Source organism: Methylophaga frappieri (assembly GCF_000260965.1).
Lineage (GTDB): Bacteria > Pseudomonadota > Gammaproteobacteria > Nitrosococcales > Methylophagaceae > Methylophaga > Methylophaga frappieri.
Genome location: NC_017856.1, coordinates 1,085,172 through 1,315,857, shown reverse-complemented (window position 1 = coordinate 1,315,857; position 230,686 = coordinate 1,085,172). Strand labels below are relative to the sequence as shown.

218 protein-coding genes, 3 tRNA genes, 1 other RNA gene and 1 pseudogene (2 of these 223 only partly in view) are annotated in these 230,686 nt (G+C 47.8%); 117 read left to right on the top strand and 106 right to left on the bottom strand.

All coding sequences use genetic code 11. The features are described 5' to 3' along the window. Nucleotides 1–2,056, bottom strand: partial view of a DNA internalization-related competence protein ComEC/Rec2 gene (locus tag Q7C_RS06150; protein ID WP_014703857.1) — the 5' portion only. 206 nt of this gene lie to the left of the window's left edge; 2,056 of the gene's 2,262 nt are visible here — the first part of the coding sequence; it begins with the start codon at nucleotides 2,054–2,056; the stop codon falls past the left edge of the window. A 44-nt stretch (nucleotides 2,057–2,100) separates the two neighbouring features. Here Q7C_RS06150 and Q7C_RS06145 point away from each other — a divergent pair, with 44 nt between their 5' ends. Next, a complete protein-coding gene (locus Q7C_RS06145; RefSeq protein ID WP_014703856.1) occupies nucleotides 2,101–2,628 on the top strand; it encodes a DUF2062 domain-containing protein in 528 nt (175 codons plus the stop codon). Here Q7C_RS06145 and lolD read toward each other — a convergent pair. Genes lolD through rpiA (Q7C_RS06130) form a run of 3 tightly spaced genes read right to left on the bottom strand, consistent with a single transcriptional unit; the run spans nucleotide 2,618 to nucleotide 5,250 of the window. Further along, complete coding sequence (lolD, locus tag Q7C_RS06140) at nucleotides 2,618–3,298, bottom strand: lipoprotein-releasing ABC transporter ATP-binding protein LolD (protein WP_014703855.1); 681 nt, start codon at nucleotides 3,296–3,298, stop codon at nucleotides 2,618–2,620. The genes Q7C_RS06145 and lolD overlap by 11 nt on opposite strands. Then, a complete protein-coding gene (locus Q7C_RS06135; RefSeq protein ID WP_014703854.1) occupies nucleotides 3,291–4,538 on the bottom strand; it encodes a lipoprotein-releasing ABC transporter permease subunit in 1,248 nt (415 codons plus the stop codon). The genes lolD and Q7C_RS06135 overlap by 8 nt, the downstream gene beginning before the upstream one ends. 49 nt (nucleotides 4,539–4,587) lie before the next feature. Further along, nucleotides 4,588–5,250 carry a ribose-5-phosphate isomerase RpiA gene (gene rpiA, locus Q7C_RS06130; protein WP_014703853.1) on the bottom strand — a complete coding sequence of 221 codons (663 nt, stop codon included), beginning with the start codon at nucleotides 5,248–5,250 and terminating at the stop codon, nucleotides 4,588–4,590. Nucleotides 5,251–5,367: 117 nt separating this feature from the next. Here rpiA (Q7C_RS06130) and ilvA point away from each other — a divergent pair, with 117 nt between their 5' ends. After that, complete coding sequence (gene ilvA / locus Q7C_RS06125; protein WP_041366960.1) at nucleotides 5,368–6,882, top strand: threonine ammonia-lyase, biosynthetic; 1,515 nt, start codon at nucleotides 5,368–5,370, stop codon at nucleotides 6,880–6,882. Here ilvA and Q7C_RS06120 read toward each other — a convergent pair. After that, a complete protein-coding gene (locus tag Q7C_RS06120; RefSeq protein WP_014703851.1) occupies nucleotides 6,879–7,586 on the bottom strand; it encodes an SIMPL domain-containing protein in 708 nt (235 codons plus the stop codon). The two genes, ilvA and Q7C_RS06120, sit on opposite strands and share 4 nt — an antisense overlap. A 131-nt stretch (nucleotides 7,587–7,717) precedes the next feature. Here Q7C_RS06120 and pgl point away from each other — a divergent pair, with 131 nt between their 5' ends. Genes pgl through apaG form a run of 3 tightly spaced genes read left to right on the top strand, consistent with a single transcriptional unit; the run spans nucleotide 7,718 to nucleotide 9,789 of the window. Then, entirely contained in the window at nucleotides 7,718–8,428 is a 711-nt protein-coding gene (gene pgl, locus Q7C_RS06115) for a 6-phosphogluconolactonase (protein ID WP_014703850.1), read from the top strand. 3 nt (nucleotides 8,429–8,431) lie between these two features. After that, a complete protein-coding gene (locus Q7C_RS06110; RefSeq protein ID WP_014703849.1) occupies nucleotides 8,432–9,400 on the top strand; it encodes a glucokinase in 969 nt (322 codons plus the stop codon). 8 nt (nucleotides 9,401–9,408) lie between these two features. After that, nucleotides 9,409–9,789 (top strand): Co2+/Mg2+ efflux protein ApaG, encoded by a 381-nt coding sequence (gene apaG, locus Q7C_RS06105; RefSeq protein ID WP_014703848.1) that lies wholly within the window; start codon nucleotides 9,409–9,411, stop codon nucleotides 9,787–9,789. Nucleotides 9,790–9,794: 5 nt separating this feature from the next. Here the strand turns inward: apaG and Q7C_RS13315 are convergent, their stop codons facing one another. After that, nucleotides 9,795–10,688: a pentapeptide repeat-containing protein gene (locus Q7C_RS13315; protein ID WP_014703847.1), complete on the bottom strand. Its 894-nt coding sequence runs from the start codon at nucleotides 10,686–10,688 to the stop codon at nucleotides 9,795–9,797. A gap of 65 nt (nucleotides 10,689–10,753) precedes the next feature. Between Q7C_RS13315 and fliK the strand changes: the two genes are divergently transcribed. The 3 genes from fliK to Q7C_RS06085 all read left to right on the top strand — a co-directional run bounded on the left by fliK (nucleotide 10,754) and on the right by Q7C_RS06085 (nucleotide 14,627). Next, entirely contained in the window at nucleotides 10,754–12,322 is a 1,569-nt protein-coding gene (gene fliK, locus Q7C_RS06095) for a flagellar hook-length control protein FliK (protein ID WP_014703846.1), read from the top strand. Further along, nucleotides 12,319–12,621 (top strand): EscU/YscU/HrcU family type III secretion system export apparatus switch protein, encoded by a 303-nt coding sequence (locus tag Q7C_RS06090; protein ID WP_041366602.1) that lies wholly within the window; start codon nucleotides 12,319–12,321, stop codon nucleotides 12,619–12,621. Before fliK ends, Q7C_RS06090 begins: the two co-directional genes overlap by 4 nt. 128 nt (nucleotides 12,622–12,749) lie before the next feature. After that, on the top strand, nucleotides 12,750–14,627 hold the full coding sequence (locus Q7C_RS06085) for a putative bifunctional diguanylate cyclase/phosphodiesterase (protein WP_014703844.1): 1,878 nt from the start codon (nucleotides 12,750–12,752) through the stop codon (nucleotides 14,625–14,627). Here Q7C_RS06085 and Q7C_RS06080 read toward each other — a convergent pair. The 22 genes from Q7C_RS06080 to Q7C_RS05980 all read right to left on the bottom strand — a co-directional run bounded on the left by Q7C_RS06080 (nucleotide 14,581) and on the right by Q7C_RS05980 (nucleotide 32,280). Beyond that, nucleotides 14,581–14,955: a DUF2802 domain-containing protein gene (locus Q7C_RS06080; protein WP_014703843.1), complete on the bottom strand. Its 375-nt coding sequence runs from the start codon at nucleotides 14,953–14,955 to the stop codon at nucleotides 14,581–14,583. The genes Q7C_RS06085 and Q7C_RS06080 overlap by 47 nt on opposite strands. 19 nt (nucleotides 14,956–14,974) lie before the next feature. After that, nucleotides 14,975–15,148, bottom strand: coding sequence for a hypothetical protein (locus Q7C_RS13690; protein ID WP_014703842.1), 174 nt, complete (start codon nucleotides 15,146–15,148; stop codon nucleotides 14,975–14,977). Between the two features lie 6 nt (nucleotides 15,149–15,154). After that, nucleotides 15,155–15,634: a chemotaxis protein CheW gene (locus Q7C_RS06075; protein ID WP_014703841.1), complete on the bottom strand. Its 480-nt coding sequence runs from the start codon at nucleotides 15,632–15,634 to the stop codon at nucleotides 15,155–15,157. 174 nt (nucleotides 15,635–15,808) lie between these two features. Beyond that, nucleotides 15,809–16,726: a flagellar motor protein MotD gene (gene motD / locus Q7C_RS06070; protein ID WP_014703840.1), complete on the bottom strand. Its 918-nt coding sequence runs from the start codon at nucleotides 16,724–16,726 to the stop codon at nucleotides 15,809–15,811. A 1-nt stretch (nucleotide 16,727) separates the two neighbouring features. Then, a complete protein-coding gene (locus Q7C_RS06065) occupies nucleotides 16,728–17,468 on the bottom strand; it encodes a flagellar motor protein (protein ID WP_014703839.1) in 741 nt (246 codons plus the stop codon). A 2-nt stretch (nucleotides 17,469–17,470) separates the two neighbouring features. After that, nucleotides 17,471–18,496 (bottom strand): protein-glutamate methylesterase/protein-glutamine glutaminase, encoded by a 1,026-nt coding sequence (locus Q7C_RS06060; RefSeq protein WP_014703838.1) that lies wholly within the window; start codon nucleotides 18,494–18,496, stop codon nucleotides 17,471–17,473. Nucleotides 18,497–18,504: 8 nt separating this feature from the next. Beyond that, nucleotides 18,505–20,457 carry a chemotaxis protein CheA gene (locus Q7C_RS06055; protein WP_014703837.1) on the bottom strand — a complete coding sequence of 651 codons (1,953 nt, stop codon included), beginning with the start codon at nucleotides 20,455–20,457 and terminating at the stop codon, nucleotides 18,505–18,507. A gap of 11 nt (nucleotides 20,458–20,468) precedes the next feature. Beyond that, a complete protein-coding gene (locus tag Q7C_RS06050) occupies nucleotides 20,469–21,194 on the bottom strand; it encodes a protein phosphatase CheZ (protein WP_014703836.1) in 726 nt (241 codons plus the stop codon). Nucleotides 21,195–21,214: 20 nt separating this feature from the next. Then, a complete protein-coding gene (cheY, locus tag Q7C_RS06045; RefSeq protein WP_014703835.1) occupies nucleotides 21,215–21,592 on the bottom strand; it encodes a chemotaxis response regulator CheY in 378 nt (125 codons plus the stop codon). A gap of 28 nt (nucleotides 21,593–21,620) precedes the next feature. Then, nucleotides 21,621–22,331, bottom strand: a complete 711-nt coding sequence (locus tag Q7C_RS06040) for an RNA polymerase sigma factor FliA (protein WP_202946520.1) — start codon at nucleotides 22,329–22,331, stop codon at nucleotides 21,621–21,623. A gap of 11 nt (nucleotides 22,332–22,342) precedes the next feature. After that, entirely contained in the window at nucleotides 22,343–23,221 is an 879-nt protein-coding gene (locus Q7C_RS06035) for a MinD/ParA family protein (RefSeq protein ID WP_014703833.1), read from the bottom strand. After that, nucleotides 23,214–24,407 carry a flagellar biosynthesis GTPase FlhF gene (gene flhF / locus Q7C_RS06030; protein ID WP_014703832.1) on the bottom strand — a complete coding sequence of 398 codons (1,194 nt, stop codon included), beginning with the start codon at nucleotides 24,405–24,407 and terminating at the stop codon, nucleotides 23,214–23,216. Before flhF ends, Q7C_RS06035 begins: the two co-directional genes overlap by 8 nt. Before the next feature lie 14 nt (nucleotides 24,408–24,421). Then, a complete protein-coding gene (gene flhA / locus Q7C_RS06025) occupies nucleotides 24,422–26,503 on the bottom strand; it encodes a flagellar biosynthesis protein FlhA (RefSeq protein ID WP_151194724.1) in 2,082 nt (693 codons plus the stop codon). Nucleotides 26,504–26,506: 3 nt separating this feature from the next. Then, nucleotides 26,507–27,646, bottom strand: coding sequence for a flagellar biosynthesis protein FlhB (flhB, locus tag Q7C_RS06020; RefSeq protein ID WP_014703830.1), 1,140 nt, complete (start codon nucleotides 27,644–27,646; stop codon nucleotides 26,507–26,509). Next, nucleotides 27,639–28,421 carry a flagellar biosynthetic protein FliR gene (fliR, locus tag Q7C_RS06015; RefSeq protein ID WP_238532351.1) on the bottom strand — a complete coding sequence of 261 codons (783 nt, stop codon included), beginning with the start codon at nucleotides 28,419–28,421 and terminating at the stop codon, nucleotides 27,639–27,641. Before fliR ends, flhB begins: the two co-directional genes overlap by 8 nt. Further along, nucleotides 28,421–28,690 carry a flagellar biosynthesis protein FliQ gene (fliQ, locus tag Q7C_RS06010; protein WP_014703828.1) on the bottom strand — a complete coding sequence of 90 codons (270 nt, stop codon included), beginning with the start codon at nucleotides 28,688–28,690 and terminating at the stop codon, nucleotides 28,421–28,423. Before fliQ ends, fliR begins: the two co-directional genes overlap by 1 nt. A 4-nt stretch (nucleotides 28,691–28,694) precedes the next feature. Beyond that, complete coding sequence (gene fliP / locus Q7C_RS06005) at nucleotides 28,695–29,432, bottom strand: flagellar type III secretion system pore protein FliP (protein WP_014703827.1); 738 nt, start codon at nucleotides 29,430–29,432, stop codon at nucleotides 28,695–28,697. After that, nucleotides 29,429–29,845: a flagellar biosynthetic protein FliO gene (gene fliO, locus Q7C_RS06000; protein WP_041366597.1), complete on the bottom strand. Its 417-nt coding sequence runs from the start codon at nucleotides 29,843–29,845 to the stop codon at nucleotides 29,429–29,431. The genes fliP and fliO overlap by 4 nt, the downstream gene beginning before the upstream one ends. Continuing rightward, nucleotides 29,842–30,303 carry a flagellar motor switch protein FliN gene (gene fliN, locus Q7C_RS05995; protein ID WP_014703825.1) on the bottom strand — a complete coding sequence of 154 codons (462 nt, stop codon included), beginning with the start codon at nucleotides 30,301–30,303 and terminating at the stop codon, nucleotides 29,842–29,844. The genes fliO and fliN overlap by 4 nt, the downstream gene beginning before the upstream one ends. Continuing rightward, nucleotides 30,300–31,322: a flagellar motor switch protein FliM gene (fliM, locus tag Q7C_RS05990; RefSeq protein ID WP_014703824.1), complete on the bottom strand. Its 1,023-nt coding sequence runs from the start codon at nucleotides 31,320–31,322 to the stop codon at nucleotides 30,300–30,302. Before fliM ends, fliN begins: the two co-directional genes overlap by 4 nt. Before the next feature lies 1 nt (nucleotide 31,323). After that, on the bottom strand, nucleotides 31,324–31,830 hold the full coding sequence (locus tag Q7C_RS05985; protein ID WP_014703823.1) for a flagellar basal body-associated FliL family protein: 507 nt from the start codon (nucleotides 31,828–31,830) through the stop codon (nucleotides 31,324–31,326). Between the two features lie 48 nt (nucleotides 31,831–31,878). Continuing rightward, nucleotides 31,879–32,280: a flagellar basal body-associated FliL family protein gene (locus Q7C_RS05980; protein WP_014703822.1), complete on the bottom strand. Its 402-nt coding sequence runs from the start codon at nucleotides 32,278–32,280 to the stop codon at nucleotides 31,879–31,881. Between the two features lie 77 nt (nucleotides 32,281–32,357). Between Q7C_RS05980 and asd the strand changes: the two genes are divergently transcribed. Next, complete coding sequence (gene asd / locus Q7C_RS05975; protein ID WP_238532350.1) at nucleotides 32,358–33,245, top strand: archaetidylserine decarboxylase; 888 nt, start codon at nucleotides 32,358–32,360, stop codon at nucleotides 33,243–33,245. A gap of 54 nt (nucleotides 33,246–33,299) precedes the next feature. Here asd and zwf read toward each other — a convergent pair whose 3' ends face one another. Next, on the bottom strand, nucleotides 33,300–34,769 hold the full coding sequence (gene zwf, locus Q7C_RS05970; protein ID WP_014703820.1) for a glucose-6-phosphate dehydrogenase: 1,470 nt from the start codon (nucleotides 34,767–34,769) through the stop codon (nucleotides 33,300–33,302). A gap of 76 nt (nucleotides 34,770–34,845) precedes the next feature. On the opposite strand from zwf, the gene glgA reads away from it, so the two are divergent. Together glgA and ppc are read left to right on the top strand one after the other, a co-directional pair. After that, nucleotides 34,846–36,300, top strand: coding sequence for a glycogen synthase GlgA (gene glgA / locus Q7C_RS05965; RefSeq protein WP_014703819.1), 1,455 nt, complete (start codon nucleotides 34,846–34,848; stop codon nucleotides 36,298–36,300). A 14-nt stretch (nucleotides 36,301–36,314) separates the two neighbouring features. Further along, complete coding sequence (gene ppc, locus Q7C_RS05960) at nucleotides 36,315–39,149, top strand: phosphoenolpyruvate carboxylase (protein WP_014703818.1); 2,835 nt, start codon at nucleotides 36,315–36,317, stop codon at nucleotides 39,147–39,149. A 49-nt stretch (nucleotides 39,150–39,198) separates the two neighbouring features. On the opposite strand, the gene Q7C_RS05955 is transcribed toward ppc, so the two are convergent. The 7 genes from Q7C_RS05955 to trxA all read right to left on the bottom strand — a co-directional run bounded on the left by Q7C_RS05955 (nucleotide 39,199) and on the right by trxA (nucleotide 45,806). Then, on the bottom strand, nucleotides 39,199–40,410 hold the full coding sequence (locus Q7C_RS05955) for a DEAD/DEAH box helicase (RefSeq protein ID WP_041366595.1): 1,212 nt from the start codon (nucleotides 40,408–40,410) through the stop codon (nucleotides 39,199–39,201). A gap of 72 nt (nucleotides 40,411–40,482) precedes the next feature. Next, complete coding sequence (locus tag Q7C_RS05950; protein WP_041366593.1) at nucleotides 40,483–41,352, bottom strand: EamA family transporter; 870 nt, start codon at nucleotides 41,350–41,352, stop codon at nucleotides 40,483–40,485. Nucleotides 41,353–41,355: 3 nt separating this feature from the next. Then, entirely contained in the window at nucleotides 41,356–41,889 is a 534-nt protein-coding gene (locus Q7C_RS05945; RefSeq protein ID WP_014703815.1) for a DUF411 domain-containing protein, read from the bottom strand. Then, nucleotides 41,867–42,115, bottom strand: a complete 249-nt coding sequence (locus Q7C_RS05940) for a hypothetical protein (protein ID WP_014703814.1) — start codon at nucleotides 42,113–42,115, stop codon at nucleotides 41,867–41,869. Before Q7C_RS05940 ends, Q7C_RS05945 begins: the two co-directional genes overlap by 23 nt. Beyond that, nucleotides 42,112–43,206, bottom strand: a complete 1,095-nt coding sequence (locus Q7C_RS05935; RefSeq protein WP_014703813.1) for a TRAP transporter substrate-binding protein — start codon at nucleotides 43,204–43,206, stop codon at nucleotides 42,112–42,114. Before Q7C_RS05935 ends, Q7C_RS05940 begins: the two co-directional genes overlap by 4 nt. 17 nt (nucleotides 43,207–43,223) lie before the next feature. After that, nucleotides 43,224–45,380 (bottom strand): DNA helicase II, encoded by a 2,157-nt coding sequence (uvrD, locus tag Q7C_RS05930; RefSeq protein ID WP_014703812.1) that lies wholly within the window; start codon nucleotides 45,378–45,380, stop codon nucleotides 43,224–43,226. Nucleotides 45,381–45,479: 99 nt separating this feature from the next. Continuing rightward, the gene (gene trxA, locus Q7C_RS05925; protein ID WP_014703811.1) at nucleotides 45,480–45,806 is read right to left on the bottom strand and encodes a thioredoxin TrxA; all 327 of its coding nucleotides are present in this window, start codon (nucleotides 45,804–45,806) and stop codon (nucleotides 45,480–45,482) included. 100 nt (nucleotides 45,807–45,906) lie between these two features. Here trxA and rhlB point away from each other — a divergent pair, with 100 nt between their 5' ends. Genes rhlB through Q7C_RS05910 form a run of 3 tightly spaced genes read left to right on the top strand, consistent with a single transcriptional unit; the run spans nucleotide 45,907 to nucleotide 48,185 of the window. Next, complete coding sequence (gene rhlB, locus Q7C_RS05920; RefSeq protein WP_041366951.1) at nucleotides 45,907–47,217, top strand: ATP-dependent RNA helicase RhlB; 1,311 nt, start codon at nucleotides 45,907–45,909, stop codon at nucleotides 47,215–47,217. Beyond that, a complete protein-coding gene (locus Q7C_RS05915) occupies nucleotides 47,201–47,521 on the top strand; it encodes a hypothetical protein (RefSeq protein WP_014703809.1) in 321 nt (106 codons plus the stop codon). The genes rhlB and Q7C_RS05915 overlap by 17 nt, the downstream gene beginning before the upstream one ends. Further along, nucleotides 47,508–48,185, top strand: a complete 678-nt coding sequence (locus Q7C_RS05910) for a hypothetical protein (RefSeq protein ID WP_014703808.1) — start codon at nucleotides 47,508–47,510, stop codon at nucleotides 48,183–48,185. The genes Q7C_RS05915 and Q7C_RS05910 overlap by 14 nt, the downstream gene beginning before the upstream one ends. On the opposite strand, the gene Q7C_RS05905 is transcribed toward Q7C_RS05910, so the two are convergent. The 4 genes from Q7C_RS05905 to Q7C_RS05890 are packed head-to-tail and all read right to left on the bottom strand — an operon-like array spanning nucleotide 48,174 to nucleotide 52,415. Then, on the bottom strand, nucleotides 48,174–49,349 hold the full coding sequence (locus Q7C_RS05905; RefSeq protein WP_014703807.1) for a UbiH/UbiF/VisC/COQ6 family ubiquinone biosynthesis hydroxylase: 1,176 nt from the start codon (nucleotides 49,347–49,349) through the stop codon (nucleotides 48,174–48,176). The two genes, Q7C_RS05910 and Q7C_RS05905, sit on opposite strands and share 12 nt — an antisense overlap. After that, nucleotides 49,349–50,551: a 2-octaprenyl-6-methoxyphenyl hydroxylase gene (gene ubiH, locus Q7C_RS05900; RefSeq protein ID WP_014703806.1), complete on the bottom strand. Its 1,203-nt coding sequence runs from the start codon at nucleotides 50,549–50,551 to the stop codon at nucleotides 49,349–49,351. The genes Q7C_RS05905 and ubiH overlap by 1 nt, the downstream gene beginning before the upstream one ends. Nucleotides 50,552–50,556: 5 nt before the next feature. After that, nucleotides 50,557–51,867 (bottom strand): Xaa-Pro aminopeptidase, encoded by a 1,311-nt coding sequence (gene pepP, locus Q7C_RS05895; RefSeq protein ID WP_014703805.1) that lies wholly within the window; start codon nucleotides 51,865–51,867, stop codon nucleotides 50,557–50,559. Next, nucleotides 51,867–52,415 carry a UPF0149 family protein gene (locus tag Q7C_RS05890; RefSeq protein WP_041366590.1) on the bottom strand — a complete coding sequence of 183 codons (549 nt, stop codon included), beginning with the start codon at nucleotides 52,413–52,415 and terminating at the stop codon, nucleotides 51,867–51,869. The genes pepP and Q7C_RS05890 overlap by 1 nt, the downstream gene beginning before the upstream one ends. 105 nt (nucleotides 52,416–52,520) lie before the next feature. On the opposite strand from Q7C_RS05890, the gene Q7C_RS05885 reads away from it, so the two are divergent. The 3 genes from Q7C_RS05885 to ssrS all read left to right on the top strand — a co-directional run bounded on the left by Q7C_RS05885 (nucleotide 52,521) and on the right by ssrS (nucleotide 53,258). Next, the gene (locus Q7C_RS05885) at nucleotides 52,521–52,730 is read left to right on the top strand and encodes a TIGR02449 family protein (protein ID WP_014703803.1); all 210 of its coding nucleotides are present in this window, start codon (nucleotides 52,521–52,523) and stop codon (nucleotides 52,728–52,730) included. Continuing rightward, complete coding sequence (locus tag Q7C_RS05880; protein WP_014703802.1) at nucleotides 52,727–53,032, top strand: cell division protein ZapA; 306 nt, start codon at nucleotides 52,727–52,729, stop codon at nucleotides 53,030–53,032. Before Q7C_RS05885 ends, Q7C_RS05880 begins: the two co-directional genes overlap by 4 nt. 41 nt (nucleotides 53,033–53,073) lie before the next feature. Continuing rightward, nucleotides 53,074–53,258: non-coding RNA, 6S RNA (ssrS, locus tag Q7C_RS13495), on the top strand. A 1-nt stretch (nucleotide 53,259) separates the two neighbouring features. On the opposite strand, the gene Q7C_RS05875 is transcribed toward ssrS, so the two are convergent. Next, nucleotides 53,260–53,760, bottom strand: a complete 501-nt coding sequence (locus Q7C_RS05875; protein ID WP_014703801.1) for a MarR family winged helix-turn-helix transcriptional regulator — start codon at nucleotides 53,758–53,760, stop codon at nucleotides 53,260–53,262. Nucleotides 53,761–53,890: 130 nt separating this feature from the next. Between Q7C_RS05875 and Q7C_RS05870 the strand changes: the two genes are divergently transcribed. Together Q7C_RS05870 and Q7C_RS05865 are read left to right on the top strand one after the other, a co-directional pair. Further along, nucleotides 53,891–55,039: an efflux RND transporter periplasmic adaptor subunit gene (locus Q7C_RS05870; protein ID WP_014703800.1), complete on the top strand. Its 1,149-nt coding sequence runs from the start codon at nucleotides 53,891–53,893 to the stop codon at nucleotides 55,037–55,039. Then, nucleotides 55,039–58,200: an efflux RND transporter permease subunit gene (locus Q7C_RS05865; protein ID WP_014703799.1), complete on the top strand. Its 3,162-nt coding sequence runs from the start codon at nucleotides 55,039–55,041 to the stop codon at nucleotides 58,198–58,200. Before Q7C_RS05870 ends, Q7C_RS05865 begins: the two co-directional genes overlap by 1 nt. Before the next feature lie 236 nt (nucleotides 58,201–58,436). On the opposite strand, the gene Q7C_RS05860 is transcribed toward Q7C_RS05865, so the two are convergent. Together Q7C_RS05860 and Q7C_RS05855 are read right to left on the bottom strand one after the other, a co-directional pair. Further along, nucleotides 58,437–59,807 (bottom strand): ATP-binding protein, encoded by a 1,371-nt coding sequence (locus Q7C_RS05860; protein ID WP_083839450.1) that lies wholly within the window; start codon nucleotides 59,805–59,807, stop codon nucleotides 58,437–58,439. Between the two features lie 6 nt (nucleotides 59,808–59,813). Further along, a complete protein-coding gene (locus Q7C_RS05855; protein ID WP_014703797.1) occupies nucleotides 59,814–60,491 on the bottom strand; it encodes a response regulator transcription factor in 678 nt (225 codons plus the stop codon). Nucleotides 60,492–60,682: 191 nt separating this feature from the next. Here Q7C_RS05855 and Q7C_RS05850 point away from each other — a divergent pair, with 191 nt between their 5' ends. Then, nucleotides 60,683–61,156: a Spy/CpxP family protein refolding chaperone gene (locus tag Q7C_RS05850; protein ID WP_014703796.1), complete on the top strand. Its 474-nt coding sequence runs from the start codon at nucleotides 60,683–60,685 to the stop codon at nucleotides 61,154–61,156. A gap of 41 nt (nucleotides 61,157–61,197) precedes the next feature. Here the strand turns inward: Q7C_RS05850 and aroE are convergent, their stop codons facing one another. Together aroE and hemB are read right to left on the bottom strand one after the other, a co-directional pair. Next, a complete protein-coding gene (gene aroE, locus Q7C_RS05845) occupies nucleotides 61,198–62,013 on the bottom strand; it encodes a shikimate dehydrogenase (protein WP_014703795.1) in 816 nt (271 codons plus the stop codon). Further along, on the bottom strand, nucleotides 62,006–63,025 hold the full coding sequence (gene hemB / locus Q7C_RS05840) for a porphobilinogen synthase (protein WP_014703794.1): 1,020 nt from the start codon (nucleotides 63,023–63,025) through the stop codon (nucleotides 62,006–62,008). The genes aroE and hemB overlap by 8 nt, the downstream gene beginning before the upstream one ends. A 167-nt stretch (nucleotides 63,026–63,192) precedes the next feature. Between hemB and carA the strand changes: the two genes are divergently transcribed. The 11 genes from carA (at nucleotide 63,193) to Q7C_RS05785 (ending at nucleotide 74,513) form a co-directional block, all read left to right on the top strand. Beyond that, nucleotides 63,193–64,323, top strand: coding sequence for a glutamine-hydrolyzing carbamoyl-phosphate synthase small subunit (gene carA, locus Q7C_RS05835; protein WP_014703793.1), 1,131 nt, complete (start codon nucleotides 63,193–63,195; stop codon nucleotides 64,321–64,323). Between the two features lie 6 nt (nucleotides 64,324–64,329). Then, complete coding sequence (gene carB / locus Q7C_RS05830) at nucleotides 64,330–67,548, top strand: carbamoyl-phosphate synthase large subunit (protein ID WP_014703792.1); 3,219 nt, start codon at nucleotides 64,330–64,332, stop codon at nucleotides 67,546–67,548. Continuing rightward, nucleotides 67,548–68,024, top strand: coding sequence for a transcription elongation factor GreA (gene greA, locus Q7C_RS05825; RefSeq protein ID WP_014703791.1), 477 nt, complete (start codon nucleotides 67,548–67,550; stop codon nucleotides 68,022–68,024). Before carB ends, greA begins: the two co-directional genes overlap by 1 nt. A gap of 5 nt (nucleotides 68,025–68,029) precedes the next feature. Further along, nucleotides 68,030–68,503: a DUF4149 domain-containing protein gene (locus tag Q7C_RS05820; RefSeq protein WP_041366587.1), complete on the top strand. Its 474-nt coding sequence runs from the start codon at nucleotides 68,030–68,032 to the stop codon at nucleotides 68,501–68,503. Next, on the top strand, nucleotides 68,490–69,107 hold the full coding sequence (rlmE, locus tag Q7C_RS05815; protein WP_014703789.1) for a 23S rRNA (uridine(2552)-2'-O)-methyltransferase RlmE: 618 nt from the start codon (nucleotides 68,490–68,492) through the stop codon (nucleotides 69,105–69,107). The genes Q7C_RS05820 and rlmE overlap by 14 nt, the downstream gene beginning before the upstream one ends. 42 nt (nucleotides 69,108–69,149) lie before the next feature. Next, the gene (gene ftsH, locus Q7C_RS05810) at nucleotides 69,150–71,048 is read left to right on the top strand and encodes an ATP-dependent zinc metalloprotease FtsH (protein WP_041366585.1); all 1,899 of its coding nucleotides are present in this window, start codon (nucleotides 69,150–69,152) and stop codon (nucleotides 71,046–71,048) included. 6 nt (nucleotides 71,049–71,054) lie between these two features. Further along, nucleotides 71,055–71,897: a dihydropteroate synthase gene (folP, locus tag Q7C_RS05805; RefSeq protein WP_041366583.1), complete on the top strand. Its 843-nt coding sequence runs from the start codon at nucleotides 71,055–71,057 to the stop codon at nucleotides 71,895–71,897. Then, nucleotides 71,890–73,248, top strand: coding sequence for a phosphoglucosamine mutase (glmM, locus tag Q7C_RS05800; protein ID WP_014703786.1), 1,359 nt, complete (start codon nucleotides 71,890–71,892; stop codon nucleotides 73,246–73,248). Before folP ends, glmM begins: the two co-directional genes overlap by 8 nt. Nucleotides 73,249–73,289: 41 nt before the next feature. After that, on the top strand, nucleotides 73,290–74,069 hold the full coding sequence (gene tpiA, locus Q7C_RS05795; protein ID WP_014703785.1) for a triose-phosphate isomerase: 780 nt from the start codon (nucleotides 73,290–73,292) through the stop codon (nucleotides 74,067–74,069). Between the two features lie 8 nt (nucleotides 74,070–74,077). Next, nucleotides 74,078–74,410 carry a preprotein translocase subunit SecG gene (gene secG / locus Q7C_RS05790; protein WP_014703784.1) on the top strand — a complete coding sequence of 111 codons (333 nt, stop codon included), beginning with the start codon at nucleotides 74,078–74,080 and terminating at the stop codon, nucleotides 74,408–74,410. A gap of 18 nt (nucleotides 74,411–74,428) precedes the next feature. Further along, nucleotides 74,429–74,513: transfer RNA gene (locus tag Q7C_RS05785), tRNA-Leu, on the top strand. A 38-nt stretch (nucleotides 74,514–74,551) separates the two neighbouring features. Here the strand turns inward: Q7C_RS05785 and rarD are convergent. Then, the gene (gene rarD, locus Q7C_RS05780; RefSeq protein ID WP_014703783.1) at nucleotides 74,552–75,430 is read right to left on the bottom strand and encodes an EamA family transporter RarD; all 879 of its coding nucleotides are present in this window, start codon (nucleotides 75,428–75,430) and stop codon (nucleotides 74,552–74,554) included. Nucleotides 75,431–75,809: 379 nt separating this feature from the next. Between rarD and Q7C_RS05775 the strand changes: the two genes are divergently transcribed. The 16 genes and pseudogenes from Q7C_RS05775 to fusA all read left to right on the top strand — a co-directional run bounded on the left by Q7C_RS05775 (nucleotide 75,810) and on the right by fusA (nucleotide 92,693). Next, entirely contained in the window at nucleotides 75,810–76,166 is a 357-nt protein-coding gene (locus tag Q7C_RS05775; protein ID WP_041366949.1) for an NADH-quinone oxidoreductase subunit A, read from the top strand. After that, nucleotides 76,157–76,648, top strand: a complete 492-nt coding sequence (locus Q7C_RS05770) for a NuoB/complex I 20 kDa subunit family protein (protein WP_014703781.1) — start codon at nucleotides 76,157–76,159, stop codon at nucleotides 76,646–76,648. Before Q7C_RS05775 ends, Q7C_RS05770 begins: the two co-directional genes overlap by 10 nt. After that, complete coding sequence (locus Q7C_RS05765) at nucleotides 76,645–77,304, top strand: NADH-quinone oxidoreductase subunit C (RefSeq protein ID WP_014703780.1); 660 nt, start codon at nucleotides 76,645–76,647, stop codon at nucleotides 77,302–77,304. Before Q7C_RS05770 ends, Q7C_RS05765 begins: the two co-directional genes overlap by 4 nt. Beyond that, nucleotides 77,304–78,557 (top strand): NADH-quinone oxidoreductase subunit D, encoded by a 1,254-nt coding sequence (locus Q7C_RS05760; protein WP_014703779.1) that lies wholly within the window; start codon nucleotides 77,304–77,306, stop codon nucleotides 78,555–78,557. The genes Q7C_RS05765 and Q7C_RS05760 overlap by 1 nt, the downstream gene beginning before the upstream one ends. After that, complete coding sequence (gene nuoE / locus Q7C_RS05755; RefSeq protein WP_014703778.1) at nucleotides 78,554–79,063, top strand: NADH-quinone oxidoreductase subunit NuoE; 510 nt, start codon at nucleotides 78,554–78,556, stop codon at nucleotides 79,061–79,063. The genes Q7C_RS05760 and nuoE overlap by 4 nt, the downstream gene beginning before the upstream one ends. Continuing rightward, nucleotides 79,063–80,367 (top strand): NADH-quinone oxidoreductase subunit NuoF, encoded by a 1,305-nt coding sequence (gene nuoF / locus Q7C_RS05750; RefSeq protein ID WP_014703777.1) that lies wholly within the window; start codon nucleotides 79,063–79,065, stop codon nucleotides 80,365–80,367. Before nuoE ends, nuoF begins: the two co-directional genes overlap by 1 nt. Next, nucleotides 80,360–82,714 carry an NADH-quinone oxidoreductase subunit NuoG gene (gene nuoG, locus Q7C_RS05745; protein ID WP_014703776.1) on the top strand — a complete coding sequence of 785 codons (2,355 nt, stop codon included), beginning with the start codon at nucleotides 80,360–80,362 and terminating at the stop codon, nucleotides 82,712–82,714. Before nuoF ends, nuoG begins: the two co-directional genes overlap by 8 nt. Beyond that, nucleotides 82,707–83,762, top strand: coding sequence for an NADH-quinone oxidoreductase subunit NuoH (nuoH, locus tag Q7C_RS05740; RefSeq protein WP_014703775.1), 1,056 nt, complete (start codon nucleotides 82,707–82,709; stop codon nucleotides 83,760–83,762). Before nuoG ends, nuoH begins: the two co-directional genes overlap by 8 nt. Next, nucleotides 83,759–84,250: an NADH-quinone oxidoreductase subunit NuoI gene (gene nuoI, locus Q7C_RS05735; RefSeq protein ID WP_014703774.1), complete on the top strand. Its 492-nt coding sequence runs from the start codon at nucleotides 83,759–83,761 to the stop codon at nucleotides 84,248–84,250. The genes nuoH and nuoI overlap by 4 nt, the downstream gene beginning before the upstream one ends. Nucleotides 84,251–84,259: 9 nt before the next feature. Then, nucleotides 84,260–84,868 carry an NADH-quinone oxidoreductase subunit J gene (locus Q7C_RS05730; RefSeq protein WP_014703773.1) on the top strand — a complete coding sequence of 203 codons (609 nt, stop codon included), beginning with the start codon at nucleotides 84,260–84,262 and terminating at the stop codon, nucleotides 84,866–84,868. After that, complete coding sequence (nuoK, locus tag Q7C_RS05725) at nucleotides 84,868–85,173, top strand: NADH-quinone oxidoreductase subunit NuoK (RefSeq protein WP_014703772.1); 306 nt, start codon at nucleotides 84,868–84,870, stop codon at nucleotides 85,171–85,173. Before Q7C_RS05730 ends, nuoK begins: the two co-directional genes overlap by 1 nt. A 3-nt stretch (nucleotides 85,174–85,176) precedes the next feature. Further along, a complete protein-coding gene (gene nuoL / locus Q7C_RS05720; protein ID WP_014703771.1) occupies nucleotides 85,177–87,114 on the top strand; it encodes an NADH-quinone oxidoreductase subunit L in 1,938 nt (645 codons plus the stop codon). Nucleotides 87,115–87,126: 12 nt separating this feature from the next. Then, nucleotides 87,127–88,648 (top strand): annotated as a pseudogene (locus Q7C_RS05715) (NADH-quinone oxidoreductase subunit M). Nucleotides 88,649–88,657: 9 nt separating this feature from the next. Then, nucleotides 88,658–90,091 (top strand): NADH-quinone oxidoreductase subunit NuoN, encoded by a 1,434-nt coding sequence (gene nuoN, locus Q7C_RS05710; protein WP_014703770.1) that lies wholly within the window; start codon nucleotides 88,658–88,660, stop codon nucleotides 90,089–90,091. A 6-nt stretch (nucleotides 90,092–90,097) separates the two neighbouring features. Then, complete coding sequence (locus Q7C_RS05705) at nucleotides 90,098–90,403, top strand: DUF2818 family protein (protein ID WP_014703769.1); 306 nt, start codon at nucleotides 90,098–90,100, stop codon at nucleotides 90,401–90,403. Between the two features lie 196 nt (nucleotides 90,404–90,599). Further along, the gene (fusA, locus tag Q7C_RS05700) at nucleotides 90,600–92,693 is read left to right on the top strand and encodes an elongation factor G (protein ID WP_014703768.1); all 2,094 of its coding nucleotides are present in this window, start codon (nucleotides 90,600–90,602) and stop codon (nucleotides 92,691–92,693) included. A 68-nt stretch (nucleotides 92,694–92,761) separates the two neighbouring features. Here fusA and rluD read toward each other — a convergent pair whose 3' ends face one another. Next, on the bottom strand, nucleotides 92,762–93,739 hold the full coding sequence (rluD, locus tag Q7C_RS05695) for a 23S rRNA pseudouridine(1911/1915/1917) synthase RluD (RefSeq protein WP_014703767.1): 978 nt from the start codon (nucleotides 93,737–93,739) through the stop codon (nucleotides 92,762–92,764). Nucleotides 93,740–93,814: 75 nt separating this feature from the next. Here rluD and Q7C_RS05690 point away from each other — a divergent pair, with 75 nt between their 5' ends. Further along, nucleotides 93,815–94,096: a c-type cytochrome gene (locus tag Q7C_RS05690; protein WP_014703766.1), complete on the top strand. Its 282-nt coding sequence runs from the start codon at nucleotides 93,815–93,817 to the stop codon at nucleotides 94,094–94,096. A 28-nt stretch (nucleotides 94,097–94,124) separates the two neighbouring features. Here the strand turns inward: Q7C_RS05690 and mutM are convergent, their stop codons facing one another. From mutM to Q7C_RS05640, 10 genes are all read right to left on the bottom strand, one after another. Beyond that, nucleotides 94,125–94,943 carry a bifunctional DNA-formamidopyrimidine glycosylase/DNA-(apurinic or apyrimidinic site) lyase gene (mutM, locus tag Q7C_RS05685; RefSeq protein ID WP_014703765.1) on the bottom strand — a complete coding sequence of 273 codons (819 nt, stop codon included), beginning with the start codon at nucleotides 94,941–94,943 and terminating at the stop codon, nucleotides 94,125–94,127. Continuing rightward, the gene (locus tag Q7C_RS05680) at nucleotides 94,943–95,818 is read right to left on the bottom strand and encodes a DUF4340 domain-containing protein (protein WP_014703764.1); all 876 of its coding nucleotides are present in this window, start codon (nucleotides 95,816–95,818) and stop codon (nucleotides 94,943–94,945) included. Before Q7C_RS05680 ends, mutM begins: the two co-directional genes overlap by 1 nt. After that, nucleotides 95,815–97,164, bottom strand: a complete 1,350-nt coding sequence (locus Q7C_RS05675; protein ID WP_014703763.1) for a GldG family protein — start codon at nucleotides 97,162–97,164, stop codon at nucleotides 95,815–95,817. Before Q7C_RS05675 ends, Q7C_RS05680 begins: the two co-directional genes overlap by 4 nt. Then, entirely contained in the window at nucleotides 97,161–97,910 is a 750-nt protein-coding gene (locus tag Q7C_RS05670; RefSeq protein WP_014703762.1) for an ABC transporter permease, read from the bottom strand. Before Q7C_RS05670 ends, Q7C_RS05675 begins: the two co-directional genes overlap by 4 nt. Continuing rightward, nucleotides 97,910–98,857 (bottom strand): ABC transporter ATP-binding protein, encoded by a 948-nt coding sequence (locus Q7C_RS05665; RefSeq protein ID WP_014703761.1) that lies wholly within the window; start codon nucleotides 98,855–98,857, stop codon nucleotides 97,910–97,912. Before Q7C_RS05665 ends, Q7C_RS05670 begins: the two co-directional genes overlap by 1 nt. A 1-nt stretch (nucleotide 98,858) precedes the next feature. Further along, complete coding sequence (locus Q7C_RS05660; RefSeq protein ID WP_014703760.1) at nucleotides 98,859–100,070, bottom strand: EAL and HDOD domain-containing protein; 1,212 nt, start codon at nucleotides 100,068–100,070, stop codon at nucleotides 98,859–98,861. A gap of 106 nt (nucleotides 100,071–100,176) precedes the next feature. Then, entirely contained in the window at nucleotides 100,177–100,332 is a 156-nt protein-coding gene (gene rpmG, locus Q7C_RS05655; RefSeq protein ID WP_014703759.1) for a 50S ribosomal protein L33, read from the bottom strand. Between the two features lie 13 nt (nucleotides 100,333–100,345). Next, nucleotides 100,346–100,582, bottom strand: a complete 237-nt coding sequence (gene rpmB, locus Q7C_RS05650; protein WP_014703758.1) for a 50S ribosomal protein L28 — start codon at nucleotides 100,580–100,582, stop codon at nucleotides 100,346–100,348. 115 nt (nucleotides 100,583–100,697) lie between these two features. Then, nucleotides 100,698–101,195 (bottom strand): TlpA family protein disulfide reductase, encoded by a 498-nt coding sequence (locus tag Q7C_RS05645; RefSeq protein ID WP_014703757.1) that lies wholly within the window; start codon nucleotides 101,193–101,195, stop codon nucleotides 100,698–100,700. 3 nt (nucleotides 101,196–101,198) lie between these two features. Then, on the bottom strand, nucleotides 101,199–102,830 hold the full coding sequence (locus Q7C_RS05640) for an acetolactate synthase large subunit (protein WP_014703756.1): 1,632 nt from the start codon (nucleotides 102,828–102,830) through the stop codon (nucleotides 101,199–101,201). A gap of 279 nt (nucleotides 102,831–103,109) precedes the next feature. Here Q7C_RS05640 and Q7C_RS13775 point away from each other — a divergent pair, with 279 nt between their 5' ends. Both Q7C_RS13775 and Q7C_RS13305 read left to right on the top strand, forming a co-directional pair. Beyond that, the gene (locus Q7C_RS13775) at nucleotides 103,110–103,391 is read left to right on the top strand and encodes an alpha/beta hydrolase (RefSeq protein WP_050954394.1); all 282 of its coding nucleotides are present in this window, start codon (nucleotides 103,110–103,112) and stop codon (nucleotides 103,389–103,391) included. A gap of 32 nt (nucleotides 103,392–103,423) precedes the next feature. After that, the gene (locus tag Q7C_RS13305; protein ID WP_050954393.1) at nucleotides 103,424–103,798 is read left to right on the top strand and encodes an alpha/beta fold hydrolase; all 375 of its coding nucleotides are present in this window, start codon (nucleotides 103,424–103,426) and stop codon (nucleotides 103,796–103,798) included. 121 nt (nucleotides 103,799–103,919) lie between these two features. Here Q7C_RS13305 and gatA read toward each other — a convergent pair whose 3' ends face one another. Together gatA and gatC are read right to left on the bottom strand one after the other, a co-directional pair. Further along, the gene (gatA, locus tag Q7C_RS05630) at nucleotides 103,920–105,374 is read right to left on the bottom strand and encodes an Asp-tRNA(Asn)/Glu-tRNA(Gln) amidotransferase subunit GatA (RefSeq protein WP_014703755.1); all 1,455 of its coding nucleotides are present in this window, start codon (nucleotides 105,372–105,374) and stop codon (nucleotides 103,920–103,922) included. An 18-nt stretch (nucleotides 105,375–105,392) separates the two neighbouring features. Beyond that, complete coding sequence (gene gatC, locus Q7C_RS05625; protein ID WP_014703754.1) at nucleotides 105,393–105,680, bottom strand: Asp-tRNA(Asn)/Glu-tRNA(Gln) amidotransferase subunit GatC; 288 nt, start codon at nucleotides 105,678–105,680, stop codon at nucleotides 105,393–105,395. A 122-nt stretch (nucleotides 105,681–105,802) separates the two neighbouring features. On the opposite strand from gatC, the gene Q7C_RS05620 reads away from it, so the two are divergent. The 12 genes from Q7C_RS05620 (at nucleotide 105,803) to lipA (ending at nucleotide 117,123) form a co-directional block, all read left to right on the top strand. Further along, complete coding sequence (locus Q7C_RS05620; RefSeq protein WP_014703753.1) at nucleotides 105,803–106,849, top strand: rod shape-determining protein; 1,047 nt, start codon at nucleotides 105,803–105,805, stop codon at nucleotides 106,847–106,849. Between the two features lie 79 nt (nucleotides 106,850–106,928). Beyond that, complete coding sequence (gene mreC / locus Q7C_RS05615) at nucleotides 106,929–107,927, top strand: rod shape-determining protein MreC (RefSeq protein ID WP_274377661.1); 999 nt, start codon at nucleotides 106,929–106,931, stop codon at nucleotides 107,925–107,927. Then, entirely contained in the window at nucleotides 107,914–108,393 is a 480-nt protein-coding gene (gene mreD, locus Q7C_RS05610) for a rod shape-determining protein MreD (RefSeq protein WP_014703751.1), read from the top strand. Before mreC ends, mreD begins: the two co-directional genes overlap by 14 nt. Continuing rightward, on the top strand, nucleotides 108,393–110,309 hold the full coding sequence (gene mrdA, locus Q7C_RS05605; RefSeq protein WP_014703750.1) for a penicillin-binding protein 2: 1,917 nt from the start codon (nucleotides 108,393–108,395) through the stop codon (nucleotides 110,307–110,309). Before mreD ends, mrdA begins: the two co-directional genes overlap by 1 nt. Further along, nucleotides 110,302–111,432 (top strand): rod shape-determining protein RodA, encoded by a 1,131-nt coding sequence (gene rodA / locus Q7C_RS05600; RefSeq protein ID WP_014703749.1) that lies wholly within the window; start codon nucleotides 110,302–110,304, stop codon nucleotides 111,430–111,432. Before mrdA ends, rodA begins: the two co-directional genes overlap by 8 nt. Next, on the top strand, nucleotides 111,429–112,409 hold the full coding sequence (gene mltB, locus Q7C_RS05595) for a lytic murein transglycosylase B (RefSeq protein WP_014703748.1): 981 nt from the start codon (nucleotides 111,429–111,431) through the stop codon (nucleotides 112,407–112,409). The genes rodA and mltB overlap by 4 nt, the downstream gene beginning before the upstream one ends. Beyond that, nucleotides 112,409–113,257, top strand: coding sequence for a septal ring lytic transglycosylase RlpA family protein (locus Q7C_RS05590; protein ID WP_014703747.1), 849 nt, complete (start codon nucleotides 112,409–112,411; stop codon nucleotides 113,255–113,257). Before mltB ends, Q7C_RS05590 begins: the two co-directional genes overlap by 1 nt. A gap of 38 nt (nucleotides 113,258–113,295) precedes the next feature. Next, the gene (locus Q7C_RS13685) at nucleotides 113,296–114,435 is read left to right on the top strand and encodes a D-alanyl-D-alanine carboxypeptidase family protein (RefSeq protein WP_014703746.1); all 1,140 of its coding nucleotides are present in this window, start codon (nucleotides 113,296–113,298) and stop codon (nucleotides 114,433–114,435) included. A 3-nt stretch (nucleotides 114,436–114,438) separates the two neighbouring features. Further along, on the top strand, nucleotides 114,439–115,290 hold the full coding sequence (locus Q7C_RS13680; RefSeq protein ID WP_014703745.1) for an aminotransferase class IV: 852 nt from the start codon (nucleotides 114,439–114,441) through the stop codon (nucleotides 115,288–115,290). After that, nucleotides 115,287–115,562, top strand: a complete 276-nt coding sequence (locus Q7C_RS05575) for an HP0495 family protein (RefSeq protein WP_014703744.1) — start codon at nucleotides 115,287–115,289, stop codon at nucleotides 115,560–115,562. Before Q7C_RS13680 ends, Q7C_RS05575 begins: the two co-directional genes overlap by 4 nt. Further along, a complete protein-coding gene (gene lipB, locus Q7C_RS05570; protein ID WP_014703743.1) occupies nucleotides 115,562–116,173 on the top strand; it encodes a lipoyl(octanoyl) transferase LipB in 612 nt (203 codons plus the stop codon). The genes Q7C_RS05575 and lipB overlap by 1 nt, the downstream gene beginning before the upstream one ends. Continuing rightward, nucleotides 116,170–117,123 carry a lipoyl synthase gene (gene lipA / locus Q7C_RS05565; protein WP_014703742.1) on the top strand — a complete coding sequence of 318 codons (954 nt, stop codon included), beginning with the start codon at nucleotides 116,170–116,172 and terminating at the stop codon, nucleotides 117,121–117,123. Before lipB ends, lipA begins: the two co-directional genes overlap by 4 nt. 248 nt (nucleotides 117,124–117,371) lie before the next feature. Here the strand turns inward: lipA and Q7C_RS05560 are convergent, their stop codons facing one another. Then, the gene (locus Q7C_RS05560) at nucleotides 117,372–119,552 is read right to left on the bottom strand and encodes a FepA family TonB-dependent siderophore receptor (RefSeq protein WP_014703741.1); all 2,181 of its coding nucleotides are present in this window, start codon (nucleotides 119,550–119,552) and stop codon (nucleotides 117,372–117,374) included. Between the two features lie 519 nt (nucleotides 119,553–120,071). Here Q7C_RS05560 and Q7C_RS05555 point away from each other — a divergent pair. The 4 genes from Q7C_RS05555 to Q7C_RS05535 all read left to right on the top strand — a co-directional run bounded on the left by Q7C_RS05555 (nucleotide 120,072) and on the right by Q7C_RS05535 (nucleotide 126,067). Continuing rightward, on the top strand, nucleotides 120,072–122,171 hold the full coding sequence (locus Q7C_RS05555; RefSeq protein ID WP_041366579.1) for a TonB-dependent receptor family protein: 2,100 nt from the start codon (nucleotides 120,072–120,074) through the stop codon (nucleotides 122,169–122,171). Between the two features lie 371 nt (nucleotides 122,172–122,542). Continuing rightward, nucleotides 122,543–123,280, top strand: coding sequence for an NAD-dependent epimerase/dehydratase family protein (locus Q7C_RS13300; protein ID WP_014703739.1), 738 nt, complete (start codon nucleotides 122,543–122,545; stop codon nucleotides 123,278–123,280). Between the two features lie 249 nt (nucleotides 123,281–123,529). Further along, a complete protein-coding gene (locus tag Q7C_RS05540; RefSeq protein WP_014703738.1) occupies nucleotides 123,530–124,807 on the top strand; it encodes an FCSD flavin-binding domain-containing protein in 1,278 nt (425 codons plus the stop codon). A 96-nt stretch (nucleotides 124,808–124,903) separates the two neighbouring features. Then, nucleotides 124,904–126,067: a citrate synthase gene (locus tag Q7C_RS05535; RefSeq protein ID WP_014703737.1), complete on the top strand. Its 1,164-nt coding sequence runs from the start codon at nucleotides 124,904–124,906 to the stop codon at nucleotides 126,065–126,067. Nucleotides 126,068–126,072: 5 nt separating this feature from the next. On the opposite strand, the gene epmB is transcribed toward Q7C_RS05535, so the two are convergent. After that, complete coding sequence (epmB, locus tag Q7C_RS05530) at nucleotides 126,073–127,080, bottom strand: EF-P beta-lysylation protein EpmB (protein WP_014703736.1); 1,008 nt, start codon at nucleotides 127,078–127,080, stop codon at nucleotides 126,073–126,075. A gap of 53 nt (nucleotides 127,081–127,133) precedes the next feature. Here epmB and efp point away from each other — a divergent pair, with 53 nt between their 5' ends. Then, entirely contained in the window at nucleotides 127,134–127,703 is a 570-nt protein-coding gene (gene efp / locus Q7C_RS05525) for an elongation factor P (protein WP_014703735.1), read from the top strand. Nucleotides 127,704–127,775: 72 nt separating this feature from the next. After that, a complete protein-coding gene (gene epmA / locus Q7C_RS05520) occupies nucleotides 127,776–128,741 on the top strand; it encodes an EF-P lysine aminoacylase EpmA (protein WP_014703734.1) in 966 nt (321 codons plus the stop codon). A gap of 1 nt (nucleotide 128,742) precedes the next feature. Here epmA and Q7C_RS05515 read toward each other — a convergent pair whose 3' ends face one another. Further along, the gene (locus tag Q7C_RS05515) at nucleotides 128,743–130,050 is read right to left on the bottom strand and encodes a TRAP transporter large permease (RefSeq protein WP_014703733.1); all 1,308 of its coding nucleotides are present in this window, start codon (nucleotides 130,048–130,050) and stop codon (nucleotides 128,743–128,745) included. Then, the gene (locus Q7C_RS05510; RefSeq protein WP_014703732.1) at nucleotides 130,050–130,574 is read right to left on the bottom strand and encodes a TRAP transporter small permease subunit; all 525 of its coding nucleotides are present in this window, start codon (nucleotides 130,572–130,574) and stop codon (nucleotides 130,050–130,052) included. The genes Q7C_RS05515 and Q7C_RS05510 overlap by 1 nt, the downstream gene beginning before the upstream one ends. 144 nt (nucleotides 130,575–130,718) lie before the next feature. On the opposite strand from Q7C_RS05510, the gene Q7C_RS05505 reads away from it, so the two are divergent. Genes Q7C_RS05505 through Q7C_RS05495 form a run of 3 tightly spaced genes read left to right on the top strand, consistent with a single transcriptional unit; the run spans nucleotide 130,719 to nucleotide 133,327 of the window. After that, a complete protein-coding gene (locus tag Q7C_RS05505; protein WP_041366575.1) occupies nucleotides 130,719–131,069 on the top strand; it encodes a DUF4389 domain-containing protein in 351 nt (116 codons plus the stop codon). A gap of 38 nt (nucleotides 131,070–131,107) precedes the next feature. Next, nucleotides 131,108–131,881: a peroxide stress protein YaaA gene (gene yaaA / locus Q7C_RS05500; RefSeq protein ID WP_014703730.1), complete on the top strand. Its 774-nt coding sequence runs from the start codon at nucleotides 131,108–131,110 to the stop codon at nucleotides 131,879–131,881. An 18-nt stretch (nucleotides 131,882–131,899) separates the two neighbouring features. Further along, nucleotides 131,900–133,327 (top strand): diguanylate cyclase, encoded by a 1,428-nt coding sequence (locus tag Q7C_RS05495; RefSeq protein ID WP_151194723.1) that lies wholly within the window; start codon nucleotides 131,900–131,902, stop codon nucleotides 133,325–133,327. A gap of 44 nt (nucleotides 133,328–133,371) precedes the next feature. Here Q7C_RS05495 and Q7C_RS05490 read toward each other — a convergent pair whose 3' ends face one another. Together Q7C_RS05490 and gluQRS are read right to left on the bottom strand one after the other, a co-directional pair. Then, a complete protein-coding gene (locus tag Q7C_RS05490) occupies nucleotides 133,372–134,907 on the bottom strand; it encodes a bifunctional GNAT family N-acetyltransferase/carbon-nitrogen hydrolase family protein (protein ID WP_014703728.1) in 1,536 nt (511 codons plus the stop codon). Nucleotides 134,908–134,992: 85 nt separating this feature from the next. Then, entirely contained in the window at nucleotides 134,993–135,907 is a 915-nt protein-coding gene (gluQRS, locus tag Q7C_RS05485) for a tRNA glutamyl-Q(34) synthetase GluQRS (protein WP_014703727.1), read from the bottom strand. Nucleotides 135,908–135,965: 58 nt separating this feature from the next. Here gluQRS and Q7C_RS05480 point away from each other — a divergent pair, with 58 nt between their 5' ends. Together Q7C_RS05480 and Q7C_RS05475 are read left to right on the top strand one after the other, a co-directional pair. After that, nucleotides 135,966–136,364, top strand: a complete 399-nt coding sequence (locus Q7C_RS05480; protein WP_014703726.1) for a gamma-glutamylcyclotransferase family protein — start codon at nucleotides 135,966–135,968, stop codon at nucleotides 136,362–136,364. Between the two features lie 13 nt (nucleotides 136,365–136,377). After that, complete coding sequence (locus Q7C_RS05475; protein ID WP_041366573.1) at nucleotides 136,378–136,683, top strand: hypothetical protein; 306 nt, start codon at nucleotides 136,378–136,380, stop codon at nucleotides 136,681–136,683. Between the two features lie 39 nt (nucleotides 136,684–136,722). Here Q7C_RS05475 and Q7C_RS13485 read toward each other — a convergent pair whose 3' ends face one another. Further along, entirely contained in the window at nucleotides 136,723–136,872 is a 150-nt protein-coding gene (locus Q7C_RS13485; RefSeq protein WP_014703723.1) for a DUF3096 domain-containing protein, read from the bottom strand. Nucleotides 136,873–136,989: 117 nt separating this feature from the next. Between Q7C_RS13485 and Q7C_RS05470 the strand changes: the two genes are divergently transcribed. Both Q7C_RS05470 and Q7C_RS05465 read left to right on the top strand, forming a co-directional pair. Further along, nucleotides 136,990–137,688 carry a type 1 glutamine amidotransferase gene (locus tag Q7C_RS05470; protein ID WP_014703722.1) on the top strand — a complete coding sequence of 233 codons (699 nt, stop codon included), beginning with the start codon at nucleotides 136,990–136,992 and terminating at the stop codon, nucleotides 137,686–137,688. 99 nt (nucleotides 137,689–137,787) lie between these two features. After that, on the top strand, nucleotides 137,788–138,576 hold the full coding sequence (locus Q7C_RS05465; RefSeq protein WP_014703721.1) for an FkbM family methyltransferase: 789 nt from the start codon (nucleotides 137,788–137,790) through the stop codon (nucleotides 138,574–138,576). Here Q7C_RS05465 and Q7C_RS05460 read toward each other — a convergent pair. Continuing rightward, nucleotides 138,573–139,325, bottom strand: coding sequence for an endonuclease/exonuclease/phosphatase family protein (locus Q7C_RS05460; protein WP_041366571.1), 753 nt, complete (start codon nucleotides 139,323–139,325; stop codon nucleotides 138,573–138,575). The two genes, Q7C_RS05465 and Q7C_RS05460, sit on opposite strands and share 4 nt — an antisense overlap. Nucleotides 139,326–139,439: 114 nt before the next feature. Further along, nucleotides 139,440–139,970, bottom strand: coding sequence for an ATP-dependent zinc protease family protein (locus Q7C_RS05455; RefSeq protein ID WP_238532349.1), 531 nt, complete (start codon nucleotides 139,968–139,970; stop codon nucleotides 139,440–139,442). Nucleotides 139,971–140,160: 190 nt separating this feature from the next. On the opposite strand from Q7C_RS05455, the gene htpG reads away from it, so the two are divergent. The 5 genes from htpG (at nucleotide 140,161) to Q7C_RS05430 (ending at nucleotide 145,914) form a co-directional block, all read left to right on the top strand. Continuing rightward, a complete protein-coding gene (htpG, locus tag Q7C_RS05450; protein ID WP_014703716.1) occupies nucleotides 140,161–142,068 on the top strand; it encodes a molecular chaperone HtpG in 1,908 nt (635 codons plus the stop codon). 107 nt (nucleotides 142,069–142,175) lie between these two features. Continuing rightward, nucleotides 142,176–143,072 (top strand): Hsp33 family molecular chaperone HslO, encoded by an 897-nt coding sequence (gene hslO, locus Q7C_RS05445; RefSeq protein ID WP_014703715.1) that lies wholly within the window; start codon nucleotides 142,176–142,178, stop codon nucleotides 143,070–143,072. Between the two features lie 6 nt (nucleotides 143,073–143,078). Beyond that, nucleotides 143,079–144,350: an NAD(P)/FAD-dependent oxidoreductase gene (locus Q7C_RS05440; RefSeq protein ID WP_014703714.1), complete on the top strand. Its 1,272-nt coding sequence runs from the start codon at nucleotides 143,079–143,081 to the stop codon at nucleotides 144,348–144,350. Between the two features lie 418 nt (nucleotides 144,351–144,768). After that, a complete protein-coding gene (locus Q7C_RS05435; protein WP_014703713.1) occupies nucleotides 144,769–145,323 on the top strand; it encodes a hypothetical protein in 555 nt (184 codons plus the stop codon). A gap of 48 nt (nucleotides 145,324–145,371) precedes the next feature. After that, nucleotides 145,372–145,914 carry a cytochrome b gene (locus Q7C_RS05430; protein WP_014703712.1) on the top strand — a complete coding sequence of 181 codons (543 nt, stop codon included), beginning with the start codon at nucleotides 145,372–145,374 and terminating at the stop codon, nucleotides 145,912–145,914. A 50-nt stretch (nucleotides 145,915–145,964) separates the two neighbouring features. Here the strand turns inward: Q7C_RS05430 and Q7C_RS13480 are convergent, their stop codons facing one another. Together Q7C_RS13480 and Q7C_RS05420 are read right to left on the bottom strand one after the other, a co-directional pair. Continuing rightward, entirely contained in the window at nucleotides 145,965–146,123 is a 159-nt protein-coding gene (locus Q7C_RS13480) for a YqaE/Pmp3 family membrane protein (RefSeq protein WP_014703711.1), read from the bottom strand. A gap of 9 nt (nucleotides 146,124–146,132) precedes the next feature. Continuing rightward, nucleotides 146,133–146,594 (bottom strand): DUF4112 domain-containing protein, encoded by a 462-nt coding sequence (locus tag Q7C_RS05420; protein WP_014703710.1) that lies wholly within the window; start codon nucleotides 146,592–146,594, stop codon nucleotides 146,133–146,135. 230 nt (nucleotides 146,595–146,824) lie between these two features. Here Q7C_RS05420 and recC point away from each other — a divergent pair, with 230 nt between their 5' ends. From recC to recD, 3 genes are read left to right on the top strand one after another with little or no spacing between them, the layout of a single operon-like run. Beyond that, nucleotides 146,825–150,037: an exodeoxyribonuclease V subunit gamma gene (gene recC / locus Q7C_RS05415; protein ID WP_014703709.1), complete on the top strand. Its 3,213-nt coding sequence runs from the start codon at nucleotides 146,825–146,827 to the stop codon at nucleotides 150,035–150,037. Then, nucleotides 150,034–153,525, top strand: a complete 3,492-nt coding sequence (gene recB / locus Q7C_RS05410) for an exodeoxyribonuclease V subunit beta (protein ID WP_014703708.1) — start codon at nucleotides 150,034–150,036, stop codon at nucleotides 153,523–153,525. The genes recC and recB overlap by 4 nt, the downstream gene beginning before the upstream one ends. Beyond that, complete coding sequence (gene recD / locus Q7C_RS05405; protein ID WP_014703707.1) at nucleotides 153,518–155,257, top strand: exodeoxyribonuclease V subunit alpha; 1,740 nt, start codon at nucleotides 153,518–153,520, stop codon at nucleotides 155,255–155,257. Before recB ends, recD begins: the two co-directional genes overlap by 8 nt. Nucleotides 155,258–155,325: 68 nt before the next feature. On the opposite strand, the gene Q7C_RS05400 is transcribed toward recD, so the two are convergent. After that, nucleotides 155,326–155,736: a DUF6746 family protein gene (locus Q7C_RS05400; protein WP_014703706.1), complete on the bottom strand. Its 411-nt coding sequence runs from the start codon at nucleotides 155,734–155,736 to the stop codon at nucleotides 155,326–155,328. 132 nt (nucleotides 155,737–155,868) lie between these two features. Between Q7C_RS05400 and Q7C_RS05395 the strand changes: the two genes are divergently transcribed. The 3 genes from Q7C_RS05395 to Q7C_RS05385 all read left to right on the top strand — a co-directional run bounded on the left by Q7C_RS05395 (nucleotide 155,869) and on the right by Q7C_RS05385 (nucleotide 159,286). Beyond that, a complete protein-coding gene (locus Q7C_RS05395) occupies nucleotides 155,869–156,696 on the top strand; it encodes a class I SAM-dependent methyltransferase (RefSeq protein WP_014703705.1) in 828 nt (275 codons plus the stop codon). 97 nt (nucleotides 156,697–156,793) lie between these two features. Further along, entirely contained in the window at nucleotides 156,794–157,729 is a 936-nt protein-coding gene (locus Q7C_RS05390; protein ID WP_014703704.1) for a hypothetical protein, read from the top strand. 102 nt (nucleotides 157,730–157,831) lie between these two features. Then, nucleotides 157,832–159,286 (top strand): helicase HerA-like domain-containing protein, encoded by a 1,455-nt coding sequence (locus Q7C_RS05385; RefSeq protein ID WP_014703703.1) that lies wholly within the window; start codon nucleotides 157,832–157,834, stop codon nucleotides 159,284–159,286. A gap of 1 nt (nucleotide 159,287) precedes the next feature. Here the strand turns inward: Q7C_RS05385 and Q7C_RS13295 are convergent, their stop codons facing one another. Further along, the gene (locus Q7C_RS13295; RefSeq protein WP_014703702.1) at nucleotides 159,288–159,713 is read right to left on the bottom strand and encodes a Z-ring associated ZapG family protein; all 426 of its coding nucleotides are present in this window, start codon (nucleotides 159,711–159,713) and stop codon (nucleotides 159,288–159,290) included. A gap of 124 nt (nucleotides 159,714–159,837) precedes the next feature. Here Q7C_RS13295 and ubiK point away from each other — a divergent pair, with 124 nt between their 5' ends. Genes ubiK through ppnP form a run of 3 tightly spaced genes read left to right on the top strand, consistent with a single transcriptional unit; the run spans nucleotide 159,838 to nucleotide 161,183 of the window. After that, entirely contained in the window at nucleotides 159,838–160,092 is a 255-nt protein-coding gene (gene ubiK / locus Q7C_RS05375) for a ubiquinone biosynthesis accessory factor UbiK (protein WP_014703701.1), read from the top strand. 22 nt (nucleotides 160,093–160,114) lie between these two features. Continuing rightward, complete coding sequence (locus tag Q7C_RS05370; RefSeq protein ID WP_014703700.1) at nucleotides 160,115–160,813, top strand: hypothetical protein; 699 nt, start codon at nucleotides 160,115–160,117, stop codon at nucleotides 160,811–160,813. A gap of 55 nt (nucleotides 160,814–160,868) precedes the next feature. After that, nucleotides 160,869–161,183 carry a pyrimidine/purine nucleoside phosphorylase gene (ppnP, locus tag Q7C_RS05365; protein WP_014703699.1) on the top strand — a complete coding sequence of 105 codons (315 nt, stop codon included), beginning with the start codon at nucleotides 160,869–160,871 and terminating at the stop codon, nucleotides 161,181–161,183. A gap of 291 nt (nucleotides 161,184–161,474) precedes the next feature. On the opposite strand, the gene Q7C_RS05360 is transcribed toward ppnP, so the two are convergent. Then, the gene (locus Q7C_RS05360) at nucleotides 161,475–162,638 is read right to left on the bottom strand and encodes a DUF481 domain-containing protein (protein WP_014703698.1); all 1,164 of its coding nucleotides are present in this window, start codon (nucleotides 162,636–162,638) and stop codon (nucleotides 161,475–161,477) included. 184 nt (nucleotides 162,639–162,822) lie between these two features. On the opposite strand from Q7C_RS05360, the gene Q7C_RS05355 reads away from it, so the two are divergent. From Q7C_RS05355 to Q7C_RS05345, 3 genes are read left to right on the top strand one after another with little or no spacing between them, the layout of a single operon-like run. After that, entirely contained in the window at nucleotides 162,823–164,325 is a 1,503-nt protein-coding gene (locus Q7C_RS05355; RefSeq protein ID WP_014703697.1) for a YifB family Mg chelatase-like AAA ATPase, read from the top strand. Between the two features lie 4 nt (nucleotides 164,326–164,329). After that, nucleotides 164,330–166,342, top strand: a complete 2,013-nt coding sequence (rep, locus tag Q7C_RS05350) for a DNA helicase Rep (protein ID WP_014703696.1) — start codon at nucleotides 164,330–164,332, stop codon at nucleotides 166,340–166,342. Nucleotides 166,343–166,353: 11 nt separating this feature from the next. Continuing rightward, nucleotides 166,354–166,902 carry a YcnI family protein gene (locus Q7C_RS05345; RefSeq protein WP_014703695.1) on the top strand — a complete coding sequence of 183 codons (549 nt, stop codon included), beginning with the start codon at nucleotides 166,354–166,356 and terminating at the stop codon, nucleotides 166,900–166,902. A 315-nt stretch (nucleotides 166,903–167,217) separates the two neighbouring features. On the opposite strand, the gene Q7C_RS05340 is transcribed toward Q7C_RS05345, so the two are convergent. The 18 genes from Q7C_RS05340 to Q7C_RS05255 all read right to left on the bottom strand — a co-directional run bounded on the left by Q7C_RS05340 (nucleotide 167,218) and on the right by Q7C_RS05255 (nucleotide 182,556). After that, nucleotides 167,218–167,682: a YaiI/YqxD family protein gene (locus tag Q7C_RS05340; RefSeq protein ID WP_014703694.1), complete on the bottom strand. Its 465-nt coding sequence runs from the start codon at nucleotides 167,680–167,682 to the stop codon at nucleotides 167,218–167,220. Further along, the gene (locus Q7C_RS05335; RefSeq protein ID WP_014703693.1) at nucleotides 167,679–168,002 is read right to left on the bottom strand and encodes a Na+/H+ antiporter subunit G; all 324 of its coding nucleotides are present in this window, start codon (nucleotides 168,000–168,002) and stop codon (nucleotides 167,679–167,681) included. The genes Q7C_RS05340 and Q7C_RS05335 overlap by 4 nt, the downstream gene beginning before the upstream one ends. A 2-nt stretch (nucleotides 168,003–168,004) precedes the next feature. After that, nucleotides 168,005–168,274, bottom strand: a complete 270-nt coding sequence (locus Q7C_RS05330; protein WP_014703692.1) for a K+/H+ antiporter subunit F — start codon at nucleotides 168,272–168,274, stop codon at nucleotides 168,005–168,007. Next, nucleotides 168,268–168,765: a Na+/H+ antiporter subunit E gene (locus Q7C_RS05325; protein WP_041366566.1), complete on the bottom strand. Its 498-nt coding sequence runs from the start codon at nucleotides 168,763–168,765 to the stop codon at nucleotides 168,268–168,270. The genes Q7C_RS05330 and Q7C_RS05325 overlap by 7 nt, the downstream gene beginning before the upstream one ends. Continuing rightward, nucleotides 168,762–170,288, bottom strand: a complete 1,527-nt coding sequence (locus Q7C_RS05320; protein ID WP_014703690.1) for a monovalent cation/H+ antiporter subunit D — start codon at nucleotides 170,286–170,288, stop codon at nucleotides 168,762–168,764. Before Q7C_RS05320 ends, Q7C_RS05325 begins: the two co-directional genes overlap by 4 nt. After that, nucleotides 170,285–170,665 carry a Na+/H+ antiporter subunit C gene (locus tag Q7C_RS05315; RefSeq protein WP_014703689.1) on the bottom strand — a complete coding sequence of 127 codons (381 nt, stop codon included), beginning with the start codon at nucleotides 170,663–170,665 and terminating at the stop codon, nucleotides 170,285–170,287. The genes Q7C_RS05320 and Q7C_RS05315 overlap by 4 nt, the downstream gene beginning before the upstream one ends. After that, nucleotides 170,665–173,484, bottom strand: a complete 2,820-nt coding sequence (locus Q7C_RS05310; RefSeq protein WP_014703688.1) for a monovalent cation/H+ antiporter subunit A — start codon at nucleotides 173,482–173,484, stop codon at nucleotides 170,665–170,667. The genes Q7C_RS05315 and Q7C_RS05310 overlap by 1 nt, the downstream gene beginning before the upstream one ends. Nucleotides 173,485–173,585: 101 nt before the next feature. Beyond that, a complete protein-coding gene (locus Q7C_RS05305) occupies nucleotides 173,586–174,074 on the bottom strand; it encodes a c-type cytochrome (RefSeq protein ID WP_014703687.1) in 489 nt (162 codons plus the stop codon). Between the two features lie 59 nt (nucleotides 174,075–174,133). Beyond that, nucleotides 174,134–175,141 carry a zinc-binding alcohol dehydrogenase family protein gene (locus tag Q7C_RS05300; RefSeq protein ID WP_014703686.1) on the bottom strand — a complete coding sequence of 336 codons (1,008 nt, stop codon included), beginning with the start codon at nucleotides 175,139–175,141 and terminating at the stop codon, nucleotides 174,134–174,136. A 39-nt stretch (nucleotides 175,142–175,180) separates the two neighbouring features. Continuing rightward, on the bottom strand, nucleotides 175,181–175,612 hold the full coding sequence (locus Q7C_RS05295) for a DUF1841 family protein (RefSeq protein ID WP_014703685.1): 432 nt from the start codon (nucleotides 175,610–175,612) through the stop codon (nucleotides 175,181–175,183). Nucleotides 175,613–175,614: 2 nt separating this feature from the next. Further along, on the bottom strand, nucleotides 175,615–176,265 hold the full coding sequence (gene nth, locus Q7C_RS05290; RefSeq protein WP_014703684.1) for an endonuclease III: 651 nt from the start codon (nucleotides 176,263–176,265) through the stop codon (nucleotides 175,615–175,617). Next, nucleotides 176,262–176,951: an electron transport complex subunit E gene (locus tag Q7C_RS05285; protein ID WP_014703683.1), complete on the bottom strand. Its 690-nt coding sequence runs from the start codon at nucleotides 176,949–176,951 to the stop codon at nucleotides 176,262–176,264. The genes nth and Q7C_RS05285 overlap by 4 nt, the downstream gene beginning before the upstream one ends. Next, nucleotides 176,948–177,586 carry an electron transport complex subunit RsxG gene (gene rsxG, locus Q7C_RS05280; RefSeq protein WP_014703682.1) on the bottom strand — a complete coding sequence of 213 codons (639 nt, stop codon included), beginning with the start codon at nucleotides 177,584–177,586 and terminating at the stop codon, nucleotides 176,948–176,950. The genes Q7C_RS05285 and rsxG overlap by 4 nt, the downstream gene beginning before the upstream one ends. Continuing rightward, the gene (gene rsxD / locus Q7C_RS05275) at nucleotides 177,587–178,612 is read right to left on the bottom strand and encodes an electron transport complex subunit RsxD (RefSeq protein ID WP_014703681.1); all 1,026 of its coding nucleotides are present in this window, start codon (nucleotides 178,610–178,612) and stop codon (nucleotides 177,587–177,589) included. It lies immediately after the preceding gene. Then, nucleotides 178,609–180,147, bottom strand: coding sequence for an electron transport complex subunit RsxC (gene rsxC / locus Q7C_RS05270; RefSeq protein ID WP_014703680.1), 1,539 nt, complete (start codon nucleotides 180,145–180,147; stop codon nucleotides 178,609–178,611). Before rsxC ends, rsxD begins: the two co-directional genes overlap by 4 nt. Beyond that, nucleotides 180,147–180,704: an electron transport complex subunit RsxB gene (rsxB, locus tag Q7C_RS05265; protein ID WP_014703679.1), complete on the bottom strand. Its 558-nt coding sequence runs from the start codon at nucleotides 180,702–180,704 to the stop codon at nucleotides 180,147–180,149. The genes rsxC and rsxB overlap by 1 nt, the downstream gene beginning before the upstream one ends. Nucleotides 180,705–180,707: 3 nt before the next feature. Further along, nucleotides 180,708–181,289, bottom strand: coding sequence for an electron transport complex subunit RsxA (gene rsxA, locus Q7C_RS05260; RefSeq protein WP_014703678.1), 582 nt, complete (start codon nucleotides 181,287–181,289; stop codon nucleotides 180,708–180,710). Between the two features lie 205 nt (nucleotides 181,290–181,494). Further along, nucleotides 181,495–182,556: a 3-deoxy-7-phosphoheptulonate synthase gene (locus Q7C_RS05255; protein ID WP_014703677.1), complete on the bottom strand. Its 1,062-nt coding sequence runs from the start codon at nucleotides 182,554–182,556 to the stop codon at nucleotides 181,495–181,497. A gap of 216 nt (nucleotides 182,557–182,772) precedes the next feature. Between Q7C_RS05255 and Q7C_RS05250 the strand changes: the two genes are divergently transcribed. Then, the gene (locus Q7C_RS05250; protein ID WP_014703676.1) at nucleotides 182,773–183,447 is read left to right on the top strand and encodes a MaoC family dehydratase; all 675 of its coding nucleotides are present in this window, start codon (nucleotides 182,773–182,775) and stop codon (nucleotides 183,445–183,447) included. A gap of 1 nt (nucleotide 183,448) precedes the next feature. Here the strand turns inward: Q7C_RS05250 and nhaD are convergent, their stop codons facing one another. The 3 genes from nhaD to Q7C_RS05235 all read right to left on the bottom strand — a co-directional run bounded on the left by nhaD (nucleotide 183,449) and on the right by Q7C_RS05235 (nucleotide 186,357). Then, nucleotides 183,449–184,933, bottom strand: coding sequence for a sodium:proton antiporter NhaD (gene nhaD / locus Q7C_RS05245; protein ID WP_014703675.1), 1,485 nt, complete (start codon nucleotides 184,931–184,933; stop codon nucleotides 183,449–183,451). A gap of 62 nt (nucleotides 184,934–184,995) precedes the next feature. Continuing rightward, nucleotides 184,996–185,466: a low molecular weight protein-tyrosine-phosphatase gene (locus Q7C_RS05240; protein WP_014703674.1), complete on the bottom strand. Its 471-nt coding sequence runs from the start codon at nucleotides 185,464–185,466 to the stop codon at nucleotides 184,996–184,998. A gap of 3 nt (nucleotides 185,467–185,469) precedes the next feature. Beyond that, entirely contained in the window at nucleotides 185,470–186,357 is an 888-nt protein-coding gene (locus Q7C_RS05235; RefSeq protein WP_014703673.1) for a fructosamine kinase family protein, read from the bottom strand. 77 nt (nucleotides 186,358–186,434) lie between these two features. Here Q7C_RS05235 and rpiA (Q7C_RS05230) point away from each other — a divergent pair, with 77 nt between their 5' ends. Next, nucleotides 186,435–187,130 carry a ribose-5-phosphate isomerase RpiA gene (rpiA, locus tag Q7C_RS05230; protein ID WP_014703672.1) on the top strand — a complete coding sequence of 232 codons (696 nt, stop codon included), beginning with the start codon at nucleotides 186,435–186,437 and terminating at the stop codon, nucleotides 187,128–187,130. A 36-nt stretch (nucleotides 187,131–187,166) separates the two neighbouring features. Here rpiA (Q7C_RS05230) and Q7C_RS05225 read toward each other — a convergent pair whose 3' ends face one another. Then, nucleotides 187,167–187,679, bottom strand: coding sequence for a peroxiredoxin (locus tag Q7C_RS05225; protein ID WP_014703671.1), 513 nt, complete (start codon nucleotides 187,677–187,679; stop codon nucleotides 187,167–187,169). Nucleotides 187,680–187,806: 127 nt separating this feature from the next. On the opposite strand from Q7C_RS05225, the gene Q7C_RS05220 reads away from it, so the two are divergent. Further along, a complete protein-coding gene (locus Q7C_RS05220) occupies nucleotides 187,807–188,823 on the top strand; it encodes a Gfo/Idh/MocA family protein (RefSeq protein ID WP_014703670.1) in 1,017 nt (338 codons plus the stop codon). A 77-nt stretch (nucleotides 188,824–188,900) separates the two neighbouring features. Here Q7C_RS05220 and Q7C_RS05215 read toward each other — a convergent pair whose 3' ends face one another. The 6 genes from Q7C_RS05215 to mfd all read right to left on the bottom strand — a co-directional run bounded on the left by Q7C_RS05215 (nucleotide 188,901) and on the right by mfd (nucleotide 197,298). Continuing rightward, nucleotides 188,901–189,623 (bottom strand): SIMPL domain-containing protein, encoded by a 723-nt coding sequence (locus Q7C_RS05215; RefSeq protein ID WP_238532348.1) that lies wholly within the window; start codon nucleotides 189,621–189,623, stop codon nucleotides 188,901–188,903. Nucleotides 189,624–189,632: 9 nt separating this feature from the next. Further along, nucleotides 189,633–190,628: an alpha-L-glutamate ligase-like protein gene (locus Q7C_RS05210; RefSeq protein ID WP_014703668.1), complete on the bottom strand. Its 996-nt coding sequence runs from the start codon at nucleotides 190,626–190,628 to the stop codon at nucleotides 189,633–189,635. After that, nucleotides 190,625–192,139 (bottom strand): inactive transglutaminase family protein, encoded by a 1,515-nt coding sequence (locus Q7C_RS05205; RefSeq protein WP_014703667.1) that lies wholly within the window; start codon nucleotides 192,137–192,139, stop codon nucleotides 190,625–190,627. Before Q7C_RS05205 ends, Q7C_RS05210 begins: the two co-directional genes overlap by 4 nt. 19 nt (nucleotides 192,140–192,158) lie before the next feature. Continuing rightward, nucleotides 192,159–192,980: an ATP-dependent zinc protease family protein gene (locus Q7C_RS05200; protein WP_014703666.1), complete on the bottom strand. Its 822-nt coding sequence runs from the start codon at nucleotides 192,978–192,980 to the stop codon at nucleotides 192,159–192,161. Between the two features lie 77 nt (nucleotides 192,981–193,057). Then, nucleotides 193,058–193,825 carry a methyltransferase domain-containing protein gene (locus Q7C_RS05195; RefSeq protein ID WP_014703665.1) on the bottom strand — a complete coding sequence of 256 codons (768 nt, stop codon included), beginning with the start codon at nucleotides 193,823–193,825 and terminating at the stop codon, nucleotides 193,058–193,060. Then, nucleotides 193,825–197,298: a transcription-repair coupling factor gene (mfd, locus tag Q7C_RS05190; protein WP_014703664.1), complete on the bottom strand. Its 3,474-nt coding sequence runs from the start codon at nucleotides 197,296–197,298 to the stop codon at nucleotides 193,825–193,827. The genes Q7C_RS05195 and mfd overlap by 1 nt, the downstream gene beginning before the upstream one ends. A 331-nt stretch (nucleotides 197,299–197,629) precedes the next feature. Between mfd and uvrC the strand changes: the two genes are divergently transcribed. From uvrC to Q7C_RS05150, 7 genes are all read left to right on the top strand, one after another. Beyond that, complete coding sequence (gene uvrC / locus Q7C_RS05180) at nucleotides 197,630–199,462, top strand: excinuclease ABC subunit UvrC (RefSeq protein ID WP_014703661.1); 1,833 nt, start codon at nucleotides 197,630–197,632, stop codon at nucleotides 199,460–199,462. Between the two features lie 49 nt (nucleotides 199,463–199,511). Further along, the gene (gene pgsA / locus Q7C_RS05175) at nucleotides 199,512–200,069 is read left to right on the top strand and encodes a CDP-diacylglycerol--glycerol-3-phosphate 3-phosphatidyltransferase (protein WP_014703660.1); all 558 of its coding nucleotides are present in this window, start codon (nucleotides 199,512–199,514) and stop codon (nucleotides 200,067–200,069) included. A 38-nt stretch (nucleotides 200,070–200,107) separates the two neighbouring features. Further along, a tRNA-Gly gene (locus tag Q7C_RS05170) sits at nucleotides 200,108–200,183 on the top strand. A 65-nt stretch (nucleotides 200,184–200,248) separates the two neighbouring features. Continuing rightward, nucleotides 200,249–200,322, top strand: a tRNA-Cys gene (locus Q7C_RS05165). A gap of 479 nt (nucleotides 200,323–200,801) precedes the next feature. Next, complete coding sequence (locus tag Q7C_RS05160) at nucleotides 200,802–201,422, top strand: phosphoadenosine phosphosulfate reductase domain-containing protein (protein WP_014703659.1); 621 nt, start codon at nucleotides 200,802–200,804, stop codon at nucleotides 201,420–201,422. Nucleotides 201,423–201,425: 3 nt separating this feature from the next. Beyond that, the gene (locus Q7C_RS05155; RefSeq protein WP_050954390.1) at nucleotides 201,426–202,340 is read left to right on the top strand and encodes an alpha/beta hydrolase; all 915 of its coding nucleotides are present in this window, start codon (nucleotides 201,426–201,428) and stop codon (nucleotides 202,338–202,340) included. A gap of 532 nt (nucleotides 202,341–202,872) precedes the next feature. Then, a complete protein-coding gene (locus tag Q7C_RS05150) occupies nucleotides 202,873–203,565 on the top strand; it encodes a nitroreductase family protein (protein WP_014703657.1) in 693 nt (230 codons plus the stop codon). Nucleotides 203,566–203,672: 107 nt separating this feature from the next. Here the strand turns inward: Q7C_RS05150 and Q7C_RS05145 are convergent, their stop codons facing one another. Then, entirely contained in the window at nucleotides 203,673–204,053 is a 381-nt protein-coding gene (locus Q7C_RS05145; RefSeq protein ID WP_041366560.1) for a hypothetical protein, read from the bottom strand. A gap of 240 nt (nucleotides 204,054–204,293) precedes the next feature. Between Q7C_RS05145 and Q7C_RS05140 the strand changes: the two genes are divergently transcribed. The 4 genes from Q7C_RS05140 (at nucleotide 204,294) to Q7C_RS13290 (ending at nucleotide 211,741) form a co-directional block, all read left to right on the top strand. Beyond that, entirely contained in the window at nucleotides 204,294–205,043 is a 750-nt protein-coding gene (locus Q7C_RS05140) for a hypothetical protein (protein ID WP_041366559.1), read from the top strand. A 65-nt stretch (nucleotides 205,044–205,108) separates the two neighbouring features. Continuing rightward, complete coding sequence (locus tag Q7C_RS05135; RefSeq protein ID WP_014703653.1) at nucleotides 205,109–207,709, top strand: hypothetical protein; 2,601 nt, start codon at nucleotides 205,109–205,111, stop codon at nucleotides 207,707–207,709. Between the two features lie 124 nt (nucleotides 207,710–207,833). Continuing rightward, complete coding sequence (locus Q7C_RS05130) at nucleotides 207,834–208,820, top strand: hypothetical protein (RefSeq protein ID WP_014703652.1); 987 nt, start codon at nucleotides 207,834–207,836, stop codon at nucleotides 208,818–208,820. Nucleotides 208,821–209,041: 221 nt separating this feature from the next. After that, the gene (locus tag Q7C_RS13290; RefSeq protein ID WP_050954389.1) at nucleotides 209,042–211,741 is read left to right on the top strand and encodes a sensor domain-containing diguanylate cyclase; all 2,700 of its coding nucleotides are present in this window, start codon (nucleotides 209,042–209,044) and stop codon (nucleotides 211,739–211,741) included. Here the strand turns inward: Q7C_RS13290 and Q7C_RS05120 are convergent. Further along, the gene (locus tag Q7C_RS05120) at nucleotides 211,723–212,757 is read right to left on the bottom strand and encodes a TIGR01620 family protein (protein ID WP_014703649.1); all 1,035 of its coding nucleotides are present in this window, start codon (nucleotides 212,755–212,757) and stop codon (nucleotides 211,723–211,725) included. The genes Q7C_RS13290 and Q7C_RS05120 overlap by 19 nt on opposite strands. After that, nucleotides 212,754–214,166: a YcjX family GTP-binding protein gene (locus Q7C_RS05115; RefSeq protein ID WP_014703648.1), complete on the bottom strand. Its 1,413-nt coding sequence runs from the start codon at nucleotides 214,164–214,166 to the stop codon at nucleotides 212,754–212,756. The genes Q7C_RS05120 and Q7C_RS05115 overlap by 4 nt, the downstream gene beginning before the upstream one ends. A gap of 101 nt (nucleotides 214,167–214,267) precedes the next feature. Between Q7C_RS05115 and Q7C_RS05110 the strand changes: the two genes are divergently transcribed. The 11 genes from Q7C_RS05110 to Q7C_RS05060 all read left to right on the top strand — a co-directional run bounded on the left by Q7C_RS05110 (nucleotide 214,268) and on the right by Q7C_RS05060 (nucleotide 229,714). Then, nucleotides 214,268–214,783 (top strand): MarR family winged helix-turn-helix transcriptional regulator, encoded by a 516-nt coding sequence (locus Q7C_RS05110; protein WP_014703647.1) that lies wholly within the window; start codon nucleotides 214,268–214,270, stop codon nucleotides 214,781–214,783. Between the two features lie 27 nt (nucleotides 214,784–214,810). Further along, a complete protein-coding gene (locus tag Q7C_RS05105) occupies nucleotides 214,811–215,266 on the top strand; it encodes a YybH family protein (RefSeq protein ID WP_014703646.1) in 456 nt (151 codons plus the stop codon). A gap of 219 nt (nucleotides 215,267–215,485) precedes the next feature. Continuing rightward, the gene (gene nirB / locus Q7C_RS05100; protein ID WP_014703644.1) at nucleotides 215,486–217,918 is read left to right on the top strand and encodes a nitrite reductase large subunit NirB; all 2,433 of its coding nucleotides are present in this window, start codon (nucleotides 215,486–215,488) and stop codon (nucleotides 217,916–217,918) included. Beyond that, nucleotides 217,918–218,229 carry a nitrite reductase small subunit NirD gene (nirD, locus tag Q7C_RS05095; RefSeq protein ID WP_014703643.1) on the top strand — a complete coding sequence of 104 codons (312 nt, stop codon included), beginning with the start codon at nucleotides 217,918–217,920 and terminating at the stop codon, nucleotides 218,227–218,229. Before nirB ends, nirD begins: the two co-directional genes overlap by 1 nt. A 10-nt stretch (nucleotides 218,230–218,239) precedes the next feature. Continuing rightward, nucleotides 218,240–220,900 (top strand): nitrate reductase, encoded by a 2,661-nt coding sequence (locus Q7C_RS05090; protein WP_014703642.1) that lies wholly within the window; start codon nucleotides 218,240–218,242, stop codon nucleotides 220,898–220,900. Nucleotides 220,901–221,037: 137 nt separating this feature from the next. Next, the gene (locus Q7C_RS05085; RefSeq protein WP_014703641.1) at nucleotides 221,038–222,279 is read left to right on the top strand and encodes a hypothetical protein; all 1,242 of its coding nucleotides are present in this window, start codon (nucleotides 221,038–221,040) and stop codon (nucleotides 222,277–222,279) included. 306 nt (nucleotides 222,280–222,585) lie between these two features. Continuing rightward, nucleotides 222,586–223,206, top strand: a complete 621-nt coding sequence (locus tag Q7C_RS05080; RefSeq protein ID WP_014703640.1) for an ANTAR domain-containing response regulator — start codon at nucleotides 222,586–222,588, stop codon at nucleotides 223,204–223,206. A 289-nt stretch (nucleotides 223,207–223,495) separates the two neighbouring features. Beyond that, nucleotides 223,496–224,962, top strand: a complete 1,467-nt coding sequence (locus tag Q7C_RS05075) for a NarK family nitrate/nitrite MFS transporter (RefSeq protein WP_014703639.1) — start codon at nucleotides 223,496–223,498, stop codon at nucleotides 224,960–224,962. An 11-nt stretch (nucleotides 224,963–224,973) separates the two neighbouring features. Then, nucleotides 224,974–226,902 (top strand): bifunctional protein-serine/threonine kinase/phosphatase, encoded by a 1,929-nt coding sequence (locus Q7C_RS05070; protein ID WP_014703638.1) that lies wholly within the window; start codon nucleotides 224,974–224,976, stop codon nucleotides 226,900–226,902. Nucleotides 226,903–226,916: 14 nt separating this feature from the next. Further along, the gene (locus Q7C_RS05065) at nucleotides 226,917–228,170 is read left to right on the top strand and encodes an EAL domain-containing protein (RefSeq protein ID WP_014703637.1); all 1,254 of its coding nucleotides are present in this window, start codon (nucleotides 226,917–226,919) and stop codon (nucleotides 228,168–228,170) included. A gap of 17 nt (nucleotides 228,171–228,187) precedes the next feature. Then, entirely contained in the window at nucleotides 228,188–229,714 is a 1,527-nt protein-coding gene (locus Q7C_RS05060) for a diguanylate cyclase domain-containing protein (RefSeq protein WP_014703636.1), read from the top strand. On the opposite strand, the gene Q7C_RS13675 is transcribed toward Q7C_RS05060, so the two are convergent. Next, the gene (locus Q7C_RS13675; protein WP_014703635.1) at nucleotides 229,711–229,887 is read right to left on the bottom strand and encodes a hypothetical protein; all 177 of its coding nucleotides are present in this window, start codon (nucleotides 229,885–229,887) and stop codon (nucleotides 229,711–229,713) included. The two genes, Q7C_RS05060 and Q7C_RS13675, sit on opposite strands and share 4 nt — an antisense overlap. A 108-nt stretch (nucleotides 229,888–229,995) precedes the next feature. Beyond that, nucleotides 229,996–230,686 carry the final stretch of a DUF7133 domain-containing protein gene (locus Q7C_RS05055; protein WP_014703634.1) on the bottom strand. It continues 1,250 nt past the right edge of the window, so 691 of the gene's 1,941 nt are visible here — the last part of the coding sequence; its start codon lies off the right edge, out of view — the gene reads right to left on this strand; the stop codon is at nucleotides 229,996–229,998.

Sequence of the window (230,686 nt, the reverse complement as noted above, 5' to 3'; positions counted from 1 at the left end):
TGTCCGGCGATACGGCGTCAATAAAGGCTGCTGTTGATGAACTGCGACTGCCGTGGTGGGGGACAACCAGAACCGATGCTGCCAGCTGTGAACCAAAACGTTTTACCAGCCGATGTTCGGAAATTGCTTCAATGTCTCCTGTTAACAGCAACTGGCCATTCGCATTACCGACTTTTAAGACACAGGATCGGTCATTGCTACTACCGTCATCCCCTTTCGATGGATACAGCATGTCAAAATTGACCCCATCCCATTGCCAGCTTTGACCTGCCTCACAGCTTCTTGCAGGAGTCAGTTTTTCCGGAACGCTACTGAGAATATCGGTAACTGACAGGGTTGTCATTAAAGCTTGAGCACCGCCAATATGGTCATTATCGCCGTGGCTAATGATGAGTTTGTCAATCTGGTTCCGGCCAAGATATTGGAGATAAGGTTTCACCACCGCGTCACCGGTATTGAAATCACCAAATGCCGGACCCGTATCAAAAACCAGGGTGTGCTGTTGGGTGATCACCACTGCTGATAAGCCTTGACCAACATCCAGCAAAGCGAACCAGAATTCCCCGGGTTCCGGTCGGGGAGCACTGTAAGTCGACAGCGGTAACAGGAAGAGCAAGCCAAGCCAGCGGTGGGGCAGCCCCTTTGGTGCCAATAAGAGAGTCACGGCCAGGGTAGTGAAAATAATTATCCACTCCGGGAGGACGGGTACCTGCCAGTGTGCTGCCGGCAGTTCAGCAAGCCACGTTAACCATTTCCATAACCCCGTGAGTGCCAGATCCGCCAATTCAAACAGATAATTGCCCAGACTGTCACTGAGCATGCGCAACAAACTGGCAGCCAACAATAACGGCACCACAATCAGGCTGACCAGTGGTACGGCAAGCAAGTTTGCAACGGGCGAGATGATGGAGCTGCTTTGAAAGAACAATAACAACAGTGGTGTTAAACCGAGCGCAATCCAGACATGAATGCCCAGCCAATGAAAACGTGGCCTAGGATGGCGGTACTGACTGACGTACAGGATAATTCCCACCGCAGCAAAAGACAGCCAAAATCCGGCACCCATGACGGCAAGTGGATCGACAAGCAGCACCAGTATCAGGCTTAACGCCAGTAAGTGAGAGCTGCGAAAACGTTGTCGGCAGAGAATCGCAAGCATGGCGACGCTAATCATTATCAGGGCACGTTGACTTGGCACCGACATACCGGCAAGCAAGGTGTAGAAAAGTGCAAAAATCAGGGCGAATATGGCACCGATCTGACGTGCTGGAAGTCGCAAACACGCCGTTGGCATAATACGCCACAGACCAGCGCCAATAAAGAAACCAAACATGGCTGCTAAGCCGATATGCAGGCCAGAAATCGCTAATAAGTGTGCGGTGCCGGTGTGACGCAGCGTTTGCCATTGCTGCGCAGTCATGTTGTCACGCACCCCCAAGGTGAGACCTTCGATTAATGCCTGGTGCTGACGAGAAGTGGCGGTCTGTAAATCCTGTAATAAGCCTTCACGAAAAGCACTTAGGTGCCAGGATGGGGCGCGTGCCAGTCGCTCGGCAGTATCTGGTTCGCGAATATAGCCTGTCGCGCCAATGGCCTGTTGAAATAGCCAGCCTTCATAATCAAATCCGCCCGGATTATGCATGCCCCTCGGTGATTTTAGCCGTACTGTCAGTCGCCAATATTCTCCAGTACGGGGTTTCTTTGCAGGGGGAAAGTACCAGTTTAGTCGAATCTTGTTGGCGAGATTAAAGTGCGGGTCAGGTTCAAATAAAAAGCGAAGCCGTTGATTTTCAACTTGGGGAATATCTGCGATGTAGCCGGTAATGGTGACGTCTTTTCCTGATTGGTCGGAAGAGAGTTGATCGGCAAGTCTGCTCTGAGTTTGCATGCCTGCCCAGAGGCAGCCAGCAATAAATGCCACAAGCCAATATTGACGATAGCGCAGCGCAGATAAAAGGATAACGACAGCTACAGCCCAAACTGGCCAGCCGGGAGAAGAACTGAACTGTAAAATTCCAATACAGCCCAGTAAAAATGCGATGGCAGAGTAAACCATATATCCCTATAATGGCTGCGTCGTTCTGTGAAAACCACGTCGCAATGCCTCGTAAATTCCTAAAACGCATCATGCCAGATCACCACGCAATGCGCGAACATCCGCATTTGCAACGGTTTGGTCAACGTATTTTGGATCCACAACTGTGGCACCTAAATCGTAAACGTGTCGCGACAGGGTTGGCAATTGGCCTGTTCATTGGGCTATTACCGATTCCATTGCAAATGTTAATCGTTGTGCCATTAGCTATTCTGCTCCGGGCAAATCTACCGTTTGCGGTCATGAGCGTGTGGATCACAAATCCACTAACCGTCGCGCCCATTTATTATTTCGAATACAAGCTGGGTGCGTTATTGCTGGAGATGCCGTTACTGGGGGAGTATGCCTTTACCCTGAGCTGGGAATGGTTTAGCAGGGAGTTTTCAATGATCTGGCAGCCTTTGCTGCTTGGATCACTGATTTGTGCCACTATCGTCGCCTTGCTCGGCGTGGTTTTTGTCCGAATTATCTGGCGTTTAGTGGTGATTCGAAGCTGGTTGCAACGCGCAAAACAAAAATCCGCTAAAGACTAAGTTGACCATCAATTAAGGTATAGGTTTTGTCCATTTTGGCCGCAAGCTGCTGATCATGGGTGACAATGACCAGCGCCGTCTTGAAGCTGGTATTGAGGGACATGATCAATTCAAAGATACCCTCGGCTGTGCGATGATCGAGATTGCCTGTAGGCTCATCTGCCAGTAAACAGGCAGGCCTTGTAATTAATGCCCTGGCCAATGCTGCGCGTTGTCGTTCTCCGCCAGACAACTCGCCGGGCTTGTGGCCGAGGCGGTGATCTAAACCGACTTGAGTCAGTAAGGCTTCAGCGGCTTGCTTGGCTGTGGCGGGTTTTTGTCCGCCAATGACAAGGGGCATAGCCACATTTTCGGTTGCGGTAAACTCTGGCAATAAATGATGAAACTGGTAAACAAATCCTAATGAGCGATTGCGGAGTCGACTGAGTTGTCGTGCTGACAACTTGTGTAATGACTGTTCTTGAATCGTAATATCGCCACTCGTCGGTGTATCTAATCCGCCCAACAAATGCAGCAGTGTACTTTTCCCAGAACCGGAACTGCCAACAATAGCAATGCGCTCTCCTGCGTTAACCCTAAGGTTGACGTCACTCAATACCGGAGTTGAAAGACCACCATCCTGATAACATTTCGCCAGATTCTGGCACATTAATACCGTGCTATCAGTCATAACGCAGTGCCTCCGCTGGGCGCACCTGAGCCGCGCGCCATGAGGGGTAGATTGTCGACAATACAGATAAGATAAATGCGGTGATGCCGATGACCGTTACATCATGCCATTGCAACTGCGAAGGTAAATCACTGATGTAATAAACATCGGCAGGCAAAAATTGATAACCAAGCAAGCGTTCAACGCCAGCAATAATATCTGAAATATTCAGTGCCAATGCCACGCCCCCAACGACGCCAAGCAATGTGCCTACCAAACCAATTAAAATACCTTGCACCATAAAAATACCCATAATGCCGCCCGGTGACATGCCCAGTGTTCGCAAAATGGCAATATCCGGCCGTTTGTCTGTGACCATCATGACCAGTGTTGAAACGATATTAAAGGCAGCAACAGCGACAATCAGCATCAAAATAACAAACATTACCGTTTTTTCGGTTTTTAACGCTCGGAAAAAATTGGCATGTTGATATGTCCAGTCAGCAGCACGGTATTGACTAGGCAACTGTTTCAGAATGTCTCGGGTGATTTGCGGCGCCTGATAGACATCATCCAGTTTTAATCGCAAACCGCTGACTTTTCCAGGAATACGAAACAGCGTTGCGGCATCCTGTAAATGCATTACGGCGAGCGCACTATCGTATTCATACATACCAATTTCAAAAATGCCGACAACGGTCAGCCTTTTTAAACGAGGGATGACACCTGCCGGTGTTGGGGTAACATGCGGTGTGATAACGGTAATTTTGTCGCCAGCCGCAACGCCCATTGCAATCGCTAAATCCTTACCAAGAATAATGCCAAACTCGCCAGCTTGTAATGTGGTGAGTTGCCCTTGAATCATTTTGTCGCCAATCATGGACACTCGGGGTTCCATGTCTGGGTCAATCCCCCTGACCAATGTTCCCCGCACTTTATTGCCTCGATTGAGCATGGCCTGGCCTTCAACAAAAGGCGCAGAGTCCAGCACGCGGGGCAGGTCGTTGATTTGTTGCTCCAAAGCCGGCCAGTCAGCAAGCGTCCCATCAGCGCCGGTAACCCAGGCATGAGATGTCATGCCAAGGATGCGTTCTTTGAGCTCTTTTTCAAAGCCGTTCATTACCGACAAAACCGTAATCAAGGCAGCAACACCCAACGCAACGCCCAACATCGAAGTCAGCGAGATAAACGAAATAAAATGATTACGGCGTTTCGCTTTGGTATAGCGGGCGCCAATGTAAATACTCAATGGTCGGAACATAGTCGACTCAAGTCTAACCGGCCCGAAGGCCGGCAATATTCAGGATAAATTATTTAGCGTGAACCGTTTTGGTACCGCTTGCACTACCCAGCAATAAAACATCGGCAGGGCGCATAGCAAACAGACCATTGGTCACTACGCCAACGATATCGTTCAATGTTTTCTCCAGCTGGATAGGTTCCATGATATCCAGGCCATGCACATCCAGAATGACATTATGATTATCGGTAATAAAGCCTTCCCGATAAACGGGTTGGCCGCCCAGTTTGACAATTTCACGGGCGACATAGCTGCGCGCCATCGGGATGACTTCCACGGGTAGTGGAAATTTACCTAGCACATCAACCAGCTTGCTTTCGTCAGCAATACAGACAAATTCTTTTGCTGCGGCGGCGATGATTTTTTCGCGTGTCAGCGCGCCGCCACCACCTTTGACAAGTTGTAAACCATGATTGGATTCATCAGCGCCATCAACGTAAATACTGACCTCACTCACTTCATTCAGATCAAAGACATGAATGCCATGTGCTTTCAGACGATCTGATGAAGCATTTGAACTAGATACAGCGCCTTCGATACGGCCTTTGATGCTGGCCAGTGCATCAATAAAGTGATTGACCGTAGAGCCCGTGCCAACACCCACGACACCCGTCGTGGTGACATATTCCAATGCTGCCCAGGCAGCTTGTTTTTTCAATTCATCAGCGGTCATGCTGTGTCCTTTTTTGATTTAAATAAACTAAGTTTTAACCGGCAATTATAGAGATAAAGTGTCGTCAATGGTAACGTAAGCGCTTTGCCATGATAAGCGACAACCATGACCACGCCGATGCTCACTGAATATGTTGAAAAAATCCTGAAAGCACGGGTATATGATGTGGCGCATGAAACACCACTGGAGCTAATGCCGCGGCTTAGTGCGCGATTTGGCAACACCATTTTGCAAAAGCGAGAAGATTTGCAGCCGGTGTTTTCCTTTAAGCTGCGGGGTGCTTATAATCGGATGAGTCGCCTGACGGTGGAAGAGGCAAAACGTGGCGTGGTGGCCGCCTCAGCGGGAAATCATGCGCAGGGCGTGGCATTGGCTGCCAAAAAAATGAATCTATCAGCGCTGATTGTCATGCCCAAAACAACGCCACCTATTAAGGTCGAGGCGGTTCGTGCGCTGGGTGCTGAAATCGCCTTGCATGGCAATAGCTACGATGATGCTTATGCTTATGCGCAAGAGGCGGTTGCCAAGCAAGGCCGAGTCTTTATCCACCCTTATGATGATCCGGATGTGATTGCAGGACAGGGCACCATTGCCATGGAAATCATGCGCCAGCAGCCCGACCCTGTTTATGCCATGTTTATTCCTTGCGGCGGTGGCGGCTTATTGGCGGGGATGTCTGCGTTTATCAAGGCTTTCTGGCCACAGATCAAAATTATTGCGGTTGAGCCCGCGGATGCGGCTAGTCTGAAAGCAGCGCTATCGGCGGATGAACGGATCAAACTGGAACAGGTTGGCTTGTTTGCGGATGGGACAGCGGTTCGGCAGGTGGGCGTCGAGCCTTTTCGAATTGCCCGGGAAACCGTCGATGAAGTGGTCACCGTAGATAGTGACGAAATCTGTGCCGCGATCATGGATATCTTTGAAGATACGCGGAGTGTGGCGGAGCCTTCGGGGGCGCTGGCGGTTGCCGGAGTAAAAAAATACATCACTGAAAACCAGCTGACCGATCAATCGCTCGTGGTCATTAATAGTGGCGCCAATACCAATTTTGATCGGCTGCGTTATATTGCCGAACGCGCCGAAATTGGTGAGCGACGTGAAGTACTGTTCGCAACCACGATTGATGAAAAACCGGGTAGTTTTCAGCGGTTTTGCAAGATTTTGTCAGATCGCGGTATTACGGAGTTTAATTACCGTTATGCCAATGATGCCGAAGCACAGGTGTTTGTTGGCGTGCGGATGAGTGGTCTTGAGGCTGAGCGGCAAAAGCTATTTGCTGATCTGGATGGCGCCGGTTATTCATGGGTGGACTTTACCGATAACGAAATGGCCAAATTGCATGTGCGCTATATGGTCGGCGGCCATGCGCCACAAGTTGAAAACGAACGCTTATATCGGTTTGAATTCCCTGAAAGGCCTGGCGCGCTATTACGTTTTTTGACGCATATTGGTCAGCGTTGGAACATTAGCCTGTTTCACTATCGAAATCATGGCGCAGCTTATGGCCGCGTGCTAGTTGGTATTCAGGTCGCCGCCGAGCATGACGGGCAATTTCAACAATTTCTCGACACACTCGGCTACACCTATTGGCATGAAACGGATAATCCGGCCTATCAGCTGTTTTTACGTTAGTTTTCCGAAATATGGGTTGAGTCCATAATCAGTTGAATTTGACCATGCACGTCAACACTCACTTCATTACTGCCAGCTTCGATCGCCACGGGTTCCGACTTGACCATGCTGTCACTGCGCATCGCCATGGTTTCCATATACCGTGGTGCGTAGCCACCTCGGTTAACAGATAAATTAACGAGGCGATATCCGCTGGCGGCGAATTGTTGTTGAATATCGCTTGCTTGGGCTTGAAACTGAGCGATGGCCTTCTGTATCAGGGTTTGACGCGTTTCTTCCAAGACTTCGTCGGAAATAGTAAATTGCATGGAGACCAGATTGCCATGTTCTTGAATGGCTGCTAACAGTTCACTCATTTCAGTAAAGTCGGAGGCTGTTAACTTAAGGCGTTGGCTGACCAACCAGCTCTTGATTTTGCCATCCGAGTATCGTGGCTGGCTGTGATACCCTTCAGTCTGCAATGACACTGACGCATAGCCTTTGGCAATTCGGAGAGCTTCCTGCGCTGCGCTATTAACCGCTTTACTGAGTTGGGTCGGGTCGCCGCCATTGCGCATTATTTGCACGGTTGCAGTGACTTCATCATTGCTGACTTGCGTTTTAGCGTTCGCAGAAAGCGATATCAGATTGTAATTTAACGCCGGTTCCGACCATGCTGGCAGACTTATCGATAGAGTAATTAAAAACAGTAGGTTACGTATCATTTGGGGCTCCACGAAAATACAAAACAGTCTTATGACTTGCCGCAATGCGGTTACCATTGCAAAATTAACGTATCTCGCCGGGGCTGTCATGTACCCCGATCGCAAAAAGTAAAAAATTAAGAAGGAATGCTATGAAACCGCAAACCCGAGTGCTGCCCGACAGTAACCAACTTATCATTGCTGCAACAGAGCAATTTGTCAGTACGGCACGCAATGCCATTGCCAAACGCGGCGTTTTTTATGTGGCCTTGGCGGGAGGATCGACACCCAAGGGGCTGTATCAGCAATTGGCTCAATCTCCTTATCGTGACCAAGTCGATTGGCAGCGAGTGCATTTTTTCTTTGGTGATGAACGTTGTGTGCCAGCAGATCATGATGACAGTAATTTTAAAATGGCGCGTCTGGCCATGTTGGATGCATTACCTGTGCCTGATTCAAATGTACATCGTATGCCAACCGAGTTGGGTGAGGCGAAAGCGGTTGCCGTCGCTTATGCAGAAACGATCAAGCAAACCATGCAGTCAGCGCCATTTGATCTCGTTTTATTGGGGCTGGGACCGGATGGCCATATTGCCTCCCTGTTTCCGGATACACCGGCATTGACGGTCACCGATACGATCACCACCGACCTCTACGTTGAAAAGTTTGACTCATGGCGCGTCACGTTGACCTATGCCGTGATTAATGCTGCCAGACAAGTGATTGTCTTTATTGCCGGTGAGGCAAAAGCGGCCATTGTGCATGATATTACAACGCAAACTGTGACTGGCTTACCCGTGCAAAAACTTGCGCCAAGTGGGGATTATTATTGGTATATGGACCAGGCGGCATCAGGTCAGTAGTCGATGGCAACGTTTCTGGCAGCAGATATTGGCGGCACAAAAACGATACTGCGCTTATTCGATAGCCAGGAACAGGTGTTATTACAGCACTATTACGTTAGCGCTGAGTTTGCCGACTTTGAATCACTTTTGGCCGATTTTTTTAGTCGTATCGAGTCGACGTTACTCCCCATTCGGGTTGCCTGTTTTGCGGTTGCCGGGCCGGTTAACAAAACAGTTGCTCACGTGACCAATTTACCTTGGCAACTGGATGCAGAAAGATTACGTCAAAAATGGCCGATACAGCAGGTTGAGCTGATGAATGATTTTGCTGCGGTTGCAGCGGGTATTGCGCAATTGACGACGGATGATTTACGGATTTTGCAGACAGGTGACGTAGCGTTGAGTGCGCCTAGAGCCGTGATCGGCGCAGGAACAGGGTTAGGGCAGGCCTATATGACGCCTGATGCAAATGGTTGGCAGGTATGGGCGACGGAAGGTGGTCATACTGACTTTGCGCCGGCTGATGCGCAGCAACAGGCATTGTTGGCATCATTGTGGCAACGCTGGCCGCATGTTTCCAATGAAAGGTTAGTTTCTGGTGCGGGGCTTCAGGAAATTTATGCGTTTCTTGCCAAGCAGTATCCGTTGTCAGCGTCATTGGATGCAGACCGGGATGCGGCGATGCAAATCAGTGAGCTTGCCCATCAGGATGATCCCCTGTCAAAAGCAGCAATGGCCTTATTTGTTCAGTTATATGCTGCTCAGGCAGGAAATCTGGCGCTCACTATTATGCCGCGGGGTGGCTTGTTTCTGGCTGGTGGTATTGTCGCTAAAAATCACACATTTTTTGAGACAGGTGATTTTATTAAACATTTTCAGGCCAAAGGCAGAATGCAACCGATAATGGCAGCGATCCCGGTTTACCTTATCCTGCAACAGAATACTGGTTTGTTGGGTGCAGCCATGCATGCGCGGCAAAGCGCGGTATAATCGACTCTATGACTGATGAAAGTAATCAAATTCGGGTAGCCGTAAAAACAACCTATCTTGAGTCTGAGTCTGATCCGGCTCGGTCTCGATACCTATTTGCCTACACGATTACCATTGAAAATGTGGGCTTAATACCCGCACGCTTGCTGTCTCGATATTGGAAAATCACCGGCGGTGATGGTCATGAGCAGGAGGTTGAAGGTGATGGTGTCGTGGGTCAACATCCTTACCTGGCGCCGACGGAACAGTTTACCTATACCAGTGCTGCGATGCTGGATACGCCCGTAGGGATGATGCAGGGCCAGTATACGATGCTCAATGATGATGGGGTTCGCTTCGCGGTGGACATTCCAGCCTTCACATTGGCCATGCCGCAGACATTACATTAATACTGTTAATTGTCTGGACTGGGCAAACACACACCGACACTACCCTGATGGCAGGTCTGACCATTAATCCAGATGGTGCCGGAAAGCACCGCACCAGTGAAATCAGCACCACCAATGCGGGCACCAGTTAAATCTGCAAAACTCAAATCACTGCTCTGGAGTTGACTGTTTTGCAAATCGGTTTGTCGTAAATCTGCGCCTTTGAGTCTGGCTGCCCGTAGATCTGTGTAGCTCAGGTCGGCTCGACTTAAATCGCTGTACATCAGATCAGCTGAGTGCAAATTGCTATTCATAAAATTGCCAGTGGCAAAGACGCTGTTGCGTAAATTTGCCTGCTGTAAATTTTTACCGGAGAGATCGGGTGCCGCAAAAACACAGTTTTCCCAGTTCACACCCGGCTCCGCAGGCGTCAGGCAATCACTTTCGCTTACTGGGAATGGCGCCGGATACAACCAGGCCAAACCAAACAGACTGACCACCAGCAAACTGAAGACTGTCGCTGCCAATCGCCAGCGTTGGGGCTTGGGACGAAAATGTCTTCGCAGACGGGTGCGAAGCTGCCGTTGTAAAATGCGATCTAATGGCTCCTGCATTCGACGCTGCTGTTTTCGGAGTTGTCGTTGTGCTGCGGTCGTTGCTGACTTTCGCCGGTCAAAGCCATCCCGCTCATCATGATGCTTGGCTACCTGGCTGGAAGGAACATCGTCAGGAAAGACGTCAACGAGTTCAGCCAGTTGCGGTAGGTCACGCAATGGCTGCCAGTTAACGTTGTCCTGACTGACTTCCGTTTCACCAGTCAGACGGCCCAGTAACAGATTGCTTTTTAACAAAGCAATCGTGAAAGGGCCTTTGACTTCACCTGAATGTCGGGTAAACCACTTGCCTTGTAATCGATGCATAAGGGCGTCTTCACTAACGCTGACCCTTGCTATACTAGCATTGTCATAGTTTTCAGGTGAATAGCATGCAGGTGACATCGCAGCCTACCGCCGCCAGTCTGGTTCAGGTTGAAAATACCCAGCGTAGCCTGAGTGGTATTGCTATTGGTGAGCAACGTGAAGCGAGGGTTATCCTGATCGAGCAAGGCAACCTCGTGACATTACAGTTGGCAGATCGTCAATTGCAGATCCGTTCTGCATTGCCGCTCCAGCCTGGACAGTCACTGATACTGGAGCGGACGTCGGCAAACCAGATATTATTGTTAACGGCCACAGGGCGACCCATACCGGTCAGCCAAGCACTGACCTTGCAACCTGGATTACAGTTGCCCGTTGAGATTAGTCAAATATTGTCTGGGGATCAGGTTTTGGTCCGCTTGCGCTCACCACAACCGGGTTTACCAGATGAAATACAACTAGATATCAGTCGATTACGAGACACGATGCCAACCGCCTTGTTGCGTTCGGGTAGCCCGTTACTTCTGGAAATCCTACGAACCGAACCTTTATCGGTTGCTGTACGCCCGGCGGTCACCATAGTGGAGACGTTGCATAAACAGTTATTGAGTCAGTTTGTCTCTCCACCACCCACGTTGCGGGGTCTTTTTACGCCCAGTGGGAATGCATTGTCCTCAACAACTGTCGGTTCACCGGTACAGACTGTGATTCGCCAGCTAGTCCAATCACTGCCGAATCCAATGTCGATTAGCGAAGCGGGAAAATTACAGCAGGCTATTCAACACTCAGGCGTATTTCTGGAGAGTCAACTCAGTCAGCAACAATCGGTTAGTCAAGACTTCAAAGGTAATTTACTGCGCTTGACCGCCGCAGTTGAACAAGCAATTCAACAACAACGTGCACAAACACAGACCCTTTCAGGGACGTTGCCTGTCGAAGTGCGGGATCGATTAATTCAACTGTTAAGTCAGCCCCAGTTGTTAAACACGTTGCCGACACAATTTCGGGAAAACTGGTTAAAACAAGGGCAGGCACCGATCAGACTATTAACGCAGTTACTCGGAAGCCAATTGACAGCCCCAATGCAAGGTGTTGTCGGATCGGCAAATACAGCGGCAAGTGGTGCTGAACAAGCCGTGAATGCGGCCACAGAACTGGCCCGTTTACAATTGCTATTACGCGAGACGGGGCAGACATTGAGCCGGATTCAACTTAATCAGTTAACCATGGTTCGTGAAGCAGAAAATACGCCAACAGGGGGGGGGCAGCCATGGCTGCTGGATATCCCGGTCCGTGATAAACAGCAACTTAATTGGGTACAGCTGTATTTTCAGCAAGGTCAGGCAGAATCGGATCAGCAGGATAACTGGGAGATTAGTGTCAATCTGGATACCGCACAGTTAGGTCGAATTCAGGCCAATCTCAGTTTGCAAATGCCCTATCTGAAATTGATTTTGATAGCCGAAACAACGGCGGTCGTGGACTTGTTAACGCAGGATTTAGCCATTTTACAAACACGACTGACCGAGCTGGGTTTAACCGTGACGAAATGTACTTGTCGCAAAGGTCATGTGGATTGGCTGGATGCGGCGGAACTGGGTCAACAAGGTAACGCATTGGTCGATATTACAATATGAGTCAAAAACCAACGAGGGCAATCGCCTTACATTACGATGGTGATAGCGCGCCAACCGTGTCGGCAGCGGGTGAGGGTGCTATGGCGGAGGAAATCATTCGAATTGCTCGCGAACATAATATTCCATTACATCAGGATAGTGGTTTGACCGCATTATTAAAGGATCTGGAGCTAGGCGAGTCGGTTCCGCCGGTTTTGTATCAAGTGATAGCCGAAGTACTGGCCTATGCTTATTGGGTATCAGGAAAAGTACCCGAGCGTCAGTCTAAAAATGCTAATTCAGCGCACGATGAAATTTAGCCAACGTTAGCGTCTGTCGCTGCATAAAACTTATAAATTGCTTTATATAATTAATATTAAGTATTGATTTTAATATATAAAAAAGCTATTTTCGGTATCAATATCTTCTTTATGTTGCCGAAATACCAGTGGATCACACGCCGACAACCCAGATCGACAGTGATGCGTTAACAACGCTGACCGGGCCGTTGTCACCTAAAGATGCCGATATTTTGCTGGAAAAACATATTTTGCTTGCCGGTGATAAATCTGCAGAACTGGTGTTTTTAAGCACGCTGTTATCATTGAGTGGCTTTCGTCAGATACAGACAGCGCAGGGGAATGAGGCATTATTACAGGCCTTGCGCACGGGCATTAGTGCAGATCATTGTGAGATTGATCTGGTCGTGCTGGATAGTCATTTGCATGGCACCACGCCTCGAGAATTAAGGTCGATGCTGGATCAATTCGACGAGTGGCGTCTGATTCCCATCATTGCGCTTAGCCCGGAGACAAACTGGGATCACCAGCAATTATTAACGGATCTTGGTCATGGTGTCACAACCCTGCTGTATCGACCTCTGACTGCAGAAGCCATGCCGCCAACGGTGATGACGGCACTGGCGGTAAAACACGAACGGGATCAGCAATATCAACGTCAGCAACAGCTTGAAGAAGAAAATGCCAATCTTCGGGTGATGGAAGCACGCCTGCAATTTTCCGTTAACCATGATGATTTGACCGGACTATCGAATCGACGCCGACTGGAACAGGCACTGGATCTGAGTTTGACGCAGGTTCGTCATTTTCAGACCAGCAGCGCGCTGTTCTATATTGATTTGGATAGCTTCAAAGTACTCAATGATGCTGAAGGCCATGAAGCTGGCGATGCCTTGCTGGTTCAGGTCGCGAACTCTTTGCGTCGATTTTTCAAAACACACGACACGCTGGTTCGCATTGGTTCCGATGAGTTTGCTGTGCTGGTGGACAATATTGACACTGAAATTGCGATGAATCGGGCAGAAGGTTTGCGGGATTTATTTGATGGATACAGCTTTAGTCATCATGGGCATCAGTATCATTTGTCTGCAAGTATCGGGGTGAAATGTATCGTAAATGACGAGCAACTTACCTCGGGCGAGATCCTGTCACATGCGAATCAGGCCTGTTTTACGGCTAAAAAACGCGGCCGCAATCGGGTGCATGTTTATAGCCCTGATGATCGGGAAATGCATACTTTGAGACATAGTGTGGAATGGGCACCCCGGATCCGTGCGGCCTTAAAGCAAGAACAGTTTGTATTGGAATTTCAGCCAATTTATGCGCTGGATGAGCAGCGAATTAATCATTATGAATGCCTTATTCGCATGTGCGGTGATGGCGATATGCTTTTTTATCCTGCGGAGTTTATTCCCGTCGCTGAAGCCATGGGACTCATTCAGCAAATTGATTTCTGGGTTGTGAATCAGGCATTTGAACTGATGAAAACGCTGCCAGCGGCGTTGTCTTTTGCTATCAATTTATCTGGCAATATTTTCTTGGATCAAGAGTTCTATCCCCTAGTGCAACGTAAATTGACCGAGACCGGTATTGCCCCTGAGCGGGTCGTATTCGAAATTACCGAAACCTCCGCCATATCCAATTATGAAGAGGCCAAGCGAATGGTTTCCAGCCTGCGCCAACTCGGTTGTCGGTTTGCGCTGGATGATTTTGGGGCCGGTTTTAATTCGTATAGCTATTTAAAGCACTTTCCGGTTGATATTTTGAAAATAGACGGTGGTTTTATTACCGATCTGGATAATGACCCGGTCGATCAACTGCTGGTCAAATCAATGATTGATATTGCGCACAGTCTGGGCAAGCAAGTCGTCGCCGAATTTGTCGAACGGCAATCCACATTGGCTTTGTTACAAAGTTATGGCGTGGACTATGTTCAGGGCTATCTGATTGGCAAACCGCAAAGTGAGTTACCGACAGCTATCAATGCAGATCGGACACCGTTTTTTGCTGACCATGCAGACGACTGATTAATCGGGCTTCTTCGTCGCTCAGATTACAGCTTTCCATGATATGACCTACGCTGGTTCCTTTACGAGCTAATCGAACAGCGTGATCAAAGCCTTGTTGATGCAAATTACCGGCGGCTAACGACGCGTGCTGTTCTTTTAATTGATGCAAGGTGCGTTCAAAAGCCACCACACGCTCGTCTGAACCAACGGCCGCAGCACATAACCCAGCCAATTGCTGTTGTAATGTCAAGATTTCGTTGGCCTGCGATTTATGGAGTTTGTAAAGACGGTATAAACTCATCGAAAAAAGCAGGACAATTAGCCCCAATGCACTGTATATCCACATTATCTGGACTCCTTAGAAATCATACATATTCATCAATCAAGCCATCATCAGCCGGCTTAGGTGGCGAATTTGGGGAGGGGTGTTTCGACTGATTGGGAGACGATGTTGGTGGTTGTCCACCTTGTTCATCACCACCCTGTACCGGCGGTTTGCCTGGTTCAGTTGGTGCCAAGGGTTTGATGTCGTCTGCCATAACAACCTAAGCATGGATACCTTCTGCTATGTCATTATCAATGAGCAGCTTATTGACATCGACGAGGATCAATAAATTATCAGTGCGACTGCAAACACCCTGAATAAATCGAGATACATCATCGCTGCTGACCGATGGTGCTGTATCGATCTCAGACTGACGTAAATACACTACCTCTGTCACACTATCGACCAGCATACCGATAACGTTACCGGAAACTTCGACAACGATAATGCGTGCCGCGTCATTTGGTTGTGTCGCCGGCAATCCAAATCGTAGTCGGGTATCAATCACGGTCACGACATTGCCTCGAAGATTGATAATGCCGAGCACATAGTCAGCTGCGCCTGGCACAGGCGCGATTTCAGTTGTTCTCAGTACTTCTTGCACCCGCATGACATTGATGCCATAAATTTCTTCAGCCAAGTGGAAGGTGACCCACTGCAGCACCGGATCTTCATTATCAACTTTTTCCGCTTTGCTCATGCGCTCAGCCTCAACTTCGAACTAAAACTAACCGTCAATAAAATGACGATGACAATTACTATGGGTAATGCAGACTTTATGCCATTATTTTGCTGCTGCCAATAGCCTAGCATTAGGCAGTGGTAAGCCGTAATGCGGCCATAACCCCTGAGCTAATAAGTAACTCAATTGAGTCTATGGCGAAGCCGCTAAATCTGCTGTGGTGCTGTTGTCCGTTATATCCTCTGGGGATATCGGCGGCATTACTGACGCATCAAGTGGCAATGAACTAGATCGGTTTAAGTCAAGATTACGGCGGCTGTTTTCGTTGCCAAGCACCACCAAGACAACCCGCCGATTTTTCTGACGACCAGCTTCGGTATCGTTATCTGCAACGGGCCTGAATTCCCCATATCCAATTGCCGACATTCTGCCAGGGGCGACACCAAATCGATCCATAATGTTAACGACACTAGCGGCGCGCGATGCTGATAATTCCCAGTTTGAGGGAAATTGCGGCGTGTTAATAGGGATGTTATCGGTAAATCCTTCTACCTGAATCGGATTATTGATGGGCGACAACACGTCAGCGATCTGACCAATCACCGGGATTGCCTCGCTCGCCATACGGGCATCACCACTGGCAAAAAGAAAATTGGATTTTATTTCGACTTCCAGCCAGTCCTCACCCTCGATAATTTTGACATCCTCGTTATCAATTAAAGATACGAGGGCGTTGTTTAGCTGCTCAGCAACATCATCAATCTGTTTGACCGCTGTCTGTTCATTTCCATCATCGATAGGGGATGGAAATGGCGACACATCAGGTAAGCGAGTTTCAATAACCGGAAGAACCGGCGTACCAGCATCGACTACTTGAGAACTGTTGCCACGACTGACTTCACCAACCTGAATGGGATCCGCGCTTCGGCTGGTACTGGTAAAGACCTCTTCAAGGCTTTCCGACAGTACCCGATACTTGCCTTCATTTACTGACGAAATCGCGTACATGACGACGAAAAAGGCAAACAGCAAAGTGATAAAGTCCGCATAAGAGACTAACCAGCGCTCATGGCTTTCGGGTTCTTCATGACGTTGGTGACGACGAGCCATGTTAATTCAGATAAGCCTGTAACCGACTTTCGATATTCCGAGGATTGTCGCCATCTGCAACACTGATGAGCCCATCAATCAGCATCATCTGGACTTGAGAGCGGCGCTGAATCAGCGTTTTCAGCTTATTGCCGATAGGCAAAAACAACAAATTAGCCAGACCGACACCATAAATTGTCGCCACAAATGCGACAGCAATACCGGAACCCAGCGAAGACGGATCTGCCAAGTTTCCCATGACGTGAATCAAGCCTAATACGGCGCCCAAGATACCGATTGTGGGTGCATACCCGCCCATTGCTTCATAAACTTTAGCGGCAGCCAGATCTCGGGTTTCAATCAGGTCCAGATCAGTTTCAAGGATTTCACGAATCATGTCCGGTTCTGCACCATCAGCAATTAATTGAAGGCCTTTCTGGGTAAAGCCATCTGGCTCTTCAAGTGCGATAGACTCCAGTTTTAGCAAGCCTTCACGTCTGGCAAGCTGGTTCCATTCAAGAATTTTATTCAACTGTTTTTCTGGTGCTAAAACGGGTGGCCGAAATACCCACGCCGTCATTTTTAATGCGCGCACAAAGGTCGCCAGCGGTGTTTGCAACATGACAGCACCCAATGTGCCGCCTAGTACGATTAATAAAGCAACCGCATTCAAAATCGTATTAAGGTGTCCGCCTTCTAACTGTTGGCCGACGACGATGGCACCAAAGCCAATTAGAATGCCGAGAATACTCAGTATATCCATAGTTACAATGCTGCCAGTTTTGAGCCAATATCGTTTAGCGACAGAATTTTGCTGGCGATACCGGCACGTGCAATCGCCATTGGCATGCCGTAAATGGTACTGGTTTGTTCATCCTGTGCCCAAATCGTACCGCCTGCAGCGGATAATTGTTTGCTACCGTCACATCCATCCGTGCCCATACCCGTCAGAATAATCGCCAAGGTCGTACTTGGGCAAATCTGACTTATCGAGGTCAGCGTGTTATCAATACAGGGCCGGTAGGTATCTGTTGGGCTGCCATCAGTAATGACAACGGATAAAGAACCGACTCGGCCAGTGACTTGCAATTGTTTCCCTCCGGGGGCGAGTAAAGCCGTGCCAGCACGAAGTAAGTCACCGTGTTCAGCTTGTTTGACGGTAATCTGACATTGTTGATTGAGCCGATCCGCAAACGAGGGAGTGAAACTGCCTGGCATATGTTGCAGTAGCAGAATCGGGTAAGGAAACTGCGCGGGCAACTGACTGAGCACTTTTTGCAATGCCACCGGCCCGCCTGTTGAAGTACCAATGACCACTAATTCCCAGTTTGTGTGAGATTTAGCTAATATTACTGGCGGTGGTTTAGGCAAATTGGGGATGCGTTTAAGTTTGGCATGGGTGGCGAGCAGGTAAATTCGTTCGCAGAGTTTTTGCCGGGCGTCGACCTTATCATCAGTCAACTCGTCAAAGCGTTTGGCCTGAAAGTCCATGGCGCCTGCTTCCAGCGCATCAAGCGTTGCTTTAGCACCTGCCGTTGTCCAGGTGGAAAGCATCAGCACTGGGGTTGGGCAGTCACGCATGATATGTTGCACTGCACTAATACCATCCATGACCGGCATTTCGATATCCATGGTAATCACATCTGGTCGGAAATGCCGCGTCTGGGTTATCGCATCCTGACCATTTAATGCCGTGCCAACTACTTCGAGTCGCGGATCTGCATCAATGATTTCAGACAATCGGCGCCGAAAAAAAGCCGAGTCATCTACAATCAAAACTTTGATGGTCACCACAATCCTTAATAGCTGCGACTGGCATAGGACGCCATTAACTCCGGAAAATCCAGAATCAGCGCGATTCGACCATCACCGGTAATGGTTGCCCCAGCCAGCCCTTTAATACCATGCAGTAGTGCGCCGAGCGGTTTAATAACGACTTCTTCCTGTCCAATCAATTGATCGACAACTAAACCGACTTTACGAGTACCAATATTTACGATAACAACATGCTCTGTTTCGGGCTTAACCGCATCTGGAGTATCACGAGTGAGCCATTTTCTGAGGTAAAAAAGCGGCAGGGCTTTATTTCTGACCATGACAGTTTGTTGACCATCAACCGTGTTGGTATGGCGTAAATCCAGATTAAAGATTTCGTTAACGTTGACCAGCGGAAAGGCAAAGATTTGTTTACCCAGCATCACCATCAATGTTGGCATGATAGCAAGCGTCAGCGGCACCTTGATTGATAAGGTTGTCCCTTTGCCCATTTCTGACTGAATATCAATCACGCCATTGAGTTTGGTAATACTGGTTTTCACCACATCCATGCCAACGCCCCGACCTGAAATGTCGGAGATTTCCTGCTTCATGGAAAAACCGGGTGCAAAAATCAACGCAAAACATTCCGACTCCGTCAGACGCGCTGCGGAATCGGCATCCATCATGCCTTTTTCAACGGCTTTGCGCCGTAACACCTCGGGATTCATACCGGCGCCATCATCAGCAATAGTCAGTAAAATATGATCGCCTTCCTGTGCGGCGCCAAGCACAATCTGACCAGTGCGTGGTTTACCCGCTGCTTCACGCACATCTGGCATTTCAATACCGTGATCGACCGCGTTACGAACCAAGTGCACCAATGGGTCAGCGAGCGCTTCAACCAGATTTTTATCCAGATCGGTTTCTTCGCCACGCAACTCAAGATTAATGTCTTTCTTCAGGTTTCGAGCAAGATCGCGGACTACGCGCGGGAACCGGCCGAACACTTTCTTAATGGGTTGCATGCGGGTTTTCATGACAGCGGTCTGAAGATCAGCGGTGACAAGCGCCAGATTATTTACCGCTTTTGCCATTTCTTCATTTTCGAAAGCGGTTTCCAGCGTGTTGATACGATTGCGCACCAGCACCAGTTCACCCACCATATTCATGATGTCGTCCAGACGTGCCGTATCGACTCGAACGCTGGTTTCTACGGAGGGCGCTGCGGGTTTGTTTGTGGATTGAGGCTGCACTTTGTTTTCGGCAGGCAGCGGATTAACAACAGACTCAGAAGGTTTTGCTTCAGGTCTGACAGGCTGCACGGGTTCAGATTTCGTTTCCAAGTTGGCCGGGGTTGGACGCTTACCTTGTAATTCATCCAGTAATGCTTCGAATTCTTCCTCGGTCATATCTCCTTCAGTTGAGTCGGATAGGGCCGGCGCGCCCGTGTCAGCATGGGACGATGCAGCAGGTTGGCTGCCGGGGGCTGCGGTACCATGCAATTGATCCAACAAGGCTTCAAACTCACTATCGGTAATGTCTTCATCAGTGGCAGTTGATGCGGCTTCAGGTACTGGGCTTGGGGCCGGTGTTGGCGTTGGAGCGCTTGGATCCAGATAAGCGGATAATTGTTGCAAAATCACTGGCTCAGCGGGACTGGGGTAGTGTCCCGCTTTGAGTTCATCAAACATGCTATTCAAGCTATCCAGCACTTTCAGGAAGGTATCCATCATGTCCGCATCGACCTGGCGCTCGCCCTGACGCAACAGGTTAAAGACATCTTCACCTTGGTGACATAATGTGACCATGGCTTCTAAACTGAGGAAGCCGGCACCGCCCTTGATAGTGTGAAATCCGCGAAAGATGGCATTCAGAAGTTCTTTGTCTTGTGGTTGACTCTCGAGAGCAACAAGTTGCTCATTCAGGCCGTCGAGAATTTCTTCGGCCTCAATCATAAAATCCTTAAGGATTTCGTCTTCTGTATCGAGTGTCATCGCTTATTTCCTCAAAAGCCAAGACTGGACAATAAATCATCAACATCATCCTGGTCATTGATAACGTTGCTTTTTGGCTTGATCTGAGGGCCTTCTGCTTTTAAGGCATCGGTCGAAGCTGGTGTCGTTGGCGTACTCGATTTACCGGCGAGTTTAACCAGCCTGACTAAATTGTCTTCAACTTCTTCCAATAGCTCTATCACTTGTCGCAACACCTGTCCGGTCAAGTCCTGATAACTCTGGGCCAGCGTCACCTCCGAAAGGTTATGGTGAATCTGTTCGGCGTGTTCGCTGACGGTTGGCAAGTAAGCTTCAATTTCTCGACTGAGTTCACGAAACTCATCGGCTGTCATCTGACGGTTTCGAAATCGTTGCCAGCTTGCATCCAGTTTAGCGGCAGAGGCTTGCAATTCATTAGCAAGGGGTAACGTATCATCGATAAAACCCAGTGTTTTATGGGCGGCGGATTCGGTTGTTTCGATAACATAATTAAGCCGATCACGCGTATCAGGCATCGTGTTATGGGTTAAATCTACCAAACGGTTGTCGATGGAAAAATTATTAAGGGCTTCGTGTAATTCGCGGGTGAGTTTGCCAACCTCCTGAAACAGCGCATTATCTCGTTGCTCGGTAAGCTGGGAAAGTGCCTGTTTTGCAGCGTTGTCGTCACCGCTTTCCAGTGCGGTCAGCAAGGCTTTGGCAGCCGTAATTTGGGCGGCTTGATTGTTTGCTTGCATATGTCGTCATCCTGGCGTGGTTATTGTGCATTGATGCGTTCGAATATTTTTTCAATTTTTTCTTTTAAGGTGGCAGCCGTAAAAGGTTTGACGATATAACCATTAACCCCAGCCTGAGCGGCTTCGATGATTTGTTCTCTTTTGGTTTCTGCGGTCACCATCAATACGGGTAGCGTCGCCATATTTTCATCAGCACGTACGGTTTTGAGCAGATCAATGCCCTGCATGCCCGGCATGTTCCAGTCTGTTATCAAAAAATCAATACCGCCCGCCTGCAGAATGGGTAGGGCAGTGAGGCCATCATCGGCTTCGATAGTGTTGTTAAATCCCAGATCCCGTAACAGATTTTTGATAATCCGGCGCATGGTGGAAAAGTCATCCACAATCAGGATTTTCATGTTCTTGTCCAAGATGATTCTCCCAAAATCACTGTAACCAGTCTCGAAGTTTGCTGCGCAGTCGCGTCACTGTTTGACTGTGGATCTGACTGACCCGGGACTCACTTACCCCCAGCACTTCGCCAATTTCTTTTAAATTCAATTCTTCATTATAGTACAGGCTCATCATTAAACGCTCACGCTCAGGCAAACTATCAATGGCATTTGTCAAAGCCTGACGAAACCCCATTTGTTCAGTCTCCGATCCTGGTGTCGCCGGTTTTTCACCAAGCCCATCAGTGTCCAAGAGTTGATGATCAGATAGTTCATCCAGACTGAAAACCTGATGTCCAGAAGCGTCTTGCAGGTGTTGATGATAGGCTGATAGAGACAGGCCCATTGCTTGGGCTATTTCTTGTTCGCTGGCGGGACGACCGTGCTGTTGTTCTAGTTGTTGCATGACATCAGCTATTTCCCGGGCTTTACGGTGAACAGAGCGGGGTGCCCAGTCATTGCGTCTTATTTCATCCAGCATCGCGCCACGAATGCGGATGCCAGCATAGGTTTCAAAGCTAGCACCTTGACTGGCTTGGTAGAGATGACCGGCATCAAGCAAACCAATCATGCCAGCTTGTATCAGGTCTTCAACTTCGACAGTATGGGGTAAGCGCGCAATAAGGTGATAGGCGATGCGTTTGACCAGTGCTGCATGGGTTGTTATCAGCTCATTTTGAGAGGATATTGCAGGTTGATCATACATCGACACATTCATCATAAGTCGCTGGCTTCCATGCTCGCACGAATCAAACGTTCGACAAAAAATTCCATATGACCACTGGGCTGTTTGTTAACCGGCCAGAAATCAATTTTTTTGGCAAGATGGGTAAAGGCAGCCGCAGATTTGCTGCGTGGCAGATAATCGACGACACTGCGTTGATTTTTAACTGCGCGACGTAAATCTTCGTCAAAAGGCACAATCCCCATAAAATCGAGTGAAACATCGAGAAACCGGTCACAAACAAGTGCGATTTTATCGAACAATTCCCGACCTTCCTGAACATTACGCGCCATATTGGCGATGACGTGAAAACGTTCGACGTTATGCTCCCGGCTAAGTAATTTAATCAGGGCATAAGCATCGGTGATTGAGGCAGGTTCATCACAGACCACCACAACCATTTCCTGCGCAGCTTTACTGAAACTGATAACACTGTCAGCGATGCCGGCAGCACTATCAATGAGTAACACATCAATGTGCTGTTCCAACTCGCTGAAAGCCTGAATCATGCCCGCATGTTCGCTGGGACTGAGTTCGGCCATTTTTTTGACGCCCGATGCGGCCGGGATGATTTGCAGGCCGGCCGGCCCGGATACCATAATATCAGCCAGTGACTTCTCGCCATGTAAAACATGTTGCAAGTTGTACTGAGGGTGCAGGCCAAGAATCACATCAATATTGGCAAGCCCTAGATCAGCGTCTAACAGCACCACCTGCCGGCCCATAGCAGCAAGGGCGACACCGAGATTAACGGTGACGTTGGTTTTACCAACACCGCCTTTGCCACTGGCAATAGCGATGACTTTAACGGGTCGAGCAGCCTGATGAATATCACGCAGGCCGGCTGCCTGATCCTTGGGTACTTCAGCCATAGGCGGCAAAACCTCCATAACTGGACACGGTCTGCGGGTCCGGTGTGTGTTGAGATGATTGCATCAATTCGCTCGCCTGATTGACAAGGGTGTTGGGTCTGGCCAGTGATAAATCTTCTGGAACCTGTTGGCCATTGCAAACAAATGCCAAAGGCAATTGATGTCGGACCAGCGCGGAAATAATACCGCCCAGACCACTGGTTTCGTCGGTTTTCGTCACAATACAACCATCTAAATTTAAGTGTGAAAACGCACTAATCATATCATTGAGTGCGCTGTTTTGTGTGGTTGCAGAAAGTGTTAATAACGGCCGAATATGGGCCGCGCGTTGACGCAACAATTCAAATTTTTGTGTGAGCTGAATATCTCGAGAGTTCATGCCTGCAGTATCAATCAGGATGAAACGCCGATCAACTAGCTCACTCAAGGTGGTGGCAAGTTCGTCATGATTGCGTGCCACGCGGACTGGCACACCGAGAATTCGAGCATAGGTGCGCAGTTGTTCCTGCCCCCCAATGCGATAACAGTCGGTAGTAATCAAGGCAACTTGGCGGGCGCCATGTTTGAGCGCGCAGCGCGCGGCCAGTTTGGCAATGGTCGTCGTTTTGCCTACTCCGGTCGGGCCGAGTAAGGCAGTGATGCCACCTTCATCCAGAAAATTTGTTTGCCAAAGTGGAATTTGCCCAGCCAACTGGCCAAGAGACTGGCGCCATGCGGTTTCCAAATCATCGATATGAGCGGCTTGCTGAGTCAGTGTTTTAGCCAATTCAACCTCGGTACCCATTTGTAAGTGCCGTTTAAGCAGTTGAATCTGAGTGGGGCTTTGACGTGCCATATCTTTCCAAGCCAAATCCGAAAGCTGATTTTGTAGCATGTCACGCAGACTGGCGATTTCTTTGCGCATTTGTACTAGCGTTGGCTCTTGTGACCAGATATTTTCCTGGCGAGCCGGGCCTGATGGCTGCGGTGTTTGGGGATCAATTTCGACACTTGGCGTCTTTTGTTGTCGGTGTGAGGCGGGCTCAGGTTGACGAAACTGGCTGGCGTCATAATCAGTGGCCGCCACAATTTCCACACCTCCATCAACGCGGGTGTTCGAGAGAATAACGGCATCGGGGCCAAGCACTTCTCGAACTTCCCGAATGGCCTGACGGACATCTGCTGCTTGGAAACGTTTAATTTTCATAAGCTAACCTCAAATTACTGGCGGCCAACATTGGCGACAATTCTGATTTGTTTGTCATCCGGAATTTCGTTATAGGACAGCACGTGTAATCCCGGTATCGCATTCCGGATGAAGCGTGAAATCCAGCTGCGTAAACCCGCTTGCACCACAAGAATCGCTGATTCACCGGCCATTTCCTGCCGTTGTGCTGCGTCTTGCAAATTACGATGCATGTTTTCTGCAAGACCGGGTTCCAGACTGGCGCCACCTTCTCCAGATGCCTGCAGTGTTTTTAGCAATATCTGTTCCAGTTCAGGGTCGAGTGTGATGATTGGCAGGTCATTTCGAGTGCCGTTGATGTGCTGAACAATCGAGTGCGCCAATGCCATTCTGACGGCAGCCGTAATCGCTTCGGGATCCGGGTTTCGGGTAGCTTGCTCAGCAATAGCTTCAGTGATGGTTCGAATATCACGGATTGGAATATTTTCTTGCAGTAGATTTTGTAGCACTTTTTGGACTGACCCCAGCGGTACACTGTCTGGCACCAGTCCTTCAACCAGTTTGGGAGCGACTTTGGCAAGATTATCCAGAAGATGTTGAACTTCTTCCCGGCCAAGCAAATCGTGGGCGTGATTTTGCAGAATTTTGCTCAAGTGCGTTGCGATAACCGTATCGACATCAACCACGGTATAGCCCTGCGCTTGCGCGGTTTCGCGCTGGGACGGTTCGATCCAGACAGCATCCAGCCCAAAAGCCGGATCTTGAGTTCGGATACCCTCTAATTCACCAAATACTTGCCCTGGATTGATAGCCAGCATGCGATCGGGATAAATCTCGGCTTCGCCGAAAGTCACGCCGAACAGGGTTATCTGATAAGCCGTTGGGGTGAGATCCAGATTATCGCGAATGTGCACCGGTGGGATTAAAAAACCCATCTCTTGAGAGATTTTTTTCCGAATGCCCTTTATGCGGTTCATTAATTGTCCACCCTGATTCTTATCGACCAGCGGAATGAGTCGATAGCCGACTTCAAGTCCAATTGGATCAACAGGGCTCAAATCATCCCAGCTGAGTTCACGTTGTTCTTTAGGTGGCGCCGGCTGATTTTGCGGGGTACTGGCAGCAACGGCGGCTTTTTGACGTTGCGCCATTAGCCAGGCACTGCCAGCGCCTGCTGCAGCAAGTAATAGAAAGGGAATGGTCGGCATGCCCGGCACCAGACCAAGGCCGCCAATAATACCGGCGGTGATAGCCAGAGTTTTGGGTTCTTTAAAGAGCTGCCCAACAATCTGCTCCCCCATGTCTTGATCTGCGGTAGAACGCGTGACCAGCAACCCTGCGGCGGCGGCCAGCAACAAGGAGGGAATTTGTGCAACCAGACCATCACCAATGGTCAGTAAGGTGTAATTATGAGCGGCTTCAGCAAAACTCAGACTATGCTGTGCAATACCGATAATTAGACCACCGATAATATTAATGAACAGAATGAGAATGCCGGCAATCGCATCACCACGGACAAATTTGCTGGCACCATCCATCGAGCCATAAAAGTCGGATTCCTGCATGATTTCATCACGACGACGGCGCGCTTCTTCCTGATCGATCAGTCCCGCATTGAGGTCGGCATCAATCGCCATCTGCTTGCCTGGCATGGAGTCCAAGGTAAAGCGTGCGCTGACTTCAGCAATGCGGGTCGCCCCTTTGGTCACAACGACGAAATTGATGATGACTAAAATGGCAAAGACGACAAGCCCGACGGCGTAATTACCACCAATAACAAACTCACCAAATGCTTCGATGACCTGACCGGCAGAGGCGGTGCCGCTATGACCTTCCAGCAAAATAATACGAGTCGAGGCAACATTAAGAGCCAGCCTCAACAGGGTGGCGATCAGCAAGATGCTGGGAAAAGCTGCAAACTGGAGTGGCTTTCTGACGTAAACACTGGCCAAGACAATGACCATCGATAAGGCGATGTTGAAGCTGAACAACATATCCAGCATAAAGGCGGGCAAGGGCAGGACAACCATGGCCAGCAATGCCACAAGCAACATCGGTGTGGCGATATTGCCGCTTATCATGCTTCCCAAGCGGCGCGTCATGGTTACATTTTCCATTTACTACTCGTCTCGTCTGAATTCGTCTGGTATTGGTAGTTCCTCAGTATTCAGATGCGGTTTTTGTCCACCCCGTTTACGGTAGCGACGTAACTGAAATACAAAGGCCAGTACCTGGGCTACTGCAATATACAGACCAGATGGGATCTCCTGACCAATTTCAGTGTTGTAAAAAATGGCGCGAGTTAATGGCGGCGCGGATAATTGTGGGACATCATGTTGCTGACCCACCATTCGAATTTGCTGGGCAATCAAGTCAGCACCTTTGGCAACCAGAATCGGTGCCCCGGATTTGCTCTGGTCATAACGTAGTGCCACGGCGTAGTGTGTGGGGTTGGTAATAATCACGTCAGCCTTTGGCACATCTTGCATCATGCGGGCCTGAGATAGCTGGATTTGCATCCGTCTGATGCGTCCTTTGACCTCTGGGCTACCATCCGTTTCTTTGTGCTCATCCTTGACTTCCTGCTTGGTCATTTTCAATTGACGTTGATGATTCCACTTTTGAAACGGGACATCGATAAGCACAATCAAAATCAAACTGGCACAAATCGCCAAAAAGCCCCAGATAACCAGATAGCCCAACTCTGCCATCGCTGGCAGCACTTCTTGCTGCCCCAGTGTCAATAATTGGTCGCGCAGGCTCCACAAAATCAAGCTGCCAAACAGACCAACCAGCAAAAACTTGCCTAAAGCCTTACCCAACTCAACTAAACCCTGTGGGCCGAAGATACGTTTTAGCCCCTTGAGAGGGCTTAATTTTTCAGGTTTTGGTGCCATCGCCTGAGCTGAAATATTCCAGCCACCCATCAAGGCGGGTGCAGCCAACGCCGCCAAAATAGTCACAGCAAGGAATAATCCTAAATCCCAGGCTACGATGCCAATTGCCTGACGCAGCTTGTCGATCATCGCCTGCGTATCAAAGATCACTTTGCGATCCAGAATTAGGGTTTCTTTCAGTACCTCGGTCAAGCTTTCAATCAAGCCTTGTCCCACAAAAAACATCGCGATAGCACCGGCCATCAATACCATCACAGTATTGAGTTCTTGAGAACGTGGCACCTGACCTTTTTCTCGCGCCTCCTGCAATCGTTTTGCCGAAGGCGCTTCGGTCCGTTCTTGAGCGCTGTCCTGCTCAGCCACTGGTCACCAGCGAACGAATCATTTGCAACATTTCATCAGATAGCGCCAACAGATGTTGACCTACCAGCGGCAGGGTAAAGAACATGATGGCAAAGCCAAGCACGATGGTCATGGGAAAACCAATAGTAAAAGGACTGATTTGGGGGGCCGCCCGAGACAAAATGCCAAATGCCAGGTTCACCATGGTCAGCGAACCTATTGCGGGTAACGCAATCAAAATTGCGGCTGCATAAAGCCAGCTACCCAGCAGAGCAATATCATGAAAATGGGTAATTTGCAGACCGGTACTGCCAACCGGCATCGTGATAAAACTCTCCGCCAATACCTGGATGAGAATCAAATGCCCATTCAGGCTGACAAACAGTAAACTGGTGAAAATCAGATAAAACTGACTGATGACTGGTACGTTGAGACCATTCTGTGGATCAACCAATGACGCAAACCCTAGCCCCATCTGCATCGCAATAATCTGACCGGCAACAATAAAGGCATTGAACATCAGTTGCAGCATAAAACCGATACTAATCCCTATCAGCACTTGTTGTAGCAGTAACAGTAAGCCACTACTGCTCAGGATAAAGACTTGTGGCATCGGGGTGGAGATTGTGGGTACCACGACAAAGGTAATCACCAGAGCGAGCAGTAAACGACTGCGTGTGTTGATGTAATTGGCACTGAAAATCGGTGCCGCCATGACCATCGCAGCAATCCGAATAAAAGGCCACATATAAGTTCCGATGAGGGCACTGAGTTCGGCCAGCGACAACGTCATCATTAACCTATCAGGTAGGGGATATTTTCAAACAAACGTAAGGCGTAATTGGTAACCAGGCTGAGAAGCCAAGGGCCAGCCAACATTAAGACAAAAATCGTGACCAGTAACTTGGGAACAAAGCTTAAGGTTTGTTCGTTAATTGAGGTGGCTGCCTGAAACATGCTGACAATCAACCCTGCAACCAAGGCTGGGACCAGAATCACCACCAACATCAGAATGATGATTTCCAATGTTTGTTGTAACACTGTGAGGACTGTTTCAGGCGTCATTGTCTTAAAGATAAAAACTGGAGGCGAGGGTGCCCATCAGTAGTGCCCAGCCGTCAATCAATACAAACAGCATGAGTTTGAATGGGAGTGAAATCAACATCGGGGATAACATCATCATCCCCATGGCCATCAGGACGCTGGCAACAACCAAATCAATGATCAAAAAAGGAATGAAAATTAAAAAACCAATTTGGAATGCCGTTTTCAGTTCACTGGTGACAAATGCGGGGAGCAATAAGCTGAATGGAACGTCTTCTGCAGATTGCAGCGGGGCGTATCCACCAATTTCAGCAAACAATGCAATGTCGGTTTCCCGCGTCTGTGCCAGCATAAAATCTCGAAAAGGTGCGCTTGCCGCGGTAATGGCTTCGGTAGGCTGCATTCCCCCATCCATGTATGGCTTCACGCCGTTTTCATAGGCACTGCCAAAAACCGGGTGCATGATAAAAATAGTCAGAAACAAAGCCAGCCCTAATAACACCTGATTGGATGGCGTGGATTGGACGCCGAGTGCCTGTCTTAGTATGGCCATAACAATAATGATGCGGGTGAATGATGTCATCATCATCAAACCGGCTGGCAACAGTGTCAGCACAGTCATTAAGGCCAGAATCTGTAATGTTAGCGAATAACTTTGGCCACCATTTTCATCAGTAGTTAGCGTCAATGCCGGTATCCCGGGGTCTGCGCTAGCGACAAACGGCATCAGTAACAGCCCCACTAGTAACCACAGCCGACTCATTTTTCTTGTCCAGGTTGCAGGTATTGGCGCAATTTGTCCGCAAAATTAGCGTTAATCGCAACGCCTTGCTTATCCATATTGAGTGGGGCAGACAGTGTCTGTAATAGGTTGACTTGCTGTGGTGTGACCCCAACCAGCAATTGATTTTCACCTACCTGCAAGAGTACAGCTTTTTCGCGAGGTCCTAATGCCACCGCAGCCACAACCCGAAATTGTTGTTGTCCACTGCCATGCCACTGCTGACTACGCTTTAATAGCCAAGCCATTCCCCAGATCAATAACAACACCAGTCCCAGTCCCAGTATTGTTTGCAACAGGTTGCCAGTATCGACGCCTGGATTGGCTTGCGTTAATGGTGCTGCTATTGCTGTCTGACTCAGGCTTAGCAAGAGGAGTACGATCCGGTATTTCATCGTAATTTTTTGATCCGCTCGGCAGCACTGATGACGTCGGTCAGCCGAATACCGAATTTGTCATTTACCACCACGACTTCACCGTGGGCAATTAAGGTGTCGTTTACTAACACATCCATCGGTTCTCCAGCCAACCGATCCAGTTCGACGACAGAACCTTGACTGAGCTGCAACAGATTGCGGATGCTGATTCGTGTGCGGCCAATTTCCATGGAAATGGTAACAGGAATATCCAGCACCATATCTAGATTGACATCGGCGCGGGTGTGTCCATTATCGCTCAATTTTTCCATCTTGGCCGTTTGTGCCAGTTGTTCAGCACTTTCTTCAGCAGCGGCTTGTTCGGCCAGCGCATCATCCCAGTCCGCATTGTCACTTTGTGTGTCATCTTGCTCTTCCAATGCGGCTGCCCATTCGTCAGCCAGATCCTGATCCGTTTGCTTGGTATCTTCACTCATGATTTTGTGACCTTTTTCATCGGGTATTGCGGTGTGTTTTCTTTAGGATGCTCGACAAATCCGGTTATTTTTAACGCGGCTTTATCGTTATGTTCGCCAAATTGAGTACGGAACATCGGCACGTCTTCAACCAGTGCAGTCACTTCTTTGGGCATCTCGATAGGAATGATGTCGCCTGCTTTGAGTTGACGAATTTGTCCAAGTGTTAACCGTGCTTTAGCCAGAATAGCTGATAATTGCACATCTGCCTGCATGAGCTCCTCACGCATGGATTTGCTCCAACGGCCATCATCGCCGCTGCGATCACTCTGGAGCCCGGTATCGAGTAACTCCCGAATCGGTTCCAGCATGGCGTAGGGCAACGTGACATGTAAATCACCGCCGCCGCCATCCAGCTCAATGTGGAAGGTTGAAATCACCACAACCTCACTGGGACTGACAATGTTGGCGAATTGTGGATTTACCTCGTGATTCAAAAATTCAAAAGAAACTGGCATGACCGGTGCCCAGGCTTCAGTCAGATCAGCAAAGCACAGATTGAGTACCATGCGAATCACGCGCAACTCTGTCGCGGTAAATTCACGGCCCTCGATACGCGCTGGAAATCGACCTTCTCCACCAAAGTAATTATCGAGTAACGTGAACACCAGTTTGGGTTCGAAAACAATCAGGCCAGTGCCACGGAGCGGTTGAAGATGAATCAAGTTCAGGCTGGTAGGCACAAACAACGTGTGAACATACTCTGAAAACTTCATTACTTGAACGCCACCGACCGATATTTCGGCTGAGCGACGTAACATATTGAAAAGGTTGATACGCAGATAACGGCCAAATCTTTCGTTGATCATTTCCAACGTGGGCATGCGGCCACGGATGATGCGCTCTTCATTGCCAAAGTCATAGCGGCGTGGATGGCCTCTATCATCTAACTCCGGCTGTTGCGTATCCAAATCACCGTCACCCAATCCATTAAGCAGGGCATCGACCTCATCCTGAGATAAAATATCGTGGACAGCCATGTTATTGCATCACCAGGCTAGTGAAGTAAACGGCTTCTATTCCATCCTGATTACCAGCAAGGTTGGCCAGTTGCTGGTTCACAACCTGTAATGTTTCAGTTTGCAAGGCACGTGTGCCTTCACTGGTATTCAGATCGTCATAATTTTGACTAAAAAATAACAGCAACAACTCATGAACGATAGCTGGCTCATGGGTTTTAAAGTCTGAGATTGCCTGTTGATTTCGCGCCATTATCTTCATTTTTATCTGTAAAAAGCGCACCGCGTTATTACTTTGTTTTGCAAAGTTAACAATGAAGGGGTCGGTGACCGCATGGTAAATGGGATCCGCTTTTTGTGTCTCAGCAACCGCTGTTTCATCCGAAGTGGCTTGATCTCCGGCCAACAACCAGAACGCTAAACCACCCACAATTAAGGCAACTAAGACGCCGACTGCTAACAGCAGAATCAAACGCTTTTTTTTGTTTTGCGCGGGTTGGATTTCAATATCGTCTTTTTTTTCTGCCATGTGTCAGATTCCTATACGCTGAACTCATTAAAGCAATAACTGTGCCTGCTACTGCCAGATAAACCGCGTAAAATAGATCTCCTGAAGGTTAGCGTTATTGAGTTCACTGACAAATATCTCATTTATCACATCAAAAGCTTCTGATTGGAGACTTTGCCGTCCTTCGATACTGCTGATTTTGGTCATGTCCTGATCTGAAAACAGTAAACGCAGACTGTCCTGAATCATCGGCAAGTGCGTGGCTGCATGCGCTATAATCTCGGGGTCGTCCGATTTTAAGGCAACTTTAATTTGTAAGTATTTTGCCTGTTGTTCACTTTGCCTGAGAAAGTTGATGGTGAAAGGATCTTCAATTTCATAATAAGGCGTTACTGAAATCGCTTGCTCGGCGGCGATCACCGGAAACGTACTGACAAGAAAGATTCCCCAAATCACGAAACGGCGTCTCATCGCTTGCTATACTCCTGTCAGCTGGGTGGGCAAAGCCCGATTATGACAAGCTTAAAACCACGATGAAAGGGGGCATTTTGCCAACATCCAATAAGCAACAAGCCGATAGTCCATCAATTTCATGGGCTGATAAATGTTTTCGTCAGTTGCAAATGTGCTTACCACAGCACACTTTATCGAAATTGATGCATCGATTATGTCGTTGTCGCTGGCCGTGGTTAAAAAATGCGTTGATTCGATTCGTTGTGCGTCAATATGATGTTGATATGCGTGAAGCTGCTGAGCCCGACGTAACACAGTATGAACATTTCAATGCCTTTTTTACCCGGGAACTCAAACCTGAGATAAGACCTCTTGCCAGCTCGCAGTTGGTGTCACCAGTTGACGGTGCGATCAGTCAAATTGGTCCGATAACGGGACAGACCTTGGTTCAAGCGAAAGGGCGAGATTACTCTTTAAAGACTTTGTTAGCAGGACAGTACGCTGAGACTGAAATATTTGAGGGCGGACAGTTTGCAACAATCTATTTATCGCCCCGAGATTATCACCGTATTCACATGCCCTGCCGAGGCCAGCTTCAGAAAATGCGCTATGTGCCTGGTCAGTTATTTTCCGTAAATCCGAGTACGGTTAGAAGCGTGCCGGATTTGTTTGCTCGTAATGAACGACTGATTTGTTGGTTTGAGACAGACTTTGGACCAATGGCACTGATTCTAGTGGGCGCTATTTTTGTTGGCAGTATGCAAACCGTTTGGGAGTCCGGTGAGATTACGCCGCCTTATGGCAAAAAGGTAAGGAATTGGTTGTATGACACTTCAGTGTTTAGCTTCGAAAAAGGGGCGGAGATGGGACGGTTTAATATGGGCTCAACAGTTATCTTGCTGTTGCCCAAAACGGCGCCAGTCTGGTTACCGCAACTGGTTGCTTCGCAGTCACTTCGGTTAGGGGATGCACTGACTGAGTAAAGCAAATAAAAAAGCCGGCAAAGCCGGCTTTTTTGATGCGCTAAATTCAGGTGATCAGATATTGTTGCGCCAGGTATGGCAATCGTTATCCTGAAGTTGTTTAACACCCTCAGGGCCCCAAGTACCAGCTTCATAGGTATCAACTTGCGATTTATCTTTAGCCCATTTTTCCAAAATTGGATCAACGACCTGCCAAGCCAGATTAACCTCATCAGAACGAAGAAACAGGGAGCGATCACCTTGGATAGCATCCAGAATCAGCGCTTCATAAGCATCCAGTTTATGCTTATTGTCATCGCTTTCGACCGTTTCCAATGCGACCGTATGGTTTTTTAGTTCCAGTCCAGGCTGTTTGGCTTGTAATTCAATACGTAGCGTATTGTCTGGCTGTAAGCCCATGACAATCCAGTTGGCATGACTATCACCAATTTTGGTGTCACGGAACAATTCTTGAGGTGGTTTTTTGAAGCGAATGGCAATCATTGCTTTTGATTCTGGCATGCATTTACCGGTTCGCAGATAAAACGGCACATCGCGCCACCGCCAATTATCAATATAAATTTTCATGGCAGCATAGGTTTCAGTGACACTGTCATTGGGCACATCTTCGTCGTCCAGGTAGCCCTCGACGGTCTGACCATTCACTTGTCCTGCCGCATATTGACCACGATAAGCATGTTGATCGACGATATCTTCCGTAATGGGGCGAATCGCTTTCAACACTTTCACTTTTTCGTCACGTAATGATTCATCATCCAGATCAGCTGGCGGCTCCATTGCGACTAACGCCATCACTTGTAACAAGTGACTCTGAATCATATCGCGTAATGCGCCAGAGGTATCATAATAGCCGGCACGACCGCCAACGCCTTGCTGCTCAGCGTGGGTGATCTGAACGTGATCGATATAGTTGCGATTCCACAAAGGCTCCAGCAACAAATTCGCAAAACGGAAGACAAAAATATTCTGAACGGTGCCTTTACCCAAATAGTGATCGATACGATACGTTTGATGTTCAGTGAAATTACGGCGCAGGGTGTCTTCGAGTTCAGCAGCGCTTTTTTGGTCGTAGCCAAACGGTTTTTCAACAACCAGATGACGCCAGCCTTTGTCTTCTTTGTTTAGCCTGACCGCAGATAATTGATCACCGACGACACCAAACAGCGATGGGCTGATTGACAGGTAGAAAACGATATTTTCAGGAAAACCATTGGCGGAATCATTGAGGGTATCCGCTAAGACCTGATAACTTGCCGTATCGTTGATATCGTTTTGAAAATAACTAACACGAGCAAGAAAGCGGTCTAATAAACTGTTGTCAACACCGCCACGGGCTTTGGCAGAAATATAGTCAGTGACTTTGGCGTGCCAATCCTGTTGGGTGCTTTCTCTGCGCCCCATACAAACAATTTTGGTTTCTGGTGTGAGCCGATTTTCGGCATCAAGGTGATACAACGCCGGCAGTAATTTTTTTTGTGACAAATCGCCAGTGGCGCCAAAAATAATGATGGTACAAGGTTGCATGTTTTCTCCCGTTGCAGGCTGTGACAGTGCTCTTGAGCGTATATAATTGAGAGATTGTACAATTTTGGAGTCAAACGTGCGAAAAATTCTGTTTGCCAGTAGTGAAGTCGCCCCACTTGTCAAAACGGGGGGATTGGCAGACGTCTCAGCCAGCTTGCCAGCGGCGCTGGCTGAAAATCACCAAGATGTCCGTATTATTATGCCTGCCTATCGCAGTGCAGTAAGTCAGCTAAAAAAGGCTGAAACCGTCGCAGAAATAAATGTGAATGGCTATGGTGAACCTGTCCGGATTTTACAGGCGACCTTGCCCGGTACTTCGGTATGTTTTTGGTTAGTTGACGCGCCCGACTTTTTTGATAGGGATGGCGGCCCCTACGGCAATCGTGATGGCGACTGGCCGGACAATCCGGCTCGATTTACGTTGTTTTGTCGTGTGGTTGTAGCGATTGCCTTAAATCAGGCCGGCTTGCATTGGCAGCCCGATATTGTGCATTGTCATGACTGGCAAACAGGCCTGATTCCGGCACTGCTGAGCTTGCAGTCGCAACGCCCTAAAACGGTATTTACCATTCATAATCTGGCTTATCAGGGCATTTTTGATCGGCAGGTTTTTGACCGGCTGGATTTACCTGATGTGCTGTGGCGAATGGAAGGGCTCGAATACTGGGGGCAGTGGTCGTTTATGAAAGGCGGACTGGCGTATGCAGATCAGTTGACCACGGTCAGCCCTACTTATGCACAGGAAATTTGTACGCCTGAATTTGGCTATGGTCTGGCTGGCCTGTTGGCTTGGCGCTATGAGCAGGGTGAATTGACCGGGATTGTCAATGGTATTGATACGGAGCAGTGGAATCCGGCGACGGACAGTGCGATTAATCAACCTTATTCTGCTGCGAAAATCCGTCTTAAAGCGGCCAACAAATCAGCACTCCAACAAGATTGCGGATTGCCAGTATCGCCAAAGACCTTGCTGATAGGCCTTATTAGTCGTCTGGTAGAGCAAAAAGGAATTGATCACTCGATTGCCGCGATCCGGACACTATTGGAAGAACAAGCGGATATACAGCTGGTTTGTCTGGGCGCAGGGCAACCAGAATTGGAATTTGCATTGCAGGAATTACGAGCGCACTATCCGGATAAGGTTGCTTTGCAGATTGGTTATAACGAAGCGTTAGCACATCAGATAGAAGCCGGTGCGGATGCGTTTTTGATGCCATCACGGTTTGAGCCATGTGGCCTGAATCAGCTATACAGTCTGCGCTATGGTACGCTACCAATAGTGAGAAAAACGGGTGGCTTGGCCGATACGGTCATTGATGCCAGTGACGAAAATCGAAAAAATCATACCGCCACCGGGTTTGTTTTTGCTGGTACGACGGTATCAGACCTTACCGCAACGTTGCGCAGGGTGATGGATCTCTATGACCATCCGCGACTGTGGCGTCGTGTCATGCTAACCGCCATGTTACAAGATGTGAGCTGGGCGAGCAGTGCCGCGCAATACGTCAACCTCTATCAAAAAATCAATTAATAAAGGCTGAATTGATGGAAAGCCAATTTTCGCGAGGCGAGTCCTTAAACTTGCTTGAAGATGCTGATTTACGTCGTCACGTCCGCTTTCTGGGCGATTTGCTTGGCGAGGTTATCGTAGAACGTTCTGGACAAGCGGTATTCGAGACAGTAGAACAACTCCGTAAAGGCTTTATTCGACTTCGCAAGCAAGATGATCCGCTGCTACGTAACCAATTGATGGCGCAGTTAGGTGAGCTGGATCCTCTCACAGTTCGTGAAGTTATTCGGGCGTTTAACTTATATTTTAGTTTGGTTAATACGGCTGAAGAGGCCTTTCATCATCATAATCGGATGTTGCAGCTCCGTAATGGCGGTAACTTGTGGCATGGCTCTTATCATGACACGTTAACCCAGCTAAAGGCTGAAGGCGTGACACTCACGCAACTGCAAGCGATGCTGGATCAGTTAGTTTATATGCCCGTTTTTACAGCACATCCGACCGAATCAAAGCGTCGGACAGTGATGGAAATTCTGCGTCGCGTGTTTTTGCTGGATGAACAACTCACCAGCCCGGATTTAACGTCTTACGACGAACAACAGATTCGGCGCCAGTTAAAACAGCAGATCCAGTTACTATGGGCAACCGATGAGGTTCGTGCAGTTAAACCTACCGTGCGCGATGAAGTGAAAAACGGACTCTATTACTTTAATGTCAGTTTGTTTGACGCGGTGCCACGTAGTTATCGAAATCTGGAGAATGCTATCCGTCGTGTCTACGCAGACGAAGTTGACGCGGGCACGCCGTTTCATATTCCCCATTATATTCAGTTTGGTTCGTGGATCGGCGGTGATAGGGATGGCAATCCTTATGTCACGGCCCAGACCACTGAAATGGCTGTCATGTTGCAAAAAAGGGCGATACTGCGCCGTTATCTGGATGACGTTACCAAGTTAATGTTTTCATTGACGCAGTCACAACCACTGTGTGCGGTCAGTAACGAATTTGCGGCCGATCTGGCTGATAGCGAACAGAGATTTGGCAGTGCTTTTAATACCAATGCGCAGCGTTTTATCAATGAGCCTTACCGTCGTAAGCTATATATGATGCGACATCGGCTGGAAGATAACCTGAGGCTGTTGCAGCACTATTTTCGTCCAGAACAGCAAGTTTCTTCACTCGGGACTGCCTACGAAAATGAGCAGGCGTTTTTGGCAGATCTGAAGTTGCTGAAACAGTCATTGCAAGCTAATGGCGATACGATGATCGCCGCCACGGATCTGACCGACTTGATCCGGCTTACCGAGACTTTTGGTTTTTATCTGTATCATCTGGATGTGCGCCAAGAGTCGACAAGACATACGCAAGCAGTAGCCGAGGTGTTGGCAAATACAGGCTTATGTCGAGATTATGAGGCATTGTCTGAGGCGCAGCGAATGACCATGTTGTCGGAACTCATCGACCAGCAACAATTACCGGAAATTTATGGGGATTTGCAGCCAGAAACTGACGAAGTATTGGCGGTGATGCGATTGATGGCGAGATTACGTCATGACGTCAGTGATAAAGCCTTTGGGCATTACGTGATTTCAATGACTCATGCGGCCAGTCATATATTGGAAGTCATGCTTTTGGCACGATTTGCGGGACTGGTTGGTGAAAATGAGCAAGGTCAATATTGTCATATTTACATTGCACCGTTGTTTGAGACAGTTGTTGACCTTGCTCATATTGAACCGGTGATGACGGCATTGTTCGAGAATCCGGTTTACCGCAACCGGTTGATGCTGAGTGGTAACCGTCAGGAAATCATGCTGGGCTATTCCGATTCCTGTAAGGATGGCGGGATTCTAGCCTCTGTCTGGCACTTGTATCAGGCACAACAAAAAGTCGGTGAGTTGTCGAAAAAGTATGGCATTGCCTGTCGTATGTTTCACGGGCGAGGTGGTACCGTCGGTCGTGGTGGAGGCCCGACACATGACGCGATTCTGGCGCAGCCACCGGGCACAGTTCAGGGACAAATTAAATTCACTGAACAGGGCGAGGTGTTGTCTTTCAAATATGGTAATACGGAAACGGCCGCCTATGAGCTGGGTATGGGCGTCTCTGCCTTGCTTAAAGCAAGTCGAAGCCTTGTCACGCAGGCAAAAAGTGAACCTGCAGCATATCATGACGTTATGCGCGAACTGGCAAGCCTTGGCGAGCAACAATATCGTCAGTTGACGGAACAGACACCGTATTTTCTGGATTACTTTTACGAAGCTTGCCCAATTACCGAAATCGGCTTAATGAATATTGGTTCAAGACCGTCTCATCGCAAGGCGGGCGATAGATCAAAATCCTCTGTACGCGCAATTGGCTGGGTGTTTGCGTGGGCACAATCGCGACACACGTTACCTGCCTGGTACGGCATTGGTACAGCGATTAGTCAATGGCTTCAGGCTCACCCCGAGGCGCAGCAAACATTGCAGCAGATGAGTCGCGATTGGCCTTTTTTCAAAGCCTTACTGAGTAATACGCAAATGTCCTTGGCAAAGGCCGATATGGGCATCGCACAGCAATATGCCATGCTCTGTGAACAATCATTGCCAGCACTCGACGTGTTGTCCATTATTCGAAATGAATATGAACAAACCATTAATCAGGTTTTATCACTGGTTGAGGCTGACAAGCTGATGGTAGAAAATCCGGTTTTGGCATTGTCATTACGACGTCGCAGCCCGTATCTGGACCCGCTCAATCATATTCAGGTCATGTTGTTACGACGGTATCGATTGGCGGAGACAGATGGTCAAGACATGGCTGTGCTCAGAGATACATTGCTGCGGACGATTAGTGCCATTTCACAAGGAATGCGGAATACCGGCTAAAACAACCCAAACTTTTGGCTCGCTGGTCGAACAAAAACAAGGCCCGAAATTAACCTTGGCGCTCTTTTTTAGCTATATAGCGTGGCTTGTTTTTCGGCTTTGAGAAGGCTTTGTTGCTTTTACTTTTCGGCGCAAGGCCTTTACGTTTTCGAATAGGTAATTTGCCACCAACATGGTGTTCAATTCGTTGCAGATTTTTATGGTCATGCGGTTCCACCAAGTTGATGGCGAGGCCATATTTGTCGGCACGGCCTGTACGCCCAATGCGATGGATATAGGCATCACCTCGAAATGGCACATCATAATTGATGACGTGACTGATATCGGCTACATCCAGACCGCGCGCCGCGACATCCGTGGCAACCGTAACCCGGATTTGACCGCTTCGAAACTTGCGAATTCGTTCCCGCCGCACGGATTGGTCAAAATCGCCATGCAATAACTGCGCAGAGATATTCTGGGATTGTAAAAAGTCACAAACTGACTCAGCACGTATTTTTTTATTACAAAAGACTAGGGCTCTTGTGCAATCCTCCTGAGCCAGAAATGACAACAAAATTGCTTGCTTATGTTCCTGATTGTCGCAGAGATAGACTTCTTGCGTGACATTTTGAGCCTGCTGATTGGCCGCCTGTAAAAGAATTTCTTGTGGGTCTTTTAATAAGGACTCTGCAAACAAGCGAACCCCACTGCCAGCGAGTGTGGCGGAAAATAATCCGGCCTGAAATGGGTGACCTATTTTGGCGAGACTATGCAGGACATCCGGTCCCTGTCCCATATCCAACATGCGATCAGCCTCATCAATGACGACCATTTCAATGCCAGTCAAATCAATGGAATGACTATTGACCAGACTTAAGATTCGGCCTGGTGTGGCAATAATAATATCGGCGCCAGCTGTCTCTGCATGCTGCACTTGCGCCCAAGGTGAGGCGCCACCGGTCAACATCGTAATGATGGGTTTGAATGCACTGCCAAGTTGGTGAAAGACATGTTGAATTTGGAAGGCTAATTCACGTGTTGGTGCAAAAATCAAAAATTGCGCCTTGCCACTGGTATTAGGCTCATCCATCAATTTCTGCAAAATGGGTAGCACAAAGGCCGCTGTTTTTCCCGTACCTGTCGCCGCACAGGCTAAAACATCCTGCCCGGATAGCAGAGCTGGTATGGCTGTTTGTTGCACCATCGTTGCATGAGTGAAACCTTGGCGCTGGAGTGCATCCAGCAGGGCATCATCTAGGAATAAATCATCAAATTGCATTTCTATCACTTCAAATGGCAAGGCTGTGTAGCCGACCGGAAAGGCATCTTAACAGGACGGCAATAAAAAATCTCAGGTTGTCAGAACCAGTAAACAGCCCAAGATCATGATAGTGCAAGCAACTAACCTTCTTGCTAAATGTTGTTCTTGAAAGAGACGATAACCAAGAAACACCTGCAACATCATGCTTAACTGAAATAATGCCAACGCGTAGGCGATTAGCATGCCTTCAAGCAGCATCATGGTGGTCATTTGCATTATAAAAATCAGCACACCTAACCCGATAAAATCAGGATATCGCGAGGCATGCGCTTGCCAGACTACGGGAAATGATTGTTGTCGGAATAGCCTATAGGCCAGCCCTGCCAGCGGTAAACCAAATAAACACCAGAATAACGTGGTTGCTAATGGACCGCCGATAATGACCGCATTTTTTAATGGCAGCGTGCCGATTGAAAAGAGCAAGATCGACAAAAAACGTAATTGCACACCACGTTTGATTAAGAGTTCTAACAAACGATTTCTGCCACCATTTTGGGGTGGAAACAGCATCACGCTGCCGAGCAGAATGATAAAGATGCCAGTCCCGCCTTGCCAGCTCGGCACTTCACCAAGGAATATCAACGCGAGCAGGGCGGAGAAGACAACTTTATAGGCATTAAGCGGACCAAAAACAGAGAGATCGGTTTTCGAAAGTGACATTACCAGTAATAGCGTACCTGCCATATCAAGCGATGCTGCAAGTACGATATTTACCCAGAATGCGGATCTCAGCGCGTCAAAATTGAGCAGACTCAACAGTGGCAGACTGATGAGCGTTAAAACCAGATAGGCACCAAGCGTGATATACAAAGGCGACAAGCCACGATGGCCCATTTTCTTTTGAAAAACATTTGCTGATACGGACGCCAGCATCCGGAATACCAACCAGACTAATTCCATAGACTATGGCGTATCGTCGATCAGATCGTACTGATTGTTTTCATTAACTTGATAGTGGCTAAAGGCCGACCCATTACCCGTCTTATCAAATTGGAAAACGGTAAACGGATCTTTGCGTTTTCCCATTTCCATGCCCGGCGTGCCGACTGGCATATGCGGTACAGATAAACCGTGAATGTTTTCCGGTTTATGAGTCACAAGCGTCTTGATATCTTCAGCAGGAACGTGCCCTTCAATCACATATCCCTCAACGACCGCTGTGTGGCAGGAGGCCATGTTGGTTGGCAGGCCAAGTTCGCGTTTTACCATAGCCATTTGCGGATGGATGCGATCGGTAATTTCGAATTGATGTGTTTCGAGATGTTTAATCCAGGCATGACAACACTGACAATGTGCATCACGGTAAACGGTGATATGAACTGGGTTTTGCAGGGTTGTTTGGATTTTATCCCATTCACTACTTAAGGCCGAAGGGGGAATCAGCAGTATGAAAAAAGCCTTGCTGAGGAGAAAATTACGGATATTCAATAAAAACATCAGGATCGTCTGTCTGTGACTCTACATAATCAAGTGCGGCGAGAACGGATTTTTCCTTATCCGCCGGATAAGTCTGCGGCAGCACTCGAATTGCCGCTGGGGCCTGCTGGAAAGCAAACTGACTGGCATTATCGGCGATGGCAGGATTAACCCAAAGCGTTGTTTCTGACGTGATGTTGTCAGAAAATTGTTGTAGGCCTTCCAGGGTTAGAATAATACCGATCATTCGTTTACTGACAGGTAAGCATCTTCGGAAATGTCAGTCCACGTTTTGTCTTGATCTCGAAAAGTCTTGTAGGCGTCATACACTGTTTTGAATTTCGGATTCGCAGCAGCTTCTTCCATGAGGGTTTCTTGGGTGAGTTGTTTGAGATGTTGCATGACATCATCAGGAAAAGCCCGAATATCCACGCCGCGTTCACGAAGCTCTGCCAACGCAACCGCATTCAAATATTCCATCTCGGAAGCCATTCGCAGGTTTTCAGCCATGGCCGCTTGCTCAACCATTTTTTGTAAATCTGGTGGTAGGGTTGCCCAGGCACGGCTATTGATGCTTAATTCAAGCACCGCGCCTGGCTCATGCCAGCCAGGGTAGTAATAGTAATCTGCTGCTCGATAAAGACCTAGCCGTTGATCGTGATATGGGCTTACCCACTCGGTAGCATCGATAGTATTTCGTTCAAGCGCCGTGTAGACTTCGCTCGCCGCCAATAAAACCGGATTACCACCTGCTTTCGCAAAAACCTTGCCACCCAGTCCCGGTATGCGCATTTTTAAGCCATTCAAATCCGCAACAGAGTGAATCGGTTCATTAAACCAGCCACCCATTTGGATGCCAGTATTGCCTAGCGGAAAGGGTTTGACATGATAGGGTGCATAGACCTTATTCCAAAGTTCCAGCCCGCCGCCTGAGTAAAGCCATGCATTCATACCGCGTGGGTTCATGCCAAAAGGAACGGTGGAAAAAAATTGTGCTTCCGGCACTTTTCCCGCCCAGTAATAGGCACTGCCATGGCCCATTTCAACGGTGCCTTGGGAAACGGCATCAAAGGTTTGCAAAGCGGGTATCAATTCGCCCCCAGCGAACACTTTGACCTGCAGTCGACCATTAGACATTTCTGCCAAACTTTCTGCAAATCGCTCAGCACCTTCTTGAAGTACGGGAAAACCTGGCGGCCACGTTGTGACCATTTTCCAGCGGTAAACCTTAGTTAGATCAATACTGCCATCTTCATTAACGGCGTCAGGCGGTTCGCAAGCTGTCAGTAACAAAAAGGCAAGCGGCATTGCCAGCCATTTCAGCGAGATACATTTCATTCTCGGTTTCTCCGCTATCAAAGCGTTTCCAGATTGGCGTAAGCAAGTACCAGCCACTTACTACCTGCCTGTTTAAAATTAACCTGAACACGGGCGTGAGTGCCACTACCTTCAGTATCCAGAATCACACCGGGCCCAAATTTTTGATGCATCACTTGTTGGCCAGGATGATAGCCATTTTCACTGACGGTTTGCTGTCGGCTCGTCAGGCCAGATAAATGCCCAGCAGGTTGCCGTGACCGAATTTCATGACAATGTTCAACCGGTACTTCTGCCAGAAAACGCGATGGTCGAGGATGCATTTCTTGACCATAAAGGTACCGTGATTCGGTATGCATGAGATATAACGTTTTTCTGGCCCGCGTCATGCCAACATAGCAGAGGCGACGTTCTTCAGCGAGACGCATTGGATCCTCGGCTGATTTTTGTCCAGGAAATAAGCCTTCTTCCATACCAACCATGAAGACAACGGGAAATTCCAGTCCTTTCGCCGAATGTAAGGTCATCAGTTGGACACAATCTTGCCATGCGCCGGCTTGCATTTCACCGGCTTCAAGCGCGGCATGCGCCAAAAAGGCATCTAAAAGCGGCATGTCCTCTTCTGTATCGGCACGCATAAATTCGCGTGTCGCATTGATAAGTTCGTCCAGATTTTCGAGCCGACCCTGACCTTTTTCCGATTTATCTTTACTGTAAAACGCCTTCAAACCACTTTCATCAATAACCAGTTGTGTCAGCTCATGTAATGCCATGCTGTCATCAATGGGGGTTAGCGAGTCAATTAAGGTCAAAAAACCTGATAATGCATTCGCTGCTCTGGCGGCTAAGCTATTTTGTTCAACCATATCGGTGGCGGTTTGCCACAAGGTTTGATCGGTTTCTCTGGCGATTTGGCGTAGTTGGGTTAGAGTTGCAGCACCAATACCGCGTGTGGGGGTATTGACGACGCGTTCAAAAGCGGCATCATCACGTCGGTTTGCAATCAGACGGAGATAAGCCAGCACGTCCTTGATTTCGGCGCGTTCAAAGAAACGCAGTCCGCCATAAACCCGATAGGGCATGGCAGCTTGCATTAAGGCTTCTTCAATGACACGCGATTGTGCATTCGAACGATACAGCACCGCACATTGACTGCGTTCGCCACCTTGGTTCACCCATTGCTGAACCATTTGTACTAGGTATTGGGCTTCATCGCGTTCATTAAAAGCCTGATAAATCTGCACCGGATCACCATCATCATCCGCAGTCCACAGCTGTTTGCCCAGACGTTCACTATTATTGGCGATGACCGCATTGGCGGCTGCCAGAATATTGCCGGTAGAGCGATAGTTCTGCTCCAGACGAACGGTATTGGCCTGAGGATAATCTTGATGAAATTTCTGAATATTTTCGATTTTGGCGCCACGCCAGCCATAGATGGACTGATCATCATCGCCGACGATAAATAAATGGCCTTGCTCACCAGCCAGTAAACGAAGCCAGGCATACTGGATAGTATTGGTATCCTGAAACTCATCAACCAGAATGGAAGAAAAACGTTGCTGATAGTGGGCAAGAATGTCAGTACGTTTCAACCATAACTCATGACATCGCAGCAATAACTCGCCAAAATCAACGACTCCCGCTCGTTCACAGGCTTGTTCATATGCCTGATAAATTTGCTGCATGGTTTTAGAGTAGGGATCGTTGCCGACCTGGATGTTTGCAGCACGAAGGCCTTCATCCTTTTGTGCATTAATAAACCATTGCGCTTGCTTGGCTGGCCACTGTGCTTCATCTAGATTTAAACTCCGAATCAGCCGTTTTAACAAGCGCTGCTGATCATCGCTATCAAGAATTTGAAAGCTTTGCGGCAAATTGACATCTTGCCAATGCAGGCGCAGTAAGCGGTGTGCTAGCCCATGAAAGGTGCCAACCCACATACCGCCTATGGGATAACCCAGCATCTCCTCAATACGGCCACGCATTTCGGCAGCTGCTTTGTTGGTAAAGGTGACGGCGAGAATGTTTGCCGATGATAACCCTTCGGCTTGGATCAACCACGCGATGCGATGAACTAATACCCTCGTTTTACCACTGCCCGCACCAGCCAAAATTCGAGCATGACCAAGTGGTGCGGCCACTGCGTCACGTTGCGGTTTATTCAGATCGTTTAAAAGTTCGGATACATCCATCAGGCAGCGGTTTGCTTATCTGCAAAGAGAAGGGCTAATAAAAAAACATCCCCGCTGAGTGCGGGGATAGTTTAGGTCAGTATCGTGAAGACGTTGCAATCAGATGTTACTGTCAAGAAAAGCGGCGAGCTGAGATTTGGTCAGTGCGCCTACTTTTGTTGCTTCAACTTCACCATCTTTGAACAGCATCAGGGTAGGGATACCACGAATACCATAGCGCGGTGGGGTGTCAGGGTTTTCATCAATGTTCAGTTTGCAAACACGCAGTTTGCCTTCGTACTCTGAGCTGATCTCTTCCAGTACCGGCGCAATCATTTTGCATGGACCACACCATTCGGCCCAGTAATCAACCAGCACAGGTAATTCTGACTGCAGTACCTGACTGTCAAAGTCGCTATCGGTCACATTCGTGACGTTCTTGCTCATGTTGTATCTCCAGTGGTAACTAATGTATGAGGCCGCTATACTCGCAGACCATCAGTACAAGACATTTTTTCTTATCAGTTCAGGTAATGCAAGTATTTATATGAGTGCCCACCTCACCGACACCGCCTTTTCAACACTCTCCCTTCATGAGAACCTGCAGCGTGGACTGGCTGACGCCGGATTTGCTTTTTGCACTCCGATACAAGCGCAGACCTTACCACTACTATTACTTAACAAGGATGTTGCTGGACAGGCGCAAACCGGAACAGGCAAAACCATTGCTTTTTTGCTGGCAACTTTTCAGCGACTATTATCCCAACCAGCACAAATCGATCCGCAGCAACCGCGCGCACTGATTTTAGCGCCAACGCGTGAATTGGCGATTCAAATTGCGAAAGATGCCGCTTTATTGAATAAGTATGCCAATTTACGTATTGCTTTGGCGCATGGGGGTAAGGATTACCAAAAACAACGCGATGCCATCGCCGCAGGCTGTGACATGCTGATTGGGACGCCGGGACGGTTATTGGACTATCACAAACAACGGGTTTTTGATTTGCGGCAAATTCAGGCGGTGGTGCTGGATGAAGCGGACCGTATGTTTGATCTCGGGTTTATCAAAGATGTGCGTTACTTTCTGCGCCGGATTCCCAAGCCAAGTAAACGGCTTGGCATGTTGTTCTCTGCGACGCTCAGCTACAAAGTGCTGGAGTTGGCCTATGAGCACATGAATAATCCGGAAAAAGTACAAATTGCGCCCGAAAAAGTAGCCGCAGATCGCATTGAAGAAACGGTTTACTATCCGGCAAATGACGAAAAAATTCCTTTGTTACTGGCGTTAATCAAGCGTATCAATCCCTTACGCAGTATTGTGTTTGTCAATACCAAACACACTGCTGATCTGGTCTGGGGATTTCTGGAAGGTAACGGACATAAAGCCGCGTTGTTATCAGGAGACGTGCCACAAAAAAAGCGTGAACGATTGCTTACACACTTTCAGGATGGCGAGTTTCCATTTTTAGTTGCAACCGATGTCGCCGCGCGGGGGCTACATATTCCGGAAGTCAGTCACGTTTTTAATTACGATTTACCTCAGGACAGTGAGGATTATGTTCACCGTATTGGACGAACCGCCAGAGCAGGGGCTAGTGGCACGGCAATAAGCTTTGCCTGCGAAGAGTATGTCTTTTCATTGCCGGATATTGAGCGCTACATCAAACACAAAATTCCGGTGTCATCAGCCTCTGACGAACAATTGGCGACGCCTGCGCCAGCAGTCAAGCCTGAACGCAAATCAGCCCCTAAGCTTAAAACCGGCTCATCAGATAAGACAAGAAACGCGACACGCCGGCCGCGCTCACGGCGAAAACCAAAGCAATCGGTAAGTAAACCGGATGCAAATCAGTCCTAATCAATTGCCGGTCATACCGGCAAAACAGACGTTACCGCCGTCACAACCGGGGAATGCAACGTCATTTGGACAAACGCCAGCCCAACCCACCTTATTAACGCGGCCTAGCCAGCAGGTATTTGGCTCCAGCGAGCTGCACGATGTTCAACAAGCGCGAATTGTCAGGACCCTCGCGCAACTGGACAAATCCAGTTATTTTTCAACCCAGTCAAAGCCGTTACCGGCGCCCGTACAGGCCTATCTGCAAATTGCCAATTTGAGCGAAAACACTGCCAAGACAGGATTAATTGATGAAAGGGTTTAGTTTGGTGTTGATGATTTTTTGCCTGACCGCTTGTGGCAGCGCCAAGCCACCGAAATCGATAAATCAGTTTGGCAAAAGCACCATAGATGAAATCATCGAATTACATCAGCAACGTGTGATTCAGGATTTAAAAACGCTGACCTTGAAACTCTATCGCCGTAATCCTAATGAGCGGCATGATCGCGGCAAGCGGACCTTAGAAGAGAGTGTGGCACGATTGTTTAACTATCCAGCGTTGGCTGGCTTTAGTAAATGGAAAAACACCAAACCGACCGATATTTTGCGTGATGCACTCAGCCCCGAGTATGAAGGGGATCGCGTGCTGGCCTTTACGGTTGGTATGCGCCGGATGTTGATGGCTTCCTATGACTACAAAACGGATTTTTACTATCTGACCGAAATTGATGCTCAAAAACTCTATAACAGTGCCCGTAACATCGAAATTGCTGCCTGGCTATTGGCGACCCGCCGCGATCATCAGGGTAACCGGGTTCTCCTCAGTGACAGCACTGCGGCTCTGGAACAAAACCTGAGTTTTCAACGCCTGATTGGCGGCATGATCACAACACAGGAAAATTTGTCGCAAATCATTGCGACAAGGCAAGGGCGGATGGTTAAAACGGTCGTTATTCAAGCAGCCTCAATGGCTTTTTTACCGATCTAATTTGCCGGCGGCCTGTTTCACTAACCAGTTTTTAATTGGCGGGCATTGGTTTAATAAATGCAGCCCCGATGCTCTTAACTGATTAAATAGGGGGGGGCGAAACCCAAAAACGTGATGTAGCCCCGTCAAACTATGTTGCATGACGAGATTTTCTGCCCGACGGGCGCGCTGATAACGTCGTAGAACGTTTACGTCTGCAAAATGACGTTGTCGATGGGTGGCCTCGCTGACAACTTTAGTCAGAGCAGCAACATCTTGAAAACCCAGGTTAACGCCTTGCCCAGCAAGCGGATGCACACCGTGCGCTGCATCACCTATCAATGCTATCCCTGGTTTGACGTAATGATCAGCATGATGAGATTGCAACGGAAATGCCGCACGGGCGGACAATAACTGCAGTTCACCCAAATCCATATTGGCAATCTCGTGGAGGCGTTGTATGAACGCGGCAGGAGAACAGGTAGATAATTCCTGGCAGGTTGCCACAGGCAAACTCCAGACAATGGCTGATTGGTGCGGATCAGCCAAAGGCAGAAATGCAACGGGCCCGCCGTCAACAAATCGCTGTCTAGCACAGTTCAAGTGTGGTTTTTCCGAATGAATAATGGCAACCAAACCGTGCTGTTGATAACGTAGCGTTTGTCGATGAATACCAGCCCATTGGCGAATCGCGGAGTGTTGGCCATCTGCACCAATAATTAATTTGGCTGAGAGAGATTGTTTATCAGATAGCGTGACCGTCTGCCCCGATAGTGCCGTCACGGTGGCTGGAGAAAGCACCTGAATATGAGAAAATTGCGAGATAAGCTCTGTGGCAGCCCATTGTAAATGGCAGTTTTCGACAATATAGCCTAGCGCAGTCTGTCCTGTTTCAGCCGCATCAAATTGTAGGCTCGCGTGCTGATCAAAAATGGTCATCGTGTCGAAATGGCCAATTCGGTTTGTATGAAGTTGCTGCCAAACACCTAATTTCGATAACAACGCTCGACTTGCGCTATTAAGCGCACTCACTCTGAGCTCTGTTGGCTGATTTACGGTAAACTCGGTTACCGGATCACTTTCTAAAAGCGTGATGGACAACTGGGTTTGTTGTGCTAAAGCCAATGCTTGAACGGTGCCAACCATACCGCCACCCACAATTAAAATATCGGTATGGCGTGCCATCAGGGTTGTCCTCGAACCAAACGGCTTTGGCGACCACAAAAGCCCATAAAATGTTGGGCAAGTTGATTTTTGAGTGGTGGTAGGCAATCCAACATGGCTAACCCTGCTGCACGACCGTGCCCTAATAAGGTTTGGTCATTACTGAACAAACGAACCAGGCCGTCAGTGTAGTTCACAATCCTGTTGCGCTCAGGTTGCTGCCAGTCACGATAATCTTGTAAGCAACGTTGGTGACCGCAGTCCGCGGTATGTTTCTTCACAACTTCCGCGAGTACGGCGGCATCTCGTAAGCCCAAATTAAAGCCTTGACCTGCGATGGGATGCAGGCTTTGGGCAGCATTGCCGATGAGAATAACGCGCGGCGGCTCAGTTTGCGAAGTCTGTTTTAAAGTAAGTGGATAGTGATGTCGTTGCCCGGTACGTTGAAAATAACCCAACCGAAATCCGAAACGTTCCTGTAATCGCGACAAAAAGACCTGATCAGGCAAATTGAGCAGCGCCTGTTCCTCACCTGTTTTCACTGTCCATATCAGGCTACAACGATTTTCAGACAGTGGAAGCAGTGCCAGCGGGCCGGTATCGGTAAATCGTTCAAAAGCACGATTTTGATGCGCGCGTTGCGGGGTAACATTCGTGGTAATAGCGGTTTGGTGATAATGCTGTTGTTGTGACGTGAGGTGCAGTAACGAGCTGATCGTGGAATTTTGACCATCAGCAGCGACCAGCAGTCGGCTGTGCAATACTTGCCCGTCTTCTAAGGTTACGGCAACGTAATCCGTCTGTGGCATAACAGCTTTAACGGTGTGTGGTGAGAACGATTTAATTCGTGGCTGGCTTGATAGAGCAGTATTAAGTTGCTGGCCAAGTTGCTTAGCTGTCAAAACCTGACCCAGAGCGGGGACATTGGCATCGACAGCACGCAGCCGGGTCACGCCAAAATGTCCCCGATCTGAAATATGAATCTGTTCGATAGCCGTCGCAAAAGCAGATAAATCAGACCATAAGCCGAGCTGTTGAAAAATCAACACTGAGCTGTAGGAAAGCGCAATGCCTCGGTCATCATAATTAGGCTGCGCATTGGTTTCGATTGGACTGGCTTCAATCAAGCCGACGCGGAGCTGGCTGTCTTTTAACGCTAACGCTAAGCTGCTGCCAACCAGGCCAGCCCCGACAATCAATAAGTCAAAATCAACCGTTGTCATCTAAATCAATGCTCAGCCGCCATTAACGCTTCAATATCAGCGATTTCTTTTGGTGCGCCTGTAGATAGCACTTCATGACCGGTTTTCGTCACCAGGACATCATCTTCAATCCGAATACCGATAAAATGATACTTTTCGGGGACGCTTTCCTGATCGCGAATATACAAGCCAGGTTCAATAGTCAGCACCATGCCGGGTTCTAGTAAACGCCAGGTGTCACCGACTTTGTAATCACCCACATCGTGAACATCCATACCCAACCAATGGCCGGTACGATGCATATAGAATTCACGGTAAGCGCCGGATTCAATTAAAGCATCAACGTCGCCCGATAATAAGCCAAGAGAGACTAAACCTTCAGTCAGTACTTTAACGGCTACTTCATGTGGCTGATTCCAATGATTACCGGGTTTGACGGCATCAATCGCGGCGTATTGGGCGTCCAATACAACTTGATATAAATCACGTTGTGCGTCAGTAAATTTACCGCTTACAGGAAAGGTGCGAGTAATGTCTGCCGCATAAAATTGATATTCCGCACCGGCATCAATTAACAATAATTCGTTATTGTTCAGCTTGTGGTTGTTTTCGATGTAATGCAAAATGCAGCCATTTTCGCCGCCACCCACTATTGAAGGATAAGCTGGGCTGCGACAGCCATGCCGCATAAACTCATGCAGCAACTCTGCTTCGACTTCATATTCCCATTTACCTGGTTGTGTGTGTTGCATGGCCCGGATATGGGCTTTGACTGATATGTCAGCAGCCGTTTTCATGGCCTTGATTTCTTGACTGCTCTTGAATAATCGCAGCTCACTCAGGCTATGTTCCAGCTCAATAATTTCAGTCGGTGAATGTTTGCCGCCGCGCGATGCCTGCCGTAAATGTTGCAGCCAATTGACCATACGCTGATCAAAAGCGGGTTGACTGCCCATGGTGTAATACACTTTTTCCTTGTCTTCCATCAGACCGGGCAAAATTTCATCCAAATCGGTGATGGGATAGGCATCATCTGCCGAGAAATCTTGAATTGCGCCTTCCAGGCCTGCTCGATAGCCATCCCAGATTTCTTTTTCTAAATGGCGCTCGCGGCAAAACAAAATAAATTCACCATGCGGCCGACCAGGCACTAACACCACTACGGACTCAGGTTCGTCAAAACCGGTCAAATAGTGAAAGTGACTATCACTTCGAAACGGAAAGTGCACATCGCGATTACGCGTCAGTTCAAGCGCGTTAGGCAGCACCGCAATACTGTCTTGTCCCATCATCTCCATCAGTCGGCGACGGCGCCGAGCATATTCTTGTCGAGTCATTAGTGTTCTGTTTGCTCATCTTGATTTTCGTCAGGGCTGAGTTCGCCAAATAAGAGAAAAAGCCCCATCCGCAAGTATTCAACTAATTCTGCAAAATTAGATTCATCATGTTCGGACTCATCCAGATCGACATCATTAATCTGACTTATCTGGATAACATCGGTCACATATTCCTGACAGTCTTTTGATAAAGAAGTTGTGTCTGTCAGTCCGGCAACTGCCAAACCGTACAACAAACCCTGACACCAGTCTGCCATGGCTACGACACGTGAACCGAGTGGTGAATCATCATCTGGCAGCGATAAGTCAAGCGCAAAATCGAGGCTATTTAAGGCTTGGATGGTTTCATCGAACAGTAAGGTTAAATTTTGTTGCTCTTCTGCTCCGGGCTGATAATCTTCAAATAAAACGTGATACCAGCCGTATCGACTCGCCTGCGGATCCATACATAACAGCCCGCATAGTGCGCCTTGAAGTTCTGCTTCGGTAGTGGGGCCATCATTGGCCATATTTTTGGGTGACAGCGATGGAAAATATAATTGAGACATAAGGTTTTAGCCTGATTTTTAAATTGTGCGACGTCGCTTATTGACCGGGTCAACGGCCCACGACTATAGTTAACCATTATTTTCGCACAGCCAAGACGCATAGTAATGGATAAAAGCCCGGTACAACAATTGGAACAGCAGATTGAGCAGCTGCTGCGTGCGGGGCGCCGTCTGCGCGAAGAGAATTTATTACTGCGATCCCAACAAGCTGCTTGGCTCAGTGAGCGGGCGCAACTAATTGAAAAAACAGATATTGCCAAAAGCCGAATCGATAAAATGGTGATGCGTCTTAAACAGCTGGATGAAGAATTATGAGTACAGCGGTTAATGTGACCATTCTTGGTAAGGACTATCAAGTTGCTTGCCCCGATGAGGAAAAAGACGCGCTACTTGCTTCAGCGCGTATGGTGCACCAGAATATGGAAAAAATCCGTGCCAGTGGTAAAGTTGTTGGCGTTGATCGTATTGCCGTTATGGCCGCGTTAAATATTGCGCATGACTTGATTGTTTTGCAGCAGGATGAGTCGCAAGACTTGTCTTCGATCAACGAAAAGTTAAATCAGCTGACGGAACGTGTTGGTGCTTTTTTAAGTGAAGATCGACAGTTAGAACTCTGAATTTCATCACCACAAAGTCAGTTTAAACGCGTATGATGTGTTTAACCCTGCGGTGTTCGACAGCGACATGTGTTGTCTTGAGCCGATAAGCAAATGCTTACCGAAACCAAAATTTCGGGATTGAAAAACAGGCCCGCTCTGACGGGAAGTTTGCCAGTCCCATGCGGTTTCACTCTTGGACCTCCTGGTTCAAGAACCCCGTTCGCATCGGCACTGTGGGGGCTATCCTATTCGTTACCCGGTTGATTAAGTTTGCCCAGCAAGTTATCTAATTGTTGCCGCTCAGACGCCGACAATGTTTTCGCCAAACGTGTTTCATAATCAGCGAACACTTCCGACAAAGCGGATTCAATCAAGTTCTGGCCCGCTTGGGTTAGGCGAACTTTTCGACTGCGCTGATCTTCATGGCAGGCATGGCGTGAGATCAAGCCGCGTTTTTCCAGATTATTGAGTACCTTGGTCAGCCCGCCCGAGCTCAACATATTGTTTTGGCAAATATCCGACGGTGTCAGCTCAAATGGACTGCCTTGGACCCGCAATGAGCCGAGCGCATCATATTCCCCCGCACTAAGCGTATTTTTTTCCATCACCTGTTTACTCATACTGAATAATTGTTCACGCGCCCAGTACAAGCGTTTGACGGTGGCGGCGGCAGGTAAATTATCGGCCGGCAGATTTGCCTTCATCCGCTCAATAATCGATTCGATTGGGGCTATTTTATCGCTCACATCAGTTCCTTCATTACCGAAGGTTAGATTATGACAAAAAAATTAACTTGCTAGAAAGATAATTTATCGTTAAGGTTTTATCTTTCTGGAAAGCAATATTCCGAATCTTGTCATTGCCTGGGACTGCACTATGCTGAAATCGCGTTTATTACCGACACTTTGTTACCTCATTACCAGCTCCTTTTTTCTGGTGTCTTATGCTGCCGCTGAGCAAAGACCATTGCCTGAGGTGAAGGTGATGACGCCGAAAGTAGAACAGATAATTGAACGCAAAGAGTTTACTGGCCGCTTTGAAGCTATTGAAGATGTTGCCTTGCGTGCGCGGGTTTCAGGCTATCTGGACGCCGTCCATTTTAAGGATGGTCAACAGGTTGAAAAAGGCGATTTGCTGTTCGAAATTGACCCAAGGCCTTTTAAAGCGGCACTGGCTCGGGCTGAAGCCGAGTTATCCCGGGTGCAGAGTCAATTAAAATTAGCGCAGCTGGAACTGGAGCGGGGCGAGCGTTTGTTGACACAAAAAGCTATCGCTGCTGAAGAGGTAGACACACGCCGAGCACGATATCAGGAAGCCAACGCCAATGTGGCTGCGAGTCAGGCTGCTGTTCAGACCGCCGCCCTTGATTTGCAGTACACCAAAATTGTGGCGCCTGTTACCGGTCGGATCTCCAGCCGGCAAATTGACGTGGGAAATTTAGTGAGTACTGAAGGAAGCGCCACGCCATTAACAACGATTGTCACAACCAATCCCTTGCATTTTGTCTTCGATGTCTCTGAAGCGGAATACTTGCAGCTTGCGCGTGCTGCCGGTGGGGAAGCCGCGCTGAATGGCCAAACAGAAATTACCGCCCAATTGCGCTTATTGGATGAACAAGGCTGGCCACGGGAAGGGCTACTTAATTTTGTTGATAATCGTATTGATGAATTTACCGGTACGCTGCGGATGCGCGTTAAGGTGGAAAATGATGAGGGCCTGCTGCGTCCCGGTATTTTTGGCCGATTGAGAATGCCGGTAAGTGAGCCACATGAGGCTTTGTTGGTGCCTGATCGTGCTGTTGTCTCCGATCAGGCTGCCAAAATTCTGTTAGTGGTGAATGACGAAGGTATTGTTGAACCACGCCCTATTCAACCAGGTTCATTACAAGAAAATAGTATGCGTGTTATTGAGTCAGGCATTTCTGCTGAAGATCGCGTGATTGTTCAGGGGCTGATGATAGCGCGCCCGGGAAGTGAAGTGAATGCGGTGCCATTTGAAGAGGGCAATAATGGGGAACAAAACTAATGCGGTTTACCCATTTCTTTGTTGATCGTCCTATCTTTGCCACGGTGGTATCGGTACTCATTGTTCTGATTGGCAGTATTGCTTACTTTACGTTGCCTGTCGCCCAGTATCCGGAAATTGCGCCGCCCAGTATTTCGGTGACGGCAAGTTATCCCGGTGCTACGGCAGAAACGGCAGCAGATACCGTAGCGACGGTGCTGGAGCAGCAAATAAACGGCGTGGAAAACATGCTGTATATGAAGTCAGAAAATACGGCCGATGGGGTGACCTCGCTTAACATCACCTTTGAGCAAGGGACCGATTTGGATACGGCTCAGGTACTGGTGCAAAACCGGATTGCCATTGCAGAACCACTGCTACCGGAAGAGGTGACCCGGCAAGGTATCAATGTTCGTAAAAACTCGCCCGATCTGATGATGGTTATCCATTTATTGTCGCCAGATGGAACCCGGGACAATCTCTACGTCTCCAATTTTGCCAAGACACAAGTAGTCGATAGATTAGCTCGTATTGATGGGGTGGGCGAAGCACGTATTGTTGCTGAGCGGGCCTACGCCATGCGTATCTGGATTGATCCCGAGCGGGCGCAATCGTTTAATCTGACCGCCAATGAAGTGATCACGGCTTTAAGACAAAACAATGCCCAGATCGCTGCGGGGGTGATTAATAAGCAACCTTTGACTGAGACAAAAGGGGCTTTTGAGCTGAGTGTTGAAACTCAAGGACGCCTGCTCAACGAGAGTGAATTTAGCAATATCATTGTGAAAAGGGGTGAAAATGGTCGGGTCGTTCGCTTGCGTGATTTGGCGCGCATCGAACTTGCGGCTCAAGATTACAACAATATTGGTTACTTAGACGATAACCTCGCTTTGCCAGTTGTTATTTTCCAGCGACCGGGTTCGAATGCGTTAGAAACGGCAGAGGCATTGCGGGCTGAAATGCAGGATATTGCCAAGCAAATGCCGCCTGGTCTCGAATATCAGATCATTTACGATCCAACACAGTTTATTGCTAAATCTATCGAGAAGATTTATCACACCATTATCGAAGCCATTCTACTGGTTATTCTAGTTGTCATGCTGTTTTTACAAAGCTGGCGGGCTTCACTGATTCCAATCGTTGCGATTCCGGTATCGCTGATTGGTACTTTTGCCGTGATGTCCGCGCTGGGGGTATCACTCAATAATTTGTCATTATTCGGCCTGGTTCTCGCTATCGGTATTGTCGTTGATGATGCGATTGTTGTGGTGGAAAATGTTGAGCGGTACATTCGCGAGGGCTTCAGCCCGAATGAAGCGGCGCATAAGACAATGGATGAAGTCGGGACAGCACTGATTGCGATTGCAATCGTGCTATCTGCAGTATTTATACCGGCTGCCTTCATTACCGGCATCTCGGGCGCGTTTTATCAGCAATTTGCATTGACGATTGCGACCGCAACGATTATTTCACTCATTGTGTCATTGACACTGTCACCGGCAATGGCCGCTTTATTGCTAAAACCACATGATCCGGATGCGCCGCCACCTCGCGGTTTGTGGGGCGTTCTTGGCAGGCCTGTCCGTGCCTTCGGACAAGGCTTTAACCGTAGCTTTGATTGGTTGGGGGAAAAATATTCCCAACTGACACGACGTTTGTTGCGAGTGGCAGCGTTAGTCTTAATTGTCTATTTAGGCTTGATCGTCTTAACCGGTTTTAGTTTCAACAAAGTGCCCACCGGATTTATTCCACAACAAGATCAGGGTTACTTGATCAATGTTATGCAGCTGCCACCTGGGGCAACATTAGACCGAACTGACGTTGCAGTTCGAGACGCGGCAGAACGTTTACGCGCGGTGCCTGGTGTGGCGCATGCGGTGCAGTTTGTCGGCTTGGATGGGGCGACTTTCACCAATGCCTCGAATGCGGCCGTGATCTTCACGCCACTTGATCCATTCGAGGAACGAATCGCTGCGGGGCTGACAATTGATGATATTCAGGCTGCGTCACAACAAGCCTTATCGCAAGTACCGGGCGCCATGGCATTTGCTATCAAACCTCCGCCTGTCAGGGGGATGGGTAATGCCGGAGGCTGGAAGCTCTATATTCAGGATCGGACGGGTCTGGGCGCAGAACAGCTTGAATCAGCAACGCAGGCTACAATTGGCGCTGCCAATCAAGCGGATGCGCTCAGCGCTGTGTTCACATTCTACAATTCGGCGACACCGCGTATTTATGCCGATGTTGATCGAACACGGGCGGAGATGTTGAATGTGCCAGTTCAGAATGTCATTGATACGCTTGAGATTTATCTTGGCTCTCGTTATGTGAATGACTTTAATTTCTTGAATCGTACTTTCCGTGTGGTTGCTCAGGCAGATGGCATATATCGTGATGAGCAGGATGATATTGCCAAGCTGAGAACGCGCTCAGAATCCGGTGCAATGGTGCCGATTGGTTCGATAGCGACATTTGAAGAAATCACGGGGCCTATTCGTGTACCGCATTACAACCTCTATCCTGCAATTGAAGTTCAAGGTGATACCTCAGCGGGTTTCTCAAGTGGCGAGGCAATTGCAGCAATGGAACAAATTTTGGCGGAGACATTGCCGGATGGTTTGGGCTATGAATGGACCGAGTTGGCATTGCAGGAAAAACTGGCAGGTGATACGGCATTTATCGCATTCGGGTTGGCGGTTGTTTTTGTTTTCCTCCTATTGGCCGCACTTTATGAAAGCTGGTTATTGCCTTTGGCGGTCATTTTGATTGTGCCGATGTGTCTGTTAGCTGCCATCAGTGGTGTGGCATTCCGAGGGATGGACAATAATATTCTGGTTCAGATTGGTTTTATTGTACTAATTGGTCTTGCTTCGAAAAATGCGATTCTCATCGTCGAGTTTGCCAAGCAGGCAGAAGATCGTGGTATGAGTCGTCTGGATGCGGCTGTTGATGCGGCGAGAACAAGACTGCGGCCAATTTTGATGACTTCAATGGCCTTTATTCTGGGGGTTGTGCCTTTGGTTTTGGCCACCGGCGCCGGTGCGGAGATGCGTCAGGCCTTAGGGACGGCGGTATTTTCTGGAATGCTGGGCGTGACCTTTTTTGGCTTGATTTTTACACCCGTATTTTATGTAGTCTGCCGCTGGTTGGCGGCACGGCGGGAGACTAAGCAAACGATATAGTTGCCGTGAATAGACGGCCAGACAAAGATCAACCTATGTGTGCTTAACCACGAATCAAGGGGCTGAGTGGGCAGCCCCTTGATATTTTATGTAATCAATAGCTTATCTAATAGTCACAGTTTGAATTTGAAAGAGTGTTACATGGAGGTAACAACATGGCTTACTTACTCAGGATAGGCCTACCTAATCAGTCCCTGCATGTTTTGAATTGAAGTAGATAACACTGCCAATGCAGGCTAGTCTGGCCGTTTTGCATTCGGTAAGCGAATTTCGATATGCAAGCCGCCTTTATCGACATGTTTGGCGATAATTTCGCCACGATGTGCTTTAACAGCCCGTTCCGCAATGGTTAGACCAAGTCCGGTACTTGTTTGGTGTTCGCGACCTTGTTCGCCCTTGAAAAAGGGGGTAAACAGGTGCTGCAATTCGTCGGCTTTGACGCCGGGGCCACTATCCTGAATGTGAATGATGACGTGTTTTTCAATCGCTTCTGCCTGAAATAAAACTGCGCCATTTTCAGGGGTGAATTTGATCGCATTGCGCAGCACGTTTTCCAACGCGCGCAAGATTAAAACAGGCTTACCATAAAGCCAGAGTGGTGCCAAGATATTGGCGGTAATTGTTATCTGTGACAGATTGGCTTCGTAGCGCGCATCATCGAGCAACTCGTCCAGTAACGGCGAGAGTTCAAATAGTGCTTGTTCAGCTTTATCTGCAGCCAAAGAGTCGAGGCGAGACAGGTTCAGCAAATCGCCAATCAAGTAATCCATTCGCTCGGATTCTTTTTCCAGTCTGGCCATGACTTCGGGAGTTTTTTCCGGCCGTTGCTCTGCCAGACCAATCGCTGCTTGAACTCTGGCAAGTGGAGAACGTAATTCGTGCGAGACATCATGCAATAAGTTGCGTTGAGCGGAGACTAGATTTTCCAGTTTGGCGGTCATGTCATCAAAGTGTCGGCCAAGCTCGGCAAGTTCGTCTTTTCGACGTCCCATTGCTGGACCAATTCGGGTAGCGAGTTGGCCTTTGGCCACTGCTTGAAAAGCACCACGTAAATGACGTATTGGTTTAGTAAACCACCAAGCTAAAAAGGCACTGAAAAAAAGACCACTGAATATGCCAGCAATCATCAGTGTAATGAGTGGCTTTGGCGGTTTCGGTCCATGAGGAGGGTAGTCATTTAAAGGAGCGACAACATTGGCTGGAATAAACAGTAATAACGAGCCATCAGATTCAGGGGTCAACAGACGAATAGAGCGTAAATGGGGTACTTTATCGTAAAGTTGACGGACAGCATCTAACTGGCCATCTTCAAGATCGCGACCAAGCAGTTCTTGATCATTGTCATCGAAGGCATAGACTCGGGCAACACCATTTTGTTGTTGATCAGTCAAATATTGGCGTAACCCTTGAGCTCCCCCATACTGTCCTATGTCTGCAGCATCGGAAACGATAATACTGGCGAGTTTTCCTATCTGAATTGGCGCGTCTGTTAGTCGCTGATTGATTTGTTCCTGATGTAGCCACATGGTTGTGCCAACACCTAAGCCGGCAATCAGCAAGGCCAACAAGAATGCGAAAAAAAACTTCCAGAATAAGCGACCCATCATCAATGCCTATTTGACCAGTAAGTAGCCCTTGCCACGAATGGTTTGAATATAACCGTGGCCGTCTTGTTGTACGCCCAGTTTTTGCCGGATGCTGCTCATGTGTACATCAATACTGCGATCAAATTTTGCTAACGGCCGGCCCAGAGCTTGCTCAGATAAGGTATTTTTATCGACGACCTGCCCGGCATGTCGGGTTAATACTTCCAATAAACTGAATTCGGTACTGGTCAAAGAAAGTTGTGCTTCGTGCCAGATGGCTTTGCGTTGTTGTGGCCAGATTTGTAAGGGGCCACATTGCAGTTTCTTTTCATGCCGACTTTCAGCCTGACTGCGACGTAAAATCGCTCTGATCCGGGCGATTAGTTCGCGCGGGGTACAGGGTTTCGGCACATAATCATCCGCTCCGTTTTCAAGACCTAAAATTCGGTCGACATCATCACCACGCGCGGTAAACATCAATACGGGGATCTGACTTTTGCTGCGAATTCCGGTTAGCACGGCAATACCTGTCATATCTGGAAGCATGACATCAAGCACAACCAGATCATAGTTGTTGGTTAAGGCTGCCTCAAGTCCCGCCGAGCCGTTAAATATCGTTGTGACGTCATATTTTTCTTCTCGAAGATAATCTTCAAATAGACCTGCCAAGACTTCATCATCGTCAATAATCAAAATATGGGGCATTGTCTACCTCAGCAACATTTTTGATGACTATCATAGGTTGTCGGAGGGCAAAGCCCAATCGGTTATCACTATATTTACCTGAATTTACACGTTAAAACGCCCATTAACATTGTTTCAGTCGATACTGTGTACCAAGTTCGCATCAAGCGTAATGCGCGAATGAGCCGTTATTTTATGTCAGGAGTGAAACGATGAAAAAAACATGGTTAAGTCTTTTAGTGTTGCCTGCGTTAATGATTGCAACACCGACATTAGCAAAAGATCACGATAAAAAAGCAGACCGCAAAGCCTGTGAAAAAGCGGATAAAAGGCATAAGCCGGATCAGCATGATCACCGGTTGTTTAAATCTTTAGATTTGACAGACGAGCAGAAAGAAGAAATCAAATCACTTCGTAAAACTTTTTGGCAGGAAAATAAAGCGGCAATGAAAGCCGGGTGGGAGCGTCATCAAGCGATGCGCCAATTAAGTTTTAGTAATGAGTTTGATCAAGCGAAACTAGACGATTTGATTGAAAAAACAACGGCTGCACAAGCGGATGCAATGTCTAAAAAAGCGGCATTGAATCAAGCCATTTTTCAGGTGTTAACTGAATCTCAACAACAAAAATTGTTGGAAAAAATGGCTGAAAAACAAAAGCGTAAAGAGAAAACGGATAAAGAATAAATTTAAGCAAATCAGCCACGCCGGTGATCGGCGTGGCTTCATTATTGGCGAAGCATGGCAATCACCGGCTGACTTTCAGGTCGGATTCCGCGCCACAAGAAAAAGGCTTCCGCAGCCTGTTCTACCAGCATACCCAAGCCATCCAAGGCGTGAGCGGCGTTATGTGCCTTTGCCCAAGTAACAAATGCCGTATCGCGGTCACCATACATCATGTCATAGCAAGCGGCTTCATCGGCTAGGCATGCCGCTGAAATTGGCGGAACTTCACCTTGTAAACTGGCAGCAGTGGCATTGATGACGATATCAAATTTTCCTTTGATATCAGACCAGCCTCCACCGGAAATGGCGCCTAAATCCTGAAAATCGTTAGCGAGATTTGTCGCTTTTTCAGCCGTACGATTTGCAATGAATAAATCTGTTGGAGCTTCTTGAAGCAGTGGTGCAATCACGCCACGTGATGCGCCTCCGGCGCCCAACAGCAAAATGCGTTTATCCTTTATTGTTAAACCATGATTACTTAATAAGTCTCGGGATAAGCCGACACCATCGGTATTATCACCAAATAAGTTGCCCGACTCACTAATCACAATCGTATTAACGGCACCAGCGCGATCTGCGCGCTCACTCAGATCATCAATCAGCGACCATAGGGTTTCCTTAAAAGGAACGGTGACATTAAGTCCTTTAAGTTTGAGTGCATTGTGTAATTGCTGGATCTGACCAGCGACATCATCGGGGTAAATATCGATCGCGCGATATTCCAGGGATTGCCCTGTTTGTTTTGCGAAAGCCTGGTGAATCTTAGGCGATTTACTGTGGCTGATTGGGTGGCCGATAACAGCATATTGATCAGTCATGTTGGTTTCTCAATTGTTCCGCCGCATATTTAGCGAAATAGGTCAAAATACCATCGGCACCGGCACGTTTAAAACTTAATAAACTTTCTAAAATGGTTTGCTCATTAAGCCAACCATTCGCGATAGCAGCTTGCAGCATGGCATATTCGCCACTGACTTGATAAACAAAAGTGGGTTTTTGGAAGGTTGTTTTGACACGATACAAAACGTCCAAGTAAGGCAGGCCGGGTTTGACCATCACCATATCGGCACCTTCTTGAATATCCAAGGCAACCTCATGCAAGGCTTCATCGGTGTTAGCTGGATCCATTTGGTAACTATATTTGTTGCCACCGGCTAAATTACCTGCACTGCCAACGGCATCACGAAACGGACCATAGAATTGCGAGGCATATTTAGCAGAATAGGCCATGATGCGCGTGTGGATATAATGATGGTTTTCTAATGCCTCTCGGATGGCGCCAATCCGACCATCCATCATATCTGAAGGCGCAACCACATCCGCACCGGCTTGCGCATGAGATAAGGCCTGTTTTATCAATACGCTAACCGTTTCGTCATTCACGATATAGCCGTCATCATCAATCAGACCATCTTGACCGTGCGTTGTATAGGGGTCCAGCGCAACATCTGTCATGATGCCCAACTCGGGAAAGGCAGATTTTAAGGTACGCACCGTACGTTGAATGAGCCCTTCTGAATTGTAGGCTTCTGCGGCATCTAAAGATTTTTTTTCAGTGGCAATAACCGGGAATAAAGCCATCATCGGAATGCCCAAGGTGACTAATTGCCGCGCTTCCTCTAACAAATAGTCAAGACTTAATCTTTCAACGCCGGGCATAGAGGGGACGGCCTCGCGTTGTTTTTCTCCTTCAAGTACAAAACACGGATAGATCAGATCAGCACTGCTGAGTCGATGCTCCTGCATTAACCGACGCGAGAAGGCATCTTTGCGCATTCGTCTGGGCCGCTGTCTGGGAAAAGCGGATAAATCAAAAAACTGCCGAGTCATAGAAATTGCCATGTTCACAAGAAGCTGCGGCTCATAGTACCGTTGACAGTGCCAGTTGTCATCGTTTTTGCCGTGGACGCACTCACGACAGATGCGTTAAAATCACAAAGATTTTGTCCGGGGAGAACACCTAGCTTCCCCATTCGTTATTATCGTGGAGGTTCCCCTTGCGCACTGCAGCACTACTGGCTCTTGAAGATGGCACCGTGTTTCACGGCGAATCAATTGGCGCGGTCGGACAATCTGTTGGCGAGGTGGTATTTAATACAGCCATGACCGGGTATCAGGAAATTCTGACCGATCCGTCTTACTGTCGTCAGATTGTGACATTGACTTATCCTCATATTGGCAATGTTGGTGCTAATCCGGATGATGAAGAATCTGATCAAATTCACTGTAGCGGTTTAATCATTCGAGAGTTATCACCGGTTGTTTCAAGCTGGCGTGGTGAAGCGGCTCTCGATAAGTACTTGGCAAAACACAACGTTGTCGGATTAGCAGGTATTGATACCCGAAAATTGACCCGATTGCTGCGTGAAAAAGGTGCGCAAAAAGGCTGTATTGTTGCTGGCGATAATATCGACGTAAATGCTGCCATTGATGCGGCTCGCGGTTTCGCCGGTCTTAAAGGCATGGATTTAGCTAAAGAAGTCAGTACCGAAACCAGCTATGAGTGGACGTCATCCACATGGCAGTTAGATGGCCAACCCAAGCAGGCTGAAACACGATTTCATGTCGTTGCGTATGACTACGGCATTAAGAAAAATATTATGCGTATGCTGGTGGAGCGGGGCTGTAAGCTCACAGTTGTTCCAGCACAGATGCCACCTGAGGAAGTAGAAAAGCTCAACCCGGATGGTATTTTTCTGTCGAATGGGCCGGGTGACCCTGAGCCATGTGATTATGCAATCAAGTCTATTCAGTACTTCCTGGACAAAAATGTACCAATGTTTGGTATTTGTCTGGGACATCAATTACTGGCATTGGCCTGCGGTGCAAAAACAGAAAAAATGAAATTTGGCCATCATGGCGCAAATCATCCGGTTCAGGAAAAATTGGCAGGGTTGGTCATGATCACCAGTCAGAATCATAGTTTTGCTGTCGATGAATCATCGCTGCCAGAGACGCTTGAAACTACGCATCGCTCTCTTTTCGATGGCACCTTACAAGGCATTCATCATAAGACCAAGCCTGCATTCAGTTTTCAGGGACACCCGGAGGCGAGTCCAGGCCCGCAGGATGCAGCCCCCTTATTCGATCACTTTATCGACCTACTCGAACAAGCGACAGGTAAATAACACACGATGGCTAAACGTACAGATATTCAAAGCATTCTAATTCTTGGCGCTGGTCCAATTGTTATCGGTCAGGCCTGTGAATTCGATTATTCCGGGGCGCAGGCATGTAAAGCCTTGCGTGAGGAAGGCTATCGGGTCATTTTGGTCAACTCTAATCCGGCGACCATCATGACCGATCCAAACATGGCAGATGCGACTTATATCGAGCCAGTTAACTGGCAGTCGGTGAGCAAAGTGATTGAAACTGAGCGGCCAGATGCCATTCTACCAACCATGGGTGGTCAGACCGCGTTGAACTGTGCTTTGGATCTGGAAAAAAATGGCGTACTGGAAAAGTTCGGCGTTGAAATGATTGGCGCAGACAGTGAAGCCATTAATAAAGCAGAAGACCGGGATTTATTCCGTGAAGCCATGCGAAAAATTGGTCTGGATATGCCCCAGTCTGATATTGCTCATAGTCTGGATGAGGCACTTGAGGTTCAACAAAAATTTGGTTTCCCGGTCATCATCCGGCCCTCGTTCACTATGGGGGGCAGTGGTGGCGGTATTGCTTACAACCGCGAAGACTTTATTGATATCTGCCAGCGCGGTCTTTATCTCAGCCCAACCTCTGAGTTATTGATTGAAGAGTCCATCATTGGCTGGAAAGAATATGAGATGGAGGTGGTGCGCGATAAAAAAGACAACGCCATCATTATCTGTTCTATTGAAAATCTGGATCCGATGGGCGTCCATACCGGGGATTCCATTACCGTTGCACCAGCGCAAACGCTGACAGATAAAGAATATCAAATCATGCGCAATGCCTCGTTGGCTGTACTGCGCGAGATTGGTGTCGAGACCGGTGGCTCTAACGTCCAGTTTGCCGTCAACCCCGAGACAGGTCGGCTCATTATCATTGAAATGAACCCGCGTGTTTCCCGTTCATCGGCATTGGCGTCTAAAGCAACAGGTTTCCCAATTGCTAAAGTCGCGGCCAAGTTGGCAGTTGGCTATACCTTGGATGAGTTGCAAAATGAAATCACAGGTGGGGCGACACCGGCTTCATTTGAACCCACCATTGATTATGTGGTCACCAAAGTCCCTCGCTTTACTTTTGAAAAATTTCCGCTCGCCGATAATCGCCTCAGCACGCAGATGAAGTCAGTCGGTGAAGTGATGGCGATAGGGCGTAATTTTCAGGAATCTCTGCAAAAAGCATTGCGTGGACTGGAGATCGACCGGGATGGGTTTACCGACATCCTCGACCTGAAAGATCCGAATATCGCAGAGACCTTACGGCGTGAACTGAGTCTGCCAGGCTCGGATCGGATCTGGTATGTGGCGGATGCCCTGCGTTATGGTATGAGCTTTGATGAAGTCCAACAGTTAACACACATTGATCCATGGTTTCTGATTCAAATTCAGGAAATTATTGAGATTGAAAATTCGCTGAAAGAACGTTCACTGAATGAGATAGAAGCGTTGGAAATGCGGCAACTCAAAGCCAAAGGCTTTTCAGATTCCCGCTTGGCGAAATTGTTACATAAAACGGAAAAACAGTTACGTAGTTATCGTCATCAGCTAGGCGTGCGACCAGTTTACAAACGTGTCGATACCTGTGCGGCAGAGTTTGCCACGACAACGGCTTACATGTATTCCAGTTATGATGAGGAGTGTGAAGCAAATCCAAGTGATCGCGATAAGATCATGATTCTGGGTGGCGGACCTAATCGTATCGGTCAAGGCATCGAATTCGACTATTGTTGTGTTCATGCTGCCTTGGCATTACGGGATGATGGCTACGAAACCATTATGGTTAATTGTAATCCAGAGACCGTTTCAACCGATTATGACACGTCAGATCGACTCTATTTTGAATCTCTCACTCTTGAAGATGTGTTGGAAGTGGTTGCGCTTGAAAAACCCAAAGGGGTTATTGTTCAGTTTGGTGGTCAAACACCACTGAAACTAGCGCGAGCGCTTGAAGCAGCGGGTGTGCCAATTATTGGAACCTCTCCAGATGCCATTGATCACGCAGAAGATCGGGAGCGCTTCCAGCAAATGGTCGATAAGCTCGGTTTATTACAGCCACCTAATCGCTTAGCACATTCAGTTGATGGCGCTGTAGCGCTTGCCGCAGAAATTGGTTATCCCTTGGTCGTTCGACCCTCCTATGTGTTGGGTGGACGTGCGATGGAAATCGTTTATAACGAGGAAGAGCTTCAGCGTTACATGCTGACGGCAGTGTCCGTATCGAACGACTCGCCAGTGTTATTGGATCGTTTTCTGGACGATGCGATTGAAGTGGATGTGGATGCGATTTGCGACGGCAAGGATGTACTTATCGGCGGCATCATGGAGCATATTGAGCAGGCTGGTGTTCACTCCGGTGACTCGGCATGTGCGATTCCACCCTACAGTTTAAGTCCCGCCATCATGGACCAACTTCGCGAGCAAGTTCGTCAAATGGCCATTGAGCTTGGCGTGATTGGTTTGATGAATACGCAGTTTGCAATACAAGGGGACCGGATCTTTATTCTTGAAGTCAATCCACGTGCATCACGGACAGTGCCTTATGTATCCAAATCAATTGGGGTAGCGCTGGCCAAAGTGGCGGCGCGGTGTATGGCTGGGAAAAGTCTGGTTGAGCAAGGCGTTACCAAAGAAATTATCCCGAGTTATTACTCGGTTAAAGAAGCTGTCTTTCCTTTTATCAAGTTCCAGGGCGTCGACCCGATTTTAGGCCCTGAAATGAAGTCCACGGGCGAGGTAATGGGCGTCGGACGCAGTTTTGGTGAGGCGTTCGCTAAATCACAGTTAGCAGCTTCTGTGACCCTGCCAGTCGGTGGTAAAGCGTTTATTTCTGTTCGTGAAGCAGATAAACAGGCCGTTATTGCGATCGCCAGAGATTTACATAAGCTTGGCTTTGCGCTTTTAGCGACGCGCGGTACCCAGCAGGCATTGACAGAAGCAGGCGTGGCATGTGAGCGTGTCCGAAAAGTGGCCGAAGGCCAGCCGCACATTGTTGATATGATCAAAAATGATGAAATTGCCTTAATCGTGAATACAACAGAAGGACGTCAATCTGTTGCTGATTCTCGGGAAATTCGCCGTGCTGCGTTACAACATCAGGTGAACTACACCACAACGCTTGCAGCGGCGAGAGCGACTATTCTGGCATTGAACAACCAAGATAATGTGTCGGTCAATCGTTTGCAGACTTTACATGGAGAACTTGCGTAATGGCTGTTCCTATTACCTTACGTGGTGCCGATGCGCTGAAATCTGAGTTACAAGAATTAAAAAGTGTGAAGCGTCCAGCCGTCGTAGCCGCCATATCTGAGGCCAGAGCACACGGTGACCTCAAAGAAAATGCGGAATATCATGCGGCGCGTGAGCAGCAAAGCTTTATTGAAGGCCGGATTCAGGAATTAGAAGCGACGTTAAGCAACTCACAAGTTATTGATCCTGCCAGTTTACCGCAGGATGGTCGGGTTGTTTTTGGCGTCACGGTTGATCTGTTGAATATTGATACGGATGAAACCGTCACTTATCAAATCGTAGGCGATTACGAATCGGATATTAAGCAAAATCGTATTTCAGTGTCATCACCTATTGCTCGTGCGCTTATTGGTAAAGAGGTTGATGATGTGGCGACAGTGCAAGCGCCCGGTGGTGCGATTGAGTATGAAATTACAGGTATTCGCTATCAGGGATAATCACATTGCATTACGCTGAATTTGCCGGCGAACGTCTACTCCTCACTTTGTGGGTTGGCAGTATTTGGGCGCTTGGTTACCTGGCTGTCCCCTTGGCTTTCGCTTCACTTGAAGTGCAAATTGCCGCAGCCTATGCAGCGCGTCTTTTCTATGCTGTAAATATCATAGGCCTAGTGTCGGGTAGCATGTTGATACTTGGCCGTCTCTTTATGGATAAACAAGTGTTTAAACGATCATGGCGGTTCTGGATATTGCTGTTAATGCTCGGTTTAACCTTATTCTTTATGGCGTATCTGCAACCTGAAATGGCGCAGATTAAAGAAGTAGCTGGTTGGCGTGACGATGACACATTGTTGGCCTCTTTTCAGACGTTGCATCGTATCAGTGAAAACCTCTATTTAATGCTGAGTGTGCTCGGTTTAATTTTAGTACTCACCGCAGACAAAAAATCTGCAGCACAGTGGCATGGCGAAAAGTAAATCCAGCCAAAACTGGCTCAAAGAGCACTTTGATGACGTCTATGTGAAAAAGGCGCATCAGAAAGGTTATCGTTCGCGAGCGACGTTTAAACTGGATGAAATTAATCAAAAAGATAAATTATTACGACCAGGTATGGTTGTCGTGGATTTGGGAGCGGCACCAGGTGGCTGGTCAGATTATGCACTGCATCAAGTCGGTGAGTCTGGAACCGTGGTTGCCTTGGATATCCTGCCAATGACGCCTTTGACAGGGGTGCATTTCATTGAGGGAGATTTTAGAGAACAAACGGTGCTGGATGCGTTGGAAGAAGTGGTCGCAGACCAGTCGATTGATCTTGTATTATCAGATATGGCCCCCAATTTATCAGGTGTAGATGCCATTGATCAGGCGGGAAGTATGTACTTGGTCGAGTTGGCGCTGGATTTTGCACAACAGCATTTAAGTAAAAATGGCGATTTTCTGGTCAAAGTTTTTCAAGGCGAAGGTTTCGAGGCATATTTAAAAGCCATGCGAGAAACTTTCAAAAAGGTCGTATCACGCAAGCCGGATGCGTCGAGAGCGCGCAGTCGGGAAATTTATTTGCTTGGCCGCGGCAAACGGTAATGCCCACATATTCGTGGCAAGAGGGTTAGAACGTTGAGTGACATGATGAAAAATATCATTTTATGGGTCGTCATCGCCATGGTGTTGATGTCTGTGTTCAATAATTTTGGTCCGCAGCAGTCGGGGCAAAGCGAAATGGACTATTCGACTTTCATCAGTAGTGTTAAAGATGGTGCGGTGAATAGTGTCGATATTCAAGGACGGACTATTACGGGCGTTTTGAGTGACGGCAGCAAGTTCACGACCTACAGCCCGGATTATGATCCCGGATTAATTGGAGATTTACTCGATAACGGCGTCGCAATTAAGGCGGAACCGGCAGAAAAAACCAGTTTGTTGATGCAGATTTTTATTTCCTGGTTTCCGATGTTGCTGCTGATTGCGGTCTGGATTTTCTTCATGCGCCAGATGCAAGGCGGTGGGGGAAAGAACCCGATGTCATTTGGTAAAAGCAAAGCCCGGATGCTGAATGAAGATCAGGTAAAAGTGACCTTTAAAGATGTCGCCGGGGTTGAAGAAGCTAAAGAAGAAGTTCACGAATTAGTTGATTTTCTTCGTGACCCAAGCAAATTCCAGAAACTGGGTGGTCGTATTCCACGCGGTATCTTGATGGTAGGGTCGCCGGGTACCGGTAAAACCCTGTTGGCAAAAGCGATTGCCGGTGAGGCGAAAGTGCCGTTTTTCACCATTTCAGGTTCTGACTTTGTCGAAATGTTTGTTGGTGTTGGTGCTTCACGTGTTCGTGATATGTTCGAGCAGGCTAAAAAGCATGCGCCATGCATTATCTTCATCGATGAGATTGATGCTGTGGGTCGCCACCGTGGTGCGGGACTGGGCGGAGGCAATGATGAACGTGAACAAACTCTGAATCAGTTGTTGGTTGAGATGGATGGCTTTGAAGGCAATGAAGGTGTCATCGTTATTGCCGCGACAAACCGTCCAGACGTATTGGATCCCGCCTTATTGAGACCTGGACGCTTTGATCGTCAAGTGGTGGTGCCATTACCTGATATTCGTGGTCGCGAACAGATTCTGAAAGTGCATTTAGGCAAAGTGCCGGCCGCAGAGGATGTTCAACCCAGTGTCATCGCTCGTGGTACACCCGGATTTTCTGGTGCGGATTTAGCCAACCTTGTAAATGAGGCGGCCTTATTCGCGGCCAGGGCGGATAAACGATTAGTCAGCATGACCGAAATGGAGCTGGCTAAAGACAAGATCATGATGGGCGCCGAGCGACGTTCCATGGTGATGAGTGATAAAGAGAAAGAATTGACGGCTTACCATGAAGCCGGCCATGCCATCGTGGGTCGTCTGGTGCCAGGCCATGACCCGGTCTATAAAGTGAGTATCATCCCGCGTGGGCGTGCTCTGGGTGTGACAATGTTTCTGCCGACAGAAGATAAATACAGTTATACCAAACAACAGTTGGAAAGTAATATTTCAAGTTTGTATGGCGGTCGAATTGCCGAAGAAATGATTTTTGGTGCCGAAGCGGTGACAACTGGCGCATCCAATGACATCCAGCGTGCCACAGAACTGGCTCATAACATGGTCACCAAATGGGGGCTCTCCGATAATATGGGTCCTTTATCTTATGGTGAAGACGAGGGCGAGGTGTTTCTTGGCCGAAGTGTCACGCAACATAAAGCGGTATCTGACTTAACCGCCAAGCAGATTGATGAAGACGTCCGGGCGGTTATCAGCCGTAATTATGCTCGTGCAGAGCAACTGCTTAAAGATAATATTGAGAAACTGCACATCATGGCTAAAGCCTTGGTGAAATACGAAACCATTGATAGTGAGCAAATTGATGCCATCATGGAAGGTCGTGAACCCGGTGAACCAAAAGACTGGACTGATCGTTCTTCACCACCGCCTTCTGCGGCGTCAGAAGGGGATGATCCTGCGCCGTCAGGAAAACCGGCCGATCAACTTAACTAAGTAACCATGACCATCTCTATTTCTGCCGGCAAGTCTCTGGACTTGTCGGCGCCTTGCGTTATGGGCATTGTTAACGTCACGCCGGATTCTTTCTCTGATGGTGGGCGTTTCCTTGCAGCAGATAAAGCGCTTGAACAGGCACGAAAACTAGTTGCTGACGGTGCAGCAATAATCGATATCGGTGGTGAATCAACCCGTCCAGGTGCGGAACCGGTTGATGAAGAAACTGAAATCCAACGAGTTGTGCCTGCCATTGAAGCGATTACCGCTGAATTGGCTGTGCCCATTTCAATTGATACGATGAAACCGGCGGTGATGCAGGCCGCGGTCGAGGCCGGTGCGGCGATGATCAATGACGTGAATGCACTCCGTGCAGAGGGAGCGTTGGCGGTTGCTGCTTCATTAAAAGTACCGGTTTGCCTGATGCACATGCAGGGGGCGCCGCAAACCATGCAGCAAAACCCGCATTACACGGATGTTGTGCAAGAAGTGAAAGATTTTTTACTGGAGCAGGTGGCTGCTTGTGAGGCGGCAGGTATATCGAGATCAAATCTGATTTTGGATCCGGGTTTTGGTTTTGGCAAGAAAGCAACACATAATTTGAGATTGATGAAGCATCTCACTGCCTTTACAGAATTAGGTCTGCCGCTGTTAGTCGGTGTTTCACGTAAATCTATAATTGGTAAAATGCTGAATGTTACTGTCGATGAGAGGCTGGCAGGCAGTTTGGCTTTGGCCAGCATTGCGGTATGGCAGGGTGCGAGTATTATTCGCAGTCATGATGTTGGTGAGACCGTTCAGGCAATTCAGCTTTGCCAGCATGTAAAACAGGTTGAAGACTTTGACTGAGAAAAAAAGACGTTACTTTGGCACAGACGGTATTCGTGGCCGGGTTGGGGATGGGGCTGTCACGCCCGATTTTGTACTTAAACTTGGCTGGGCGGTTGGCCGTGTTTTAGCTAAAGAACGACACAGCAAAGTGTTGATTGGCAAAGATACCCGTATTTCCGGCTACATGTTTGAATCTGCGCTTCAAGCTGGATTATCTGCTGCCGGAGTCGATATCTATTTGCTGGGCCCTATGCCGACGCCGGCAGTCGCTTATTTGACCCGAACCTTTCACGCGCAGGCAGGTATTGTCATTAGTGCTTCGCATAATGCTTATCACGATAACGGCATCAAATTTTTCTCTGCACAGGGCACCAAGTTGCCGGATCAGGTTGAGTTAGAAATCGAGGCAATGCTGGATCAACCGTTAACGACGGTTGAATCAAAACAGCTGGGCAAGGCGTTTCGGGTTGGCGATGCCGCCGGCCGCTATATTGAATTCTGTAAAAGCACGATTTCAAGTGGTGTCGATTTGTCCAGCCTGAAAATTGTGGTTGATTGTGCGCATGGTGCTACTTATCACATCGCCCCGAATGTATTTCGAGAATTGGGGGCAGACGTGATTTTGATTGGTGCGGATCCTGACGGATTGAACATTAATCAAAATTGCGGTGCAACAGATCCCAGGATGCTACAAGCCGCGGTTCTTGAAAATCGAGCGGATATGGGCATTGCACTGGATGGTGATGGTGACAGATTAATCATGGTCGATCATCAGGGGCAAATCGTTGATGGTGACGATTTACTGTTTATTATTGCCCGTGCGCGTCAGCGTGAAGGCGCAACAAGCAAGCATGTCGTCGGTACACAGATGTCAAATCTTGGTCTTGAGCATGCACTGGAACAGCATGACATTACTTTGCATCGCGCTAAAGTGGGTGACCGGTATGTCATGGAAAAATTAAAGCAGGTAGACGGTAAAATTGGTGGTGAAGCCTCGGGGCATATTATCTGTCTTGATAAAACTACCACTGGTGATGGCATTGTTTCGGCATTGCAAGCACTGGCCGAGGTGCAACAAAGTGGCAGCTCCTTGCATGATTTACGATCTGCCGTGATTAAGTATCCGCAGCAACTTATCAATGTCAGGTTATCTGAAATGGTCGATATCGATACGTTTCCAGAAGTAGCAGCCGCGGTTGCCGATGCTGAGCGTGAACTTGGCGATGCAGGACGCGTGCTGCTGCGACCATCTGGAACCGAGCCGGTTATCCGGGTGATGGTTGAGGGACGTGATGCGCCACTCACAGAGAAACTGGCCAAGCGGCTGGCGGATTTGATTCAACGTCTGGTTAGTTCCACTCAGCGCTGACAATTGAATTCACGGTAGACAAAGATTAAGGATCTCATTGCGTGCGTAAACCGCTTATTGCTGGCAACTGGAAAATGATAGGTACCCGAGCCACAAATCAGGCCTTGCTGGAAGCCATTCTGGATCAGCGATACTTGTTTAAAGGGGTTGATGTGGCTTTGTTCCCGCCAGCGGTGTATTTGCAACAAGTGCAGACTGCACTGCAAGGCACAGAATTACACTGGGGTACACAGAACTTATCCCAGTTTGAAAGCGGCGCTTACACTGGCGAAATTTCGGCAGCAATGTGTCGTGATTTTGGTTCAAAATATGTATTGATGGGGCATTCTGAGCGACGTTGCCTTTATGCCGAGTTAAATCTGGATCAGCATTTTCTGGATCATATTATCGCCGAAAAGTATGAAATGGCCTTGCGATTTGGGTTAACGCCAATTGTTTGTATCGGTGAAAGTCCGGAAGAACATGCCTTGGGCCAAACCGAAGAAGTCGTGATTCGTTTACTAGATACCATCATTGCCCACCAGGGAGCCGATAGTTTGCAGCATGCCGTGTTGGCTTATGAGCCAGTCTGGGCAATCGGAACGGGCAAGACGGCGACACCTGAATGGGCGCAGGAGGTGCACTCTGTAATGCGCAAACGTATCGCGTCACATAACCCGGAAGTCGCTCGGAATGTACAAATCCTTTACGGCGGCAGCGTAAAAGGTAATAATGCCGGCCCATTATTTGCTAAACCCGATGTTGATGGTGGCTTAATCGGGGGCAGTTCGCGTGATGCGGACGATTTCGTTAAAATATGCCAAGCAGCGAGACAATCTTAGGAAGTGACATGAACGCAATCGTACTGGTGATCCATATCGTGGTATCCCTGTTTTTAATCGGGCTGGTATTAATTCAGCATGGTAAAGGTGCTGATGCTGGTGCCGCATTTGGTGGTGGCGGTGGCGGTGGTGCTTCTGGCAGCCTGTTCGGTAGTCGAGGATCGGCTTCTTTTTTGAGTCGTAGCAGCGCTATTTTGGCAACGGTGTTTTTTATTACCAGTTTAACTCTGGCTTATATGGCGGGTGGTAACGTTGAACGCAGTACCGGTGCGTCAGGGTCTGTTGTAACAGAAGAAGCAGCACCAGAAGAAATGCCTGCAGACTTGCCTGAAATCCCGTAAAATCTCCCGTTCAAAAAAGCCGTCGTGGTGAAATTGGTAGACACGCTATCTTGAGGGGGTAGTGCCTTAGGGTGTGCCGGTTCGACTCCGGCCGACGGCACCAATTGATGAAACCTGCCTGACCTGGTCTGGCGGGTTTTTTTATGTCGAACGCCGCTGCTGGCGTTGTCGCCACATGCCGGCAATAAACAGCAGCATGCCAATCCATATCAAAATAAATGTAATCTGCCTTTCTGGTGGATAAGCCTCATGTAAAACAAATACCCCAATCAAAAATTGGACAGTCGGATTGAGATACATAAAAAAGCCAACGACTGACAAATCAGCGCGTTTTGCCGCCATTGCAAATAAAACCAATGGTAATGCAGTAAGCAGACCAGCACTGATCAGCATTGTTGTGTTAAAGGCGTTATGACCAAATGCTAATGTTGCCGGATAAAAACTGATTTGCCAGATAAACCATATCAGGGTTAAGGGAAGTAAGGTCAGGCACTCAGCAGTCAATCCGTTTAAGCCATCAACGGGATGTTGTTTACGAATCAGTCCGTAAAGTGCAAAAGCAATCGCCAGGGATAGTCCAATCCAGGGCAAGGTCTTGAGACTGATTAATTCCCAGGCGATCGCCAGTCCGGCAAAAGCGGCTGCCCACCATTGCAGGAGATGCAGCGTTTCTTTCAGAATCAGGCGAGCCAGTAATAAACTGAGCACGGGGGTAATAAAATAGCCAAGACTGGCCTCCAGTACCCGTTGCTGACTGACCGCCCAGATGTAAATTAACCAATTAATTGCAATTAACAAGGCGGATAGAAACAGCCAACGCATTTGATGGCCATCGCTAATCAAGCGGCGTAATGTCCGTCCCCGGCCTAATATCAAACCCAGCAATAAGGTAGCCATAAACGACCATACGATACGGTGAGCCAGTACTTCTGTAGCAGCAACATGGCTTAAATAATGGAAAAACAGCGGGAATCCACCCCAGATAAGATAAGCCGAAATAGCCAGGATCAGTCCGTGCATTGAAAAATCTTTGTCATATCAGTTTGGTTTCATGATGCTGAGGATGATGTATCCGTATCGCGTTTGGATAACGAGATTTGTCTAGGCAAGATGATAGCAGTGACGCGTCAAACTGGTTTTATTAAATCTGGTCCAATCCCAAACCTCAGGAATGTCGCGGGATTTTGCTTGATAAATTCCATTGGAGGATGGTCTGTGCGCAAAATTTAATGGATAAACGGCTCATTTTAGGTCTCTAAAGTCGCAAGTGGCTTACGGCTTCTCATGCCCGCGTTAAATGTGTACTATCAAGATAAATGAGTATGAATCCCTGCTGGGACAATCCATAAGATCACCAGATTAAGGTGGCGTAAATTGGAAAGAGAGAATGGCAGTGTCGATGTTGGAGAGCTATCTCCCCATATTATTATTTATTCTTATTGGTGTCGGTTTCGGCATTATTCCGTTATTGGCTGGTTTTGTGCTGGCACCGCGTCGTCCTGACGCGGAAAAGACCTCAACTTATGAATGCGGGTTCCCGCCTTTTGAAGATACGCACGGCAAGTTTGATGTGCGCTATTACCTTGTGGCTATTCTATTTATCATTTTTGATCTCGAGATCGCATTTTTATTTCCATGGGCAATTGTGCTGGATGACATTGGCGTGTTTGGTTTACTGGCCATGTTTCTTTTTTTAAGCATTTTGGTCGTTGGCTTTGTCTATGAATGGAAAAAAGGGGCGCTTGAATGGGAGTAGAGGGGATTCTCAAAGAAGGGGTTGTCACGACCAGTGCCGATAAACTGATTAACTGGGCGCGCACGGGGTCGATGTGGCCGATGACTTTTGGCCTTGCCTGCTGTGCGGTTGAGATGATGCATGCCGGGGCAGCCCGCTATGATCTGGACCGTTTCGGTATTGTTTTTCGGCCCAGCCCTCGCCAGTCCGATGTGATGATTGTGGCCGGGACACTGGTGAATAAAATGGCGCCAGCGCTACGTAAGGTTTATGACCAGATGTCTGAGCCGAGATGGGTCATCTCCATGGGATCTTGTGCCAATGGCGGCGGTTATTATCATTATTCTTACTCTGTGGTTCGCGGTTGTGATCGCATCGTTCCGGTCGATATTTATGTGCCGGGTTGTCCGCCTACAGCGGAGGCCTTGTTGTACGGTATCATTCAATTACAAAAGAAAATCCAACGCACCAATACGATTGCTAAGCAGGTGACGCCGGCATGATTGCTTCACTTAAAGCAACATTGCAGCAGGCTTTTGCCGAGGCATTAGTTGACTGTGAAGTCAGTCGAGGTGAACTGACGCTTTATTTAGAAGCCGACCAACTTTGCAGTGTTTGTACACAATTGCGTGATGAGTTTGGCTTTACTCAACTAATCGATTTGTGTGGCGTTGATTATGTTGCCTACGGGGACAGTGGTTGGGAAACCAAACAAGCCTCCGAACACGGTTTTAGCCGGGCCAGAGAGCCACAAAATGAAAACGAAAATGTCGTAGAAGGTTATCGTTTTGCGGTGGTTTACCATTTATTGTCTGTGCGCAAAAACCAACGGTTAAGACTAAAAGTACACCTCACAGCTGAAACGCCGGTCATCGATTCTGTCATGACAATCTGGCGATGTGCAGACTGGTATGAACGTGAAGCCTTTGACTTGTTCGGTATTTTATTTCGCGGCCATCCTGATCTGCGGCGCATTCTGACGGATTATGGTTTTGTCGGTCATCCCTTTAGAAAAGATTTCCCGCTTATCGGCACCGTAGAAATGCGTTATGACGAAACGCAGAAACGGGTCATTTATGAACCAGTCAGTATTGACCCACGAACCTTGGTCCCTCGTGTTATTCGTGATGATAACCGCTATCGTCAGGAGCCAAATTAGTGGCCGAGATTAAAAATTACACACTCAATTTCGGTCCGCAACACCCGGCCGCGCATGGTGTGTTGCGTCTTATCCTGGAAATGGATGGCGAGGTTATTGAACGCGCTGATCCACATATTGGTTTGTTGCATCGTGGTACAGAAAAACTAGCCGAATCCAAACCTTTTAATCAGAGTATTGGTTATATGGATCGGCTCGATTATGTGTCGATGATGTGTAATGAGCATGCTTATGTGATGGCCATTGAAAAACTGCTGGGCATCACACCGCCACTCAGAGCGCAATACATCCGTGTGTTATTTGATGAAATGACTCGGATTCTGAATCATCTGATGTGGCTGGGTGCACATGGGCTCGATATCGGGGCCATGACCATTTTCCTTTACTGTTTCCGTGAGCGTGAGGATTTAATGGATTGTTACGAGGCCGTCTCTGGCGCTCGTATGCATGCTACCTATTATCGTCCGGGCGGCGTATACCGTGATTTACCCGCCAGAATGCCCCTCTATCAAGCATCAAAATGGCACAGTCAAAAAGAGGTTGATGCTAAAAATGCCAACCGCCAAGGCAGCTTACTGGATTTTATTGAGGATTTTGTCCAGCGATTTCCGGCGTGTGTGGATGAGTACGAGACGTTACTCACCGATAACCGAATCTGGAAACAACGCACGGTAGGAATCGGTGTCATCACCCCTGAACGTGCTTTACAGCTGGGCTTTACCGGACCGATGCTTCGCGGCTCCGGTATTGAGTGGGATTTACGTCGCAAGCAACCTTATGAAGTTTATGATCAATTAGCGTTTGAGATTCCCATTGGCAAGGAAGGGGACTGTTATGACCGCTATCTGGTCAGAGTAGAAGAAATGCGTCAGTCGGCAAACATTATGCAGCAATGCATTGATTGGCTCAGGGTGAATCCAGGGCCAGTGATTACTGATAACGCCAAAGTTGCTCCGCCACACCGGGCGGATATGAAAGATGATATGGAGGCATTGATACATCACTTCAAATTGTTCACGGAGGGCTATTGCGTGCCCGAGGGCGAAGTCTATGCTGCTGTTGAACATCCGAAAGGGGAATTTGGGGTGTATCTGGTCTCTGATGGTGCGAATAAACCGTATCGAGTCAAAATTCGGGCGCCCGGGTTTCCGCACTTGGCGGCAATGGATGAGATGGCTAAAGGTCATATGCTGGCGGATGTTGTAGCAATCATTGGCACGATGGATATTGTGTTCGGGGAGATTGATCGATGACGGAAATGCAATTATCCGGGCTTCGTGAAGACCTTTTTAACGAAGCTGTGCGCCAACAGTTGGATGAATGGATAGCACAATATCCGGCAGGTCAATCGCAGTCGGCCTTAATTCCCTGTTTGCATGTTTTGCAATCCCATCATGATGGTTGGCTGAGCAAGCCTTTGATGCAAGCACTGGCTCTCTATCTGGATGTACCTGAAATCAGTGTTTACGAGGTCGCCACTTTTTATACCATGTTTGATTTATCGCCGGTGGGCCGGCACAAAATTTGTCTATGCACCAACATTTCCTGCCAGTTATGCGGTTCGGAAAAAATGGCCGAGCATATTCAAAAAAAACTGGGGATCGGCTTTGGCGAAACGACACAAGATGGCAAGTATACGTTAGCGGAAGTGGAGTGTTTAGGGGCCTGTGTTGGTGCGCCGATGTTGTTATTAGATCGACAGTATCATGAGCATCTGACCCCTGAGAAAATTGATGCCATTCTTGACGAGATAACGTGATGCAACAGCTAAATCAGGTTTGTTTCCGCACAATGCAGTTTGACCAGCCATGGACGCTGGAAAATTACCGTAAAGTCGGTGGCTATCAGGTTTTAGAGCAGATTTTGCGTGATAAAACTCGTCAGGAAGTGATCATTGAGCAATTAAAGAATTCAGCATTGCGTGGTCGTGGTGGAGCGGGTTTCCCAACGGGGTTGAAATGGAGTTTTATGCCGCGCCGTATGCCGGGCGCGAAGTATATTGTCTGTAATTCTGACGAAGGTGAGCCCGGTACCTGTAAAGATAGAGATATTTTACGTTATAACCCGCATCAACTGATTGAAGGCATGATCATTGCCGGTTATACCATCGGTGCCAACACCGGCTATAACTACATCCGTGGCGAGTTTTTCGAACCTATAGACCGGTTTCGACAGGCCTTGATTGAAGCCCGTGAAGCGGGCTATTTGGGGCAAGACATATTGGGCAGCGGCTTTCATTTTGATTTATATCTGCATCCCGGCGCTGGTGCCTATATTTGTGGTGAAGAGACCGCTCTGCTTGAGTCTTTAGAGGGTAAAAAAGGTCAGCCGCGATATAAACCGCCATTCCCAGCTGGATATGGGCTTTATGGCCGTCCCACCACCATTAACAATACCGAAACCCTAGCGTCAGTACCGGTCATTTTGCAGCATGGCGCTGACTGGTTTCATGAACTGGGTACGCCAAACAACGGTGGTCAAAAGATTTTTTGTGTGACCGGGCATGTTAATAAACCGGGAAATTATGAGGTGCCACTAGGCATGCCTTTTGCTGATTTGCTGGCACTGGCTGGTGGTGTTCGAGATGGGCATCAGCTTAAAGCTGTGATTCCTGGTGGCTCTTCGACGCCAGTGGTACCGGCTACGGTGATGATGGAAACCACAATGAGTTATGACGGTATAGGCAAGGCCGGTTCCATGTTGGGTGCTGGCTCGGTTATCGTGATGGATGACTCAACCTGTATGGTTAAAGCCCTGGAGCGGATTGCTTATTTCTATTACGAAGAGTCTTGTGGTCAATGTACACCTTGCCGGGAGGGAACAGGCTGGTTATATCGGGTCATTCATCGTATTGAAAATGGACAAGGTCGTCAGGAAGATCTGGATCGACTGGTAGATGTTGCCAGCAATATTGATGGCAATACAATTTGTGCTTTAGGGGATGCGGCTGCGGCGCCCGTCATTAGCTTTATCAAGCATTTTCGGGATGAGTTTCAATACCACATTGATCACGGTTGTTGCTTGGTTGAGAGTGAACCAGAAGGGTTGCGTCAATATGGTTAATATTGAAATTGATGGCATTCCTTTGAAAGTCGATGAAAGCCGGATGATTATTCAGGCTGCAGACGAGGCCGGCATTGATATACCGCGGTTTTGTTACCATAAAAAATTATCGATTGCCGCGAATTGTCGCATGTGTCTGGTGGAGGTCGACAAATCGCGCAAAGCATTACCAGCCTGTGCGACGCCTGTTACAGAGGGGATGAAAGTCTTTACTCAGTCCAAAGTGGCACTGGCAGCGCAACGTGGCGTCATGGAGTTTTTGCTGATTAATCATCCATTGGACTGTCCGATCTGTGACCAAGCTGGCGAATGTGAGTTACAGGATTTATCTCTCGGCTACGGTAAAGGAATCAGTCGTTTTTCAGAAAAGAAACGGGTGGTTAAAGATAAAGACATTGGCCCACTGATCCAAACTGAAATGACCCGATGTATTCATTGCACCCGGTGTGTTCGGTTTGGCACCGAGATTGCGGGGATTAAGGAACTCGGTGCTACGGGACGGGGCGAGCATATGGAAATCGGCACTTATGTTGAGCACAGTCTGGCTTCAGAATTATCAGGCAACATTATTGACCTGTGTCCGGTTGGTGCATTGACCTCTAAACCCTTCCGCTACAAAGCCAGAGCGTGGGAAATGCAGTCTTTTGCTTCGGTTGCGCCTCATGATGCGGTCGGTTCCGCATTGGAATTGCATGTGCGTGGCAATGAAGTGATGCGCGTTGTCCCCAAAGATAATGAGTCTGTCAATGAAACGTGGATTTCAGATCGGGATCGCTTTAGCTATCTCGGGCTAAGGCATGCTGATCGAGCAGCAAAACCGATGATCAAACATCAAGGCGTCTGGCAAGAAACGGATTGGCAAACCGCTTTATCATTTGCCATTGATGGCTTGGACGCGGTTCAAACCAAGCATGGCGATAGTGCGGTTGCTGGATTAATGTCGCCCACAGCAACCCTTGAAGAGGGACACTTGTTTCAGAAGTGGCTTCGGGCGCGAGGCGTTGATGCGATTGATCATCGTCTGCGCCTGCAGTCAGTTGATGATGCGCAAGCCGCCTATTGGTCAACCTCAATGACATTGCCAGAAATTGAAAGCAGTGATGCGATTCTGGTTATTGGCAGCAACATACGCAGCGAAGCGCCAATTGTCGCCCACCGAATACGTCAAGCAGCTTTACAAGGGGCTCTGGTCAGCGAGGTCGGCTTCCAGAAACGTGATTTATTAATGCCGGTACAACATCAGGTATTACTCGCACCTAAACAGCTGGTTGCCTTGCTTGCCGGAATCGCCCGTACTTTACTGCAAAACGATGACCAAGTGACATCGGGTTGGCAGCAGTGGTTGGTCGATGTTCAACCAAACAGTACCCAACAAAATATCGCCATGCAGCTTGCTAATGCAACACAGCCACAGTTGATTGTGGGCGCAGTGGCGAATCAGCATCCCCAAGCGGCGACAATTCGTGCGTTAGCGCAGTTAATTTGTGAACTCAGTCAGGCAACGTTACTGATTCTACCTGACGCAAATAGCCGCGGCCTGACCCTTGCTGGAGTTTGCCCGGATACCCCTGCTATAACGCCAGCGTCCTTATGGCAACGACAGCGCAGGGGCTACGTGTTGTTTGATGTTGAGCCAGCTTACGACGGCAGTGACCCATCTGCACTTTGTGATGCATTGCAGCAGGCCAGCTTTAATGTGGCAATCAACCGCTTTTGGTCGGATGCAATTCGTGATTATGCGGATGTCATGTTGCCGTTAGCCAGTTTTGCGGAAACGGCAGGCACATTTGTTGGCCTCGATGGGCGGTGGCAATCGTTTAATGGTGCTGTTAGTCCTTTTGGTGAGGCGCGCCCTGGCTGGAAAATCTTACGTGTTCTCGCCAATCTCAACGCCTTAACTGGATTTGATTATGTTGCGCCGACCGAGGTTCGAGATGAACTGAAGCAGAAAATCGCCACCAGTGAACAAAAATTTTCCTCGTTTCTACCCGATGAGCCAGTACCGGATAGTACGGATGAAAATACGCTGCAGCTGATTTCTGAAGTCGGCATGTATTGCGGTGACAGTCTACAAAGGCGCAGTGAGCCGCTGCAGAAAACACCTGAAAGCAGACTGAATCGTATCGTCAGAATACACCCTGAGACGGCTACCAAGCTGGGCTTGGCTGAGGCAAGTGAGGTTTTGATTCGCCAGGGCGAGAAACAAGTTGAAGCGCCGTTTATGCTCGACAAAACGATTGCCCCAGGCTGTGTCTATCTCGCAGCTGCTACCGAGCTAAGCCAGCAATTAGGTAGTGCATTTGGTTTGGTCTCATTGCATGCTTTGGAGGCGCTGGTTGATGCTTGACTGGTTTGTCCAAGATATCGTACTAACGGTAGCCAAAATTTTGCTAATCGTGTTGTTGTTGATGGGGGCTGTTGCCTATTTGACTTTGGCAGAACGCAAGGTCATTGGCTATATCCAGATGCGTATCGGACCGAACCGAGTAGGGCCAAGGGGGTTGTTGCAACCGCTTGCTGATGGTTTGAAACTGTTGATGAAAGAAGTAATTCTGCCAGCACGCTCCAATTTATATCTGTTTGTGCTTGCTCCGGTATTGGCGATTGGTCCGGCACTTGCCGCTTGGGCGGTGATGCCGTTTGATGCCGATATGGTGCTAGCTGATATTAATGCTGGCTTACTCTACATTCTGGCTATCACCTCGATGTCGGTTTATGGGGTGGTGATCGCCGGCTGGGCATCCAATTCCCGTTATGCCTTTTTGGGCGCAATGCGCAGTGCAGCGCAGGTCGTGTCATATGAGATTGCAATGGGTTTTGCATTGGTTGGTGTGCTGATAGCGGCTGGCAGCCTCAATTTAGGTGATATCGTTCGGGCGCAATCTGGCAGTATGTTGCATTGGTACTGGTTGCCTTTGTTGCCACTATTTGTGGTTTATTTTATTTCCGGTGTTGCTGAAACCAACCGGGCACCGTTTGATATTGCCGAAGGCGAGTCAGAAATTGTTGCTGGTTTTCATGTCGAATATTCCGGCATGGCCTTTGCCGTTTTCTTTCTGGCTGAATATGCCGATATGATTTTGATTTCCATGCTGGCCGCGACCTTGTTCATGGGTGGCTGGTTATCTCCATTTGAGGGTGTTCCTTATCTGGAGCCATTATTCTCATGGGTGCCGGGTTTGTTTTGGTTATTAATCAAAACCAGTTTCTTTTTATTCATCTATCTCTGGATTCGCGCTACCTTTCCCCGCTATCGCTATGATCAAATCATGCGACTTGGCTGGAAGATTTTTATTCCGGTCACGCTAGTCTGGATCGTGCTTATCGCCACCTTGCAGGTATTCGATATTGGCCCTTGGTTTAATGAGTCGAGTCGTTTAGGAGGCGGTGTATGAGACAAGCCATTATCCACTTTTTTAAAAGTTTTCTGTTGTGGGAGCTGGTGCAGGGTATGCGACTTACCGGCAGACACTTTTTTTCACGTAAAGTCACGGTGCAATATCCAGAAGAAAAAACGCCCCAATCGCCCCGTTTTCGCGGCTTACATGCGCTGCGCCGTTATCCGAACGGTGAAGAGCGCTGTATCGGATGCAAACTCTGTGAGGCCGTGTGTCCGGCACTGGCAATCACCATTGATACCGAGCCGCGTGAAGATGGCACCCGAAGAACGACGCGCTACGACATTGATTTATTTAAATGTATTTATTGCGGGTTTTGTGAAGAGTCCTGTCCAGTTGACTCCATCGTAGAGACACGGGTTTTCGAATATCACTTTGAAAATCGGGGTGAAAACATCATGCATAAACATCAATTACTGGCAATTGGCGACAAGTATGAAGTCGACATTGCTGCTGACAGGGAGGCGGATGCGCCTTATCGTTAGGGCGCTGTTATGGAAAAACTGGCGTTTTATCTGTTTGCCGCCATTTTGTTGTTTGCAGCGACGATGGTCATTACCGTACGTAATCCAGTGCGGGCTGCCTTGTTTCTGGTATTGGCTTTTTTTACCAGTGCGGCAATCTGGTTAATGCTGGAAGCCGAATTTTTGGCTATCAGTCTGGTGCTGGTTTATGTTGGCGCGGTATTGGTGCTTTTTTTGTTTGTGGTGATGATGCTGGACATTGACCTGACCCCCATGAAAGAAGGTTTTACCCGTTATCTACCGCTGGGCATTGTGATTGCGGCGCTGATCGTGGTCGAGATGATTGCGGTGTTGGGTGTGCATCAGTTTGGGCTGGAGCAAGTACCGGCACCGAGTGTTGATGCGAACGCCGGTGGCAATACGAGACGGCTCGGTTTGTTGCTCTATACCGTGTATGTGTATCCATTTGAAATTGCGGCAGTGATTTTGACGGTGGCCATTGTGGCGGCAATTACCTTGACGTTGCGACCGCATCATCGAAAGTTACAGGACCCTGGACAACAGGTACGGGTACGTCGCGAAGATCGGGTGCGGTTAGTGTCCATGCCGGTGGCTTCGCGTGATGAGGAATCTCAGTGATGGTTGCGCTATCCGACTATCTGATTTTAGCGGCAATCCTGTTCAGTCTCTCCGTTGCCGGTATTTTTCTGAATCGAAAAAATATCATCATTCTGTTGATGTGTATTGAGTTGATGCTGTTGGCGGTCAACCTGAATTTCATTGCTTTTTCCCATTTTAGTGGTGATGCTGCCGGGCAGGTTTTTGTATTTTTCATCCTGACCGTTGCTGCGGCAGAGGCGGCAATAGGATTAGCGATACTTGTCGTTTTGTTCAGAAATCTGAGTACCATCAATGTTGAAGATATCGATAAACTCAGAGGTTAGCAGATGACACAAAACCTGTTACTGGCCCTGGTTTTGTCGCCATTATTTGGCTGCCTTATTGCGGGCTTTTTAGGACGGCAGATTGGTCGTCGCAATGCGCATCGTGTCGCCATTGCCGGGGTGGCGGTGGCGTTTGCTTTATCAGTGTATGTGCTGAAACTGGTGCTGGTTGACGGGCAATATTTTAATGCGACCATTTACCACTGGCTGCAGGCGGGCAGCCTGAGCATCGAAGTGGGTTTTATGGTCGATGCGCTGACCGCCGTGATGATGGTGGTGGTGACCTTCGTTTCCTTTATGGTGCATATCTACACCATCGGCTATATGCATGAGGATCCGGGCTATTGCCGGTTCTTCAGTTATTTGTCGCTATTCACTTTTGCCATGCTGATGCTGGTGATGGCCAATAATTTCATGCAACTGTTCTTTGGCTGGGAAGCGGTTGGTCTGGTTTCTTACTTGCTGATTGGGTTTTGGTACAAAAAACCAACAGCCATCTATGCCAATTTGAAAGCGTTTCTGGTGAATCGGGTTGGCGATTTTGGTTTTTTACTGGGCATTGGCGCAGTCTTGATGTACAGCGGCAGTCTGAATTATTTGGAGGTTTTTGCTCAAGCGCCAGCATTAGCAGAACGACATATTACAATTTGGGGTGACCAATCATGGTCGTTGATGACGGTAATTGGCATTTTGTTGTTTATCGGTGCCATGGGGAAATCCGCGCAGGTGCCGTTGCATGTCTGGCTGCCCGATTCGATGGAGGGGCCAACACCAATTTCTGCCTTAATTCATGCGGCTACCATGGTCACCGCAGGTATTTTCATGGTGGCGCGGATGTCGCCGCTGTATGCCTACTCTGAAACCGCACTGGCATTTATCGTGATAATAGGTGCTATCACCGCATTGTTTATGGGCTTTTTAGGGCTGATTCAAAACGATATCAAACGTGTTATTGCTTATTCTACGTTGTCACAACTGGGTTATATGACAGTGGCATTAGGGGTGTCTGCTTATTCGGCGGCGATATTTCATTTATTTACCCATGCGTTTTTCAAGGCATTATTATTTTTAGCGGCGGGTTCCGTCATTCTGGCCATGCATCATCAGCAGGATATTCGGCAGATGGGCGGATTGAGAAAATATCTGCCCATCACCTATTGGACCAGTGTCATTGGTACCCTGGCCTTAATAGGGGCACCTGGCCTAGCCGGCTTTTTTTCCAAGGATGCGATTATTGAAGCGGTTCATGCTTCAGCGATGCCCGGTGCCGGTTTTGCCTATTGGGCGTTACTCATCGGGGTATTTGTGACGGCGTTATATAGTTTCCGGTTGTTGTTTCTGGTCTTTCATGGTCAATCCCGATTTGATGCGCATGGTCATCCCCCGCATGAATCACCGGTTGTCGTTACCGTGCCACTGATTTTGTTAGCGATACCATCGATTTTTGCTGGCTATCTCATCGGGCAAATGGTGTTTGGTGACTGGCTGAGAGATGCCATTGTCGTGTCGCCGCAAACAGATGTTCTCAATATGCTTGGTTATCACGGTGTTTGGGCATTTTTATGGCATGGATTACAAATGCCGCCATTCTGGTTGGCGTTGGCTGGTGTGGTGACAGCCTGGTTTTTATATATCAGACGACCGGATCTGCCAGCCAGATTGCAGCACTGGGGCAGGTGGTTATGGCGCATTCTGGATAATAAGTATGGCTTTGATCACTTTAATGAAAAGGTCTTTGCGGGAGGGGCTCGTGGCTTAGGCAGTTTGCTATGGCAATTAGGCGATAAGCGGCTGATAGATGGCGTACTGGTCAATGGCAGTGCCCGGTTAATTGGGCTGGCTGCACGTTTTGGGCGTCATGTGCAGTCAGGTTATCTGTATCACTACGCTTTCGTCATGATGATTGGTGTGTGGCTGTTATTAAGCTGGTTTGTGTTATGAAAGGCTTAGCTCATGTTTGATTTACCCTTGCTGAGCTTATTAATCTGGCTGCCCATTGCTGGCGGTTTGACGGTATTGATCTGCGGCAAGCGAACTTATGCGGCACGTTGGCTGGCGTTGTTTTTCAGTCTGCTGACCATGTTGTTGTCTTTTGGCCTTTATATCGGCTTTGATAGCAGCACAGCCAGCATGCAGTTCTCTGAAAACCGGCTTTGGGTGGCGGCCTTTAATATCCATTATGCGCTGGGTGTTGACGGCTTTTCCATGCCGTTGATGATACTGACCACCATTTCAACCATGCTGGTGGTGATTGCCAGCTGGCAAAGTATTCAAGATCGTATAGCACAGTATTTAGCGGCCTTTTTGATTATGGAAGGGCTGATGCTGGGTGTGTTTGCCGCGCTGGATGCGATTCTGTTTTATCTGTTTTTTGAGGCGATGCTGATTCCGTTATTTTTGGTGATCGGTATCTGGGGGGGGGGCGAATCGGGTTTATGCAACCCTGAAGTTTTTCTTGTATACCTTTTTTGGTTCTGTTTTTTTACTGATCGCTTTGCTGTATCTGCAATTTCAGGCAGGCAGTTTTGCCATTCTTGATTATCACCAAGTCAAGCTGGATATGACCCAGCAGATCTGGCTATTTTTGGCTTTTTTAATTGCCTTTGCGGTTAAGATCCCGATGTGGCCAGTGCATACCTGGTTACCTGATGCCCATGTTGAGGCACCGACTGGGGGATCGGTCATTCTCGCGGCTATTACCTTAAAAATTGGTGGTTATGGACTATTGCGTTTTGCCCTGCCAATTACACCCGATGCCAGTATGGCGCTGGACTGGCTGGTGATTAGTTTGTCTTTGATTGCTGTCGTCTATATCGGTTTCGTGGCCTTGGCACAGTCTGATCTGAAAAAACTCATTGCCTATTCCAGTATTGCCCATATGGGTTTTGTGACCTTGGGGCTATTTATTATTTTCCGTATTTTTGCCAATGCGTCCTTGTTACCCGGCGCTGGCAACGGGGAGGTGCTGGCAATTGAAGGGGCCATGGTGCAAATGATTTCACACGGTTTCATTGCCGCTGCTATGTTTTTGAGTGTCGGGGTGTTGTATGACCGTATGCACACACGGAATATCAAGGCGTATGGTGGTGTGGTGAATACGATGCCAAAGTTTGCGGCATTTGCCGTGTTTTTTGCGATGGCCAATGCTGGCTTGCCGGGCACATCGGGATTTGTTGGTGAGTTTATGGTCATCCTCGCGGCTTTTCAGGCAGATTTCTGGTTTGCTTTTCTTGCTGCAACGACTTTGATTGTGGGGGCGGCATATACCTTGTGGATGGTTAAACGAGTTTTCTATGGGGAGGTTGCCAACCCCGAGGTTGCTGCGTTAAAAGACATTAATGCGAGAGAGGGTTTGTTATTAGGTAGTCTGGCCCTGATTGTCTTGTTGATCGGTATCTGGCCGGCGCCTTTACTGGAGGTAATGCATGCCTCCGTTGAGCAGCTGTTAGTGCAAGTGTCACAGAGTAAATTGTAAGGAATAAAGATGCCATTTCAGGTTGCTAACATGTCATTTGCCTTGCCGGAAATCTGGCTGTTGTCGATGGCGTGTGTTGTGCTTCTGGTTGTGGCATACGGCGGTAACAAGCGTATTAACTTGGTTTCTGGTTTATCGCAATTGACCTTGCTGTCAACCGCTGTACTAGTTTACCTAGATTTGGGGCAGACGGGACTGTCGTTTTCTGGCAACTATATTAAAGACCCACTGAGTGACCTGTTAAAACTGGCTATTACTTTGATAAATATGCCCGTTCTGGCTTATTGCCGAGGCTATTTGCAAGACCGCAACTTGCGTAGCGGTGAGTTTTACGTTCTGGCTTTATTTTCGACATTGGGCATGCTGGTGATGGTGTCAGGTCATACCATGCTGACTTTGTATTTAGGACTGGAGTTAATGTCGCTTTGTTTGTACGCGATGGTGGCAATGCACCGGGAGTCAAGCATCGCTACTGAAGCGGCGATGAAGTACTTTATTCTCGGTGCCTTAGCTTCCGGTATGTTGCTTTATGGCATGTCCATGATTTATGGCGTGACCGGATCCTTAGTCCTGTCAGAGATCGCCATAGCGGTCAGTGCGTCATCAGCAGAGCTGACGGTACTCAGTTTTGCATTGGTGTTCATCATTATCGGAATTGGTTTTAAATTTGGTGCGGTTCCGTTTCACATGTGGTTGCCAGATGTTTATCATGGCGCCCCGACTGCTATGACTTTGTTTTTGGCAACAGCACCTAAGCTGGCCGCATTTGCGTTATTGATCCGGTTACTAGTGGATGGGCTCGGCAGTCTGCATGCCCAGTGGCAGGATATGATTATTTTGTTGGCGGTGCTATCGATGCTGGTCGGCAATTTATTGGCTATCGCACAGACCAATTTGAAGCGTATGCTAGCCTACTCCACGATTTCGCATGTCGGTTTTTTATTTTTAGGAATTGTTTCTGGGACAGCGGAAGGCTACGCCGCAGGTTTGTTTTACGCTTTAATATACGCCTTAATGACCGCGGGCGGTTTTGGCATGATTTTGTTAATGAGCCGCCAAGGCTTTGAGGCAGAACAAATCAGCGATTACAGTGGCCTGGCAAGCCAGCGTCCCTGGCTGGCATTGATGATGTTGTTATTGATGTTTTCAATGGCTGGTATTCCCCCTTTAGCTGGTTTTTATGCCAAGTTAACGGTGATTAAATCTGTCATCGATGTGAACTTACTGACGGTGGCTATCTTTGCGGTATTAATGTCGGTCGTCGGCGCCTTTTATTATCTGCGGATGATTAAAGTGATGTATTTTGATAAGCCGTTAAATGAACTGACAGTGGTGAGACCTACGGGTACTTCGGTTTTACTCAGTGCTAACGGCTTATTCGTTCTTGGTCTTGGGCTGTTTCCAGGCTGGTTGATTAGCCTTTGCAATTCAATTTTTGTGTGAGAAAACATGATCTGGTTGTTGGTTTTAACGTATTTAGTGTTGGCAAACCTGCCTTGGGTTAATGAGCGCCTTTTTTTAATGGTGAAATTTGCATCAGGTAAAAAAAGTGCGTGGTGGCGATTACTGGAAACGCTGGTGTATTACTTTGTCGCGTTGCTTGCCGGTGTCGGCTATGAAATGCAGTACGCTGGTAATGTTTATCAACAGGACTGGGAGTTTTTTGTCACCACCCTGAGCCTGTTCCTGACCTTCTCAGTGATGGGGGTTATCTATCGTCATCAATGGTTGCCGATGCAAAAGAAAGTGCGCTAGCCTAGTCAACTTTTGCCATTCATTATTTTTATTTCGGATTTTTAACTGCGCCGAAATGGCGTTATTTGTGGTCTTTGTCTCTGATAAGTAATTGGGGGGGATGCAAGACGGCACAGAGTAGTTTAAAATTCGCGGGTTTAACGCCAAGTTGATGCCAAGCGCATCGGTTCATTTTATACAAAGAGACGATAGGATTATGGCCTCCGATTTATCCAAGTACAGAAACATCGGTATTTTCGCGCACGTTGATGCCGGCAAGACCACTACCACTGAACGTATCCTCAAGCTGACCGGTAAAATTCATAAAACTGGCGAAGTGCATGAGGGTGAATCCACCATGGACTTCATGGAGCAGGAAGCGGAGCGGGGGATCACTATCCAGTCTGCTGCGACCACTTGTGCCTGGAAAGGTCACCGCCTGAACGTTATCGACACCCCGGGACACGTTGATTTCACGATTGAAGTGTATCGTTCTTTGAAAGTACTGGATGGCGGCATTGGTGTTTTCTGTGGCAGTGGTGGTGTTGAGCCCCAGTCAGAAACCAACTGGCGTTATGCCAATGATTCAGAAGTCTCTCGGCTGATTTATGTCAATAAGCTGGATCGGATGGGTGCGGACTTTTATCGTGTAGTCAAACAGGTCGAAGATGTCCTGGCTGCCACACCACTGGTGATGGTGCTGCCAATCGGTATCGAAGATGAATTTAAAGGCGTGGTTGACCTGCTGACACGTAAAGCGTGGTATTGGCCAGATGAGAAAGATCCTGAAAATTACAGCATCGAAGAGCCACCGGCAGAGATGGCGGATCAAATCGAAGAATGGCGTGAAAAACTGATTGAGACCGCCGTCGAACAAGATGATGATTTGATGGAAAAATATCTGGAAGGTGAAGAGCCTTCTGTTGATGAATTGAAGCACTGTATCCGTAAAGGCACACTGAATCTGGCATTTTTCCCAACCTATTGCGGCAGTTCATTCAAGAACAAAGGCCTGCAATTGGTGCTGGATGCGGTGGTTGATTATCTGCCAGACCCAACTCAAGTTGATCCTCAACCTGAAGTGGATCTGGAAGGTAACGAAACCGGTAAAGTGGCGACAGTGGATATCAAAGGTCCACTGCGGGCATTGGCATTCAAAATTATGGATGACCGTTTCGGCGCTTTGACTTTCGTACGTATTTACTCGGGCGAGTTGAAAAAAGGCGATACCATTTTAAATACCTTCACGGGCAAAACCGAACGCGTCGGCCGAATGGTGGAAATGCATGCGGATGATCGTAATGAGCTCGATTATGCCCATGCTGGCGATATCATCGCGATTGTGGGAATGAAAGATGTGCAAACTGGTCATACTCTATGTGATCCAAAAGATCCGGCGACCTTGGAGCCGATGGTATTCCCTGATCCGGTTATCTCGATTGCGATTGCACCGAAAGATAAAGGCTCAGCCGAGAAATTGGGTATTGCCTTAGGCAAGATGATTAAAGAAGACCCTTCTTTCCGTGTTGAAACCGATGAAGATAGTGGCGAAACCATCATGAAAGGTATGGGTGAGCTGCATCTTGATATCAAAGTCGACATTCTTAAGCGTACTCATAACATTGACGTGATTGTTGGTGAGCCACAAGTTGCTTACCGTGAAACCATCACGCAACGTATCGAAGATAGCTACACGCACAAGAAACAATCTGGTGGTTCAGGTCAATTTGGTCGTATCGACTATATTGTTGAGCCAGGTGAGCCAGGTAGTGGTTACCAGTTTGAATCAACGGTGACTGGTGGTACGGTTCCACGTGAATTCTGGCCTGCGGTTGAGGGTGGCTTCAAGAAAATGATGAATCGCGGTGTGTTGGCTGGATTCCCACTGCTTGACGTTAAAATCAACTTATTCGATGGTGCTTTCCACGCTGTTGACTCATCAGCAATTGCTTTCGAATTAGCTGCAATGGGTGGTTTCCGCCAGTCGATTCCAAAAGCGGGTCCTCAGCTGTTGGAGCCGATTATGAAAGTTGACGTCTTTACGCCGGAAGATAATGTTGGTGACGTTATTGGTGATTTGAATCGTCGTCGTGGCATGATCAAGTCACAGGATGCGGGCGCTACTGGTGTGCGTATCAAAGCAGAAGTCCCATTGAGTGAAATGTTTGGCTACATCGGTAGCTTACGTACCATGACTTCAGGACGTGGTCAGTTCTCAATGGAATTCCTGCACTATCTGCCTTGCCCACGTAACGTCGCAGATGAGGTTATCAAGGAAACAAAAGAGCGGGAAGCGGCTGCCAAAAAGTAAGTCTGTTTTTTGCCTAGAAAAAAGGGACGTTCATCGTCCCTTTTTTTATACCAGTTGAAAAAGATCAATTAAAGTTGATGATCCTGTTCAGAAGCTTGATTGTCGTTATCCAAAGTAGTTATTAAAGTCTGCATATCATCTGGAATCGGGACTTGCCAGCTGACCATTTCACCAGATTTAGGATGAATAAAACCTAATAAGCCAGCATGAAGGGCTTGGCGTCTAAAGCCAGTTAGCGCATCGCGTGCCGAGTCGGTAAGTCCTTTTGGCATTTTGAAACGGCCACCATACACCGGGTCGCCCACCAACGGATGGCGAATATGTGCCATATGTACGCGTATTTGGTGGGTACGCCCCGTTTCTAATTTACAACGGATATGAGTATGGGCGCGGAATCGTTTTTCAACGCGGTAATGGGTTATTGACGGTTTGCCACTATCACTTACTGCCATCCGCTTTCGATCGATATGGTGACGGCCAATTGGTTCATTCACGGTACCGCCAGCCGTGAGAACGCCAGTGATAATTGCCTGGTATTCGCGTAAGACACTGCGTTCCTGTAGTTGGTTTATCAAGCTATTGTGGGCAGGTAATGTTTTTGCGACCATGAGTAGGCCGGTGGTATTTTTATCAATGCGGTGAACGATACCGGCACGAGGGATGTGAGTTAAACCAGGCGCATGAGCAAGTAAGGCATTGACCAGCGTACCATCCTGGTTGCCTGCCCCAGGATGTACCACCATGCCTGCAGGCTTGTTGAGAATCAGCACCTGCTCATCTTCATAAATGATATTCAGAGAGATTTGTTCTGCTTGCCAGTTGTTATCCTGAACGGCAAGCTCGGCCTCAATGAGAACGCTGTCGCCGCTGTTAACTTTATCGCGTGGTTTTGGCTGGCTGTTATTTAACAGGACATCGCCGGATTTGATCCATTTGCTAAGCTGGCCACGAGAAAAATCAGGGAAAAGTTGCGCTAATGCTTGATCTAATCGTAAGCCTGAACAGGCATCAGGAATGATCGTGTCGAGTTTGATTATTTCAGCCATGGAAAATGTGATGCGAACAAAATTGGTATTATAACGTAGCGTCAGCTATTACCGAGCAATAACAGGAAAACAACCATGAAATTGGGTCTGGTATTAGTACTTTTTCTACCCGTTACCGTGTTTGCGAACACGGCGGTTCCCTTGCTGGCATCCAGTTGTGCTGCCTGCCATGGTACGCAAGGTCATAGTCAAAGTCAGTTTATGCCAGGGTTAGCTGGGCTTGAAATTGACTATATTGTCAGGCAAATGCGCGCCTTCAAGCAGGGTGATATAAACGTGACCGTGATGCATCAGCATGCCAGTGGTCTTTCTGATGTTGAAATACGTTTGCTTGCCGATTATTTTTCAAGACAATAATTTTGCTTAGCCCGCACAATTTTCGTGGCTAGCCTTTTTGACAGCCTGGACAAAAAAACGTGGCGCGGTTGGCCTGACGACACTGAACAATGATTTGATCACAGTGTCTGCAAGGCTGGTTAGCGCGGGCATAGACAAAAAGCTTCTGGGCAAAATAGCCTGGATTACCGGCAGCGTCTCGAAAGTCTCTTAAGGTGGTGCCGCCAGCGGCAATGGCTTTTTCCAGCACGGTTTTAATTGCTGTTGCCAGCCTCTCGGCTTGAGGACGCGTTAATTTTCCCGCTTTCATTTCAGGATGAAGGCGAGCCAAAAAGCAGGCTTCACTTGCGTAAATATTGCCGACACCGACCACAATTTCTGCGTTCATAATAAAGGTTTTAATGCTCACTTGGCGCTTTCGACTGCGCTGGTACAGGGAGTCACCAGTGAAGTCTTCAGAGAGCGGTTCTGGCCCTAAATGATGAATTAATGGGTGTAAATCCGTTGACGTCGTTGTCCACAACATGGCACCAAAACGACGTGGATCAGTAAAACGTAGCGTCAGTCCATTACGAAATGTGATATCCACATGGTCATGCTTCGCCGGTTTGACGGGCGTATCTACAACACGCATACGGCCCGACATACCCAAATGCATGATCAAGGTGCCAGTCGGGGTTTTGAATAACAGGTATTTTGCACGCCTTTGTACCTGAAGGATCTGCTGTCCAGTCAATATTTTTTCTATATCTGCAGGTATCGGCCAGCGCAAACGATAATCCCGAACAATAACCCGTTCAATGATTTGGCCCTCAATATGGGGGGCAATACCAACTCGGGTAGTTTCAACTTCTGGTAATTCTGGCATCAGTCAGACTCGGTTGGCGCTAACGCAGGAAATAAGGCAAGCGCTGCACGGCTTGGAAAATAATATTGTAGTCGTCTTTCTGGGATAAAAATACGTAATCCCTGTGATGATAAGTGGGCAAAAGCAGCCAGGCTGGTGTTATCAGAAAAATGAAACTGTATTGGCTGAGATGCGTCAAGAGAGGTCGTATCGATGAAGTTAACTTGTATGGCAGATGCATTTTGCCAAGCTTGTCCAAGCTGGCTGGCTACACTGGCACTAACCGTCGAAGATTGCCATGTCCCATCAGATGCCTGGATTGTCAGACGTTGTTGATCTAACTGGCTGTCGCTTTGACGAAATGGCAAGTTCAAGGCCGTCATTGTCGGTTCTTCGAACAGTAAGTGATTTTCAATTAAGCCGTTAGCATTAGCGGTGAGTAATGGGCTTATGGTGTCATTGAACACATAAACGTCCTCTTGATATTGTAGATACCGCTGGCCACTAAGCGGTTCAACGTCACCGAAGCTAAACAGGGCGCCATCTAAATTGACGCGAACAAAAGGCGCAGTCAGGCCTAACGTTGCTAAATCCTGATTATGTATGCTGAACTTGGCACTGAATGGGGTTGTGACGATATTGAGTAGAAATTTGATGCGATTGGCATTTGCCGGGGCGTTAAATGGCGCTTCAATTTGCCATCGATCATCGTATCTTGTGAGGTTGACGTCAGCCTTATCGGCACGTTCAATGCGGATTTGTTTTACTGCGTCGGGGTCAATTTCTGGTGCGATCACGTCGGGCAAGGCAACTTGAGGTGATAATGAGCGCCACTGCCAAAACAGCAGTATGACGATTATCAGTAAGACAATATTAGTCAGATAACGCCGTTTCATTGTCGACGCCGTCGCCACCATATCAGCAAACCGCTGATAATGAAAAAAGTCGGTAGCACAAATAAAAAGCCAATCGCGATCAACAGTATTTCTAGATTATTCAAATTCAGTTGCTGATCCGACGTGGTTTTAATCGCAATCGACAAATGTTCCGACTGTGCTGTTAGCCAATTAATCAGATGACTGCCAAATTCCTGATTTGCCGCGTTGCCCAGATATTGATTACTTAAAAAATCACCATCACCAACCACCACAATGCGCTGATTTGCCGCCATATTTTTTATGGATCGGGCGAGGGCAGCGGCGACCGGCAGTGGCCCCATGATATCTGATTCTTCATTGTATTTAAGTTCATCAGCCCGCATATCACCGAGTTCTGACCAGCTTTTTTGTTGACTGAAAAATAATGGCGTGCGTTGCCATTCAGTATTAGTTGTATGGGGTAGCTGTAACGCCGCTGCGGTCGGCAATAACAGGATATGTTGTAACTGATGTGTTAATTCATGGTTGGCAAATTCACTAATCAGCATAAAACGGGGATCATCTAGACCCAACAGGCTGGTATTTGGATCTATCAGCGTACCTGGTAGCCATTGCACTTGAATCTCGTCAGCCAGCTCAGAAAGGTGGGTTGCCGAATCTGGTTCATTAAGCCAAAGCAAGTTGCCACCTTGATTGAGATAGGTTTTCAGTAAAGCAAGCTCCCCGGATAGCCAGGGTTGACTTGGGCTAGCTATCACCAAAAGGTCGGTGTCATCCGGCGGGAGCCCCTGTGTTAAGTGATGGGACTGGATGGCAAAACCTTGCTCTACCAAGTTTTGTGCCCAGCCTTGCAAACCATAATTTGCTTTGCTGTCAGGTTGACGTTCGCCGTGTCCCGTTAAAAAAACGATCTTGGGTGCGCTATCTCGATGCAATCGTAGCAGTGCATTCGTTAATGACTGCTCAGAGAGATCCAGAACACGCTCGGTCCGATCGCCACGCTGCAAAATCGTTTCGCCTTGCTGCTGAATTTGCCATTGTTTTACCTGTTGTGGTGCGCTGACAGGATCAATAACGTTAACGGTAAGTGATGGGGCGTATTGTTGGTATCTTGTTAACAACAATTGTAGTGGTTCAGCTAATTGATTCTTCGGACTGACAAACACCAGAATAGTAATGGGTGCGTCAATATTGCCAAGCAGAGTCATCGTGGATTGAGATAAGCTATGGCGCTGATTTTGAGTCCAGTCATAGCTGGCATTAGTCGCAATGGTAATTTTTGCGGCCAAGGTAATAGCACTAATTAACAAGCCATAAAACAGAATTTGCTGCAGGTGGTGGCGCCATGTTGTAAGCCGTTTCATTTACTTCGCCTTAAGGCATCAAGTCGGCGAATGGTAATGAGCAACAATGACACGGTCAAGATCACATAATAAGCGATATCGGCAGTACGAATTTCACCGGCCAGCATCGGCTCCAGATGGCCGAGAATCGCTAGCCAGCTGAATAACGTTACATCACCTTGGCTTGTTGTTCCGACCCAATCAATTATCCACAATAAAAAAAGCACGCCAAATGTGCCAATCGCTGCCAGCGCAGGTTGCGCACTGACAGATGACATCACAATACCGATGGCAACGATAAGACCAAAATAAAGAAATAGCCCCATGACACCTGCTGCCAGTTGTCCTAAATCAATTGGGCTTCCTAATAACAGTGCCAAGGGCATCAAAATGGTCACACCCGTTAATAACGCAAAAAAAGCATAGTGACCAAGAAACTTGCCTAATACAATTTGCCAGCCGGAAAGCGGCGCGGTAATGAGCAGAGGCAGGGTAGCATGACGTCTCTCTTCGGCAAAACTTCGCATGGTGATAAACGGACTGACTAACAAGAGCACCACAGCAAGATTGCTCAAAAAAGGCGCGACCACCATTTCTGTTACACCAGGTGCACCGGGGATTGCGGCCATTTGTCCTTGTATTTGGCTAAAATACTCAACCTGACTTAGAAACAGATAGGCAAGCAGTAATTGCACAATTGCCATAACAACCCAGGCAACCGGAGTGATAAATAATCGATAAAACTCCATCTTTGCAATAAGCCACATTAGCTGTCATCTCCATTAGTTTCTTGATTCACCAGTTGGGTAAATAACTGTTCAAGGCTATCTAGTTCTGGTATGAGCTGCATCAAGCGCCAGTCTTCGGAGACAGATTGACGAACAAGTTTGTCGGTGGGATTGTGATCAGGAAGAAATTGAAGACGGAAATAGCCTTCTCCCAAGTTTTCGACTGCCGTCACACCAGCAAGATTGGCTAAAGTCATTGTGTCAGGCGGAGAGTGAAAACGGACTTTGATGGCGCCTTGCTGACGAAGTGACTGAAGGTTAACAAGACTGTCACTAAATACCAGCTTACCTTGACGCATAATTTGGACACGATCACATAGCATCTCAACTTCTTGTAAGATATGCGTTGAGACAATCACACTATGCTGGTCAGCAATGTGGCGGATCAACTGACGAATTTGTTGAATTTGAATTGGATCCAACCCGGAAGTAGGTTCATCGAGAATAACCACGGCCGGTTGATGCAGTATGGCCTGCGCAATACCAGTACGTTGTTGATACCCCTTTGATAGCTGGCCAATAAGTCGGTTCGACACGGTTGCCAGTCCGCATTGTTCCAGTGTGTCATCGATTCGGGTGGTTAGGTGTTTGCGATTGACACCATGAATTTGGCCGCAAAACTGTAGAAATTCGCGGACAGTTAATTCTCGATAAAGTGGTGGATTTTCGGGCAAATAGCCAAGGTGTTGCTTAGCTGACTCTGGCTGGTCGAATAAATCAATCCCATTTATTTCGACCATTCCGCTATCTGGTGACAGGTTTCCTGTCAGCATATTCATAGTGGTCGATTTGCCCGCGCCATTAGGGCCCAGAAAACCCAGCACTTCACCCTGATAGACTTCAAAACTAAGCGCATTAACGGCTAATTTGCCTGAAAACTGGCGGGTCAGTTTTTCAGTTTTAAGTAAGCACCGTGCTTCAGACATGTCAAATAACGAGTTTGGCGTTTATGGTCCACTCGGTGGCTTCAATGTAGGCTTGACCAAGTTGGGCAAAATCATCATGGCGCTGTTCAAGTTCTGCCCAGTGCCCTTGTTCATAATCTCGTACGTCATTGAGCAGCTTACCGAGCCTGCCCTCTCGTTCAAGTAATGCGTTTCGTATCTCCATGCTGAACGGTAAGGTATCTATTACGGCATGCATGGGCTTATCCAGCATGGCATCAATTAAGGAAAACAAGCCAACTAAAAAGCCACTGTCAGCAGCGCAGTCATAATATTGGGCGAGGTTCTCACACATTTTTGCCCGAATCAGTGCATTATTAAATAACTCGGCCGGCAAAGCGTGCATCTCGGCCACCATAATAAGCGTTGCCCATGTTTTGATCGCTTTTAATCCCAGTATGATCAAACCACGATGCAATGAATCAATGCTTCTGCCAATGCCAATGGCGGCTGAATTCAAAAGTCGCAGAAGTTTGTATGACAACATCGGATCTTGTGAAATAATCGCTTCGATATCATCAAACTGGACATCCGGGTTTTGCAGTTTTTCAATGAGGGCAAGTAATTTGAGCTTGTTATCTGGAATGGGTTTGTCAGTAATGATATCTGGCCGACAAAAAAAGTAGCCTTGAAAATATTCAAAGCCAAGTGCCATGCAGCGTACAAACTGGCTTCTCGTTTCCACTTTTTCTGCTAACAGTGTGACTGGATATTGGCTTAGCAAAGTGACATGTGAGGCCAGATCAGCATCAGATAAAGCCAGAATATCGACCTTGACGATTTTTGCGAGGCCCAGCAATGGACGAAGCGATTCATGAAACACGAAATCATCCAATGCAATGGTATAGCCTTGATCAATCAGTTTTTGAACGCCGGCTAACAATTCGGCGTCAATAACGATGTCTTCCAAGATTTCTAAAACGACCCGATCCTGGGCAAAGGGGAGCGGATCATCACTCAGAATAAAACTGCGAGTCAAATTGACAAAGGCAATATTATCGCCAATAACCCGTTCTACGCCTAATTCAAGAAACGTGTGATTAATAACGCGCGTGGTCGCAATATCACCATCTTCTGGCGCAATGTTGGCAGAAACATCGCTGATATTATCGCGAAACAATAATTCGTATTCGAAAACCTTTTGGTGGCGATCAAAAATGGGTTGCCTCGCCAAAATTATCGAAGGGATATCCATATCAGTGAGTGCGTTCTTAGGAAGTCAGATTGAACTTCATGATAATGTGAATTCAGGTACAAAAAAACCCGCCTGAGCGGGTTTTTTAAGGGAGAAGCAATCACAATTATTTGATTTTTGCTTCTTTGTACATGACATGCTTACGAACAACAGGATCAAATTTTTTGATTTCCATTTTTTCTGGCATGTTACGTTTGTTTTTATCAGTGGTGTAAAAGTGGCCAGTTCCCGCTGATGACACTAATCTGATTTTATCGCGCATGACTCAAGTCTCCTTAGATTTTTTCACCGCGGGCACGCAGATCAGCCAGTACGCTGTCAATGCCACGTTTATCAATAATACGCAGGCCATGATTACTGACGCGCAGTTTTACCCAGCGGTTTTCAGACTCAACCCAAATCCGGTGAGAGTGAAGATTAGGAAGAAAACGACGTTTTGTTTTGTTGTTGGCGTGCGAAACGTTGTTACCACTCATAGGACGTTTGCCCGTCACCTGACATACTCTGGACATGTGAAACCTGCTCCTGAAAATATTACCCCAGACAACGCCGCATAACGCCGCCTGCTAAATCTATAAAGCCAGACTTTATACCATATTTATTTGTAAAGTGATAGTTATCTGTTGTTTAAGCTGGACTGAGTCCCATCTCTTCAAGTCTTTGCTGTAAAAGGGCAAAATCCAGTTCGCCAATTTTGCGCATAACAATCTGTCCCTGCTCATCCAGCAGGAAATGCGTTGGTGTCACCCGGACCTGACCAAAAACGGCTGACAGCGAGTTGTCCGCATCCCAGGTCAGAGTGTAAGGCAAAGACTTGGCGGCACGCATTGCCTTGATTTGTGCGGGCGTATCGTGTGGCAAGGCAATACCCAGCATACCCAGTTCGTCATACTGTTCATGCAACGCAATCAAAGCTGGCATTTCCGCGATACAACCAGGACAGTCTGTCGCCCAGAAAATGACTAATAGGGGTTTGCCAGCGTAATCGCTGATTTTCATGCTTTGCCCATCAATAGTTTGGAAAGCATGGTCTTCAATTGGCTGCGCAGCATGTTGGTTAAACCAAAAAATCGCACCGACACTCAGGACTAAAATGGGCAATACAAATTGAATTATTTTTTTCATGACTTAACTGGGGTTGGTAAGTTGGCCTAATTGTTCGGTCAGTTTAAGATTTTCCCGATAATCTACCGGACAATCAATCACGGTAACGGTTTCTCTTTGTAATGCGGCTTTGAGCGCTGGCATTAAATCTGCTGTTTGCTCAATTCTGACACCAACCGCACCAAAAGATTGCGCATATTTTACAAAATCAGGATTGGTAAATTGCACATGACTGGTGCGACCAAACTGGTTTTGCTGCTTCCATTCGATCAGGCCATAACTGGCATCATTCCATATCAATATGACGATGGCGACGTTAAGCCGCATAGCTGTCTCGATTTCCTGCGAATTCATCATAAACCCGGCATCACCCGTAACGGCGACAACCTGCCGGTGGGGGTAAGCCAGTTTGGCGGCAATTGCCCCCGGCACGGCAATCCCCATACTGGCAAAACCATTGGAGATGATGCAGGTATTCGGATATTCGCAGCGGAACATACGCGACATCCACATTTTATGCGCGCCGACATCACAAATAACAATGTCTTTCAAAGCCATTGCGGTACGCAGATCCCAGATGATTTTCTGCGGCTTAACTGGAAATTCATTATCTTCGCAGTGCAAATTCATTTCTTTAATCAAGCTATTACGCAGCGTTCGCATGGCTTTTCCGGTATGCGGTGTAGTGATTGCCGCCAGCCGGTTGAGACTGTGTTTGATATTGCCAACTGCGGCAACAACAACGCTATAGTAAGCATCGACCTCAGCATGGGTAGTATCAATGTGAATCAGGGTTCTATCCCGAGTGGGATGCCAAAGATAGGGGTGGTATTCAACCATGTCATAACCCACACAGATAATGACATCGGCACTGGCAAAGCCTGTATTCACATAATCATTGGACTGTAAGCCAACGCTGCCCAAAGACATTGGATGACGAAAGGGGATGACCCCTTTGGCCATAAAGGTATTGGCGACAGGAATATTCAGTTTTTCTGCAAATACCGCCAATGCCTCGGCGGCACCTGATCGGATCACGCCGTTACCAGCTAGAATGATGGGGTTTTTTGCATTTGAAATGATCTCAGCTGCCCGCTCAATTTGTTCTGCTGCCGGCTCGGGTGGCGTGGCATGTTTTACCCGTAAAGGCAAATCATGGGTTTCCATTTCTGCTATATTTTCAGGAAATTCAATAAAACAAGCGCCACTTTTTTCCGTTTGCGCGACTTTAAATGCCTTACGAATGATTTCCGGGATCACTTCGGGACTGACAATGCGGGTGGAATACTTTGTTATCGGCAAAAACATGGCCTCTAAGTCCAGCACCTGATGAGACTCTTTATGTAATCTGCGGGTCGAGGCTTGTCCGGCTATTGCAACTACCGGAGCATGATCCATATTGGCATCAGCAACACCAGTGATAAGGTTTGTTGCTCCAGGACCGAGCGTGGCAATACATACACCTGCCCGGCCAGTTAACCGGCCGTATACATCGGCCATGAAAGCAGCACCTTGCTCGTGGCGGGCGGTAATGAATTGAATTGGCGAATCCAAAAGAGCATCCATGATATCTAGATTCTCTTCGCCCGGGATACCAAACAGAAAATCGACACCTTCATTTTCTAATGCTTTGACAAACAATGTTGCAGCTTTCATTCACTCATGTCCTTGGCCATCGTGGCGATTAACCTTAAAGATAGCAGATCACGAAATGCAACCCTGAAAGGTTTTTGAAAATCATTTGCTACTCGTACTTTCCTCGAAATAACACAGGGCTCTAATTCATCACCACATTATATTTCAGTAATGAAACGAGACAAATAACCAATAATTGCCGCGCTCGCTTCACACAGCACAGCATCAGTAATGGCATCTTCATACCAGTAGCCATAGCGGAAGCAGGCAAAGCGAGGTTTTGAAACGATTGTCGTTGATATGCCAACCTATGCTGTGACCAAAGACGCCGAGGGAAAAACCGTCAGATACGATGACTGGATGCAGGCCGGCAGTGATCTGATTGATCTGGAGCTGGCGAAAGATGATCGCCCTGTATTCCTTTACGGCCTGAGTGCTGGCGGCATGCTGACTTACCATGTCGCGGCCAAAAATAAAAAGGTCAAAGGCATTATCGGCATGACTTTCTTGGATCAAAGGGAACAGCAGGTTCAGGATGAAACGATGTTGAACCTGTTTATGAGCAGAATTGGGGGCCGATAACCAATTTCACAGCTAAAACATCATTGGCGAACATGAAAATCCCCATGTGTCTGGCCGGTAAGATGCATACCCTGGTCAATAACAAGGCGGCGCAGAAAGTCTGTATGAAAGACCGATCATCAGCGGGAAACTGGGCGACGATGGCATTTCTCACTTCCTATATGCAATACCAGCCTGACATCGAGCCGCAGCGCTTTACTGTTTGTCCTATCTTACTGACCCAGCCCGGCGAAGACAGGTGGACCCCATTACACTTGAGCGAGCTGTTCCTGAGCAAGATCAGCAACGTGCCGGTGGACAAAGTCATCCTGCCGCAAGCAGGTCACTACCCATTGGAGAAAGCGGGACTGGATGTGATGGTTGAGGCAATTCACGCTTTTTTAATCAAGCAGTTACTTGAAAACTAACCTCAAGCAAAGCTTTTGACTATGCGGGTGCTTCCAATGCAATGGTAAGCACCCGCGTAGCATCCTGATTGGGGAAGTTTTCACCAATGAGGTCAATTAGCGTTCTAACGAATCAGGCCGCTTATAAATACGCTTTTGGTGTCCGTTGATGCCAATCTGTTTCTTGCTGATAACGATGCGCCACATTGAGTAAGCGGGCTTCGTCAAAATAGTTACCAATAATCTGTAAACCCACAGGCAAATCATTCACAAACCCGGCAGGGATAGAGACACCAGGTAAGCCAGCCAGATTAGTATTAATGGTAAAAAGATCTTCTAAGTACATGGCAACCGGATCGTCTGTTTTTTCTCCGAAACGAAATGCCGGGCTTGGCGCGGTAGGTCCCATGATGACATCAACGTCTTCAAATGCTTTTAAAAAATCATCACGAATCAGTCGACGGCACTGCTGCGCCTTCAAGTAATAGGCATCGTAATATCCGGCGGATAGGGCATACGTGCCAATCATGATGCGACGTTTTACTTCATCGCCAAACCCCTCACCGCGAGAACGGGTATAAAGATCCATGAGATCTTTGGGATCCTCGGCGCGATGACCAAAACGAACACCATCCATACGCGACAGATTTGAGGAACATTCAGCCGGTGCGACGACATAATAGGTTGGAATCGCCAAGCTCGTATTAGGCAGGGTAATTTCTTTAAGCGTTGCCCCCAACGACTCATAATGTTTGATGGCTGATTCGACGGTCTGTGCAACTTGCGGATCCAAACCGGCCCCAAAATATTCTTTGGGTAAGCCAATCGTCAGTCCGTTGAGCGAATCATTCAATGTTGCTGTGTAATCAGGAACATCACGATCCACGCTGGTGGAGTCACGCTCATCAAAGCCAGACATAGCGTTCATTAGCCAAGCGGCATCCTCAGCACTATTCGCCATCGGGCCCGCTTGATCGAGACTGGAAGCAAACGCAATCATGCCATATCTGGAAATCCGACCATAAGTCGGTTTCAAGCCAGTCAGGTTACAGAGTGAGGATGGCTGGCGAATCGAGCCACCCGTATCCGTCCCTGTTGCAATCGGCGCGAGTCGTGCTGCCATCGCGGCAGCCGAACCACCAGAAGAACCGCCCGGTACGCGCTCGGTATCCCAAGGATTTTTAACCGGTCCGTAAAAGCTGGTTTCATTGGAAGACCCCATGGCAAATTCGTCCATGTTTGTCTTTCCTAACGTTACCATGCCAGCGTCATTGAGTTTTTCGACGACAGTAGCGTTATATGGTGCGATAAAACTGTCCAGCATTTTTGAGGCGCAACTGGTGCGGACACCCTTTGTACAGAAAATATCTTTGTGTGCGAGAGGAATACCGGTTAACGGGCCTGCTGTTTTTGCTTGCAAACGTTCATCCGCTGCTTTTGCCTGAGTCAGAGCAAGTTCATCAGTCACGCTAATGAAGGCGTTCAAATCTGGATTATGTTGATGAATACGATCCAGAAAGTGACGTGTCAGCTCTACACTGCTTATTTTGCCCTGTTGTAAGGCATCGGAAAGCTGTTTTAAAGATTTATTATGCATAACTTAAACTTTACCTGTTTACTCGATGACTTTAGGGACCAAATAAACCCCTTCTTCGGTTTTAGGTGCAATCGCTTGGAAAACGTCACGCTGATCGACCTCGGTGACCGTGTCTTCACGAAGACGCTGATAGGCATCGAGTGGGTGCGCCATTGGCACAACACCTTCGGTATTGGCGGCACTTAGTTGCTCAACAAGATTGAGAATATTATTCAAATCCCGGGCATAGTCGGGGATACGCTCTTCGTCAATGGCAAGTCGCGCCAAATGAGCAATTTTCTCAATATCTGACTTTTCTAAACTCATTAATCATCCCAGATTGGCAATTTTTGAATGTAAAGTGTGAAGTTTAAATGATTACGCGCTTGCCCAACAGCCCCAGCCATTGCTAAAGTAGCGTTTTTAGCCTTTCCTGATGTGGATTTTCAATGTTCGAACGTTTGCGCGGCATATTCTCCAACGATCTGTCTATCGATTTGGGTACAGCCAATACCCTGATATATGTTCGAGGACGCGGCATTGTTTTGGATGAACCATCGGTGGTTGCCATTCGTCAGGATAAAGGGCCAGGCGGCCCGCGTTCGATTGCAGCCGTAGGTTCTGAGGCCAAACGCATGTTGGGTCGCACGCCCGGCAATATCACAGCCATTCGCCCCCTAAAAGATGGGGTTATTGCCGACTTCACGGTTACCGAGAAAATGCTGCAGCACTTTATTCGCAAAGTGCATGAAGGACGATTTCTAAAACCCAGTCCCCGTGTTCTGGTCTGTGTACCTTGCGGTTCAACGCAGGTTGAGCGACGTGCAATCCGGGAGTCTGCGGCTGGTGCGGGTGCCCGGGATGTATTTTTGATTGAAGAGCCCATGGCTGCTGCAATCGGTGCCGGTATGCCTGTTGAAGAAGCCAGCGGATCAATGGTTTTGGATATTGGCGGTGGTACCACGGAAGTCGCGATTATTTCACTGAATGGTATTGTTTACTCGGCATCGGTTCGTATCGGTGGTGATTTGTTTGATGAAGCCATTGTCAATTATGTGCGTCGCAACTATGGCACCTTGATAGGTGAAGCAACGGCAGAAAAGATCAAAAAAGAAATTGGCTCAGCCTATCCTGGCAATGAAGTCCGGGAAATGGAAGTACGTGGTCGAAACCTGGCTGAAGGGATTCCGCGTAGTTTTACACTGAATAGTAATGAAATTCTGGAAGCCCTGCAGGATCCGCTGTCGGGTATTGTTGCTTCTGTTAAGACCGCACTGGAACAAACGCCGCCTGAACTGGGGGCTGATGTGGCTGAGCGCGGTATTGTCCTGACAGGCGGTGGTGCCTTGCTTAAAGATCTGGATCGTCTCTTGATTGAAGAAACTGGTTTACCCGCGATTGTTGCTGAAGATCCCCTGACCTGTGTGGCGCGAGGTGGTGGCCGGGCGCTCGAATTGATTGATGAGCGGGGGACTGACGTGTTCACTTTTGAGTAATGAGCATCGAAACCTGATGAATATTGACCTTTGCAGATGCCGTAATTTTGCGAAGGTTTTTTCATTTTAGGAGTCCGTCATTAAATCGTTATTTACACAAACTCCACTCCTGAATATACGCATGTTGCTGGCAGTTCTGGCTGCATTGTTGTTGTTCTTTCTTGATGGTCGTTTTGATTTTTTCAAACCCATACGGTCGGTGCTGGCGACGGCAGTTTATCCTGTGCAAAATCTGGCCGCCGCCCCGGTGACGTTTGGTGATTGGCTTCAAGATTTATTCCAGAGTCGAGATGATTTGCGGCAGCGCATCACTGCGCTTGAGGCACAAAATCTGACACAAAGTGTGCGTTTGCAGCGTTTACATACACTGGAGCGTGAAAACCTCCGGTTACGTGAATTATTGGGTTCTTCATTTCGTCTTCAGGAGCGAGTGCAAATAGCCGAGTTGGTTAGCGTGGATCTGGACCCTTTTTACCAACATGTAATCATTGATAAAGGTGGACAATTCGGCGTCTATGAAGGTCAGCCGGTTTTGGATTCGCGTGGCGTGATGGGCCAGGTTGCTGAAGTCAGTCAATTTTCCAGTCGGGTCGTGTTGTTGACGGATCCCAGCCATAGTGTGCCGGTGCAAGTTGTCCGTAATGGGTTGCGTGCCGTTGCCACTGGCAGGGGGCTTGGCGAGCCTTTACAGCTGGAGTTTTTACCCCGCAATGTAGATATCAGAGAGGGTGATTTATTGGTGACTTCCGGTTTGGGAGAGCGCTTTCCGGTCGGCTATCCGGTGGGTAAAGTGATTGCAATTAACTTTCCGCCAGGCAAAGCGTTTGCGCAAATCACGGTAGAACCCGCTGCCCAATTGGCGACCAGCCGAGAACTCATGCTGGTGTTACCTGGTGAAAAAATCGATGTTGGCTTGACTGTGGCAGAGGATGCCGAATTGGCTGTTGAGTTAGAACAAAATCAGGTTGTTGACCCTGACAAGGAAATGCAAGCAGAGACGCAGCCTGATTCTGTTAGCGAGCCTGATTCGGAGCCAACGACCGAAAATTCAGACATGCGCGGTGATGGCCAGCTATAGTCGCGCCCAACAGATCTGGGTCATTTATTTAACGTTATTAATCGCGCTGGTGTTAATGCTGGTACCAATACCCGATGTGGTCAGTCTGGCGCGACCTGAATGGGTCATCATGACCTTAATTTACTGGGCAATGGCCTTACCGCAGCGAGTCAGTATTGGTACGGCTTGGGTGACTGGCCTGATCATGGATATTGCGACGGGTGGCCAGTTGGGTGTGCACGCATTTGCGTATGCGCTGGCAATTTACATCATTGGTCGGCTGCATTTGCAGTTGCGACAATATCCGCTTTTGCAGCAGGCTTTTATTATTTTATCTCTGGTATTTCTGGTTCATGTCGTGTCGGTAATGAATGCCCCTTTTGCCAATCCTTGGCATATCTGGATGCCGGCGGTCAGTAGTACGCTGATGTGGCCCTTCATTTATGCCTTACTGCGTAAAATCCGTCGTGGGTTGCAGGTCAGTTGATGGCCATTAACACGCACTTGACCATGAAAGATCATCTGCGCGAGCGTCGCTTGGTTAATGCGCGACTGGTGTTTGCGGCTATTTTTTCCGTGTTGTTGTTTCTTGGCATTTTTGTTCGTTTAGTGGTGTTACAAGTCATGGAATATGAGCATTTTGATTCCTTGGCAAATAAAAACCGTGTTGATATTGAGCCGCTGCCGCCACAACGTGGCCTGATTTACGATCGAAACGGGGTGGTGCTAGCTGAAAATATGCCGACGTTTAGTCTGGAACTGGTACCTGAAAAAGTCCCTGATATGCCGGCAACCCTGACCGCACTGCAAGAATTATTTTCAGTTGATGCAGATGAATTAAGTAAATTTCAGGAGCGTTTGCAACAACAGCGTAGCTTTGAGCCGGTGACATTACGTTATCAGTTAACTGAAGATGAAGTCGCGCGCTTTTCAGTAAATCGGCACCGATTTCCCGGGGTTGAGGTTGTTGGCAGGTTAATCAGACATTACCCTCAGGGCGCGTTGTTTGCGCATGCAATTGGTTACGTAGGCCGAATTAATCAGCAGGATTTGCAGGTTATTGATACCCAAAATTACAAAGGCACTTTGCAAATCGGAAAAACGGGTGTCGAGAAACAGTACGAAGACTTACTCCATGGTAAAGTCGGCTACCGGCAAGTCGAAACGAATGTGCAAGGGCGTACCGTCCGTGAGCTGACTAGTCAGGCATCAATACCAGGCCGTGATATTTATTTGCATCTGGATACGACATTACAGCGCACTGCCGCAAAAGCACTAGCCGGATATAACGGATCGATTGTGGCAATGGACCCACGCAATGGCGGTATTTTGGCCATGGTCAGTCAGCCGGACTTTGACCCGAATTTATTTGTGTCCGGGATCAGCATCAAAGACTATGCCGCGTTACGCGATTCTCCCGAACGTCCCTTATACGATCGTTCTATACGAGGTCATTATCCACCGGGATCAACCCTGAAACCCTTTGTTGCACTGACAGGGTTGGAGCTCGGCGTGGTGAGTCGAAATAGTGAAACCTATTGTCCGGGCTGGTATTCCCTGCCTGGCCATTCACATCGTTATCGTTGCTGGAAACACCAGGGGCATGGCCATACCAATGTTATTGAGGCGATGGCAGAATCCTGTGATGTTTATTTTTATGATTTAGCCCATGCGTTGGGCATTGATCGCATGCACGACTTTATGTCGCAATTTGGCTTTGGTCAGCGAAGTGGTGTCGATATTCCGAATGAAAGCAAAGGTTTACTGCCATCCAGCCAATGGAAACGCAGCAGTCGTAATCAAGCATGGTATCCGGGGGAAACCCTGATTTCAGGAATTGGTCAGGGGTTTAATCAGACAACGCCGCTGCAGTTAGCGCATGCCACTGCCATACTTGCTATGCGCGGTATGGTACAACCACCACAATTAGTTCGTGGCAGCCGGGAAAATGGTCAGTCTGCATTGGAACTGATGGCAAATGAACAGGGCCAAAGTGTGCCAGTGCAATCGCCGGAAAACTGGCAGATGGTAGTGGATGCGATGGTCGAAGTGGTCCATGGCAAACGCGGTACTGCTAAACACATAGGCGAAGGTATGCCTTTCAAAATCGCAGGTAAAACGGGCACCGCTCAGGTGTTTGGCATTGCGCAGGACGAAAAATATGATGCTGAGACCATCGCCAAAAAGTTACATGATCATGCGTTATTTATTGCATTTGCACCGGCAGATAACCCGGAATTTGTCGTGGCCGTTGTGGTCGAAAATGGGGGCAGTGGCAGTCAAAAAGCCGCGCCTATGGCAAAAACAATGATTGAGCAGTACTTCAATCTCAATCAGCAAAACGAAGACTTGCCAGCAGATACTCAACCTGAAGCTGAGACTGAGGGAGAAAGTGATGCGTGAGTTGCTCGCTTATCCAGATCGTCAGCCAAAACGCGACTGGCGTTATTATTTGCGCAATACGCATCTGGACGGATTTTTAATACTGGGTCTGCTGGCGTTGCTATCGGTGAGCATGGTGGTGCTTTACAGTTCAGGCGGCGAAGATATCTGGTTATCGATGCGGCAACTGATACGCATGTTTGTGGCATTTATCGGGTTGTTATTTATCGCACAAATATCGCCTGATCGGCTACGTGCGCTGGCTTATTGGGCTTATGGGGTTGGTTTGATATTACTGGTCGCGGTGTTGTTGGTCGGTGATATGGGCAAAGGCGCACAGCGTTGGCTAGATTTAGGGGTGATGCGTTTTCAACCTTCTGAAATCATGAAGATTGCCGTGCCCCTGTTATTAGCTGCCTATTTATCAGAGCGACCCCTGGCGCCCAGCTTTTTAAGGATTATTGTGGCGTTAATCATAATTGCCGTACCGACGGTGTTGATTGCGAAACAACCAGATCTGGGCACAGCAATTCTAATCGCCAGCTCCGGATTAATCGTGATTTTTCTGGCCGGTATTTCCTGGAAGCTGATTATAGGATTTATCACAATATGTGCTTCTGCGGCACCCTTACTATGGCTGAATATGCATGATTATCAGCAGCGGCGGGTGCTGACTTTTTTGAACCCGGAAAGCGATCCACTGGGGGCAGGTTATCATATTATTCAATCCAAAATTGCGATAGGCAATGGCGGTTTAACTGGCAGAGGCTGGTTACAGGGAACCCAGGCACATTTAGAGTTTTTGCCGGAACGCAGTACGGACTTTATTTTTGCTGTTATCGGCGAAGAATTTGGCCTGATAGGCGTTGCCTTGCTGATTATGTTGTACCTCGTGATTACTGCGCGCGGTTTGTATATTGCTTCTCAAGCGCAAACCAGTTTTGGTAGTTTGCTCGCTGGCAGTATCGCTATTACATTTCTGGTTTATGTATTTGTTAACATCGGCATGGTTACAGGATTATTGCCGGTTGTTGGCGTGCCTTTGCCGTTAGTGAGTTATGGGGGAACCTCGATGGTGACCCTGATGGCTGGCTTCGGTATTCTGATGTCTATACACACCCACCGAAGGATGATGTCACCGTGAAATATTTGATTGTGTTATCTGTATTAGGTTTGTGGTTATCAAGCGCCTGGGCTGAACCAGCGCTGCCAGAATTGGACGAATTTATTGATGAGATGGTCACAGAACACCAGTTTGACCGACAAGAGCTAAATAGTCTGTTTAGCCAGGTTGAAGTCAAAGACAGTATTTTGAAGGCAATTTCCCGTCCCGCTGAAAAAGCCAAACCCTGGTACGAATATCGTAATATTTTCCTTGACCAGGCGCGCATTGACGCTGGTGTTCGCTTTTGGCAACAACACGCACAAACCTTGGCAAAAGCTGAAAAAGAATATGGTGTCCCGGCAGAAATTATTCTCGCTATTTTAGGAGTCGAAACCCGCTTTGGCGGTAATATGGGCAGCTTTCGTGTCATCGATGCGTTATCCACATTAGGATTTCGTTACCCTCCGCGCAGCCCTTTTTTTCGTAAGGAATTGCAACAGTTTTTAATTCTGACCCGAGAAGAAGGCATGTCGCCAGCTGAACCGGTTGGATCCTATGCCGGGGCAATGGGGCTGGGGCAGTTTATGCCCAGTAGTTACCGTGCGTATGCAGTAGATTTCGACGGTGATGGTCACCGGGATATTTGGACAAACCGTGCTGATGCAATTGGCAGTATCGCTAATTATCTGAAACGGCATGGCTGGCAGGCTGGTGAAGGTATCGTGTATCCAACGCAGAGCAAAGATGGCACCTTACCTGAAGCACTCATTGAACGCGGCTTGAAGCCATCAATCAGTCGTGAAGAAGCCAAAGCGGCAGGTCTGTCCTTGGCAAAGTTGCCCGCCTCGGCAAACCAGTTAACGGTATTCAGTCTGACCCAACGGGATGGCGAATCCTTGTGGCTGGGTGAGCCCAACTTTTATGCTATTACCCGTTATAATCACAGCCGGATGTATGCCATGGCGGTATTTCAATTAGCTGAAGCGATTCGCACGCAGTACGAGCGTCAGCAATAATGCGTAAAGGCAGTCTGTCCGCGGCAAGTTTATTGTGCTTGATTCTGGTTGGATGTGGCGGTTCGCCAGCGGTGAAACAAGGGCCTGCTCCGGCATATGAAAAAGACAGTGCACCGGATAAGTTGCCAACCGCATCACAAATGCAAGACGCCGTGCCACGTTACGAAGCTCCAAGCCGGTATGGCAATCCGGCCAGTTATGAAGTTTTTGGCAAAAGGTATTACACGCTGAATAGCAGTGATGGCTATGTGGAAAGAGGGATTGCCTCTTGGTATGGCAATAAATTTCATGGCCGTCGAACTTCCAGTGGAGAGCCTTATGACATGTACAAAATGACAGCGGCACATAAAACCTTGCCACTGCCGTCTTATGTGCAAGTAATTAATCTGGATAATGGCCGAAAAGTCATTGTTCGCGTCAATGATCGGGGACCCTTCCATGATGATAGACTGATTGATTTGTCTTATAGTGCGGCGACGAAATTAGGCATTACCGCCAGAGGTACCGGTCGCGTTGAGGTGCGAGCAATTCAAAGCGGTCAACAGGCAGCCTTATCCAGGAGTGCATTGACAACGCAGACAAACGCACCGATGCCAGCGGATACGGTCGCCAAAGTGCAGACTTTTATTCAGGTTGGCGCATTTAGCAGCATCCAGAAAGCCGAACAAATCAAACAAACAATCCAACAGCAAATTGACGAACCCGTACAAATCACGCCATTCAATCAGGGTGGGAATGCCTTGTACCGGGTTCGCGTTGGGCCGTTGGCGGGCCAACAAGCCGGCACCCAAATTGCCGACAGGCTGGCAAACCTCGGGTTTGCCGAAACACGTATGATTTTTGAGTAACCGTAATTAAGCGAGACACAAACAGCATGGTGAGTTTAATGCAAAAACTATTTTCAGCCGTTCTCTTCTTTTTTATCAGTCAGGTTGCCTTGGCTGGTGCGATTGTTCCCAATCCGGTGGCACCCGCTATTGCCGCCAAGTCCTATATTTTGATTGACCACGACAGTGGCAAGATCCTCGCTGAGGAGTTAGCAAACGAGCGACTGCCTCCCGCCAGTATTACCAAGTTGATGACTTCCTATGTGGTATCGCACGAACTGCATGCGGGTAATATCCAGCTTGATGATGAAGTCCTGATTAGTGAAAACGCCTGGCGCATGATTGGCTCGCGCAGTTTTATTGAAGTCAATACGAAGGTGCCGGTAGAAGCCTTGTTGCGTGGCATGATTGTGCAATCTGGTAATGATGCGGCTGTTGCTCTGGCAGAGCATATTGCCGGTAGTGAAGAAGTTTTTGCTCAGATGATGAATCAGTATGCGCAGCAGTTGGGCATGTTTGATACCAATTATGTAAATTCCACTGGGCTGCCTGACCCGGATCATTACACCACAGCGCAAGATATTGCCACGTTGTCCTCTGCATTGATTCGTGATTTTCCGGATCATTATGCATGGTATGCCGAAAAGGAATTTACCTACAACGGTATTACCCAGCACAACCGCAACAAATTGTTATGGCGTGACAATAGTGTTGATGGGCTGAAAACTGGTCACACCGAAGAAGCCGGGTATTGTTTGTCGGCATCGGCCAAACGAGACAATATGCGTCTGATTGCCGTCGTCTTGGGAACGCGCAGTGAAAATGCTCGTGCTCAAGAGATCCAAAAATTATTTAATTATGGTTTCCGCTTTTTTGAAACCCATCAACTGTTTGCGACTGGCGATAAGGTTACTGAAAGTAAACTCTGGAAGGGTGCCAGCAAACAGCTTGATCTGGGTGTTGAAAGCCCGCTATGGGTCACGGTTCCAAGAGGACAGTACAAGGATCTGCAAGCGATCAGTCATCTGCAACAGCCTATTATTGCCCCGGTTGCCAAAGGTACCTCGTTGGGTGAAGTTGAAGTAAAACTGGGCGAAGAAATCATTACTAAACAACAATTGGTTGCGCTGAATGAAGCAGAAAAAGGCAGCTGGTGGCGTCGCTTGATTGACAGTATTTTATTGTTGATCTGGGGCTAACTAGTGTCAGAAGTCTTCTTAAATGGTCAGTTTATGCCGGCACAAGCCGCGCAGATTTCCGTTATGGATCGCGGCTATCTGTTTGGTGACGGCGTCTATGAAGTGATTCCGGTTTATGCGGGCAAGGCGTTTTTGCTGGCTGGTCATTTAGCGCGCCTGCAACGCAGTTTGGATGGTATCGATCTGAAAAATCCGCTGGATAATGTTTCCTGGCAAACGCTGATACAGGATCTGATTGCCCGGAATCAGGGAGGGGATCAAGCTGTTTACTTGCAGATAACTCGAGGCAGTGCACCGCAACGTGATCATGTTTTTCCCCCTGCGGTGCTACCAGGAATTTTCATGATGAGTAACCCCTTGAAACCGATTCCTGAGCATTGGCTTAAAACAGGTATTGATGCCATCACGGTCCCAGATATTCGGTGGCAGCGTTGTGACATCAAAGCAATTTCCCTGTTAGCAAACTGCCTGATGAAACAACAGGCTGAAGCCGCCGGCGCTCAAGAAGCGCTTTTGCTACGTGCAGGACGCTTAACTGAGGGGGCCGCCAGTAACACTTATGTTTTTCTTGATAACGTCTTGATTACCGCTGATACCGGCCCGGAAATCCTCGCCGGCATCACTCGCGAACTGGTATTGCAGCTGGCTGAAGAGGCGGGGTTGAAGGTGTCATTGCGAATGGCGACAGAAGCTGAACTGCACCGCGCAGATGAAATCTGGGTAAGCAGCTCTACCAAAGAATTAATACCGGTCACAAAACTGGACGGAAAACGGGTTGGATCTGGAAGTCCCGGTCCGGTATGGCAGGATCTGTTTCAGCGTTTTCAAAACAAGAAACAAGAGGTACAGGCATGACAACACCGGAGCAACCCGACACACTGCTGGAATTTCCCTGCCAATATCCGGTTAAAGTGATGGGCGAGTCGCATGCTGATTTCAGTGATTTGGTTGTCAAAATCATTCGTCGCCATGCCGATGATGTCAGCGATAATGCCGTCCGTACCCGGCAAAGCAGTGGCGGTAAGTACAGCTCGGTCACCGTTACCATTACAGCGACCAGCAAAGCGCAGCTGGATGCGATTTATCAGGATCTGACTGCTGAACCACGGGTCAAATACGCACTCTGATGATCGTCAAAGATTTGGGGAAACAGCCCTATTTACCCATATGGCAGGCCATGCAGGCATTCACCCAACAGCGCGATGCAAATACCGAAGATGAGATTTGGCTGCTGGAGCACGAGCCTGTTTTTACCTTGGGTCGAAATAGCAAACCAGAGCATTTGCTCGAAACAGGCGATATTCCGGTGGTACAGACGGATAGGGGAGGACAGGTGACCTATCATGGACCGGGACAGGTGATCGCCTACCCCTTGATAGATATTCGTCGGCTGCAAATCAGTGTTCGTCAATTGGTGCAGACATTGGAAAATAGTATTATCGGTATTTTGTCAGCGCGTAATATTGAGGCTCATGCGCGTCGGGATGCGCCTGGCGTCTATGTCGAACAAGGCAAAATTGCTGCGCTAGGGCTTCGAGTCCGCGCCGGAGCCTGTTATCATGGTATCAGTTTTAACGTTGACATGGACTTACAGCCGTTTTCCCGAATCAATCCGTGTGGCTATGCCGATATGCCGGTAACCGATTGTCGTCGATTACATGCCGAACTTGATATTAACGAAGCCAAAACCGCGTTGGCTGAGGCGCTGTCCCAGCAGTTGAGAAAAGAAACCACATGACTGATATTCAGCCAAAAAGAGATGTCAAAGCGCTAAAAGGCGAATCCAAGGTTGCACGCATTCCTATCAAGATCGTGCCTTCTGATCCTAAGCGCAAACCGGCTTGGATTCGTGCCCAGGCGCAAGGGCATCCGGAAGTGCAGCGGATCAAAAAAATGCTGCGCGAACACAATCTGCATACAGTTTGTGAAGAGGCGGCTTGTCCTAATCTCGGTGAATGTTTCACGCATGGTACCGCCACTTTCCTGATTATGGGCAATATTTGCACCCGGCGTTGCCCATTTTGTGACGTTGCTCATGGCAGACCGGATCCATTAGATAAAAATGAGCCAAACCATCTGGCCAAAACCATTGCCGCGATGCAGCTCAAACATGTTGTTGTCACCTCGGTGGATCGGGATGATTTGCGTGATGGCGGTGCCGGGCATTTTTCTGACTGCATCAGTGAAATACGCCGGCAGTCTCCGCAGACCCGAATTGAGGTATTGGTGCCTGATTTCCGTGGTCGGATGGATGCGGCATTGACGATTCTGGCGGATAATCCACCCGATATTTTCAATCATAATCTCGAATCCATCCCGCGTTTATATAAAGCGGTCCGACCCGGCTCCGATTATCAATGGTCGTTGGATTTGATTAAACGATTTCAGGCCAGTCACCCTAGTGTGCCTACCAAATCGGGACTGATGCTGGGCCTCGGCGAAACGATTCCTGAAGTGCATGCGGTGATGCAGGATTTGCGAGATCATGGTTGCCGTATGCTGACCTTAGGCCAATATCTGCAACCCAGCCGCCATCATCTGCCAGTCAGCCGTTTTGTGACGCCAGCAGAATTTAGAGAACTGGCTGAGGTTGCCAAACAAATGGGCTTCGAGCACGTTGCCAGTGGCCCCATGGTCAGGTCCTCTTATCATGCCGATTTGCAAGCTGAGGGCAAAAAAGTTTCTTAATTTTAAATTGAGAGCAGCAATATATTCAGTCTGATTTATGGCGTATCAGGTGTCAGCAGATCTAGGTACTGGGTGCTTGCACGTCATGAAGCCGGCTGGGGCTGGGTAGGAGACTTCGAAAAGTCTTTTGACTTCCATGACTGTGTGTCCTGAATTTAACCCTGCGCTGTAACAGATGGAGTGACAATTTCAAAAAAAGGGCATGACCGATTCCGATCATGCCCTTTTTATTGATTTAACCGAACTGATTAAAAGTTGTATTGTGCATCAACCATGTAAGTACGGCCTAGTTCGTTATAGGTATTGGCACCGGCATTGTTACTGGTGCCTTCACGCATTATCTTTTTATCAAACAGGTTTTTCACACCAAAGCCAAGAGCAAGCTTGTTAGTCACCTCATAGCGAAGGTTAACATTGGAAATGGCATACGGATCCCGATCAATCAACTGATCTAAATCCAGTGGATCACCGGTCGTCACTGATCTTTCCGGTGCTTCAATTTTGCCGTAATAGCTGATGTTGTAGTTAAAATGCAGGTTCGGTGTAATATCCCAACCAAGGTTGCTGTTGATGGTATATTCGGGAATCAGTGAGAGCGGTTCACCCGTTTCTTTGCTTTCAGAGCGGATATTGTAGGTCAGGTTGGTGTACCAACTGATATTTTCAGTAACGGGTACCTGAACAAAACCTTCGACCCCTTCGACAATCGCTTCACCTTGGTTTTCCCAGCGGAAAATCTTTCTGCCTTCTGGATCAACGGTCAGTAAATCTGTACCGGCAGCTACACGATTATCAAAGTCGTTGTGGTAGTAGGTGAGACCAGAATTGAAACCGCTATTATTGGCGTAGTTAATGGTGATTTCTTTATTCCATGAGGTTTCATTGTCCAGATTGGGGTTACCCAACATATTACATGGGCCGGGAATACCTTCGGGACAACCATTGCCTCTTGTGTTGTAAATATAGTTCGGGTCCAGCTGATACAAGTTCGGTGCTTTAAATGCACGGCTGACACCGCCTTTGACTGACCAGTTTTCGTTGAAGTAATAAGTGCTGTTCAAGCTGGGTGACCAGTTGTTGCCACCTTCGCTGTGGTAGTCAAGGCGTACCCCCGGCGTAATATACCAGTCGGGATTCAGTTCGTAGTTATCTTCAACATAAACGCCGACTAAATAGGCATCCGATTCAGGATCTCGAGAACCTACAGGATCAACTCCGACGCCAATAGGAGAACTGGACTGGACATCAATGATACCGTTATCCAGTCGTTCACCACGAAATTCAATACCGCTTGTCAAAGTGTGACGATCAAAGAACATGTCCCATTCCGACTTGGCGTTTAATGTCTCATAAACACTGGTATTCCATGCCGTCGTATCATTGATTTGGCCTTCACCACCACCATTAACGCCCTCTGACAGGCGGCGATTATTGGTTCGGTTATATTCGATATAACTGTTACTGCGGCTGTTCTCATAGTCGCCTTTATGGGTCAAGGCCATGCCATAGCGGCGCAGTTCATTGGTTGTTTCCCCTTCCAACTCATCCACCAAGCTCTGTCTGATACTTTGGAATTGGGAGTCGCCCGCCCAGCGATTTTCTTGTTGACTGTAGTTGAATTCAGCGCCGATGCGATTCATTGAGTCAATGGCGTATTCAAACAACTGACGCAGGTCAATGTTTTCTACCCCTTCACGACCGGCGGCAAGCGAGCCATTATTAGCGTAATCTTCATTAATAAATGGGTCATCGCCTTCGCTTTCGTGATAACCCAGTGTGGTCCGCGCAGACAGTTTATCCGTAATTGGACCCGACAGATTCACATTGGTACGCCAGCTAGAACCTTCCAGATCGCTTTCCGGTAATTCATAGTGGCCGGTGACTGAAAATTCTTTGCGTGTTGGGGCTTTGGTAATGATATTAACTACACCACCCATACTACCTGAACCATAACGTGCCGCTGCCGGACCGCGTAAGACTTCAATACGCTCGATAGCGCTTGGTGGTACCCACTGTGAGTCACCACGTGAATCACTTTCCCCAGCACGGCCTGGACGCACCGAATTACGCGCAGTAACGGGACGACCATCAATCAGAATCAAGGTATTATCCGGCCCCATGCCACGAATATCGATTTGGCGCTGGTTACCACGTTGCCCCGAAGCCGATGAGCCAGACAAATTAACACCGGGCATTTTTCGCACGATTTCAGAAATATCGTTGGCGACAGGCTGCTTTTCCAATACTTCACTGGTGATAACACTCAGGCCCGGTGACTGCTGTAACTCTTCTTTTGCAGTTTTGACGACAATGGTATCTAACTCAACATCAGTCTCGTCTTCGGCAAAAGCTGGGTACGCGGCTCCTAAAGCAAATATCGCCCCGGTAATTGAAAGGGACAATGGTTTTTTCTTCAACGTGTGGAACATGACTAAACGCTTCCTTTTAGACAATTGAAAATGATAATAGTTCGCAATTGTACTTAATTAGCATGTGTAAATCATTATTGATTGATGTTAATGTTTGTAAATTTTCTTTAAGAGATGGAGAGTGTGGCTAGCTAAGAAGTGTCGGTATGTTTGTGAATTTAAAAAGAAAAGATTAAGCGAGCCATGCTTTACTGTTATCCGCTTTGTGAGATTTCCCTGTCACACCGCTAAACGGAAAAGCCTGGTTTTAATAGGCACAGTCGTCTTCATCGCCCACAAAACAGCGTCATTTCGAATAATTTCAAAAAGACTGGATTCACAAAGAGGTGAGCAAATCGCTACGTTACTGAGATTAGTTCGTGAGACGTTCTGACGGCATCAGATTGATCATGACATAATTGAAACAGGCGCCTGAAGCCTTTTGAGGGATTTCACATAAACTGAGCGAAATCCCCCATTTTTAGCTGGATTGGCTGCATTAGACTGCACAGTTGAATTTGGTTTTTTGAGGATAGTTCGATGCCCCTTTCTTTTCCCCGTATACCCAAGAAGGCGCTCACAGTAGCCTGTCTCAGTGCCATGGCTCTTAGTGCCCATGCTGAGCAAGGTGCACTGCGATTGCAGCAATTGGAAGTGGTAGGTAATGCCGTCGCACCCGGTGAAGTCGGTATTGAAGCCGATAAACAGGAAATCCGCCAGACACCGGGCGGTGTCAACCTGATTGATATCGACCAGTTGACCGAAGGCCAGGTATCCAGTCTGGAAGATGCCTTTCGCTATGTCCCGGGCGTTTGGGCGACCAGTCCAACCGGCACCGATAGTATTTTCCTGTCCAGCCGTGGTTCTAACCTCGATGCCATTGGCTACGACACTAATGGCGTGAAACTGCTGCAGGATGGCCTGCCGGTAACGGCCGCTGACGGTAATAACCACAACCGTTTTATTGATCCGCTCAGCGCCAAATACGCGGTATTTGCCCGTGGCGCCAACGCCATGAAGTATGGCGCGAGTACCTTAGGTGGTGCGGTCAACTTTATTAGCAGTACGGCGTATGATACTTCGCCGCTGACGTTATCCATTTCCGGTGGCAGCCATGGTGAACGCTTGAGTCGTCTGACGGCCAGCAGGGTGTTCAATGATCAGGTGGATGGTCTGGTCACCATTGAAAACAAACAGTGGGATGGCTATCGGGAACACTCCAAGCATACCCGGACAGGGATTTATGCCAACGGTGGCCTGCGCCTCAGTGATAATGTATCGACCCGTTTTTACTTCACCAAACTCGATAGTGATGAAGAACTGGCGGGTAGCCTGAGTCGTGCCCAGGTTCGTGAAGATCGCGATCAGGCGGGTGCTAATAATGGCAGAGATGCCGGTCATTTCCAGTTAGATGTCGATACCTGGCGGCTGGCCAATAAAACCACCTGGGAAATTGATAATAACCGCCGCTTCGAGTTTGGCGTGTCTTATGAAGAACAGGAATTATTTCATCCGATTGTCGCCGGTCAATTTTTCAGTCTGCTGATTGATAACCGTCAGCGTAATCTCGGTACTATGGCCCGTTACCATCACAAAGTGGGCAATCATGACTGGTTGATTGGTATGAACTATGGCGTCACCTGGGTTGATGGCGGGAATTATTTCCAGTCAAGCGGTGTGAAAGGGGCTAAACAGCAGGTGAATGATAACGATGCAAACACCCTGGAACTGGTGGTGCTGGATCGCTGGCAGTTTGCCGATGACTGGACCCTGGTGGCCGGTGCGCAGGCCGTCAAAGCCAACCGTGAAGTGCGTGGAACAAACGCTGGCACAGGCGCTGTCGCACAAACTGAAGATGACTATGACAGCATCAACCCGCGTCTAGGCCTGATCTACCAGTTGAATCAGAACACCAGCCTGTACACCAACCTGAGCCGTCTTTACGAACCGCCGACAACTTATCAACTGGATGATGGTACAACTACCAGTAATGATGCGCTGAAGGCGATGAAAGGCGAGGTGTTCGAAATTGGCAGCCGCGGACACCATGCCCTTAGCGATAACAGTGAGTGGGGCTGGGATATTTCGGCCTATTACGCCAAGCTGGACAATGAAATTCTGTCGGTTGAAGATCCCAATGCACTGGGCACCTTCCTGACCAGTAATGCCGACGACACCATTCATGCTGGTATTGAAGTTTTGTTGAGTGCTGATATTGCACTAACCGAAAATCGCGATCATCGTCTGACACCGCTGCTCAGTCTGACCTGGAACCGTTTTCGCTTTGATGACGATGACAGTTTTGCTGATAACACGTTGCCGGCGGCGCCCAAGTTCTCGCTCAAAGGTGAAATGCTTTACCGTTATAAAAACGGCTTTTATTTTGGTCCCACCGTCGATTATGTCGGCGAGCGTTATGCTGATTTTGCCAACAGCTACAAAGTGGATTCCTACACCTTGTTTGGTCTGAAAAGTGGCTGGTCAAACGATAATTTCAATGTGTTTGCCGAAGTGCGGAATTTGTTTGAAAAAGACTATATTGCCAGCCACAGTGTCAGAGCGGTTGCTGCTAGCAGTGATGCTATCTTGAATCCAGGTGCTCCATTATCCGCGTATGTTGGTATTGAGTATCGGTTGTAATTAAAAGCATCGTCACAAACAAAACTGCCGTCTTCTGACGGCAGTTTTGTTTGCAAGGACGACGAACGCGGTCAAGCATTGGTTGGCAGCGCGATCAGCATTCAATCCGAGATGAAGATTTCAATGCTATTGAAATCTTCATCTCGGATGTCTTATCACGTCACGCACAATCTATTTTTCAGCACTTAAAGACTTGATTAACGGAGAATAATCGATAACGATGGCTTAATGCATTGGATAAAAAACAGCCTGGAACGCCTGAAATATCATTTCTGCTGTCTCTGTGATTTTGATGCCACAAACTTAGATGATGGATGGTTGATAGTGATGATATTTCCAATAAAAACTGACCATTCTGGGCGCCTCGATTGATGATAAGGGTGATTGGCAATGGCATGATGGCGAATGCGGCATCAGCACTGTATTCGACGTATCCTGTGACAGTTTTCGCCTCTGGCGTTTCTAACTCTCGGGCGCGCGCAAAATCCGCTTATCAGAGAGAAATTGACTTGCTGCAAAAGTCGATGTCAGACATGTCATTACTGGTCTACTTCAGCAGTTTTTTAGCGGCCGATGGTCAAAGTCACTACGCAGTTCACAAGCGATATATCGAAGATCTGATAAAGCAAAACGCGGCAAGCTATATCATTTTGCGCTTACCTCAGGTGGTGGGTATTACCAACAACGATACGTTGATTAATTACCTTGTCAGAACCATCGCCAGAAAAGAACATCTCGTCATTCAGACACAGGCGTATCGAAGCTTAATTGATGTCGAGGATGTGATGCGCGTTCTCCAGCAGCTGATTAATAAAAAACACTCTAATATCACTTTGCCTGTCGGCCCATGCCAGCCCATAAGTGTTTTGGATATAGTCAAAATGATTGAAACACGGGTGGCCAGCAACCCCAGTCTTGTTCTGAGCCAAGCTGGCAATACGCAAAAAGCAGACCTGACGTATTTACGACAGATTTTAGGCGATAACGATCCGATCTTCGCAGAAGAGTATCAATGTGCTGTGCTAGAAAAGTATGTCATGACATTATTTGAATTGGCTTGTGTCCAAAATCAGCATGTTATTTTTGAACAGCGCGCCAAAAGACCATGATCATTGTCGTGAAAGAGAACAATGAAGCATCACGGTAACATAACGCTTGAGTCGAAATCGGCGCGGACCGGGAACATACCTCTTCAAATCGAGGTGAACAATCCTAGTTTGTCTAAGTCAGTTTCGTTAAGATGCGGTCAGTGGATCTGGGCAAATTGGATACGCATTATTGGCCTTTGAAAAGTGGCTATTCAGGTACAATGTGCTGATGCAAATGTTGTTAAATTCCGCGAATGGGTTACGAATAAGGTGAGTCACTCACGCCGCCAGTTTCTTAAATCGGCTGCCTTGAGCGGTCTGGCGGCGACACTGCCAATAAGTCTGGGCAGTTGTCGGTCAGCAAAAAAAGCCAAAGTAGTTGTGATTGGCGGTGGTTATGCCGGGGCAACCGCTGCGCGTTATCTGGCGTTATGGGCACCTGAAATCGAGATTATCCTTATCGAAAAGCAGACCCGCTTTATTTCCTGTCCACAAAGTAATCTGGTGCTGAGTGGTAGCCGTCAACTCACAGATTTGACGCACTCATACGAAACGCTGGCATCATTGCCATCAATACAATTGATTCAAGATGAAGTCACTGCGATTGATGCAGACAAGAAAAAGGTCTATTTAACGCAAGGCGATGTGCAATCCTATGATCGGCTAATTATTGCGCCGGGCGTATCGCTGGATTACCACAACTTGCCGATGTTGCAATCTGCCACCGCGCAACAAAAAGTGCCGCATGCTTGGAAAGCGGGATCTCAAACGCAGTTATTGGCGCAGCAACTGCAGGCGATGCGGCCAGGCGGAACGGTCATCATGACCGTGCCGCAGGCACCATATCGATGCCCGCCCGGGCCTTATGAAAGAGCTTGTCAAATTGCGCTATATCTAAAACGCCACAACCCGAAGGGTAAGTTGCTGATATTAGATGCAAATCCAGACATTATTTCTAAAAAGTCTCTCTTTGTTGAGGCATGGCAAACACTTTATCCTAATCTAATCGATTATTTACCCACGCATGCGCTTGATTCGGTTGATGTAGATAACTTGGCCGTTGAAACCTTATTTGGAGATTATCGAGCGGATGTACTCAATGTCATTCCACCACAGCAAGCAGGTGCCGTGGCGGAGATGGCGGGTGTCGTAAATATAGATCAGCGCTGGTGTGATGTTAACTTTTTAACCTATGAATCAACTGCGATTGCGTCAATTCATGTGATTGGTGATGCCGTCGCCGCAAAAACACCCAAGTCAGGCCACGTTGCCAATCAACAGGCCAAAGTCTGTGCTGCCGCCGTGATCAGTTTGCTACGTGAAGAACAGCCTGAGCCCCAGCCGGTTTTTAGTAATACCTGTTATAGCTTTGTTGATGATAAGCAGGCCATGCATGTGGCCAATGTGTACCGCTATGATGCGAAAACCCGCGAAATGCGAACCATGAATGGTGGCGGTGTTTCAAAAACACACAGCGAAACTGAAGGCCGCTACGCGCAGGGCTGGGCTGAAAATATCTGGTCTGACATGCTGGGTGAGTTGCCCTGAGACCGCTGTTTGATGCTATTGATATCATGCTTTGGGTAGCGATACTAGGCCACGGTTTGATAATCTCTCTAATCCGAATGACAAACGAGGTTGTAGATGAGCGACTTTTTACCGGGTCTGGAAGGGGTTCCAGCCACTAAATCTGCTATTTCCTATATTGATGGTGAAAAGGGCATTCTCAGTTATCGTGGGTATTCGCTTGAAACGCTGGCGACCTACAGTACCTTTGAAGAAACAACCTTGTTATTGCTTGATGGGGAGTTGCCTACTAAGGCCAATTTAAACCGGTTTTTGATGCAGCTGCGCTCAAACTATCGCATCAAATATCATATTCGGGAAATGATGCGTCATTTTCCGCATACCGGTCATCCAATGGATATGTTGCAAACCGCAGTATCCAGTCTTGGCATGTTTTACCCCGGAACGGAATGTTTAACCGATGCGGACTCCTGCGAGGATATTGATTACGTTCGCAATATGACGGTCAACATTATTGCGCAGATGGCACCGCTGGTGGCGATGTGGCAACACATGCGTCATGGCTACGATCCGATTAATCCGAGAGATGATCTATCGGTTGCCGAAAATCTGCTGTACATGTTTACCGGTAAAGAGCCAGATCCGTTGATGGCGCGAATTATGGATGTCTGCCTAATTTTACATGCAGAACATACTCTGAATGCGTCGACCTTTGCGGCATTGGTTGCCGGTTCAACATTAGCTTCGCCATACAGCGTTATCTCTGCGGCGATAGGCACCCTTTCAGGCCCGCTACATGGTGGCGCGAATCAACGTGTTGTTGGTATGTTGCAAGACATTGGATCACCTGACAATGTTGAAGCCTGGGTCGATCACAAACTGGCCAATAAAGAAGTGATTTGGGGGATGGGCCATCGGGAATACAAGGTCAAAGATCCACGTGCCACCATCTTGCACAAACTGGTCACACAATTAGTTGAGGAACGTGGCGGGCACTTGGATCAGATGTTTGCCACGGCTATGAAACTCGAAGAAATTTGCGCAGATAGATTGGGCCATAAAGGGGTCTATCCGAATGTGGATTTCTACTCCGGTATTTTGTACTCAGAAATGGGTATTCCAGAAGATCAATTTACGGCATTGTTTGCAGTGGCTCGGAGCGCTGGCTGGTTGGCGCATTGGCGAGAGCAAATTGCCAATAACCGTATTTACCGACCAACCCAGATTTATACCGGCCACGGTCCGCGTGATTACATTCCGATGTCCAAGCGCGGCAAGTAAATAAATCAGGCAATAATGGTCTTATTGGGCTCACCGGCTATTTCGCGAACCAGTCTTGGCACCAAATAGCCGGGTAGCTTTGTTCGCATTTGCTGGATAAAGGCGATGCCTTCTTGTTCTGTCACATCAAAATGTTGGGCGCCGGCTACTTTGTCGAGCAGGTGAAGATAATAGGGCATGACCTGAGCATCACTGAGTCGCTCGCTCAGTTCAACCAGGCTTTTAGCATTATCATTAACCCCACGAAGCAGTACCGCCTGATTTAATAGTTCGCAGCCAGCCTCTCTCAGCTGACCCAAAGCGGTAGCGGTTTGCAGGTCAATTTCATTACCATGATTAGCATGGATAACCATGACAACCTTAAGTCTGGTGGTGCGAAGAAGGTCCAATAAACCGGGTGTAATGCGTTTCGGCAAAACCAGCGGTAAACGCGTATGAATGCGCAGACGCTTCAAATGCGGAATCTGTTCTAGGTCTGACACAATCTGGATTAATTTTCGGTCATTTATGACCAGTGGATCGCCGCCACTCATGATGATTTCTGTCAATGTGTCGTCTTCAGCAATGGCGGCACAGGTTTGCGACCATTGACTTGCCAGCGGATTACTCTCGCTATACGGAAAGTGGCGCCGGAAACAATAGCGGCAATGGATAGCGCAAGCACCGGTCATCAATAATAGTGCCCGACCGTGGTATTTTTGCAGTATGCCGGCCGACTTAATGGCCGCGTTATCGCCTACCGGATCAGTTAAAAAGCCCTCAGCTGGTAATGTCTCGTCAGTGAGTGGCAGCACCTGGCGTAATAATGGATCCGTGATATCAGCAAAGCGCATTTTACTTAAGTAGCTTTGGGTGACGCGCAAAGGAAACGAGCGAGTCTGTGCTGCGGTCAAGACTTCTGTGTGATGGTTCAGTCCAAGCCGGTTGAGCAACTCGGCAGGATCATGAATGGCATTTGCTAATTCCTGTTGCCAGTTAGGAGTGATGTCGACAGCTTTGGTTTGCGGTATCATAGGGCGCTTTATTTCGGTTAACCAGACGATGATCGTCGCGAAAAGAGGTTTGCATGGCAACTTATAGTACCAATGAATTTAAAGGCGGATTGAAATTCATGCTGGATGGCGATCCCTGCAGCATTATCGAAAACGAATTTGTTAAACCCGGAAAAGGGCAAGCTTTTAATCGGGTAAAGTATCGCAATTTGAAAACTGGTCGAGTCAACGAACGGACTTTTAAGTCAAATGACTCGGTTGAGAGTGCTGACGTAATTGAGATGGATTTGGAATACTCCTACACCGACGGTGAGTTTTGGCACTTCATGGACCCAACCACCTTTGAACAGTATGCAGCTGATGCCAATGCTATCACTGACAGCAAGGATTGGCTCAAAGAGCAATACACTTACACGGTCACGTTGTGGAATGGCTCACCGTTATTGGTGACGCCGCCTAATTTTGTGAACTTGGCTGTTGTTGAGACTGATCCTGGTGTTCGTGGTGATACCTCCGGTGGGGGTGGTAAGCCGGCAACTCTAGAAACAGGTGCTGTCGTGCGTGTGCCGCTGTTTATTGAAATTGGTGAAGTCTTGCGGGTTGATACACGCTCTGCGTCTTACGTCGAGCGCGCGAAGGATTAAAACCGAGCCAGATTTGATTTCAGTGGCTTTGACAGACAAGCACAGCGTTATAAAAATTTAACGTATGTAGAGATGACAAATTTAAGCGCCACGGCGACATTATTGAAACGGCGATCTGAACTTTACCATTCGGTTCGCCGTTTTTTTTACCAGCGACATGTGCTCGAAGTGCAAACGCCAGTGTTGTCCTTTGCCGCGCCGACGGCACCTTATCTGGATAGCTTTTCAACCACACGCCGGCTTGGTCAGCGTCAACAAAACCTGTATTTACAGACCTCACCCGAATTCGCCATGAAACGATTGTTGGCCGCGGGCAGTGGTGCGATTTTTCAGATTTGTCCGGTGTTTAGACATGGCGAGGCTGGAAAGCAGCATAGTCCTGAATTTACCATGCTGGAGTGGTACCGACCGGGATTCACATTAACGGATTTAATGGACGAGGTTGATGCATTAATACAGTCCATTTTGGCTTGTCCTCCAGCAAAACGCTTGACTTATGCGCAGGCATTCAATGATGTTTTGTCAGTCGACATCTTCTATGCAGATAGCCAGCAACTAAGGCAGCTTGCCCGACAACACATCGCTGGCCTGCCGACAGATTGGCAACGAGATAAAGATGGCTGGTTAGAGCTACTGATGAGTGAGGTCATTGAGCCAGCATTTAAAAACGCGTCCCAGCCTGTCATGATCTCTGATTTTCCTGCCAGTCAGGCACAGTTAGCCACCTGCCACGCTAATGCTGAGGGTCACCCTGTCGCGGCACGATTTGAGCTTTATTTGGGTGGGCTGGAACTTGCTAATGGTTATCATGAATTAGCTGATGCTGATGAATTAGCCAGACGTTTCAAAGCGGATAACGTGCAACGTAAGCAACTAGGATTACCTGAGATGCCCATCGATACGCATTTGCTCGCCGCACTCGAGGCAGATTTTCCCGATTGTAGCGGTGTTGCGCTTGGTCTAGATCGGCTGTTGATGCTACTGATGGATGTCGACAATATTGATGCCGTCCAAGCGATTCCGTTTGAAACGGCATAAATTAATTTTGCATTAAACCCGGTAACCATAAACTGATTTGCGGAAATGCAATCAACACCGCCAACATCAAAATTTGTATCGCAACAAATGGAACGATACCCCGGTAAATTGATTGAAGCTTCAACTCAGGTGGGGCACTGGCTTTCAGATAAAAAAGAGAAAAACCAAAAGGCGGCGTCAGAAAAGAGGTTTGCAGATTCATGGCAATCAATAGTGCAAACCAAAGCGGATCAAGACCAAGTACTAAAGCGACTGGCGCCAGTACCGGCACGACAATAAAACAGATTTCAATAAAATCCAGAAAAAAACCGAGCACAAAGATCAGCAGCATACTGAATAATAAAAAAGTCCATTTGCCGCCCGGCAAACCAGAAAACAGATCCAGAATCAGCTTATCGCCGCCCATCACGACAAAAACCATACCAAAAGCCGTGGCACCAATAAAAATCAAAAACACCATGCTGGTTAGACGTGTCGTTTTTTGCATGGCATCTTGTAAATTAGCCCAAGTCAGTCTGCGATTGAGTAAAGCCAGTAATAGCGCACCCAATGCGCCTACCGCAGCCGACTCGGTTGGTGAGGCAATCCCCATGAAAATCGAGCCGAGTACGGCAATAATTAACAATAACGGCGGTAATAAACTACGGCAAACGGACTGCCACAAAGCGACACTATCAGACTCATCTGATTTTACTGCCGGTGCTAAATGCGGGTGCCGCCACGCGACATAAGCGATATAGCCGATATAGGCAACAATGAGCAGCAGCCCTGGAATGATCGCGCCGATAAACAATTCACCGACCGGCACCCCAATCACATCTCCGAGCAGAATTAAAATGATACTGGGCGGAATAATCTGTCCCAGCGTGCCTGACGCAGCAATCGTGCCACTGGCAAGGCTTGGTGCGTAACCATGACGTAACATGGCGGGGAGAGCGATCACGGCCATGGTCACGACAGAAGCGCCCACAACTCCTGTTGTGGCGGCCAAAAGTGCACCAACCATGACAACCGAGATTGCCAATCCACCCCGAAGCTGGCCGAATAAACGTCCCATCGTGGCGAGTAAGTCCTCAGCCAGACCAGATTTCTCCAGTATGACGCCCATAAAGACAAATAAGGGCACGGCCAGTAGCGTAAAGTTGGTCATGACGCCCCAAATACGCATCGGCAATAAATCAAAGAAATCCATGCCCTGAAAGACGCTGCCGAAAAGCAAGGCAATGGCGCCCAACGTAAAAGCAACCGGGAAGCCGATCAGAAGCAGCGCAAACAATACGGCGAACATCAATAAGGCCCAGACTTCCATCACTGGCCTCCAGTCTGTTTTAAAACAAGAATATTGCGGAAAAGCTCACCAATACTTTGAATCAGCAAGAGGCTAAACCCCACGACAATGCTGCTTTTAATCAGAAATCGATAGGGCAGCCCACCCGGATCGGGTGAACCTTCCTGATACCAAAAAGCATTTTGTACAAACGGCCAAGTGCTGATGATGATCAGCACACAAAAAGGCATCAGTAAAATTAAAGTGCCGAAAATATTGATCCAGGCCCGGTGTCGATTAGTTAGCCATCGGCTGTTAAACAACACATCTACCCGAACGTGACCATCATGTTTGAGCGTATATGCGCCGCCGAGCAAAAAAATCAGGGCAAATATATGCCACTCAAGTTCTTGCAAGGCGACTGAGCCCTGACTGAAGACATAACGCATGAATACGTCATAACTGGTAAGTAGTACCAGTAGCAGGATGAGCCAAGAGATAAGTCGACCACTTAGTTCGGTAAAATAATCTATTCGCTGTAACCAGCGAGATATGAGCGCTAACATTGATTTATAAACTCAGGAACAAATTAGGAAAATTTTCCCACAAATAAGCAGGTCTCTGCCAGTTCGCTTTTGGCTGGCAATTGTGATCAGTGTTTAGTAAAGAAGTGTTAAAGTAGATTGAAACCAAATTTAAGGGAGGAAATTATGCAAAATTCGTCAGATAAACCGAACCAGAATGAACGGACACAATTGATGCGTTTGCTGTATATGTTGCTGTTTGGTTTGGTCTTGTATCTTGCCTTAATCGTATTGGTTGTGGTGGTTGTAGTGCAATTTGTGTTCGCACTGTTTACCGGGGGGGCTAATGCAGCAATTCACGGTTTTTCCAAGGATTTAACGCAATACATTCATCAGCTGATTCTGTTTCTGACTTATCAGCGTGAGCGGCGGCCGTATCCTTTCAATCCCCTTGATGATGAGATTGATGAAGCGCCGCGTCGCGGTGAAGACTACACGGCAGAGTACCAAGATGTGACTGACAGGGAAAAAGAGTAGAATCCACGCCTTGCCGTTAATGGAACGAACTTAGATTTATGATAACTATCATTTCACCGGCCAAAACACTGGATTTTGAGTCTGTACCAACGACAACAAAATGTAGTCAACCGGCCTTATTAGACCAGTCTGAAAAACTGATTAAGGCATTACGCTGCTTGTCGGCACAAGAGCTTGCCAGTCTGATGTCCATTAGTGACAAACTGGCTGGGTTAAATGTGGCGCGTTATCAGGCTTGGCACACGCCTTTTACGCTTGAGAATGCCAAACAAGCCGTGTTGGCCTTTCAAGGTGATGTTTACACAGGTTTGGCGGCGGAAAGTCTGGATCAGAAAGGACTGGATTTTGCCCAGAAACACCTTCGTATTTTGTCGGGTTTATATGGTGTTTTAAAACCCTTGGATTTAATGCAGGCCTATCGCTTGGAGATGGGGACGCGGTTTGCGCCGGGTAACGCCAGTAATTTATACCAATTTTGGGGAGATTTAATCACCGATACCCTTTCTTCTGATTCGGCATTTACCTGTGATAATACGTTAATTAACCTGGCTTCCAATGAATATTTCAAAGCCATAAATACTAAGCGTTTATCAGCAAAAATCATTACGCCGGTTTTTAAAGATGAGAAAAATGGACAATATAAAATCATCAGCTTTTACGCCAAGAAGGCACGTGGTTTGATGAGCCGTTACATCATTGATAACCGTATTGATAATCCAGATGAACTCAACGCATTTAACAGTCAGGGGTATCGTTACAGCGAAGCCATGAGTCAAGCCAACAGCCCGACTTTTATTCGCGATCAACAATGAGACAAGCTGGGTGACTTGATGAGACTGTCAACACGGAAGTTGATTTTACTTCTTTTCTGGCTGTTCAGCTTGAGTGGTTCTCACGCATCTGCGGTTATGCTGACAACAGAACAAGCCGAATTTTTGCAAAAAATGCCGCAAATTCGGCTCTGTGCGGATCCGGACTGGTTACCGTATGATGGCATTGATAAAAAAGGCCAGCATATTGGCATTATGGCCGGATTTCACCAGCTTTGGGCAGAAAAGCTGGGTGTGAAAATACATTTGGTTCCAACGGTAAGTTGGCAGCAGTCGCTTGATTATTTGCGAGATGGCCAATGCGATGTGTTGTCCAGTGCAATGGATTTGCCGGCTCGACGAAATTACATGGTAGTAACACGCCCTTTTGTTTTTTACCCCTTTGCCATTGCCACGCAGCCAGGTAAGGATTTTATTGTCGATCTCAGCCAGGCGCTGGATGAAACATTTGCCGTTGTCGAAGGGTATTCTGTAGTGGATGTGTTAAGGCAGCATCACCCTGATGTGACAGTTTATCCGGTCGATTCGCCCAGAGAAGGCTTGAAACTCGTCGAAACAGGTCGCGTTTATGGCTATATCGATACAGTGCCAACCATTCATTATCAGATGTTGCGGCATGGCATTTCGCATTTGAAAATTTCTGGCATTCTGGAACAAGAGTATGCGATGTCTGTTGGTGTTAGCCGTCAGTTGCCCGTGTTGCGTGACATTTACAACGCGGTTATTTCAGAAACGAGTGAAACAGAGCGACAGGAAATTCTGAAATCATGGATATCAGTTAACTATACCGTGCCAAAGCCTTGGTTCTGGCTGTGGATTCTGTTGTCGGGTATCGCTGTGCTGACCGCTATCTTGAGTTATCGCTATTGGCATGTGCATCGTCATAATCAACGATTACAATCCATTAATAATCATCTGATACACCTGTCTCATAACGACCAATTAACGGGCATCGCTAATCGTTATCGTCTGCATCAGTTATTTCAACGTGAAATGGAGTACGTCAAAGCGCAGGGCAAGACGTTTTCCGTATTGATGGTTGATGTGGATTACTTTAAGAAAATCAATGACATTTATGGTCATGGCGTCGGGGATAATGTGATTTGTGAGGTCGCCCGGTTGCTGGAGTCACTGTTGAGATCTCAAGACGTGGTAGGCCGGTGGGGGGGGGAAGAATTTCTGATTTTATGTCCACAAACTGGTTTATCTGGTGCGTCAAAACTGGCGGAAGATATTCGCCATCAGATTAAAACCCATCAGTTCAGTATTAGTGAGAGCGTTACCATTAGTGCCGGTATCAGTGAATACCAACCTGGAGAGTTGGTTGAGCAATGTATAGAGCGAGCTGACCAGGCGCTATATCAGGCCAAGACAAAAGGTCGAAACAGAACCATTGCTCTCTCGCCTCAGGATATCACGTCATCATGACATACTGGTTTCAGGCAACAGTCAGCTCAAATGGCGCTGGTCGCTCATTTATCAGGGTAACGTTCTGTGATAGCCGCATAAACGTCGGGTCGTCGATTTTTTAGATTAGTGACCGCACCTTCATTGCGAACCAGTTTGAGTTTTTCCAAATCCAGATCAGAAAACAGCATCATTTCGGTATTAGGTGTCGTTTCTGCCATCACTGCGTCATGTGGGAAAGCAAAATCAGACGGCGAAAACACAGAAGATTGTGCATATTGGACGTCCAGATTTTCAACTTTGGGCAGGTTGCCGACACTCCCCGTAATGGCCACATAACACTCATTTTCGATAGCACGAGCTTGCGCACAGTGGCGTACCCGTAAATAGGAGTTTTTGGTGTCTGTCCAAAAGGGAACAAAAATAATATCAACACTTTGATCAGCTGCGATGCGACCGAGTTCAGGAAACTCAATGTCGTAACAAATCATGATGGCTACCCGACCAGCATCAGTATCAAATACTTGAAAATCAGTGCCGCCTTCAATCACCCAGTCGCGCCGTTCGTGGGGCGTGACATGGATTTTTCGTTGCATTTCAACGCGGCCATCACGATGACAAAGATAAGCTACATTGTAGACGCGTTCATCCTCTAGCAAAGGCATTGAGCCGGTAATGATGTTGATATTGTAGCTGACCGCCATCTCTGACATCGCATCGCGAAACTGTTCGGTAAATCCGGCAAGAAAACGAATCGCCCGGGTCTGATCGACCTGATCCGTTAAGCCCATCAATGGGGCATTAAAAAACTCCGGAAATAAGGCAAAGTCACTTTTGTAATCAGAGAGGGCGTCGACAAAATATTCGACCTGCTTCAATACTTCTTCAACCGAGGTAAATTCACGCATCTGCCATTGTACGGCGCCAAGTCTCACTTGGGTTTTTCGGCTTCTCACCACCAGTTCCGGCGGGGTATAGAGAATATTGTTCCAGTCGAGCAAGGTGGCATGACCGAGCGATTTTTCATCTTCGGGCAAATATTTATGCATCAGCCGTGTGACCTGAAAATCGTTCGATAACTGGAAGGTCAAAATGGGGTCATAAATCTCTTTGCGAGAGACTTGCTCGATATATTCGGTTGGCGATAATTGCTCAGCAAATTTATGGTAATTTGGAATCCGGCCACCGGCCAGAATAGCCCGTAAATTCATTGACCGACAGAGTTCTTTTCGCGCTTCGTAAAGTCGACGACCTAGCCGGTAACCCCGATATTCAGGATGAATAAACACATCCAGTCCATACAAAGAGTCTCCCTTTGCGTTGTGCCAAATTTTTTCGTTACTTAAGATCAAGTCATCATAAGTATGGGGATTGCTGAACCGGTCATAGCTGACCATGACGGTGAGCGCAACGGCGATGAGTTCACCGGAATCTTCTATACAAATCTGGCCTTCAGGAAACTGGCTAATCAACCCTTCAATAGTGGCTTGCGGCCAAGCGCCGCCAATATCGTTATAGACAATATCCATCAAGTTTTTGAGCTGTCCGTAATCTGTTAGCGTCAGGTTACGCAGGTTCAGGTGTAACTCTTCGTGAGCCATAAAATCTCCAGCAATATTTTCAATTGAGTCTAGCAGATGTCGACAACGACAATGGCACCAACAAAGGATAGGGTTGATTCCGTTGTCATTCGGTATTAATCACGCGCTGTCTGAGCGTCGGTACCTGGTTGATTTGCCAGTTGGCGATGCCCCAATGCCATATTTCCGGCATTGTCGCTGTGATCAGCGATATCGGTGGGTTCAGCCCTAGAAAGCGAAAAGCCTGAATTAATAAATCCCCTGTTGTAGGGTAGGCAACAGCGGGCGCCCGATTTTGTTTGCTGAGTTTTTGTTGTTGTGGATTCACAGCTAGTGGAAAATGTGCATAACGAGGCTGTGGATAGCCAAGTGCTATTTGAAGCAACTGTTGTCGTGGCGTCGAGTCGAGTAGATCAGCACCTCTGACAACATCAGTGATGCCTTGGCATGCATCATCGACGACAACCGCAAGTTGATAAGCAAATAAACCATCCGCACGGCGCAAAACAAAATCGCCCACATCCCGCGCAATATTCTGGCTCAGTTGTCCCTGAATACGATCAGAAAAATCATGTTCTGTCTGATCAACCTGAAAGCGCCATGTGCGTGCTGACTTACCTTGTAATCCCTGACGACACGTGCCTGGGTAAACTGGACCATCGATGCCTTGATACCCTGCTTCAGCAACTTGTTTACGGGTACAGCCGCAACAAAAAGCACGTTGATCGGCGATCAATTGCGTCAACGCCTGTTGGTAGGCGTCCAAATTGGCTGATTGTCTGGCAATATGACCATCCCATTGAAAACCATAGGCGTCGAGTTGAAACAAAATCTTATCCGCTGCACCTGGAATTTCACGTGGTTTATCAATGTCCTCTATACGCACGAGCCACTGGCCATGATGTGCTTTCGCATCAAGATAACTGGCCGTTGCCGCCAGCAGTGAGCCAAAATGGAGCTCACCCGTTGGCGATGGAGCGAACCGACCAACATAAGGACGAGATTTTAAGGTTTGCTTCATCTTGTGTTGTTAAAATTGACTTAATCAGTTTTCAGCCATGTGGGAGTAAAACTTATTCATGAAAACGTATTTGTTTGTCTATGGCACATTGCGTCGATCATTATCTCACCATAACAGGCTGACCGTCGCAGCGGAGTTTATCAGCCTAGCAACGATGCAGGGCAAGCTTTATTTGCCAGCAACATATCCGGGCGCTATTGATTCTGATGACAATGATGACAGGGTTGCGGGAGAGGTGTATCGAATCATCAATGAGTCATGTTTGCTTGAGTCACTGGATGACTACGAAGCCTGTTCGCCACGGTATCAAACACCACACGAATACTGTCGGGTTCAACGCCCAGTCCAGCTGCTAGACGGTGCTATGCTGACCGCTTGGGTGTATTTGTACAATTGGCCGGTAACGAATTTACCGATTGTTCCCTCCGGGGATTTCTTACACTGTATTCAACAATGATGACAGGAGAAGCATGTTCGACTTCACACAAATAAAAACATACTGGTCAACGCTTCAGTCACGTTTGACCAACCCCGCTGGCTCCAGCGGCATCAGACGTTTTTTCGCTTGGATTTTGTTGGGGGCACTGATGGTTTTCAGCATCTTTTTCGTGCTGTTTTTATTACTGCTTAGCTGGTTATTGATACCAATCATGCTCTGGCGAGGGCGGCGTGCAATGGCGCAGCACCGTGCGGGCACGTCGGCAAAACCAGATGGCACAAATGGTCACATTATCGAAGGTGAATTGATTACCCGCGATACCCACAACAGCCAGTAAACGGGCCGTTTTGGCCCGTCTTATATTTGTACTATGGTTTCAAACGCCCAGATTCAAATTACCGCCAAATAAACCAACCACACCGATAACAATCAGATAGATGGCGACAATGTAATTTAACAGTCTGGGCACGACCAGAATTAGAATGCCAGCGATAAGGGAGAGCAGAGGCGTCAGTGCAATAGTCATGGGCTTATCCTTGGTTTAATGTTAAAAAGCAAATTGAGTATGCCTGTTGTCGTTCCAATCAGGCAAATTGTGCTTTTATAATCCAGTTAACAGGATTAAGCGAGTGGCGAGGTGAACATGCGGGTTCATAGTTTTCATCATGTCCCTTTTGAGGGGCTTGGCAGTATTGCGAAATGGCTTGAATCACAACAGTATGATATTACGCAGCATCATCTGAATAATCAGTTTACGTTGCCTGAGATAGAACAAGTGGATGCGCTGATTGTGATGGGCGGGCCAATGAGTGCTAATGATGACAGGCATTATTCGTGGTTGGTGCCGGAAAAACAGTTTATTCGCAGTATGATTGATGCGGGAAAACCGGTGCTTGGTATTTGTCTTGGCGCGCAATTGATTGCCAGTGTTCTCGGTGCGCGGGTATATCCATCAACGCACAAAGAAATTGGCTGGTGGCCTGTAAAACGTGAGTCAGATACGACAGTGCTGCCAGCGACCTTCACGGCCTTTCACTGGCATGGTGAAATGTTTGATGTTCCTGACTCGGCAACGCTGCTGGCAAGCAGTGACGGCTGCCAACATCAAGCTTTTCGCTACCAGCAGCATGTCATTGGCTTGCAATTTCATCTGGAAACCACACCTGAACTGGTCGACGCATTATTAGACCATTGCTATGAAGATCTCACCCCCGGAACATTTGTCCAAAACAGTCAGGATCTGAGTCATACGCCGGTTGCCACTTATCAGGCAGCCAATGCCGCGATGAAGACGCTCCTTAAGGGCTGGCTGACCAACCAAGCCGGAAGCCGTGATATTTGAGGACTTGGTTGGTCACGGCAACGTAAGCGTCCTTTAACCCATAAAACTGTCACAAAACAACGCTAGCATAACGATTACCTCTAAATAAAGGACGGGGCAATGTTTGGCTGGCTGAACGGCTTAAAAAAAACATCAGAAACACCGGCTAACGCTGCGCAACCAACGGGGCCGTTTCAGGCGCGCTTTGTTATTGTGGATCGACAGCATTACGTGCGTTCCCAATATGGTGTTTATCTGAGAACACGCTGGACAGATGCCACCTTCCACTTTTGCATACTTGGTGTTTATGGAAAGGCTTTATCCGATTTTCTGGCAAGCCAATGTCGTCCTTTCAGTTTTATCGATATTGGCGCCAATCAGGGTTTATACAGTTTGTTGGCGGCCCGAAGTGCCTGTTGTCAGCAGGTTTTTGCTTTTGAACCGGTCAGTGATAATTTTCAGTATCTTAATGACAATCTGAAAATGAACGGTGCAGCTAGTAAAACCTTGGCTTATCAGGCTGCCATCACAAATCAGCAGGGAAAAATGCAGATAACGCTGAAAAAGGGGCACAGCGGTGGGGCATCATTACGCTCACAATCTGCACCCAAAAGTCGACTTTACGAATCAATACACAGCATTAATGCAGCAAATTTGCGCAGTTTGTTTCGTTTTGTGGAACGCGCCATTATCAAAATTGATGTGGAAGGTTTTGAAAACACCGTGATCGATGAGTTGGCTAAATCCGGTGTTTTGCACCGAGCCGCGGCGGTATTTTATGAAGTGGACGCGCGTTGGTCCTGTCCTGAACAGATTCGTCAACAACTGGCAGATGCCGGTTTTGCCCACTTTTATCCGCTGGGTAAAGGATTTCACTACGATGTGTTGGCAACACGGGAAGCTGTTTAGAACTCAAAAGCGGCAATTAATGGAGCATGGTCTGACAAATTGTGCCAATCCCGCCTTGGTGGTCTTTCACACAAAACGGGTTCGAGACCACGATAGTAAATTCGGTCCATTTTGAACATCGGCATCCAGGCAGGCCAGGTGCGGGCATGACGTTTATGCAGCGTGCGATAAGCTTCCTGCAGATTTAAGTGTTGATTCAGATGTTTTTCGGCTTGTTCTCCCCAATCATTGAAATCGCCGGCCACAATCAGTGGTGCGGTGTGGGGAACATGGGCATCAATGCGTTCACACAGCTGAATAAATTGTTTTCTACGCTCACCCGCAGTTAAGCCTAAGTGAATACAGATAATGTGTAATTCTGTTTGGCTGCCAGGCAGGTTAATGACGCCGTGCAAAATACTCCGACTTGCCCAGCTGTAGGGTGAAATATTGATGTTTTCCCAACGCACCAGCGGAAATTTACTTAAAATCGCATTGCCATGGTGGCCGACGTTGTAAACCGCATTTTTGGCATAAGCGAAATGAGGCCAGATATCCTGCGCGATAAACTCGCAATGGGGGCAATCCGGCCAGCGCTGATGGTTTTGTTGATGGGTTAAATGCTCCCCTTGAATCTCCTGAAGCAACAAAATATCTGCTTCTGTTTCATTAATCGCATCACGCATCTGATGCAAAATAAATTGGCGATTGCCAGCATTGAAGCCTTTGTGCAGATTGTAAGTCAGTATGCGCAGCTGATTGGTTGCCATGCGATCTCGGTCAGTCTTATAAAAGGCTACTTTAGCATTTCAGACGGTTTATTCGTATGACAGCGTCAATTACCGGTCAATGCTAGACAAGGCTCTAATCAGTGCAAACGGATGTTAATCCTGCAGAGCTAACTGATCGTCACAATTCGGCGTAACGGTGTTTTTTTCTGATGAGCTCACCAGCAAGGTATTGTCCAGATAATTTCTTCCCACCAATACCGGAAAAGTCATCCGGCTTCGATCGGCAACCGTAAAGCGGGTTTTTTCGAAATAATTCCCGACACATAGCCCCATTTCGACGACATAGCGAGTTTGTTCGCCACTGGCTTGAACCACCGTGATTTCATCCAGTAATGGTTGCGTCATTTCATGTGTATCACCGTGGTGATCGATAAAAGTAAATCGTAAATACCGGGTACCGTTCTTTTGGATTTCTCTGGTATTGATGCCATACAGTGAGTTGGTCGTCGCGCCAGTATCTATGCGGGCAGGCACTTCGATGCCACCGGGATACAACATGGCTTTCTCTTCGTGACCGAGTACGGGTTGGTTGCTGGACGTGGGGATGCTGCTCTTGTTTGCTGTGTTAGCCATCACTGAAAAGCTGGCTACTAACAGGCTGCTCACCAGAATTCCTCGCATCATTTTCCTCCTCGTTGATTGAATGACCGACCGGTTTGCTGACTCAATTAAAGCAGATTGGTTCTGTGCATCAATTTATCAAGTCTTTTACTACTTGGCCAAAGCCATTAAAAAAATGGCTTGATATTTAAATGGATTAACCCCATTTGGGGCATATCGTTTTAAAAATGGCCAAAATGGAGACTGAAAAATAATGGGCATTGATGCGCACAAAGAAACCATGGGCTTCCAAACGGAAGTCAAACAATTACTGAATCTGATGATTAACTCGCTCTACAGCAACAAAGAAATTTTTTTGCGGGAGTTAGTATCGAATGCTGCCGATGCGGCGGATAAATTACGTTTTGAAGCCTTATCTGACGATAAGCTTTATGAAGACGACGCGACCCTGCAAATCAATGTCGATTTTGATGCCGATGCCCGCACGGTAACGGTTTCTGATAATGGTATTGGCATGACCCGTCAGGAAGTCATTGAAAATATCGGCACCATTGCGCGCAGTGGCACCAAGGCTTTTTTTGGCAAGCTGACCGGTGATGAGGCCAAAGATTCACAGTTAATCGGCCAGTTTGGGGTAGGCTTTTATTCTGCCTTTATTGTCGCCGATAAAGTGACTTTGAAAACACGGCGTGCTGGTGAATCAGCCGACCTAGGCGTGATTTGGGAGTCTGCTGGTGAAGGCGAATTCACCATTGAAACGATTGAATTGCCAAAACGAGGTACCGAAATCACCCTGCACCTGCGTGAAGGCGAAGATGAGTTTCTCAACGGCTGGCGTTTGCGCAACATTATCAGCAAATATTCGGATCACATTAATTTGCCAATTGTCATGCGCAAAGAGCCCGTTCCGGACGAAGAGGGCAAGGTTGATGACAGTGTTATCGAATTTGAAACTGTCAATAAGGCAACCGCCCTGTGGACATTGTCAAAAAATGACATCAGTGACGAGCAATACAATGAATTTTATAAACAAGTTGCCCATGATTTTGAAGACCCGCTGACCTGGAGTCACAACAAGGTCGAAGGCAATATTGAGTACACCTCGCTACTTTACATCCCATCCCGTGCCCCATTTGATCTCTGGGATCGGGATCGCATGCACGGTATCAAATTGTATGTAAAACGCGTTTTCATTATGGAAGACAGCGAACAGCTGATGCCACGATACCTGCGCTTTATTCGCGGGGTGATTGATACCAATGATTTGCCACTCAATGTGTCCCGGGAAATTCTGCAAAGCAGCAAAACCATCGACACCATTCGTGCTGCCTCAGTGAAAAAAGTACTCTCTGAACTGACAAAAATGGCCGAAAATTCGCCCGAACAATACAGCAAATTCTGGCAGGAATTTGGTCAGGTGATTAAGGAAGGCCCAGGCGAAGATTTTGCTAACAAAGAAACACTCGCCAAACTGATACGTTTTGCCAGTACCGAGTCGGGCAATGCTGAGCAAACAGTTTCATTGGCGGACTATGTTAGTCGCATGCAAGAAAAGCAGGACAAGATTTATTACATCACGGCAGAAAGTTTTGCCGCTGCCAAAAACAGCCCACATCTGGAAGTCTTTCGGAAAAAAGGCATTGAAGTCTTGCTGTTGACGGACCGTGTTGATGAATGGCTGGTCAATTCGCTGACGGATTTTGATGGCAAACATCTGCAATCCGTTGCCAAAGGCGATCTGGATCTGGGTGAACTGGAAGATGAAGATGAGAAAAAAGCCCACGAAGCCGTCGAAAAAGACTTCGAAGGATTAGTTGAGCGCGTTAAAACCACGCTGGGTGACAAGGTCAAGGAGGTTCGCATTACCCACCGTTTGACCGATTCACCAGCTTGCCTGGTTGCGGATCATTACGATATGAGTGGTAACCTGGAGCGGATGCTCAAAGCAGCGGGGCAGCAGGTACAAACCAGCAAGCCAATCTTGGAGTTGAATCCAGAGCATCCCATGGTGGTCAAGTTGAACGATGAAAACAGTGAAGACAAGTTTGCTGACTGGACATCCATTTTGTTTGACCAGGCGCTTCTTGCTGAGGGTGGACAGTTGGATGACCCGGCGAGTTTTGTCAAAAAACTGAACGCCATGTTATTACAACAGGCCTGAGACTGACCGGGTCTGCGCCCGGTATCGCAAATACGTTAAAATGCCGGTCATAGCGCCGGCATTTTTTTGTTGGCAATAGGGTAACAGATTAAAATCAGGACATTATCATGCAAGACGACGCCACACAGGCTGACCATCTGCAACGCTTTATTTTCGATTCTGCCGCCGTTCGCGGTGAGTGGATTCAGCTTCGGCAAACCTGGCAGACGGTCAAGGCGCAACGCGACTATCCCCCGGCAGTTGCTTCGGTGTTGGGCGAGTTGCTGGCTGCGGCGGCTTTGCTGGCCGAGACAGTCAAGTTGGATGGTCGGCTGGTATTGCAATGTCGAAGCGAAGGGCCCGTTTCGTTATTGATGGTGGAATGCACCAGCGATCATACGTTGCGTGGACTGGCCAACTGGCAAGACGATATTGCTGATGATGCGGATTTGCAAACGATGCTTGCCGGTGGCACGCTGGTGCTGACAATTGAACAAAATGGTGTCAAACAGCCCTATCAGGGTGTTGTCAGTATTGATGAAAATTCCGTCGCCGGGGCATTAGAAACCTATTTTGCTCGATCAGAACAGTTACATACGCGGATCTGGTTACATACAGATCAGCAAACAGCGGGCGGTTTGATGCTGCAGCAGTTACCGGAGCAGGATCCCAATAAGATCGATGAAGACTGGCGCCGACTCAATCACCTGGCTGCCACGTTGACACGGGATGAATTGTTGCAGCTGGATGCTGTGACGCTGCTTCACCGCCTGTTTCATGAAGAAACGGTGCGATTATTGAGCACAACCATGTTGGAGTTTGCCTGCACTTGTTCGCGCCAGCGCGTTGCCGATACGATTAAATTGCTGGGCAAAGCAGAAGCAGACGATATTCTTCAGGAAAATGGTTACGTCGAACTCGCCTGTGAGTTTTGCAATACCCATTATCAGTTTGACGAAGTTGATGTCGCGGGACTATTTAGTGACCCAATGACCATTCAAAGCGATTCCAAGACACTGCACTGATTAGCGATGGCGCATATTATTATTATCGGTGCCAGCACAGGTGGTTTACCGGCTGCATATGAGTTGCGTTCGCGACTCGGCAGCCAACATCAAATAACCGTTGTCAGCAATACACCAAATTTTCATTTTGTCCCCAGTAATCCGTGGGTTGCGCTGGGCTGGCGAAAACCAGCGGACATTCAGTTTGCCTTGGCGCCGGTATTGGCGACCAAGAAAATCGGTTTTTATGATTGTGGTGTCAATCGTATTTATGCAACACGAAACCAGCTTGATCTCAGCGACGGGAGCACACTGGATTACGATTATTTGATTGTTGCGACAGGCGCGGCACTCGATTTTGAGGCTATTCCCGGCTTTGGTCCGGCTCGTTATAGCCATTCGGTGTGTACGGTAGATCATGCTGAGACCACTTATAAAAACTGGCAGACATTTTTGGCTGATCCGGGTCCGGTCGTGATTGGTGCTGTTCAAGGTGCGTCTTGTTTTGGTCCGGCCTACGAATATGTGATGATGGTAAACCATGCGCTCAGAAAAGCCGGTCTGCGCGATAAGGTACCGATGACGTTTGTCACTTCTGAGCCTTACATCGGTCATCTTGGGCTTGGTGGAGTGGGGGATTCCAAAGCGCTGTTTGAATCCGAATTTCGTGCCAACGACATTGACTGGCTTGATAACAGTCGCATCATTAATTTAAGCACGGATAAGGTCATGGTTGAACAACTGGACCAACAGGCCAAAATACAGCGCAGGGTAACGTTGCCGAGCAAGTTCACCATGTTGATACCGGCATTTCGCGGTGTCGCTTGTGTGGCAGCACTGGGTGCACCGGCAGTCAATTCACGTGGTTTTTTGAGAGTCGATGCCTGTCAGCGTAGCCTGGCATTTTCCAATGTTTTTGGTGTTGGCGTGTGTATCGATATTCCGGCCGTTAATGGCACTGCGCTGCCTGTCGGGGTCCCTAAAACCGGCTTCATGATTGAAACGATGACCAAAGCGGCAGTCAACAATATCATTGCCGAAATAGCCAGCCAGCCGGCTTCTTACGAAGCGAGCTGGAATGCGGTGTGTTTAGCAGATATTGGGCACACCGGTGCGGCTTTTATTGCGGTGCCGCAAATCCCGCCGCGTAACCGGGTATGGGTAAAAAAAGGCCGCTGGGTTCGTTCAATAAAAATTCTTTTTGAAAAATATTTTTTATTTTGCATGCGCCGCGGAATAACGACGACAAAAATAGATCGAGTTCTATTACGGTTTTTTGGTCTTGAGAAACTTAAATAGGCATAGAAGAATTGTCTCGTTGATGTAGCGACAAGAACTGAATTCGTTAAGAATCCCTTAAACGCACACTTTCATTTTCCTGATTGAGCTGTTGCCTCTAGCTGAGCTACTTACAATGGCATCGTCATGATTTGTTCCCAACTTCTTTGACCATTTTGACTGCCTTGCCTAGGGTTTTTATTTTTTATCCCTATTTTTTTAATACATTTGTTAGGAAATATTCCTGAATTTCGTGAAGAGGTATCACCTATCTGCTCAAATTTTGTTAAGTTAAGCTAGGGAACACAGAGTAATAAAAGACAGTCTCGTGTTAAACACAATGGAGCTTGTTAATCCATTATTGCTTGGGTAATGTTCCTCAATGTGAGAGATGTGTCCGCGCAGGACATAAAAAATAAATTATAAAAATAGGTGTTTTATGGAAGAGAGTCGAAGTCAGGCTGGAAACCCTAACTGGGCCAGTATTCTCGGCGTTATCGCAATAATGCTCGGCGTTTTTTTAACAGGCATGCACGGTAACGAATTAATGAAACAATCGGTCATTCAAGGCAATATGCCTGCTTCCGGGATAATGCCAGAAGCTGATTGCCCGGAAGAAGAGCTAGAGGAAGAAGGGTTAACTCTGGCTGAATGTGAATATCTCGTTGATCATGTGGCTGGTATCGCCCTTGCGATGCCAGATTGGTTTCCAAGTGCCATGATGATTCTGTCAGTCGCGGGTGTTGTTTTAGCATTTTTATCCATTATCGTTGGCGGTGCTTTAGTGAATTTCACTAACTGGTCCGTCGTTGGGGCTATTTCGGTCTTTTCCTGTCTTGCAGTAATTGATTTATTGCAGTTTGCTGTCGTGGTCAATACAGGGCCAATTCTGCGTGATGCGTATTTGTGGAGTGTGCTGTTGTGGTTAATTTTGCACGCCATGATGGTGGTAGGCGCAATTGCCGGTAGAAATGCTGAAATGGCTAAAGGTTGAGCGTTTGCTCGCTTTTTGAAGACCTCATATTGATTTCGGGTGAAGAATATGCAAAGAGAAGGGTTTAATAGAACATCGGTTATTGTTCACTGGCTTATCGCCGTGTCCATTTTTTTCTTATTTATTTCTAGCTGGTGGATGATGGGGTTACCCTTGCCATCAGCAGAGTTACAATTTCGAGCATTTCCATTTCAGCTACACAAAAATATTGGCATTACGTTAATTTTATTATTAGCTGTTCTGCTCTATATGCGCCTTAAGTATAGACCGGCTCAACCATCTGATAGTGACATGAAGCCTTGGGCATACAAGTTAGCGCTATGGGGGCATGTTGCTATCTACGTGTTTATTCTTGCTGTCTGTGTGACTGGATTTTTGTCATCAGCACATACCCGTTGGGATACAACTGTCTGGTGGTTGGTTGATATTCCCCGTCTTTTCCCTGCTGACGAAGAGATGAATGAATTTTGGGGAGAGTTACATACTTATTCAGCTTGGATATTGCTCGGCCTTGTCGCTATACACATTAGTGGGGCGGTTTATCATGCTTTTCGAAATGATGGCATTGTCCGAAGGATGATGCGTTGGTAAAGATATAAAAAAGGGGGAGGTATAATTTATGCCTCCCCCTTAATTTATTATTATCGTTTGGCAATAATCCAAACGGCGTGAACGATACCAGGTATGTAGCCCAGCAAGGTCAACAGGATATTCAGCCAAAAAGCACCGGCAAAACCAACCTGTAAAAACACGCCCAGCGGTGGTAATAAAATCGCAATCAGAACACGTATAAAATCCATAAAATCTCCTTAAGTAACTGAGGTGATAAGTAGTGACCATAAGTTGCTCGCTATCCATATCGCTAACCAAATCATTAGCACTAAAGCGATAATCAGGATAATCAAAAACAACAGACTTCCTACCAATGAATGCCGTTTCACTTTGTCTGGGTGCTGTTGATAAGCAGTGATGAGATCCGCATTTCGTTGATTGGCTTTCCAGACGAAATCAAAAATATCACCGAAAACAGGAATGGCGCCAATGCTGGTGTCAATCAAAATATTAATTAACATCCTCAATTTAATAGGCGTGGGTATACCAGCCCGATGGGCCTGAAATAAAATCAGACCAGATAACAAGCCGGCGATAGCATCACCCAGGCCGGGAATCAGTCCCAATAACCCATCTACACCAATACGATAACCGCCAGGTAGGCGAATACTGTTATCCAGAAACCAGCCTAGCCTTTTGGCAAAGTCATTGTGACTCATTCGAGGTCATCTCCATCAACGCTCAATTACAGTTCAACAGACTACATAGGTGTCAAAGGGTCTGCATTTGTGCCAAGAATCTGCCAAAATGAAAACCAGAAAATACACCTAATTTAGTCATCAACCAACAGCATCATTTATCGCCTTTGGTTAAGCCAATGCGCACTTTATACGATGTTGCCAAGGATGCCCTTAACACAGGTTCAAACCATGCTGGGTTGGATTAGCTGATGCTCAATATTGTTTACAGTAATAATACGCAAAACCTTGCTTCGCATCTTGCCCAGCAAGTGCTGAAAGCGCCTTTGTCCCCATTTGAACAAGAAACCATATTGGTACAAAGTAATAAATTATCCCGATGGCTGACGTTATTTCTTGCTCAGCAACATGGGATTGCTGCGAATCTCGTTTTTCCTTTTCCGTCAGCGTATATCTGGAGTGTTTTTAGGCAACTGTGGCCAGATATTCCACTCGATTCACCGTATAGTAAATCTGCTTTAGTCTGGCGTATTTACGCATTATTACCTCGCTATAGTGATGTTGCTGGCTTTGAGTCAGTTTCTACCTACTTGGGCGAGACGAATGAGCCATTGAAGCGCTATCAATTAGCCGAAAGGTTGGCGGATAATTTTGACCAATACCTCATGTTTCGACCAGACTGGATTCGACAATGGGAGAAAGGTCAGACTGACAACTGGCAAAGCCAGTTATGGTATGCCTTAACTGAGCATGATACTGAGCCGAAGCATCGCGCTTACTTGCTCGAAAAGTTACATGACAAACTGAAAAACAGTAACACGCCCCCTGAAGGCTTACCTCAGCGTTTGCACCTGTTTGGTTTGACAGCGCTACCGCCTGTTTACTTGCAAACGTTCACATTATTGGCCCGATATATTGATATTACGATCTATACGCTGTCGCCGAGTGAATATTACTGGGGGGAGTTAATAGAGACTAAACAGCATCACAGAGTGGCCTTGCAGCAGTCACCGGACGCTGTTCCTTATGAGCCTGATCACCCTTTGTTAGCCAGTCTTGGTAAGCAAGGGATGACATTTTTTCGACAACTACAAGAGATCGAGCACCAATCCATAAGTTATTTTGAGCCTCCTGAATCAGGACAGATGCTGGCAGAGTTACAGGCAGATATGTATTGGTTAACGGTGGCTGAAAAGTCACCCGTTATAGAAACCGATGATTCTATTATGGTTCATAGTTGTCATAGTCCGATGCGCGAAATGGAGGTGCTATACGATCAATTGTTAGCTATGTTTGAGCGCGATCCAGACTTATCGCCAGCGGATATTGTCGTGATGACACCAGACATTGGCGTCTATGCACCTTGGATTGAGGCTGTATTTGGTTCAGCAAAGGGCGATCAGTTTATTCCTTTTAGTATTACAGATTATCAAAGCCAATCTGAAAGTCAGTTAATTCAGACTTTTTTGAGTTTATTGCAACTGCCATCGTCTCGTCTTGATGTTGAAATGGTGCTGTCTGCATTGGCATGTCCTGCTGTTCAAAAGCAGTTTTTATTAGATGAAACGGCAATTGAATGGGTTCGCACCTGGTGTCGACATACCCATATCCGCTGGGGATTTGATCAGCAAGATAAGCAGAGATTGAATCTTCCTGCAACCGATGCAAATACTTGGCGTGCGGGTCTAAATCGGCTGATGCTAGGCTTTGCTATGCCATTAACCGTGCCCAATCAACCGGTGCGATTGTTTGATGGAGAGCTGGGACTGGATGGCATTCAAGGTGAAAAAGCGACCGTTGCCGCTGCACTTTGTGCATTCATTGAAAAGCTGAACTTATGGCGTGAAGTCTTAGACAAGCCGCAGACTATTCTCGATTGGCACAGTCACCTCAATCATTGCTTGGATACTTTTTTTGATACGAGTGGCCGTGATGAACAGCAGTTAGATGCTGAGTTAATGGCTGTTAGGAAACAGCTTGATAAGCTGCTGGAAAGTGCTGATCAAGCCAGTTTTGCTGATGAGGTTGGCATTGAATTGATGCATAGTTGGCTTTCATCGCATCTAGAAGAGCTGAATGGTGCCGAACGATTTATGGGGTACGGTGTGACGTTTTGTGGCATGGTCCCAGTGCGTAGTATACCTTTTGATGTTGTTTGTCTCGTGGGTATGAATGACGCTGACTTTCCTCGGCGACAACCGGGTTTGAGCTTTGATTTATTGACGCAAGATCATCGTGAAGGGGATAGGTCTCGCCGGGAGGATGATCGTTACCTTTTTCTGGAAGCGATATTGTCTGCAAAAAAAAGACTTTATTTGAGTTATGTCGGGGCGAGTATTGTCGATAATAATGATATCCCACCTTCGGTATTGTTAAGTGATTTTCAAGATTTTCTCTCAATGCGGTTTGAAACACAGTCAGGCGGCGATATTCTTGATCAAATAAAAACCAAACATCCGCTTCAGCCGTTTAGTTATCGGTATTTTGATGGGATGGATGACAAATTATTTAGTTTTAATGCATCACAGTGTCCACCTCAAATAGTTTCTCCAAAAGCAGATTGGTTTGCCTCGCCCTTACCTGAGGCTGAGGAATCTTGGCGACATATCAGCGTGGATCAATTAGCCCGGTTTTTTGCTCACCCAGCGAAATTTTTGCTACGGGAACGGTTACATATTCAGTTGCAACCGGATGAGCAAGTCTTGGAAACTCGTGAACCTTTTCAGCTTGATGGGCTGAGTAGCTGGCAGCTACGGCAAGAATTACTCGAGGTCAATTTGGCCTCGGCTCCGGTCGCAGCGTATCGTGATATTGTCAGGGCCAAAGGGGTGTTGCCTCATGGCTATATTGGTGATGCCTGGTTTGATCAGGAAGTGGATAAGGTGATGGACTTTTCTGAGCGACTTGAACAGCTTCGATCAGAGTCCGTCGCGTTTACCTTACCATTTGAATTTTGTGTTGAGCGTTTCCAACTTGAGGGACAACTAGAAGCGGTCACAGAACAAGGCTTATTACGTTATCGGTTGGCCAAATTAAAGGGTAAAGATGTGATGGCAGCTTGGCTGGATCACTTGGTGTTAAATCACCTGCATCCGGAGGGTATTGCATTGGAAACAAGATTGATTACCGAAGATAACATGCTGCATTTTCTGCCTGTAAATAATGTAACTCCGGTACTCAATAAGTTATTGGACTATTACTGGCAAGGTTGTCACCAACCCTTGAAATTTTTTGATAAGGCCAGCCTTGCTTATTTCAGAGGCGTTATTGCGGGTAAAGGTGACGCGGCCATTGAGCAAGCCAGAAAAGTCTGGTCCTCAGGCAATCTTCATGTGACTTCAGAACAGGATGACCCCTATTACCAGTTACTTTATCCCGACTCTCCGCTTGATGACCTGTTTACAGAAATTGCCGAGCAAATTTATCAAGATATTGTGTCGCATTTGCAAGGTGGCAAATTATGACGCTCTTGGATGCGAAAACAGTCAATCTATCTGGCAGTAATTTGATTGAAGCCAGTGCCGGAACCGGTAAAACATTTACCTTGGCAGAGTTGTATTGTCGTTTCGTTATTGAAGAGCAGCTCGAAGTCAGTCAAATTTTGGTGGTCACTTATACCCGTGCGGCAACGGAAGAGTTACGCAGTAGGCTTCGTCGGCGGTTAGTCGAGGCACGTGATGCGCTTTTGGCTCAGGATGTTTCAACTAAAACCGAACGACACAGATTACAAGTAGCAATCCAAAGCTTTGATGAAGCGGCGATTTATACGATTCATGGTTTTTGTCAGCGGGTTTTACAAGATTTTGCCTTTGAGAGTGGTCACTATTTTGATATGGAAATGGTGACGGATGAACAGGCCATCAAACAAACCGTTGTGGATGATTTTTGGCGTCGCGTGATTAGCGAGGTCGATCCGGCCTTTGCGCGTTACTTACTGCAACAAAAACAAACGCCCGAAAGCTTGCTTGCCGCTGTAGGGCATTTATCAGGGAAGCCTTTTTTAAAATTTTTACCACTGCAAATGGTGGACGTTGAATTTGCTTACCGTCAAGCCCAAACCGATTTTATCGCCTTAAAAAAATGTTGGTGGGCGCAACGAGATGAGGTCGTACAGACGGTTTCTGACACTGATTTGCTGAATGGCAATCAATACCGAAAGACATCAGTGTCTAAATGGCTGGAAGCGCTGACCAATATGATACAAAGCGAAGTGTTACCGGAAAGTCTATTTCAGGATTTTGATCGGTTTACACCTAGTCGTTTAGAAGCCGCACTCAAAAAAGGAAAAAAACTGCCGGACAATGACTTTTGGCAGCAGGCGGAGCAATTTCTAACTTCCCATCAACATCTCGTGGCTAGTTGGTCGTTGAAACTGCAATATTTGCGTCGGCAATTGGCAGATTATTTGATGACAGAACTGCCGAAGCGAAAACGGCAAAATAAAGTTCAAGCCTTTGATGATTTACTGATTAATTTGCAGTCAGCCTTGGATGGGGTTCATGGCGGTCAACTTGTTACGCGTATCCGGCAACAGTTCAGGGCGGCGCTCATTGATGAGTTTCAAGATACTGATCCGGTGCAATACGATTGTTTTCGTCGTCTTTTTCAGAAAAGCGAGCTACCGGTTTTTTTCGTGGGTGATCCAAAACAAGCAATTTACAGTTTTCGTGGTGCGGATATTTTTACCTATTTGGAGGCAAAACGCGCTTCAGCGAACGAGTTTAACCTTGATACCAATTGGCGCTCTCACCCTTTACTAGTAGACGCGGTGAATCAACTATTTCAGCAAGTTGAGACGCCTTTTCGCTATGCCGATATTCCCTTTATCCCCGTCAAAGCAGAAAGAAAGCCTACTTCGGTCCTGTGTCATGCGGATCACTCTTTGTCGGCCTTAGCGTTTTGGTGGCATGACACAGGGGGCAAAGTGGCAGATAAAGGGAGCATGCAGCGGTGGGCAGCTGATCATACGGCAGATGACATTGCTGCGTTGCTGAATGATTCAGCCAGCGGCAAAGTTCAATTAACAACGGATAATAGGTCGCGGCGTTTAAATGGTGGGGATATTGCGGTATTGGTGCGGAATCATCAACAGGCATCTGATATACAGCAAGCACTTCGCAAGCGAGGGGTGAACAGCGTACTGCAATCTCGTGACAATGTATTTCACTCGCCACAGGCTCGCATGCTGGAACAAGTCTTAATGGCGATAGCGCACCCGAGTGATGACGTGCTGATTTCAACGGCGTTAGCGACCCCTTTATTTGCCGATACGGCATTAACGCTTTATCACAAACAGCAAAATGAAGCTGACTGGCAACAGGTCACCGATTATTTCTTATCGGTGCATCAACGATGGCAACAAACTGGCTTTATCAGCATGTTTCGTCGTTTGATGGTGGAACAAAATGTGGCAAGTCGCTTATTGGCGAATCCGGATGGAGAACGACAGTTAACAAATTTGCTGCATTTAGCCGAACTGACGCAGATCTGTGCCAGTAGGCATAATCATGCCATGGAAGCGGTTCTTACTTGGCTGGCATCACAGCGCCAGGCGAGTGGGGAAACGCAAGAGACTACGCAAATTCGACTAGAAAGTGATGAGCAGTTAGTCAAGGTCGTGACCATCCATACCAGTAAGGGACTGGAGTATCCTATTGTTTATTGCCCCTTTTTATGGCATGTCGGAAAACCTCGGCAGAAACCGGCGGTAATTAGTTTTCATAGAGAAGAAGATAACCAAGCATGTGTTGCATTTGGTGAGCCAGAAATGAGTCAAGCGGAATTGGCTTATGAAAACGAAGAAAAAGCGGAATCGTTACGGTTACTCTATGTTGCCCTGACGCGAGCGCGTGAGCGATGTGTCATTAATTGGGCGGCGGTGAGAGAGGTTGAAAAATCAGCCTTGTTTTCACTCTTACATGCACACCATACAACGCCTGAACCGGCACAAATGCGAGACGAGCTTCAGCAATTTATTCTTCGCAATCCGGTTGCGATGACATTGACCGCCTTAAGTCAGTCTTCAAAAACGACTTCATTATTGGCATCACAGGATAATGATTTGATTTGGCAGGCTCGACGTTTTACCGCTTCGATTAAGCCAGTTTGGCAGGTTGGCAGTTTTACGCAGCTGAGTCGCGGCTTTACCAGTGAAAAGCCTGATCATGATGCAGATTTTGTCGTGCCAGCATCGCATGTTGAAGTGACGCATTCCTTTGATCAGTTTAGTTTTCCTCGAGGTGCGCAGGCGGGGACTTGCTTACACAGTATTTTTGAGCACTGGGATTTTCAAAATACGGGCTCTGATTGGCAAGAAATTGTCACGAAAAATCTACGTCAGCATGGCATACAAAAAGGATGGGTACCCACGGTCATGACATGGCTGCAATCGGTTGTGTTAACACCGTTATCGCCGGTTTCTCATTTGACGTTGGCCTCAATACCGACGACGAAACGATTGGATGAAATGGCGTTTTATTTTCCCGTTAATGCGCTGACAGTTGGCCGGCTAAAAGCAGCCTTAATGCCTCATGCCAATGCGATGCCAATCCTAAAACCCGTCCTTGCGCAACTTAACTTTAAGATGTTGCAAGGTTTTATGAAAGGTTTTATTGACTTGGTTTTTGAGTCTGAAGGACAGTTTTATATTGTCGATTACAAGTCTAATTTTTTGGGCAATCATCCGAATCAATATCAGCAAGCCGCGCTCGAAGAGGCGATGATTACGCACCATTACCCCTTGCAGTACCTGATATATAGTTTGGCGCTACATCGCTACCTGAAGACCCGCATAAGTCGTTATGATCCCGACCAGCATTTTGGTGGGGTTTATTATTTGTTCATCCGCGGTATGCAGCCTGACTGGGGGCAGTCGGGCGTCTTTTTTGACCGGCCATCTAGCACCTTACTGGATGCTTTAGACAGGTGCATGATTGAGGTGACGGATGTTTAGGGCGCTCAGCTTATTACGCCAATGTGGGTTTAGTGAGATTGCTTGTCAATTTGCTGATTTTATCGAACGTAAAACACAAGGTGAACCACTCACGACCAGTTTGACGGCAGGATTATTAACCGAGGCGGTTTCCCAAGGCCATGTTTGTCTGAATTTGCACCAGGTACCTGCTGTGACCAAAGGGGTATCCGATTATTTGCCTGAACAGGTCGCTACCTGGACTGAGATATTAAAAACCAGTCGTGTGGTTGGGGAGCCGGGAGAGTATAGACCGCTGATTTTGACAGATGCTGGCCAGGTTTATTTATATCGATTTTGGTTGGATGAGCGTGATGTTGCCTCACTTATTAGGCTTCGGCTCAAGCCAGTTGAAAACGTTGATTTCACGCAACTGAATCAAGATTTAATCAACTGGAAGTCACATACCGTTGGTACTGACTGGCAAAAAGTCGCAGTGGCTATGGCGGTTAGTCGCCAATTTGGGGTGATTTCCGGTGGGCCAGGTACAGGAAAAACCTCGATCGTATTAAAGATTTTGCAGTGTCTCGAGCAGCAATCCAATTCACTTCAAATTGGTCTTGCGGCCCCAACAGGTAAAGCAGCAGCACGACTTCAGCAGGCTATTCGTCAACCAGGTTATGAGGTTAAAACATTACATCGGCTACTCGGTATAACGGAACAGAATCACTTTGGTCGCTATAACCATAAGCGAACATTGCCTTTAGATGTCCTCATTATTGATGAGGCATCCATGATTGACATTAGCCTGATGGCAAAATTGATGCGTGCAATGTCTGAACAAACGCGGCTTATTTTGCTGGGTGATAGTCAACAGCTTGCCTCTGTGGAGTCTGGTGCTGTTTTAGCCAATCTCAGTGAGGGGCAGCAAGGTGTTTTTTCAGATACTTTCATTGAGCAATTTTCTTGTCTTGGCCTTGAAAAAGCTTCATCAAACACGCCCGAATTGCTTATAGATAGTTTTGTCAGACTGAAACATAGCTACCGATTTTCTGATGAAAGTGCGATTGGCAAGCTGTCCCAGCTAATTAATCAAGGCGACAGTGGCTCGGTTATCAATATTCTGACACTTCCTGATTCAGATATATCATGGCGGCAAACCACGTCGGATGATATTCATGAAGTCGTGACTGCCGGTTATCAGGCTTATATTGAGACGGTTGAAAACCAAGCATCACACGAGAAAATACTCCATGCTTTTGAACGTTATCGCGTGTTATCTGCGCTACGCCAAGGGCCACAGTCTGTTGCAAGCATTAATCAAATGATGAGCCGTTATTTGGGACGGCGAGGATGGCGGGCTGCGGACTCGTATTATGTCGGAAGGCCAATTTTAATAACCCAGAATCAGTATCGGCAACAGTTGTTTAATGGGGATATTGGGATCGTTTTACCTGACGAGACAGGTCAACTCAAAGCCTGTTTTAAAGTGGCGGAGACATTTCAATGGGTTAGTTTGAACAGATTACCTGCTCACGAGACCGTTTTCGCTATGACCATTCATAAAAGTCAGGGCTCGGAGTTTGATGAGGTGTCTGTACTGTTACCTGATGAGTTTAGCCCTGTTTTGAATCGTGAATTGCTCTACACGGCGCTAACACGGGCGCGGGAGAAAGTGGCCTTTTTGAGCAGCGAGCTGACGTTGAGACAAACAATCGAAACCCGTCATCATCGCGAAAGCGGCCTATCCGAACAGTTAGGGATTAATGGCTAGACTCATGGTGCCTAGCCATTAAGCGCTGTGTTTCGGAAATTGTAACTGTTGACGCTTATCATTGAAAATTACATTTTGGCGGCAAAATCTTCAGCAAGAGAAAAATATTCTTCTAAGTAGATTTCAGTTTCAACTTTGCGATTATTTTCTGACCCTAGGTGAACCAGTTCAACCACAGCAGCCATTTTTTCTGCGGATTTTTGCTGAGCGCCTTGCATATTTTCAACGAAATAGGCAATCGCTTTTTCCAACGAATACGTGATCATGTGAATTTCATGCATCGTTTCGGCATTCAGTGTGTTGATGCTTTTGATTTCAGCCGTGGTCTCGTTGAAGACTTGCTTGGCTTCGTCGAAGTCGGTTATGTCAGCGACTTGGCGGTGCTGAATCGGTTGTTCGTCGGCGAGCGCAGCAGGGGCGGTGAGTGTTAAAAACAAGGCAATGAAAGCGGAAAAAGTATAGGAGGCAAATTGATTCATGGTCATTCCTGAAATGATTAAAAGTGAAATGCATTTGAGAATCATTCTATATTAGCGTTGAATAAAACGGTAGTCACCGAGTTGGGTAGATGCCGGCAATTTATCAAATCTGACGTAAGCAGGGAGCAAGGGATGACAATCAAACCAAATCTGAAAGCCGTGCCGGAAACGATGCTTTGGACTTTGCATAATCGTGCTGTTGAAGCGATGCGTGACGATGCCGTTATTGAAGATGACATGGCAGTCAAGATTTATCGAAGTATCGACTATGACTATGTAAAAAAATTTGGCGAAGCAGAAGCATCGCATGCCATTAGATCACTGGATTTTGATCGGCAAATCAGGGCTTTTCTGGCGCAATATCCCGATGCAACCGTGGTTAACCTTGGTGAAGGGCTGGAAACGCAGCGTTTCAGAATCCAAGCGAAACAAGTAACTTGGTTGAGTGTCGATTTGCCGGAAGCGATAGCGATAAGGGAGCAGTTTATTAAACCCGATGCACGTTATCGGCATATTGCGGTTTCTGCGCTTGATCGTAGCTGGTTTGATTTTGTACCAAAAAATAAACTGGTGTTTATTACCGCCCAAGGCCTGTTTATGTATTTCCCTGAACAGGAAGTCAAGTTGCTGTTGCAGGATATAGAACAGGCTTTTGATGATTGGTGCTTAATGTTCGACACGATTCCAGAGTGGATAGCGAAGAAGACGCTGTCGCAGCAAGGCTGGAAAAAAACCGAAACTTATCAGACGCCCAAAATGCCATGGGGTATCAACAGGAACAGCATTGTTCGCAGGCTCAACCACTGGTTTACAGCACCGCATGACATTACAGACTTGGGTTATTCCACCTTTCCGAGAGGTTTTGTTAAATGGCTTTTTTTGCTGTTTTCTACGATGCCTTTACTGAAAAACATAACGCCGACAATTGTCAGAATAAACAGTCAATCGCCTCAACCGTAAATACATTGGTGCTGACAGTAAGTCTGGCCAATTGTAACCGCTTGCTTTCGCCAATTTTTCGTGACATAACCAGCCTATAACTAAACAGGGAGGCATCATGAAAGTCACGCTGGATTTGGAACAGTTGCTAAGGGATGGGCAAATAAGCGAGGCGGAATACCAGAAATTATACCGTTTGGCGGCAGCGTCGACAGGGGCATTGGCCTTTAATGTATTGATTGGTTTTGGTGTGATTGCGGTCAGTAGCGCGGCTTTGGCGATGATGCCAACCGTTCAGGCGGCATTAATCATTGGACTATTGACGTTAATTTCTGGGCTGGTGTTATTGCGTTCAGGCCAGGAACAATGGCGCTTACTGGCCAATATATGCATGTTGGTTGGCGTTTTAATGGCCGGCGGCGGGTTGCTTGCTGCGTTTAATGGTTCACTGGTTGCTATTTTGGCGGTGACTGGTTTACTTGCCTTAATTAGCATTTTTGCCAAAAGCAGTTTGCTTGCCGTGTTAGGCACATTGATGTTATCCGCCAGTATCGGTGCGAGAACGGGGTATTACCATGCCAGCTACTTTTTGGTCATTCAGGAACCAACGTTGACCATTTTACTGTTCAGTGCTCTGGCGATAGGTTTGTATCTATGCTCCAAAAAGCTCACCACAGACTATGAAAATCTCGCTATTGTTTCAGCAAGAACCAGTGTGTTTTTAGTGAATTTTGGTTTTTGGATTGGCTCCTTATGGGGCGAGCGCGCAGAAAGTGAAATAATCATTCCGGCCGGCGTATTTAGCGGGTTGTGGGCAATGGCGATCATGCTCACCGCAATTTGGGCATGGCGGCGTAATCGTCGCTGGGTTTTTAATACGGTGGTGGTCTTTGGCGGTATTCACTTTTATACCCAATGGTTTGAATATCTTGGCGCTTCAGCGGCAACGGTGTTAATGGCTGGACTATTAGCGCTTGCTATGGCGGTGGGTCTGCATTCGGTGAATACCAGCATGAAGCAAGCTATGGATAACGAAGCGAATACAACCCATTGAGTATTGCCGTTGGCCTGAGATCGTTCAGTTAAACTGACTTCCGTGCTTTAATACTTAGTCAGTTCACACAACATTTTTTGAAATTAATTAAAGAGACTGCTCATGGCTGCACCAATTTTTATGGGACTGGCTGAGTCGCCGGTGTATTTGTTACCGACAATGGCTAACCGTCATGGTCTGGTTGCCGGCGCAACAGGTACCGGTAAAACAGTGACGTTGCAGGGCTTGGCGGAAGGGTTTAGCGAAATTGGCGTGCCCGTCTTTGCCGCCGATATTAAAGGCGATTTATCAGGCATCAGCCAACCAGGCAAAAGTCATCCTAAAATTGCGGAACGTGTTACCGCCATGCAATTGGATCATTTCCAATTTATGGGGTTTAGTACCAGTTTCTGGGATGTGTTTGGTGAGCAAGGGCATCCAGTTAGAACAACCATATCAGACATGGGGCCGCTGTTGTTATCTCGCCTCATGCAATTAAATGATACGCAACAGGGCGTCCTGACCCTGGTTTTCCGGGTAGCTGATGATAATGGCTGGCTGGTGCTGGATTTGAAGGATTTACGGGCGATGCTGCAGTATGTGGCTGAGAATGCGGCTGAGTTTCAAACACTGTACGGTAATATTTCGGCAGCCAGTGTCGGAGCGATCCAACGACGGTTGCTGGTATTGGAAGAGCAGGGTGCGGATAAACTTTTTGCCGAACCGGTCCTCAATCTGGACGATTTGATGCAAACCGATGCAAATGGACGCGGTATGATTAATCTGTTGGCTGCTGACAAACTGATGCAGTCACCGCAGTTATACAGCACGTTTCTATTATGGCTCTTGGCGGAGCTATTCGAACAATTACCCGAAGTCGGCGATCCTGAAAAGCCAAAAATTGTCTTGTTTTTTGATGAGGCGCACCTGATTTTTGATGATGCACCGAAAGCGCTGCTGGATAAAATTGAACAAGTGGTACGTTTGATTCGGTCAAAAGGGGTGGGCGTGTATTTTGTTACACAAAATCCCACGGATATTCCTGAAAGTGTGCTTGGTCAACTGGGTAACCGTATCCAGCACGCATTACGTGCCTATACCGCTAAAGATCAGAAAGCAATCAAAGCTGCAGCAGAAACCTTTTTCGATAATCCGGCTTTTTCCAGCATTGATGTTTTAACGCAGCTGGGCGTGGGGGAAGCCCTGGTATCTATGCTTGACGAGAAAGGACGGCCGCAAATGGTACAGCGCACGCTGATCAAACCACCCAAAGGGCAAATTGGGCCGATTGAAGCATCACAACGACAACAACTACTAAAAACGTCACTGGTTGCCGGTGTCTACGAGAAGGTGGTTGATCGTGAGTCAGCGTACGAGTTGCTCTCTGAACGAACCGAAGCGATGCAGAAAAAAGCCTTGGAAGCTGAGTCTGAAACCGTCAAAAAGGCGGCAAAACGGACCCGACGCGGTGATACCGCTTTTGAAGCTTTTACCAAAAGCGCGATGCGTGCTTTGGGCAGTCAGGTTGGGCGGCGTTTATTACGCGGTTTGTTGGGATCGTTACTCGGTAAAAAATGACCTAATCGTCTTTGCTACCGCCGGCTGTGGCATTCATATTTTTATATTCTGGCATACCTGACTGAGTTTGCGTTGGTTGTGCATCGGCTTCGGGACCATCAAGCAAGGCGCCAGCTCGATCTGGCAATTTTTTATCGATACCGAGTTCGCCTAATTGATCGTAACCTGCGGATAAATGATCGAATAAATCTTTGTAAGAGCCAGCCATGTTGACAAATAACCCTGCCGTTTTATCAAAATGTGCGTGGACTTTGTCGCGATAAGCATCAAGTTCTGCCTGTTTTTTAGATAATTGCTGTTCGTGCTCTTCGTTCAATTGACGAACAAGATCACGGGTATCGATATTCATGCGTCGGCCAGCAAAAAAGCTAATTATGCCGACAAGGATAAGGGCAATAACAACAGCGGTGATTTCAATCGCGGACATAGTGCTTCCTGAGTATAAAGTCAGATAACAGCATAGCCTGACCTATCTCTCTCAGCAAACTTTAGGGTGAGCATTGAGTCTAATCGCTTTTGCCGTACAATAGCTCGAAATTGGGAGAGAGCACATGATTGATTCAAAAAAAATTGATGAATTGGTAGACACTGTCACCAAGTCATTACCGCCAGGTATATTACAAATGCGCGAAGAAGCAGAAAAAAATATTCGTGCTGGCCTCACGGCAACATTTAACAAACTTGATTTGGTGACTAGAGAAGAGTTTGACGTGCAATCTCAAGTGCTATTAAGAACACGGGAAAAGTTGGAAGCACTTGAAAAGCGTGTCGCAGAACTAGAACAACAGACATCTTCGAATCAGTAAATTAGCTATTTGGAACAGTATTATGATGAAAACTAAATTGTTATCAGCCGTGGTTGGCGCGGTTTCTTTATTATCGGCTTTTGGGGTAATGGCAAAACAGGATTTATCAGCGCTTTCCGGGCAATGGGTGGATAACTCTGGCCGGGGGGCACTGGCCATCTCAGGTGATAAAGCCACCTTTACCAGCAGTACAGATTGGGGCCGTGAGCAAGTCTATGAGCTGAGTTTGCAGGATAATGATGTTCTTTTGCTAACCCCAACCACAGAGGGGAAAACGATTGAGGCAAAAGTGGACTGGGATAACCAGTCCGTGAGTTACCAAAGAAATAAATTCCACTTTACTCCGGCACCAAACATTCGTCCTGAGCAGTTAGATGGCTATTGGTTTGAAGAGGCCGAGCGTGGTGGTACAAAGCATATTCGCTCTGTGGAATATAAAGATGGGGGAACGCGTTATGACTACTATTCCTGGCAGGTCAACCCTGGCTATGGTACCTACTCGCATAATGTAGATCGTAATGTTGTCCTGCAGGTTGATCGCGGCTTTATTTTCCGTGGGCCGGAGTCGAGCAGTGCTTATGTGCATTATGCTGTGCGTGTTGAGGACGACACGATTCACTATGTAGACCGAAATGGAGCTACCTGGACGGAGACACGGACTGAGACGTTGTATCAGTACGACGTGCCAAAAGGATTTAGAAATATGCAGGATTATAGATAACGCCGGCGCTTTCTCGATTTATTACAAGTTTAAGTCTCTAACAGGAAATTTTGTTATGTCTGCGTTTGATAATGTCACGGTTACCCGTGAAGCGAATATTTATTTTGATGGCAAAGTGACCAGCCGAAAAGTAACGTTTTCGGACGGCAGTTATAAAACACTTGGTATCATGATGCCGGGCAATTACACTTTCGGTACCGAAAAAGCCGAGCTGATGGAAATTTTAGCGGGCCAGTTACGTTACCGTCTCCAAGGTGAAACGACCTGGCATGAAATTGTTGCCGGACAGTCGTTTAATGTTCCAGCTAATGCCGAATTTGATATTGAAATCTCAGCACTGGTGGATTATTGCTGTAGTTATCTGGATTAGACAAAATCTGAAGCCAGGTTTCTGAAAAGCCGTCGGTTCGAAACGCTGACGGCTTTTTTGTATCTGACCGCGTCTTAGCCAAGCGGGAATGGCATGCTGGTTTTATTACTGATCGAGGTAGCGGGAGTTTCCCGGAAAATGACGTAATACGTGGCCGTATTTTAGAAGGAAACGAACCTTACCCGATGAGAGTCAGGCAAGGTTCGCATTAGTTTTTGCTGTCTGCAAAGCATGAATTCATCATACATTCAACAACGCATGACCTGGTTGCCAGCTAAGAGCTAAGGCTGATTAATCCCAGTCGTAAACTAAATTCAGACGGTAGCTGGTGTCTGTTTTTTCAGCATCGATAGCTGGTTGACTGTTATATTGGCTGCGCAATGATGCACGAACTTTCCAAGCTTCGCTTTCCGTGATTGGCATTTCGCCACCAAAGTTTGTCACAACCAGATAATTCTGTCCCGGGCTGCTAAACGACGGGTAATACGTTAAGTCATGAAACAGTCGTAATCGACTGTTCATCTTATAATTGACGTCATACCCGAGTACCCCGGTTGGGTCCTTTTCGTTGGTGCCATCACTATAACTTTCAAAACGATAACCCAAACCGGCGAAGCCTTTAAATACTAAGTCTTCCTCCCGAATGAAGAATCGACCAATACTGGCTGTGGCAATAGCACGCAGGTCTAGCTCTTCAAAATCATCAATCTCGAAGTCGGCACTCCCCCGGGCGAAGTAGTTTTCGCTAATGTCGCGTTCTAGTGAAATACCGGCCAGTTTCTCATTTTCAGTTTGTTCGCCGTCTTCCTTAGCGTAATTAATTTCCATATACATCGCCATTCGCTCGGCTTCGGTTTCACGGAACAATTCACCGCGTCCGGTTGCTGCAAAGCGCTCGGTATTTCCTTTCGCTCCTTGAACACCAATCGCAAGATTGCCGCGCCAAGGATCTTTCAGTGCGGTATTTTCCTCACGCACTTGCTGCAGTTGAGTTTCATAAGATTGCTGAATTTGATCAACTTCTGCTTGTTTGGTGGCTTCGGCATCAGCGAGCTTTGCTTCATACTCGGCTTCAAGTGCCGACAGTTGTGGTTTATTTGTTCCGGCTGGCCACAGGGTTTCAATATTGGCAGGGTCAAGCGGAACGTCACCAAAGGCGGTACCTGTCAGTTGATGCTGTCCATTGGCGTTTGTCGCAATCTGTCCGACAATACGGTCACTACTCTCAAGCTGAATCATGTAAGGCTTATCCGTGGTTAGCTTGGTCACCTTACTGAAATCAATTGTCACTTCATCTGCAAACGCGGTATCCAGGATGAGTTTGCCATCTGCAATTTGCTGGATTGTACCATTGAGCTGGCTTCCATCATTTAATACAACTTGGTCGGCAAAGACTTGGCTGCTAAAAACAGCAGACAACAGCAAGGCAAGCGGACGCATACGGCGCTTTAACATAGTTACTCCGAACATTGATTTTAAAAAGGTTGCTTGCAACTGATTCTAACATGATGCGCATTTTGCTCCAAAACAAAACCCGCTCCGAATTGTGATTTATGGCAGATTCCCAAGATATCCAATTCAGTTATTTTTTCCTTTTTTTGGTTACACTGTGTCGACAGGCTTTTACCAAGGACAGGTTATGACGCTTGCAACAATACATAGTCGGGCGCTGGCAGGCATTGATGCACCGCCAGTGACTATCGAGGTACATTTATCAAACGGTTTGCCCTCGCTATCGATTGTCGGTATGCCAGAAACCGCCGTTCGGGAAAGTCGCGATAGGGTGAGATCGGCGATTATTAATGGTCGGTTTCAATTTCCCCAACAGCGCATCACTATCAATCTCGCACCAGCGGATTTACCAAAAGAGGGCGGACGGTTTGATTTACCGATTGCACTCGGTATTCTCGCTGCATCTGGGCAAATCCCTGACGAACGACTGTTGGCAATAGAGTTCATCGGTGAGTTAAGTTTGACCGGCGAGTTAAGGCCAGTCAGAGGCGTTTTGCCGACGTTGTTGGCAACGGCAAAGGCGGGACGAGAATTGTTATTACCGGCAGCCAATGTGGCAGAAGCGGCTCTGACGCAACAGGCCAAAAGTTATGTGGCCGCTGATCTGTTGTCTGTGTGTGCTTTTTTACATGGTCAGCAAAGCTTGCCAGAAAATGACGTGATTCAGTCTCAGGTTGAGCCGGATTACGCCGACATGCGCGATGTGCGTGGACAACCCGGCGCACGTCGCGCATTGGAAATCGCCGCGGCGGGGGGACACAGCTTGTTATTTTGTGGACCACCGGGGACAGGAAAAACCATGTTGGCTACTCGGCTGCCGGGGATTTTACCCCCCATGACAGACGCTGAAGCCTTGGCTAGTGCAGCCATTCAATCCATCACCGGAAACGGTTTTGAGGTTGGTCGCTGGCGTCAGCGTCCATTTCGTTCACCGCATCATACCGCCTCAGGCGTTGCCTTGGTTGGGGGTGGCAGTCAGCCAAAACCTGGCGAGATATCTTTGGCACATCAAGGCGTATTATTTCTAGATGAGTTACCCGAGTTTGATCGGCGGGTACTGGAAGTATTACGAGAACCCATCGAGTCCGGAGTCATTATGGTGTCCAGAGCCGCCAATCAAGCGGAATTTCCCGCCGAATTTCAACTGGTTGCCGCGATGAATCCGTGTCCCTGTGGTTATCTTGGTCAGTCCCGATGTCATTGTAGCGCTGAGCAGGTACGTCGATACCGTGCTAAAATCTCCGGCCCTTTGCTGGATAGGTTAGATATTTTATTGGAAGTGCCGCCAGTCGAGCATCGATTATTGCGTCTGGCAGATGATGAGCCAATGCCTGAGCCTAGTGAGCGAATTCGCCAGCGCGTCATTGCCGCGAGAGCACATCAGCTCGCACGCGGCGGGCAAATAAATGCGCGTCTGACTCAAAATAAAATGGCAGAATTTTGCCGATTAAGTGATGCCGACGCAGCATTATTGGAACAAGCGATTGCTAAACTTGGACTATCAGCACGTGCCTATCATCGAATCATTAAAGTGGCGCGAACCATTGCCGATCTGGCTGACAGCGATGCTATTTTGACAACACACCTGACCGAAGCGATTGGCTATCGGCGATTGGATACGGTTTCTTGAATTAGTGAATGACTTAAATCCGCAGCAGCAGGAAGCTGTGCGTTACATTGACGGACCGTTATTAGTTCTTGCTGGTGCAGGTAGTGGCAAAACTCGTGTCATCACGCGAAAGATTGCTTATCTCATCGAAAAATGTGAAATCAAAGCAAGTCATATTGCTGCGGTTACTTTTACCAACAAGGCTGCGCGAGAGATGAAGAGTCGAGTCGCAGAACTGATGGCTAATAGCGCCGTGTCTACGCGTGGCTTGATGGTTTCAACATTCCACACTCTGGGCCTTAACATCTTGCGCAAAGAAGCCACAACACTGGGCTATCGGCCGGGGTTTTCGATTTTTGATGCCTTGGATACCTTAGCGGTTTTGCGTGATTTAATGGGGCGGGACTTCGCTGCGGATAGTGATCACGCGCAGCAGGTACAAAGCCAAATTTCGGAATGGAAAAATCAGCTGATTTCGCCAGAGCAAGCCGCCACGATTGCCGATGGTGCGCAGCAACAGTTTGCTGCACAAGTTTATCCACGCTATGTTCAGGCACTTAAAGCTTATAATGCGCTGGATTTTGATGATCTGATTTTGCAACCTGTTTTATTGTTTCGTGGATATCGCGAAACCTTACAAAAATGGCAGGCCCGCATTCATTATTTGTTAGTTGATGAGTATCAAGACACAAATGGTTGCCAGTATGAACTGGTCAAGCAATTGGTTGGTATTCGAGAGAAGCTGACCGTTGTTGGTGATGATGATCAATCAGTCTATTCATGGCGCGGCGCACGGCCGGAAAACTTATCCCAATTACAAACCGATTTTCCGCGACTCAAACTGATTAAGCTTGAGCAAAACTATCGTTCAATGGGACGGATTTTGCGGGTAGCGAATCATTTGATTAGTCATAATCCACACGTGTTTGAAAAAGCCCTGTGGAGTGCCATGGGCGAGGGGGATCCAATTCGGGTTATTGGTTGTAAAGATGATGAGCATGAATCTGAAAAAGTCGTTTCCGAGTTGCTTTATCACAAACTCAAACATCAGGCATCGTTTCGTGATTATGCCATTTTGTATCGTAGCAACCATCAGTCACGTTCTTTAGAAAAGGTATTACGTGAACACAATGTGCCATATTTTTTGACTGGCGGTACCTCGTTTTTTTCCCGGGTCGAAGTCAAAGACATCATGGCTTATCTGCGGTTATTGGCCAATCAGGATGACGATAATGCATTTCTGCGTGTCATCAATACGCCACGTCGGGGAATTGGCACCTCAACACTGCAGGCGCTGGGTGAATATGCGGGTAAGCGCCAAACCAGCCTGTTTGGGGCTTGTTTTGAGTTAGGTTTGGCAGAAAACCTACCTGTTAAGTCGGTTCAGAATTTACAGAAATTCAGTGAATGGTTGGTTGATATTGCCGACCGGGCTAAACGCGGGAATTTGCTTGAAGCGGTAAAAGATCTGGTAGAAGAAATTGACTATCAGGCCTGGCTGGAAGAAACCAGCGGTGATCCCCGTAAAGCGGAACGTCGCATGGAAAACGTGACGGAGCTTGTCAGTTGGATCGAGCGGATGATCACACAGGATATGGAAGAGAAAACCATTGGCGACATTGCGGCGCGGCTGACATTAATGGATATGTTAGATCGCCAAGAAGACGAGAACCAGGCTGATGCGGTGCATTTAATGACACTGCATGCTGCGAAAGGGCTGGAATTCCCGCATGTTTTTATGGTTGGTATGGAAGAAGAAATTCTACCTCATCGCAATAGTATTGAATCCGATACGATTGAAGAAGAGCGTAGATTGACTTATGTTGGCATAACCCGTGCCCAGCGCAGTCTGGTCATGACGCTTGCGAACAGTCGAAAACGTTATGGAGAACGTGTTGACTGTGAAGAAAGTCGTTTTTTGCGAGAGTTGCCAGCAGAAGATCTGATTTGGATGACCGAAAAAACACAAGCAGATCCGGAAGAGCGAAAACTGCGCGGCAAAGCCCATTTATCCAATATTCGAGACATATTAAAATAGGAGAATAGAGCATGATTAGACAAGGATTATTGGGGCTGATGTTAATGCCGGGTCTAGCTCAGGCACACGCAGTGATTTCGCCGCAGCAAGCAGAGAGTGGGCAATATTTTAAAGGTGTGATGACGATTGGCCATGGCTGTGATGGTTCGGCGACAACTAAAGTTACGATCACGATTCCACCTGGTTTTCGTGGCGCAAAACCAATGCCAAAAGCAGGTTGGCAGATTGATGTTGTAAAGTACCCCTTAGCCATGCCCTATGAGTCACATGGGAAAACAGTGACAAATGATGTGCATAAAATTACTTGGTATGGCAATGAGCTTAAAGATGAGCATTTTGATGAGTTTGAATTCATTGGACTTGTAGCGGTTGGAGCAACAAGTAAACTTTATTTTCCAGTTCACCAACAATGCGTTTTGGGCGAATTACAGTGGAATCAAACACCTGAACAGCAGCCTGAGTCGGAAAAGCATAAAAACGCTAAACTTCAATCATCGACATTAAATTATCCTGCACCATTAGTGACCGTAATTGATGGGCAGGGACATCATCACCACTAATTTTTTTCCATAACCCTTACTTGGGTGAATTAGTGCAATTTTTGTCTCTTTAACTTCGGTAAATTACTCGGATTTATATTAGCCGCGTTAACGAGTGTTGCAATCGGAATTACCTTGCTGTTGTTGGCAAATGAAACGGTTATAACGATAGAGGGTGTGGAAGTGGTGGTCGATCGGTTAGCACTAGCTGCCGTCTTGGTGCTGAAAATGAGCTTAATCTAACGGTAGGCAGTGTCACGTGAATTGAGATGACTTAAGGGCGCGATGTACGGTAGGCGTGACGTGTTAGCCACTCGGCGATGTTTCATCAGTTTGTTATTTGCGGTTGATGTTGTTTAGCAACCAGCGATCAAGATGGTTAGCAAATGTTTGCCTGTCTTTTTGTGACAAGGCCGGTGGGCCTTTGATCATTTCTCCGCTACTCCGCATAGTCTCCATAAAGTCTCTCATGGTTAATCTCGCCTGAATGGTGGCTTTCGTGTGATATTCGCCACGAGGATTCAGCGCAACGGCGCCTTTTTGGATAGCTTCAGCAGCAAGGGGAATATCTGCTGTAATCACTAAATCGCCAGCGGAGAGGCGTTGGACAATTTCGTTATCCGCAATATCAAAACCTGATTGAACTTGAATAAAATCCACAAAATCCGAAGGCGGCAAACGCAAAAAATGGTTGGCAATAAAAGTCGTTTGCGTTTGGGTTCGACCTGCTGCGCGATACAAAATATCTCGGATAACTGTTGGACAGGCATCCGCATCTACCCAAATTTGAGCCTGGTTCATTTTGTGGCGTCTGTTTGACGTGTCCGTTTTATCTGCCTGACTTTAATATGGATAGCAGCTTTAGCCATCAAATGAGCGCTGACAGGCGCCGTAATAAACAAAAACAGGGTCACCAAGATTTCGTGCAAGCTAAGATGGCCTGTTTGTGTACTAAAATAAATGGCTGAAGCAACCAGTATGGCACCGACACCCAATGTACTGGCTTTGGTTGGACCATGAAGTCGCATATAAAAATCAGGCAGTTTAAATAAGCCGATACTGCCCACTAATGTAAAGAAGCTTCCCAAAAGGATTAACAAGGCTAAAAGAATATCAAGCATGGTTATTCCATAATGTCGCCACGAAGCAGATATTTGCTCAATGCCAATGTTCCCATAAAGCCCATGACGGCAATCAATAAAGCTGCCTCAAAATACAACGGGCTTCTTAGATAGATACCTAGCAGAATAAGCAAAGCGATAGCATTTATATATAAAGTGTCCAATGCCAAAATTCGGTCCGGCATGTCCGGGCCTTTGATTAAACGAATAAAACTGAGCAAAACAGCAAGACCAACCAGAGCAAATGCGACCAGAATAGCGTTTGTTAACATGCGACAAAAATCTCCTGCAAAGGCTGTTCGAATTTTTGTTTAATTTCGGCGATCGTTTTGTCTGGGTCGGTCATATGCAAAGCATGAATAAGTAAAAATTGACCATCCTCACTTAAATCACAGCTGACTGTGCCAGGTGTGAGTGAGATAGTGTTTGCTAGCAAACTGATACCAACCGGCGATCGCAACTGTAGAGGATAACGCACAAATCCCGGTTGTAATTTATCCGCACTTCTCAAAATTAACTTGGCAACAATCACGTTGGCAGCGAGAATTTCCCAGAGAACAACAGCGATATATTGGATTAAGCGCCATGGCTGCTTAATGATGATTTTTTCTGGCCAGAAAGCAGAAGTAAACCACGGAATAAAGACAGCCAGCATTGCCCCTAATACCATGTGCCCGGCACTAGCTGTATTATTTAGTAGCAGCCAGATTAGCCATAACAGTATCGTTAACACCGGGTGTGGGAAAAGACGCGACCAGATCATGGCATGACCGCCGCTTTTTCCGGCTGACGCATGACTGCATTAATATAGGCCTGATGGTTGCCTGTTTGGGTGGCAATTGTCGTGGTCAGTGTGGTCAAGGGTTGGGCCAGCAAAACCATTGCCGGACTCACCAGCAGCAGACCAATAATCGCGGCAAAGGCAGGTTTATTTAACGCCGGTGCCGGTTTGTCTGGTTGTGACTGAACACTGTAAAAAAACAGCGAACCGGTTCGCACTAAGGCCACAATCATAATCAGTCCCGAAGTTAAGATGATTGTCGCAATGGCGGTATACCAATGATGTGCCAGCGCCGCATGCAATAACATTAACTTACCAAAAAAACCGGATAATGGTGGCATGCCAGCTACCGCGACAGCTAGAAGCATGAAGACACTACCTACCAAAACAGGCTGAGCTAAGGGCGTCGCTTTGGTAAAAGTATCAGCATGATGCCCCCGTGCCAGTCGAATAACATCGGCCAGTAAGAACAGAGCGGCGCCAATCAGCGTTGAGTGAATCAGATAATATAAACCAGCGGATAAGGCGGTTTCGTTGGTAAGGCCAATCGCGACCATCAAGGTGGCCACTGAGGCCAGAACAAGATAAGCCACTTGTTGTCTGAAAATCCGTGCCGCCAGCACGCCAAACGCACCCAACAAAAGTGTAAGCAGTCCCAGAGCCAGTAGCCAGTCATGATGAATGAATGCCAGCATGCCAGCATCTTCACTAAATAAGGTGCCATGGACCCGGATCATGGCGTACAAACCGACTTTAGTCATAATGGCGAACAACGCTGCAACCGGGGCTGTGGTGTAGGTATAAGCACCCGGCAACCATAAATATACTGGAAAAATGGCCGCTTTAATGCCAAACACAAGTAACAACATCAACGCGGCAGCGCTGACAATACCGCGATCTTCAGCATCAACGGCCTGAACGGCAATCGCCATATCGGCAATGTTCAAGGTGCCGAGCATGCCGTACAACGTGCCGACGGCAAACAAGAACAGTGTTGAGCCAATCAGATTGAGGACAACATAATGGAGTCCTGCACGCGTTCTTAGCCGACCACCACCATGAAGCAGCAATCCATAAGAGGCTAATAGCAGCACCTCAAAGAAGACGAATAAATTGAACAAATCACCAGTCATGAATGCGCCGTTCAGCCCGAATAACTGCAGCTGAAATAACACATGAAAATACTTGCCTTGCTGATCGGTATTGCTGGCGATGGCGTACCACAACGCGGCCACTGCCAGTGTTGCAGTCACTACAAGCATTAACGCCGAGAGACTGTCCAGCACCATGACAATCCCGAAAGGGGCAGACCAGTCACCCAGCAAAATAACATGGTAATCACCGTTCAGCACCAACTGAAAGGCAGACACACTCATACCCAGCAAAATAACGGTTAATAGCAGACTAACAGCACGTTGTAGAGCAACACTACGTTGAGGGAGCAGCAATAGTAGAATGCCACTGAACAAGGGGAGTAATACCGGAAAACTGGCGAACTGACTCATGGATGTTCTCCCATGTCAGCCTGCTGCCGGCTGGCTTCACGTTCGTCAACAGATTTATGCACCCCATCCACATGGTCATTGCCTAATTCACTGCGTGATTTGAGTGCCAACACAATAAGAAAGGCTGTCATTCCAAAAGCAATAACAATAGCCGTGAGTACCAGTGCCTGTGGTAACGGATCGGTATAGGCGAGAGCTGATTTATCGATTACGGGTGGCGTGCCAATCTGTAACCGCCCCATCGCGAACAGAAACACATTCACAGCATAAGCCAGTAATGTCAGTCCAAGCACGACAGGAAAAGTGCGTGCCCGTAACACCAGAAAAACACCACTGCTGGTCATGACAGCAATCATGGCGGCGATGAGCCACTCCATCAGTCAGCTTCCTTTGTTTGTATAAAGTGAGCGGCGTGACTGAGCTTGCCCAGTTCAACCAGAATCATCACAGCACTACCGACAACGACCAAAAACACGCCCAAGTCAAAGGCAATCGCACTGGCAATTTCGAATGTGCCAACGATTGGCCAGTGCAAATAGGTGAAGGCCGTGGTCAGGAAGGGAAAGTCCAGTAAAACTGGCACAAATCCCGTCACGAATGCGATTAACAAACCCGCCCCGATAATGTGATGCATATTGGCGCGCAGACGCGTGTTGGTCCAGTCGATCCCATTTGCCAGATATTGAGAGATCAAAGCGACAGAAGCAATGAGTCCGGCGATAAACCCACCACCGGGCAGATTGTGACCGCGCAGAAAAATAAATACTGCCACCATCAGCATCAGCGGAAACAACAGTCGAGTCAAAGTTTGCATAATCGGTGGATGCGGGTCATGACTCCAGGGAATACCCGCAATATCATGACCAGGCGCAGTCAGGCGCAGTCCTTGCAACATGGCATACACCCCTAAACCGGCCAGTGCCAGAACCACAACTTCACCCAAGGTATCAAAGCCACGAAAGTCAACCAGAATGACGTTAACCACATTAGTGCCACCACCACCTGGTTTGGCGTTGTCCAGAAAAAATTGTGAAATGGGTTGATAGTCACGGCTTAAAACCGCCATGGTGAGAAAAAATACCGCTAAACCGGAAAAAATTGAAATTAACCCATCCCGACTGTAACGGGCAAAACTGCGCTCTTGCGGAGTATGCTGAGGCAGGAAAAATAATGCCAGTAGCAGTAAGACAATGGTGACAACCTCAACCGAGAGTTGCGTCAGCGCCAGATCGGGTGCGGAGAACAGAACGAAACTTAAGGCAACCAGCAGACCCACAACCCCAACGGTTATCAGTGACAGCAGTCGCTGATGATGCAGGATAGCCGTTAGCAGGCTGGCAGCAATCAAGATCAGCGTTAACAAAATGGTTACAACATTCGCCGCCATCAATTCCCTGTCACCCAGAAGTGGCGCTGGAAACTGGGCAAATCCCATAAAGCCCATAAACAGGGCTGCCGCGATTAACCACGATGCGGCAGGTTGCAGTGCACTACGGTCAAAAGCAGCGGTAACCTGACGGGCCATACGAATCAGCTTGCGCATTACCCAGTCAAACAGATTTTTCCCCTCTATTCTTAACAGGGTCGCTTCGTGCCAAGCAAACAGTTTGTGGCGTTGTGTGTAGACCAGAACGCCCAACAGCAGAGCAATAAAGCTCATCATCAAGGGCAAATTCACACCATGCCAAATTGCCAAGCTGAAGGCGGGGGCAGTGGCTTGCAGACTGCTGGCAGCAGCGACACTTAAAATTGGCCCAAGTAACAGCATGGGAGCGATACCGACAACCAGACAGAGCACGACCAGAATATCCACTGGAATTTTCATGAAGCGCGGTGGTTCATGGGGTGTTTTTGGCAGATCAATCGGTTGACCATTGAAAAAGACATCATGAATAAACCGTAATGAATACGCGACCGAGAAGACGGCTGCCAATGTAACTAGAAGCGGGACAATCCATGCTGTCCAATCGCCCCCGGATGCGGACAGGGCTTGTTCAAAAAACATCTCTTTACTGATGAAACCATTGAGCAAGGGGACACCAGCCATTGCTGCTGCTGCGATCATGGCCAATACAGCGGTATGTGGCATCATCCGAAACAAGCCATTCAGTTTGCGCATATCCCGAGTGCCAGACTCATGATCAATGATGCCCGCAACCATGAATAAAGAGCCCTTGAAAGTCGCATGGTTAATGATATGAAATAGGGCCGCAACTAACGCCATCTCACTGCTGAAACCGAAAAGCAGCGTAATTAGACCCAGATGACTGAGGGTCGAATAGGCCAGTAATCCTTTGAGATCATGTTTGAACAATGCCACATAGGCACCAAGCAATAATGTCATCATGCCAGCACCGCCGACCAGCCATATCCATTCGGGCGTCCCAGAAAAGACGGGGAAAAATCGGGCTAATAGAAAAATGCCTGCTTTGACCATCGTTGCCGAGTGCAGGTAGGCTGAAACGGGCGTCGGAGCCGCCATGGCATGCGGTAACCAGAAGTGAAATGGGAACTGTGCAGATTTGGTGAACACACCGAGTAAAAAAAGGATTAATGCGGGTACAAATAATGGATCGGCTTTGATGGTCTCAGCGGCGGCCAGTACGTCTGTCAACTGATAACTGCCAGCGATATGACCAATCAACAGCATGGCGGCTAGCAAGGCTAAACCACCAGCACCAGTGATGGTGAGCGCCATCCTTGCCCCTTGTCTGGCATCCTGCCGATACTGCCAGAAACTAATCAGCAAAAACGACGTTAATGACGTAAGCTCCCAGAAAACAACCAGCAGCAAGATGTTCTCGGACAACACAATGCCTAACATGGAGCCCATAAACATCAATAGATAAGCATAAAACCGGCTGGTGGAATCTTTCGCCGTCAGGTAATAACGGGCATAGAAAATGATTAATAAGCCGATCAGCAGAATAAGCAAGCTGAATAGCATTGCCAGCCCGTCAAGACGAAAGGAAAAAGACAGACCGATGGCGGGTAACCAGGACCAGCTCTGAATCAGCGTTTGTCCGCTAAACACAGCGGACTGAACCGGCCAGAGCAAGGCCAATGCAAGTAATGTTGTTATCCCGGAAACCCAGGCCGGTGCTAAGCGATGATAACGACCGCAATAGGCTGCCAATGGCGCCGCCATAAAAGGGAGCAGAGCAATGACTGGCAGGTTAAAGTTAAGCAAATTCATGAACAGGCTGGGTTCCCTGGTCGTTCAAAAATGTGAAGACAAAATAAATGCCCGTCCGTTTTACGTTTCGGACAGGCATTTATGTTAGCTAAGCGCAATATTTATTGCGATTCTGCAACCATATAATCTACGGCTGCTTTTACGTCATCATCTGATAACGCGCCGTTACCGCCTTTTGCTGGCATCATGTTAAAGCCATTAATAGCATGGTCGTAGAGCGTGTCTATACCTTTTTCGATACGTGGTGCCCAATCATCAGCACTACCCAGTTTTGGGGCTTCCAAAACACCGGCAGCATGGCATGCCATACAGACACTATTGTAAACATCCATACCGGGACCACTTTCGCCGCCTGCCGCGGCGTCAGACTCTGCTGGTGCTGCGGCAACCACAATGGGCTCTTCACCAACACGTTCCTGAGCAACAGGGGCAATCCGTTCGGTGATAGCGTCATCGTCCATACTCGGTGGCGGTGTCACATTTTCACCCAATGCCAACATATTGCTCAAAACAAATTGAACAACCGCATACAAGACAACGAAAACAACCAGACTGCCTACAAAAAATTTTGATGATGTATTTTTTTTCATTTTAGACCTCTGACAAGCTGACGGCTGAGATTATACGGTGAACAGCCTCATGACGCCATTCATTTGCCGTCGCCACCAGCCAAGGGACCCAAAACAATTTTGCCCTGTTGATTACCTTGATTTAGGAGGTCATGCGCCTGTTGCAATGTGCTGGCAGACAGCTGGTCGAACTCCCGGCCAACAGGGTGGATTAGTGTCTCGGCATCAATCAGTTCTGCGATGCGTTGCAATATCCGTTTCTGTTGTTCCATATCTGCTGTGTTGAATAAGGAACGGGTAAACATAAACTCCCAGACCAATCCGGCGCTTTTATTTTTTAGCAAATTCAAATCAACAGGGTGGTGAAAACTGACCGCTAAACCGATTAAACCTTGTGGCTTGATAAGCGCCGCCATCACCGGATAGTAGTCATCACTGTTAGCAAGGCAAATAATGTAATCCGGGGCTGGCAACTGAGCATCTTCATAGTTTTTTGACAAAGATCCGTGATGGCTAACCGTATGGTCAGCCCCCAGTTGCTGACACCAATGCGTGGATTGTTCGCTTCCCGTTGATGCAATAACCTGTAATCCGGCAAGTTGTTTTGCGAGTTGAATCAGCATAGAACCCACCCCACCCGCACCACCGATAATTAACAAGGTTTTGCCACGATCCTTTTGCAGACTGATTTTCAAGCGATTAAACAGCAATTCCCATGCGGTCAAGCTGATAAGCGGTAAACTGGCTGTCTGCAACTCAGTGAGTTGCTGCGGCGCATGTGCAACTAACCGACTGTCCACTAACTGGTGACTGGCAAAGCAGCCTGGCCGTGTCAGATCACCGGCATAAAAAACCCGATCACCAGGTTGAAAATCGCTGACTTTTTCGCCTACCGCGACAACCGTTGCGCAGGCATCCCAACCTAATATTTTGGGTGTATCGGTGATTGTGGATTGTATTTTTTTATCGACCGGGTTGACCCCGACCGCGTTGACCGCGACCCATAAATCAAAACCGCTAGGTGTGGCATCCTCTTGACAAATAAGCTGGGCAGGGCCAGCTGCATGAGTAAATTGTAGTGCCTGCATAACAGGAAAACCTCACTGAATTTAATTTAGACAGAATTTTTAGTCATGGCAGCACGTCTGTAGGGCTGCCAGATAGGCCGTCTCGTCAGGAGACTGATTGGAGCGCTGACTTTGCCAAATACACTCAGCAAGACAGTCCATCATTTGATGTTCAGTATCGAGTTGATTGCCTTGATGTTGTGCTAAAAGTTTTTGATAAACATGACGAATACCTGCCGGGCGATCTGTTGCCACTTGCTCCCGTATCGCAAGATGAAGACCTAAATGCAGGTAAGGATTATTGTCACCACTTTCCACAAAATAGTTTTGCTGGACAGATTGCTTATGCGACAGTGTCGAATGGTATTCAGGATGCTCTTGAATCACCACTGCAATTTGTTGCTCTAGCATAGTGAGCGGTTGCTGATGTTGCCATTTATGCCAAACATCATGGTAATAACGGCGCAAGCTGTCACGATCTTGTCCAAACATGCTTAATGGGCGGTCATCATTTTGGATTGGTGTCGGAAATCATCACACAAATCATTCACAATACATTCACCACACTTTGGTTTGCGGGCAGTGCAGACATAACGACCATGTAATATCAGCCAATGGTGCGCATCGAGCAAATAAGGCTTTGGCGTATTTTTAATCAGTTTATCCTCAACTTCCCGCACATTTTTTCCCTTCGCTAAGCCGGTGCGATTTGAGAGACGAAATATATGCGTATCAACGGCCATGACCGGTTGCCGAAAAATGGTATTCAGCACAACATTAGCGGTTTTGCGTCCGACACCTGGCAAGGCCTCCAATTCGACACGGTTATCGGGTACCTGACTGTCATGTTTGCTGATTAAGACCTGACAGGTTTTAATAATATTCTCGGCCTTACTATTAAACAGACCGATAGTTTTAATATGCTGTTTGAGTCCATCAATGCCTAAATCCAAAATATGTTCTGGCGTGTTGGCGACGGGGTAGAGTTTGGCTGTCGCTTTGTTGACGCCCACATCCGTTGCCTGTGCCGATAAAATCACGGCAATCAATAATTCAAAAGGCGATTGATATATTAATTCGGTCGTGGGGTTAGGATTTGCGGCTTGCAGACGAGCAAAAAAAGCAGCGCGCTGGGCTCGATTCATGCGTTTCCTGCCGGGGCACCAGCCATTTCTTTGATCGTTTTCGGCTGTTGTACTTTTTGCCGATCATCAATGGCATTTTTGAGAGCAACGATCAGCCCTAAGCCAATAAACGCACCAGGTGGTAACAATGCCATCAGAAAACCACGATAGTCTTCAAAAACGGTCAAGGTTAATCCTCGCGCGCCTTCGCCAAACATTAAGTGTGCATCGCTAAACAGGGTGCCACTACCGAGAAGTTCACGTAAGCCGCCAAGTGCCACCAGTACCAGCAGAAAGCCAATACCCATCATTAACCCATCCAGCAGGGCTGGATTGACCGGATTGCGCGCGGCAAAGGCTTCTGCCCGACCAATAATGGCGCAATTTGTCACGATAAGTGGAATAAAAATCCCCAGAATCAGATACAACTCATGAAACCAGGCATTCATTGCCAGTTCAATCGCGGTAACTACCGAGGCAATAATCATCACAAATACCGGTAGTCGAGCTTCGTCCGGAATATGGTTGCGCAGCAGTGAAATTGTGCCATTTGAGGCGACTAATGTCAGAATGGTCGCTAAGCCGAGACCCAGACCATTGATAACATTATTAGTCACCGCAAGGAGAGGACATAAGCCAAGTAATTGCACCAAGCCGGGGTTATTCTTCCACAATCCATCTACGATAATTTGACGCATAGCATTCATGGTGTGTTCTCCTGCGTGGCAAACAGTTTACCTCGGTTTGCAGCAAAAAAAGCCAATCCATCCCGAATCGCCTTGACCACTGCCCGAGGGGTGATGGTCGCCCCAGTAAATTGATCAAACTGCCCACCATCTTTTTTGACCTGCCACTCTGTTGCGGGTGGTTTATCTAATGATAAACCGGCGAACTGTAAAATCCAGTCATCTCGACGCGCTTCAATTTTATCTCCCAGACCAGGGGTTTCTTTATGGTGAATGACTCTCACGCCGGCCAGACTTCCATCAACATAGACGCCCATCAGCAATCGAATTTCACCACTATATCCATTGGGAGCAACAACGTTCAGAATAGCAGCGACCGGCTGATTAGCCTGACGTGCTCGATAAACCAGTGTTGGCGTTGTCGTCCCTAGCGCCGGTGTCGGTGGTAATGTCAGCGTATCGTTAACAATCGCATTGTCAAACTGATCCGAGGGAATCAAGACTTCCAGTGTGTCTAATAAGGCCTGATATTCGTTTTCAGCGATAGTTTGTCGTGTTGCTTTTTCTGTTAACGCCACGAGTGCGGTTGCACTAATCGCAAATAATGCCGTCATAAGACCAACCCGAATAACGGGATTTTGCCAAAGCTTACCCATTTACCTGGCTCCGTACACACGCGGTTGCGTGTAGTAATCAATCAACGGTACCAACATGTTCATGATAATCACAGAAAAGGCGACGGCATCGGGATAGCCACCCCAAATCCGGATAAGATAAATCAGCAGCCCGGCGCCAGCGCCAAAAACCAGCCGTCCTTTTAGTGTCGTTGAACCGGATACCGGATCTGTGGCAATAAAGAAAGCGCCCAGCATGGTTCCACCACTAAACAAATGGAACAGGGGGGAGCCCGAAACCTGTGGCGCCACTATCCAGACGACTGTACTGATAAGGAACAAACTGCCTAGCAACGCTACGGGAACATGCCAGCTAATCACTCTCCGGTAGAGCAACCAGATGCCGCCAATGGCAAACCAGATATTGATCCACTCCCAACCAAGCCCCCCAAACATACCAAATAAGGGTTGGCTGCTAACATACTCTGGCGAGCGCATTAGACCGATTTGCGTTTTCATTTGATCCAGCGGTGTCGCCCCGGAAAGCGCATCTACACCTTGACCCTGCCATTGACCAGTAAAAATCAATTCAGCCGCCATCTTGAAATCGGGCACCTGGCTTGCCAACGAACTCACCGGTAACCAAGTGGTCATTTCCAGTGGAAAAGAAATTAACAGCAAAACATAGCCAATCATTGCCGGATTAAACGGGTTATACCCCAATCCGCCATAAAGATGTTTGGCAAAAATAAGGGCAAAGCTGACCCCGAGTACTGTCAACCACCAAGGCGACAAGGGGGGAATGGCCACCGCTAGTAACACGGCTGTTACAGCAGCACTGCCATCGCTAAGAAAGGGTTTCAACGGCCGATTTCTTAACTTGAGCATGGCCGCTTCAGTGAGCAATGCGGTCACTAGGGCCAAGATGATTTGAATCAGAACGCCATAGCCAAAATAAAATACCAAAGCAATGATCGCTGGAATGAGAGCAATAATGACCTGCACCATTTGCAAGGTAACGCGATTGGCGCCAGTCAAAAATGGTGGACTGAACTTGAAGCTGGTCATTGACCTTCCTTGGCGATGTCCGGTTTTTTAGCAGGTGGCACCGGCGCTTCCTGCCTATCTGCTTTGGCAGCTGCGGCTTTTTTAGAGGCAGCCAGGGCGGCTTTTCGTTGAGCCTGCCGTTGTTCTTTTTCCAGCCGTTCGCGTTCTTGCCGGGCAAGACGACTTTCATATCGCTCCCGGGCATGATCGGCTTTGTTTCGTTCACGCTCTTGATTCATGATTTCGGTTTTGGCAAAGCGGAAATAAGACACCAGCGGAATTTTGCTTGGACAGACATAGTCACAGCATCCACATTCAATGCAATCAAATAATTTGTAATCGCGAGTCTGATCGAATTCTTTGGCGCGAGCATGCCAATACAGCTGCTGTGGCAACAGGCTGGCTGGACAGACACTGGCACAATCGCCACAACGGATACAGGGCAAAGGCTCACTGGTCTGGGCGGCTTCATCGACACCGACCAGAATACAGTTTGCGGTTTTGGTGACTGGCAGCTCATCTCCAGCAAGGCTGTAGCCCATCATCGGCCCGCCTTGAATGAAGGGTTCATCAGGTTGTCGGCGTGTCTGACAATATTCCAGCAGGGCTTTTATGGGGGTTCCAAACAGGGTTTCAAAGTTACCCGCATGGGTCACATCTGTACCAGTGACCGTTACGATTCGCGAGATTAACGGTTCACCATGAATGACAGCGCGGCCGATCGCATAGGCCGTGGCCGGATTATGGCAAACAACGCCAATGTCGATGGGCAATCCATGACTCGGCACTTCTTTACCCGTTACTACCTGGATTAGCTGTTTTTCACCGCCAGTTGGATAGCGTGTTGGCACCACCACAATATCGGCGTCAGCGAGTGACTGGCGGCTGCCTAAGGCAAGTTGCATCGCTGTGATGGCTTCTGGCTTGTTATCTTCAATGGCAATTAAAACGTCGCGCGCAGACAGCGCATGACGCATGATTTCGATGCCATCCAGTACACCTTCGGCTCGCTCACGCATCAGCATTGCGTCGCAGGTGATATAGGGTTCGCACTCTGCGCCATTGATGAGCAATGTATCGACATGGTGATGGATGCCAGGGTTGAGTTTGATAAAACTGGGAAAACCGGCACCACCTAATCCAACAATGCCAGCATCGCGGATTAATTGTCTCAACTCATGCGCTGAGTGTTGTAAAAAATCACGAATCGGATGGCGTTCTATCCACGTTTCTTCGCCATCTGTTTCGAGAATAATGCAGGGGGCTGACAGACCTGAAGGATGTGGTATCGGTCGCTCTTCAATTGCGGTGATTGTACCTGAGCTCGGCGCATGCAGGCACACGGAGACATGACCATCGGCACGGGCGATACGCTGGCCCTTCAGGACAGTGTCACCGACAGCAACAATTGGCATGGCGGCTTCACCAATATGCTGTTGTAAGGGCAAAATCAGCTGTTTACTCAGCGGTGTTTTCCGGATCGGCGTTTGCGTTGAACGCTTTTTGTGTCCCGGCAGATGTAAACCACCGGGAAAATCACTGACAGGGCGACGCATTAGCTATTGCCCCGTTGCGGGACACCTGTTGCCGGATCCGGCCAACGCCATGTATGCGGATCGGGTTGCATTTCAACCATATCAATACAATCTACTGGACAAGGCTCAACGCACAATTCACACCCCGTACACTCTGCCGCAATGACGGTGTGCATTTGTTTAGCTGCCCCCAAAATAGCATCTACCGGACAGGCCTGGATGCACAAAGTACAACCAATACAGCGATCTTCATCGATCACCGCGAGCATTTTGGGTTTTTCGACACCACAGGCTTCATCAAGTGGCTTGGGTTCAACGTCCAGTAAATCGGCCAACGCTTGAATTGTCGACTCGCCACCCGGTGGACAGCGATTGATGTCGACTTCCCCCGCAGCGATGGCTTCTGCGTAAGGGCGACAACCGGCAAAACTGCATTGTCCACACTGGGTCTGTGGCAAAATTTTATCGATCTTGTCGACAATCGGGTCACCTTCGACCCGAAACCGAATTGACGCAAAGCCAAGCATCAGGCCGAGAATGAGCGCTAACAAAGTCAAAGCAATGATTGCAGTCAACATGCGTTAAACCCGAACCAACCCGGCAAAGCCCATAAATGCCATTGACATCAAACCGGCAGTGATTAATCCAATAGCAGCACCTTGGAATGGTACTGGTACATCCGCTGCAGCCAGACGTTCCCGCATGGCTGCAAAGATAATCAGTACCATTGAAAAACCGATGGCTGCACCAAACCCGTAGAGTGCGGACTCAAGAAAACCATGCTGTTCCTGAACATTCAACAGTGCAACACCCAACACAGCACAATTAGTGGTAATTAACGGCAAGAAAATTCCCAATACCTGGTATAAAAGGGGACTGGTCTTGTGAACTACCATTTCAGTGAATTGCACGACAACCGCAATCACAAAAATAAAGCTGATGGTGCGCAAAAACTCGATACCCAGCGGCGCCAATAAATAGGCATTAATCAAGTAGCTGCTGACAGAGGACAGGGTTAGCACAAACGTGGTTGCCAAGGCCATTCCCATGGCGGTTTCCAGTTTACGAGACACGCCCATGAACGGACACAGGCCGAGGAATTTAACCAGCACAATATTGTTCACCAGAATGGTACTAATCAAGATGAGCGCGTAATCGGCCATTGACTAACCTGTCTGTTTCCTCAAATTTATATACATATCAGTGCAAAACCTTTAATTGACAATCAACAAGCCAGTCTTGTTTTAATCGTCAATTATAGCGTAGAAAACGGTGTTTTCATAACGCAAAATATTGATTTTCTTATTTAAATTTAGTTTTCGGCACAGAGAGATAGTGCCACTGACTCAGGTGCAAATACGCCGACTATCAGGCTAACTTCTGCCGTCGACTACGCACCGCTTCAGCAAGCTCATACAGTAAAGGCACACTGTCATCCCAAGCCATGCAGGCATCGGTAATACTTTGGCCATAAACCAAGGGCTTATCTGGCTCTGCATTTTGGCGGCCACCGACCAGATTGCTCTCAAGCATCAAACCAATGATTCGTGAGTCGCCTGCTGCCACCTGATCTTTGACTTCACGACAGACGGTTGGTTGCTTGATATGACTTTTACCGCTGTTGGCATGACTGCAATCGATCATAAGCCGGACTGGCTGATCGCTTTTCGCGATGACTTCAGCGGCCTGATTAATACTGTCAGCATCATAGTTTGGCTGCTTGCCGCCACGTAAAATAACATGGCAATCGGGATTACCTGTCGTAGAGAAAATCGCCGAGTGCCCGGATTTGGTTACCGACATAAAATGATGCGGTCGCGAAGCAGATAAACAGGCATCGACAGCAATCTGCATGCCGCCATCCGTCGCATTTTTGAAACCGACTGGACATGATAAACCCGAAGCCAACTCACGGTGTGCCTGACTTTCAGTCGTTCTGGCACCGATAGCTCCCCAGGAAACCAAATCTGAAATGTACTGTGGACTTATCAAATCCAGATATTCGCTGGCTGCTGGCACGCCCATTTCTGCCAAATCCAGCAGCAGTTTGCGGGCAATGTGTAAACCATCATTGATTTTGAAGCTGCCATCCAGGTAGGGATCGTTAATGAGTCCTTTCCAACCGACGACGGAGCGCGGTTTTTCAAAGTAGACTCGCATAATAATGTGCAAATCCTCGGCTAACTCACTAATCAGTGGTTGCAGACGATTAGCATAATCCCGCGCGGCGTTGGGGTCATGAATAGAGCAGGGACCAATGATAACGATCAGTCTGTCATCCCGTTGATGCAGAATATCTTGGGTACTTTTTCGGGCATTAAATACCGTCTCCGATGCCACATCTGTGATCGGTAACTGTTCATGCAATTCAGCTGGAGGCAAGACCTCCTGAATGCCGACAATGCGTAAATCATCTGTGCTGTAAAGCATGGCGCGATGATGCCCAATGGAAGTTTTAAAGCGCTAATTGTACCTGCTGAAGCCTTGTTGTGCCACGGATAACCGTGTTCCGACATGGGTTTTTTCCGATGATCACGAGAGAACACGTCGATTAATCATGGCATAGATTATGCTGAGTTTACTTTGATGGCATGAAGTAGTGTCAGATTCTCGTCATTCAGCTATAGTAACCATGGAGAGGTCAGTATGCGTCTGGTTGAATCTTTAAAACACGGTCAGGAAAAAATTGAATCCATGAACGCCGGATTACGGCTAAAAGTGGAGGCAACACTGCGCGAGTTACCCAACCGCCTCAATCGCACGTTGACAGACATGCGAAATATTTCCCTGCCCTGGGGTCAATTACTCTTTTGGCAAACGCCGCCAGAGACTCATGAAACGATTGACCCACTCATTGCCCAGCGTCAGGTTATGGTCCGGTTACAACAGCAATTCACGACGACCGAGGATGTTGGTGACTGGTATACGCTAAACCAAAAAAGTATTGATCGTTTTGCGAGCGTAACCGGCGATATGCAATGGATTCATACTGATCCGCAACGAGCTGCAACGGAGTCCCCCTTTAAGTCAACGGTCGCACACGGATTTTTAACCTTATCCCTGATTCCCATGCTCACAGATAGTGTCGATCCGAAGCACAATCCTTACCCCGAAGCAAAAATGGTCGTGAATACCGGTCTGGAACAGGTTCGGTTTTTATCACCGGTCAAACCCGGCATGCGTATCCGTGCCAACAGCCGTATTATCGATATTCGTGAGATGAAACGCAGTATTGAATTGGTTCGTGAGGTGACTATCGAAATTGAAAACAGTAAACGGGTCGCCTGTATTGCGCAGTTAGTGATGCGTTTGTATTTCTAACTCAGGTTAGCGGTACGGCATCAAAGTAACGAGCATTCCACCACAGGTGTAACCAGATACTGAGCGCATAACCCAGCGCGATTGCCCAAATCCATTTCAGGTGCGCGAAAAAGGTATAAATGCCGCGGGCCTGCCCCATCACTGCGACACCTGCTGCCGACCCAATCGACAGCAGTGAACCACCAACGCCAGCCGTTAATGTCACTAACAACCATTGACCATGACTCATTTCCGGCATCATTGATAGCACAGCAAACATCACAGGAATGTTGTCGATCACCGCTGAAATGACACCTATCAAGATGTTTGCTGTTGTGGGACCTAGGTCGCCATAAAGTAATTCAGAACCAACACTGAGATAACCAATAGTACCCAGTCCGCCCACGCAAAGGATAATGCCGTAAAAGAACATGAGCGTATCCCATTCGGCCTGTTGTAATTGTTTGAAAATATTGAATGGCGCATGTTGTTGGGTTTCATCACGTAAATTAAACGGGGTTTCGCCGTCAGTTTCTGTCCGACTGAGCAGTTTTTGATCCTGCAACTTGAGCCAATAACCATAAAGCTTGAGCAAACCAAGGCCCGTCATCATGCCAAGTACCGGCGGGAGATGCAGGAAGTGATGACCACTTGCTGCCATCGTAATTGTTGCAATAAACAAACCGACAATCACCAATGCGCCGGGTTTGAGTTGCACCGTTTCCTGCGCTGGCAACGATGCAACGTTACGGATAGCAAAAGCCAGGATAAACGCCGGTACCAGCCAATTCACCAGCGCCGGCAAAAACAAGGCAAAAAACTCATGGAAATCTAGAACACCCTTTTGCCAGACCATCAGCGTGGTTATGTCACCAAATGGGCTAAAGGCGCCACCGGCGTTTGCAGCGACCACAATATTGATGCAGCCAAGCACGATAAATTTTGGATTTCCTGCTGCGACGGTCATGACCACTGTTGCCATCAGTAACGCCGTAGTTAAATTATCTGCAACCGGCGAGATCAAGAAGGCCATCAGTCCTGTCAGCCAAAAAATACTGCGTAAACTAAAGCCTTGATTTACCAGCCATGCCCGAACGCCATCGAAGATGCCACGTTCACCCATGGTATTGATAAATGTCATGGCTGCTAACAGGAATAGGAATAGTTCGACATATTCCAGTAAATTGTGGCGAATCATTATCCCGGCTGTTTCATGAAACACGGGATCTGACTGCTGCGCATATACGAAAGCGATCAGCGCCCAAATCAGACCGGCAGCTACAATGACCGGCTTGGACTTGCGCATGTGAATTTCTTCTTCGAGAATCACCAACGCATAGGCAACAAAGAAAATGGCCAGTGCCACAAAGCCAACCCAGTGACCAGTCAAATCCAGCAGTGCCACCTGACTTTCTGCGGCTACAGCCGGCAGAGAGAACATCAGTGAAAGCAATGCTGCAAACCACAATATTGCAGACGGAACGTGGCGTCGATTAAAGCGGTCCATCAGGAAACCTGTGTCATTGAAAAGCAGCTTAATATACGCACCGTTGACAGAATGGCAAGCTGCTAATGCGTGATTTTTTGATAAAACCCACTTGCTGCATCGGTGACCAAGTCAAAAACATGTTCAAAGCCTTGAGGGCCGCCGTAATACGGGTCAGGCACATCCGATTCATCAAACTGTGTCGCGTAATCCAAAAACAATTGCACCTTGTGCTGATATTCCTCTGGACAGGCGCGTTGTAAAATAGCCAGATTATCGCTATCCATTGCCAAAATGTAATCAAAATGTGCGAAATCACTGGCAGTAAATTTGCGGGCCCGGATAAACGATAAGTCTATGCCACGTTGCCGGGCAGTTTGCTGTGCCCGACTGTCTGCGGGTTCGCCAACATGATAGGCATGCGTGCCGGCAGAGTCGACTTCGAATCGATCTAACGCATTATTTTGCTTTAACAAATGCACAAACACGCCTTCGGCCGTCGGTGACCGACAAATATTTCCCATGCAGACGAACAGTACTTTGATAGGTTGCATACGTTATCCTTTCACTTCAGCTAAGAGTTGTTCCGTCATGGCCTGAGCCTGTCCGAGATAACCGCCCCCGAACAAATTCAGATGATTGAGAATGTGGTAGAGGTTATAGAGCGTTTTTCGAGTTTGATAGCCACTATCAATTGGCCTGACGGCGCGATAGGCGGCATAAAAGTCGGAGCCGAAACTACCAAAAAGTTCGGTCATTGCCAAGTCGGCTTCAGCATCGCCATAGTAACAGGCCGGATCAAAAATCACTGGCTGCCCGTGTTCATCTGCAGCAGCATTACCACCCCATAAATCACCGTGTAACAGGGCCGGCTCGGGTTGATAGTCCGTAAAAAAGTCGGCCACCACCTCAATGAGCTGCTCTCCCTTTTGTTGCAACTGACTGGCAAAGCCGGCACGACTTGCCAGATGATATTGGTGACCGAGACGATATTGCTGCCAAAATGTAACCCAGTTTGTTTGCCGATCGTTTGGTTGTGGTGTGCTGCCAATGGTGTTGTCCATCAGCCAACCAAAATAGGGCTGAACCTGGGTATGCATATGAGCCAGCTGTTCCCCTAGTGTGCTGGCGGCATTACCTCGTAAGCCACGTAGCGCGATGTATTCCAGAACCAGAAAGGCATCACTGCCGGTTCGACCTGAACAAATTACCTGAGGCACACGCACACTTTCAGTTGCCGCCATTTCATTGAGTCCTTGCGCTTCGGCGGTGAACATGTGTTCCAGGTCCGGACGGTTCACTTTAACGAAAAATGCCCCAGATGGCGTCTCCAATAAATAGGCTGTATTAATACAGCCACCACCAATACTGCGACTTTGAAAAGGCTGACAGTTTTCCCCTGTTGCTAATTCAATTTCCGTAATGATGGCATTCAAATCTGTCATAACAGAACTCCGTCGCAAGACAAAAAAGACATGATAAGCTGTCAGAAATTTTTGCCAACCATAACAGGAGCGCTCTGATGACCAATAATCCGGCTGTGAATCCTAAACAACAGGTAGCTGAACAGGCAGCGAATATGGTGGAAAATGGGATGATAGTTGGGCTGGGAACCGGATCAACAGCCAATCTGTTTATTGATGCGCTGGCGCAGCGTAGTCGGCAGGAAGAGTTGCAGTTGCGTGTTGTTGCCAGCTCGGTTATTAGTCATAACCGCGCCATTAAGGCCGGCTTGAGTGTCCTGAGTATTAACCAGTTGTCAGGTTTGGATATGTACGTGGATGGTGCGGATGAGGTAAGTGACGACTTGAGTCTGCTCAAAGGCCGTGGCCAGGATTTGGTCAAAGAAAAGTTATTAGCAAGACACGCGGATCAATTTGTGGTGTTGGTCGATGAAAGCAAGCAGGTTCGCCAGATTGGTGAAAAGCATCCCATACCGGTAGAAGTGGCGCCCGATTGTTGGCAACTCGTTCAGGCTGCGTTGCAGCAACAAGGTGGGCAGGGCAGCTTGCGGCCAAATGCGGCCGGGGACAATGTATTTTATAGTGCGGATGGCAATCTTGTACTGGATATGACCTTTACCGATATTACCTTGAAAAACCTTAATCAACTGCTGTCAACTCTGCCGGGGGTAGTTGAACATGGTATTTTTTATCTGCTTGCCAGTGAGGTCTTAATTGGCAAGGCACAAGGCGTGATTCGGTTAACGGCGGATTGAACCACCAGCAGGATAGACCTGCTGGTGGTGTGATACTTATTTTTTAAGTTGTTCGAGAATCGTTTCTGCCTTTGATTTACCAAACTCGCCAGAGCCTTCCACACCGATGTATCGCACGACACCATTGTCGATAATCATCGCAAAGCGATAGGCGCGAATACCCATGCCGCCACCGGTTAAATCGCGATCCAGCCCAAGTGCTTTGGCATATTCAGCGCTGCCGTCAGCCATCATGCGAACTTTACCTGTGACTTGGTTTTCCCGACCCCAGGCAGCCATGACAAAGGCGTCGTTGACCGACATACACCAGATCTCATCTGCACCGGCTGCTTTAATTTCATCAGCCAACGCGACAAAGCCAGGCAAGTGCTGGGCGCTGCACAGTGGCGTAAAAGCACCCGGAACGGCAAACAAAACGATGGTTTTACCGTTGGCCATTTCCTGTACATCCAAAGGCTGCGGATTCATTGGGCAACCATTATGCGGATCAAATTCAACACATTCTGTCAGTTTACCGGCGGGAATAGATTGTCCGGTTTCAATCGCCATGTTGTTCTCCTTCAACTATTTTTGGGAGCTTAAGCATAAGCCAAAAACCGAGGATTAAAAACCATCTGTTTGGCGAACGGCGATGAGGCCGTTATCATGAGGCAACTATTCAGACGAGGAGCTACTGATGGCAAATTCACCTGCGTTGAAATGGGGCGTTCTTGGCGCTGCCCGTGTTGTAGAAAAACTGATTCCGGCGATACTGGAGGCTGATAATGCGGTACTGGTAGCCGTTGCAAGTCGGCGTTCTGGCGCGGCAGCAGAGGCGCTCGAGAAATATGCGGCGGGTCAGCCGGTTGAAGCACTTGATGATCCACAAGTTTTACTGGACAGACCGGATATTGATGCCATTTATTTACCGATGGCCAACGAAGAGCATGCTGAATGGGCGCTGAAAGCGATTGCAGCAGGTAAACATGTCTTGATTGAGAAACCGATGGCACTGACCGTTGCCGATATTACCGCCATTGAATCGGCGGCAGAACAAGCGGGTGTCACGGTAATGGAAGGGTTCATGTACCGGTTTCATCCGCAGCATGAAGCAGTGCGTGAAATTATTGAGTCCGGTGCCATTGGTGAGGTTCGGGTGGTCAATACCCATTTTGCTTTTCCCATGAAGCCAGCACGCCTGTATCGCGTTAATCGCAGTATAGATAATGGTGGCGGAGCAATGTGGGATATTGGTCCGTATGCGGTTCACACGGCACGGATGTGGTTTGATGGTGAACCAACAGCCGCATTCGCCATGGCAAATCTAAATGATCACAGTGCGGACTTGAGTCTGGCTGGGCAGTTTGATTTTGGCGCCGGCCGATATGCGCAGTTTGAGATCAGTTTTGAACATGCCCGTCGCAGTGTTTATGAAATCATCGGCACGTTGGGCGGAATTCGCTGTCATCAGGTCTGGCAACCGGCTGAAGAGGAGCCGATTATTTCCTGGTGGACAGAAGCTGGTCAGCAGGAGACAGTCCGGCTGGCTGCGGCAGATCAGTTTGTTCGGGAAATTCAGCATTTCTCGGACTGTGCTTTGAACCACAAACCAACGGTTCTCAGCTTTGCCGATGCCAAGGGGAACTGTGCGGCGATGTCGGCAGCATTACAATCCATACGTGAGCGTCGTCTGGTCGAGATAAAATCAACATAAATCCGACGGGAAAATCGGCTGACAGGATCAGGCAATACTGGCGCCGCCGTGTCTAATTGGCGGCGCTGTGATTGCGATTAATCTGATAAGTAATACTCAATAGTCGAAACAACGCGCACTTTTTTGATGTGCGGATTATTGTTGTCACGCGCATAAATGCTGAATTGGCCTTGCGAAGCTTGTTTAATTTTGCCCAGATTACTATTGGAATCTTCAGCAAACTTCTCTGCGACTTCACGCGCATTTCGAGTTGCTTCTTCGATCATTTGTGGTTTGATCTCATTCAGCCGGGTAAACAGATACTCACTTTGAGCCATGTAATTATTGCCGGTCAGAACCAGACCTTGTTTGCCCAGCTCGGCCATGTCGGACATTGCCTGACGCACGGCGGCAATGTTTTCAGAGTAGACAGTCACGGTTTGCGAAGCGGTATAACGAAAATCGGGTCTTGCGCCACCATATTGTTGGGCTGACTTGTCGGTTATCGCCGGGGCATTAATGGTGATTTCGCTGTCTGCAATCGCTTTGTCAGTTAAAAAATCGCGAACTTTACGCGTACCTGATTCCATGCGCTGATAAAGACGGTTGAGATCATTATCGGCTTCGGTAAACTGAATTGGCCAAATGACAATATCTGCTTCATATTCGTGTTCTGACAAGCCTTTTACCGTAACACTGCGTTCGAGTTGCTTCATATCCAGCAACGCGGTGCCCAGTAAACTGCCCAGCAATGCCAGACCAATCAAAAGACAAATCCCCAAGCTTACGGCCGGCAAAAAGTATGGCTTCTCCGTCATCATTGGCTCCCGCTAAACGTTAATATTTACCCCGAAATGTTCACGTGCATAGGCAACCCGGTCTTCCGGCTTCATGCGCTGTTTTTTCCCCAGACTTTCAATGTGCTGCAAACGTGGCAACAGGCCTGTGCCATTGGCAATCTGAATGGTCAGGCCTGGGCGCGCATTCAGTTCCAGCAGCATCGGGCCCTGGTAGCGATCCAACACAATGTCGGTACCAAGATAACCCAGGCCGGACATTTCATAACAGGAAACAGCAAGATTAAGCAGCGTTTCCCAATGCGGAATTTGCAGGCTCATCAAATTAATGCCGGTATCCGGATGTTGTAGGACAGGCTTATCAAATTGCACTGCGCGTAAGGCGTGTCCATCAGCAATATCCAGCCCGACACCCACGGCCCCTTGATGCAGATTGGCTTTGCCATTGGAATCGCGCGTGGAAAGCCGCATCATTGCCATGACCGGAAAGCCTTTAAAAATGACAACGCGGGTATCCGGTACACCTTCATAACTGAAGCCGCTGAAACAATCATCAAAGTGAATCAAGTCTTCAATGATCGCGACATCTGCCTTGCCACCCAACGAAAACAGACCTGCCAGAATATTCGATACATGACGTTCTAAATCGCCAATCGTTGCATATTGACCATTGGATTTCCGATAGCCATTTTCATCTTGGCGGGTCACCACCAGAATCCCTTTCCCACCAGAGCCGTTAGCGGGCTTGATGCAAAATCCGCGATTGTGGGGCAGCAAATTGCCTAATTCCTTAACCGCATGCTGGTGATCAATGGTGCCAATCAAATCCGGCACTTTCACGCCGGCTTCCAGCGCAATTTCCTTGGTTTTTAATTTGTCATCCACCAGTGGATACAAATGACGCGGATTATAGCGGCTAATATAAGAAATATTGCGCTGATTCATCCCCATGACCCCAATTTTATGTAACTTGTTGGGGTGAACGTAGTCTTTTTTGAGGTTACGAAGCCAAGTGAGTGGACCGGTCATGGTTTATCAATCTCGGTCAATGGTTTGAACCGTTTCAACTCCAAGAGTCGATAGCCGGTATAGCTGCCTGCCATCAAGGTAAAGGCCATCAGAATTAACTGAATACCTAAGAAGTTAAAGGTCAAATGTCTGACCAAATCATTGTTCATAACCAGATAGGCAACAATTGCCACCAATAGTGAGCCGCCGCCTTGAACCATGACCGCTTTGGCACCTTCCTCTTCCCATAAAATCGACATCCGTTCAATGGTCCATGCCAGAATAATCATCGGGAAAAAGGTGATTTTCATGCCTTCCGTCAAGCCGACTTTATAAGCAATGATCGAGAACATGGCGATCATGCCGATCACCATAATAATGACCGCCGATATTCGGGCAACCAAGAGCAGGTTAAGGTATGACAAATATGAGCGAATAATTAAACCCGCGCCAACAATCAGCAGAAAACCAACTAAGCCTGTGGTTAAGCTGGTTTGAATAAAGGCAAGTGCGATCAAGACAGGCATAAATGTCCCCGATGTCTTGATACCAATCAGGATACGCATCAATACCACCATCAGAACACCTACGGGTATCAGCAGGATATTTTTAAATAATGCCTGTTCCTCGATGGGCAGATCGTAAAGGGAAAAGTTTAATAATTGATGGTCAGCAAACTTTTGATTGAGCGCCACGCCAAATGGCTGTTCCTGTTCGATCATCGAAAAGGTCACGCTTGAATTACTACCGCCAATCACTTCGAGCACGGGGCCGGAATGATATTGCCATAACAGCAGGTTTTCCGGTTGGCCCTGTTTCCCAGTAAGCGGATTAAACAAGGCATAATGGGTATCGTCTTCAAAAACCTGAAGATAATCAATTAACTGTTGCCGTCTGCGGCCATCTTCCAATTCAAGCGCATGCACTTGTCGGGCGGCAATACCGGACTGTTGTAGTAATTGAACCAGCCAGGCTGTTCTAGGTTTGACCTGAGCCAACAGTTCTGCGGTTTGTTTTTGATTATTGAACTCGACAATTAACTCGCGCGCCAATGTGTAAGGCGAGGCCGAACGGGCCGTTGCACCGGTCAGCAGTTCTTGCGCAGCGGTAGCATAGGGTTCTTTTTCAACGACCGTCTTATTTTCCGGTGGCACCATTGGCGTTGAAGGCACAGCATAAGGATCGGTCAGCATATCCACTTTGTAATAAAGTGACTGGTTACCCGTTGCTTCACGAATAGACCATTCAACGCGGCGTCCGGTGGCTCGTTCTTCATAGGCCAGGCCATAGCCAGGGCTAGCAGTTTGCTGGTTTAACTGTGTAAAACCGGGCTGGGTGCCCGGAATTGCTAGCGCGGCAATCACCTCTTCACCTTCAGCAACAAAATCTACTTTGGCTTCAATTGACCAAGTTTGGCGGGTTTCGCCTGGTAACCAAGGAATGTCTAATGCCAAATGACGGTGCAAAGTCAGCGCCGTCCCAGCTATCAACAGCAATCCAACCAGAATATAAAAGGGGGTGCGTGAAGCCATAAAGGATCCTTAACTACGCTTAATTATCGGTTTCTACGTCAGCATCCGGTGCGCTTTCCGGTCGCCCCTGAATCGGCTCCGGTTTTGGTTGATGATAACTTTTTGCCACATCAATCAATGCGATATCCCGAAGAAATTCACGTCCTAATAAAATGGGGTAGGTCATTGCTGTGCGATCCGTCAAAGTGAACTCAGCGGTATCGGTAAAATCACCCACTTTCATCGTTAACTCGACAACCAGTCGGCGATCCAGTTCATCACTGGAAGCCTGGCGGATTTTGGCAACCCGAACCAGCGGTGCTTCAACTTCGTAGCTATCATCAACATCATCATCCGGAACCATGTTGAAACGCACCCAGCGCTGACCATCACGTTCAAACTCCACGATATGGTGTGCGGAAAGAGATGATGTGGTCGCGCCAGAGTCAACTCGAGCCCGAAAAACCCGGTTCACTGGTTCCAGCCAAATCCATTCCGTTCTTCCCAAAATCAGTTTGTCGTTGACGGTCGCTGGTGCGACAGTAGGACAACTTTTGGCCGGTTCGGAGGGGGACGTGATGACTACCGGCTCTGGCTGCTCGTTGAGTTGCTGGCTGATTTCATCTAATTTTCGATTTAATCCTTTTTGGCCGCTTTTTATGTCATTCAGACCGGCGTAATTCGTTTTCTGGTTATCAATGAGTGTGGTGCAGTGATTACGCCACTTTTCTTCCATCCGGTTTTCCGCTTCGAGAAGCGCCGTTTGTAGCTGTGCTGGTGTCAGCGAGTTTTGCGGTTGTTGTAAACAGCCAGTCATGATGCTGGCTGTCACCATCATTAAGGAGAGTTTCAGTTTATTCATGTGTTTTCAACACCACCAAAAGTTGTCTGATTATCTAACTGATTTCAGTTTATAAATTTATCGATTGTACCTGTTACCTAAGCAGGACTGGCGGTTTTTTTTGCCAGAAAATGCACATATCGACCCAAATCACGATAAGCCGGCATTCGGCAATATTGTGCTTCCAGTTGTTGTAATTCAGCCGGCTGGCTGTTGGCTTTGGATTCGGCTGACAAATAATCACTAAATACCCGAATGCCGGTATGTTTAATGATTTCAAAACCCTGCGCCTGCAATTTTGCTTGTACCTCATGCGGGTATAGCGGATGCGGTGGACTCAGCCGATTACCTTTGCCGATATAACGATCATCAATGATCGATTGTAAACGCCAACCACCGCGCAGCACATTTTGATACACCATGGCGTTTCGATTGTAGAACATCAAGGATAAATAGCCCTCTGGTCGCACTTTTTTAGCAATTACTTCCAAGCCAGCAACGGGATCGGCCAACCATTCGAGCACAGCGTGGTTAATTACCATATCAAACTCGGGTAAGGCGTTCGCTAAAGATTGAGCCGGTTGTTGATGAAATTGGCCGTCACAGTTTGCTTGATGAAAACGTGATTTAGCTTCGTCCAATAGTGTTGCTGAGATGTCACATAACGTCAGGTGATGGCCTTGTTTTGCTAACCACAAACTGATTTGCGCCAGGCCACAACCGGCATCCCAAATTTGTAACGGGTCATTTTTTGCCAGTTCGGCCAAATCCTCTTTTAGCAATGTCAGCCGCCAGCGGCCTTTTTCTGTATCGTAGATACGATCACGAAAACGTGCCGCTAAATCATCAAAATTACGATCCTGCATCAGGCAGCGGGGGCCAATAGACTATCTAGCAGATTATCAAGAGCCACAATGCGGCTATCAGCGTCTGGCATATCGCCACTAAATTTTAACTTGTCCTGTCCATCGAGTTTAAAACGACTCGGTTGTTTTTGAATCAGCTCAATGATTCGAATCGGTTCGATATGGGGTTTTTCATCGAAAATTAATCGACCACCCTGATCGTAAACATCAATTTTGCGAATACCCACGGCTTTGGCTTTCAAACGCATTTCGTGCACGGCAAATAATGTTTTTACCTGGTCTGGCAATAAGCCAAACCGATCGACCATTTCAACCTGCAATTCGTGTAGCGCTTCTTTATCTGGTGCAGCAGCAATGCGTTTGTAGAGCACCAGTCGATTATGCACATCCGGCAGATAATCTGACGGGATCAAGGCCGGCACATGCAGATCAATTTCGACCATATGACGATCTATTGTATCGATAGAAGGCGTTTGACCTGATTTCAGCGCTTTCACCGCCCGTTCCAGAATCTCGTTATACAGACCAAAGCCAATTTCCTGCATTTGGCCACTTTGTTCATCGCCTAATAATTCACCGGCACCGCGAATTTCCATATCGTGCGTTGCCAGCGTAAAGCCTGCGCCTAAATCTTCAATAGATTCAATCGCTTCTAAACGTTTAATCGCATCCGATGTCATTGCTGTTTGCGGTGGCGTAATTAAATAGGCATAAGCACGATGATGACTTCGGCCAACCCGGCCTCGGATTTGGTACAGCTGCGCCAAGCCCAACTTATCGGCGCGATCAATAAAAATGGTATTGGCTGAGGGCACATCAATGCCGGTTTCGATAATGGTCGTACAGACTAGTACATTGAAACGCTGATGATAGAAGTCGAGCATCACTTGCTCTAGCTCACGTTCGCGCATCTGGCCGTGAGCAATGCCAATTCGGGCTTCGGGCATCAGACTTTCAAGCTCGCGCGCCACCCGGTCAATATCTTCAACTTTATTGTAAAGATAATATACCTGACCGCCGCGTTTGATCTCGCGTAACATGCCTTCGCGAACCTTGTCAGCCTGCCATTGCAGCACAAAAGTTTTAATCGCCAACCTGCGTGCAGGTGCAGTGGCGATAATCGACAAATCCCGAATGCCAGAAATTGACATATTCAAGGTACGCGGAATGGGCGTTGCCGTCAGTGTCAGCACATCAATATGCGTGCGATATTTTTTCAGCTGCTCCTTTTGCGTGACACCAAAGCGATGTTCTTCGTCGAGTACAAATAAACCTAGCCGCTTGGGCTGAATATCTTGCTGCAAAAGTTTGTGCGTGCCGATGATAATATCGGCCGTGCCATCGCTAATGGCGGATTTAACGTTATCGAGTTGTTTTTTACTGCGAAACCGTGATAGCACTTCGACTTTTACGGGCCAATCGGCAAACCGATCTTTAAAGTTTTCGTAGTGTTGCTGTGCTAATAAGGTGGTCGGTACAAGAACCAGAACCTGCTTGCCCGACTGCACTGTCAAAAAAGCCGCCCGCATTGCTACTTCGGTTTTTCCAAAGCCAACATCGCCGCAAATCAGCCGATCCATGGGCGTATCTGACTGCAAATCGGCCACAACGGCATCAATAGCATCTTGCTGATCCGGCGTGGTTTCAAAGGAAAATGCGGCTGAAAACGCATCGTAATGGTTATCTGGTGCTGCCATGGGATCTTTTTTATTGGCAGCGCGTTTGGCGTAAATATCCAGTAATTCAGCCGCGACATCACGAGCTTTCTCAGCCGCCCGGCGACGTGCTTTTTCCCATTGTGTTGTGCCGAGTTGATGTAACGGTGCTAGCTCGGGTGCCGCGCCAGAGTATCGGCTGATGAGCTCCAACGAGGCGACCGGTACATATAGTTTGTCGCCTTTGGCATATTCCAGCGTGACATATTCTGCTTCGACATCGCCGACATCCAGTTTTTGCAAACCTAAATAACGGCCGACACCATGATCTTCGTGGACAACGGCATCACCAAGTGACAACTCAGCAAGATTGCGAATAATGGCATCAGAATCACGCTTTTTCCGGCTTCTTCGCCGCCGTTGCATCACCTGCTGACCAAACAATTGCGTTTCGGCAATGACGGCCAGATTTCGACTTGGCAAATACAGGCCTTGCTCCAGCGGCGCTACCGTAATGCACAAATTCGCCGCATCGTTTAAAAATGCCTGCCAATTGTCGATGGGCTTGGCCTGAAGTTGATTTTTCCGCAACAAGTCGAGCAATGTTTCTCTGCGGCCAGCTGACTCTGCTGCAATTAAAACCCGGCCATCGAAACTCGCCAGAAAATTTTCTAGCAATTCGCAAGGCTTTTCCTGACGTGAATTCAGCGTTAATTGTGGTGGTGAGACACTGGCGTAATTATGATGCGCTGCCGCTGCTTCTAATTCAAAATTTTGACACTGCAGTCGCGGCCAGCGTTTGAAACGGGCAAACAGATCATCGACCGGCACAAACACAGCTGTTGGGGGCAATAGTGGTCGGTTTGGGTCGACGCGGTGCTGTTGATAGCGGATATCAATTTCTTGCCAATAAGCTTCGGCGGCCTGGACGGTATCATTGCTGTGAATAAGCAGCGTATTTTCGGGCAGATAATCAGTCAAGCAAGCGGTTTGCTCAAAAAAGAGTGGTAAATAAAATTCGATGCCGCCCGGTAGGTTACCTTCACTAACTTCACGATAAATCAGACTTTTTTGCGGGTCACCATCAAATTGCGTCCGATATTGCTGACGAAAAAGCTTGATACTGTCTTCGTTAACCGGAAATTCGCGGGCAGGCAACAGATTAATACGGTCAATAGTGTCAACTGAGCGCTGCGTTTCGGGGTCAAAAGTACGCAATGTATCGATTTCATCATCAAATAAATCAATACGGTACGGCCAGCGACTTCCCATTGGGTACAGGTCAATAATGGCCCCGCGTACCGCAAACTCGCCATGTTCAACGACTTGTGAAACGTGACGATAGCCTGATTTTTCCAACCTCAGCCGCCAACTGTCGATATCCAATGTGTCGCCCACAGCCAGCTGGAGTCGATGCCCCTCTAAAAATCCAGCCGGTGCAATACGTTGCATAATGGTGGCAACGGGAACCAGTAAAATCCCACGATGAAAGTCAGGTAACTGGTGTAAGGTTTGCAGACGTTCTGAAATAATATCCTGATGCGGCGAAAAGGTGTCGTATGGCAGTGTTTCCCAATCCGGAAAGTGCAAAATGGGCAGATTTTCTGCACCGAGATAAAAACGGATTTCGGTTTCCAGTCGCTGCGCGCGCGTCATGTCATCGGTAATCACTAACAATGGCCCATCATGCTGCAATGCAGCATTAGCCAGTAATAAACCGGCGGCGCTACCGTAAAGCTGACCAGCTAGACGTTTATCATTGGCATTAAGCGGTAATTCAGGTTGAAGCAGACTGGCAGACAAATTGCCCCCTCGCATGACAATCAGGTAAAAAACAGGGTATTTTCCCACAAAAGCGATGGCGGAACAGCGTCGTTTTTGTGACTTGAAAAACCATCATGACGAAATCATGGTATTTGCAAAGGAGCAAAAAACTCGTGAAACGTATTGAAAATGTGGTGTTGCTGAAAGTAATCGGCACACTTGAATTACTGGCTGCGCTGACCATGTTTTATTTTTTTATCAGGATGTACCAGCGGTGATCGGCGGCCTGATTTTGTTGGGTCTGGCCGTCAATAGTTTTGTGCAGGCACATCGCTGCTATCAACGTCAGTATCACCCGGATAACAAATTGGATTTGTCTGAATAAATGACCCAAACGCAGTCAAAGCCCACTTTTGACGCAGAACGATTTGTTAAAAATCTGACCAGTCGGCCGGGTGTTTATCAAATGGTTGATGGCGCAGGTGACGTTATTTACGTTGGTAAAGCCAAAAACCTCAAGAAACGGGTTGGCAGCTATTTTCGTAAAACGGGGCTCACCGCTAAAACGCGTGTAATGGTTGCTCAAATAGCGGATATCAACACCACGGTCACGCATACGGAAAACGAAGCGCTGATTCTGGAAAATAATCTGATTAAAGCGCTCATGCCGCGCTATAACGTGCTACTGCGTGATGACAAGAGTTATCCCTATTTATTGATTTCCGGTGACCGTTTCCCCAGATTGAGTGTTCATCGAGGCGCAAAACGAAAAGCGGGTAAGTACTTTGGCCCTTATCCAAGTGCCGGCGCGGTTCGAGAAAGTCTGAACCTGCTACAAAAACTATTTCCAGTGAGGCAGTGTGAAGATAGCTTTTACGAAAATCGCAGTCGGCCCTGTTTGCAATATCAAATCAAGCGCTGCACTGCACCTTGCGTAGACTTGGTATCTGAAGCCGAATACCAGCGAGATGTGCAGCACACGATTCTGTTTCTGGAAGGTAAAAACCAGCAAGTCATGGATGATTTGAGCGCGCAGATGAACACGGCTGCCGAAGCGCTGCAGTTTGAGCAGGCTGCTGCCATTCGCGACAAAATTATCAGCCTGAGACGGGTTCAGGAACGCCAGTATGTCAGCACCATGCAGGGTGACTTTGATGTGCTGGCGGCGTTGATTCGTGATGGCGTTGCCGTGGTTGAAGTCAGTTTTATTCGTGGTGGCCGCAATTTGGGCAGTAAATCCTATTTCCCCAAAGGATCCGCCGAGGTCAATGAAAGCGAGTTATTGTCTGCATTTATTCCGCAATATTATCTGGGTAAAGATGTACCCGCCGAAATCCTGATCAGCGAGGCGCTTGTGGATCAGGAGCTGCTGCAAGCAGTCTTGCAATCAGAATCCGGTCATAAGGTCAGCCTTCGTCAACCGCAACGGGGTAATGCAACACGCTGGTTAAAAATGACGCAGACTAATGCCGATATTAGCCTGACGCATCGATTAAGCAGCCGTGCTAATTTGTTGCAGCGTTTTGAGTCGTTGCAAGATGCGCTGCAACTGGATGAGCTACCCAAGCGGATCGAATGTTTTGATATTAGTCACACGCGCGGGGAAAAAACCGTGGCTTCCTGCGTGGTGTTTGGTCTGGAGGGCGCGATCAAAGCCGATTACCGTAAATTTAATATCGAAGGTATTACTGGCGGTGACGATTATGCAGCCATGAATCAAGCGCTTAACCGTCGGTTTACGCGATTACAAAAAGGCGAGGGCAAACGGCCTGATCTGCTATTAATAGATGGAGGTAAAGGACAAATTTCCGAAGCACAAAATGTGTTGGCGGAGCTTAACTTGTCCGATTTACCGATACTGGGTATTGCCAAAGGGCCGGAACGCCGTCCGGGCGAAGAAACCTTGTTTCTGGTTGGCCGCGCTGGTGAGGTGACCTTGCCAGCCGATTCGTCGGCCTTACACTTATTGCAGCAGGTTCGGGACGAAGCGCATCGTTTCGCCATTACCGGTCATAGGGCGAGACGAGCCAAAGCCCGCAAAACATCGAGTCTGGAAGCAATTCCGGGATTAGGTGCTAAACGACGCCAGAAAATTCTGCAGCAATTTGGTGGGCTACAGGAGGTTCAGCGCGCAGGCGTAGAAGACTTGGCTCGGGTGGAGGGCATTAGCCAATCTCTGGCGCAAAAAATTTATGACACTTTTCACCCTGACACCTGATTGAAGCATAGTGCTACCATAATCGGGACTTTTACGAAGATTATCTGACATGCTCAATATTCCCAACTGGCTCAGTTTGCTGCGCGTTTTTTTGATTCCAGTGCTGATGGTGCTTTATTTTGTGCCCCATCCTGCTGCGCCTTTAGCGGCCACAGGCGTCTTTATTTTTGCGGCGATAACGGATTGGCTGGATGGTTATCTGGCACGCCGTTGGCAGCAAACTTCCGCATTTGGCGCTTTTATTGATCCCGTTGCCGATAAACTCATCGTGGTAGTGACCCTGCTACTCATTTTGTTTAAAACGCCGACTTGGTTCATCTTACTGCCCGTTATTGTCATCGTTTTTCGAGAAATAATGATTTCCGCACTGCGCGAATGGATGGCCGAATTAGGCGCTCGTAGTACCGTGCAGGTATCAGCAATGGGCAAGTGGAAAACAACGTTCCAGATGATCGCCATCGGTTGCTTAATATTTTATAAGCCGCTGTTTGGGTTGCCAGTTTTTGAGATCGGCGTGGGGCTGTTATATCTGGCGGCGATTCTGACTTTATGGTCAATGATTCGTTATCTCAAAGCGGCGCTGCCGGTCTTGGTAGATAAGGCTTGACAGATAATTTTAACCGCCTATAATGCACGACTTCCTAAGCGGGAATAGCTCAGCTGGTAGAGCGCAACCTTGCCAAGGTTGAGGTCGCGAGTTCGAACCTCGTTTCCCGCTCCAAGAACATTAAAAAGCCGCGGTCAGTCAAGTTACTACTGCGGCTTTTTAGTCTGAAATACATCTCTGGCTGGGTGGCAGAGTGGTTATGCAGCGGACTGCAACTCCGTGTACGCCGGTTCGATTCCGACCCCAGCCTCCATTTCTGAATTTCACACCGTCCCAAGTCATCCCGAAAGCAATCTGTACCAACAACTCCAAATGGTGTTGTGCTCCTTAGCTGTTTCAGCAATCGAATCGCCACTTCTGATTTCTATATATACTTAAGTCATAGCCGAAACTTGTCTACAATAGTCCGTGCAGTTCAAATTGAACATTTCCCAGACGCCATAATCAAACGGCTCACTCCTTCGCTAGCCAAATCAACCGGAAGGGTAGCCGTTATGAATTGATGCTGGGACGCTGGTGCCGCCGGGAGAACGAGTGGGATCGGGATTTCTTTAGGCCAAACAACTGCGACCTTCGACCGTAGCAGAACTGAACTATTTTCAGTAGGCTTGTCAGAGTTATAGCACGTTAAAAGACGCGTATCTGGATAGCGCCGACCAGCGATAATGGTTAGTATAAAAAGCAACGACAATCCGGCCTCCTCATGCAGGCCATTTTTTTAGGTAACAACAGATGATAGATATTGCCAGTGCAAACAAGGAGTTGGCGGATGCCACACCACAGGAGATTATTGAATGGTCATTGGGAAAAGCCAGTAAGCCATTGATATCAACTCATTTTGGCCCACATGAAGCGGTCATTTTACATATGGTGTCGCAGATCCAGACAGGCGTGAAAGTGATTTGGGTCGATTCAGGTTACAACACGCGTCAAACCTATCTGGTGGCTGAAAAACTGATCGAATCATTGCAACTGGATATTGAGGTTTACACCCCGACCATGACGTCAATGCGTTGGGATTGTGCGCATGGCGGCATTCCAGAGGTAGACGATGAGCGACATGAGCGCTTTACCCAGTTATTTAAACTGGAACCGTTTGCGCGGGCAATGCAAGATCAAAGTCCCGATGTCTGGCTAACGGCAGTCCGCAGTGAGCAAACCGAATTCAGACAAAATATGGGTATCTTCGGTAACGGTCCTGATGGTGTTATCAAGGTAGCGCCGTTGCTGCATTGGAAAGAAGCCGATATGGACGCTTACTTACAGAAGCATGATTTGCCGAATGTGACCAATTATTTTGATCCCACTAAGGGATTGAACAACCGCGAGTGCGGGTTGCATACACAGCTGTAATTGATGAAACTATTGCGCTGTTTATGGCTGTGTAGCTTCGGTTTTGTGTCGATGCTGACCCACGCTGCACCGGATTTTACTAAACCGGTTGGTACCACCATCGTTGACAGTGGCTCGGATCATTATCAATTCAGCCAAATGATGCTGGATTCGATAGACGGCCAGCGACATTATCGCGTCACGATTGCTGTCCCTAAAACCGCCGTTCCTGAGCACGGGTTTCCCGTCCTCTACTTATTGGATGGTAATGCGGTGATTGCGGATCTGAGTGACAGTCTGCTGGCTCAGCTGGCAAACAATCCGCCAGTGATTGTTGCGTTGGGATACGACACCGATCTGCGTTTTGATTTGCCAGCCAGAACACGCGACTACACGCCTAAAGGCAATAATGGTCAAACCACAATTGGCAAATGGCAGGGCGGTGGGGCGGATGACTTTTTTGCCTTGCTGAACGACAAAATTCAGCCATTGGTCGAAAAAACGGTCACGCTGAATCGTCAACAACAAGGCATTTGGGGCCACTCGTTTGGCGGTTTGTTTGTTTTATACGCTATGCAAAAAACCGATAGCCCATTCCGCTTTTATGCCAGTGCCGATCCTGCTTTCTGGTGGATGAATGGTGAGCAGATAGCACAGTTGGAAGGCTTTGCCGATAACGATGTGGTTACAGCAACGACCCAGCTGCTGTTAATGCACGGTGAAAAGCTAAAAAAACCGCCCGTATCCCCATCAACAGCGCGTTTCCAATATGATGTCACCGGCACTAACCAGCGCTTGGTCTCGGCGTTGGATAAAATGGAAAATGTCAGTGCGGTCTATCAGGGATACCAACTGACTCACGGGCCGTTATTCAAACCCTCCATGGTATCCGCATTGCGTTGGTTCAGTGACCTGACTGCTTCAGTCAAAACGGATTAATGACTTATTAGGTTAGACTCTACTGAATCGCACGGAACCGCTTGCTCATTATCAATCCCAGCGCTGATACTCAGGTCATCTTAGGGCATAGCGGATTAAGTGATGAGGTTTCAAACCTACCTGCCGCTATTCTGAATAGACAGGCCAATAAATCGTCAAGTCCTTACATCAGCCACTTTTGGTTAAGCCGGTCGACCATTTTATTGAAAGAGGACTCAGGACAACGCGCACGGTAAATCAAACACACCAACATGCGCTAGAAATGGCGATTAAGAGGCGACATATTCGATTGCATCAAGATGCTTTATAACTCAAAACGACAATATAGTTTCAATAATCAGTTGTCGCCTGTAGAGTTTGAAAATTGGTTTCAGAAACGGCTGATAAGGGCTTAAAGAATTGGTGTCTATTCAACCCGCTAAAAATTGGGAGGGCACTTCCTGTTTAGCGAATTTGAGCTGGCTGCAAATTTTAAAAAGAATACGCTGAATCAGTAACTTGTTGTTAAACGTAGGATTTATAAAGGAGCATCATGAACGAAAATCAGGCGGCAGTAGTTGAGGCGGTGATGCGGCGTCGCAAGACAGAAAAAGTACTTTGCCATGATATAGATAGCCGTCAATCTGTACCGATTGCCTTAGCTGAAAAATACAATCCGTTAGTTCGTGATGCGATCAAGGCGGCGGGTTGGGCGCCATTTCATTACCCACGCAGTGCAGATGGCATTGTCGAGCCTTGGCGGGCGCATGTGCTGTGGGATGAAAAGTTGCAGGCGGCGGCGCAGTTTATGCGTGACAGTCTGCCGGATGCCAAGTCAGAGGCCGCGTTAATAGCGGGATGTCATGCGCTGGTATTAGTGACCTGGTTGCCGGGTTATTACCGCGTGGATGAGCAAGGATTGCCAGCCCAGCCCGCCAGCCGACAAAAAGAAATCAATATTGATGAGGAACATCTGGCCGCTGCTTCTGCCATGGTGCAAAACTTATTACTGATGTTAACCGCTCACGAGATGGGTAATTATTGGTCGAGTGGCGGCAAATTGCGTGAGCGGACCATGTTTGATTATTTTGGTATTCCTAATAATGAACGCCTGCTGGCAGCCGTATTTATTGAATATCCCGAATTGCCTGATGCGTGTAAGCAACGCAAGCCCGGTAAGCTGCGTGACAGTCGCTCGCTGGACTGGATAAGAGAGATTGAAGCATTGCCAGCAACGCTGCCCTGAGGTTAATTTTATTGACCTGCCTGCTGCTGCGCCATGGCAGGTTATCAATTCGACTTTACTGGCCTTGGCGGCTCAAGTCAGTTTTAATTGCGCTTTCACATTGCTGTTCAACTTGAGCAAACTTTGATTAAGGCGCGGTGCTGCATGCCTATTCGGTTAGTTATCTGACGTAATTCGCCAGCTGTCATGCTTTGTTCATCTGCGATTTGTGCGCTGGCCGTGTCAAAGGCGTCGACACGCGATGCACCGGAGGCACGTTGTTCCAGGTAGAGCGGCGCCAGACTTGTGTAGATTTCATAATCTTTTTTTATGGCTTCCGCTCGCAGCGACGCATCCGCACAATCACAAATAGCTTGGCTTTCTGTTTCCATACACCACTGAATCAGCGGCGTGTTGCTTGTTGAGTTGGCAGTGGTGTCCTCATCTGTGCCACAAGCTGTGAGCAATAGCGCTAAAGTGAATCCAGTATAAATGTAGAAAGGTTTCATGAGGGGGATCCTTTAATAAACTGGTGAGAGTCGTTGGCTTAAGAGTTAAAGGTAACTGACTGAATAAAAAGTTAAAAATATCTTATTTTGTGGCATCGTCATTGTTGCTTAGGTTAGGATGTACTTAAGCACTCTACGAGTTTGTTTGCAACTTCATGCTCGTTGCCAGGCAAACGTGATCATCCGCTGAGCGTGAAAAGCATAGTCAATCAGTACTGGTTAACCAGGGAGGTGGGGAGAATGAAGCTTTTAATCGGGAGTGTCTTAATCTGTCTGAGCTTGGCGGTTATTGCTGCTGATAAAGTGTCTTTGGCAGAGACACTTCGCGCTGCTTACACCACGGGTGGCATTGAGGCGGTCAGCGCAAAGTTTGAGCAAATCTGGCCAGCCGACAAAGCGGAATATGACGCAAACCCCACCGAATTGATGGTCTTGATGCAGGAGGTAGCACAGACCGGCGATATGGCGGCTATTTCGGTGTTTGGCAATATCAATGGTCAAGTCTTACAAGATCAGCTTAATCAACAGCAGTTGGAAAATATGATTGATTATCAGGATCACTCGGCGGCGATTAATGAGGCTGTTACCAAACAAGAAACGCAAGCCAATGCGGACGATACGCAGCAGGCAATGGCGATTAATCAACAGAAAAAAGGCAAGGCTCGGACAGACTTGGATCGATTTTCAGGCTTATACGCCAAAGCCGGAGACCCGCCAGCCAAAAGTATATTTGTTGGCAAAACGTGTGATGGGTTGCTAGCTATGTCACCGATATGGGCTGATCTTGCCCCATGGCGAATGCGCAGTGCTACCGATACCGTGTTCACCTATTCAGATAGCTTTACCGATTTTGCGGTGGCGTTTGAATTAAACCCGCAACAGCAGGCGGTTGCTTTTACGCATGATATTGAGGGTATTGCCAACCCTCTGGTACGGGTAGGTGATTTGCCGTCAGATTACGCTGATTGCTTGCCAGCACCGTTGCAATGACGACTCAAGCAAGCTGCTTGCGAAGCGTTCACCCCTACGTGGTTCTGACACTAGGGTTTGTTTTAATGCTGTGGCAAGCAGTGTTGCCAGCACCGGCTTATGGTCAAACCTGGCAAGTGACTGAGTTTGAACTGTATGGTGATGCGCCGGTAGATGAACATGACTGGATCGCTGAAGAAAGCGCGTCGATTCAGCCTGCCTTATCTGATGAAATGATTCAGGATATTGAAGAATTTTTAGGTCAGACTGCCAAGTTATACGCAAAGTTGGGTTTTGCTGACCCGGTCGCCAAAGGGGCGATTGACTCAGTGGTGATCGGCAAAAATGGCAGAAAAGTTATCCGAGTCTACGTTTATCCTACTGAAAATGGTCCGGGTGGCTGGTACAGCTCTGGCAAGCCATGTGCGATGCCTGTTACCTCGCGGAAAGTGTTGAATATCAATACCTTTAACCGATATAAAGGCAAGCAGGTGTCCGATGCGGCTTATCAGACGCTGGCTCATGAATTGTTCCATGCTGTGCAAAGAGCTTCAGATTCTCATACTCAATGCGGGTTAAGCGATTGGATTAGTGAGGGAACAGCGGACGCGGTGGCTTACTTTGCCAGCAATAAACTGAGAAAGACACAGTTTAAGTTGGAGCGTCGTAATATTCAGACGATAAAATTGTATGGTGCTCGCGGCTACAACACGCCGCTAAACAAGCCAGAAGATGCGTTAGGTGGGTATTTGACGAGCTCTTTCTGGCGTTATTTGGCAGAGGTGTCGGCTGCTTCGCGTCAAGGCATAGTACATCCGGGGGCAGCGCCAGCGGATGAAGATTATCGTTATCTTGCCGATCTGTTAAATACCCCTTATACAGACAAACTCACCCCAGACAATGAAATCAAATGGCTGAATCGCTGGATGCGAACGTATCCGCATATTCGGACTAATCTGGCAACAGCTTACTCAGGTTTTGTCACGACCTTCGCAGAAATTCTTCATACGCGTGTCGGGCAGTTAAGTTTTATTCCAGACCCGACAGAGTGGGAGCCGCGGTGGTTGAAACGGCTATTTGGCCGATGTCCATTTGTGGGGCATGTCAGTGACTTTGATTCACTGCAACATCAAATTGTTATCAAGGAAAACGGGGCAGCATGTTTTTTTATCATGGTTGATCCGAACACCAATCAGTCGGCGATTAAAATTGAATTGGTAGGGACTGATGTCAAGGCCATGCAGCAGTTGCGTATTGGTATGCAGGATGGTTCATTTCTAAGCGCCCCGATTCTTTCGAGTCGTAGCGAAGATTATGCGGTTCAAGTCGTTGCCTCTTGGACCTTTCCCGCCTTGAAAAATACGCGAATGACGTTTGTTGTGGCCAATATGGCTAGTGAGCCGGAACGCAGTCAGTCTGTCACGCCAGACTTTCAGATTATGGCGGGTAATTATCGATTTACGCTGGGTGGGGGCGAGGTAGGCCCCGTGTTGCCGGGCATTTATGGGCCGCAACAAATGACACCGCCTGCCTCCTCGGGCAAACCGAACCCAACCAAACCCACGCGTAAAAAATTGGCGGAAAAGAAACAGGCAGATGCCTTACGTGATCCAGCGATGCAGTTGTCACCGGTCGGCAAAGCGAACCGGAAAAACTATGCTGATCCAACCGAGTGCAACCTGACCCAAAAACAGCTGAATTTGTGTGATGCACAATTGTTGATTGATCTGCAGGTAGTCGGGTTTCCGGCACAACGCGCTATGCTTGCCGCAGATAGCTTTGAGTCGCCGCAAAGTTTTCTTGGCGTAAACCCTAATAATCTTGATGAAATCCGCCAAGTCAGCGCGATTCTGGATCAGGAAATAGCGGCGATTGATGGCAGAAAAATCCGGATTGCTGTGCCAAAAATTGATTATGGTTTTAGTGGGCAATTTGATAATGCCGAGTTGATCGTTGCCAAAGCTAACGATAGCCACTATCAATATCGAGCTTATGGTCCGACAGTGCGTGATGGCAATCGAACCTATCATCAGCCACCTAATGGGCGCGTGCATATTAAAACCTACAGCCCGACCCAACTAAGCGGAACATTCGAAGCCGATTTGATTGATGAAGCAAACCCCGGGCCAGATGAAGCACCACTCGTGGCAACCCAAATTCGCGGGGAATTTTTGATACCCAGTCCGTGGCGTGGTGATGATGACTTTCAGGTGGATGAACAATCAACGCGACAGGCGTTGATACAAAATACCCTGAAAACAACGCCTTTTGGTGCCGCCCCCATTCAGGCGATTATTGAAAATATGTCGGCACCACCTGCCGATTTATGTGCTGCCGGGATAACGGACGCGGAGCTGAGTGCGATGGGCTTTAAGTCAGGATGTGGCAATCAGACTGAGTCAACATCAGCGGTTACGACGCCTCATTGTCGTTGTGATTGTGCTGTGCATCAGCAGGAAAGTGCACAAACTGCATGTCAGTCGCAATGCCAAACAGCGTGGCAAACCTGTCCATCGCCGGCATCAGAAACCGCTGGTGACAAGACACTGGCCGCACAGGCGGCTGAACTGGATGCGTTACTGAAAGCCAAAAATTTGCCTGACGCCATACGCGAGGCAAATATTGCAACCTTCCGGGCTTTGCCTGAGCCACAGCGTTTGCAGTTGCTGGAACAATTCCGCCAATAAGGTATGGTCAGTAGTGGGAACACCACTGGAAAAGTGGCGTCTAAATATCGGTTTTTATAAGATTTTTTCGCAGTTTTAACGGACTGCGTCATACTATGCCAAATTTAATTTTCGGAGTTCGTCTGTGTCCTTGTTTCGTTCGCGTTTTCTGGTTGCCGCTAGTTTACTCATGGTGGGCGTTTTCAGTGTTCATGCTTGGGCTGCGCAACGTGCCGATGATGTGGCTAGGGGGATGGTTGAAGCGCTGGTCACCAAGCTGAATCAGTCTGGTATTCAGGTTGAAGTCGGCGAAGTCAAAACCTCACCAAGCGCGCGCAGTGTCGAGGTCGACAATATTCGTATTCGTGATAAAGCCGGACGCGCCCATGCGATTGAAGCTATTACCCTAAAAAATATTGAGTTAAATAAAGAGCGCGATTTTGTCGAATCATTTCAGGTCGATATTGATGATGCGGTGGTAACACTGATTCGACTAACTGATCAGCAAAACCGGTTAAATGTACTGAATTATTACCTGCAAGCACTGGGCATTAATAGCGGCCGTATCGGACACCAGCAAACACTGACGGTGAATTATCTGGCAGCGCGATCGCAATTGCAGTTGGAGATGGAAGGCCAGTTTCATCATCCTGCCGATAGTCGTAGCCGTTCTATGGCTGATTTTCGCTGGAAAGGCCATTTCAGTAATGTGCCCGACTTGCGGCAACAATTGATTTTACTGGGGAAACCGGAAAATCACGCAGCACTGGCACTGGCGTGGACACAGCTCAATTTGATCCACTCTGAGTTGACGCTTCAGGATCAAGGCGCATGGGAACCATTAGTGCGTTCCGCGGCGGCACGTGAAAATATGACGGAACCGGATTTTCGCACACAGTTAAAGCAGCAGGCGCAGCAATCAGTCGACACCTGGCGCTATTTACCAGCCGATCTTAAACAAACGGTCGCGGATAAGCTGGCGGTTTCCATAGATAGCCCACAACCCTATCTGCAGGTTGATGTGGCATCAACGCATCCCGGGGGGAACAGCATCATGATGACGATGATGACTAGCGTTATTACCCCTCAAGTTGTCACGCAGCTATTCAATATCAAAATGGAAGCACAATAAGGTCAGTTATTCATTATTGATGCGTTTTGTTTGAAACTGACTTGTTCACGCAGGTGGCAAAAATGCGTGTTACTTCTCAATATGCGAGACCAAGCTTGACCCATCGCCACTTCTGCCATAACAATGCTTACACCGAGTGTAAGTCTTCAGCGTCATCTGACGACTATGACGAAACTGTTTTTAAGGCCCGATGTGAAAAATAAACCGAGTTATCGTCTGTCATGAGAGAACGCGCGTTCAAATTCATCCCGTTAGTGATTCTCGTCATGGGTGTCTTTTTCAGCATCAATCAATTCCATCAGAATCAATCTCAAGCTGAAACCGCGCTCAAAAGTCGTTTTGATACTATCTTTCAGCAAGTTACCTTGGTTATCTCAGACAAAGTCAACTCCTATGATCAGATGCTGAGGGCGACTCAAGGGCTTTTTCAAGCAAGTTACTATGTGTCACGTAATGAGTTCAAAGTGTTTGCTGACAAACTGCAATTGGAGACCATTTACCCCGGATTGTTAGGGTTGGGATATAGCCAGTTGGTTCTACCAGAAGCGCGCGTCGAACATGAGGCGATGATCCGCAAACAAGGGTTTCCAGATTACAAAATCTACCCTGAAGGTGAGCGAGAAATATACTCCAGTATTATTTATCTCGAACCTTTTAAAGAGAGAAATTTGCGTGCCTTCGGCTATGACATGGCCTCAAATTCGGTGAGAAGTGAGGCGATGTGGCGAGCACGCGATACCTTAACGACGGCAATGTCGGGTGGGGTTAAACTGGTTCAGGATTTGCCCGGTGAGTCTGTCACCGGTTTGTTGATGTATCTACCGACATTTAAAAATGTGGGTCTACTCAATGATTCCGTCAGTGCATCTAAACGAGAACATACCGGTTGGGTTTATGTGGTATTTCGCATCGAAGATATTATTCGGGCCACACTTGCGCATTTTCCTTCATTAACGCGATTACAAATCAATGATATCAGCCCGCTCAATGGGGATGTGTTATTTGATACGGGCGACTTTGATGATCATTGGCAATTGACTGAGACCAGTGTGCTTGCCGGTCGGCAATGGCAATTTTCTGCCCAACCCGATATGGCCTTTAGAGCACAGTATCTGACCAACTGGCCAATTATTCGGTTGGTATTGGAGTTACTGTTTACTGTGGCATTGATGGCCATCAGTTGGCTGTTGATTAATGGTAAGTTGCGGGCAGAAAAGCTGGCAAATAATATGACCGCGCAACTTCGTGAGCAAAACCAGCGGTTATCGCTGGCAACCGAAACCGCCAAAATGGGCATTTGGGACTGGGATTTTGAGACAGATAGGATGTGGCTGGATGGCAATCTGGCAAAGCTGATGGGATTACAACGTACCCGAAGTCATCAGATCTTATTTCAAGATTGGTGCGCCCTTTTTGATGAGCAGGATAGAGCGCGGCTGGAGCAGGAGATCGACTATGTCATTAACAACCGCGTTGATTTGAATATTGAATTGCTGTTCCAGCTGGATGCCTACAACTCACGCATGATTCAGCTGAATGCTGTTATGAGATTTAATCACTCAGGCCAACCAACCGGTATGGTTGGGGTCAGTTTTGATATTACAGATAGATGGTTTTACCAATCTCGTCTGGAGCAGACTGAAGCGCGATGGAAGTTTGCACTTGAAGGGAGTGGGGAAGGGGTTTGGGATTGGACGTTAACGGATGACAGTGTCATTTATTCAGAAAGACTGGTGACGATGCTGGGCTATTCACCGGACGATTTTACCCCGCATTTCAGTGAATGGGCAGACCGCATTCATCCGGATGACTTGCCTCAAGTGCAAAAAGATCTGACCGCTTTGTTTGATGGCAGTCAGCCGGCGTATCGGAATGAACATCGTATTAAATGCCGTGATGGTAGCTGGAAGTGGATTTTAGCCAAAGGGATTGTGATTGAACGTGATGAACATGGCGAGCCATTACGTGCCGTTGGGACAAACAGTGATATCAGCTGGCGTAAGGACACCGAATTGGCTTTGCGTCAAAGTGAGGAGCGGTTTCGAAATGCCTTTGATACGGCAGCGATTGGTATGGCACTGGTTAGTATTGAAGGCCGCTGGCTGGAGGTGAACCCCGCATTGTGCGATATGCTTGGTTATACCGAAGCAGAATTGATGGCGTTGACCTTTATGGATATTACTCATCCTGAGGATCTCGACTTAGATCAGCATTTTGTCAGGAAATTGCTTGATAAAGAGTTAGATCACTATCACATTGAAAAGCGTTATTTCTGTCGGGGGGGCGAAATTATTGACGTTTTGCTCAGTGTGTCTGTTGTCCATGATGAGCAAGGTGGGGTGTTACATTTTGTTTCCCAAGTTGAAGATATCACCACCCGAAAACAAGAAGAAGCACATATTCGCAAAATGGCGTTTTATGATGCACTAACCGGGCTGCCAAACCGACGCTTGTACGAAGAGCATTTTGGTATGGCGATTCAACAGGCAAGGCGCAATAAACAAGTGCTGGCCTTGATGTTTGTGGATATTGATTACTTTAAGTCAATTAATGATAACTATGGCCATGATGCCGGCGATTTGATCATTCAGGTGGTCGCGGAGAAGATGTCCAACACTTTGCGGGCAAGCGACACGTTAGCCCGATTGGGAGGCGATGAGTTTGTGGTTGTCTTGCATGAGGTGTCTTCACCAGATGCTGCCTTACATGTTGCACAAAACCTGGTCGCATCGGTATCGGAGCCCATAGAATTAGAAGACGGCACGGCTGTTCAAGTAACCTTAAGTATTGGTGTCACCGCTGGAATTCCAACGGTCGACGATGCAATGACGCATTATTTAAAACAAGCGGATATGGCGTTGTATGATGTTAAAGCCGCTGGCAGAAATGGTGCGAGCCTGTATCAAGCCTCAGGCGCTTGACGCCGTAACCTAGAGAGACAACTTTGCGCGATATTGGCCAGGAAGCGGTTTTTGGGCAATGCGTTTTCTGCAAAAGGTATCGGCCTTATCTGCTGCATCGCGCTCATCCCAATACGCGCCTGATATAAGCCGACGCCGATTCCTTGGGCAACACTGCCAACCAGTTTGCCACTCAACCCAAGACTGGTTTTTTCCGCCATTAAGGTCAAGCCAGCCTGAGTACCGTAGGAAACAAGGGCGACTTTGCAAATTTGCAGATTCATTCGCCAGCGAGCCAGTTTGCCTAGCTTGGCACCATAGATGAGATTAATGCGATTCACCATCTTCAGCGTTTTCCAGACAACCAGTAAGGTATCAATAATCGCCAGTTGGCTGACGGCGACTAATACTGCACTGTTGACACTTTCTTGCTGAATCAATCGCATTGCCTGTTTGTCGAGCTGTTGAAAAAATTGCTGGTCAACCGTGTCTATCACTTCGCTATCGTGAAGATAATCCGGCAATGTTGTCTGGATTCTCTGTATGGAAGCAGCATGCTGGGTGCCCGCATACAATGTAGATAATTCAGCTAACCACGGTTTGGCCTGACGCTGGCTGAAATCGTCACGCATGGTTTCAGCTTGATGGCGCAATTTGTCGATACGTTTCCGTTGCCGGCGGTTGCGCCAGCTGATCCAGATTTGATGCAAGCTCAGTGTGAGCAGAAGAAGCAGTAACAGGCCAAAACCGACGGCTAATATAGGATTCTGCTGGATTAGCTGCTGCATAAATTGATACAGATCGTAACCAATCCATACCAAAAAAACGCTGGCGAGACTGAGTGTCCAGGCCTTGAAATACGAAGTCTCGCCGGCAACTGGCTCAGGCAGTTCGAATAGATCCTCATCCATATCGACCGACTCTGGCAAACCGATTTGTTGTTCAGCACGAGGTTTGAAAAAATCGGCAGGTGCGGTCGCTGATGTTCGGCTTTGTGATGTCTGGCGTGCCTCAAAATAAGGGTCTTTTTCGGTCATGAAAATTTATCTCCAATCAGATCCCGCAGTACCTTGTCCATTCTAATATGCGCAAGACGTCCGCCCTGTGCCAGTTGTGGATTAACAGGCGGGCGTAACACCGGCGGCGTCCAGCCTGCCAGTTGCTGCCAATGGCTGAGTTGGGGTAGTTCATCCGGGATCGGTGGATGACGTAGCTCACCAAATCGACCATCCTGCAAGGTGGCGGTCAGGTAATCTTGATGGTCAATACTGCTTCTGACTGCCGCGGCGATTTCCGTTTCGATACGGATCCGATGCCGAACCGACTGCGGGCAAATGCGTTTAATCATGGCATCGACTAACTGACGCAGTGCTTCATGCTGATGCATGAGCAGCCGATCTGGCTTGGATGCCAAAAACAGGATTTTATTCACGGTGGGGGTGAACAATTGCTTTAGCCAGATCTGGTTGCCCATTTGATAGCAGTCAATAATGCGACTGTAGGCCATCATCATGTCATTAAAGCACTCTTCGCCATGACTTAAGGCTTTGACCACATCAATGAGCATGACCTGCCGATCAATACCGGTGAAGAACTGTCGATAAAATGGTTTAACAAGATTATCCAGATACTGATGATATTGTTGCCTGAGTTGTTGATAAAGCGTGGTTTCATTCGCCTTCTCTAGCTGCTCTGGGGAATAGTCATGCAACGATAATAAAGGCAATACCATGGGTAGGTTGTCGTCAGTGTCGAGCAAGGCCCGTCCCGGTTGCAACAAAGTCAGACCAGCCTGCTTGGCTTGACGTAAATAGGTTTGCCAGCGCTGAAATAAACTGGTGAGGAAATCGGTATCTGCTGTCTGCATTGGGTCCAGTTTGTGTAAGTCAGCCAAGAGCGTTGGATCCAGATCCGCCCGTGGTGCCCGGGATAACAACTGTTGCTGATCCAGACACCAGTCACGATAACTGAGTTTAAGCATTGGCATATCCATCAACCATTCACCTGGATAATCGCGCAAGTCGAGTGTCAGTTGCCGCGCATCGCCCAATAAACCAGACCACACAGAACCCTTTTTAAAGGTGATGTGCAGACGTGTTGCACTGACTTCAGAAGTGGGATTTGGCCAACGGGGTGGCGTATCCGACAAAGCGGCAATCCCGCCGGCATAATCAAACAACGCAAAGCCCGGAATGGCTGTGCTGTCAACGCTCAATAGCTGTTTGTCCCGCGCCGGCAAGAATCCACCCAGACCGGGATGATGCGAATACTTCAGCTGGTGGATTAAACTGGTCAAAAAGGTAGATTTGCCACTGCCACTAAAACCGGTGACACCGATCTTCAAGTGGCGATCAAAGGATCGGCCCAGCAGGTTTTCGCCCCGATGCTGCCATTTTTGCCACTGCGATTTGAACTGATTGCGGACTGAATCTGCTGTTTTTGTCATGCGTCACGGATGCATTAAATAAAGCCGAGCATACCAGACGATATTAAAAAAGTCGGCAGTCGCATTGAAATAGTTAGCTAGCTAATTATAATGTATTCATTATGCTGGAATTAGCAGATCTTCCTGATGCTCATATCCTTGGCCGTTTTGCCGAGCGATACCCAGAAGCGAATATTGAGTCGGTACTGGCGTTTCTGACGTTGCTTCATACTGGTACAGCGCTGACACAGGCGTTAAATCAGTATTTAGCAAAGTATGACTTGCTTCAGGGGCGCTGGTGGGTCTTGATTTTGCTGATGCGTGAGTCAGATTTTCGTGCAACACAATCAAAACTCGCTGAAAAAGCAGGGGTTTCTAGAGCAACCATGACCGGATTGCTGGATGGCCTGCTCCGCGAAAACCTGATTACCAGAGAGCCGGCAACGACCGATCGTCGCCAGGTTATGATTCGGCTGACAGAAGCGGGACAGGCACGACTCGATAGTTTGATGCCTGGTTATTATCAGCATGTCAGTGACATTATGGGCTGCTTGAGCCCGGTTCAGTTGCAATCCTTGCAGGAAGCAATGCGCCTGCTGAATCAACAGCGGGATGCTTTTTTTTCTGATCCATCCTAATTCATTCACTAATTTAAGGAGTCTTAAATGAGATCATTATTTTCCCTGATGGCAACCGTTGGTCTGGTCGCGTTTCTATCCGCATGTAGCGATAAAACGACTATTGATGCACAACAGGTTGCACAAACCGCAAATGAAGACTGGAATGCCGCGTTTAATGCTGCTGACAGTGAGGCGTTGTCTGAGTTATACGCCGAAGAAGCCACGTTGTCCGCAGGTGATGGCAGCGTGCGAAATGGTCAGCAAGAAATTGCGACATTGTTCCAGAGCTTTTTTGATAATGGATTGCACAATCACCAAATTGAAACGGTGGCAACCTATGTCTCTGGTGGGCAAGTGAGTCAGTTGGCTAATTGGTCAGCGGATGTTAATAACGAAGCGGGCGAGACGATGACTTATCGTGGTGTCTTGATGACCGTATTGCAACAAAACGCCGATGGAGAATGGCAGGTCGGATCCCATATCTGGAACATGGCACCGTAAGCCACCTTTTCTGTCAGCTTACCGCGAAGCCGTCATCAATGTTGATGACGGCTTTTTTATTTCACCAATTTTGTGCATGACGCACCATATTGCACCATAAACAAACATATTACTTACCTGTTTAAATTAATAGTTATTTAAAATCAGTCACTTAGTTATTGGCATGAAGCCTGCAATACATCGTTCATTACGATAAAAAGCAATCTGTCGGAGTCATTCATGAAAGAAAAACTGGTGCTGATAGGCAATGGCATGGCCGGGATGCGCACGCTTGAAGAACTACTCAAGCTGGCCCCGGATAGGTATCAAATTACGGTATTCGGTGATGAGCCTTATGGTAATTACAACCGAATCATGTTGTCGCCGGTTTTGGCTGGTGAAAAAACCATTGATGAGATCATGATTAATGATTTGCAATGGTATGAAGATAATAACGTCACCCTGTATAGCGGGCAGCGGGTGACCAAAATTGATCGAATGAAGCGACGCGTCATCACCGATGACGGTTTGATTGTGGAATATGATCGATTGTTATTAGCTACGGGCTCTCGTCCATTTATGTTACCCCTGCCGGGCGCAGATCTCCCCGGCGTGATTAGTTTCCGTGATATCGCCGACGTCGATACCATGATCGAAACGGCCAAAACCCATAAAAAAGCGGTTGTGATCGGTGGTGGATTACTTGGACTTGAGGCGGCAAACGGTCTGATGATTCAAGGGATGGATGTCTCCGTGGTGCATATCAGCAACACGTTGATGAACCAGCAATTGGATCAGACCGCATCTGACATGATGCAGGCGCAACTGACTGATAAAGGCCTGAACTTTCTGATGGGCCATGCATCTGCTGCCATTGAAGGGACTGATCGTGTCGAAAGGCTGGTTTTTAAAGATGGCAGTCATATTGATACCGATCTGGTGGTCATGGCCGTCGGCATTCGTCCCAGTATCAGCCTGGCACAGTCTGCGGGTATTCATTGCGAGCGGGGCATTGTGGTTGATGACACCATGCAAACATTTGACCCGCGCATCTATGCCGTTGGTGAGTGCGTGCAGCATCGTGGGGATACTTTTGGTCTGGTTGCCCCCTTGTTTGAGCAAGCCAAGGTCTGTGCTAACCATCTGGCTCAAATGGGTATCGCCCGTTACATGAGCATGGTCACCTCAACCAAGTTAAAAGTGACGGGCATTGACTTGTTTTCTGCCGGTGACTTCCAAGGTGATGAAGACAGCGAAGATTTGATTTTTAAAGATGCGGCAAGAAACGTTTATAAAAAACTGGTGATTAAAAAAGATCAGTTGATTGGTTCCGTACTGTATGGCGATACCGTGGATGGTGCCTGGTATTTTCAATTGATGCGGGATGGCACCGATGTTTCCGAGTTGCGCGAAACCATGTTGTTTGGTCAACATCACATGGGTGATTCTGGTCATGGCGCCAGTAACTCGGTAGATGGCTTACCCGATAATGCCGAAATTTGCGGCTGTAATGGGGTATGCAAAGGCGATATTGTTCAGGCCATTACCAAAAACAATCTGTTTACGCTTGATGAAGTGAAGGCCCAAACCAAAGCGGCTGCCTCATGTGGCTCATGTACTGGTCTGGTAGAGCAGTTACTGGCATCGACGCTGGGCAGTGATTTTAATGAAACACCGAGTAAAAAGGCGATGTGTGGCTGTACTCACCTGAGTCACAATGAAGTCAAGGCAGCAATCAAAGCGCAAAATCTCAAGACAATTCCAGATGTGATGACGGCTTTGGAATGGCAACAGCCAGATGGTTGTCACTCCTGTCGGCCTGCGCTCAATTACTACCTGCTCAGTAGTTGGCCAAATGAATACGTTGATGATCAGCAATCTCGGTTTATTAATGAACGAGTGCACGCCAATATTCAAAAAGATGGCACCTATTCCGTTGTGCCACGTATTTGGGGCGGCGTGACCAATCCGGGCGAATTACGTGCGATTGCCGATATTTCTGAAAAATACCAGGTGCCGACCGTCAAGATTACCGGTGGTCAGAGGATTGATTTATTGGGTGTTAAGAAAGATGACTTGCCCAAAATGTGGTCCGACCTGAGCCAGGCTGGTTTTGTTTCCGGCCATGCTTATGGCAAATCGCTGCGTACCGTTAAGACCTGTGTGGGCAGTGAATGGTGCCGTTTTGGTACACAGGATTCGACCGGACTCGGCATCAAGGTTGAAAAAATGACCTGGGGCAGTTGGACACCACACAAATTTAAAATTGCGGTATCTGGGTGTCCACGGAATTGTGCCGAAGCAACTATTAAAGACTTTGGCATTGTCTGTGTGGACTCTGGCTACGAGCTGCATGTTGGTGGCAACGGTGGCATCAAAGTTCGGGCGACAGACTTTCTCTGCAAGGTGAAAACAGAAGAAGAGGCCATGGAATATTGTGCAGCGTTCATGCAGCTGTATCGCGAGGATGGACATTATCTGGAGCGTACCGCACCTTGGATTGAACGCGTGGGTCTGAAAAGCGTTCAGGCACAAGTGGTTGATGATGAAGCTAACCGCAAACAACTTGCTCAGCGTTTTTACGACTCACAGAAAAATGCACAGAACGATCCCTGGGCAGAAGAAGCGGCTAAACAGCCTCAGAAATATATTCCAATCAAACAGGTAAGTTAATGGACACACAATGGCTTGAAGTCGGTCTATTGGCCGATATTCCACAGAAGGGTTCACGCGTTATCCGTGCCAATTCCGGAGATGTTGCGGTATTTCGCACCAGTAACGACGAAGTTTTTGCACTTTTTGACACTTGTCCCCATAAAAAAGGGCCGTTGTCGCAAGGTATTGTTTTCGGTAAGCGGGTAGCTTGTCCACTGCATAACTGGGTTATTGATCTTGAAAATGGTGAAGCCACCGGACCCGATGAAGGCTGCACACATCATTTTGATACCAAAATCGAAAACGGCGTCGTCTTCGTCGCCTTGTAAGGAGCCGAACGTGGTCTCAACCCAAACGACTTGTCCCTATTGTGGCGTCGGTTGCGGCGTTGTTGCGGCACCGCAAACGGATGGCAGTGTCCTTATCAGTGGTGATACAACGCATCCTGCCAATTTTGGTCGACTCTGTTCTAAAGGCTCGGCGCTGGGCGAAACACTGGCGCTGGATAATCGACTTTTGGCACCGAAGGTGGCCGGACAAACTGTCGATTGGGATACCGCGCTGGACAAAGTAGCCATCGAGTTTTCCCGTATTATTGAAGAGCATGGACCGGATGCGGTTGCCATGTATGTCAGCGGCCAGATCCTGACTGAAGATTATTATGTGGCCAACAAATTCATGAAAGGCTTTGTGGGTACGGGCAATATCGATACCAATTCCCGACTTTGCATGTCGTCAGCAGTAGCTGCTCACAAACGGGCCTTTGGCAGTGATACCGTGCCCGGTAATTACGAAGATCTGGAACAGTGCGACTTGCTGATCTTAACCGGCTCCAATCTGGCCTGGTGTCATCCGGTGCTGTTTCAGCGGATTAGCGCGGCCAAAGAGGCCCGACCAGAGATGAAAATCGTGGTTATTGATCCGCGTAAAACAGCGACTTGCGACATGGCCGACCTACACTTGTCATTAAAGCCGGGTAGTGATGCGTTCTTGTTTAACGGGTTGTTGCATTACCTCAAGGATAGTGACGCACTCGACTGGGAATACATCGAAGCGCATGTGGAAGGATTTGCTGCGACGCTGAACATGGCCAAAAAAACGGCCGGTAGTGTTCCAAAAACAGCAGCGAGCTGTGAGCTTGCCGAGTCCGATGTGGCCGATTTCTTTCGGTTATTTGCGACTACTGACAAAGTGGTCACCGTGTTCTCTCAGGGGGTTAATCAATCTGCGACGGGCACAGACAAGTGCAATGCCATTATTAATTGTCATTTAGCGACGGGCCGTATTGCCCAGCCAGGAATGGGGCCGTTTTCCATTACCGGTCAACCCAATGCAATGGGCGGCAGGGAGACGGGCGGTCTGGCTAATCAGTTGGCTGCCCATATGGAGATCACGAATCCCAGCCATCATGACAAAGTTTCTCGCTTTTGGCAGACTAACAGGCTGACCCAAACTGCCGGGGCAAAAGCGGTGGATATGTTTGCCGATATTGCGTCGGGCAAAATTAAGGCTATCTGGATCATCGCCACTAATCCGGTGGTCAGTTTGCCCGATGCGAGTGCAGTCAAACGGGCATTGCAGCAATGTGAATTTGTGGTGGTCAGCGATTGTGAAGCACAGACCGATTGCACCGAGTTTGCCGATGTCCTGCTACCGGCGCTCGCCTGGGGCGAAAAAGACGGCACGGTTACCAATTCGGAACGACGCATTTCAAGACAAAAATCATTTTTGTCAGCGCCGGGTGGTGCCCGTGCCGACTGGCAGATCATCGCTGATGTGGCATGCAGAATGGGCCATGAAACGGCGTTTTCTTTTGATAGTGCCTATGAGGTGTTTCGCGAACATGCAGCCTTGTCAGGATTTGAAAATGCTGGCAGTCGGGACTTTGATATCAGTGGTTTGTCCGCAATAGCCAAGTCTGATTACGATGCCCTGTCGCCAATCCAGTGGCCGGTGACCGGTGACAATAAAGTCGGTACGGCAAGGATGTTTAGCGATCATCACTTTTATACCGACAGTGGTAAAGCGCGAATGTTACCCATTACGCCTGAGTTACCGCAGTTACTGGATCCGGAAAACTTTCCACTGATTCTGAACACCGGCAGGGTCCGAGATCAGTGGCACACCATGACCCGCACCGGTCGGGTTGCCAGACTGGGTACGCATACGCCAGAGCCAGTCATCGAAATGCATCCCCGAGATGCGGCACGCTGGCAATGTGCGGACAAATCTCTGGCAGTACTGGAAAGCCCACATGGCCAGTTTATTGGTCGGGTACAATGCAATGAAGGACAACAGCCCGGCAGTGTGTTCGTGCCTATACACTGGAATGGACAATATGCTGCAGATGCCGTTGTCGCAGCGCTGGTGCCTGCGATAACCGATCCGTTATCAGGTCAGCCACAGGCCAAACAAGCCGCTGTATCGATTCGTGATTTCAAAGCTAAATGGCATGGTTTTATTTTATCTCGCCAGCCGATAGCGTTACCTGTGACGAGTTACTGGGTAAAAGTAAAGGGACAGCAATTTTGGCGCTATGAATTAGCAGGCGAGCAATCTCTACTCCAACCCGGACATTGGGCACAAAAAGTCATCGGCGAAGAGGGCGAATGGCTGGAGTTTACCGATAGTCGTGCCGGTCGCTTCCGGGCTGCAAAAATCATCAATGATCAATTGCAGGCCGTTGTCTTTATTGGCCCGGATCATCATTTGCCTGACCGGCAATGGCTGAGTCAGTTGTTTACCTCTGAAACACTTGATACACGTCAGCGTCAGAGCTTGCTGATGGGCAAAGCGCCGGGTGTGCAGGAAGATGCCGGTGCCATGGTGTGCGCCTGCTTTGGTGTGGCAGAGCAACGTATTTGCAACACTATCCGTGAGCAACGTTTGCAAACGGTAGAGCAGATTACCGCTGCCTGCCAGGCCGGGGGAAATTGTGGTTCTTGTATTCCCGAGTTACGACAAATTTTAGCGCGCACCAAACTTGATGGTGCGCATTAAACAGAACTGACGCCTGGTCAGAGCCAGCAAGGTCGTTGGCAACGCAAGTTTTAGCAAAGTCGCTGGAAAATAATGGTAATGATGCCATGCTTTATAGTCGTTAAAGCATGGCTTTTTTGTATGTAAAGGAAAAGCGCATGTCATCTTCTTTATTGAGACATTTATTCGGTGCCCTGATTCTCTCAGGCAGTAGTTTTCTGATCGCGCCAGTTCAGGCGGAAACCACATTTTTAGAGGCACTGACTACTGGAAAATTCAATTTTTCAGCGCGTGCCAGATACGAGTCGGTTGATCAGGATAATACGCTGGAACAAGCTGATGCCTTTACTCTCCGAACTACATTAGGGTATCAAACCGCCCAATTCAAAGGCTTTGCAGCCTATCTGGAACTGGAAGATGTCAGTCATATTGGTGGTGAACAATTTAACAGTACCAGCAATGGAAAGACTGGCTACTCAGTCATTGCGGATCCAGATGGAACGGAGCTTAATCAAGGCTATGTGAGTTTTCAGGCCATGGAGACGCTCTTTAAATATGGTCGTCAGAATATCACTTACCGTGACGCCCCGTTTCATCGCTTCGTGGGAAATGTACTGTGGCGACAAAATCATCAGACATTTGATGCGTTCACTTTGCAAAACACCAGTCTGCCAGACACAACACTACATTATGGTTATATTCATAACGTCAATACTATCAACGGTGAGGATTTTGATGGCGGCATCACAAAAAATGGCAATATTGATTTACACGGTCATTTAATCAACCTGCAATACACAGGATGGTCAGTGGCCAAACTGGAGGGATATGGCTATTTTTTGGACTATCAGGATGTTGAGTCACGCTCATCAAAAACCCTCGGGGTGCGTCTCAGTGGCAGCAGACCATTGTCAGAGTCATTGTCGCTGGTTTATACACTGGAGTATGCCTCGCAGGACGGGTTTCGCGGTGGCAATATGGCCAGACAAAACTATGGACTGGCAGAATTGGGAGGTAAATATCAAGGATGGTTGGTCAAACTGTCGCATGAGGTACAACAAGGTGATGGACAGTTTAGCTTTACCACGCCGCTGGGCACAAACCATGCTTTTCAAGGCTGGGCAGATCAATTCCTGACTACGCCGGTTCAAGGGCTGAAAGATACCTATGTGACATTGGCTGGGTCAGTTTTAGGCGCCAAGTTAGTGATGGTCTACCATGATTTTGAAACGGATTTTGCCAGTCTTGATGCCGGTAATGAGCTGAATGTCTTGCTCGAAAAAACGATTGCCAGTCACTATACCATTGGTCTCAAATATGCGGATTATCGTGCTGATAAGACGTTTGCCTCACGCGTTGATACCGAAAAAATCTGGTTGTATGGCATGGTTAAATTCTGACCCCATTTCAAAGCCGGCATTCGCCGGCTTTTTCTTTGCACAAAAATAGTGCGATTTACCATCTGATGCACCGTCTTGATAAGCGATATTGGCTATGGGTGTTTTGTAACATATTGAAATTATTAAATTAATTATATGGCATGCCTTATGCTTTAATAATCTCGGTGACTACGAGGAGGGCCAAAAATGGGCTATATAGTCGATGGATACTTCCTGTGCCGGGAATTATTTAGGCTGTCGTTGTTAGTATTAATTTCGCCGCTTGGTTTGGCAGCGGCACTTCTGTTGAGCTGGGATTCCTGAGGAATGCAAAACTTACCTGATACTGGCGCACCGTTGCGCACGATACTCATCAGTGATGCGCCAAAACTAACGGCAATCGTTGAAAATGCGTTGTATCAAACACCTTACGCGGTGAGCTACCAAGCCAACAGCTTGTCACAGGTTGCTGCCGCAGAAGTGGTTGATCGGCCGGTCATGTTATTGATTGTCTGTGAAGCACTGAGCGCTGATTTAATTACCTTGATCTCAACGTTGCTCAAGCAACATCCACTACCGGTTGTTATTTTTACCCAGACTTATGATGCGGTGCTGCAACAACAAGCTATTCAAGCCGGGGTCAGCGCATTTGTGGTTGACGGCTTGCAGCCGCATCGGATTGTGCCTGTATTGTCGATGGCGCGCAGTCGTTTTCAGCATCAGCAAAGAATGCTCGGTGAATTGCAAGACTTACAGACACGTCTGGCAGATCGCAAAATCATTGACCGCGCAAAAGGCTTGCTGATGCAGCAGCGCCAGTGTAGTGAGGATGAAGCATACCGATTACTGCGCACTACGGCGATGAACAAAAATATGCGACTAGCCATGCTGGCACAACAGGTGTTGACCGGTGCTAACCACTTGGAAAATGCCACCTCCGTTTTGTAAAACGAAGAGTCGTGATTGTCAAAATGGCATGCTGAATGCAAGCTAACACGGAGCGCAAAGTTCACCAGATCTGGCAACTTATTGTGGGCTGTAATGCTGTCTCAATGGCAACGTAGGCCTTGTTTTTTGTGCATCACGCTGGTGCGAATGATTGACTATTGCTTTAAACAAGTGCATTACATGCCTGTTTTATATTTTTAAATGTTAATAAAATCAAGGTGTTAAGTGTTGGCATGATTCCCGCTTAAGTGACAAAACCGATTTTGGTAAATCTGTGAAAGAGAGAGTCATGTCAGCATCTAAACTTAAGCTTTTATCTTTTAGCGGTAACAGTCGTATTTTACACCTCACCTGGATCGCTTTTTTCATCACGTTTGTTGTTTGGTTTAATCACGCGCCATTACTGGTGTCGATTCGAGAGGCATTGGGGCTGACGGATCAACAGTTAAAAACCTTGTTGATTTTGAACGTCGCGCTCACCATACCGGCACGAATTGTCGTCGGTATGCTAGTCGATAAATACGGCCCCAAAATCATGTACACCCTGTTATTGGGTATTTCCAGTGTGTTGTGTTTCTTTTTTGCCATTGCCGACAGTTTTGAACAAATGGCGCTGGCCCGTTTTTTACTCGGTTTTGTCGGTGCCGGATTCGTTATCGGGATTCGCATGATTTCAGAGTGGTTCCCGGCAAAACAGGTTGGGCTTGCTGAGGGAATTTACGGTGGTTGGGGTAATTTTGGCTCTGCCGCGGCGGCGATGACCCTACCGACACTAGCCTTGTTGTTCGGTGGTGAAAATGGTTGGCGCTACGCTTTGGCGACCACCGGTGCGATGGCGCTTGTCTATGCGTTTATCTATTACAACAGCGTCTCGGACACGCCGAAAGGCTCAACTTATTTCAAACCCAAAAAATCGGGTGCGATGGAAGTGACCAGTAAACTGGATTTCTTTTTGTACATTGTCATGAGTATGCCGTTGTACGGTGCGCTGGCGTTGCTCGCCTGGAAATTATCGCCAGCCGGTGTCTCACTGTTATCGGCACCTATTACCCAAGCGGTATATGTCGTGCTGGCGTTACTGTTTGCCTATCAGATTTATCATATTTGGCAAGTCAATAAGACCATTTTTCACACGCCGGTGCCGCAAATTCATCAATATAAATTTAAACAGGTTGCCGTATTGAACCTGGCTTATCTGGCTACATTCGGATCTGAGCTGGCGGTGGTTTCAATGCTGCCACTATTTTTCAGTGATACCTTTAATATCAGCCCGGTTCAGGCGGGTTTGTTGGCCTCTGGTTTTGCGTTTATGAATCTGGTCTCTCGACCAACAGGGGGCTACTTCAGTGACAAACTGGGCCGTAAACGGACGTTGACTATTTGTCTGAGCGGTTTAGCCTTTGGCTACTTTGTCATGGGCTTGATTACGCCGGAGTGGTTTCTGGTATTAGCGGTATTGGCAACGATGATGTGTTCGTTTCTTGTTCAGGCGGGTGAAGGCGCCGTCTTCGCAGTTGTCCCGCTTGTGCAACGTCGTTTAACTGGGCAGATCGCTGGCATGGCTGGGGCTTATGGCAATGTCGGTGCGGTTTTGTTCTTGACCGTGCTATCAGTGGTCTCTGCACAAACGTTTTTCTGGGTTATTGCGGCCACCGCAATTGTAACGCTGTTTGTGGTGCAATTCATGGATGAGCCACGTGGCCAAATGGCGGAAGTACTTCCTGATGGTACAGTACAGATGATTGATGTTCATTGAGGCATAAGGAATTGGTTGCACTTGCTGTCAGATACGGTCAGCAATCACTGGCCGGTGCGAAAGCAGAAAATCAGGATGCGCTGGGTTGTCTGGTACCAGACAACCCGGTCATGCTGGAAAGTAAAGGCATTGTTTGTGCATTAGCTGATGGTATCAGTAGTAGTGAACGTGCCAGGCAGGCCAGCCACGCGGCGATAACCGGTTTTGTTGAAGACTATTTCAGCACACCGGATAGCTGGTCGGTAAAGCAGTCTGGTGGCAAAGTTTTGACCGCAATTAATGTCTGGCTGTGTGGCCAGGGCCAGCATTTTCGCGACAGCAGCCGCGGTTGGGCAACGACGTTTTCCGGGCTTATTCTGAAATCCAGTACTGCGCATCTATTCCACGTTGGCGATGCTCGAATTTACTTGTTGCGAGGCCAGTCTCTGGAGCAACTCACGGCCGATCACCGTATTCGGATTAGTGATGAGCGCGCATATCTGGGACGTGCTTTAGGCGTCGATTATGCGTTGGATATTGACTACAAATCGTTACCAATTGAGGCTGGTGATTGTTTCGTATTGCTGACAGATGGTGTGCATGAATGGTTGAGCGATGCGGAATTAAAGCATTTATTGTCAGAGAAAGCCGATCTACAGGAGTTGGCGGAACATATCTGCCAACAGGCATTAGCGCGAGGCAGCGATGATAATCTCAGCTGTCAGTTGGTTGAAGTCACGCAAGTGCCCCAGCCGGATGCTGATGAAGCGTTTGCCCGCCTTACTGCCTTGCCATTTCCACCAGAATTATATGAAGGTGTGATTCTTGATGGCTACCGTGTCATTAAAACGCTGCATGCCAGTTCCACCAGTCAACTCTATTTGGCGATAGACACGGATAACGGCAATAAAGTAGTGTTGAAAACACCGTCTGTTAACTTTGAAGATGACCCGGCTTATCTGGAGCGCTTTCAACTGGAAGAATGGATTGGCCGACGCATCGATCATGCGCATGTGGTTCGTGTCATTGAGCAGCAACGCCCGCGCCGATTTTTGTATTACGTTCTCGAGTATGTTGAGGGCAGAACACTGGAGCAGTGGCTGGATGATGAGGGCAGCCTGAGTTTACAGACAGTCCGTCAGATATTGCCACAGATTATTTCCGGGTTACGCGCTTTTCATCGGCTGGACATGCTGCATCAGGATATTAAGCCAGCAAATATTTTGATGACGGATGATGGTGTGTTAAAGATAATCGATTTTGGTTCAACAAAAATTGCCGGTATCGCTGATATTGTTTCGCCGGTGGAGCGACAAGCATTGCTTGGTACTAGACACTACTCGGCGCCCGAGTATTTGCGGGGTGAACCAGGCAGTCCACAATCCGATCAGTTTTCTTTGGGGATATTGGTTTATCAGCTTTTGAGCAATCGGTTGCCCTTCGGTGAGGCCTACGCCAAAATCCGCCATCCACAGCAACTAAACCGATTGCAGTATCAGTCACTTAGTGAGTATCAAGGCGATATTCCACATTGGGTGGATAAAGCGATTCGGCGCACTGTGGCAATGAACCCAGAACGGCGTTATGAGGCATTGTCTGAGTTTGAAGCCGATATCAAAAAACCGAACCCGAGTTATCTACATGAAGAGCGGCCACCACTGTTAGAGCGTAACCCGCTGGCCTTTTGGCGGACTTTCAGTCTGCTTCTGGTTTTGAGTAATTTACTGCTGTTGTACTTGTGGCTGACTGTGGCAAGTGCCACCTCAGTAGCGCTGGATGCGGAGCAAGTTGAAATGTTTGATAACTGGTTTGTTGAACACCGTCATGCTCTCGCGTCAGAAGTCGGCCAGATGACATCGACCGCAGCGTCGAGTGGATTAGTTAAAGGGATGCCCATCAACTTAAGCTGTTCGCAGCTGCAGATGCGTCAACCAATGTCGTTGACCAACGCTGGCGTCTAAGCAAGGCTGATATCATGAAAGCTAACACACCAAACAAACCGTTAACCTCACAGAATCAGAATACACCGTTAAATATGGCGGCAACATATCGGGGCTTACAGTTGGTCAGCCACTTCCAGCCGATCTTAAGTGTCTCTCACCGTCGTCCAGTTGGCTTTGAAGGGCTAATCCGAAGCCGAGACAGCCGCGGCCATTCGTTATCGCCGGCGGTGTTATTAAATCTGCCACAAACCAGCGAAGCGCATCTGTCTTTGGACAGGCTTTGCCGGCGCTTGCATATGCACAATTTTGCCAGACAAGTGCAAGATGAAAGCTGGTTATTTTTAAACTTGAATGCACAGTCTCTGGTAGAGCAACAGCCTGATGTCGGCTTTATGCAGTCTTTGTTTACACAAACTGGATTACCGGCACATCGAATGGTCATTGAAATTCTGGAGAGTGAAATCCACGATCGCGTTTATCTCAGGTGGCTAATTGCACACTTCAGAGAAATGGGGTGTCTGATTGCGATTGATGATTTTGGTGCGGGGCATTCCAATTTTGATCGTATTTGGGAGCTGGAGCCGGATATCGTCAAAATAGATCGCAGCCTTATCCAAAGTGCCAGTCACTCGAGTCGAGTGGAGCGGATTTTGACAGGTATCGTTTCCTTGATTCATGAGGCCGGTAGCTTGGTAGTGATAGAGGGCGTTGAATCCGAACGGGAAGCGCTGATTGCGATAGCCGCCAATGCTGATATGGTGCAAGGATTTTATTTTGCTAAACCGAGACCGGATTTGTATCCCGCCGCAGATTATATTGATGCCATCGATGACTTATTAGCCAAACAACGATCTCAGCGTTTTAAAGCTAGCTATCAGCATAATCAGGATTTTAAAAAAATCGAAACCTTGTTTCGTCAGGCGACCAGCCACTTTGCCATAAGTAATGCCTTTGATATCAGCTGTAATCTGCTTTTTCAGGAGCGTCGGGCAGTACGATGCTATCTGCTGGATGAGGCCGGTTACCAAATGGCGCGAAACATTTATTCGCCTTTTTATCAGCAACAGCTGGATAAACGTTTTACGCCTTTGATATCAGGAGATAACGCCAATTGGTCACATAAACACTATCATTTTCGCGCGATAGAAAACCCGGGGCAGATACAGGTGAGCCGCCCTTATTTATCGGTAGCAGATTCGCGCATGTGCATTACGGTATCGCAAACCGTGGTAGTGGATGATCGGTTATTTGTATTTTGTTGTGATTTGGACTGGCAGGATGATTAGCAACAATTGGGGCAGGGATGAACGAGTCGATACTGGAAGTACTCTATAAATACCGTCGGTTTTTATTACCGCTGGGTTTGGTCATGGTCATGGATATTCTGTTGCTGGCCATGAACTATGCGATTACGGCACAGCTTGAAGCATCATCTCTAAATATTAATATTGCCGGACGGCAACGCATGTTATCTCAACAAATCAACCAATCTCTACTGCATATCGAGCGGATACAAGCGCGTGGGGAAGGGGGCGATGATGCTGTTTATCAAGATTTAACAAATGCGGTCAGCTTATTTGATGAAACGCTGCGTGGCTTTTTGGAAGGCGGCGAGGTAACGGGTGCTGATGGTCAACGCAGCCGTATCGAGCCATTACAAAAAAGTGCCGCAAGATTACTTTTAAATGATGCGGCTCAGCTATGGATGCCGGTGCAGCGTTCGCTTGCCAAGGTTACATTGGAGCCAGAAGCAATCTCGGCAGTGATAGACAATGTGCTGACCGTCAATCGATCATTATTAATCATGATGAATGATTTGACCAATCATCTTGAAGTGCAGGCAAAGCAACAAACCTATCAACTGCGCGGCTTACAGACCATTGTCGTGATGCTGATTCTGATGTCATTCAGCTTGGCGATCTATCGGTTGATTCGACGTGAGCAGTATTTTGGCAAACTGATGGAGAAAAGTTCTGACATTGTCCTGGGTATTAATGCGGCGAACAGACGCATCACCTTTATCAGTTCCTCGGTCAAACGATTATTACAACATGATGAGTCCTATTATCTCGGACAAAGTTTTGACCGGCTGTTTAGCCCACAATCACAAGCACAAGTTGCCCATCTGTTGCTGTTAGTAAAACGTCATAAACCGTTGCCCTATCAACGTTGTGAAGTGCAATTGCATCGTGCGGATGAGGAGCTGATCGATGCCGAAATGCTGCTGCAAGTAACGCGAAGTGAGGATGGCCGCTCCACAGAAATCAGTGCGGATATTCGTGATATTTCAGATCGCAAACAGTTGGAAAAAGCGCTTACGGAGCAAGCCCATACTGATAGCTTGACCAGTTTGCCCAATCGGACGCAGTTTACTATCCGTGCGACGCAGATCTTGCAGCAGGCGCGGCGACAAGGGCGATCGGTGGCGATTATGTTTGTTGATCTGGATAATTTTAAGGCCATAAATGATGACTATGGGCACCATATTGGTGATGCCTTGCTCAAAGCCGTGGCAACCAGACTCGCCGGTAGCTTGCGTGCCGCAGACAGTGTTTTCCGTTTTGGCGGAGATGAATTTGTCGTGTTGCTTGATGATGTCCCCTCGCAGGCCAGTATTCGATTGGTTGGCAACAAGATCATCCGTGCCTTATCAGATATTTTTGTGATCGAAGAGCAGCGCTGCCAGATTGGCGCCAGTATTGGGGTTGCTTGTTTCCCAAGGGATGGGGGAGAAGTCGAAAAACTGTTGAAAATGGCTGATAAAGCCATGTATCAAGTCAAACAAACCGGTAAGAGTGCACTGGCGTTTGCCAGTACGCCTGAACTTTAGGTAGTCAGCCTGGCGTTAATGAGTTTTTGTATCGCAGTCGATTGAGTGCGTTTGGAACGATGGCGCTTTGCTTGGCCTTTTTGAATCCATTCCTGAACAATTAAAAGCAAGGTCAGAAAAAATAAAATACTGAGTGATAATCCTCGAATCAAACCAATCAATAAAGCTGACATAGTGCATCTCCAGTGATAATGAGATGCAGCTTATCAATCGAATATGAATTTTCGCTTACAAAAAAAGGCCGGTGACAGTTACCACCGGCCTTTTTACAGAAAAATAATTTAATGAAGCGGTAAAAAAGTCATTTCACCAGCTTTCATGTCGGGTACCAACAAGTGTTTGCCATCAGCTGATAAAGCAATATCTGCTGCCGATACAAAATCATCTCGCATTAGTAATGGTGTGGCTTTGGGTTCACTCAATTGCCAGACTTTGCCATTCGCCCAGTCACTGACATAGAGCTGACCGTTACTGTCTCTAACCAGGCCATCCGCACCACCAAAGCCTTGATTCACTTTTTTGATAGCGCCGCTGCTAAGGTTGAGTGTGAACAAATCACCCGTACCAAAGTCCGCAACCAGTAACTGATTGACGCCGTTATTTAGCAAACCATTTGGCCGCTTGATACCAGATTTATCGCTAATCACTTCAGTGACTTTGCCTTCTGGCGTAACACGATAAATACCGGCATGTTTGCCATCATCATCGCCGCTATCTGAGACGAAGATATTACCTTTGCCATCAATTTCAACATCATTTAAAAAGACGGGTTTACCCGGAAAATCTGCTGCGCGAGCCAGTATCTCAGTTTTGCCATCCAAACTGATTTTGACCAATTGATCGACATCGGCAACATACAGGTGGTGGTTGAATAAATCGATGCCTTTGGGATCATTGAGGTTATCAGCCAACGTTTGCGTGCTGCCATCAGCGTTTAGCCGTGTCACTTTGCCATCACCAGCTTTGCCAAAC

Bases quoted from the DNA above. Each gene is read 5' to 3' on its own strand.
- Q7C_RS06145 (WP_014703856.1), top strand. From the start codon at position 2,101: ATGCCTCGTAAATTCCTAAAACGCATCATGCCAGATCACCACGCAATG.
- lolD (WP_014703855.1), bottom strand. From the start codon at position 3,298: ATGACTGATAGCACGGTATTAATGTGCCAGAATCTGGCGAAATGTTAT.
- Q7C_RS06135 (WP_014703854.1), bottom strand. From the start codon at position 4,538: ATGTTCCGACCATTGAGTATTTACATTGGCGCCCGCTATACCAAAGCG.
- rpiA (WP_014703853.1), bottom strand. From the start codon at position 5,250: ATGACCGCTGATGAATTGAAAAAACAAGCTGCCTGGGCAGCATTGGAA.
- ilvA (WP_041366960.1), top strand. From the start codon at position 5,368: ATGCTCACTGAATATGTTGAAAAAATCCTGAAAGCACGGGTATATGAT.
- Q7C_RS06120 (WP_014703851.1), bottom strand. From the start codon at position 7,586: ATGATACGTAACCTACTGTTTTTAATTACTCTATCGATAAGTCTGCCA.
- pgl (WP_014703850.1), top strand. From the start codon at position 7,718: ATGAAACCGCAAACCCGAGTGCTGCCCGACAGTAACCAACTTATCATT.
- Q7C_RS06110 (WP_014703849.1), top strand. From the start codon at position 8,432: ATGGCAACGTTTCTGGCAGCAGATATTGGCGGCACAAAAACGATACTG.
- apaG (WP_014703848.1), top strand. From the start codon at position 9,409: ATGACTGATGAAAGTAATCAAATTCGGGTAGCCGTAAAAACAACCTAT.
- Q7C_RS13315 (WP_014703847.1), bottom strand. From the start codon at position 10,688: ATGCATCGATTACAAGGCAAGTGGTTTACCCGACATTCAGGTGAAGTC.
- fliK (WP_014703846.1), top strand. From the start codon at position 10,754: ATGCAGGTGACATCGCAGCCTACCGCCGCCAGTCTGGTTCAGGTTGAA.
- Q7C_RS06090 (WP_041366602.1), top strand. From the start codon at position 12,319: ATGAGTCAAAAACCAACGAGGGCAATCGCCTTACATTACGATGGTGAT.
- Q7C_RS06080 (WP_014703843.1), bottom strand. From the start codon at position 14,955: ATGTGGATATACAGTGCATTGGGGCTAATTGTCCTGCTTTTTTCGATG.
- Q7C_RS13690 (WP_014703842.1), bottom strand. From the start codon at position 15,148: ATGGCAGACGACATCAAACCCTTGGCACCAACTGAACCAGGCAAACCG.
- Q7C_RS06075 (WP_014703841.1), bottom strand. From the start codon at position 15,634: ATGAGCAAAGCGGAAAAAGTTGATAATGAAGATCCGGTGCTGCAGTGG.
- motD (WP_014703840.1), bottom strand. From the start codon at position 16,726: ATGGCTCGTCGTCACCAACGTCATGAAGAACCCGAAAGCCATGAGCGC.
- Q7C_RS06065 (WP_014703839.1), bottom strand. From the start codon at position 17,468: ATGGATATACTGAGTATTCTCGGCATTCTAATTGGCTTTGGTGCCATC.
- Q7C_RS06055 (WP_014703837.1), bottom strand. From the start codon at position 20,457: ATGACACTCGATACAGAAGACGAAATCCTTAAGGATTTTATGATTGAG.
- Q7C_RS06050 (WP_014703836.1), bottom strand. From the start codon at position 21,194: ATGCAAGCAAACAATCAAGCCGCCCAAATTACGGCTGCCAAAGCCTTG.
- cheY (WP_014703835.1), bottom strand. From the start codon at position 21,592: ATGAAAATCCTGATTGTGGATGACTTTTCCACCATGCGCCGGATTATC.
- Q7C_RS06040 (WP_202946520.1), bottom strand. From the start codon at position 22,331: ATGTATGATCAACCTGCAATATCCTCTCAAAATGAGCTGATAACAACC.
- Q7C_RS06035 (WP_014703833.1), bottom strand. From the start codon at position 23,221: ATGGCTGAAGTACCCAAGGATCAGGCAGCCGGCCTGCGTGATATTCAT.
- flhF (WP_014703832.1), bottom strand. From the start codon at position 24,407: ATGAAAATTAAACGTTTCCAAGCAGCAGATGTCCGTCAGGCCATTCGG.
- flhA (WP_151194724.1), bottom strand. From the start codon at position 26,503: ATGGAAAATGTAACCATGACGCGCCGCTTGGGAAGCATGATAAGCGGC.
- fliR (WP_238532351.1), bottom strand. From the start codon at position 28,421: ATGATGACGTTGTCGCTGGCCGAACTCAGTGCCCTCATCGGAACTTAT.
- fliQ (WP_014703828.1), bottom strand. From the start codon at position 28,690: ATGACGCCTGAAACAGTCCTCACAGTGTTACAACAAACATTGGAAATC.
- fliP (WP_014703827.1), bottom strand. From the start codon at position 29,432: ATGAGTCGGCTGTGGTTACTAGTGGGGCTGTTACTGATGCCGTTTGTC.
- fliO (WP_041366597.1), bottom strand. From the start codon at position 29,845: ATGAAATACCGGATCGTACTCCTCTTGCTAAGCCTGAGTCAGACAGCA.
- fliN (WP_014703825.1), bottom strand. From the start codon at position 30,303: ATGAGTGAAGATACCAAGCAAACGGATCAGGATCTGGCTGACGAATGG.
- fliM (WP_014703824.1), bottom strand. From the start codon at position 31,322: ATGGCTGTCCACGATATTTTATCTCAGGATGAGGTCGATGCCCTGCTT.
- Q7C_RS05985 (WP_014703823.1), bottom strand. From the start codon at position 31,830: ATGGCAGAAAAAAAAGACGATATTGAAATCCAACCCGCGCAAAACAAA.
- Q7C_RS05980 (WP_014703822.1), bottom strand. From the start codon at position 32,280: ATGAGACGCCGTTTCGTGATTTGGGGAATCTTTCTTGTCAGTACGTTT.
- zwf (WP_014703820.1), bottom strand. From the start codon at position 34,769: ATGCAACCTTGTACCATCATTATTTTTGGCGCCACTGGCGATTTGTCA.
- ppc (WP_014703818.1), top strand. From the start codon at position 36,315: ATGGAAAGCCAATTTTCGCGAGGCGAGTCCTTAAACTTGCTTGAAGAT.
- Q7C_RS05955 (WP_041366595.1), bottom strand. From the start codon at position 40,410: ATGCAATTTGATGATTTATTCCTAGATGATGCCCTGCTGGATGCACTC.
- Q7C_RS05950 (WP_041366593.1), bottom strand. From the start codon at position 41,352: ATGGAATTAGTCTGGTTGGTATTCCGGATGCTGGCGTCCGTATCAGCA.
- Q7C_RS05945 (WP_014703815.1), bottom strand. From the start codon at position 41,889: ATGTTTTTATTGAATATCCGTAATTTTCTCCTCAGCAAGGCTTTTTTC.
- Q7C_RS05940 (WP_014703814.1), bottom strand. From the start codon at position 42,115: ATGATCGGTATTATTCTAACCCTGGAAGGCCTACAACAATTTTCTGAC.
- Q7C_RS05935 (WP_014703813.1), bottom strand. From the start codon at position 43,206: ATGAAATGTATCTCGCTGAAATGGCTGGCAATGCCGCTTGCCTTTTTG.
- uvrD (WP_014703812.1), bottom strand. From the start codon at position 45,380: ATGGATGTATCCGAACTTTTAAACGATCTGAATAAACCGCAACGTGAC.
- trxA (WP_014703811.1), bottom strand. From the start codon at position 45,806: ATGAGCAAGAACGTCACGAATGTGACCGATAGCGACTTTGACAGTCAG.
- rhlB (WP_041366951.1), top strand. From the start codon at position 45,907: ATGAGTGCCCACCTCACCGACACCGCCTTTTCAACACTCTCCCTTCAT.
- Q7C_RS05915 (WP_014703809.1), top strand. From the start codon at position 47,201: ATGCAAATCAGTCCTAATCAATTGCCGGTCATACCGGCAAAACAGACG.
- Q7C_RS05910 (WP_014703808.1), top strand. From the start codon at position 47,508: ATGAAAGGGTTTAGTTTGGTGTTGATGATTTTTTGCCTGACCGCTTGT.
- Q7C_RS05905 (WP_014703807.1), bottom strand. From the start codon at position 49,349: ATGGCACGCCATACCGATATTTTAATTGTGGGTGGCGGTATGGTTGGC.
- ubiH (WP_014703806.1), bottom strand. From the start codon at position 50,551: ATGACAACGGTTGATTTTGACTTATTGATTGTCGGGGCTGGCCTGGTT.
- pepP (WP_014703805.1), bottom strand. From the start codon at position 51,867: ATGACTCGACAAGAATATGCTCGGCGCCGTCGCCGACTGATGGAGATG.
- Q7C_RS05890 (WP_041366590.1), bottom strand. From the start codon at position 52,415: ATGTCTCAATTATATTTTCCATCGCTGTCACCCAAAAATATGGCCAAT.
- Q7C_RS05885 (WP_014703803.1), top strand. From the start codon at position 52,521: ATGGATAAAAGCCCGGTACAACAATTGGAACAGCAGATTGAGCAGCTG.
- Q7C_RS05880 (WP_014703802.1), top strand. From the start codon at position 52,727: ATGAGTACAGCGGTTAATGTGACCATTCTTGGTAAGGACTATCAAGTT.
- Q7C_RS05870 (WP_014703800.1), top strand. From the start codon at position 53,891: ATGCTGAAATCGCGTTTATTACCGACACTTTGTTACCTCATTACCAGC.
- Q7C_RS05865 (WP_014703799.1), top strand. From the start codon at position 55,039: ATGCGGTTTACCCATTTCTTTGTTGATCGTCCTATCTTTGCCACGGTG.
- Q7C_RS05860 (WP_083839450.1), bottom strand. From the start codon at position 59,807: ATGATGGGTCGCTTATTCTGGAAGTTTTTTTTCGCATTCTTGTTGGCC.
- Q7C_RS05855 (WP_014703797.1), bottom strand. From the start codon at position 60,491: ATGCCCCATATTTTGATTATTGACGATGATGAAGTCTTGGCAGGTCTA.
- Q7C_RS05850 (WP_014703796.1), top strand. From the start codon at position 60,683: ATGAAAAAAACATGGTTAAGTCTTTTAGTGTTGCCTGCGTTAATGATT.
- aroE (WP_014703795.1), bottom strand. From the start codon at position 62,013: ATGACTGATCAATATGCTGTTATCGGCCACCCAATCAGCCACAGTAAA.
- hemB (WP_014703794.1), bottom strand. From the start codon at position 63,025: ATGACTCGGCAGTTTTTTGATTTATCCGCTTTTCCCAGACAGCGGCCC.
- carB (WP_014703792.1), top strand. From the start codon at position 64,330: ATGGCTAAACGTACAGATATTCAAAGCATTCTAATTCTTGGCGCTGGT.
- greA (WP_014703791.1), top strand. From the start codon at position 67,548: ATGGCTGTTCCTATTACCTTACGTGGTGCCGATGCGCTGAAATCTGAG.
- rlmE (WP_014703789.1), top strand. From the start codon at position 68,490: ATGGCGAAAAGTAAATCCAGCCAAAACTGGCTCAAAGAGCACTTTGAT.
- ftsH (WP_041366585.1), top strand. From the start codon at position 69,150: ATGATGAAAAATATCATTTTATGGGTCGTCATCGCCATGGTGTTGATG.
- folP (WP_041366583.1), top strand. From the start codon at position 71,055: ATGACCATCTCTATTTCTGCCGGCAAGTCTCTGGACTTGTCGGCGCCT.
- secG (WP_014703784.1), top strand. From the start codon at position 74,078: ATGAACGCAATCGTACTGGTGATCCATATCGTGGTATCCCTGTTTTTA.
- rarD (WP_014703783.1), bottom strand. From the start codon at position 75,430: ATGCACGGACTGATCCTGGCTATTTCGGCTTATCTTATCTGGGGTGGA.
- Q7C_RS05775 (WP_041366949.1), top strand. From the start codon at position 75,810: ATGTTGGAGAGCTATCTCCCCATATTATTATTTATTCTTATTGGTGTC.
- Q7C_RS05770 (WP_014703781.1), top strand. From the start codon at position 76,157: ATGGGAGTAGAGGGGATTCTCAAAGAAGGGGTTGTCACGACCAGTGCC.
- Q7C_RS05765 (WP_014703780.1), top strand. From the start codon at position 76,645: ATGATTGCTTCACTTAAAGCAACATTGCAGCAGGCTTTTGCCGAGGCA.
- nuoE (WP_014703778.1), top strand. From the start codon at position 78,554: ATGACGGAAATGCAATTATCCGGGCTTCGTGAAGACCTTTTTAACGAA.
- nuoF (WP_014703777.1), top strand. From the start codon at position 79,063: ATGCAACAGCTAAATCAGGTTTGTTTCCGCACAATGCAGTTTGACCAG.
- nuoG (WP_014703776.1), top strand. From the start codon at position 80,360: ATGGTTAATATTGAAATTGATGGCATTCCTTTGAAAGTCGATGAAAGC.
- nuoH (WP_014703775.1), top strand. From the start codon at position 82,707: ATGCTTGACTGGTTTGTCCAAGATATCGTACTAACGGTAGCCAAAATT.
- nuoI (WP_014703774.1), top strand. From the start codon at position 83,759: ATGAGACAAGCCATTATCCACTTTTTTAAAAGTTTTCTGTTGTGGGAG.
- Q7C_RS05730 (WP_014703773.1), top strand. From the start codon at position 84,260: ATGGAAAAACTGGCGTTTTATCTGTTTGCCGCCATTTTGTTGTTTGCA.
- nuoK (WP_014703772.1), top strand. From the start codon at position 84,868: ATGGTTGCGCTATCCGACTATCTGATTTTAGCGGCAATCCTGTTCAGT.
- nuoL (WP_014703771.1), top strand. From the start codon at position 85,177: ATGACACAAAACCTGTTACTGGCCCTGGTTTTGTCGCCATTATTTGGC.
- nuoN (WP_014703770.1), top strand. From the start codon at position 88,658: ATGCCATTTCAGGTTGCTAACATGTCATTTGCCTTGCCGGAAATCTGG.
- Q7C_RS05705 (WP_014703769.1), top strand. From the start codon at position 90,098: ATGATCTGGTTGTTGGTTTTAACGTATTTAGTGTTGGCAAACCTGCCT.
- fusA (WP_014703768.1), top strand. From the start codon at position 90,600: ATGGCCTCCGATTTATCCAAGTACAGAAACATCGGTATTTTCGCGCAC.
- rluD (WP_014703767.1), bottom strand. From the start codon at position 93,739: ATGGCTGAAATAATCAAACTCGACACGATCATTCCTGATGCCTGTTCA.
- Q7C_RS05690 (WP_014703766.1), top strand. From the start codon at position 93,815: ATGAAATTGGGTCTGGTATTAGTACTTTTTCTACCCGTTACCGTGTTT.
- mutM (WP_014703765.1), bottom strand. From the start codon at position 94,943: ATGCCAGAATTACCAGAAGTTGAAACTACCCGAGTTGGTATTGCCCCC.
- Q7C_RS05680 (WP_014703764.1), bottom strand. From the start codon at position 95,818: ATGAAACGGCGTTATCTGACTAATATTGTCTTACTGATAATCGTCATA.
- Q7C_RS05675 (WP_014703763.1), bottom strand. From the start codon at position 97,164: ATGAAACGGCTTACAACATGGCGCCACCACCTGCAGCAAATTCTGTTT.
- Q7C_RS05670 (WP_014703762.1), bottom strand. From the start codon at position 97,910: ATGTGGCTTATTGCAAAGATGGAGTTTTATCGATTATTTATCACTCCG.
- Q7C_RS05665 (WP_014703761.1), bottom strand. From the start codon at position 98,857: ATGTCTGAAGCACGGTGCTTACTTAAAACTGAAAAACTGACCCGCCAG.
- Q7C_RS05660 (WP_014703760.1), bottom strand. From the start codon at position 100,070: ATGGATATCCCTTCGATAATTTTGGCGAGGCAACCCATTTTTGATCGC.
- rpmG (WP_014703759.1), bottom strand. From the start codon at position 100,332: ATGCGCGATAAAATCAGATTAGTGTCATCAGCGGGAACTGGCCACTTT.
- rpmB (WP_014703758.1), bottom strand. From the start codon at position 100,582: ATGTCCAGAGTATGTCAGGTGACGGGCAAACGTCCTATGAGTGGTAAC.
- Q7C_RS05645 (WP_014703757.1), bottom strand. From the start codon at position 101,195: ATGAAAAAAATAATTCAATTTGTATTGCCCATTTTAGTCCTGAGTGTC.
- Q7C_RS05640 (WP_014703756.1), bottom strand. From the start codon at position 102,830: ATGAAAGCTGCAACATTGTTTGTCAAAGCATTAGAAAATGAAGGTGTC.
- Q7C_RS13775 (WP_050954394.1), top strand. From the start codon at position 103,110: ATGCCAACCTATGCTGTGACCAAAGACGCCGAGGGAAAAACCGTCAGA.
- Q7C_RS13305 (WP_050954393.1), top strand. From the start codon at position 103,424: ATGAAAATCCCCATGTGTCTGGCCGGTAAGATGCATACCCTGGTCAAT.
- gatA (WP_014703755.1), bottom strand. From the start codon at position 105,374: ATGCATAATAAATCTTTAAAACAGCTTTCCGATGCCTTACAACAGGGC.
- gatC (WP_014703754.1), bottom strand. From the start codon at position 105,680: ATGAGTTTAGAAAAGTCAGATATTGAGAAAATTGCTCATTTGGCGCGA.
- Q7C_RS05620 (WP_014703753.1), top strand. From the start codon at position 105,803: ATGTTCGAACGTTTGCGCGGCATATTCTCCAACGATCTGTCTATCGAT.
- mreD (WP_014703751.1), top strand. From the start codon at position 107,914: ATGGCCAGCTATAGTCGCGCCCAACAGATCTGGGTCATTTATTTAACG.
- mrdA (WP_014703750.1), top strand. From the start codon at position 108,393: ATGGCCATTAACACGCACTTGACCATGAAAGATCATCTGCGCGAGCGT.
- rodA (WP_014703749.1), top strand. From the start codon at position 110,302: ATGCGTGAGTTGCTCGCTTATCCAGATCGTCAGCCAAAACGCGACTGG.
- Q7C_RS05590 (WP_014703747.1), top strand. From the start codon at position 112,409: ATGCGTAAAGGCAGTCTGTCCGCGGCAAGTTTATTGTGCTTGATTCTG.
- Q7C_RS13685 (WP_014703746.1), top strand. From the start codon at position 113,296: ATGCAAAAACTATTTTCAGCCGTTCTCTTCTTTTTTATCAGTCAGGTT.
- Q7C_RS05575 (WP_014703744.1), top strand. From the start codon at position 115,287: ATGACAACACCGGAGCAACCCGACACACTGCTGGAATTTCCCTGCCAA.
- lipB (WP_014703743.1), top strand. From the start codon at position 115,562: ATGATCGTCAAAGATTTGGGGAAACAGCCCTATTTACCCATATGGCAG.
- lipA (WP_014703742.1), top strand. From the start codon at position 116,170: ATGACTGATATTCAGCCAAAAAGAGATGTCAAAGCGCTAAAAGGCGAA.
- Q7C_RS05560 (WP_014703741.1), bottom strand. From the start codon at position 119,552: ATGTTCCACACGTTGAAGAAAAAACCATTGTCCCTTTCAATTACCGGG.
- Q7C_RS05555 (WP_041366579.1), top strand. From the start codon at position 120,072: ATGCCCCTTTCTTTTCCCCGTATACCCAAGAAGGCGCTCACAGTAGCC.
- Q7C_RS13300 (WP_014703739.1), top strand. From the start codon at position 122,543: ATGATAAGGGTGATTGGCAATGGCATGATGGCGAATGCGGCATCAGCA.
- Q7C_RS05535 (WP_014703737.1), top strand. From the start codon at position 124,904: ATGAGCGACTTTTTACCGGGTCTGGAAGGGGTTCCAGCCACTAAATCT.
- epmB (WP_014703736.1), bottom strand. From the start codon at position 127,080: ATGATACCGCAAACCAAAGCTGTCGACATCACTCCTAACTGGCAACAG.
- efp (WP_014703735.1), top strand. From the start codon at position 127,134: ATGGCAACTTATAGTACCAATGAATTTAAAGGCGGATTGAAATTCATG.
- epmA (WP_014703734.1), top strand. From the start codon at position 127,776: ATGACAAATTTAAGCGCCACGGCGACATTATTGAAACGGCGATCTGAA.
- Q7C_RS05515 (WP_014703733.1), bottom strand. From the start codon at position 130,050: ATGGAAGTCTGGGCCTTATTGATGTTCGCCGTATTGTTTGCGCTGCTT.
- Q7C_RS05510 (WP_014703732.1), bottom strand. From the start codon at position 130,574: ATGTTAGCGCTCATATCTCGCTGGTTACAGCGAATAGATTATTTTACC.
- Q7C_RS05505 (WP_041366575.1), top strand. From the start codon at position 130,719: ATGCAAAATTCGTCAGATAAACCGAACCAGAATGAACGGACACAATTG.
- yaaA (WP_014703730.1), top strand. From the start codon at position 131,108: ATGATAACTATCATTTCACCGGCCAAAACACTGGATTTTGAGTCTGTA.
- Q7C_RS05495 (WP_151194723.1), top strand. From the start codon at position 131,900: ATGAGACTGTCAACACGGAAGTTGATTTTACTTCTTTTCTGGCTGTTC.
- Q7C_RS05490 (WP_014703728.1), bottom strand. From the start codon at position 134,907: ATGGCTCACGAAGAGTTACACCTGAACCTGCGTAACCTGACGCTAACA.
- gluQRS (WP_014703727.1), bottom strand. From the start codon at position 135,907: ATGAAGCAAACCTTAAAATCTCGTCCTTATGTTGGTCGGTTCGCTCCA.
- Q7C_RS05480 (WP_014703726.1), top strand. From the start codon at position 135,966: ATGAAAACGTATTTGTTTGTCTATGGCACATTGCGTCGATCATTATCT.
- Q7C_RS05475 (WP_041366573.1), top strand. From the start codon at position 136,378: ATGTTCGACTTCACACAAATAAAAACATACTGGTCAACGCTTCAGTCA.
- Q7C_RS13485 (WP_014703723.1), bottom strand. From the start codon at position 136,872: ATGACTATTGCACTGACGCCTCTGCTCTCCCTTATCGCTGGCATTCTA.
- Q7C_RS05470 (WP_014703722.1), top strand. From the start codon at position 136,990: ATGCGGGTTCATAGTTTTCATCATGTCCCTTTTGAGGGGCTTGGCAGT.
- Q7C_RS05465 (WP_014703721.1), top strand. From the start codon at position 137,788: ATGTTTGGCTGGCTGAACGGCTTAAAAAAAACATCAGAAACACCGGCT.
- Q7C_RS05460 (WP_041366571.1), bottom strand. From the start codon at position 139,325: ATGGCAACCAATCAGCTGCGCATACTGACTTACAATCTGCACAAAGGC.
- Q7C_RS05455 (WP_238532349.1), bottom strand. From the start codon at position 139,970: ATGATGCGAGGAATTCTGGTGAGCAGCCTGTTAGTAGCCAGCTTTTCA.
- htpG (WP_014703716.1), top strand. From the start codon at position 140,161: ATGGGCATTGATGCGCACAAAGAAACCATGGGCTTCCAAACGGAAGTC.
- hslO (WP_014703715.1), top strand. From the start codon at position 142,176: ATGCAAGACGACGCCACACAGGCTGACCATCTGCAACGCTTTATTTTC.
- Q7C_RS05440 (WP_014703714.1), top strand. From the start codon at position 143,079: ATGGCGCATATTATTATTATCGGTGCCAGCACAGGTGGTTTACCGGCT.
- Q7C_RS05435 (WP_014703713.1), top strand. From the start codon at position 144,769: ATGGAAGAGAGTCGAAGTCAGGCTGGAAACCCTAACTGGGCCAGTATT.
- Q7C_RS05430 (WP_014703712.1), top strand. From the start codon at position 145,372: ATGCAAAGAGAAGGGTTTAATAGAACATCGGTTATTGTTCACTGGCTT.
- Q7C_RS13480 (WP_014703711.1), bottom strand. From the start codon at position 146,123: ATGGATTTTATACGTGTTCTGATTGCGATTTTATTACCACCGCTGGGC.
- Q7C_RS05420 (WP_014703710.1), bottom strand. From the start codon at position 146,594: ATGAGTCACAATGACTTTGCCAAAAGGCTAGGCTGGTTTCTGGATAAC.
- recC (WP_014703709.1), top strand. From the start codon at position 146,825: ATGCTCAATATTGTTTACAGTAATAATACGCAAAACCTTGCTTCGCAT.
- recB (WP_014703708.1), top strand. From the start codon at position 150,034: ATGACGCTCTTGGATGCGAAAACAGTCAATCTATCTGGCAGTAATTTG.
- recD (WP_014703707.1), top strand. From the start codon at position 153,518: ATGTTTAGGGCGCTCAGCTTATTACGCCAATGTGGGTTTAGTGAGATT.
- Q7C_RS05400 (WP_014703706.1), bottom strand. From the start codon at position 155,736: ATGAATCAATTTGCCTCCTATACTTTTTCCGCTTTCATTGCCTTGTTT.
- Q7C_RS05395 (WP_014703705.1), top strand. From the start codon at position 155,869: ATGACAATCAAACCAAATCTGAAAGCCGTGCCGGAAACGATGCTTTGG.
- Q7C_RS05390 (WP_014703704.1), top strand. From the start codon at position 156,794: ATGAAAGTCACGCTGGATTTGGAACAGTTGCTAAGGGATGGGCAAATA.
- Q7C_RS05385 (WP_014703703.1), top strand. From the start codon at position 157,832: ATGGCTGCACCAATTTTTATGGGACTGGCTGAGTCGCCGGTGTATTTG.
- Q7C_RS13295 (WP_014703702.1), bottom strand. From the start codon at position 159,713: ATGTCCGCGATTGAAATCACCGCTGTTGTTATTGCCCTTATCCTTGTC.
- ubiK (WP_014703701.1), top strand. From the start codon at position 159,838: ATGATTGATTCAAAAAAAATTGATGAATTGGTAGACACTGTCACCAAG.
- Q7C_RS05370 (WP_014703700.1), top strand. From the start codon at position 160,115: ATGATGAAAACTAAATTGTTATCAGCCGTGGTTGGCGCGGTTTCTTTA.
- ppnP (WP_014703699.1), top strand. From the start codon at position 160,869: ATGTCTGCGTTTGATAATGTCACGGTTACCCGTGAAGCGAATATTTAT.
- Q7C_RS05360 (WP_014703698.1), bottom strand. From the start codon at position 162,638: ATGTTAAAGCGCCGTATGCGTCCGCTTGCCTTGCTGTTGTCTGCTGTT.
- Q7C_RS05355 (WP_014703697.1), top strand. From the start codon at position 162,823: ATGACGCTTGCAACAATACATAGTCGGGCGCTGGCAGGCATTGATGCA.
- Q7C_RS05345 (WP_014703695.1), top strand. From the start codon at position 166,354: ATGATTAGACAAGGATTATTGGGGCTGATGTTAATGCCGGGTCTAGCT.
- Q7C_RS05340 (WP_014703694.1), bottom strand. From the start codon at position 167,682: ATGAACCAGGCTCAAATTTGGGTAGATGCGGATGCCTGTCCAACAGTT.
- Q7C_RS05335 (WP_014703693.1), bottom strand. From the start codon at position 168,002: ATGCTTGATATTCTTTTAGCCTTGTTAATCCTTTTGGGAAGCTTCTTT.
- Q7C_RS05330 (WP_014703692.1), bottom strand. From the start codon at position 168,274: ATGTTAACAAACGCTATTCTGGTCGCATTTGCTCTGGTTGGTCTTGCT.
- Q7C_RS05325 (WP_041366566.1), bottom strand. From the start codon at position 168,765: ATGATCTGGTCGCGTCTTTTCCCACACCCGGTGTTAACGATACTGTTA.
- Q7C_RS05320 (WP_014703690.1), bottom strand. From the start codon at position 170,288: ATGAGTCAGTTCGCCAGTTTTCCGGTATTACTCCCCTTGTTCAGTGGC.
- Q7C_RS05315 (WP_014703689.1), bottom strand. From the start codon at position 170,665: ATGGAGTGGCTCATCGCCGCCATGATTGCTGTCATGACCAGCAGTGGT.
- Q7C_RS05310 (WP_014703688.1), bottom strand. From the start codon at position 173,484: ATGAATTTGCTTAACTTTAACCTGCCAGTCATTGCTCTGCTCCCTTTT.
- Q7C_RS05305 (WP_014703687.1), bottom strand. From the start codon at position 174,074: ATGAAAAAAAATACATCATCAAAATTTTTTGTAGGCAGTCTGGTTGTT.
- Q7C_RS05300 (WP_014703686.1), bottom strand. From the start codon at position 175,141: ATGCAGGCACTACAATTTACTCATGCAGCTGGCCCTGCCCAGCTTATT.
- Q7C_RS05295 (WP_014703685.1), bottom strand. From the start codon at position 175,612: ATGTTTGGACAAGATCGTGACAGCTTGCGCCGTTATTACCATGATGTT.
- nth (WP_014703684.1), bottom strand. From the start codon at position 176,265: ATGAATCGAGCCCAGCGCGCTGCTTTTTTTGCTCGTCTGCAAGCCGCA.
- Q7C_RS05285 (WP_014703683.1), bottom strand. From the start codon at position 176,951: ATGAATGCTATGCGTCAAATTATCGTAGATGGATTGTGGAAGAATAAC.
- rsxG (WP_014703682.1), bottom strand. From the start codon at position 177,586: ATGGGTAAGCTTTGGCAAAATCCCGTTATTCGGGTTGGTCTTATGACG.
- rsxD (WP_014703681.1), bottom strand. From the start codon at position 178,612: ATGACCAGCTTCAAGTTCAGTCCACCATTTTTGACTGGCGCCAATCGC.
- rsxC (WP_014703680.1), bottom strand. From the start codon at position 180,147: ATGCGTCGCCCTGTCAGTGATTTTCCCGGTGGTTTACATCTGCCGGGA.
- rsxB (WP_014703679.1), bottom strand. From the start codon at position 180,704: ATGTTGACTGCAATCATTGCTTTGACTTTGTTAGCGCTCATTCTCGGC.
- rsxA (WP_014703678.1), bottom strand. From the start codon at position 181,289: ATGGCCGATTACGCGCTCATCTTGATTAGTACCATTCTGGTGAACAAT.
- Q7C_RS05255 (WP_014703677.1), bottom strand. From the start codon at position 182,556: ATGCTTTACAGCACAGATGATTTACGCATTGTCGGCATTCAGGAGGTC.
- Q7C_RS05250 (WP_014703676.1), top strand. From the start codon at position 182,773: ATGCGTCTGGTTGAATCTTTAAAACACGGTCAGGAAAAAATTGAATCC.
- nhaD (WP_014703675.1), bottom strand. From the start codon at position 184,933: ATGGACCGCTTTAATCGACGCCACGTTCCGTCTGCAATATTGTGGTTT.
- Q7C_RS05240 (WP_014703674.1), bottom strand. From the start codon at position 185,466: ATGCAACCTATCAAAGTACTGTTCGTCTGCATGGGAAATATTTGTCGG.
- Q7C_RS05235 (WP_014703673.1), bottom strand. From the start codon at position 186,357: ATGACAGATTTGAATGCCATCATTACGGAAATTGAATTAGCAACAGGG.
- rpiA (WP_014703672.1), top strand. From the start codon at position 186,435: ATGACCAATAATCCGGCTGTGAATCCTAAACAACAGGTAGCTGAACAG.
- Q7C_RS05225 (WP_014703671.1), bottom strand. From the start codon at position 187,679: ATGGCGATTGAAACCGGACAATCTATTCCCGCCGGTAAACTGACAGAA.
- Q7C_RS05220 (WP_014703670.1), top strand. From the start codon at position 187,807: ATGGCAAATTCACCTGCGTTGAAATGGGGCGTTCTTGGCGCTGCCCGT.
- Q7C_RS05215 (WP_238532348.1), bottom strand. From the start codon at position 189,623: ATGATGACGGAGAAGCCATACTTTTTGCCGGCCGTAAGCTTGGGGATT.
- Q7C_RS05210 (WP_014703668.1), bottom strand. From the start codon at position 190,628: ATGACCGGTCCACTCACTTGGCTTCGTAACCTCAAAAAAGACTACGTT.
- Q7C_RS05205 (WP_014703667.1), bottom strand. From the start codon at position 192,139: ATGGCTTCACGCACCCCCTTTTATATTCTGGTTGGATTGCTGTTGATA.
- Q7C_RS05200 (WP_014703666.1), bottom strand. From the start codon at position 192,980: ATGAATAAACTGAAACTCTCCTTAATGATGGTGACAGCCAGCATCATG.
- Q7C_RS05195 (WP_014703665.1), bottom strand. From the start codon at position 193,825: ATGCAGGATCGTAATTTTGATGATTTAGCGGCACGTTTTCGTGATCGT.
- mfd (WP_014703664.1), bottom strand. From the start codon at position 197,298: ATGCGAGGGGGCAATTTGTCTGCCAGTCTGCTTCAACCTGAATTACCG.
- uvrC (WP_014703661.1), top strand. From the start codon at position 197,630: ATGACCCAAACGCAGTCAAAGCCCACTTTTGACGCAGAACGATTTGTT.
- pgsA (WP_014703660.1), top strand. From the start codon at position 199,512: ATGCTCAATATTCCCAACTGGCTCAGTTTGCTGCGCGTTTTTTTGATT.
- Q7C_RS05160 (WP_014703659.1), top strand. From the start codon at position 200,802: ATGATAGATATTGCCAGTGCAAACAAGGAGTTGGCGGATGCCACACCA.
- Q7C_RS05155 (WP_050954390.1), top strand. From the start codon at position 201,426: ATGAAACTATTGCGCTGTTTATGGCTGTGTAGCTTCGGTTTTGTGTCG.
- Q7C_RS05150 (WP_014703657.1), top strand. From the start codon at position 202,873: ATGAACGAAAATCAGGCGGCAGTAGTTGAGGCGGTGATGCGGCGTCGC.
- Q7C_RS05145 (WP_041366560.1), bottom strand. From the start codon at position 204,053: ATGAAACCTTTCTACATTTATACTGGATTCACTTTAGCGCTATTGCTC.
- Q7C_RS05140 (WP_041366559.1), top strand. From the start codon at position 204,294: ATGAAGCTTTTAATCGGGAGTGTCTTAATCTGTCTGAGCTTGGCGGTT.
- Q7C_RS05135 (WP_014703653.1), top strand. From the start codon at position 205,109: ATGCTGTGGCAAGCAGTGTTGCCAGCACCGGCTTATGGTCAAACCTGG.
- Q7C_RS13290 (WP_050954389.1), top strand. From the start codon at position 209,042: ATGAGAGAACGCGCGTTCAAATTCATCCCGTTAGTGATTCTCGTCATG.
- Q7C_RS05120 (WP_014703649.1), bottom strand. From the start codon at position 212,757: ATGACCGAAAAAGACCCTTATTTTGAGGCACGCCAGACATCACAAAGC.
- Q7C_RS05115 (WP_014703648.1), bottom strand. From the start codon at position 214,166: ATGACAAAAACAGCAGATTCAGTCCGCAATCAGTTCAAATCGCAGTGG.
- Q7C_RS05110 (WP_014703647.1), top strand. From the start codon at position 214,268: ATGCTGGAATTAGCAGATCTTCCTGATGCTCATATCCTTGGCCGTTTT.
- Q7C_RS05105 (WP_014703646.1), top strand. From the start codon at position 214,811: ATGAGATCATTATTTTCCCTGATGGCAACCGTTGGTCTGGTCGCGTTT.
- nirB (WP_014703644.1), top strand. From the start codon at position 215,486: ATGAAAGAAAAACTGGTGCTGATAGGCAATGGCATGGCCGGGATGCGC.
- nirD (WP_014703643.1), top strand. From the start codon at position 217,918: ATGGACACACAATGGCTTGAAGTCGGTCTATTGGCCGATATTCCACAG.
- Q7C_RS05085 (WP_014703641.1), top strand. From the start codon at position 221,038: ATGTCATCTTCTTTATTGAGACATTTATTCGGTGCCCTGATTCTCTCA.
- Q7C_RS05080 (WP_014703640.1), top strand. From the start codon at position 222,586: ATGCAAAACTTACCTGATACTGGCGCACCGTTGCGCACGATACTCATC.
- Q7C_RS05075 (WP_014703639.1), top strand. From the start codon at position 223,496: ATGTCAGCATCTAAACTTAAGCTTTTATCTTTTAGCGGTAACAGTCGT.
- Q7C_RS05065 (WP_014703637.1), top strand. From the start codon at position 226,917: ATGAAAGCTAACACACCAAACAAACCGTTAACCTCACAGAATCAGAAT.
- Q7C_RS05060 (WP_014703636.1), top strand. From the start codon at position 228,188: ATGAACGAGTCGATACTGGAAGTACTCTATAAATACCGTCGGTTTTTA.
- Q7C_RS13675 (WP_014703635.1), bottom strand. From the start codon at position 229,887: ATGTCAGCTTTATTGATTGGTTTGATTCGAGGATTATCACTCAGTATT.